The sequence below is a fragment of the Nocardia sp. NPDC052001 genome, assembly GCF_040680615.1.
GTDB lineage: Bacteria > Actinomycetota > Actinomycetes > Mycobacteriales > Mycobacteriaceae > Nocardia.
Genome location: NZ_JBFAXC010000008.1, coordinates 1 through 219,031 on the forward strand (window position 1 = coordinate 1; position 219,031 = coordinate 219,031).

Here is a 219,031-nt window from a genome sequence, read left to right on the forward strand (position 1 = left end):
CCACTACCTGGCCTTTCTCACACTGGCTGCCGCACTGACCGGCTACAAGAAGCTCGCGAAAACACGAGCGAAATCATCCACGTGAGACACGGTCTAAGGAGCATCGCGTCCGTGCTTACCGAACTGCCCACCACAGGGCGTCTCTAACCGATACGACGCGAGCTTTCGCCCACTACTTCTCGCGAGTGCTCGAGTTGGCGAGGTGATCGGCGACGGTCGTGCGGGCGAAGGCGAGAAGGCGCTCGCGGGTGAAGATTTCGGGTTCGGACAGCAGCATGCGGCCCGCTTCCCGGGCGAGGGTGAAGGTGAGGTGCGGGCGCGGCCAGGTGATTGCGGCGTAGCGATGCGGGTATCGCACCGCTGATGAGTGCCGGGCACGAAAGACGGGAGAGATCATGACGCGACAGGTTGGCGATCATGTGGTCGAGCGGCTGCGTGAATGGGGGGTTGAGCAGGTATTCGGGTATCCGGGGGATGGAATCAATGGGCTGATTGCCGCATTCGGGCGCGCCGATGGGGATCCCGCGTTCATTCAGGTGCGGCATGAGGAGATGGCGGCCTTCGCTGCTGCAGGGTATGCCAAGTTCAGTGGGAAGGTGGGCGTGTGCGTTGCCACGTCCGGGCCGGGGGCGATTCATCTGCTCAATGGGCTCTACGACGCCAAACTCGATCATGTGCCGGTGGTGGCGATTATCGGGCAGACCGCGCGCAGCGCGATGGGCGGGAGCTATCAGCAGGAGGTGGATTTGCAGAACCTCTACAAGGATGTCGCCTCGGATTATCTGGTGGAGGTGAATGTTTCGAGCCAGCTGCCCAATGCTTTGGATCGCGCGTTCCGGACCGCCGCGGCGCGGCGGGCACCGACCGCGGTGATCATCCCGTCGGATGTGCAGGAAGAGCCGTATGAGCCGCCGACCCATGACTTCAAACAGGTGCCGTCGAGTTCTCCGGACCTGTTCTCCGCGTCGGTGATTCGAGCGCCGCAGGATCAGATCGAGCGTGCCGCGGAGATTCTCAACGCGGGTTCCCGCGTAGCGATCCTGATAGGTCAGGGTGCGCGCGGCGCTGCCGAGGAGGTCAAGCGCATCGCGGATCTCACCGGGGCCGGGGTGGCCAAGGCGTTGCTGGGCAAGGATGTGCTCTCGGACGAATTGCCCTATGTCACAGGCTCTATCGGACTGTTGGGCACTCGGCCCAGCTATGAGCTCATGCGTGATTGCGACACGCTGCTGATCATCGGATCGAACTTTCCCTACACCCAGTTCATGCCGGACTTCGGTCAGGCACGGGCCGTCCAAATCGATATAGACGGCGCGATGATCGGAATGCGGTATCCCACCGAGGTGAATCTGGTTGGCGACGCCAAAGCCACACTGGCGGAGCTGATTCCGCTGGTGCACGCGAAACCCGATCGGGCCTGGTCACTGGAAATCGAGCAGAATGTCGTGCGCTGGTGGCAGACGATCGAACGCCAATCCATGCTCGACGCCAAGCCGGTCAATCCCATGCGCGTGGTGTGGGAGCTGTCGCAGCGGATACCCGAAAACGCCATCGTCACAGCGGATTCGGGCTCGTCCACGAACTGGTACGCGCGGTGTCTGCGAATGCGCGGCGATATCCGCGGCTCATTGTCCGGAACGCTGGCCACCATGGGACCGGCCGTGCCCTACGCTCTCGGCGCGAAGTTCGCCCACCCCGATCGCCCGGCCATCGCCCTGGTCGGCGACGGCGCGATGCAGATGAACGGACTGGCCGAACTGCTCACCGTCGCCCGCTATCAGGATCGCTGGAGCGACCCGCGCCTGATCGTGTGTGTCTTCCACAACAACGACCTCAACCAGGTCACCTGGGAGTTGCGCTCCATGGGCGGCGCACCGAAATTCGAAGAGTCGCAAACTCTTCCGGACATCTCCTACGCCGACGTAGCCCGTAGTGCCGGTCTGGCCGCCATCGAAATCGACTCCGCCGATGAGGTCGGCCCGGCGTGGGAGACCGCCCTGGCGGCCGAACGCCCCATCCTGCTCGACTTCCGCACCGATCCCGAGGTACCGCCGATTCCCCCGCACGCCACCTGGGAGCAGATGAAAGACACCGCCGAAGCGATCCTGCGCGGCGACCCCGGTGGCTGGCATCTGATCGCCCAGGGCGTCAAAACCAAAGCCCAGGAAATATTTCCCGCCCGGGACAAATAGCCCACGTATGTGGTTTGTTCATTTTCGCTGGGGCAAGGTTTTTCGAGCTCGAATCGGTCAGGCGTCCGACAGGGCCTGGTCGAGGCTGTCGTAGACATCGAGCGCGATATCGAGCCCGGTGATCTCTATGGGCCGTCGGACCTGCGGGGACGCCACCACTTTCATAGTGCGGTTCGAGGCCGATTCCCGTGCTTCGAGCAGCACACTCAATCCGACCGAACCGATGAATCGCACCCGTGCGAGGTCGACGACCAGCACGGGCGATTCCGAGGCCGCCGCTTCGGCCAATGCCGCGGACAGTTTCGGCGCCGAGACGACATCGATCTCGCCGGACGCGGACAACACCAGTGCGGCCCCCACATTGCGGGTGCCGAGGGTCAACTCTGCCGCTTCGCCGCTCATCGCGCACCCACGGTGCCCGGGAGAGAACTCCGATCGGGAATCGTGCCACGGCAGATTATCAACTCGAACATATCCTTCCTCCGGGTATCGGTAGCAGGTCCGGCCCATCCAATCATCTTGGAGCGCGCCGTCGGTGGATTTCATGCGGCCGTCGAAACGCCCCCTGCGGTTGCCCGCAAGGGGCGCTCGGCCAGCCATTCGCGGGGGCTCGCTTCCCACTGCCGCGCCGACCAGACGTGCCCCGCCGCTCGCCATTGAGTCGCCGGGCAATACAGCCGAGCCCGCGTAGCAATTCACATTTTACGCCCCGACAGATCTGATTGTGCAGGTCCAAGCGTTTTTCGGACTCAGGAGTCTGGTTCGGGACCGGGTTCGTCCCGGGGCGGCAGGATGGGATCGGCGTGTTCGGGGCGGCCCTGCTCCATGCGGCGACCGCGGGCGAGTTCGGCGTCGAACTGTGCGCCGAGCAGGACCGCGAGGTTGGTGAGCCAGAGCCAGACCAGGAAGATCACCGCTCCGGCGAGGGAGCCGTACACCTTGTTGTAGGAGCCGAAAAAGCCGACGTAGAGGGTGAATCCGACCGATGCGGCGATCCAGATCAGCACCGCCAGCGCGCTACCCGGGGTCAGCCAGCGGAAGCCGTATTGGCGAGCGTTCGGGGCGGCCCAGTACAGCAGCGCGATGACCAGGGTCACCAGCACGACCAGCACCGGCCATTTGCCGATCTCCCAGATCCGCACGCCCGCCGAACCCCAGCCCAGCCAGCGCCCGGCTCGTTCGGCGAGCGAGCCGGTGAAGACGGTCCCGATCGCGCAGACCGCGATCAGGCCCACCATCAGCGCGGTCAAGCCCAGACGCAGCGGCACCGTCTTCCACAGCGGGCGGCCTTCGGGGGTGTGGTAGATCGAATTCGTCGCTCGGATAAAGGCTCCCAGGTATCCCGACGCGGTCCACAGTGCGGTCGTCAGGCCGATGATGGCCAGACCGCTGGAGAGCGAGCGTGAGCCCTGGAGTTGCTCGATGGCCTCGACCAGCAGAGCGGTGCCGCTCCCGGGGCCGATGGCGCGAACGGTGTCGATCAGCGATTGCGTCGACGCCGGGCCGAGCAGTCCGAGCACGGCGGTCACCACGATCAGGGCCGGAAAGATGGACAGCACACTGTAATAGGTCAGTGCCGCCGCCCAATCGGTGAGCTTATTGGCATCGAATTCTCGGATCGTGCGCCGCAGCACACCCCACCACGAGTGTCCGGTCAAATCGGTGGGATCGTCCGGAACCTGGTCAGCATCAATATTTTTCGTCATCATCGGTGTGGATCCGGGAGCGCGGAACTAGCGGGGGAGCACCCAGGTGGCGCGTGCGCCGCGCGCGTCCCGTTCGAAGGTGAACAGGACCGCTTGTCCTTCGGAGAGCGTGCGATATCCCGGTTGGTCGATACAGGAATGCTCGACGAATATGTTCCGGCCCGGTTGATCATCGGAGGCGAGGAAGCCGAATCCCTTCGCGGAGTCGAACCACAGCACGGTTCCGTGGATACGGTCGTCCGGTCCGGCATCATCACGATGCGCGAGCTGCGGTGCGGGCATGGGCACGGCTAGTAGGGGCACGGCAACTCCTGGGGCGTCGGCTCAACTGGGTTCACCCGCTATACCCGGCTCGTCGCGGCCGAATCATGCTCGAGAACACACGATGTGCGAGCGTGCGACTGTTTCCAAGATCGCTGTCGGGGTATGGCCAGGTCATCAACCCTGCGGCGAAAGAGCGGTCCCGATGAGAGCGACGCGCACAATGGGTTTCGAAGAAGAGTTCCTGCTCCTGGACGCGGACGGGGCGGCGCAGCCGAAAGCCGAGGCCGTTCTCGGCTGGTTGCGCGCCAACCCCGCGCCCGGGGCGCTGCGGTTCGAACCCGAACTGCAACCGATTCAAGTCGAAGCCGTCAGCGCGGTCCATACCGATATGGCCGCGCTGCGCGCCGAACTGCTCACCTCGCGTGAGCGATTGGCCGCGGCGGGCCTCGACTGCGGGGTGGCGGTGGTGCCGATCGGGACCGCGCCGCGACGCTGGGAGCATGCGCCCGATACGGCGATGGCGGATCGCTATGCGTGTATCCGGGGTCGATTCGAGGGTGCGATGCGGAGCTACACCGCGTGCGGCGCCCACGTGCACGTCGGGGTCGAGTCGCGCGATCTCGCTGTCGCGGTGATCAATCATCTGCGGCCGTGGCTGCCGACTTTGATTGCGGCGGGAGCCAATTCACCGTTTAACGGCGGCCGCGACTCCGGATACGATTCCTGGCGGATCGCTGAACAGAGTCGATTCCCCGGCTTCGGCCTACCGCCGTACACGCACTCGGCCGCGGACTATGACGAGCGAATCGCCACGCTGATCGACTGCGGTGTGCTGGTCGATGACCACATGTCCTTCTGGCTGGCCAGGCCCTCGGATGCCTATCCGACCGTGGAGATTCGCGCCGTCGACACCGCCGCGACGGTCGATGACGCGATCCTGCAAGCCGTGCTGTCGCGCGGGTTGGTGCACAAGGCCGTTCACGAACTGGCCGCCGGAATCGAGGGTCCGCGATTCGATGCCCAGCTGGGCGCGGCCGCGGTGTGGTCGGCGGCCCGGTTCGGGCTCGCCGGTCGCGCGGTCGATCCGGTCGAGGGGGTTCGTGTCCCCGCGATACACCTGCTCGACCGCATGGTCGAGTGGATCTCCGAGCAACTCGAGGAGCTCGGCGATCTCGATCTGGCGCATCGGTTGCTGCGCACACTGCGATTCGCGGGCACCGGTGCCGATCGCCAACGCGCCGCCGCGCGTTCGGGCCTGGCCGGGCTGGTGGATTCGTTCCGCCTCGGCCGTGCGAGCGCACCGGAGCCGATGCCGGCCCTCGGCCCATGATTCATACCGTTCGAGCCGGGGTAGAGCGGCAAGACCCGCAGCCCGCGGAACCAACAGGAGTGTTTATGAACGAGACCCCATCCGAGATATCGGTATTGCCTTCGCCCCGTGGGCCACTGTCGCAGGGAGTCATCGGCGTGCTTCGCGGCGACGCCGAGCTCGACGGCGATATGGTCGAGGAACTGCTGCGAATCGCCTCCACGGCAGCGCCTTACGGTGACGACCTGCATCTGGCGTTGCACACCTGCTACGAATTGCATTATCGCGGTGTCGAATTCGTCGATCCTCGCTGGGAATGGGATCCGGATCTGCTGCGGGTGCGCGCGGGTCTCGAGCAGCGGTTCCTGGCCACGTTGCGTCAAGACGTCGCCGGCGGGGTCGACCTCGAGGGCGAGATCGCCGCGTTGCTGATCGAGCCCGAGGATGGGATTGCCCGCTATCTCGCCGAGCAAGGCGAATGGCCGGAACTGCGTGAATTCTTCATTCACCGCTCGATCTATCACCACAAGGAAGCCGATCCGCACGCCTGGGTGATCCCGCGCCTGCACGGGGCGGCCAAAGCCGCGCTGGTGGCGCTCGAATTCGACGAGTTCGGCAGCGGCCATGCCGACCGCATGCACGCGCGGCTGTACGCCGATCTGCTCACCGGAGCCGGACTGAACCCGGACTATCTGCACTACCTCGACGATGTGCCCGCGCCCATGCTGGCGCTGGTGAACCTGATGTCGCTGTTCGGATTACATCGCGATCTGCGCGGTGCGCTGATCGGGCAGCTCACCGCCGCGGAGATCACCTCCTCTCCGTCGGCGCGCCGAATGGTCGCGGCGCTGCGCCGTCTCGAGGCCGATCCGGCGTGCGAGCGGTTCTACGCCGAGCATGTCGAGGCGGACGCTGTCCACGAACAGGTCATGCGCCGCGAAGTCGTCGGCAATCTGCTCGCGGCCGAGCCGGAGTTGACCGAGTCGGTGGTGTTCGGAATCCAGGCTTCGAACCTGCTGGAGGACCATTTCAACGAAGTTGTGCTGCATCATCATTGGCGCGCCGGCCAGAGTTCGCTGCTCCCATCCATGTCATCGGAGGAAAGGATCGGTGATGCGCTGTGCCCGCCGAATCAGACGCTACTGAATACCGCCGCGTCACACTGACCCGTGAGGGGCCCGCATTGATCGCGGGCCCGGTGGAACTGGTCACCGATGACGGCACCGTGATCCGTTCGGATCGCTTCGTCGTGGCGCTGTGCCTGTGCAAGCGCTCACGCACCTACCCGCTCTGCGACACCAGCCACCGAAAACTTCGCAGGCCCGCTCGCTCGTGATTGAGTGTCATCGGACTTGTCGAACAGCGGGAGGTGCCGATGTCACAGGATCTTTCGAGGATCGCACGCAATTTCGATGCCGTCCTGGCGCAGGCCGACGGCCCGATGTGGGTGGTCACCGCGGTCGCCGGTGATCAGCGCGCGGGCTGTCTGGTCGGCTTCGCCTCGCAGGTCAGCATCGAACCGCGTCGGTTTCTGGTCTGCGTGTCCAAGGTCAACCACACCTATTCCATCGCCGGGGCAGCCAGGCATTTGGCTGTCCATCTGCTCGGCGCGGACGCCACCGCGCTGGCCGAGCTCTTCGGGGCCGAAACCGGTTCGGAAATAGACAAATTCGAGCATTGCGAATGGCAGCAGGGCCCGCACCGGCTGCCGATTCTGGCGGGCGCGGCGGGCTGGTTCACCGGTGAGATCGTGCAGACCGCCGACCTCGGCGACCACGTCGGGTTCGTGCTGTCGCCGACCGCGGCGGAGCCCGCGACGGCCACGAGTCTTCGATCCCACGCGGTCGCGGATCTGGCACCCGGCCACCCGGCGTAGTCCCGGCCACCTCCGAACACATCCCTGAGTCGGGGAACGCCCTCGAAGTCGGCGGCGCGGCAATCTCGCCCTGCGGATCGTTTGTCTCCGCACCTCCCGGGTAGACCGCAAGCATGATCATCCCGGAGGTCGCCGTGCCCGGCCCGCGCGCGATAGACGATGTCGTGATCGTGGTCCCGGCCCGTGATGAACAGCAGCTGCTGCCGGGCTGCCTCGATGCCCTGCACCGGTCCGCGGAGCAGGTGCGTGTCCCGGTCCGCATTCAGGTGGTGCTCGATGCGTGCACCGACGACTCCGCGGCGATCGCCGAGGCCGCGGGGGCGAAGGTCAGCACCGTGACCGCACACAATGTCGGGATCGCCCGGGCCGCCGGGTTCGCCGCGGCGGGTGCCGATCGCGGTGCCCGCACCTGGTTCGCCACCACCGACGCGGATTCCCGTGTCGATCGCTATTGGCTGGATCGGCAGCTGCGGTACGCCGAAGCCGGCGCGGAGGTCGTAGCCGGGGTTGTCACGGTGACCGATTGGGATCAGTACACCCCGCAGGTCCGCGCTCGCTACGAGCGGGCGTACCGGATGGGGCGCACGGCCGGTCATGTGCATGGCGCGAGTCTGGGGTTTCGAGCCGATATCTATTGGCGCACAGGAGGATTCGAGCCGCGAAGCTCCGGCGAGGATGTGGGGTTCGTGCGCCGGGCGACCGCCATGGGCGCGCGAGTGGCCTGGGCGGAGGATGTCGTGGCGGTGACGTCGGGGCGGCGATTCGGACGCGCGCCCGGCGGGTTCGCCGCACATCTGCGGCGACTGGAGTCCTCGTATGCACCGGGAGCCGAAAGTGCGTGAGCGCTCCCGCGACCTCCGTGAGCGGCTGCGCCAGCTGTCGAGTTCGGGCTGCCTGGACCTCCCTTTCCCCGGCAGCGGGATGACGCTGCAGCGGTTTCGTGCACTCGCGGCAGCCAGTGCCGAGGACACCGTGCTGGGGCGCATGGTCGAGGCGCACGCCGACGCGGCCGCGATTCTGCACGAACTGGGTGGGCGGCCACCGGTGACCGGGCAGCTCTGGGGGGTATGGGCGGCCGAGCCGCCCGAGCCGGTACTGCACGCTCGCGCGGGCTCGGCGGGCTGGGTGCTCGAAGGGCGCAAGCCGTGGTGTTCGGGTGCGAGCATCTGCAGTCACGCACTGGTCACCGCCCGCGACGGACAGCAGCGCCGCCTTTTCGCGGTGTCATTGTCCCAGCCCGCGATCCGACCGGTGCCCGATAGCTGGCACGCGGTGGGAATGCGCGAATCCGATTCCGGCGCGGTGGATTTCAACGGCGCTATGGCTACGGAGGTGGGTGCGCCGGGCGCCTATCTGGACCGCCCCGGATTCTGGCACGGTGCGATCGGGGTGGCGGCGTGCTGGTACGGCAGCGCCTGCCAGGTGGCCCGGCCACTGCACGAGCGTGCGGCCAAGGGCAGGGCCGATGAGCACGCACTGGCCCATCTGGGCGCGGTGACCGCTGCCCTGCGTGCCGCGCGACTGGCGTTGGCCGCGGCGGCGGCGGACATCGACGCCGATCCCCGCGGCGACAGCCGACGCGCGCGTATCCGCGCCCGTACCGTCCGTTCCCTGGTCGAGGACGCGGCCACCACGACGGTGGATCGTGTCGGTCGTGCTCTGGGTGCCAGCCCGTTGTGCATGGATATCGAGCATGCGAGGCGGGTCGCCGACCTCACGGTGTACGTGCGTCAAAGTCACGCGGAAGTCGATCTGGCCGACCTCGGCCGTGACATCGCAGGAGAGGAATTCCCATGGCCGGACCTGTGATCGATGTGCGGGCCACCGGTGTTCCCGAGGAGCGGTGGGAGCAGTGGCGGCGTGGCCGTGCACCACTGCCGCTTCCGGAGGCGCCGCATCTGATCGTCGTGGCCGCGCATCCCGATGACGAAACGCTCGGTGCCGGTGGACTTGTGGCGATGGCGCACGCGGCCGGCACGGCGATCACCATCGTCAATGTCACCGACGGCGAGGCGTCCCATCCGAATTCCCCCTCGCACAGCCCTTCCCGACTGGCCGCGATTCGCACCGACGAAGCCCGCAGTGCCGCAAGGGAGCTGGGTGCCGGTGCGCCCGTTCGCCTCGGCCTGCCCGATGGCGAGATCGCCGCGTACGAAGACGCGTTGACCGACGAACTGCGTGCGCTGCTCGATGGTTTCGGCGCGGGCGGGGCGGTCTGTGCGGCGACCTGGCGATACGACGGTCACCCGGACCACGAGGCGGTAGGGCGTGCTGCCGCCACGGCCTGTGGGGACACGAATACCGAACTGCTGCAGTACCCGGTGTGGATGTGGCAGTGGGCCAGCCCGGACGATGTGCGGCTGCGGTCGTGCACACCGGCGGTGCTGACATTGCCCCCGGCCGTGCAGGCCGCGAAAGGTCGTGCCATATCGCACTTTCGCAGTCAGCTGCTGCCGTTGTCCGAGGACCCGGTCGACGCCGCGATCGTGCCGACCCACGTCCTGCGCCGATTCACCGGCCCGACCGAAACCTACTTCCGATGAGCCCGCCCCGGCTGCCGAACTCCTACTTCGAGCAGATGTACGCCGCCAGCACCGACCCCTGGCAGTTCACCACCCGCTGGTATGAGAAACGCAAACGCGCACTCACCCTGGCGGCGCTACCGCACCCGCGCTACCGGTCCGCGTTCGAACCCGGTTGCGGTATAGGCGTTCTGACCGTCGAGCTGGCCGGGCGCTGCGATCGGATCGTCGCCACCGACGTCGTGGACGATGCCCTACGCCGCGCCGCCGACAGGCTGGCCGGGGCGGCGGCAACCGTGGAGCTGCGGCGTTGGGGACTCGGGGATGACTGGCCCGCAGAGCATTTCGACCTCATCGTGCTGAGCGAGGTGTGCTACTACCTCGAAGCTGCTGCCCTGCGCGCGGTCGTGGACGAGCTACTGGACCACCTCGAGCCCGACGGGGTCGTGATCTGTGTGCACTGGCGTCACCCTGTGCCCGAGTATCCGCTGACAGGTGACGAGGTTCACGCCATCCTCGGGGGCCATCGCGGCCTGGCCACCGTGGGGTCCTACCGCGACGACGACTTCCTGCTCGAGGTGTTCACGCCGGCGCGGTCCCCGCGTCGTTCCGTGGCACAGCAGGAGGGCCTGGTCTGACGTCGGCGCGGTGGCCGGATAACGGTTTGGTTCGCGCCGACGGGGTATGTCGTCAGTGTCGGACTGTTCGGCCTGGTTTCGAGCTCGGTTCAGGTCGCGGCCGATGCTCACGGCGAACGCACTGTCACCGATGACTGCACCCTCAACGCGGAGGCAAAGCGTTTATACGCCGTGAGGTCAGCTACGAAGGGAGATTGCTCATGATGGTCGATCGACGAACGTCCGGAGAATCGTCACCGCAGCCGCGCCCCACGCTTCATCACGCCGGAGAAGGCATCGAGGATGGCGTCAACGTCATCGGTATCGTGCTGGGCGGGTTGGCAATTGTCGCCCTGGGGTTGACGCTCGTCGCTGCCGGATACGGCTTCGCCGGGTGGGCGACGGTGGCGGGAATCGCCTGTGTCGTGCTGTTCTTGTCCAGCGCGGGAGTGATTTACGCTGAATGGCGTCGCCGCAGTGGTGACGAGCAGCCGGATCCCGAAGTCCGGCAGGGGCATTGAGTCGATACCTTGCCGACCGGTGTGGCCGGTCGTTCACGCCGTGCCTAGTATGCAGGGGTGCTTACTCGCGGTGAACCCATCGATATCCTATTGGTCGAGGATGATGCCGGTGATGAGCTGATAACGCGAGAAGCGCTCCAGCACAATAAAGTCGGCAATGTCCTGCATGTGGTCCGCGATGGCCAGCAGGCGCTGGATTTTCTCTACCGTGCGGGCGAGTTCGCCGATGCTCCGCGCCCGGGCCTGATCCTGCTGGATCTGAATCTGCCCAAGTACGACGGGCGTGAGGTGTTGCAGCGCATCAAATCCGATCCCGAGCTGTGTGCGATACCGGTGGTCGTGCTCACCACCTCCGCCGCGCAGGCCGATGTGCTGAACAGTTATCGCCATCACGCCAGCGCGTATATCACCAAGCCCGTGGACCTCGATCAATTCCTCGAGGCGGTCAGGAAGATCGATCACTTCTTCCTGCAGTTCGTCCGCTTGCCCGCGCGCGAGCAGCCCGCGTTGCAAGTCAACGACTAATTCCGGCCACCGCGCCCGGCGGCGAAACTCCGCCCTGACCGGCGCGTCGCCCGAGAATCGGCGCACCTCGCGCCATCATGAATTCATGACCGAACCCGTACGCGGATCCTCGGCACCCCTGCCCGTGCAGCAACAATTACGAGGTACCGCGGCCGCGGCACAACACGCCGCCTGCGCCGTCATCGGCCGAGAGGTCGATCTCTACTCCGAACTCGAATTGCAGATCGTGCTGTTCGACGAACTCGATCTGCCTCCGACTCCCGATTCGGCTACCGACACCGCCTCCCTGCGCGAGCTCTATGACAATGACCCGCACCCGTTCCTCGAGCACCTACTGGCCTATCGCGACACCATGGGCAGACTCGGCGATCTCGGCTGAATAGCCCGTAGACGCTCGCCGGTGTCAGGAATCACCGTCCGCGGCACGAAGTTTCGCCAGCAGCGGGCGCGCCGCCTCGGCAAGGAATCGGTCCTGTTGTTCGTCACCGATCTGGACCAGAGCCAGATCGGTGAATCCCGCGTCCTTATACGGGCGCACCGCGGCGACGACGGCATCGAGGTCGGGACCGCAGGCGATGGTGTCGGCCACATCCTGCGGGCGCACGAACTGGGTCGCGGCCGCGAACGCTGCCGGTGTCGGCAGATTCGAGTTCACGTCCCAGCCGCCCGCGAACCACCGGAACTGTTCGTGCGCGCGGGCGATCGCCTTGTCGCGGTCGGTATCCCAGCTGATCGGCAGCTGGCCCGTCACCCTCGTCGTGGGCGCACCGGAACCGGCCACTCGCGCGCCGTGCCAGGCTCGGACCAGGTCCGCGTCGGGATCGGTGGTGATCATCTCATCGGCCAGGTCGGCGAAGCGTCGCACCGACCGGTCCCCGGACACCGCGACCGCGATCGGCACCGGTTCACGCGGCACATCCCAGAGCTTGGCCGCGTCGACCCGATACCAATGCCCGTGGCGGCTCACCGTATTGCCGGAGAATAGATCGCGGATGATGCCGATGGCTTCCTCGAGCCGATCCTGGCGTTCGTCCAGACCCGGCCAGCCCGCGCCGACGACATGCTCGTTGAGGCTTTCGCCGCTGCCCAGCCCGAGGGTGAACCGGCCCTCGGCGAGGATCTGCAAGGTCGCGGCCTGCTGAGCCACGACAGCGGGGTGATAGCGCAGGGTCGGACAGGTCACGTACGTCATGAACGGGATGCGCTCGGTCGCCTGTGCGACGGCTCCGAGCATGGTCCACGCGTGCGGCGCATGGCCTTGTTCGGCGAGCCAGGGCGAATAGTGATCGCTGCTGACCAGGAAGTCGAATCCGGCCTGTTCGGCGGCGACGGCATAGCGCACCAGGTCGCGCGGCCCGCTCTGCTCTGTCATCAAGGTGTATCCGAATCGGGTCATGGCCCGGCCCCTCTCACTCGATTGATGGACATCGACTGGCTACCCGTTACCGATCGGATGTATCGGGGCGAACGAAAGGCAAAGCGCAGGACGGCTTTCCGGTGCGGAATGCCGCTACCGGCCGGTACGAAGCGTGTTTCGGTGTCGATCGAGTGGGTAGCGCGATGGATATCCCTGCATTCGATACCGAAGGATGTTCGATGTCCGAAACGAATCACGAGGCAATCGACCTGCTATTGGCCCAGCACCGGCAGATCAGAGTCGCGTTGGATGAGGTGCGGTCCTCGACCGGGAGTGAGAAGAACGCGCGATTCGCGGACCTGGTGCGATTGCTCGCCGTGCACGAAACCGCCGAGGAACAGGTGGTGCACCCCGCGGTACGCCGCGTTCTGGACGACCCCGAGCTTGTTGCCGACCGGCTGCACGAAGAGCACGAGGCGAAATACCTGTTGAACGGGCTGTACAAGATCGGTGCCGAGCACAAGAGTTTCGATACCGAGTTCGAGGTGTTCGCGGACAAGGTGATCGCCCACCTCGAGCTCGAGGAGACCGAGGAATTCGGGCTGGTGCTGGATTTGGTTCCGGCCGATGTGCGCGACCGGATGGCGAGTGCCATCGCCTTCGCCGAATTTCTCGCCCCGCCCCTGGACCATTCCGGTGCCGAGGTAGTCGCCGAGCCGCCGCTGGAGGTTTTCGACCGCCTGCGCAACGGTCTGCGGGAATGGCGTCGTCAAGCCAGCATCGCCTGACCGCGCGATTGTTGTCGGACGGTTCGGGTTTGATGAGCCCGTGACCGTAAATGATGTGGCGCACCGGCTTCCGGCGATCGCCGAACTTCGGGACCTGTGCCGTTCGATGGCGATGCTCGAGGCGATCCTGAGCCCGGACTGGGTTGACCGGTACTACTCCTTCAACGCCGCGTGGGATGAAGGCCAGGAAATGGCCTCGATGCGCAACGGGTCGGGGGATGAGTATTCCATCGTGTTCTCCGAGGCCGGGGCGTATATCCGTGGGTTCGCCCATGAATCGCCGATGAGCCCGTATGCCAATGACGGTGAGCCCTGGCCGGGGGTGGTCGACGAGGTTCCCGATGCCTTCGCGCCTTTCGTGACCGAGCCCGCGTTCTCCGACCAGAACAAGGTGCCCGTGCTGACCGTCTGTCTGTGGCGTGCGGCGACCGATGATCGATGGCAGCACGGGGCGATCGAATTCCCCTCGGGCAGTGGTGATCTCGATGGCTCGACCGAGCTGTTCCAGCTATTGGTAGACCGCTCACCCGAAGCGTTCCAGCGCTTCGCTGAGGACTATTACGAGGTCGACGTGGACCTGAACACGGTGCGTGCGGTCTATGACCTGCGTCCACTGGATCAGGAGCTCGTATCGTCGTTGAACGCCGAGTTGACCCTGGCGGATCTGGCGGACGACCTCGCCGGGATCGGTTATCCGCACGCCGACTGAGATGCGGCCCGTGTCGTCGGGGCGGCGAAGCTGCCGCCGAAAGGTGGCAGGATGAGGTGAATGAGCGCGCGTAGCAGGAACAATGTGGTCGTCACGGGCGCTCTGGACGGTCCGACGGTGCTGTTGGCGCACGGCTTCGGATGTGATCAGCACATGTGGCGTTTGATCGTTCCGGCATTGGCCGAGCGATTCCGGGTGGTGCTGTTCGACCATGTGGGAGCCGGGCGGTCGGACGCCTCCGCGTGGACCGCGGAGCGATACGCGAGTTTGGACGCGTACGCCCAGGACGTGGTCGAGATCTGTACCGAAATGGATTTGCGGGATGTCATTCTCGTCGGGCATTCGGTATCGGCGATGATCGCGGTGCTGGCCGCGAATCATTCCCCGGACAGATTCGCGAAGCTGGTGCTGCTGACCCCTTCACCCCGCTATATCGATGACGGTGACTATCGCGGCGGATTCAGCGCCGCCGATATCGCCGAACTGCTCGACTCGCTCGACGCGAATTATCTGGGCTGGTCCAACACCATGGCCCCGGTGATCATGGGCAATCCCGAGCGCCCCGAACTCGGGCAGGAGCTGACCGAGAGCTTCTGCCGCACCGACCCGAAGATCGCGCAGGTATTCGCCAGGGCCACGTTCCTGTCGGACAATCGCGCCGATCTACCGAAGGTGAGCGTGGAAACCCTGGTGATCGAGACCGCGCAGGATGCCATCGCGCCGCGTGGGGTGGGCCGGTATGTGCACGAGAACATTTCCGGCAGTTCACTTCTCACCCTCGACGCGACCGGGCACTGTCCGCAATTGAGCGCCCCCGAGGCTACCGCGGCGGCCATTATCGGCTTTGCGGGAACGAGATGATGGCACGGACCGGCGACAGCGCCAGCGGCTCGCACCTGCCGGGGGACGACAACGCCGATACCGTGTTCTCGGCTTTGCTCGAGGACAGTGCTGAGGATCTGTACGAGAACGCGCCCTGCGGGTACCTGTCCACGTTGATGGATGGCACCATCGCGAAAATCAACGGCACCCTGCTGGGCTGGCTCGGCTACGAGCGCGAAAACCTGGTCGGGCGAAAGCATTTCGCCGATCTGCTCACCGTGGGCGGGCGCATCTACTACGAAACCCATATCTGGCCGACGCTGTCGATGCACGGCGAGGCGGGAGGTCTGGCGCTCGAGCTCGTGCGTGCGGACCGCTCGCGGCTGTCGATCCTGGTGACCTCGGTGGTCAAGGCCGGACCGGACGGCACCCCGCAGCTGATTCGCACCACGATCTTCGACGCCACTGATCGCCGCGCGTACGAACAGGAATTGCAGCGCGCCCGCGATGCCGCGGATCTCGAACGTGAGAAGGCCGAGCGCGAACATCAGCGGGTCCAGAAGCTGGTCGACACATTGCAGCGCTCGCTGCTGCCGCCGGTGTTGCCGCAGGTGCCCGGGATGGAGGTCGCGGCCTACTATCACCCCGCCTCGGCCGAGAACGTGGGCGGCGATTTCTACGATCTGTTTCCCCTCACCGGTGACCGCTGGGGATTCTTCCTCGGCGACGTCTCGGGTAAAGGCGCGTCCGCGGCGGCGGTGACATCGCTGACCCGCTACACGTTACGGGCGGCCGCGGTCTACGACCCGGATCCGATCGCGGTGCTGGAGAATCTCAATACCGTTCTGCACCATCGCTATCGCAACGACGAACCCCGCTTCTGCACCGTCGTGTTCGGCACTCTCACGCCCGCAATGGACGGCGCGGAACTGGTACTGAGCACCGGCGGGCACACCCCCGCGGTCCTGGTTCGCGCCGACGGCACCACCACCCTGATCGAATATCGCGGCGGAATGCTCGTCGGCGCGGTGCGTAAAGCCAAGTTCACCAGCGTCGACATCCGGCTGCTCCCAGGCGATACCGTGCTGTTCTACACCGACGGGCTCACCGAGGCCCGCACCCGCGGCCGTGAACGCTTCAGCGAGGAACAACTACGCGACCTCGTCGCCGACCTCGGACCGACCACCGCGCCCGCGCTGATCGAGGCGCTCACCGCGGTACTCGCCGGATTCGGTGACGGGGTCGATGACGATACCGCCCTACTCGCCATGAGCATTCCATCGGCCGGAGGCCAGCAAGCGTGAGCACCGATTTCACCGTCACCCAGCACACCGGTCCGGCCGGGCCGGTTCTCACCTTCACCGGTGAACTCGACGCCGCCAGCTCACCGATCGCGTTCGAGGCCATTCGCGCGCTGGAACTCGATGCCGCCCAACTACTTCTGCTGGATCTGACCGCGCTCGGGTTCTGCGATTCGAGCGGTATCACCGCGCTGCTGGCCGCCCACAACTGCGCCGAAGACGCCGATGCGGCAATGGCTTTGGTCGGCGTTCCGGACCAACTAGCGCGCATCTTCTCTCTGATCGGTCTGGACAGTATCTTCACCGTCTACCCGACCGTCGAGGACGCGCATAGCGCCTGGACCGCCGACAGGTCGTGATTCAGCCTTTGCGTGGAATCCGTTGCGTCGTTGGGGCAGTAGGGGATTCGTTGAGCTGAGCGTTCATCGCGGCGGTCAGTTCGGTGAGGAAGCCGTCGAACTGACGCAGCTGCTCGGGGGAGTAGTGCGCCATCACCGCGTCGACGCGCTCGCCCAGGGGTCGGAAGAACTCATCGGCGAGGTTCTGCACGTCGGCACTGCTGCGTAGCGTCACCACGCGCCGATCGCTGCTGTCGCGCGTACGCAGCACATGCCCGGCCTGTTCGAGGCGGTTCAGCAGTGCGGTGGTCGCGGGCTGGGACAGTGCGATGCGCTCGCTCAGGCGCGCCGGGGACAGGAACACGCCGCGTTCCTCGGCGGCCAGGATCTCGATGAGGGCCTCGGCGTCGGTGGAGTGCAGGCCGAGCCAGGCCGCGAATTGGCGGCTGAACTCGCGAAAGTTGGCGCCGTAGGCGCGCAGACCCTCGATGACCCGCTCCTGCTGCGCCCGGGTAGCCGGGTGGTTCATCGGCCCTGTCCACCTTTCTCCGGCCGGATCGGCACCGGCGACACCGTTTGACAACCTACTCCCATCGTAGATACTTTCACCATGGAATGATTCCAGCATGGAAGTAGGAGATATGGACGAGACGACGGCGTCATCCCGTCGATGGCTCGGGTTGATCGCCATCGCCCTCGGCGTGGCCTTGATCGTGGTCGACACCACGATCGTGAACGTGATCATCCCGTCGATCATCGAGGGTTTGCATACGGGATCGACTCAGGCGCAATGGATTCAGGAGTCGTACGCGATCGTGTTCGCGGCGCTGCTGCTGGTGGTCGGGCGGATCGCGGACATCATCGGCGCGCGGCGGGTATTCGTCGCGGGCGTGGTCGTGTTCGGCGCGACCAGCATTCTGGCCGGACTCGCACCCGGTGGCGGGCTGCTGGTTATCGCACGATTCCTACAGGGTGCCGGGGCGGCGATGATTCTGCCGACCTCGCTGGCGCTGCTCAATGCCAACTTCACCGGCAAGGCACGGGGCCAGGCGTTCGCGATCTGGGGTTCGACCATCGGCGCGGCCGCCGCACTGGGCCCGCTACTTGGTGGCTGGCTGGCCGAAAACGTTTCGTGGCGTTGGGCTTTCGGCATCAATGTGCCGCTGGCGGTGCTGATCGTGGTCGGCGTGCTGACCTGTGTCGCGCCCTCGCCGCGGGTTCCGGGGCGCATGGATGTGCTCGGGTCGATCCTGTCGGTACTGGGCCTGGGGTTGTTGGCGTTCGGTCTGGTCGAGGGGCGCACCTATGGCTGGATCACCACCACCCAGCCGCTGGATATCGGCGGATTCTCGTGGGGCAGTGGACCTTCGCCGGTTCTGGTCGCGCTCGTGCTGAGCGCCGCCGCATTGGCGGGATTCCTCTGGCGGCAAGCGCAATTGCGTCGTGCCGGTGCCACGGACAAGGCGTTGATGGATCTGGGGCTGTTCTCACTGGCCTCGTTCCGCAACGGCAATATCGCCACGCTGATCATCGGCCTGGGTGAGTTCGGCATTGTCGCCGTGCTGCCGCTGTGGCTGCAATTCACCCTCGGCTACAGCGCCGTGCAAGCCGGTTTGGCGCTGGTGCCCATCGCGATCGGCAGTTTCATCGCCAGCGGTGCGAGCTTCGGAATGGCGGGCAAGGCCTCGCCGCTGAACCTGGTTCGGCTGGGATTGGCGCTCGAGGTGCTCGGGCTGGCCGGGCTCGCCCTGGTCGCCTCGACCGACAGCTCTTGGTGGTCACTCGCCCTGGTGCTGTGCCTGTACGGCGTCGGTGTCGGCTTCGCGACCGCGCAGGTCACCAATGTGGTGCTCGCCGACATCCCGGAGAACGACAACGGCCAGGCTTCGGGAATTCAGAGCGCGTTCCGCCAACTCGGATCCGCGCTCGGAATCGCCATCCTGACCACGGTGTTCTTCACGACGCTGAGTTCACAGGTCACCGACCATCTCGAAGCGGACGGTGTGCCCGCGGCGCAGGCCGAGCAGCATGCGCACGCCATCACCAATAGCGCGGGCGCTGCGATCGAAGGTTTCGCGGCCCAGCCGCAGACGCAGTCGATCGCCGATGCCGGACGGACCGCTATGACCGACGGCATCCATCTGGGCGGTTATCTCGCGGCAGGTTTCGTGCTCCTGGGCTTGATCGCCACGGCTCTGATCCCGAAATCGGAAGGGAGCGAACAGGAATCGAACAAGGCCGCGGCTCCTCCGGCGCACGTCTGACCGCGACGAATCCGGCCCGCCATTCGGCGGGCCGGGGTGTCGCATTGCCGGGCACGCGCGGTGCCTTGCCCGTGGCGCTATGAGCTCTCGGCAGCCTTCTTGATGCCACCGACCTGGTTCTCCCACATCCCGCGAGCATGCGCGGCCTCATCCTCGCTGGCGTTGTTGTCCTGACTCAGCGTGAGATGCGTACTCGACCCGTCGCCGGTCAGCTCGTAGGTGAGCGTGTGATAGTTCTCGGGCACATCCGGCTGGCCGGTGAGCGGGCTGTAATGAGTCATCTGCAGTACGCGCCCGGGCTCGAATGCGAGGATCCTCCCTTTATCCTCGTACTCTTTGCCCTGGTACTCGCCCTTCCAGACGATCTGGCTGCCCACCTGCCAGTCGGTGCGCACCTGCGCCCCGAACCAGAGCTCGGTGAGTTGCTCGGGGTCGGTCAGCACGCTCCACACCTGCTCCGGCGAGGCGGTGATATCGGTTTCGGCAGTGGCGATATATCCGGTCATGATGCAACTCCCTCGGATGGATTGCTTACCTTCACCCTATGACCGCACCGCCCGTCGCTCTTGGACAAACGCGTCATGCGCGGTGCTGTGGCGACCGATCGACGGCGGAGCCGCCGCAGACCCCTGCCGGTGCTGCGGCGGCTCCTGTTCCCGGCACACCGTGACATGCCGATGTTCGGCGTGCCGGTGGCTTGTCAGGCCGTGCGCGCGAGCCGGTTGCTCCACGACGACAGTCGTGTGCGGGCCCGCGAATTGCGCACCAGCGCAGCGGCATTCGCCTCGGCGCGGCCTTCGTAGTAGCCGCCGTTCGTGACCGGTGTGCCGGATGCGCTGAGCGCGACCAGCACCGCCGCTGCGGCGTCGAGCGGTGCGCCGCGGTGGCTGCGGTTCTGCGGTACGTCGATCTCGAAGTCGGCGGGATGCACGCTGATCGAGGTGAGCCCTTCCGGCCCGGTCTCGGCCAGTGAACGGCTGAACATGCTCAGCGCCAGCTTCGACTGCGCGTAGATCGCGGTCGGGGTGTAGATACCGTGGTTGCGGTCCAGATCGGCATAGTCGATATTGCCTCCGATGTGCAGGCGCGAGGTCACCGTGACCACCCGCCCGTGCGCCGCCGCGAGCGCGGGGGCCAACGCCATGGTGAGGCGTTGCGGGGCAAGATAATTCACCTGGAAGGTGAGTTCATGCCCGTCCTCGGTATGGGTGCGGGCCTGCGGGGCGGCCATGGACGCGGCGTTGATCAGCGCGTCCAGCCTGGGCAGTTCCGCGGCCAGGGTGCGGCCGAGCTCCTCGACCTCGGGCAGGCGCGAATAGTCGGCGTGCACCATGCGCACCTGCCCCGGTCTCGCCGCGCTCTGCAGCCGCCGCAGCGTCTCGTCGGCGCGGTTCTTGTCCAGGATGTGCGCGATGACGGTATCGCCATCGGCGATCACCCGTTCCGCGGTGGCGAAACCGAGGCGATCCTCGGCACCGGTCACCAGAACGGTTCGGATGCTGGACGAGCTTGCGGACATAGGACTCCCATCGGGAAAGGCGCGACCGGAACCGAAAACGATTGTCGCGCGCAAAAGTTCGCGAAAACATCGCGGACGATATGGAACGCCGCACGCTCGGCGGCGACAGTGCACGGCGCAGATCGACTGCGCGGCAAGGGATTCGACAGACCGGCTAGGACGGACTGGGCGGCTCGTCCTCACACCCGAAGCCGAACAGCTCCAGGGTGGACGGCATCCGCTCGGCGCGGTGCCCCTCAGCCTCGGCCACCACGCAGCGGGCGCGGTAGGGGCCAACGGCTGCAGTCATGCTCAGATATCAACCCATCCCGGGTCGCCGGGCAATACCCTCATCCCCGGTTTGACGGATCTTTGACACCGCACAGCGGCGGAGCGAGGGTGGTGGTCTCGCACCCCGGATAACCGAGCACTGGTTGGGGTCGGTGTGCGGCGGCAGGGTCGGAGGTATGAACTCCTTTGTTGCTCAGCGCAATGGCCGCCCGGTGGATGTGCGGGATCTGACTCCGCTGGCGTTCGCCGGATACGCCCACTTCACCGCAATGCAGGTGCGCGACCGCGGGATTCGCGGACTTGATCTGCATCTCGATCGGCTCCGGGATGCCTCGGTGCGGATGTTCGGCCGTGCCCTGCCGGACGAGCGGGTGCGGGCGTATCTGCGGACCGCATTGGCGAATGGTCCGGCCGATCTGTCATTGACCGCGACGGTGTACTCTCCGGCGGGCGAATTCACGGTCGCCGGAACGGATGTCGAGCCCGAGATGCTGATTCGGACCGGGCCACCGTCGTCGGGGCCGGCCGGCCCGCTCGCGCTCGCGGCGATCGACCACGAGCGGACGCTGCCGAGCGTGAAGCACGTCGGCGAGGTGGCCAAGACGTACTACCTGCGTGAGGCCGTCGCCAAGGGATTCGATGACGCCACGTTCCTCGACCGTCAAGGACGCCTGAGCGAGGCATCGATCTGGAATCTGGCCTTCTGGGATGGGACCGCGGTGGTCTGGCCCGTCGCGGATATGTTGCGCGGCAGCACATTGGGCATTGTCCGCAGGCAATTGGACCGACTCGGCGTTGCCCAGCGTGAGCAGGAAATCACCCTGGCGGATCTGCCCGCGCTGTCCGGAGCGGTGGTCATGAACTCGTGGAACCCGGGCATCGCCGTGCACCGGATCGAGTCGGTGTCGTTCGCCGAGACGGCACCGCTGGTGGAGATCCTGCACCGGGCCTATGCGGCCCAGCCACTGCTCGCGCCGTAAATGGATAGGCCGGGAAACTGCCCGCAGGCTCTCGGGCGTTGGTCACTTCAGTTTCTTGGCGACCTCCTCGGCGACGGACGCCTGGTAGCGGTCGGCGTAGGTGGGGGAGTCCTTGATCAGGTCATCGCAGAAGGCGGCGACGTCTTCGCCGACGACCTGGCGGACTCCCTTGCCCGCCGCGACGCCTTCCTCGAAGAAGTCGACGAGGCCCGAGAGCAGGTTCCCCTCGGCCAGATCGACCGGGCCGACCTTGAACAGGTATTTCTGGATCTCGTTGTAGACGATCTGATAATCGGGCGGAAGCGCCTTGACCCGTGCCACGTGCGCACGCCATTCGCGCTTGCCTTCGATGATGTCGCGGATGCCCACAGCTATTCTCCTCACCGCGCGAGTTTGGTTGCGACGTTCTTGTTCAACTGCTTTCGCCACTTGTCGCGATAACTCCCGGCTCCCTCTTCGCCCGCGATCGCGGCGCAGAAGCCTTTGATGTCATCGCCCAGCGCGTCGTGGACGCTCTGGCCGTCGGCCGCTGATTCCTCGAGCAGTCCGAGTGCGCCGTCGAGGATCGGAATCAGGTTGCGGCCGGTGAAATCCGTGTAGACCGCGAGGTTGGACTTGATCTCTTCCCACGCCGCTCGATGCTCGGCGGGCAGGGCCTCGGCGCGCGTGTCGAGCGCCTGGTATTCCCTGGTGAGATCGTTGCCGGTGACTTTCTCCCAGAAGTTCATTTACTTTCCTTGAGGTCATTGATGCGGGTCGAGACGAATTCCCATTTCGCCCAGAAGGTCGCGAGTTCCTCGCGCCCGGAGTCGTTGAGCGCGTAGAACTTACGCGGCGGGCCGACTTCGGAGGGGCGCTTGGAAACATCGACCAGCTTGTTCTTCTCCAGCCGCAGCAGGATGGCGTACACCGTCCCCTCGATGACATCGGTGAAGCCGAGGTCGTTCAATCGACGGGTAATGGCGTAGCCGTACGTCTCCTCGGCTCCGATGATCTGCAGCACACAGCCTTCGAGCGTGCCCTTCAACATCTCCGTCAAGTTGTCCGTGGCGATCCTCCTTCGATCCCGAGCGCACTATGCTGTGTCGCTGACTACCACTAGACTGTAACACACAGTAGCTCGGTGGGGATGCGTCAAGGAATCGGAAAAATGCGCTCGCTCGATGGTTGTGGAAGCGTCAGGAGCCGCAGCGCATTCGAGTTCCGTTGCCAGAATCGAGGATTCGGAGTCAGGGTTCATCGGAAGAGGCAGCGGTCATGGGTAACGTCGGCGGAACGTTCTGCCTGTCGTCAGTGCACGTGTTCTGGTCGTCGGACGACGAAGTGTTCGTCGCTCGATCCGACCGTCATCCGGATCTGATCGCTCGTGACGAATGGTCTTCGCTCGCGGCGATGGAAGCCTTGATCGATCTCATCGAACAGCAAGGGCCGCAAGACTATTCGTCTGATCGCTCCGCTGCGTGAGGAACCCGGTTACGCCCGGTGGCTCAAGTCCGCGGTGAGCGCGGCGGTGGCGCCGATGGCGACAACGACCGTCGGGGCCTACATCGAATCTGTTGCACCGCACAGCAACCACTCTCGGTCAAACGGGCCATCATCGCCGGCACCGAGATGATCATGACCGGTGGCGAACATCCGCCCGGCTGTCCCGTCGCCGCGATCACCATCGGCGCGGGACCCGACGACCCGGCGCTGCGCGAGTCCGCTCGCGCCATCTTCGATCCTGGCAGCGTGAGTTCCGAGACTGCCTGCGCCGTAATGGAACACCCGATCCGCAAGCGACGAATATCGCGACGCTGCTCATCGCGGGAATCGAAGGCGAATTGGTCCTGTGCCGCGCCGAAGGAGACAACGCGCCCCTGATATTGCGGCGGTCGAAAGCCGAGCGCGGCATCGCTGCACAGCACCGACTGCCCGATGGTGGCGGTCCGTCCGAGCTGAACGGAAAATCCTGCCCCGAATGATAGTTCGGGCGTCAACGGGCCGGAGTGCGCACCGTCGCCTGCGGCCCGTTTCAGTTCAGTGGTGCAGACCAGCGCAGTCGAGCTCCGCGATTATCGGTATTGCGCGTGATCGAGAACTCGCCGCCGACCTCGTCGGCTCGCCGTGCCAGGTTGCGGAGTCCGCTCGAGGTGATGTCATCAGGGATACCGACGCCGTCATCGGCGATCGTGATCGTCAGGTTGTCGTCCACTTCGACTGTCACGGTGAGGGTTTCGGCGTTGGAATGGCGTACGGCATTGCTGACGGCCTCCCGGACCACAGCGTCGGCGTGGTCGGCCAGCTCCGCCTCCACCACCGACAGCGGGCCCGAAATACGCAGGGAGCTTCGCATGTCCAGCTGCCCGGTGTGCTGCTTGAGTACCTGCTCCAGGCGCTGACGCAGCCGGGTGCTCTGACTGTTACCGCCGTGCAGGTCGAAGATCGACGTGCGGATTTCCTGAACCACGTCCTGAAGGTCGTTGATCACATCGGAAATCCGTTCCCGCACTTCGGGAGCGCGGGCGCGGGCCGCGGTGCTCTGCAGTGTCAGACCGGCCGCGAACAGCCGCTGGATGACGTGGTCGTGCAAATCGCGTGCGATGCGATCGCGGTCGGTGAGAATGTCGAGGTCACGCATGCGCTGCTGTGCCTCGGCGAGCTGAATCGCCAGCGCCGCCTGATCGGTGAACGCGGCGGCCAATTCGAGGATCTCGTCATCGAACAGTGGTGCCGAGGTCGGCCGCACCATGACCAGTACGCCGAAGGTGGATCCCTGCGCGTGCAGCGGCAGAATGAGCGTAGGCCCGGCGTCCGCGACCGGTTTGCCCAGGTCGATCTGGGTGACATTGTCGAAGCGCAGCGGAATACCCTCGACGAACGATCGTCCGATCTCGGTACCCGTCGCCTGAGCCACCATGGTCGTGGGTCCGGTCCCGCTGCCGGACCACTGCGCCACCCGCAATTCGGAGATCTCGTCGGGTGGGCATTCCGGATCGTCGCAGACCGCCAGGAACGCTTGATCGGATTGGGTGAGCGTGCGGGCGTGCACGACAAGGTGTGCCAGCACCTCATCGGCGTCGGTGCCGGCCAGGAACTCGGTGGCGATATCGCGGGTGGCCGCGATCCACGCCTGTCGGCTCCGGGCCGATTCGTACAGGCGCGCATTGTCGATCGCGGTACCCGCCGCGGCGGCGAGCGCCCGGACGATGACCTCATCGTCCTCGGTGAAGAGCTGACCGCCGGACTTCTCGGTCAGGTACAGATTCCCGAAGATCTCATCGCGAATTCGGATCGGTACGCCCAGAAAGGTTTGCATCGGAGGGTGATTCGGCGGGAATCCGACCGAGGCAGGATGGTCTGCCAGCACCTCCAGCCGAATCGGCTTCGGCTGCTGCAACAGCAGACCGAGCACACCGCGCCCTTCGGGCAGCTCGCCGATGTGGGCGGCGGTGACCTCGTCGATGCCTTCGTGGATGAACTGGGTGAGCTGCTGATCACTGCCGCGCACGCCCAGCGCGCCGTACCGAGCATCGACCAAACTGATCGCGGTGCGCACGATGGTGCGCAGGGTCTGATCCAGATCCAAGCCCGAGGTCACCGTCAGCATGGCCTCTACGAGGCCGTCCATCCGATCGCGGGAGTCGATGATCTGCTCGATCCGGTCCTTCACCTCACCGAGCAATTCCCGCAGCCGCAGTTGCGACAGTGTCTCGCGTACCGAGTAGGAGCCGTCTCGGGGATCCACCTTCATGGGCCTGTCCTGTGTGCTCGTGCGCGTTCGGTCGGCCGCAGCGTACTCGCATTGTATTCGGCCATTGCAGGGGTCCCCGGCTCAGTGGTGCGGGTGGTGGTCCGAGAGCTCGGCCGACTCCGCTGTGGTTTGTTCAGGGAGAGGGCTCGTACCCGCACCGGTTGGGACGACCGTGCTCGCTGACCGCCTCGCCTGCAGTTGGCTTGCGCAACTCGTCAAGTGCCCGGGCCAGTATCGTGCGTGTTTGGGCCGCAGCCGATTCGAGGTCGGGAATGGTGATTGCGCCGACGAGTAGGGCGGGATCGGCGGCCTCCACGAGTGTCCCGGGGCCCTCGGATCGAATGACCACAGACCACGACAGCAGCAGTCCGGCCCGGCGGTCGGTGGACACCGCGCGAGCGGTCAATCGCGGCACACAGATGCTCAGAATCACGTAGTCCTCGATGTGCGCGCCGATCTGTGCTCGCGATATCGCCTGCACATCGGTCGTGGCGAGCTCCAGAAAGCCATACTCCCGCAGGATGTTTCGAGTCCTGGCGACCGCGTCGTCGAAGGTCGCGTCGAGGTATGCGTTCAGCACAGGCATGGGCGCCACGGGGACGCGGATCTCGGTGATCAGCGCGCGCGGATCGCTTACCTGGTCGGGGCCGATGAGGTAAGCCTCGGTGGGCGGCCCGATCGGCCGGTACCGGGCATCGACGAGTCAATCCCGCAGTGCGCGATAGGCTTCGTCGATCTGGTCGTAGCCGCCGCGGTGGCAGACGCGAGCTACCAGCGCGGGGGACTCGATCACCAACTGTGCGCCGGAGCTGGGCCCGAGCATCGGTGCGGGTTCGATGGGTTGCCCGAAGTCCACGGCGATCGCCTCATCGCTGGGAAGCTCTCGGTGGAAGGTGGTCGTGGCCGCCCCACTGGTGGTGAGACCGGCGATCTCGGCGATCTCGGCGATCTGTCGCATTCCATTGGCGATACCCGCGCTCAAGAGTTCCGGACGAATCTCCACGGGTGCGCGCAGCACCGTCTGCGGTCGCATCTCGACCAAACTCACCTGATAGTTCATCTGAGTCTCCTCCTAGGCATGCTCTCTCCGATCAGAGTGCTTCCACACGCGTGTTCGGGCCCAGAGTCGAACGTCCCGCACCGAGGGGCCCAAAGCGCGGTCGACGGTCACCGTGGGACTGAAAGCCTTGCGGCAGTGGTGTTTACGGCCGTTGTGGGCAACTCCATACCGCGGGTCGCGGTGCGGGAGTCGATTCGCAGCGGAGTCAGTGTCCGAAGCCGACCTGTTCGGGACCTTGGACCCTGTCGAAGCTCCCGGCCCGATGTTGACATGGACGAACAGGGGTTACCGCGGTCGGGGATCGCTAGAGAGGATTGTTTGGTGATGTATCTGTCCGAGGTTGGCGTGCGGATATGAGTACGATCTCTTCCGGCAGCTTCGTTCCGCGGGGCGCGGTGGAATTGGGGCGCGCCGAAGCGCTCCGGCTATTGGCGAGCGTGTCGTACGGACGTGTCGTCTTCACTCGCGAGGCGTTGCCTGCGGTACGCCCGGTGAACCACCTGGTAGAGGACGACCAGATCGTGATCGTGCGCACCCGCGTCACCTCCCGCCTGACCTCGGTGGTGCGGGCCGAGCCTGATGTAGTGGTGGCCTATGAGGCCGATGACATCGATCCCGTCGCGCAGTTGGGCTGGTCGGTGGTTGTCACCGGTATCGCGCGCCCGGTGACCGATCCCGATCGTGTCGAACGATATGAACGGCTACTGCGTCCCTGGGCGTACGGGCTCATGGACAGCGTCGTGGCCATCGAGCCCACGCTGGTCACCGGCATTCGACTGGTGGAGAAGGAGGCGGGGTAGCGCACGGCCGGACTCGAGCGTTGTCGATGAGGCCGTCCGGTCGCTAAAGCTCTTGTCCGGAACGGAGTTTGGACGCGTAGACGGCCGCCTGGGTACGTCGTTCCATGCCGAGCTTGGCCAGCAGTCGTGAGACGTAGTTCTTGACCGTCTTCTCTGCCAGGAACATGCGTTCGGCGATCTGTCGGTTGGTCAGGCCGTCCCCGAGCAGGTCCAGGAGTTTGCGTTCCTGTTCGGTCAGCCCGGCCAGCGGGCCGTCGGGCCGCGCGCTGTTGCGGAGCCGATCCATGAGCGCGGCCGCGGCCCGGTTGTCCAGCAGGGACCGCCCCGCGCCGACTTCCTTGATGGCCTTGGCCAGCTCCATACCTTTGATGTCCTTGACTACATACCCGCTCGCGCCCGCGAGGATGGCATCCATCATGGCCTGCTCGTCGGTGAACGATGTCAGGATCAAGCAGCGCAGGTCATCCAGACGTGAGAGCAATTCACGGCACAGTTCGATGCCGTTGCCGTCAGGCAGACGCACATCGAGCACCGCGACATCGGGATGCAACGCGGGGATGCGGGCCAGTGCCTGTGTGACATCGGCGGCTTCGCCGATGACCGTGAGGTCAGGATCGCTGTCGAGCAGATCGACAAGACCCCGGCGGACGATCTCGTGATCGTCTACGAGAAATACCTTGATCATCTCGGGGGTCCATTCTCGAAGGGCAGGTAAGGACAAAGGTAGACCGTGAACAGGACCGCTGGGCATGGCCGAAAGTCACTTCCATGGCTCGACTGCGGTGCGTTCGATGCTCGTACCACAGGATCGGCCGCGAACCGTCACAGCCGCCAATGGCCGACACCCCAGCGAATCAGCGCGATGGCGACCGCCAGGTATTCGATGAACGTGAGAAAGACCAGGATCGGGCCGTACATGTCCGCCCACGCCGCCAGGAGTGCGGCGCCCGCGCCGGATCCCGGCCGTACGCCGCTGGGGCAGGTCACCGCCGACCGGCCGATCGTGCGCCGCAAGCTCTCCGCACCCGAGGTCTGCGACCCATCGCCGCGGCGCGCGTCATGGATGCCATGGATTACGACGCCCATCTGTTCACCGCTGCGACAGACGGGCGTGGCCGACTTCTCTACCGCCGCTACGACGGAGAACCGGGTCTGGTGGTCGCCGGGCAGGCATGACCCACTGCTGGTCCGCAGCGGGGGAGTGGCTCGAGCATCGGGTGGGACAGAACCCGCTGCTGCGCAACCACACTCACCTCGGCGACACATTCATCTACTTTGCGCTCCCGCTGTAGCTGGTGGCCGGGCTGGTAGCGGTTGTCCACCTGCGCGAGGCCAAGGATCGCGCGCTGCCGCGAGTACTGGTTGTGGCCGTGGCGATCCTCGCGATCGGGGCGGGTATCACCTCGATGGTTCAGGTGTATCGGATCGGAGATTCCGGCGCGCAGTCGGTATGGAACGGCGTCGCGGCAGGTGAAAAGCACTGCGCGGTAACTGCTTTGCTGTGGGTGGACCGAATGCCGGGGCACTTCGTGCGTGCGGATGAATCGAGGTGGAAAGCAGGGGCCGGGCTTGGGCTGCGGGCGGCTGCACTGGGCCTGGCCCCTGCCGATCAAGCTTCCATCAAGGTCGACCCGCAGATCAACAACGATGGCGGGGAGTTCGATCGGCGTTTTCGATCAACTGAGACTGTTCAGATGACCGGCTACCGACGCGAGTAGGCGCAGCGCCGTTGTCTTTTCGTGCGGGGCAACGGCCTGTGGCATGTCGTCTGCCCGTTGCGCGGGTTTCCGATGCGGAATCAGTGACGATCAGTGAGGTTTATCAGTGATCGGAGAGTAGTCCCGCGCATCGAGGTGGCACGCATTGTCGGTTCGAGATCGACTGGGGCATGGTCGAATAGCGGGATGTTGTTTCGCCAGCTCGAATACTTCGTCGCGCTCGCTCGGGAGCGGCATTTCGCGCGGGCCGCGGCGGCCTGCTACGTGTCCCAGCCCGCCCTGTCCGAGGCCATCCGAAAGTTGGAGCAGGAGTTGAAGGTTCCGCTGGTACAACGCGGCCGGACCTTCGAGGGACTCACTCCCGAAGGTGAGCGGCTGGTGTTGTGGGCACGCCGGATCCTGGCCGATCACGACGCGCTCAAGCAGGAGGTCGTGGCGCTGCAGAACGGGTTGACCGGTGATTTGCGGATCGGTGTCATTCCCGCCGCGGCGGCAACGGTCGCCCTGCTCACCGACCCGTTCTGCGCCGAGCATCCGCTGGTGCGAGTGCGGCTGCACGGCAGTCTGGGATCGGCGCAGATCGTCGATCGATTGCGGCGCGGTGAACTCGACGCCGGGGTCATCTACCCCGACGGGCAGGACACGTCCGGGTTGTCCGTCACCCCACTGTATTTCGAGCAGCAGGTGCTCATGGCGGGCAACGAGCTGCTGACCGGCCAAACCGGCACGCTCAGCTGGAACGAGGTCGTGGAACTGCCGCTGTGCCTGCTCAATTCGGAGATGCGTGCCCGCCAACTCGTCGACGACGCGCTCGCCACCCAGAACCTGGTCGCCAGCCCCCAGCTCGAAACCGATTCGGTGGCAACACTGTTCGGGCACGTGGCGACCGGGCGCTGGGCCACGGTGATTCCCTCGACCTGGTTGCGCACCATGCGCCCACCTGCGGGCGCACGCGTGCTCCGGCTCGAGAATCCCTCGATCAGCGCGATGATCGCCTTGATCACCCCGTCCGTCGAACCGGTGTCCATGGTGGCACGTGCGCTGAACGAGACCGCCCGCAGCACTCGCCTCGACGCCGCGGTGCAGCGCTCAGCGGATTCGCTCGAACTGTGACGCGTCCGCGGTGCCTCGACGTCACCGAGTGAGTGCGAAACAGTCTGCAATACAGGCTATTTCGCCGTACAGGAAGTCGATGATGTCGGCGACGGACGAGCCGGATTCGGTGTACGCCCACGCGTTGGTCAGGGCGAAGGCCGCACCGGTGGTCTCATCGGGGGTGCCGTTCCAGGTGCGGAAGGCGCCGTCGAGGTGTTCGACGACGGCTTGCAGATGGTCCAGGGAATCGTGGATGGTGACCGACTGGGCGAGACCGACCAGGGCGGTGAGGTATCCGCGATAGAAATCCGACGGGCAGCTCGGGTCGTACCGATTGGTCATGAGCGCGCGGTCGTAGGCTGCGTAGCCGCGCATGGGCTGGATCTCCCGATCCACGAGCCAGTGATCGACGGTGAGACTGAAAACCGGTTCGGCCGTAAGTGATTCGATATCGGGCCCGAACGCGGGCGAGTGCGGGGCCGACCAGGTTCCGGCATGTTCGTACACAGAGTCCGATTCCGTGCCCTGGCGACCGACTTCGCGCCGGATTTCGAGATCGATGCCCGGGCTGCCGGAGAAGTCCGTTCCGAGGTATCCGGCCGCCGCGTTGACGATGTCCTGCTCGGACATGTATCCGCTCAGCGCACCCTGCCGGGCTCTGCGCACCGCCTCCTGAATCTCCTCCTGAGTGCGGGGATCCCGGGGATCCGGATCCGACATGCGGACCCCTCCTCATGTCAACAAGCGGCCGATATCTTCGAACATGTATCGCTGCTCAGCACAACGGCATTACCGCGATATGCCCGGCCGGCACTCCGGATCTACGTCGGCGCGGACACGAATCCTCGAAAGATCAACGGATCCGAACCATCTGGCTCATCGCAACCTAAATGGTTTGCGCGGAATCTCGCGCGCGGGGGATGCTCGGCAGAACAGCTGTAGACGGAGGTCCCGCGCCATGGCCACATCCGGCAAGCCGTCCGAGTCCGGACCGGAGGTACGCACGGCGGCCGGTACGTTGCGCGGTGGCTGGGAGGCGGGGTTGGCGGTTTTCCGCGGTATCCCGTTCGCCGAGCCGCCCATCGGCGATCTGCGTTTCGCCGCGCCACGGCAGGTGCGTGGCTGGGAGGGGGTACGACCGGCCATCGCCTATGGCCCGCCACCGCCCCAGTCCGCCGTGCTCGCGGTATCTCAGGACATCGGCGGGGATGACTGGCTGACCGTGAACGTCTGGACGCCGCAACTGGATTCGGTTTCAGAGCTCCCGGTGATGGTCTGGATTCCCGGCGGGGGGTATGCGATGGGCAACTCGGGTCTGCCGGAGTATGACGCCGCGCACCTGGCCGCCACCGGGACCGTGGTCGTGACGCTCAACTACCGTCTCGGCATCGAGGGATTCGCCCAGATCGAGGGCGCTCCGGCCAATCGTGGACTGCTCGACCAGGTCGCGGCTCTGGAGTGGGTGCGAGACAACATCGGGGCATTCGGCGGCAGCCCCGACCGGGTGACCGTCTTCGGACAGTCGGCGGGTGCCGGATCGGTCGCCGCGCTGCTCGCCATGCCGCGCGCCCGCGGGCTCCTGCACCGGGCGATCGCACAGAGCGTGCCGGGGACATTCTTCGCACCGGAGCTGGCGGCCGATCTCACCGCGGCCTTCGCCGCCGAGCTCGGGGTGGCGCCGACGGTGGAAGGGCTGTCGACGGTGGCCCCGGGCCTGCTGCCCGCCGCCGGTGATGCGGTCTTCGCCAAGATGGACCGGTGGCGCGAGCGCTGGGGGCAGATCACCCACCGGCCGATTCCGTACGCGCCGGTTGTCGACGGTGACGTGCTCCCCACGACGCCCTGGCAGGCGCTGGCCCGGGGCACTGCCCGGGACGTCGAGCTGCTGGTCGGGCATACGCGGGACGAGCACCGGCTGTTCAGCTTGATCGACGGTGTACTGGGCCAGGTCACGCCTGAGCAGACCGACACCGCGCTGGCGGTTCTCGCCCCCGGGCCCGACGGTGCGCGCCGATATAGGGAGGCGTTCCCGGCCGCGGCCGAGGAGGAGCTGTACGAAATGGTCAACGCCGACTGGTTGTTTCGCATGCCGAGCGTCCGGCTCGCCGATGTGCAGATCGCCGGTGGCGGGCGGGCCCACCTCTACGAGCTGGCCTGGACTGCCCCGGGTATGGGCGGTGCTCTCGGTGCCTGTCACGGACTGGACGTGCCGCTCGTTTTCGGCAACCTGAGCAGCGGGCAGACCGCCATGCTGATCGGGGACCCGCCCTCGCCGGTGGCAACGGAGCTCTCGGCGCGATTTCGCCAGTCGTGGACGTCATTCGCCGCTGATGGCGACCCGGGCTGGCCCGCGTACGACTCCGATCACCGCCTCACGCAGATCTTCGGCACGCCATCGACGGTTGCCGCATATCCGGAGGAGACCGCGCGGCTGCTGTGGGAAGACTTCACCTTCCCGGCGCTGCCGCTGCTCGTGCCCCGATGAACTCGGCAAGGCCATCCGCAAGGCTCCGGTCGTCTCCTCGCTGAAGCATCGGCTAGTCGGCCGAAAGTGTGGCGATGGATTTCGCTATGCGACGTTCGCGGGTCGCGGCGGTCTTCGCACCCTCGATCGACAGGACATGGGCGCGGCGGTTGCTGTACGAGAGTCGATCGAAGGCGGCGGCCGCGCGTGGTTCACGGTTCAGAGCGGCGGCGAAGTCGTCGGGGACCTCGACCACGCGGGGCTCGGTATCGAGGTGGAGATCGATCTCGACGACATCGTCCGCGGCGATGCCGGTCTGCTGCCGGACATCGGCGTTCAGGCCGAGCATGTAAACCCCGTTCATCGGTGCCACCGAGTTGCGGAAAGTGGTGTCCCCGATGGTGACCCGGACCTTCGGCCGCTTACCGCCGCCCAGGGCTTCGACGACCTCGGGTGGCACCACGACGCCGGTCGCTGTCTTGCCCGCGAGCAAGACGGTTGCTGTGAACTTCATGGCGGGCTCCTTCTGAGGTGTGCAGCTTTCGAGTGGGTAGACGGGGGGATTGCGTGGAACTCATCGGCGGCTGTTGGCGATTTATGGCCAGTTTGCCCTGGTACGGTCGCGTTCGACGGGCATAGGCAGGAGGGGTGCGTGGCGGGGAGGTTGACGTCGGGGGATATTGCGCGGACCGTGCCGATCGATTTCGTACGCGCCGCGGTCGCGCTGGCCGCTGCTCGCGGTGTCGAAACCGAGGGGTTGCTGCGGTCGGTGGGGGTGGCGCCGGATCTGATCGGGCAGGATCGGGCGCGGGTGACCGTCGAGCAGATGACTCGTACGGTGCGGGAGCTGTGGCGGATCTCCGATGACGAGATGTTCGGTTTGGGGGCGCGGCCGGTGCCTCGGGGGACATTGCGGTTGATTTGTTTCGGGGTGGTCGGGTGTCCGGATTTGGGCGCGGCGTTGGCGCGGTTTGCCGAGTATCACCGGCTCGCACCGGGGTTGCCGATGATGACGACCACGACCGAGCGGTCTCGGGCTCGGTTGACCATCGACGTGTCGGGGCTCAATGATCCTGCGCACCTGATGACTTCATTTCTGCTGGCCTCGGCGCATCGGATGATGGCGTGGGGGATCGGGCGGCGAATTCCGTTGCGGCAGGTGGAGTTTCCGTTTACGAGACCCGCGAACGCCGCCGACTACGATCTGGTATTCGCCGCGCCGCTGGTCTTCGGATGTGATTCCGCCACACTGGTTTTCGACAGTTCTGTGTTGCTTTCACCGATCACCCGGACCGAACAGACCTTGATCGAGTGGATCCGCAACGCCCCGGCGGATCTGCTCGCCCGCCGCGAGTACGGAACGACGTTGTCCGAACAGGTGCGCCGGATCCTGAGTCGTGGCTTGACCGGTGCGTGGCCGACCGGTGAGGAGATCGCGCAGCGGCTGGCGTTGAGCCCGCAGACCGTGCGCCGCAGGCTGGGGGAGGAGCACACCTCCATCACCCGGATTCGCGAGGACATTCTGCGGGACGCGGCGATCGCGGCACTGGCGCGTGGTGAGGAGACCGTGGAGGAACTCTCGGGTCGGCTCGGGTTCTCCGAACCCAGTGCCTTCCGGCGGGCGTTTCGCCGGTGGACGGGTAGCCCGCCGGGGTCCTACCGCGCGGGAGTCTGACCCGCGGAGCCGATCGCGCGCTCATTGGGAATGACCGCGATTCTCGGAATATATGACCACAGCGCTCAATTCGCGCGTATCGCGGTTTCGACCTGGTCAATGCACCGATGCTGTGTCTACGCTCGCCGAATTCCACTCGTCGTTCGGGAAAGGCAATTCGGGATGAACGTGCGCAGCGCAGGGCGCGTACTTATCCTCGGTGTCGCGGTGCTACTGACGCCTTGGGTTTCAACGGTTTCGGCGCAGGCGGCGCCGGATGATCCGAGCACGCCGCCGATCGAGTCGGCTCCGGCATTGACCCTGCCGCCGGAACTGGACGATTTCTATCGTCCGGCGGCCGGTGTGGTCACCGCGGCCGAGCCGGGCGAGATCCTGCGCGTACGCCGCGTCAACCCCGCGTTCTTCGGTCTGGTGCAGCTCAATATCGATGCGTGGCAACTGCTTTACCGCACGAACAACTCGCACGGTGAAGCCATCGCTACCGTCACGACTGTGCTCAAACCGCGCGGTGAAGCGCCCACGGGTGGGCGCAAACTGCTGTCGTATCAGATCGCCGAGGACAGTGTCGCGCAATACTGCGCACCGTCCTATGTCATCCAATCCGGTTCCATTCCGGCGGATTATGTCAATGCCGCCGAAACGCTCATTCCGATTGCCGCGGGCATCGGTCAGGGCTGGACCGTCGCGCTACCGGATTATCAAGGGCCGAATTCGGCGTATGGGGCCGCGCGCATGAACGCGCAGGCCACCCTGGACGGTATTCGCGCCGCGGAACGGTTCGAGCCCGCTCAGCTGAGCGGGGCGCAGACTCCCGTTGCGCTGTGGGGCTATTCGGGCGGCACCATTCCGAGCTCGTTCGTCCCGGAAATCAAGGAAGGCTATGCGCCGGAACTGAATATCGTCGGCGCCGCCGCCGGTGGTGTCGCCCCGGGCGACTACGCCGCCGTGGTCCGGCATAACAACAACGGCGTCTACGCCGGACTGATCTCGGCCTCGTTCGCGGGTCTGGCGACCGAGTATCCAGAGATGGCGCGGGTCATGCGCGAGCGGGTGGATCTGCTCGGCCAGGTCGTGCTCGCGTCGAAGAAGGTGCTGTGCCATCCCCAGGGCGCGCTGCTGTTCCCGGGATTCAACTATCTGGGCACCTTCGGCGGTTCGGATCCCTTGGCGCTGCCCGAGATTCGCGATGCCATCGCGGATAACTCGCTCGGTCAGCAGCGGCCCACGGTGCCGATCTACTTCTATCACGCGCAGAACGACGAACTGATTCCCATCGCGGGAACCGATGCGGCAGTGGACAAGTACTGCCGTGACGGCGCGCCGAGCGTTACCTACGTGCGCGAGTTCGCCGCCGAACACATCTCTGGTGTCGCCACCCATCTGCCCGGAGCCTTCCATTGGCTGCGTGATCGGCTCAATGGCGTGCCCGCGCCGGTCGGCTGCGATATCAGCAGTCCGGTGAGCACACTGACCGAACCGCAGTTCGGTCAGGCACTGGCCGAGATCCTGCCGCCGCTGGCACAGGCGCTCGTCGGTCAGGCCATCGGACAGCAGAACTGAGGTCGGTCAATGAATCGCACGACTACTCGAATCCTGCGCAGCGCCAGCGTTATTGGTGCGCTGATGCTCACCATGGCGTTCTCGGTCGTACTGCCTGCCAGTGCGGTTCCCGCGAAGGATGTCATTTTTCCGAAGGCCAACGCCCGCACCGGATTACCCGACGGCTGGAATCCCGGTCCGGAGCTCTACGGCGTCGGTGAACACAAGAACGTCGAGATCCCGATGGCGGACGGGGTGATCCTGCGCGCCGACGTCCGATACCCGACCGACTCCTCGGGAGCCCCTGCGCCCGGGCCGTTTCCGATCGTCATGACCCAGACCGCCTACGGCAAGGACAGCGCCGGATTTCTGCGGCTGCTGTCCTACGACGGGATCGGACCCGCACTCCAGAACGCGCTGCCCTCGGTCATCGATGTCGCCAAACAGCTCACCGACGCCGCGGGATACGGCGACTACTTCGTCAGGCGCGGCTATATCAGCGTCATCGTCGATATCCGCGGTACCGGCTCCTCGAACGGGAACTGGAGCATCCTGCAACCGCAAGAACGCGAGGATTCCACACGGATCGTGCAATGGGCTGCGGCACTGCCGAATTCAACCGGTGAGATCGGCCTGTGGGGCCTGTCCTATCTGGGCATGAGCGAGTTGCTCACTGCGGGCGTCATGGAGCCGGGGTCCCCGATCAAGGCGCTGTTTCCACTTATGCCGGGCAATCACATGTTCCAGGACCTGCTCGATCATGACGGATTCCTCAATATCGCGTTCCTGACCTCGATTCTGGCGTTCCCGGTCACCGCGCTGCCGCAGATCGATCCGATTCTGGGCCTGTATCGGGAGCCCGGCAAAGCGCTGAGTGTCTTCGTCGACCACCTTCTCACCCACCTGCGCGATGACGGCACCTGGCCCTCGATCATCAACGCCCTCCTGGATGGCGACAAGCTCTACAACAGCCCGTATTGGGAATCGCGGGCCATCGACAATGTGCTGAAACAGATTGCCGCCAACGATATTCCGACCTATCTGATCAGCGGCCAATACGATCTGCTCCAGGACGGCACGCCGCGCACCTTCGCAGGATTGCAGAACGCCTATGCCGGACGGCCCCACGACGGTCCCATGCCGCCGGACGAGCCATCGAGCGGACGATTCCAAATGCTCACCGGCCCTTGGTTTCACATCCAACCGAGCAGTCAGCGCACCACCGACGATATCGATATGCACGCCATTCAGCTGGCCTGGTTCGATCGCTGGCTCAAGAACGATCACAACGGCATCGACGAAACGCAGACTCCACTGCATGCCATCGACGTCAACGGCAATGTCATCGAGAGCGCGACCTATCCGGTCCGCCAAGCGCCCACTCAACGGCTGTATCTGCAAGCGGGCAACCGGCTTTCACCCGAAAAGCCCACCGACGGGGCCGCCTCGGACCGCGTTGATTTCACCCCGGTCAACGCGGGAACCATCTGCAATGCCAGCTACTCCCGGAACTTCTCCGGCGTATTCCAGCTACTGACCTCGATGATCGGCATCGATGATCCCTGCGCCCAATTCCCCGCGAATCCCAGCGTGCCCGGCCTGCTGACGAACCCGACCTACACCACTGACGCGTTCGCCGAGCCGACCCTGCTCGCGGGGCCGATCGGAGCCACCCTGTTCGCGATCTCGAACAAATCGGCCTCGGCCTTCAATGTGACGGTCCAGGACATCGCCCCCGACGGCACCGCCACCGCGCTCACCGACGGTCAACTGGCGGGCAATTACCGTGCCCTGGACGACAATCGGACCTGGCGCGCCCCCGACGGCAGCGCGCAGGGCCCATTCCATCCCGGCACGCGCGAATCCCTGCTCCCGGTGGTCCCCGGTGAGAACACCGAATACAACATCAAGATCCGCCCCGCCTTCCATGTTTTCGCACCCGGCCATCGGCTCCAAATCACGATCGGCACAGGAGATTTCCCCACCCACATCCTGAACCCCAAGGACTATCCGGCGCTGCTCGGCAGCTCCTACGACATTCAGCGCAATGACACCGCCGCGTCTTTCCTGACAATCCCCCTGGCGCCCGCCGCCGTGCAGTAGCCAATCGTTTACGCGACCAGCGTCGCGATCGCGAAAATGTCGGTCGCATCAGTGACCGGACGGTCGTCTTCGCAACCTCGCAGGTATGGGATTTCTTGGGGGAGCGGTCACAGCGTTCTACAGTGTGTGGGGCTGGCGGGTTTCCCTGCCACGCACTCGGGTAGCCGGGGGCTGTCTCGATCTGGCGAGTGGAGGGTGAACGCGATGACCGAACCCCTACCGGTGGTTCCCGAGGACGGCGGCCGGCTGGCTCAGTTCGACCTCGAGGAAATGCAGGGCTGGCAGGTCCGCGAGGCGGTGCGGGGGTTGCTGGCCCCCAGCACCGGTGTCACCGTCGAAGACGCGGTCCTGGTCATCGAGGAGATGGTCGCCAACGCCCGGGAACACGGCCGCTCGCCCCGCCGCTGCCGCCTCCAATTGCAGCCTGGACGATTGCGGGTCGAGGTCGACGACAGCGGTACCGGCAACCCCCGCGTACGCACGCCCGATCTGTCCGGTGGCCGGGGCATGATCGTCATCGACCGCCTTGCCCTCGACTGGGGAGTGCTGCAGTACGAGGGGTTCAAGACGGTCTGGGCCGAACTTCCTCTCGACCGCCCGCGGTTCTCCCCGCTGTCGACCGCGTTCGAACCGGAGCAGACCGACACCCGCAACGACTCGTAGGCTCCTCAGCCCGTCACAGTGGCCGCTCTTTGCCGGCGAGTGCTTCTTCGACGGTGTGATAGAGCTCCAGGACGTACTCGAGACCGGTGATCTCCAGGGGCCGGATGACCGGACGGTTGGCATCGACCACGATGCGCAGCGGTTCGCGGCGGATTTCGGCTTCCAGATTGGTCGCCGCCAGCGTCTTCAAGCCCGCGCCACCGAGGAATTCGACATCGGTCAGATCGAGAATGCAGTAGTTGGCGCGGGTCCGGTCGAGACCTGCCTGCACCGCGTCCGCCAGCTGCCCGGCGGTGGTGCCGTCAACCTCTCCCAGAATCTTCACCACGGCGACCTCGCCGATCATCCGGTGCTCGACGCTGAGGTCGGGTGTTTGTGAGTCCTGCTCCTGGTTCGTCATTGTGGGCACTATATGGGTTGGCACCGACGGGCAAATCCCGTTCGTGCTCGAATCGGCCGATCTGCGGCGCGAGTCAGGCGAACTCGCCGTGCATCTCCCAAACCAGTACCTCGCTGGGTTCGACGGCGGTGATGGACTGGCCGCCGATTCGCGTGAGGCGCACCGCATCACCCTGTTCCAGCGGGCCCGATCCCTCGAATTCGACCTGTCCGCGCGCGATGAACACATGACCGAACGGAGCGTCCGGAACCGTCACGGTCGAACCCGGCTCCAGGCGTGCGACGTGAAATGCGGCATATTTGTTGTGCAATGTGATGGCGGTGTCATTGCGATGGCGGCGTATCCCGGAAGCGACGGTAACCAGTGAATTGCGTGCCAACTCCCCGGCGACATCCATCTCTTGATAGCCGGGCGTGAGCCCGGATTCGTCCGGGGGAAGCCACATTTGGACCACATGCAGGGTCGGCTTCTCGTAGCGGCCCGCACTGTTCTTCTCCGAATGCAGAATTCCGATCCCCGCTGTCATACGCTGCGCCAGGCCGGGATTGATGATGCCGGAGTTCCCCGCCGAATCCTGGTGCACCACACTGCCTTCCAGCACCCAGGTGACGATTTCGGTATCGCGGTGCTGATGGGTGTCGAACCCTTCGCCGGGATCGACAAAATCTTCGTTGTGCACCATGAGCAAACCGTGCGCGTTGGCGGCGAGATCGAAATTGCCGGTGGCCGGAAACGATTGCCGCGAGTCCAGCCATTCATTGCGCCAGTGGTGGCGATCCGCGCTGCGAATCACCTTGACCACGGCCGTTTGTGCCGACATCGAGAACCGCCTTCCATGGGTCGCTGACCGTCAAGCGTGCGGCGGCCGGTGGATATTCCCCGAATATCCCGGGTCCGATTCGGGGATACCTGGCAAAAGCCGGGTATCCGGGTGATAGGGGTTCGGCCCGAAACGGTGAGCCGGATGACACGCGAGCGTCGATGTTGATGGAGGTCAACCATGTATCCCGCCGGTGAGAACGAGCCGTATCCGACCAAGGGGCTCGAGCGTGAGCCGGTCACTCCGCCGACCCATGACGCACCGCCCCCGCCTGCGCCGCCCGCAGCGCCCCCGGCGGTAGAACCCGCGCCCAAGCCCGCACGAATCAAGCGAACCAGGGCCGGCAGCGTCTGGGTGGGCCTGACCGCAGGCGGTGTATTCCTGGTGGTCCTGCTGATCTTCGTGGTGCAGAACACCGAGAGCTTCCGCTTCGGCTTCCTCGGCTGGCATTTCGATATGCCGGTCGGTGTCGCGATCCTGGTCGCCGCCTGCGCAGGACTGCTGGTGATGGCTGTGGCGGGTGGAGTGCGAATCATCCAGCTGCGCCAGGCGTTTACGCGCGCCGCGCGTGCGAACCAACCGGTGCCGCCCGCGTGAGGTGCTTGATCCCACCTACGCCGAACGCCACGACCGTGTGCGCACCGACCTGAAATAGCGCGAGTTTCCGCTTGTCGGCCGATGCGTGCACACTGGGGCGGTGACGGAGATGGAGTCGGCGGTCGCTCAGGGCGCGACCGAGATGGAACAACCGGTCAGCGCGGCCGCCGCCGAAGAGGTCGCCGACGTGGAATCGGTGGTCGGCGTGGGAACGCCGCAGCCCATCGGCAGTTTTCGCTTCTGGTTCGCCGAGCAGCGCTGGGAATGGTCCGACGAAGTCGCGGCGATGCACGGCTACGCGCCCGGTGAGGTCGAGCCGACCACCGAACTCCTACTCGCCCATAAGCATCCCGAGGATCGCGACCGTGTGGCCGGTGCGATCACCACGATGATCGAGGAGGGTGAGCCGTTCTCCAGCAGGCACCGGATCATCGACACCTCCGGGTATGAGCATGAAGTGATCGCGGTGGCGGACCTGATGGCCGACGACGAGGGCGCGATCGTCGGGACTCTCGGCTACTACATCGAGATCACCGACATCGTGCAGGAAAGCCCCGAAGAAGCGCTGCCGGAAATGTACGAGGGCCGGGAAACGATCGAGCAAGCCAAGGGTGCGCTCATGCTGATCTACGGGTTGACCCCCGATCAAGCCTTCCGGCTGCTCAGATGGCGGTCACAGGAGACCAACGTCAAGCTGCGCGCCCTGGCCGCCCGGTTGGTAACCGAGCTGCGTCCGCTCACCAACGAGATACCGCAGTTCCGGACCCGGTTCGACCATCGTCTGCTGACCCTGCACGAACGCGTCTCCGACTGAGGCGATTACGAGGCCCGGGTCAGCGGCCAGTCGGCGGGCAGCATCAGGCGCGCTCCGATCATGCGTAGTGCGGTGAGCAGTGCCTGGATCTCATCGAGGCCGGACGCGACCGCGTGCGGTTTGCCGTCGATGCGGAACCTGCAGAGGTAGTAGCGCTGTCCGGGCGCGCGGGTGGGCCTGTTGATCTCCACCGCACACGGACCCACCCGGGTGATCAGGATGCGCAGCGCGATCACTTCGTTCTCGCGCGCACCAGTTGTCGGCGCCGAATCCATATCGGTGCGTGGTGCCGCGGGAAATCCCTGCTCGGAGGAGTCGAGCACGGTGAATCGATGGCCATTGCCGTTGGCCCGCGCCAGGACTGCGCCGATGTCGAGCAAGGCGTTGTACAGCGCGGCCACCCCGTCGCTGCCTGTGGCCGTGAATTCGCCCAAGCCCTCGATGCGGAAGCCCGCCGTGCCTCCTCCGTCAAGGGTGGTGTGCGCGGGCCTGCCCATTTCGATCAGCACCGCTCGGTCGCCATCGGTCACAGCGCGGGTCGCGATGACTTCGCCCACCTGATCATCCACCTGCCCAGTCGCCTCCACGTCGTGGTGATACCCACTGGCCGATAACGCAATCACAGCGCGGTCGTGCGGTCGATTCTCACGCCCAGCGCAGGTACACCACCGCGATATCGTCGTCGAGGCCACCGGACGTGCTCGCCAAAGCCTCGACACGCCTGATCAATTCGTCTATGAACCCGCCGGGGCGCACCGCTGTCACGGTGCGTGCGAGCGTGAGCAGACCCGCTTCGCCCAACCGCTCGCGTCCGTTGCCGGTGTATCCCTCGTACAGGCCGTCGGTGAGCAGCACCAATCCGGCACCCTCGGGGACCGTCAGCTCGGATACCGGCCAGGTGGCCCGTCCGGGCATTACGCCCAGTGCGGGGCCGCCTGCGGCTTCCAGCCAGACGGTGTCCGTTCGCGAGTGCAGCAACATACCCGGGTGGCCCGCGCGGATCACCTGCGTCACGCGATCGCGCGATGATGCGCGCACTGCGGTGAGCGTGGCGAATGTGCGATGGTCGACGCGCTCGGCAACCAGGACCCGCTCCAGCATCCGCACCTGCTGTGGTCCGGTGATACCGCTGAGAATCAGTGTGCGCCAAGCCAATCGAAGCGCGATACCGATGGCGGCGGCATCGGGACCATGACCGGCGACATCTCCGATCACCGCGTGCACGGTACCGTCGGGCTCCTGCACGATGTCATAGAAGTCGCCACCCAGCAGTGAGTGTGTGCGTCCGGGGCGATAGTGCGTTTCGACTTCTATGCCACCGTCACCCATCAGCAAGGGCCTGGGCAACAACCCGCGTTCGAGCCGGGTGGTTTCCCGTGTTCTGTCGACCAGACACTCGACGGCCCTCGTCAGCGTCCGAGCCCATTCGTGGCGCGGCCGCGGATTCCCATCGGCGGCAGCGTCCGGCATCTTGTCCGTCACCCGGCCCGCCAATGAATATCGCCGGCGGGGAGGATTTTTCGGGCACGCGCAAGCATCGCGGGCCTCCGATCAACGACAGGGCGCCTTCGACTGCACACCCGCTCTCTCGAACGGCCGTTTGTTGGACCGCGAGGCACGATGAGCTTAACCGACCGAGCGACCAGGTTCGCGCAACCGGTCGAGAGGGGACGCGCGCAATCTATCCCGTTCGGCCACCGACGTATTCGAGCAGACTGAGTGGCATGCCGTCGCCCTCAGCGGGCCAGCCACCCGGCGAAGCGGCTCGTCAACAAGGGCATGATGCCCCACACCATGGCCGCGACTGCCACCGGAACGATGCAGGCCAGGCGCAGGGGTGTCGGCAGGTGTTCGAGCAGGGGGCCGGTGACTGTCACCAGCACCGTCAGCATGGGGTAGAGGCCCAGGACGGTCAGCAGCCAGAACTTCCATTTGGGCGGGTGTGCAACGCTTTCGGTGACTCCCGCAACATTCTGCTGATCTTCGATAACCTGTGTCGCCGACATGGCCTGTGCCTTTCGTTCGCTTACAACGTCATTGGATAGACGACGCAGCGTCCGTAGGTGTGACATGGGCCGGGGCAACCGCTTTCAGGCCCGGTCGTGGAGGGTGATCTGGTAGCCGTCGGGGTCGGCGAAGGTGAAGGTGCGGCCGAAGGGGCCGTCGATCGGGGCGGAGACGATGGTGTGGCCGTCGGCGGCGAGCGCGTCGTGGATGGCCTGAACGTCGTTGGCGTGCAACCAGATCGCCGCGCCTATGCCGGGCTGGGCGACCGATGACAGGTCGGTGCCGGGGACGAGATCGCGCAGGGCGAACGCGATCGGCTTGGTTTCGAAGACGACGGAGTGCGGCGGTCCGGCGGGGGAGCGGACCAGGCCGAGGTACCGCTCGTAGAACGCCCGGGAAGCGTCGAGGTCGCGCGCTTGCAGGGAGATGAAGTCGGGGCCGGTGACGGGCATGATGATGATCCTTTCATTCGTGTCAGTTAGCTGACATGAATCAATGTATGTCAGAATACTGACATGAGTCAAGATGGCGTCGACCTGGAGACTTCGCTCGGATATCTGCTGAAGGAGGCGTCCAGCGCCCTGCGGGTGGCGATGGAAGAGGTGCTGCGCCCGCTCGGAATGAGCGTGACGCACTACTCCTGCCTCGAGCTGCTGGCGCAACGGCCGGGCCTGTCGAACTCCGAACTCGCGCGCGGCGCGTTCGTCACCCGTCAGACGATGAATGTGCTGCTCCAGACCCTGGAGCGAGAGGGCGAGGTGACCAGACCTGCGGCGGCTCCGGTCGGCAAGGTTCTGCCCACTCGGCTCACCGCGCGCGGTCGCCGAAACCTCGAGAAGGCGACCGTCGCGGTGCGTTCGGTCGAACTCCGAATGCTGGCCGGGATGACCGAGGCCGAGCGGTCGGACGCATCACGGATCCTGCGCGGCATGATCGGATCCCTGCGCGATGGCAACGGCGGCGCATAGCCAGACCGCTCTAATTACGTTGCGGTCGAACGCGTTCGAGTTTGGTCCAGCCGCTCCACCCGCGTTCGGTCAGCAGTTCGGTCAGTCGCCGGGCGGGCGGTGCGGTGTCGAACGCGAGTGTGTCGAGCAGCTCCGCCAGCGCGGGGTCGATGTCGCCGGCGACGTAGTCCTCGCCGTGCTCATCGGCGAGTTGAGTGAGGTAGGCGGCGATGGTATCGACCGCTTCGATCAGCGCGGTGCTGTCGTCGGTCAGGTCGAGCGCTCGGCTGAGGGCGAGATAGAAGTCGGCCAGCGGTGCTTGGTCGAGCTGGTTTCGCTTGCGCGCGATCAACTCCGGGATTTCCCCGGGCGAATGGGCGGCCAGCGGGATCCAGCCGTCACGTTCTACTTCGATGACGCGTTCGTCGACCCCGAGCGCGCGCAACCGGTCGAGAAACTCGACGACGTCCGAGGGCAACGCCAAACTGTCACCCGCTTCGAGCCGGGCGATCTGCTCGCGATGCCGTTGCAGCGTAAGAATTTTCGCGCGCAATTGCTCGTCCAGGTCTGAGAGCACCGCGGCGAACTCCTTCGTGTCCGCGCGGAGCAGCTCGCGCACCCGGGCCAACGGCACCCCGGCCGCGGCGAGCGTCCGGATCCGGATCAGCTCGACCACACTGTCCGCGTCATAGCGGCGGTAACCGGAGCTGTCGCGCACGGGTTCGGGCAGCAGCCCGGTGGCGTGATAGTGCCGGACCGTGCGCACGGTGACTCCGGCGTAGGACGCCAGCTCGCCGATGGTCAGCATCGGACCAGTCTCCCGGATCCACGATCGATTTCAAGGTCTCGCCTGGTCGGCGGGGTGCTGGGCGGCCCGGATGATCCGGGTGATCTCCGAGGCATGCGTGATCACCAGCGCATGCGTGGCATCGAGCCATGTCACCGGAATGTCGGGACGCTCGCGCACCAGTCGATCGACGCCGCCGCGCCAGAGACGATTGAACCGCGAGGTGCGGGCGTCGCCGTCGTCACCGGCCATCGAGGTCGCCATGATCAGGTGGATCGGACACTCGATCGCGTGATACCGGTCCAGGATCCCCGGACCGATGACATTGTTCCGGGTGTCGATCCCGGATCGGAGCGCATCCAGCTCCAGATTGAGGTCGACAATCTCCTGTGCGCTCAGCACCACCCGCCCCCTGGCGCTCATTCCGGCCTGACGCGACGAGGTGGAGTCCTCCCACATCGTGCGCAGGTCCGGCAGGTCGGCCGGTGTGATGAACGGCGCGGGTAGCGGGTTCGCCCCGTCGATGATCACGAGTTCACTTGCGCTGCTGGGAAATTCGCTGGCGTAGTGCACGATCAGATCCGCGCCGTACGAGTGGCCCACGAGCATCGGCGGCGCGGACAAACCGAGCGATCGCATCCTGTTCATGACCGCGCCGAAATCGTCGAGGAAGGCATCGAAGCTGTACTGGTCTGCGGCCGAGGACAAACCGTGCCCCCGCAGGTCGAACGTCATCACGTCGAACTCGCGCCGCAAGAGCGTAATGAGCTCGTGCAGTTCGGCTTGCGTGGACGTCAAGCCCGGACACAGCACGAGCGGCCGCCCGTGTCCGCCCCGCGACGCTGAAATGGATACGTCGCCGTGGGTGATCGTGAACTGTTGCGTAGCAATGGGCTTCCCAGTCATGTCAGCCATGCTGGAGGGTTGACCCTGCGTCAGGGTCAAGGCACTAGGCGGCCTGGGTAGCTGACGGCAACTCGGCAGAATGCGTCGGGATGTTCGCCCCTGCGGGGGCCTCGCGCGGGTCGGCGTCGAAGCGAGTGCGGGCGTCGTTGATGTGGATTGGCCTCCGGACAGGATGCGCGAACTCGCCGCGGGCATCGCACGCGCGGCAGCGAAACCCGGGACCATCGCCACCTCGCCGGCCACCCTGCTGGGCGTTGCCGCACTCGATATCCCGACCACCTGATCGAGATCACCGCCACCTCGGTCCTGGAGCGGTTATCAGGTGAGCGATTGGCTCGCTGTCCGCAAATCTCGCAGGGCGGCAAGGGTATACGGGGCGAGTTCGGCGTCCTGGCTGGCGTCGAGCCAGTTGGCGTAGCCGCATTTGAACGCGAGGATGCCCAGTTCGGCCGCGAGGTGTGCGGTGGGGTTCGGCACGCCGCGGGCGAGTAGGGCCTCGGTCATCGCCGCTGCCATTCCTACGCTTTTGAGGGCGTCGCGCTCCTGGAGTTCGGCATTGGCGGCGATGGCCGCGGCGAGGCGGGGAGCGAGTTCGCGATTCATCGGACCCATTGCGCCGGAAGCGCGTTCGAGGCCCGCTGCGACCGCCTCGAGCGGTGTCGCGGCGGCGGGCGCTTCGGCGATGCCCTCGGTCAGCAGTTGGCTCAGCGTCTGCTGACCCGCACTCAGAAGTTCGCGTTTATCCGAGAAATGGCGGAAGAACGTGCTCTTGGTGACCCCGGCCCGCTCGGCGATCTGGGTGACCGTCGTGGCGTCGTACCCCTGCTCGGTGAACAGGTCCACCGCGGCCAGCACGAGCCGCTCACGTGCCCCGGGTTCCCATCGTGCCATGACAGCCATGATAGGTGACGGGACAACAGTACCGTCGGGGGAGTTGAGGGACGGGCGAGGTGGTCAGTTCGTGGTCTGACTGTTGAATTCGGGGCAGTAGAAAGTGATGGCCTGGTTCACGATTTTGCGGGCCTCGTCGCCGGTGTACAGGGGAGACGCGGTGTTCGGCGGTGCCGGGATGGCGGCGACCGCTGTTACCTCGTCGGCGGCCGTGCGCCCCTGTTCGCGCATCTCTCGGCACACGGTTTTCGCGGTGGCGAAGATGTCGCCGTCCTCGGTGGGCACATGCTCGTGCTTGACCGCGGCCAGGAACGCGACGTCCTTGGTAGAAGGTGACTCGGTATCCGAGCCGCACGCGGCCAGGATGACGACGCTGATCGCTATCGGCAGTGCGGCCCAAGGTCGTGCGCTCATGTCACCTCGAATTGCCTCGTGGGATACGGCGTTTGAGGATCATCACACAGCCGCGCGCCCGGACGTGTGATTCGTTGCCGCGTCCGGAGGCGTGTCGGCGACGTCGGGTGTACCGGCGTGAGCTGTCCGTCGTCGATCACCGCTCACAAAACGCAGCGCGCGTCGGCAGGTGGGCTTCGGAGGTCGACGAGGTAGTCGTCGACCGCCTTGTTGACGCAGGCGCTGGTGGCGGCGAAAGCGACGGTGTGCTGGTTGCCCTCGACGGTGAGCGCGGTGCCGCCCAGGGCCGCGGCCAGCTTCAGGCCGCCTTCGTATGGGGTGGCGGGGTCGCCGGTGATCGAGATGGTGAGAGTTGGGGGCAAGCCCTTGATCCCGGTCGCATAGGGGTAGTCGAGAGTGGGTGTGGCGGGCCAGAATTCGCAACCGTCGCGGGCTCCGTCCGGTCCACGGCCGGGGTCCAGGAAGGGGGCGACGCGGTAGATGTCTCGCCGCAGGTCGGTTTCCTGTTCGGGGGAATGGCGCTGCTCGTCCAGACAGTTGATCGCGTAATTGGCGTCGGCGATATTGGGCCAGCGGCCGTCGGCGCCGCGGCCGCCGAAGGCATCGCCGATCTTGCGGAGGGTGTCGCCGCGGCCGGTGCGGATCTGGGCGAGGCCGGCGGTGATGACGGGCCAGACAGCCGAGTCATATAGCCCGGCGATCACGGACCCTACCGCGAGTGGATAGTCCGCGGTTCGGTTGTCTCCCGCGGGAATCGGATGGTCCAGCAGCGGTCGCACAATGCGCTGAAATTCCGTGACGGCCTGGCTCGCGTCGGTGCCCAGGGGACAGTCGGGGCGGGTAACGCAGTCGGCGGCCATGGCGTCGAAGGCTCGCTGGAAGCTCGTGAACTGCGAGATTCGACGCTCGGAAGTGCCGGTGGTGGGATCGATTCCGCCGTCGAGCACCATCGCGCGTACTCGATCGGGAAAGAGTTCGGCGTACACCGCGCCCAAGCGCGTGCCATAGCTCTGCCCGAAATAGGACAGCTTGGCGTCGCCGACGGCGGCGCGCAGGATGTCCATATCCCGTGCCGCATCGCGGGTGCCCAGATGGGCGAGCGCTTCTCGGCCTCCGGAGCCCTTCGCGCAGCGGTCGACCAGAGCGCGGGTGTCCGTCTCGGTGAACCGGCCCACCGTGGCGGCGGTGGGGAAAACGGCTGCGCCACTGTCATCTTCGGCATCGCTATAACAGCGCACCGACGGGCTGGAGGCACCGACGCCGCGCGGATCGAAGCCGATCAGATCGAATCGCTCGCTGAGCCTGCTCTGCGCCCACGTTGTCGCCCCCGCCGCGGCCATGCCCATCCCCGGCCCGCCCGGCCCACCGGGATTGAGCAGCAGCGACCCGATGCGCTCGCCCCGCGCGGGCACCTTCAGCACCGCTATTCGCATCGTGGCCCCGCCCGGGTAGGCGTAATCACGCGGTACCTCCAGCCGACCGCACTCGAATCGGGGGTCGGCGAAAGCCTTCTCGTCCGATGCGGTGGTCGCGTACCCGTCGCATGAGGCGAACACCAGTTTCTGGTCATAGAACCGGTGCAGGCGCTCGGAATTCGACTGTGTGCCGGAGCAGGCTGCGAGTGTCATCGCCAGCGCCAAAACCGAAGCGGCCGTCGTCGATACTCTCATGCCCGCCGACCCCGAGCCCCGCGAATACCCCACGCCATTGCGTTCCTCCTCGCTGATCTTGGACCAGTTATTTCAACCCACTGGCTGTGCCCTGTCGGCGATCACACAAACACGCGAAGTCCGTTCGCCGCAGTCGCAACGCCGGGAGGCAGTAGCCGGAGGCACCGGTTGGCATACATGCGGGACACTCGTGATGGGACCAAAGTCCCGTCACTGGTGTTACAGTGATGGGACCAAAGTCCCATCACTCTCGAAGGTAGCGATATGCGCGTCTTCATTACCGGTGGCACCGGTCTGATCGGCTCCACCGTCATCGCCGAACTGCTCGACAACGGCCATTCCGTCCTCGCGCTCGCGCGTTCGGATTCCTCGGCCGCGGCACTTACCGCCGCAGGTGCGGAGCCGATTCGTGGCGATCTGGCGGACCTGTCCACGCTCCGTGCCGGTGCCGCTCGCGCCGATGGCGTGATTCACCTGGCGTTCGACCATGCCGCCTTCGGCAGCGCCGAGGCGGTCGGGGTGGCGGTCGCCCAGGAGGGCGCCGCGATGGCGGCGTTGGGGGAGGAGTTGATCGGCAGCGATCGCCCGCTGGTCACAGTCGCGGGTACTCCGGCGGTCCCGGGCCGGGCGTCCACCGAGGCCGATCCGTCTCCGATCGAAGGGCTTGTCGGCGGTCGCGGTCATTCGGTGAACGCGATTCTGGAGCTGTCCGCGCGTGGTGTGCGCAGTGCGGCGGTGCGGTTGCCGCGCACCGTGCACAACGACGGCAAGGGCGGATTCGCGGGTATGCTCACCGATATCGCCAGGCGCACAGGGGTTTCCGGTCATCCGGGTGATGGTGCGCAGCGCTGGCCCGCGGTGCACGCGCTCGACGCGGCCGTGCTGTTGCGGTTGGTTTTGGAGAGTGCGCAGGCCGGAACCGTATGGCATGCCGTGGCCGATGAGGGTGACGCCGTGCGCGATATCGCCGCGGTCATCGGCCGCAGGCTCGGGCTCGAGGCAAAGTCCGTGCCGGAGGAGACATTCGGTCCGCTCGGGGCGATCTTCGCCACCGATCAGCCGTCATCGAGCGCCCATACCCGGCAGGTGCTGGGGTGGGAGCCCAAACACCCCAGCCTGCTCGAAGACCTGGAGAACATTAAGCCGTGATCAGCTGAGAACGGAAACCTGGACTCGCCGCATTGCAGTCGACTCCGTAGAGTGAGACTGGTTGCAGCGCAACCATTCTCCTATTCGTTTGACGTGGCGGGCAGTAGCAGGCCATCGGTGACGGTCCAGGTCGATCCGTCGGGGTCAACGCCGGTCAGCCCTTCCAGGTATGCGGTCCCGACCAGTGCCAGTGCGGCGGGGTCGGCGATGGTGGCGACGATAGTGTCGCGAGCGGACCAGATGGTCGACCACAGGAGCCGCCGAGTCATCTGCGCCCACCCCAGCCGCGGCCCCGTCATGACCCACAAATCCGTTGGGGCGGTGGCGAATCGGCGAGCTTGACGCAACCATGATGCCGCGGTCTCGGGCCAGGTGATGTGGTCGGCGATGCGCCCGCCCCCACGTTCCCACTGGTCCGCGACCGCGGCCATCGTCGCTATCGCGGCGGATGTGCGTCCCGATCCCAAGGTCAGGGTTCGCGCACCCCGCGCGCGAGCCACCGCGATGATGGCGGCGATCTCGGCGTCGGTGGCGGTGGGGATGTCCTGGCCCGTGCGGGATAGGTTGTGCAGCAATGGTGTTGGGGACCCGGCTGTCATCGGTTGCCTTCCTTCCAGATGAGATAGCGGTCAGGGCAACAGATCGCGCACGGCCGATAGCCCGCCGCGACCGCTGTGGCCTCGTCCGCGAAGAACACCCGGTGCCTCACGTAGTGTCCGACCGCGATCGCCCGCACCGCTGAGCGGCAGTCCAGCCGCCCGTAGATCCTGCTGCGGCGATGCCCGCCCCACAGTCCCGGTGTCTCGGAGCGATAGGCATTCCCCGTGGCATCGAGCAGCAGGTAGGTGCGGGGCGGTTCAGGCGCCATCGAGGAATGCCGGTTCGGTGGCGCTCACGCCGCGGTCTCCAGATCCAGCAGCAGATGCTTGGCCTCGGCCCCGCCGACGTATCCGCCCAAGCTGCCATCGGCGCGCAACACCCGATGGCACGGCACGACCACCGGCAGCGGATTGGTCGCACATGCCGTGCCGACCGCCCGCACCGCCTTGGGGTTGCCGACCAATTGGGCGACCTCGCCGTAGCTGCGGGTCTGCCCGTACCCGATCTCGGGCAGATGCCGCTGCACGATCTGCCGGAACCCGTGCGAGAGCGAAAGATCCAGCGGCAGATCGAAAGTCGTGCGCCGCCGGGCGAAGTACTCATCGAGCTCACGTACGGCGTCGTCGAGGCGTCCCGGTGCCCGCAGGATCCGAGGGCTGACCTTGTGGGCGAGGGTCTCGAGCACGCCGTCGTGGCCCTCCCTGGCATAGGCCACCCGAATCAGGCCCCGCGGTGTGGCGGCCAACAGCAATTGCCCGACCGGGGTGTCCATGGTCGTGTAGGCGACGTCGATCAGCTCGGCCTGCTCGGCCTTGCGCTCGAGCAGTCGGTGCAGCCGACCCATCGTGTCCTCGTCCACGGAGGCGGACAGAGCGGCGAGCACGTCATCGTCGTGGTGCAGCTCGTTCATCGTGTCGCTCCTTTCAATGTCGCGTCCGGATAGGTTTTGCGCAGGTTCTTCACACCGTCGGCCGCGGCGCGGCGCGCGGCGTCGGTGCTGCCGCCGAGGATCTGCGCGATCTCGGTGTAGGGCAGTCCGGCCACGTAGTGGTAGGCGATGGCTTGGCGTTGTTTGTCCGGCAGCGCTGCCACGGCTGCCCAGATTCCGGCATCGTCGGCTCCGACGATGCCGTTGCCGATCGGTTCCTCGGGCATCTGCTCGACCGGCAGTGGGTTGCGTGTTGCAGCGCGGACCGCGTCAATTGCTTTGCGATGTGCGATCGTCACCAGCCACGCTTCGATATTCGCGGTCTCCGGAAGGTCCGGGTACGCGCGCATCGCGGCCAGAAATGTTTCCGACCAGGCGTCCTCGGCATCGTGCGCACCGAGGACGACCCGGCAGACCCGCAGCACGGTGGGCCCGTATTCGGTCACTACCGCCTCGAACGGTGGCTTCACGCTCAGAACAGCCTTCCCGCGCTGACCGTCGCCGGCTCCTCGAGCTCGAGCAGCGCGCGCTTGCGCTTCAGCCCGCCCGCGTATCCGGTCAGCGATCCGTTCGCCCCGATCACCCGGTGGCACGGGATGAAGATACACAGCGGATTGGCTCCCACGGCCTGCCCGACCAGGTACGCCGTGGATCGGTCACCGAGCTGTTCGGCGATCTGCCCGTAGGTGATGGTCGCACCGAACGCAATCGCGGCGACCTGCTCCCACACCTTCCGCTGGAAGTCATTGCCGGACGGGTTCATCGGCAGATCGAAGTCACGTCGCTGCCCGAGCAGATACTCGAACAGCTGCCCGGCGGCTTCACCCAGGACAGGATCATCGGCGAAGGACAGCTCCGGCCCGAACAGCTCCTGGGCCGGTCGCCGGATGTGATGCCGGAAATACACTCCGGTGACAGCTTCATCGGTCGCCACGATCGTGACAGGGCCGAGCATGGCGGTATCGATCACCGCGTGCCGAGTAGTCATTCGCATCCCCTTCTCTCGTTCTCACCCTGTAGACGTTCGGCGGGCACAGAACGTGAGATCGGATCTCGAGACCTTCATCGGGTGCGCGGGAGCACCACGCCCGGCGGCTGCGAGACGGTACCGGACATGGTTCCTCCGATTAGCGGACGACCGCGGTGGGAACACTGCCGGTGAATCCGGACCACAGGGCTCAGTGCCAATCGGATCATGACTTGTGGAGGTTGCCATGGTCTTCGCGGCGTTGCCGTCGGCTTGCGGTGCGGCTCTTGCCGAATCGTTGAAGCGGCCGAGTCCAGCGAAAGTCACTTCAGCCAGCTTCTCAGCGGTGCCCGGGCGGGTTCGGCTGATGGGTTTGCTTCGTCGAACTCCGAGCACGTAGACGCGCCAGGGTGGCAGGTGTGCTGGCGTTCCGAGATCGCACAGCACGCACACCGGATCTCCACATTCCGGCGCTAGATTGGCGGCTGTGAATCGAACGGGGCTGGTGTCGGCCGCCGAGATGGCGCACTCGGTGATCCGAGTTGGGCTGTCGCTGGCCATGATTGGCTTCGGGATGGTGAAAGTCATTCCGACGCAGTTCATTGTCTTCACGCTGCCCGGGGAGATGTTGGTATCACTGGGTGAATCCTCGCCCTCGGGGATGCTGTGGAAGTTCATGGCGACATCGACGCCCTATACGGTCATCGCGGGCACGGTGGAGGTGATCGGCGGGCTGCTGCTGATCTTCCGGCGCACCGTATTGCTCGGCGCGCTGGTGTGCATGGTGGCGCTGATCCAGGTGAGCACGTTCAATATCGCCTATCACGTACCCGTGCTCGCCTCGCCACTGATCATGCTGGGCATGGCGTTGGTGGTGTCGATGCCCTGGTGGTCACGGCTGATCGATGTGCTGTTCCGGAATCGGGACTCGGCGGCGCTACCTCGGCCCCGCGGCGATCGGCGAATTCGGCTGGCGGGCGACATCGCTCACACAGCGGCTGCGGTCCTCGTCATTGTGTTCATGGGGGCCAACGGCATTCGGACCTATCACAGCTACACCGAACGCCTCTCGTCTCTCGACGGCGTATGGGCGGTGGACGAGTTTCGTGGCGACGGACTCCGCTGGGTACGGGTGGCGATCGATGACCGCCCTGCGTCGCGCCGCCTGGTTCTCATCCGCGAGAACGGTGAGCTGACCGCGCAGGATGTGACCGTGGCGGAAGCGGTACTGCACGTTGGTGAATGGACGCTGCGATATACGCAGCAGTCCGACGCACGGCTGCACCTCACCGGCGATTTCGACGGAACCTCGCTGGATACGACCCTACGCCGCATCCCACTGCACACCGAATCGCGCGATTTCCGCTGAGCCACGACGCACCGACGGCGCGGGCACAGTGCTTCTGTCGCCGAAGACAATCCCGAGCCCGGGATTTCTCCATTCGGTACAGTGACTCAGACACCGGTGCTCATCGATACTGATGGCTCGGTCGAAGGGTTTCCGGTTTTCCGGCGTTGTAAGGGGATATCAAGGTGCGCAACATGTTTCGTGATCCGGGCATTGCCGATGGTGAGTTGTCCCGATACGTGGTGACGGTGGGTGATGATCCGGCCGAGTATCAGGTGACCGCGCTGGTCGAGCATCAGGGCGAGACGGGTTACCGCACGGATCTGACCGTGGAGATGCCGGACGATTTCAGCATGCGGGTCGCGCAGGTCTTCGATCGCACCGGCGGTCGACTGTCGACGGTCAGCTATTCGGCCGAGAGCAGACTAGGGGAGACCGTGGTCAGCCGGGAGGAGGGCAATTTCGTCGGCACCTCGCATCTACAATTCGGCGGCAAGGTCGAGCCCTTCCCGAGCCCCCTCACCTCGCTGCTCGGCGGTGCGACAACCTTCCGAGGACTCGATTTCACCAAGGGCGCCAAAGCAACCATCAGCCTCTGGCTCGCCTACTCGATCCACTGGCCGGTCGAGATCAAGGTCGAAAAGCGCACCACCGTCGACATCCCCGCCGGCCGATTCGACGCCTGGCAGGTGAAGGCCAAGCCCAGCTTCGCCCACATCAACGGCCTGCTGGACAAGGTGATTCACGGCATCCTCCCCGCCTTCACCCTCCATTTCGAGGCCGCCGCCCCACATCGCATGCTGCGCTTCAGCTTTCCCACCGGCCCGTTGCCCTGGGACCCCAAGGGCCTGGTTCAGCTCGCCGAGGCGTAGCGGAGTCCCGAGTTCGGTGGCCACCCGCTCGAGTCATTCACCGTGCTCTTGGTCACCGGTGCCCAGTTCGAATGGGCCCGGCGCATAGCGGAAGTCGTCCTGGTCCTCGGCCGTCGCGGTAATGATGGTTCCCGTTGTCATTGGTCTGATGCCGCTTCGGACGGGGTAATAGCAAATTCGCATGTGGCACAGTGCGTTTCAGTGCTCCGGCACCTCCCTCAGTGGGGAATCCCACATTCGCGAGGGTATGGAAAGTGTGTCACCGTGGGTTCGACAAGTGAGAGCGGCAGAGCAGCCGGGAGATCGACTCCGGAGGGAGTTCTCATGTCGATGGCAGTGATTGTGGCACTAGGGATTCTGATGCCGGTCATGGGTGTGGCCGCCGCCTACATCACGGTGGCCGCCACCTACTGGTGGGAGACGCGGCGTGCCCGCACTTCTCGCAGGGCTGCGGGTGGCCGTGCGCGGGTCGCGGGTCTGGCTCCGTCGTGGCGAATCCGATTGACGTAGAACGGAACTTTGAATCGGCAAACTGCGGCTGAGTACCGATACCCACAGCTGGTTCAGTGGTCGTGCGCCCTGTCGGTGTCGGAGGGGGTGGCAGCGGTCGACCGAGGATTGTTCCGCATCAGCACCGTGGTGCCGACCCGGGCGGGAGACGCGGCGTACTCGCGCTGCGCGCAAATCCCGCTATCGCTGCTCGACCCAGCGGAAACCTACGATCCCTAGGCTCTGCCTTAGGATGTGTAGGAGGAGGTTGGATGTCACCCAGGGCCGGTTTGACCAGGGAACGAGTTGTCGCTGCGGCGGCCGAGTTGGCCGATGAGATCGGGTTCGACAAGCTCACGCTGTCGGCGCTCGCCCGGCGGGTGGGGGTGAAGGATCCCAGCCTGTACGTGCATGTGCGGAACCTGCACGATTTGCGGGTGCGGGTGGCGTTGCTGGCCAGTGCGGAGTTGAACGATCGGATCGGGGCCGCCGTTGCCGGGCGATCCGGTAAGGATGCGCTGGTGGCGTTCGCGAACGCGTATCGGGGGTACGTGCTCGAGTATCCGGAACGGTATGCGGCGACGCAGATTCGGATGGATCCGGCCGAGATCGCCGGTGAGCCCGCGTTGGTGCGGAGCATCGAGTTGACCACGGCGGTATTGCGCGGGTACGGGCTCGGTGAGTCCGAGGGGTTGGACGCGGGTCGCTTGCTGCGCAGCACTTTTCACGGTTTCGCCACCCTCGAGGCCGGTGGCGGATTCGCGCATTCGCGCGGCACCGATGAGTCCTGGACGCGGATTCTGGACGCGCTGCACACCGCGCTGTCGGAGTGGCCCGCCTACTGAGCGGGGCTGTGCGCGCCCAGCAGTTGGGTTGCGACAGTCGTGGTGTGACGCACGAACGCGTCGCGGTCGGTGCCCAGATTGCCCTCCGTCCATTCCACGAATAGCGAGATCAGGGCGCCGAACAGGGCCGAGAAACGCATGCGGACCTCGGGGTCGTCGGGGGATCCGGGGAACAGGTGACCCAGCGCGGCCGTGGTGAGGGCGGGAATCGTCTCGCGTACGTGGCGGCGCAGGCGCATATCGGCGACGGGTTCGACCAGCAGAATCCGGCACAGCCGCGGGTCGGCCTCCATCGCCCGCGCGGCGGCGTCGACGATCGCGGGCAGATCCTGTGCCGCGACCGCGCTCGCCACCGCCTGCTCCAATTCCGATAACGCCGCGGCATAGATTGCGTGCAGCAGCTCGTCGGTGTCGGTGAAGCTCTCGTAGAAGAACTTCTGACTCAGCCCGGCTTCCCGGCAGACCGCTCGCATGCCGAGTGCGGCAACACCTTCCGTGCCCACCACGCTCACACCCGCGGCGATCAGCTGTGCGCGCCGGTCGGCGACGCGGTCGGTGGCGGTGCGCCCGCCGTAGCTCCTTGACACACCTGGAATCTATCAGGAACCATCTGCTTCAGAAAGCAGCTGGTTCCAGATGGAGATGCGATGTTCACCGATGCACAATTCCAGCGGGCGCTCGGGCAATCGCGCCTGGCACAACCGATTCCATCGATCCTGACCAATCGCGCGGTACCGGTCCCGGTGCTCGACGAGAACGCGCTCACGGCCATGACCACGACCTGGTTCGCCGAATACGAGCAGAAGATCGACTGGTATGCCGCGCACGGCTTCGATATCGCCTGGACGCTCGACTGGGCCAAGAAGTATTGGTGGAGTTGGCAGGCGCGGGATATGAGCTACAACCACGAGCTCTACACCGCCGATCTGAAGTACAAGGACGTCACGACCTTGGGTGCGACCATGGTCGGGCTCGACGAGTTCGTCACCTACAACTTCGCGTTCTTCGATGCGATCCCGGATTGGCGCTACGATCCGATTCCCGGACAGTCCTACGTCGACATCAGCCCCGACGGTGAGGTCCGCATGGTCGTAAGATATTACGGCAGTGGGCATTTGGCCGGACCGTTGAAACTGCATCCCTACGGCGACGACGCGGTGGCCCTGCCCGGAAATGGCGCTTTCGTCCAGTGCACCGCGGTCGACCGATACCACTTCAATACCGATCACCTGATGTACGAGGGTGAGACCCTCTACGACCTCATCGACGCCGTGCAGACGGCCGGTCTGCTACCCGGCCCGGCGACAAGGAAATTCGCCTGGCTCATGCGCGGCGCGGGACTGGCCACTCGCGTCGCGACCACGCTCGGCCGCCGCTGAAACCCCGCTCAGGACCTCGGATCGATCGGGGTCTCGGGCCGGAACGCCGCTTCGATATGCGCCCCGGCGGCCAGTGCCCGGCGTTCGGCGAACGGTGCGGTGATGAGCTGCACCCCGATCGGAAGGCCCTCGCTCGATAGCGCCGCCGGGACCGTAACCGCTGGCAGCGCAAGGTAATTCGCGGCGACGGTGAGGCGCTGAGCGTCGTACATCGTGGCCACCGCCGTGGTCCCGCCCAGGTCGTATCCGACCGGCCACGGCAGTTGCCCCGATACCGGCCCCAGCACGATCGGATACTCGTGCAGGAACAGTGACCACGCCGCGCGCACGCGCAGCCGCTCACCGAGTTCGGAAATGTATCCCGCGAGATCGAGCGGCGGGAACAGTTCGAGCGCCGCACCGAGGAACGCGTTGAGCCCGGCACTGCCGACCTGGCGCATGAAGTCCAGTCGCTGGGGCAGCAATTCGGTGGAGACCAATCGCCCGTAGGAGGTCGTGGCTTCGATCAGCTGCGGCGGGGTCTGCTCGGTGACTGGATGCCCGGCATCGGCGAGCGCGTCGGCGGCGCGCCGGACCGCATCGCGGACCTGGGGATCGAGGCTGCCCGCTCCGCCGTCGAAGGTGACCGCGACCGCGGGTGGTGTGCCATCGGGGGAGTCGAGCACGGGAATCCAAGAGGGATCGCGAGGATCATCGGCGAGCAACAGTTCGAAGACCAACGCGAGATCGCGCACCGATCGAGCCAAAGGCCCTGGCGCGGCGAACAATTGATTCGTCGGCGTCGGAGCGGGCCCGGGCAGGCTGGACGCCACCGCGACCCGCCCCGGGGTGACGCGCAGCGAGGCGACACCGGTGAACGCCGCCGGTACCCTGAGCGATCCGCCGAAATCGGTGCCCAGTCCCAGCGGGGTCATCCCCGTCGCGACCGCCACCGCATCACCGCCGCTGGAACCGCCGGGGCTGTGAGAAGCGTTCCAAGGGTTGAGGGTTGGACCGTTGGCGTCATTGTCGGTATGCCAGCGCGTGGCGAAGTCCGGCATATTGCCGCGGGCGATCGGAATCGCGCCCGCCCGCCGCAGCGCGGCGACGGCCGGGGCATCCTGCGCGGCCACCGCGCCCGCGAATGCCCCGACGCCCCAACTGGTCGCGCCACCGGCGACATCGAGATTGTTCTTCACGGTGAACGGAACCCCGGCCAGCGGCCCGCGCGGCCCGTCCCCGCGATCGATCGCGGCCGCCGCGCCGAGCGCGGTATCGGCCAGCACCGAGGTGGTGGCGTGGACGACCGGATCGATATCGGCGATGCGGCGCAGGTGCGCGGACACCACCTCGGTGGCACTCACGTCGCCGGAGGCGATCATGCCTGCCAGGGTTTGCGCGTCTTGGGTCCACAATGCGGTGGACCGAGTGGTCGTCACTACTGACTCCTGGATGGTGGGCGAGTATGTTCACCCAAACCTTCGGTCGTGCAACGGCACTCGATCAACAGGTGTTCGGTCAACGCTTCATCAGCGTGACTAAACCTTGCGGAGATCGAGTGGCGGGCCCGGTCCCGATATTGGCGCATCGGGTCCCCGGGCGCGGCACCTGCACCGGCATACGGTTCGAATCATGTCGTACGAACAGCATCCCGAAATCAATCATCGAGCCGTGGCCGCAGCCGCCGAAGATGCCGCGGCGGTCGTCGCCGAATTGCGTGATCGGGCCGAAATCGCCGACGCCCTGTACCGTTTCGCGCTCGGTCAGGATCTGAAGAACAAGGAGCTGTTCGCCTCGGCGTTCACCGTCGACGCCGAACTGGATTTCCGGCCCGCGGCCGCGAAATGGGGAGCGAACCCGCCCGTCATGACCGGGCGGGACGCCATCGTCAGCACCATCCTCGCGATGTTCACCGGGCGTGTGGACACCACCCACCAGGTCACCAATGTGCGGGTACGAGTTGAGGGCGACACCGCTTATATGACCGCCCTGGTCGAGGCCCAGCACCTGCTCACCGCCGCACCGGAAACCCGTGCGCTGCTCAAGAATCCCTACATTCTCGAACTACGGCGCGACGGCGAGCGCTGGCTCATCCACCGAATGCGCATCGAAAACACTTGGTACACAGGTGATCCGACCGCGATATTCGGCTGATCGCCGCTATTGCCTTGCCCGGGCGTTGATCTCGCGCGGCTTGAGCACCCGGGTCTCCGCGCCGGACTCCGCGACCGAGATCATCGCACGCCCGATCTCCCGATTGTCATTGACCGCGTTCGGTGCCAGCCGTTTGAACAGCGGGATCAACGGCCCGGTCACCGCGTAGGCGGCGCGATACAGCGGGGTCTTGGAGACCACGCCGTCCATCGGCTGCACGAATCCGGGCCGGAACATATACCCCTGGAACGGAAGTGCGAGCAGATCGTTCTCGGTCTTACCTTTGACCCGCCCCCACATCGACCGCCCCTGCTCGGTGCTGTCGGTGCCCTGCCCGGAAACGTAGATGAACGTCATCTTCGGATTCGCCGCCGCCAGCGTATTCGCCACGCGCAGCGTCAGGTCATAGGTGATCCGCCGATAGTCCTGCTCCTTCATGCCGACCGAGGACACCCCGAGGCAGAAGAAACAGGCGTCGAATTCCGCCAACTCCCCGGCGATCTCCGACAGGTCGGACGGATCGGCCTGAATCAACTCCCGCAGCTTGGGATTCTCGATCCCCAGCGAACTGCGCCCGAGGGCCAGCACCTGCCCAACCCGATCATCGCGCAGGCACTCCGCGAGCACCCCCTGACCGATCATCCCGGTCGCACCGAACAGAATTACCTTCATGCCGGAATCCTGCCTCATCGGCAGCGGAATGGCGGGGACCCAACGCCCTGCGACCGGCCCTTCCCGAGCCCGAAGTGACGTGCGATCACCGCGGCTGCCACCGCGAGCAGGTACCTCAGTTGGCGTGATTCCTGGTGAATTCCTCGATGAGCACGGGGTATTGCTCGCCGCCGTGGCCTGCGGCGATCGCACGATCGGCCATCGCTTTGATCAGCTTCGGGAGTTCGGTGTTCACCCCGAGTAGCTCGCTCTCCTGCACCATGTGTTCCATTGCGCGAGCTTCGGTTTCGAGTGGGGCCACGGTCACGGAGTAGTCGCCCTGATCGATCTGCGCGGCATAGCCGGGGAGCCATTCGGCGACACCGGCTGCGATCTGCCGGGCGAAGGGGGCGAAGGTGGTGGCGTCCACACCGGCGGTGCGGAGCATGACGGTGCCCTGCAACCAGGCATTGAGGACGCTCCACATCATGGTCAGTCCGGCCACGTCGTAGAGCGAAGCAAGTCCGGGGTCCGCGCCCAGATATGTGTTGACGCCCAGTGTTTCGAGCGGCTGCTGGTGGGCGTCGAAGACCGGTTGTGGTCCGCTGAGCAGGATGGTCGCCTCGGCGGTGCCGATCGTGGACGGGATGGCCATGATCGCGCCGTCCAGGTAGCGCGCACCGCGTTGCTCAGCCCAGAGCGCGGCGTCGCGGGACTGGGTCGAGTTCCCGGAGGTGAGGTTGACCAGTGTCGTATCGGTCAGGTCGATTTCGGGATCGTCGAGCAGCTCACGCACCGCGCGGTAGTCGGTGAGACAGATGATCGTCACGGCACCGGCCGCGATCGCCTTGCCGACCGAGGATGCGACCGTCGCACCCTCGCCGACGAGCTGTTCGGCCTTGGCGGGTGTGCGATTCCATACGGTGGTGCGATGCCCGGCGGCAAGGAAAGCGCTGGCCAGCGCCCGGCCCATCAGGCCGAGACCGAGGACTGTCACGGGGGTTTCGTTATTGCTCATGGCACCATGGTCAACGTTGATACCAGTGTGAAGGTCAAGTGAGAATTCGATGCTTATCGGTGAATTGAGTCGGCGCACCGGGGTGAACGCGCATCAGCTGCGGTATTACGAGTCGCAAGGACTGCTGGAGGCCGGGCGCAGCGCCAACGGCTACCGCGACTACGACGAAACCGCGGTGCTTCGGGTCAAACAGATCAGGCATCTGCTCGGGGCGGGCCTGTCCTCCGAGGACATCGCCTACGTGCTGCCGTGTGCGGTCGGCGAAGTCCCCGAGCTGGCCGGCTGCCCGGAACTGGTGTCCGCCATGCGATCCCGGATGCAACGCATCGACGATCAGATCGCGGCCCTCGCGAAATCGCGTGCGGCCCTGTCCGATTACATCGATGCCGCCGAACAGACGGGTGCGGACACGTATCCGCCGTTCGATGGCGATGTGGATCGCGTACCCGCATAGTTCGTCTCGGGCCTGCCTGCTCTCATGACTCGTGCCTAGGCCGAGGTGGACGCGGACGAAAGGTCGTGCCGTCGTACGTGTTCGAGGATTCGGGGAATGACCCGCTCGGGTATCTGGTCGAGTACGCCGTGGCCCATTCCTGGGTAGATCTCGGTATCGGCGTGCGGGACGAGGCTGGTGATTCGCCGTACGGCCGCGATCGGATCGCATGCGACCGAGTCGCCTCCGAAGATGGCCAGCATCGGCGTCGGGAATGACCGCAGTTCAGCGTCTTTGAGCACGCGTGCCCAGCCGAGCCGGGTGCGATAGCCGAGAGAGGCTTTCGCGCAATCGAATTGGGCCCGGCTCATGGTGACGCCGGGGGTGATCCAGGCGTTCATTTTGCGCCAGTCCTCCTCGGACGGGTGCATTCCGAAGCGCAGGATCTTGAACAGCACGCTCCATTTCATCTTGGTGATCACGCCATTCGGCTCGATCAGAGTCACGCTCGCCACTCGTTGTGGCAGTCGCAGTCCCACGATCGAGGCATGCCAGGCCCCTTGTGACAGACCGACCACATGCGCACGGTCGATCCCGAGACCGGTCAAAGCCTCGCCGAACCAGCCCGCTAAATCCGCCTCACCACCAATCGGCGCGGTCTGCACGCTCTTCCCCGCCGTCCCGATCGTGTCCAACGCGTACACGACACGGTCATCCGCAAGATCCTTCGCGACGAAGTCCCAGTACAGGCCGTTCCCGCCGAACGGATGCAACAGCACGATCGGTGTGCACGCGCCCTTTCCGAACCGGCGCACATGAGTGGTACCGAAAGACGTTGGGATTTCCCGGGTTTCCGCCTCCAGCGCGGACTGCGCCGCCAGCGCGTCGTAGGCGGCGAGGAAGTCCGTTCGTGCCCGCTCGTTCTTGAATTGCCCAACCTTGGCCATGGCCGCCCCTCCATCATCGTTGATGATATGACCGTACCACATAAATGATATGTACGTACCATTACAATGGCGGTCGACCTATACGGGACGAACGCGGGATGCCTGCGCGCCTATCGTGAGGTATGGGATTCCCCAAGGGATTTCGAGAGTTCGACGTCGGCACCACGGCCGGGACTATCCACGGCGTGATCGGGGGCCAGGGGCCGCCGTTGCTTCTGCTGCACGGGTTTCCGCAGACGCACCTGATGTGGGCGGCGGTCGCAGCCCAGCTCGCCTCGGGGCACACGGTTGTCGCGACAGACCTGCGCGGCTACGGCGGCAGTAGTGCCCCGTCGCCCTCTGTTGCGGACTACTCGATGCGTGGCTTAGCCCTCGACCAGACAGAGGTCATGACCGCACTGGGATTCGACCGATTCGATGTGGCGGGGCACGATCGCGGAGCGCGGTGCGCCTATCGAATGGCGATCGACCATCCCGAGCGAGTGCGTCGGCTCGCCGTGCTCGATATCGTGCCGACCGCCGAGGCTTTCGATCGTGCCGATCACCGCTTCGCGCTCGGCTTCTGGGTCTGGAGTTTCCTGGCCGCTCCCGCACCGGTACCGGAGAATCTGATTCTCGCCGGTGCGGACGGATTCATCGATCACGTGCTGGACGCGTGGGCGGACCCCGGCTTCGAGTTCGACGAGGACGATAGACGCGCCTATCGACGGCAATTCCACGATCGGTCCCAGGTGCAGGCGATCTGTGCGCAGTATCGCTGCGCTGCCACGATCGACGCCGACGTCGACAGGATCGATGGCCCTCGAAGGCCGATCAGCTGTCCCACCCTGGTGCTGTGGAGCGCTTCGGGTGCGCTCGCGCAATGGTATGAGCCGCTGGAGATCTGGCGCCGGTGGTGCACGCATGTGGAGGGCGAGGCGATGTGCGCGGGACACTTCCTGGCCGAGGAAGCCCCCGACCTCGTCTCCCGCAGATTCCTCGAGTTCTTCTGCTGACTCGCGGTTGCAGGCAGCTGTCGCTGCCAGGTCGGCAAATCGCGCTCCAAACCGGAGATGAGCCGGTGTCGAAATCGAAGAGTGCATAGAGTCGACCACCCACGTCCGTCCGGTCACGTGCTGGTGCTGCCCGGCGGGCAGGAGCGCAGTCGTGCCCGGGTTCGTCCCTGGCAACTCGCCCAGGTGCGCGCCGCACTACTGGCTCGCAGCCTGCGCCGGCGGCTCGGCCCCGACTACATGGTCGAACAGGTGCGCTATCGCCACCGCGGCTGGAACGCACCGGATTTGGACCCGGTCGCCGACGGCGCACGGGCGGTACGCGCGTCAGGCTCACAGGCGGGCCCGATCATCCTGGTCGGACACTCCATGGGTGCGCGGGTCGCCGCACACCTGGCCGCCGCGCACGACATCACTGGCATCGTCGCCCTCGCGCCGTGGTGGCCGGACGAGGACGCCGACCTGATCCCGCCGACCTGCCGAGTTCGCGTGCTGCACGGTGTCGCTGACAGTTGGACCGATGCGGAAGCCTCACGTCGCCAGACCGTGCGCGCTCGCGGTCGTGGCGTGGACGCGCAGTGGTCCGGGCTCTCCCGCACAGGTCATTTCATGCTGCGCAAGTTCTCCGTATGGCACAGTGTCGCAGCGCAGTTCGTGGTCGAGGTCGGTCCCTGCTCACCGAATTCCGGTGTTACCGGAGACGGCCACCGTGGACGGCGCGGCGGACAGCCGTGATTCGTTCGGATCGTTCCGCGCGATCGCGGCTCGGTGCTGATGCCGTGCAAGCGTTTTCATGCCCGCGGGTGCAGGCGAGCGCGTATCCGGTTGAGCAGTTCCCCGGTCCGCAACGGCGCGGGCAGATAGTCGCACGCGCCCGCGGCAATCGCCGCACCGACCACGGCGGGATCCGACTGCGCGCAGACGATGATGATCGGGATCCGAAGTGCGGTGTGCAGTCTTCGGCACGCCTCGAGCCCGCCCGGATCGGGCAGCGCCAGGCTCAGCACGATCAGGCTCGGACGCCACCACTGCGCGATCTCCATGCCCTGTTCGGCGTTCATCGCGTGCAGGGCGTCGTAGCCCGCGCCGGAGAGCGCGCCGACAATGGCTGCGGCACTTGGCTCATGGCACTCGAGGAGCAATATCCTCCCCAGCGCGGGACCCTCGTCCTGCGATGCGGGAATGAGCGGATGCGCTGCCCTGCGACCGCACAGCTGATGTGTATTCACGATCCCTACCCTTTCGGCCCCGACCCTGCCGTCGAAGCTCGAATCGACTTCCCGCCGACGATCTGCACCTCGCCGAAAAGTCGATACCCGAGCCATCTTTCGCACGCTAACGCCTCAGCTATTTATCGGCAATACGCAATCGGAAATTGGCCTCCGCGCGCTGGATCGCATCCATTTCGTGATCGAATCTACTGCGTATCATCGGAGTGTCGCTGCTGGGCGGAGCGCCGAACGCGTGCTGGGGGAGGCGCTTTCGGCCGCCGCGCGGCGGTTAATTCGCAGTACAAGTCCGCGTGCGCACCAATTCTGCTATCCACAGGCAATTTTCGGACATTAAGCCCGTGTGACCATCCGGTTCGGCGATGCCGCCAAGGCTCCAAGCCGAACGTGATCAACATCCTGTGGGGTGACGGCGAGCGTGGCCGATCGAGCGATGTTGCTTTGATCCGTCGAAAGAGGTTGCAGCGCAGCGCGTTTGATTCTCTTCGGGAGTTCGGGTGCAGACGACGGTTGTCGCAGAAATATTTCAGTTGCTTAAATATCTCGTTGATGAAATAGTTGGTTGCGACGATGAGCAGCGTGTTCTGGTCGTCGTGGATCAATAGCCCGAAGTTGTTCGGCACAAGCCGTACCCGATGGAGATGATCGCCATGCGTGAGGTGTTCGAGGCGCTGTTCCAGGCCATTCATATGCCCCTGGTCCAGCTCTATTACCTACTGGACAACGCGCTTCCGAGGTAGCGCTTTCAGGCGATAGGGCGGCCGGTGAATTCGGCCGCCCTATCGCCCGTAGATGTGGAGGAATTCGCTGTGGTATCCGGCGCGCTCATATCGCTGGCGGCAGCCCAGTTGGCTTGCGTTGCTTGGTTGCTCGTGAAGTCCGGTCGGCATGAGCCGATCGACAGGGCGCGCTGGCTCATCATTGTGGTGGGATGCGGGCTGGCCTACGACTCGGCCGTGTTCGGCGCCGGCGCGCTGCTCGGTGAGGGGACCACGCTCCGCGTGCTGAGCGTCCTGCGCTTCGTCGGTCATGTGATCCTGACCCCACTGCTGTTGGTCTGGGCCGGTGATCGAGTCTTCCGGGAGCGCGCGTGGTGGGTATGGCCCACGGTGGTGTGTCTTATGGCGTGGGGCGCGGTCACCGATCTGCTCCGGCTGAACCTGGTGCCTCGGACTTTCGCCGATACGCTCCGGTACACCCACCTGGTCTCCGCCGGTCCGCCGATTGCGGCATTGGCGGTCACCGTCGTCCTCTTGATCGCGGGCGTGCGGCTGTGGCGGCAGCGACGGTGGGTGTGGCTGCTGGCCGGAGTGATCGCGCTGACCGCGGCATCGGCTGTGGCCCCGGTTGTCCCACCGCTCGGTAACGCGGGTGAAGGTGCGTTGTTGATCGCGCTTGTTGCCACCGAAGTCTCGGTGGTGCGGCGCGCACTCGCGCGCGAACCCACCAGATCGGCGGATTCGCGCGCGATGTGATCACGCCTGGAGCGTCAGTGGCCGGTCAGCTTGTCCTTCACCGACTCGGCGGCTTCCTTGACCTTCTCGGCGGCGTCGTCGATGTGCTGCTTTACCGACGAGGACGTCTGATCGGCCTTACCCTCGGCCTTGAGGTCATCGTCGCCGGTGAGGCTGCCTGCGGCCTCCTTGGCGCGGCCCTTGAACTCCTCGGCCTTGTTATCTGCTGTGCTCATGGCGGGTCCTTCCTCTCGGTGGTGGCTCGCGAACGGCATCGGTGACGTCCTGATCCGAGCCATACCCGGGTTCGGTTGATTCACACGTTCGTCCCGGAATTGCCTCGGCAGGTCAGTGCGGTTGGAAGAATTCGAGCAGCCGGCGGCTGGCGTCCGGAGCCATCAGCATGTCCTGGAGCATTGCCGACTTGCGGGCGGCCGCTCCGGTGCGCTCGTACATCTCGGATTCGTATTCCTCGATGGCACAGGCGAAGTCGCCCTGATGTGTCGCTAGCGCGCGTCCGAGCACCGCACCGTCGAGCAGTGCCATGTTCGCGCCCTCGCCGACCGGCGGCATCAGATGCGCGGCATCGCCGATGAGCGTGATATCCGGCTTCGAAGGCCAGGTCAGGCCGATGGGGAGGGTGGAGATCGAGCGGGGCACGATCGTGTCGTCGGCGGCCGCGATCAGTCCGGTGAACCGGGGGTCCCAGCCGGGGAGCAGTTCGATCAGTCGTGCCCGGGCCGCCGCCGCATCGTCGAACGGCATCGCGCTGGTGGTGAACCAGTCCTCGGCGGTGTTGTAGAAGCTCACGCCGATACGGACGCGGCCGTCGCCATTGCGTTGTGCCGCAAGCGATATGCCGTCACCGAGCACCCAGTAGTTACCGCGCCCGACCATTGCCGCGAGCGTGGGATGGGTGCGATCGATATCGGAGATGCAGAGTTCGACGGCGTTCTGGCCGATATGGGTCGGGCGGGCGTCGGTGAGCAGTGCGCGGACTCGGGACTGAGCGCCGTCCGCGCCGACCAACAGGTCATAGTCGGAGGTGCGGCCGTCGGCGAAACGCAGCACCCCCTCGGCTGCGGAGTCGAACGCGTGGCCCCAGCGCACCGTGCCGTCCGGGAGCGAATCCAGCAGCAGGTCGCGCAGATCCGCGCGGTCGACCTCGGGCCGGGCGAGCGGGGCATCGTCGGGGTGTCCTCCTGGAGCAGCAGGGTGCCGTCGGGTTCGAGCAGGCGCATGTCCTGCCCTTCACCGCGCGCGATCGCGTGGAATTGCTCGATCAGCCCGGCCTCACGCAAAGCCTGCTGCCCGGAATGGATATCGAGCATGCCGCCTTGGCCGCGTGCCTCGCGCGAGTGTTCTCGTTCGTAGACGACGGCCTCGATGCCGTTCACGTGCAGTACGCGGGCCAGGGCCAACCCGCCCAATCCGGCTCCGGCAATGGCTATGGTCATGATTCCCTCCGATACACCGTATCTTCCAATACACTGTATCACGCAAGCCGATGTATCGTCAGCGGCATGTTGGTGTGGGAACGACCCGAGCCGCCGAATCGCCCGGTGCCCGCGCAATTGAGCCGGGAGCGGATCGTCGCGGCCGCGATCCAGCTGGCCGATGCCGATGGCCTCGCGGCGGTCTCGCTGCGCAAGGTCGCCGCGGTGCTCGATGTCGGGCCGATGCGGCTGTACGGCTATATCGCCACCAAGGAGGAGCTGCTCGACCTGATGGTCGATGCGGTCTTCGCCGAGATCCAGCCGGTCGGACAGGACTGGCGGCAGGTGCTGCGCTCGCTCGCCGAAACCACGCGGCGAGCCGCTCATCAGCATGAATGGCTTGCCGATTTGATCGGTGGGCGACCGCAACTCGGGCCGAACACCCTCGCGCGCGGTGAAGCGGTGGTGGCCGCCATGAGCGGTGTCGACCTCGACATCGTGATGCCGATCGTCGACGCGGTCAACGCCTACGTGATCGGTGCGGTGCGCCGCGAGATCACCGAGCGGCGCAGCGAACGGGCCAGCGGGATGGATAAACAGCAGTGGCAGGCGACCTACGGGCCGTATCTGGAACGCACCTTCGCGACCGGCCGGTTTCCGGCACTGTCGACGGTTATCCGCGATGCCGCGCACTTGGACGCCGACGAGACTTTCGGAATCGGTCTCGAATGTCTGCTCGACGGTATCCAGGCGCGCATCGCGCGATAGCGCGCTGTGATCCATTGCGGCCGTGGTCATGTCAGGCGGCCGTCTCGGCGTTCTCGCGTTTGCTCGGCAGCAGGAAGCACAGCGGAATGGACAGCGCGGTCGCGACGATCGCCCACCAGAAGGCTTGGTGGAAGCCGTCATTGAGTGCGTCGAGGGTGTGGGCTCCGGCGGCGGCGTGCTGCAGGATGACCAGCAGGATCGCGGTGCCGAACGAGCCGCCGAGCTGCTGGGCGACGCGAATGATGATGCTGGCGTGCGGGATTTCATCGTGACTCATCCCGCTGAACCCGGCTCCGCTGAGCGGGATCATGGCCGCGCCCAAGCCGATACCGCGCAGCAGCAGCACCGCCATGAGGAAGATCTCGCTGGTGTCTGCGGTGACGAAGGCGAAGGGAATCGTTGCCACGCAGGCGATGACGAACGCGGCCAGTGCCACCGGGCGCGGGCCGAACTTATCGGTGTACTTGCCCGCGAGCGAGCGCGAGAGCAGGGTGCCGATGCCCTGCGGGATGAGCAGTAGACCCGCGCCGAGCGCGTCGGTGCCCCTGACCTGCTGGAAGTAGAGCGGGAGCAGCAGCATCGAGCCGTAGAGCGCGGCACCGGTGAGCAGCAGCATCACCGATGAGGCGGCCAGCGGGCGGTGTTGCAGCAGACGGATATCGACCAGTGCTCCCGCACGGCGGCGCACTGCCCACGCGGCGAACGCGGCGACCAGGATCACGCCGATCAGCACGGGCACCAGCACTTTCGCGTCCGCGAATCCGGCGGTGCCGTCGATGCGTGAGAGCCCGTAGATGATGGCCGCGACACCGGGGGACAGCAGCAGGAAACCGATGATGTCGAGCGGCTGGCGCGGGCTGGGCGCATCGGCGGGCAGGTTGCGCATGGCCAGCCAGATGCCGATCACGCCGAACGGGATATTGATCAGGAACATCCAGCGCCAGTTCCCGAAGTGCAGGATGAGTCCGCCCAACACCGGGCCGAGGATGGGGCCGAGCGCGGTGGGCACGGTGATCAGCGACATGAGCTTGCCGATATTGCGGCCGCCCGCGGCCTGCATGATGAGGGTGGCGGTGAGGGTCATCATGAACCCGCCGCCGATGCCCTGCACGACGCGAAATGCGATGAGGCTCGGCGCATTCCAGGCCGAGGCGCTCAATATCGAGCCGAGCAGGAAGATGCCGAGCGAGACGATCCACAGTCGCTTGCCGCCGAGCGCGGACTGCGCCCACCCGGCGATCGGCATGGTGATCGCCAGCGCCAGCAGATAACCGGTGCTGACCCACTGGATGGTGCTCAACGGCGCGTTCAGATCGCGCCCGAGATCGTTGATGGCGACGCTGAGGATGGTGGTGTCGAACACCACCGCCAGCGCGCCGATGATGACGGTGATCCCGATCTTCCACACGTGTGGAGCTATGCGATCGGAGTCGGGGACTTGGGGTTTGCTCGTGGTGGTCATGGGTTCCTCCTGGGGTGGGGTCGGATCGAGGCTGGTGAGAGGCTGAATACGTCGGTCGAACGACGTTCGTCACGAACAGTGTTCGTCACGAACAGAGTACGCTGTAAGCTGCACCTGTCAACAGGTCCCATCGCCGAGATACAAGGGAGCCGCCGCCGATGCCCTCCACCAGCCGTCAGCGCTCGACCCGAGATCGCCCCGCCAAAGCGCCGCTGAGCGAGGACGCGGTCGTCGATACGGCATTGGCGCTACTGCAATCGGAGGGAATGGCCGCGGTCACCATGCGCCGGGTCGCGACCGAACTCGATACCGGCCCGTCCTCGCTCTACGTCTATGTCGCCAACCGCGAGGCGCTCATCCAGGCCATGCAGGAGCGCGTGTTCGCCAGTGTCGACCTCGAAACCCCGGATCCGGCGCGCTGGCGCGAACAACTCCACGCGCTACTGGCCCGCATGCATCAGGCGCTCATCGCGCACCCGGGCATCGCCGCGACTGTTGTGGCCGAGGCTCCCGCCACCGAGGCCACCCTGACCTATACCGAGAATCTGCTCGGCATTCTGCTCGCCGCCGGTCTCGAACCTCAGGAAGCCGCTTGGGCCACAGACATTTTCGCGATTCTGGTCACCCACGCCGCCGTCGAGGCCGATGCGCGGCACTCCGACAGTCAGGGCCAGGCCGACGCGGGCTACAAGGCTTTCACCAGCCTCCCCCCGGAGCGGTTCCCGCTGGTCACCGCCTATGCCTCCGAGCTGGTCGCGGGTGATACCGAGCAGCGGTTCCGGGTGGCCATCGACGTCGTCATCGATGGCCTACTCGCGCGGGCTGCCCGGCGCTGACCGCTCAGGGCAGCGAGAATCCAAGGGCCCGAGCCGCTTCGGCCGGTGTCGGCTGCGCCCAGCGTTCGCGCAGGTGATCGTTCGTGGTCACCGATCGGGTGTCGGCCTTGTCGATGTAGATGATGCCGTGCAGGTGATCGGTCTCGTGCTGGAAAATCCTTGCGGGCCAACCGGTCAGCCGCTCGGTGTGCTGAACGCCGTCCACATCCTGATAGGTCGCCACGATGGATTCGGGCCGCGACACCACCGCCTGATATCCGGGCATGCTCAAGCAGCCTTCGTAGAACCCGATGTCGCCGCCGTCGGCGGTGTAGGTCGGATTGATGATGGTGAACTCCGGCAGCGGCCGCCGTCCGCGCGCGGTCGCGATCTCTTCCGCCACGATCGCGGAGTCGCCGAGCACCGCCATCCGAAGCGGAATTCCGATCTGCGGCGCGGCCACCCCGACCCCGGGGGCCGCGTGCATGGTGGCGAACAGGATCTCGGCCAGGTCCCGGAGCAGTTCGGGCTCCACCTGCCCATTCACCGGTTCGGCCACCGCGCGCAGTACCGGATCGCCCACTTCGACCAGTGGTGCCGCCTCACCCCGGTATTTCTCGACCAACTCGGTCACCAACTCCGCGATTTCCATACCGGCCATTCTTCACCGAGAGCAGTGCTCTTGACTCGTATCACCGTACGTGACACAGTGATCACAAAACAGAGCACTGATCTCGGAGCGGTAATGATCATCGACATCTGGCGGGGCGCGAACCTCACCCTCGCATTCCTCATGGAACTTATCGCCTTCGGCGCGATCGGGCTTCTGGGTGCCCGGAACGGGCGCGGTCTCGTGTGGAAAGTCGTGTGCGGAGTGGCCGCGGCACTGGCGGCCATGACGGTATGGGGTCTGTTCGCCGCGCCGCAGGCGAGCTTCAGTGTCCCCGCGCTGGCGGTGCTGACCAGGATCGCGGTCTTCGGCGGCGCGGCGGTGGCGCTGTACCGCCTCGGGTATCGACGAGCAGCGATGATCTATCCGATTGTGGTGGTGGCGAATTTGGCTGCCATCCACCTGGTTACGGTGTCCGCGTGACTGATTCGCCCGATGCCTTCACCCATGCGCGGTTCGGTGAGTTTCGCCGAGCCCGAACCGAACTCGGTGCGGGGGAGGTGCTCGAGCACGACTGGTACATCGGCAACGTCGAGGTCGATGGTGCCGAGGTCGAGGTGATGATCGGGACCGGCGATCCGGTGCGGGCGCGGGCGTTACTGCCGGATCTAGAGGATGTGGTGGGTGCGTTCGCGGCCTTGGCGCGCACCGCCTCCGACGCTGTCGTCACCGAATTCGGCGGTGCGGAGAACGCGCCCGAGGAGCTCGACGACGCCGCGCAGGATCTTCGGGTCAGCACCATCGAGATGCGCGAGGACGGCACCGTCGTCCTGCACCTCGAGGACACCTGCGGGCAGCATTTTCTGGATGGCTACTGGCCCGCGGTGTCGCTCAATGCGGAGCGCAAGGTGCTGGAAGTGAGCGTCGAGGCGTAGGGTCCCGATCAGGAACGCAGTGTGCGGTCGAACAAGCCCAGCAGTTCGACGTAGTGCCGATCGTCGGATTGGGCGTCGTAGGCGGCGGTATCGGCCTGGGTGAACCCGTGCTGCGCGCCGTCGTATACCTCGGTGCGGTGGCGCACGCCCGCGGCTTCCAGCGCCTTGTCGAATTGGGCGATGTGCTCCGGGGTCATGTGGTGGTCTTCGCCCGCATGCGCGAAATACAGTTCGCCGGTGATGTTTTCGACCATCAGATGCGGGCTGTCCGGGGCGTCGGTGACCAGTGGGCCGCCGTGGAATCCGGCGACCGCCCCGATGCTTTCGGGGAACATGGCCGCGGCCATGACCGCCAGGCGCGCGCCCATGCAGTAGCCGGTGAGCCCGACCTTGCCGGGAGCGACCTTGGGCGAGGCCGCCATCCAGTCCAGGTACGCCCCGACATCGGCGCGTACGCGATCGGGCGTGAGATCGCGGATCATCGGGAAGACCTGCTGGAAGATCTCCGGGCGCTCACCCGGATCGATGAAATCGGGCAGGTCGACCACCGGAGCCGGGCCGTGGCGGTAGAAGGCGTTCGGCAGCAGCACGGTAAAGCCGTGCGACGCAATGCGATCGGCCAGGGTGCGCAGGCTCGGGCGCAGCCCGAAACCGTCCTGGATCACCAGTACGCCGGGGTGCGCGGAGTCGTCGTCGGGATGGACGAGGTAGGCGTCGGCGACGCCGTCCGGGGTGGGAATGTCGAGTGAATGACCTTGCAGCGCAGTCATCGTTGCAGCCTCCTGTTGCTTAGTCGGCCTCGAACGTACCTCATTCGATAGTCGACAGATTTCGGCGCAGGAGTTTGCCGGTGGCGTTGCGGGGGAGCTCGTCGAGGAAGACGACATCACGCGGGACCTTGTGCCGCGCGAGGTTGGCTTTGACGTAATCCTTGATCGACTGCGGGTCGATGGTGGTGTGCGGGGCCGGGACGATGAAGGCGCGCAGGCGTTTTCCGAAGTCCGGGTCGGGGACGCCGACCACCGCCACATCGAGGATGTCCGGGCGCGAGACCAGTAGGTTCTCCACTTCCAGGGGAAAGACGTTCTCGCCGCCGGAGACGATCATGTCGTCGTCGCGGCCGTCGATGAACAGGCGGCCCTCGGCGTCGAAATGACCGACATCGCCGCTGGAGAGCAGGCCGTCGACGGTTTCCTTGTTGCGGCCGTCGGTGTACCCGGCGAAGCTCAGGCCGCTGGAGACGAAGATGGTGCCGGTGATACCGGGTTCTGTTATGCGGCGGCGGTTTTCGTCATACAGCGCAACGCGGCACCCGACGGGCGGTTTGCCCACGGTGCCGGGCGCTTCGCGCATGTCCTGCGGGGTCGCGACGGCGGCTACCGCGACTTCGGTTGAGGCATAGAGATTGTAGAGCACCTCGCCGAAAGCCTCCGCGGTGCGGCGACTCAGATCGGGCGAGACCGAGGAACCGGCCGCGAAAATCACCTGGAGCGACGAAGTGTCGACACTCTGCAGCACTTCGGGTCCGAGGTCGACGATGCGCTGCAGCATCGTCGGCACCAGAACCAATGTGGCGGCACGGTTTTCGGCCACCGCGGCCAGTGTCGCCTTGGGGTCGAACTTGCGTTGCAACAGGACGACCTTGTTCCCCAGCGCCCAGCCGAGCATGAGCTGCGACAGTCCGGTGCCGTGAAAGATCGGGGCGGCGATGACCATGGCGGCATCGCGGGGGAGTGGAATCCGATCGAGGAACTGCGCGGACTGCAACGGCGAAACCTTATCGCGCGGTGCGCCTTTCGGAGTTCCGGTGGTTCCACTCGTGAGGATGACCAGCCCGCCGGGCTTGGCCGGAGGAGTGGGCGGCTCGCAGGAATTGGCGGCGATCAAATCATCGATCGTCGGCAGGCTCTCATCGAGGTCGTCCGATTGATCCACCCACGTGAGGATTCGAGGAATCTCGGCCGGAATCGCATCCAGCAGACCGGCGAACTCACTATCGAGCAGCACCGCCCCGACCTTCTCCCGAGCAGCCACATCCGCCAGCTGCGGCTTGGCGAACCCGGTGTTCATCAACACAACTCGCGCGCCCACCTTGCCCGCCGCCTGCAGACTCAACACCATCCCGCGATGATCACGGCACAGCACCGCCAGCACCGTCCCCGGCCCGAACCCCGCCAGACTCAGCCCCCGCGCCAGCGCATTCGACTGCGCATCGAGCTCCCCGAACGTCAACGTACCGCGCTCATCACTGATCGCGTCCGCCCCCGGATCCCGCCGCGCCGCATGCGCCAGGATCGTGGTGAACGGCCCATAAATCGCCGCATCCCGCATCGACTGCACCGCCTCCCCCGGCCGCCGCACATCGAACATCCCCCGCCTGCGCAACACCTCCATGGCGGACACCGCGTCCGTCACCGTCCGCCCCACCCGCAGCAGCGAATCCGCAGCCCTCACCGGCACCTCCTGAAACGACCTTTCCTGCCACTATTGCACATCAGAATCCAGATTCACATAAAATGTCTCGAATACTTCAAATGCATGGGCCGCCAACACTATTTGCGGAAAGAGCTTCCACATCACGCTGGTGATACGGTGAGAACTGCTGCAAACATCCAACGCCCCATGCCTCTGTGGAGCGCCCGTTCGGAGGCCACCGTGCGCACCGACGACATCGAACGCATCATCCCGTCTCCATCGATGCCGTCTTCGCCCTCGACAAGCCGGCCTACAGCGTGAAACGGCTCCCCTTCGATGCCCACAAGGCGCGGCCGCGGTAGGTGAGTTGCCAGCCCACCGAGCTGTTTTCGGGCAGCTCACGGGCTTGGAGGCGGATCAGAATCCGGCGCACAGCGCCATCGGTCAATGTCATCCCGGGACCAGCCTGCGGTACCGCGACCGCTTGTCTGATCTGTTCGATATCCAGGCCGTCGGCAGTGTTCAGCGTGCCCAGTACGGCAAGGTCTGCCATATCGAGTGGACTCATGCCTGACATCCGCGCCACCCTCCGAAGTCCCGGGCGTATGTTCGGCGGGGAACGGCGGTCTCCACGTCCGCAAGGGACATGAGTCGGTCCAGGGTGAGCGCATCCAGATGGTTCGCCGAAGGCATCAGCACAGCGTCCACATCGGCGATACGCACCTGATCGACAAGCGACACACCTGTTCGCTCGGGCGGCCAGATCAGCACGTACCCGAGGCGTCGTGCCAGCCGCACCAGCTGTGCCTGATCCCATTGCGCCGCAGCACCGGATACCTCGGTGTCCATCCATCCGATCGCCGTCGGTTGCGCCCTCATGACAGCCCCTCTCGTCATTCGCATATATGAGGTTCGCGCCAAACAAGAGTGGGAAGGGACAGGAAAGGGACAGTGCGGCCCGGTGATAGCGCTAGAGCGCGGCGCATGTTCGATCTAGGCTCGGTTCATGGGGCATGTAGGTGAGCGGATCGCCGTCGAGCGCAAGATTGCGGGGCTCGGCCAGCGTCAACTGGCTGACCGGGCGAACTACAGCCTGTCCATGCTGAAAGCCGTGGAGCAGGGTCGTGAACCAGCCAGCCCCGGATTCATCTCGGCTGTCGCGAAGGCGCTGCGCATCACTCCCGAGCAGTTGACCGGCGCACCCTACGACGACGGAAAACCGCTGTCGAATGCGGTCAATGAACTGTCGGTGCTGCTGGCCGAAGGTAGATACGTTCGTGCGATTGAGCCCGGACCACTGGCCGAACTCGACGCCGAACTTGTTGCGGTGCAACGGTTGTACCGCCGGGACCGCACCCTCGATACGATCGAGAAGCTTCCCGGCCTCATCCGTCGGATTCACGGTGCGGTCCGTGAGAGCAGCGGGGACGAGAACGCCCGCGCGTCCACGGTGCTGACGAACGCTTATCTTCTGGCAGGGTGGACGATTCGCCGCACCGGCCGCCCCGCTCTCGTGCTACCCGCCCTGGACCTGGCCGACCACTACGCCCCTACGGGCAATGATCCAGGCTGGGGCTCGTTGGCGATGCTTGACCGCGCGCGCATGCTCACCCACTACGGCGAATCGGAAGTCGCGGACAGCCTGATCGATTCGGTTGTCGCCGCTACCGACTCGGCTCACGGATCGCCGGTGCTCGCCGGATACGCACACCTGGTCGGCGCGGTGAATCAGGCACGGCGACTGGACTATTCGGGTGCCATGGACCACATCGAAGCAGCTCGCGAGCTTTCCTCACGCACCGGGGAAACTGACAAATACGTGACCGCATTCGGTCCGGTCAATGTCGAAATTCACGCTCACGCCGTCGAACTGGAAGCGGGTGACCCGAACCGCGCAGCCGTGCAGGGCGCGAGCCTGTCGATTCCCGCTGGGCATCGCGCACCAACTCGAGTCGGGCATCACTGGCAGGACAATGCCCGCGCCTGGTTGATGTCCGGTAAACCGGAACGGGCATTGGCTGCATTGAACAAGGCGCGCGCTGCCGCGCCGCAGCAAACCCGCCTCCATCCGGCTGTACGGGAGACCTTGTACGGCATCGCGGCGGCGGAGAAACGCCGCACCGACACTCTCGCCGGTTTCGCCAACTGGCTGGGTTCCCCTCTCTGACAGTTGATTTCATCGACCAAGCGGCACATTTGGGGGACCATGAACGATCAAGGCGCGCCCGTCCTGTATGCCATTGTCACCGGCTCGACCGCCGCCGGCGATGTCGGAAAGTTGGTGGATATCGCGCAGACAGACGGGTGGGATGTATGTGTGATCGCCTCGCCTGACGGTCGTCGATTCATCGACGCCGACGCGTTGGAGGCCAAGACCGGATATCCGGTGCGTAGTCGGCACAAAGAACCCGGTACGGCCGACCTACTTCCGCCAGCTGACGGGATGATCGTCGCGCCGATCACATCGAACTCGTTGGCCAAGTGGGCTGCTGGCATCTCCGACACACGTCCCCTCGGCCTGCTCGTGGAGGCTGTCGGCAAACGCCTGCCAGTCGTGGCGGTGCCGTACGCGAACTCGGCGCTGCGGAGTTTCCCTGCCGTCAGCAACGCCATTGCCAACCTGTCCGAGTGGGGCGTAACGATGGTTACCGGTGATCAACACTCACCTGTAGACGGATCAGGTCTACTTCACCTGTTCCCCTGGGACGCGGCCTGGCGCGCCTTGCTGGAGCATCCGTGGCGGTCGATACCCAAGTAGCCTCATCCAACGCCATGTCCGGCAATGTACTTCCGGTCACCGACACCTGCCGGGCTCGCGCGAGCGGAGATACCTCATGGCATCACCGGTGGTCGGCGGCTAGTTTCAGGCCGAAGGCGATCAGGACTGTACCGGTGAGGGTGTCCATCGTGCGGCGGACGCTGTCGCGGCTGAGCCAGGTTTTCGCGAGGGTGGCGGCGGTGATGAGGGCGGTGAACCAGAGCATGCCCTCGATGTTGTGGATGAGGGCGAGGAGGGAGCCCATCAGCAGCGGTGGGACCCCGTCGGGGAGGAATTGGGGGAGCATCGCGATGTAGAAGACGCCGACTTTGGGGTTGAGGAGGTTGGTGCCTAGGCCGCGGGCCCAGGCTCCGAATGCGCTCGGTGGTGAATCATCCAGTGTGGCTTGTGGATTGGTCGCCCGTTTGCGGAGTCCGTCGCGGATCATGGTGATGCCCATCCACGCCAGGTAGATCGCTCCGGCGATGCGCAGGCTCGTGTACGCCAGTTCCGAGGCGGTCAGCAGCAAGGAGACTCCCGCCGCGGCGGCCACGCCCCACACCAGCGTGCCGGTGCCGATTCCTATCGCGGTGGCGAATGCGTAGCCGCGGCCGCGACTGATCGCGGCGCGGAGCACGAGCGCGGTGTCCAGCCCGGGGACCAGGGTGAGCAGACCCGCGACTACGGCGAAGGACAGCAGAGCGTGCGGCATGCGCGCAGCCTATATGGGCGAACTGCCCATACCGGCTGGCTCATTGACGTCGAGTGCAGCGTGCGATGTGATGCGTGCGGGTCGATATGACCGGTTAGCACGTCATGCCGTGGCGCACAGCGGACTTGGGGTCGAAGTTCTCCGGGTCCACCGCGACGCGGACCACCTTTTGCGTCGACAGGTCGACCAGGAAGGTCCAGCCGTTCGGCAGCACGATGCCGTCGGCGTCGACGCGGTTTACCTGAATGTACTTGCCGCCGTTGGCCGGTCGGCGCGCGCTGAAGCGGCCGAAGCGGGTTTCGGGGGCCTTCGCCCGCACAAGCGCTATCGCGGATTCCACATCCGTATCGGAAATGAGCGCTGGTGCGGTCTGGGTCTGGGTTTCCATCGGTGTCAATCTCCTTGCGGTCCTTGCCTGTTTCGCCTACTTCATACAGAGCGTTAGCCCGCATGGCACGTGAATTCAAGCATGTGGCCCAACTTCGCGGCGCGTCTCACAGCTGGGATGCCGGTGATATACCCGATTTCGGACACCGCACCGGCCGCCCAGCAGGGGATCGACTGCTGGGCGACCGGGATCGAGCGATGGTTCAGTGGCTCGGATCCGGGACCGCAGGGCCCTGGTCGTTCGCGCCTTCCGTGCTGGACACGTTCAAATCGGTTGTGATCCCGTCACCGGCGAGCATGGAATTGTCGAACATGCCCGGGGTGCCCCAATACGAGATGGTCGCGGAGAGAACATCTTTGGCGGTGCCGTCGCCATAGGAGGTGAGAGGCGTCTTCCGGAACTGGGCTTTGCTGATGGAAGCCAGCCCCAGGGCGCGTCGTTGTATCCGACGCGGCCGTTGGCCAGATCGTGGCGTGATTTGAGGTGTCCCGCCAAGCCGCTGCTGACGCCTCAGTGCAGCAGAAGGTAATTCAGTCAGGATCCCGCTGGTCTGCCGAGCATGATGCTGAGGTCTCGGATCGCGTCATCGAATGCTTTTCGCGCGCCGGGTTTGCTGTTCAGTCCGCGGTTGCCGCAGTGGGGGATCTCGCGGGTGGTGAAGTCGTAGAGATCTGGACGGGTGATGTTTGAGAGTTGCCAGCCGGTGCGGGCGTTCTTGCCAAGGGGCAGAACGATTATGAGGTCCGGCAGGAGATCGACGAGGCGGCGGGTCCAGACGACTCCCGCCTTCAGCTCCCACAGGTGTGAGCCACCGTTCTTGGTGTTCGCGGTGGGGAAGGGGCAGACGTTCCAGTGCACGACGTCTTTCCAGCTGACACCGTGGCGGTCGTACGCTTCGCGGCAGTTGCGGGCGGTCGCGTCGTTGTTGTCCAGACTCAGCAGTCCCGAGCCGGTACCCGCCTCTGCCATCGTGCTCGGGTTGTCGAGCAGAACCAGTGCACGGGCATGAATTCCGCCCTGATCCGGATCGACATAGGGGACCGTGCCCGGCTCCAGTGCGCGTGCCCGCGCGATTTCATCGGCTAGTGCGTTTATCGGCGCTACGTGCGGCTGGCGGACGCGCGACATCCGCTCGCGGACGACGTCGGGGTAGGCATTGCGTCCCAGGACCATGCTGCTCCTCCATCGGCTGTCTCGATGGTAGAGCTGCGGGTGCCATCTCCGAGGCGTTCCGGTGCGCGCTGAATTCGGCTGCGTGTCAAGTCAGCTCGATGAGCCCTCGATGCTCAATGTCGCGGTTGTCAGGTTTTCGGCGGCGGTGCGCGCGATGGTGGCGGCTTGGCGTAGTTGGGCTTCGGGGTGGGCGGTGCGGTGTTCGACGGCGGCGCGGATGCGGTCGAGGGAGGCGCCCGTCGCGGTGGTGGCGTCGCGCAGTTGGGTGTGGCGGTCGTCGAGGTCGCGGTGGGCGGCGGCCAGCTCGTGCAGGCGGCGGTGGAGGTCGGCGATGTGGTTGATCAGGTCTTCCACTTCGCGGGTGGTGAGTTCGAGGCCGGGGTGGGTTTCGCCGGAGAGGATCGCCTCGCCGGCGATCTCGGCGCAGCGTGCCTGGAGCACGTCGAGAATGTCTGTCACACAGATCCCCTCCTACGCGGCGGCGGGGGCGGTGCGCAGCCCGGCCCCGTCGGTTCGAATGGTCCATCCACGCCCGGAACCAATTACACCATTGTCTCCGACAGTGGATTTTCACTACCGGTTTTCCCGACGTCGACTGAGGAATTGCCCACGATACGTACGAGTAACCCCGAGACGCTGTGTACGTGCGCGCGGTTCGGGTGCAAACTACGCGAGACCGGCAGTCGTAATCCAATCGCCCGACCCCGGGCCAGTGCTGTGGAAGGAGTTGGCGAGTGTTCAGCCGTATCGCCATCGTGAATCGTGGGGAGGCCGCCATGCGGTTGATCCACGCCGTCCGAGATCTGGCCGCGGAGACCGGGTTACCCATTCAAACCGTGGCCCTGCACACCGATGTCGACCGGAACGCGACATTTGTGCGAGAAGCAGACGCCGCCTATGACCTGGGTCCCGCGTCCGCGCGTCCGTATCTGGATCTCAAGGCGCTCGAGCAGGCACTCGTCGCGACCGGAGCCGACGCCGCCTGGGTCGGTTGGGGTTTCGTCGCCGAGGATCCCGCTTTCGCCGAACTGTGCGAGCAGATCGGGGTCACCTTCATCGGCCCCAGCCCCGATGCCATGCGCAAGCTCGGCGACAAGATCGGCGCGAAGCTGATCGCCGAAGAGGTCGGCGTACCCGTCGCCCCGTGGAGCCGCGGCGCGGTCGAGACCCTCGACGCCGCCCTGGAGTCCGCGTCGAAGGTCGGCTACCCGCTGATGCTGAAGGCGACCGCCGGTGGTGGTGGCCGCGGTATCCGCATGGTCTCCAATGAGGCCGAGCTCGCCGATGCCTACGAGCGCACCAGTCAGGAAGCCGCCCGCGCGTTCGGCAGCGGCATCGTATTCCTGGAGCGCCTGGTCACCGGCGCCCGGCACGTCGAGGTCCAGGTGATCGCGGACGGCCAGGGCACCGCGTGGGCGCTGGGCGTGCGCGACTGCTCGGTGCAGCGCCGCAATCAGAAGGTCATCGAGGAGTCGGCCTCACCGGTGCTCGCGCCCGAGCAGGTCGCCGATCTGAAGGCGTCGGCGGAGCGGCTGGCCATCGCGGTCGGCTATCGCGGTGCTGCCACGGTCGAGTTCCTCTACCACCCCGGCGACAAGATGTTCGCGTTCCTCGAGGTGAATACCCGCCTGCAGGTGGAACATCCGATCACCGAGTCCACCACCGGATTCGATCTGGTGCGCGCGCAACTGCACGTCGCCTCCGGCGGCAAGCTCGAGGGTGAGCCCCCGGCCGAGCGCGGCCACGCCGTCGAGGCACGCCTCAACGCCGAGGATCCGGATCGTGATTTCGCGCCCGCGCCGGGCCGTATCGCGCGCCTGAATCTGCCTGCGGGTCCGGGCATTCGTGTCGATACCGGCGTCAGCGAGGGCGATACCATCCCCGCCGACTTCGACTCGATGATCGCGAAAATCATTGCCTACGGCCGCAATCGCGATGAGGCGCTCGCGCGCCTGCGCCGTGCCATGGCTCAGACCCAGGTCGTCATCGAGGGCGGCGCGACCAACAAGAGCTTCGTGCTCGACCTGTTGAACCAGCCCGAGGTCATCGACGGCAGCGCCGATACCGGCTGGATCGACCGCGTACGCGGCGAGGGTCGCCTTGTCTCGCAGAAGCATTCGTCCATCGCGCTCGCGGCCGCGGCCATCGATGCGTACGAGGAAGAAGAGAACGCCGAGCGCCATCGCCTGCTGTCCACCGCCGCCGGTGGCCGTCCGCAGGTGCAGCATCAGAGTGGCCGCCCGCACGATCTGAAACTGCGTGGCGCGAGCTACCGCGTGCGGGTTGCCCGCGTCGGCGCGCACCGCTTCCGGATCGGCATCGAAGCCGGTGGCGATATCGCTACCGCCGATGTCGATTTGGAGCGTTTCGATCAGCACACCGGCCAGATCGTGGTCAACGGCACCCGGTACCGCCTGGTCACCGGCACACACGGCCCGATCCACGTGGTCGATGTCGACGGCGTGACGCATCGCATCAGCCGCGACGAAGGCGGCGTCGTCCGCTCGCCCGCGCCCGCGCTGGTTGTCGCTACCCCGCTCGCGGTCGGCGATGAGGTCGAGGCGGGTGCTCCGGTGCTCGTGCTCGAGAGCATGAAGATGGAAACCGTGCTGCGCGCACCGTTCCGGGCCCGGCTCAAGGAAGTCTCGGTCACGGTCGGCAGCCAGGTCGAGACCGGCGCGCCGCTCATGCGCCTCGAGCCGCTCGCCGAAGAGGGCGAGGCCGCCGAGGGCGCGGCCACCGAACAGGTCCAGCTGGATCTGCCCGGTGCGCCCGAATCGGTTCGCCCACAGGAGCGTTTGACCCGCGGCCTGCAGGATGTGAGCAGCCTGCTCATGGGCTTCGACGTCGATCCGCACGATGATCGCCGCGTCGTCGACGAGTACCTGATCGCGCGCCGTGCCGCCATCGCGGACAAGCGCCGCCCGCTGGTCGAGGAATTCGAGATTGTGCGCCTGTTCGCCGATCTCGCCGAGCTGAGCCACAATCGGTCGTGGGAAGACGAGAGCGGTCCCGCGCACGCGCCCAGCGCGCGCGAGTACTTCCACATCTACCTGCAGAGCCTCGATGTCGATCGCGCCGGTCTGCCCGCGTCGTACCAGGCCAAGCTGAGTACCGCGCTCGCGCACTACGGCGTCACCGAACTCGATCGCACGCCCGATCTCGAGGCGGCGGTGTTCCGTATCTTCCTGGCGCAGCAGCGTCCGGCCGATGCGGTCACCATCATCACCACGCTGCTGCGCGAATGGCTGCGCGAGCCGGGACCCGATGGGGCACTGCGCGAACCGGTCGGCTTGGCGCTCGAGCGTTTAGTCGCCGCGACGCAGATACGTTTCCCCGTCATCGCCGATCTCGCGCGCGGGGTCGTCTATGCCTGGTTCGGTCAGCCGCTGCTGCGCCGCAACCGCGCTCGCGTCTACACCAGCGTGCGCAAGAACCTGCACTACTTGGACCAGCATCCCGATGCCGCCGATCGCGGTGAGCGCATCGCCGAAATGGTGCGCAGCACCGAACCTTTGGTGCGTCTGCTGGGTCAGCGCCTGGTGCGCGGATACGCCGACAACTCCGCCATGCTCGAAGTCCTGACCCGCCGTTACTACGGCAACAAGGACCTCGCCGACGTCCAGACCAAGCACGTCAGCGACAACACCTTCGTGGTCGCCGAACGCCGTGGCCTGAGCCTGGTGTCGGCCGCGGGCAGTTTCGACCAGATCAGCGGTGTGCTCAGCGGTTTGGCGCAGGTCTCCGCCAGCGCGGCCTCGGTGGAAGCCGATATCTACCTCGGCTGGGAGAAGCAGCCCGAGGACTTCGACGCCATGGCCACGGCCCTGCAGGAAGCCCTGGACGCGCAGCCGCTGCCGAACCAGGTGCATCGCATCACCGCCACCGTCGCGGGCAGTGGGGGCGCGGTTATGCACCACCACTTCACCTTCCGGCCCTCGGCGACCGGCATGGTCGAAGAGCGCCTGATCCGCGGTCTGCACCCGTTCATCGCCCAGCGCATGCAGATGAAGCGCCTGCGCAAGTTCGACCTCACCCGACTGCCGTCCTCGGACGACGAAGAGGTGTACCTGTTCCGCGGTATCGCCAAGGACAATCCGTCCGATGAGCGGCTCATCGCGTTCGCTCAGGTCCGCGACCTCGCGGCGCTGCGCGAGCGGGACGGTCGACTGCTGGCGCTGCCCTCGGCGGAAATCGCGATCGCGACCTGCCTGGACTCCATCCGGCGTGCGCAGTCGATGCGGCCCTCGGCCAAGCGGTTCAACACCAACCGCATCGTCATGTACATCTGGCCGGCGGTGGATGTCACCCGCGCGGAGCTCGAGACCGTCATCGGCGGGCATGTGCTGCCGATGACCGCGGGCGCCGGGCTGGAGGAGATCCTGCTCATCGCCCGCCAGCTCGATCCGGAGACCGGTGAGCTCACCAAGATCGCCCTGCGGATCGCGTTCGACGCCGCGGGCGGTGCCGAGGTGACCATCGGTGAGCGCACCGACGAGGCCGTCGAGCCGCTGGACGAATACCGCCAGAAGGTGCTGCGCGCCAGCAGCCGCAACACCGTGTACCCGTACGAATTGACCGGCCAGCTCGGCGATTTCAGCGAGTACGACCTCAATATCGAGAACGCGCTGGTGCCGGTGGACCGGCCCAAGGGCTACAACAAGGCGGCCATGGTCGCCGGTGTGGTCACCACCCCGACCCCGCAGTACCCCGAGGGCGTCACCCGCGTGGTGCTGCTCGGCGATCCCACCAAATCGCTTGGCGCGCTGTCGGAACCGGAATGCCGCCGGGTGATCGCGGCGCTGGATCTGGCCGAGCAGATGCAGGTGCCGCTGGAGTGGTACGCGCTGTCCTCGGGCGCGCGGATCTCGATGAAGTCCGGCACCGAGAACATGGACTGGGTGGCCGCCGCGCTCAAGCGCATCGTCGAATTCACCCAGGACGGCGGCGAGATCAATATCGTCGTCTCGGGCATCAACGTTGGCGCGCAACCGTATTGGAACGCCGAAGCCACCATGCTCATGCACACCAAGGGCGTGCTGATCATGACCCCGGACTCGGCGATGGTGCTCACCGGTAAGCAGGCCCTGGACTTCTCCGGTGGTGTGTCGGCCGAGGACAACTTCGGTATCGGCGGCTACGACCGCGTCATGGGCCCGAACGGTCAGGCGCAGTACTGGGCGCCGAACCTGCTCGCGGCCCGCGATGTGCTGATGTCGCACTACGACCACACCTACATCGCGCCCGGTGAGCAGGCCCCGCGCCGCGTGGAGACCAGCGATCCGCTCGATCGCGATGTCTCGGACTTCCCGCATCTGGTGGCGGACAGCGATTTCACCACCGTCGGTGAGATTTTCTCCTCGACCGCGAACCCGGATCGCAAGAAGCCCTTCGACATTCGCACGGTGATGCGCGCGGTCGCCGACCAGGACCACCCGGTGCTCGAGCGCTGGGCGGGCATGGCCGACGCCGAAACCGCGGTTGTGCAGGACGCGCGTCTGGGTGGTATTCCGGTGTGCCTGTTGGGCATCGAGTCCCGGGGCGTGACGCGTCGTGGCCTGACGCCGACCGACGGACCCGATACCTATACCGCCGGAACGCTTTTCCCGCGCTCGTCGAAGAAGGCCGCGCGCGCCATCAACGCCGCCAGCGGCAACCGCCCGCTGGTGGTGCTGGCGAACCTGTCCGGCTTCGACGGCTCCCCGGAATCGATGCGCAAACTCCAGCTGGAGTACGGCGCCGAAATCGGCCGCGCGATCGTCAATTTCCAAGGCCCGATCGTGTTCTGCGTGATCTCGCGGTACCACGGCGGCGCGTTCGTGGTGTTCTCCAAGGCCCTGAACCCGAATATGACGGTGCTGGCCCTGGAAGGCTCGTTCGCGTCGGTGCTCGGTGGCGCGCCTGCCGCCGCGGTGGTGTTCGCCCACGAGGTCAGCACCCGCACCGCGGCCGACCCGCGCGTCCGCGAGCTCGAGACTCGTGCCGCCACCACCGCCGGTGCTGACCGTGCGGTGCTGACGGCCGAACTCGACGAACTGCGCTCCTCGGTCCGCACCGAGAAGCTCGGTGAGGTCGCCGCCGAATTCGACCGCGTGCACAATATCCAGCGCGCCGTCGAGGTCGGTTCGGTCGACGCGATCATTCGCGCCGCCGAACTCCGTCCGCGCATCATCGATGCCATCGAGGCCAAGCTGCGCTGAGCTCCACCAGGCTAGGCAGCTGAGAAGATTCCGCCGGTCCCTTCACAAGGGGGACCGGCGGAATCATTTGTGCCCGTGGGGATGTGCGATGCGGTGGGTGAAGGTGCCGTGGAATCCCCAGGGAATGTGATGGTCGAGCCATGCGGTGGCCAGCGGACCGCGTTCGAGGTCGCGGGCATCGAGTATCAGGAGCTGGGAACGGTTTTCGATGAGTTCGTGATTGAGGGCCAGGAGCCAGCCGTCGTCTTCCTCGGCGTCGCGGGCGCGCGGCACGAACAGCGGTTCGCCGACCGAGCTCGCACCCAGCTCACAGGTGGTGAGCTTGCCGGTCCGGTGATCGACCTTGACCACCGCGTTGAACAGCCCGGCCGGTCCGCCCGCACCGGCGAAGTAGCTGTAGCGGTGTTCGCGGGCGCCGCGCCGCCAGTCGTATTGCGGGAATTCGCCGGATCGGTCGGCGAGTTCGCGTTCGATCACGGTGCCGCCCTTGGTGATCCGATACTGCATGAGGCGTGAGTGCGGGAACTGCGGCTCGCCCAGGTCGTCGCGGTTCACCATGCCGGTCATGCGGCGGACCTCGTCCCAGCCGGTGTCGAGCCGCACGAGTTCGACCACCACGTCATCGCCGTCGTCGTAGGCGTTGGTCAGGTGCAGATGCAGGAGCGCTTCGTGCTCGACGATGCGCGGTCGTCCGCCGCGTTTGGGGACGAGCAGGAACCGGGTTCCCTTGGCGCGCTTGAACTCCAGCGAATCCACGAATGAGGACGTGGCCAGTGCGAGTTTGGCGATATTGGGCAGGATGGGGTCGAGCACGAACACCATATAGCGCTCGGTGAGCGCGAAATCATGGTTCCACGGCACATCGAGCATCGGTATCGAGGCGACGTTGTGCAGCTTGCCCGAACGATCGATTCGATAGGTGCGGATGCGCGGTGTGGGCAGCACGTCCAAGCCGAAGTTGTACATATCGCCGGTGACCGGATCCCATTTCGGGTGCGCGGAGAACGCGCCGAGGAATCCGAGGCGACCGCCGAAATCGGTGGGGCCCAGCGTATCGAGGGTGTCGGGATCGATGCGGTACGGATTGCCCATCTCCCACAGCGCGAGCAGGCCACCGTCGTAGTTGACGATATTGGTGTTGGCCACGTTCTCCGGCAAGCGGCCGATATTGGCCAGCGGGCCGCCCGGAATCTGGTCTCCCACACCGCGATACCGAATCCGGTTCGAGCGCCGGCCGTGCTGGAAGTGCCGGGTGCGCACGTACCGGTTGCGGAATCGCACCGAAGTGCCGTCCAAGGCGAACTGCGAGATCATGCCGTCGCCGTCGAACACGTTGTGCAGCAGCGACTTCCCGACCTGATGCTTACCGGGTCCGATTCGATACAGCGTGCCTTGCAGATCCTGCGGCAGCGTTCCGTCGATCTGGTCGATCCGATAGTCGAGCTCGTCGAGCAGCGGTGCGGTGACCTGGTGGTAGGCGGACGCGTGAGTGCTGGTCATCGCGGATTCTCCCTTGAATCACTAATCTGATGACACCTGTCATCTGATGACGTATGTCCGCAAATGTAGAAGCGCGCCTGATGTGTTGTCAATGACGAACACGGCGCGAACGCGGAGGTAGCCTGCGCGAAAACCGCATCCGTGATGTGTCATCGCCCGCAGCCGGTCTCGTTGTTAGATGTGCAGCGTCTGGTCGTGCCGGGGTTGCGAGGCTGGCACGGTGTTAGCTTTGTTTTGGGACCGTTCACTCCGGCGCCTAATGCGGGGATCACGCGCGATGAGAGCCGGTCCGCCTCCTTGAACTGGAGGTTTTCCGCAGAGACGCGCCGGAGTCGCGGCGCACTGCCCAGGAGTTGCTGTGTTCTACGAATTACGAGTGCATTCCCCGCTGCCATATCTGCCGAACGGGCCGTTTCTGTCACCGCAAGATCTGTTGCGCGCCATCGATGGAAACTTCGACGGTGATATTCCCCTTGCCGGTTGGGCCGGTGCGCTCGGAACGCTGTATCGAGAATGGTGTGCGGAGCCGTCGATGGTGCAGATCGGTCAGAGTATCGACACGGTGGTGCATGAGATCGATGTCTGGATCGGGGCGTTGCTGCCCCGGCCGCGACCGGGAGCTCCGCGCTGGACCGATTCGGTGGGCGGGGTGATCGGCCGGGTGGCGGAGGCGGCGGTGCGTGCGCAGTGGGCGCTGCACTGTGCGAGCGACGCGATTCAGCGGCATCGTGCGTGGGACCATCTCGCTGAAATGCGCGGCGCCTATGAGGATTTGGCGCAGCTGGCGTTATCCGGCTCGATCGATTTGCCTAAATCGTGGCCCGCTGTCAGCTGGCCCGCCGCCGCGAGGTGATGCCGGCTCGCGCGTGGGCGATTCGGCAGAGCCCATGGGCAGCGCCTGGACTGGTTCGAGGGCGGACAGCCGCATGCCCACCGGGCTAGAGGCAGTTCCCGGTGGGCGCGCCCGCAGGTCGTGGACCCCTTTCGTGTCACCGATCCGGGGTCCGCACGCACCAGAGCTGGTGCGAGCCTGCGGAGAGTACCGGCCGGCGTCGGGAGTCGGTCGACGTCGGCATCGGTACGGCATATGAGGCGTGAATCCTGTTGCCGCGCTTACGTTAGGGCCCGATCGATGCGGTTGACAGTCGATGCGCGATGGCTCGGAGATCTCACCAAAAGAACAGCCGCGGTACGTGAACCGCGACAATCGCGTGTGCTCGTATTCGGTCCACAGTCGTAGCCTGCGGCGTTTGGTAAGGACCACAACAAAACTCGAATAGCGCGTGCCTCCGCACCGGTGTGTTCTTGACTGCGAGCCGAAGTTATTGCATCGGGTCAGGAGTTGGCATGTCGGGACGATCGAGGCGGGCTGGCATGGTGCTTGTCGCGGCTCTGCTATTTCTCTCGTGCGGGTGGGCGAGCACATATGCCGATCCCGTACCGTCCGACACCTCGCGGCTGGTGGAGATTCGCCCGGGACCCGGTAGACAGACGCAACTCGGGTTCTATTCGATGGCGATGAACCGGACGATTCGAATGACACTGTTACGCGCGGCCCATCCGGAGTCGCCGGCGCCGACGCTGTATCTGCTCAATGGTTCCAGCGGTGGCTCGGACGGAAATTGGATCGACCGTACCGATCTCACCGATTTCTTCGATGACAAACAGGTCAACGTCGTTGTCCTGATGGATGGCGCGGGCAGCTACTTCACGGACTGGCGCGCGGATGATCCGGTGCTCGGTAAACAACGCTGGACCACCCTGCTGACTCAGGAGTTGCCCGCGGTCATCGACCGGGAATTCCACGGCACCGGTGCGAACGCGATCGCCGGGGTGTCGATGGCGGGCACCTCGGTGTTCCAATTGGCGATCGCCGCTCCGGGTTTCTACCGGGCGATCGGCTCCTACAGCGGGTGCGCGCGCACCAGCGACCTGGCGGGGCAGGCCATCGTTCAGGCCGTGGTCGCCACGCAGCGTGGCACCGTCACCAATATGTGGGGACCCTCGGGTGACCCGGCCTGGCAGGCGAACGACCCCTACCTGCAAGCGGACAAGCTCCGTGGCACATCCATGTATATCGCTGCCGGAACGGGCCTTCCAGGCCCTGACGATACGCTCGGGGCAACGCACGGCGATGCCGTGCAGCTGCTCTATCAGCTCATGTTCGGATCTCCGCTCGAGGCGGTCGCGAACACCTGCACCCGCCAGCTACGCGAGCGACTCAGCGCCGCGGGGATTCCGGCGACCTTCGATCTGCGTCCGAGCGGCACCCACTCCTGGGGCTACTGGCAAGACGATCTGCACAAATCGTGGCCGCAGTTCGAGGCGGCGCTGCGATGACGCGGAAAGAGGCGGCGGTGGCCGTCGGTTCGTTCGGAGCCTGCCTCATCTCGGTATTCATGCAGATGATCGATGTCACGATCGTCAATACCGCGCTCCCATCGATCACCGCGGACCTGGGGGCGTCGCAGTCCCAGCAGCTGTGGGTGGTCGCCGGTTACTCGCTGGCCTTCGCCTGCGTGCTGCTCACCGCGGCCCGGCTCGGGGCTGTTCTCGGCCGTCGCCGAATATTCCTGTGGGCCGCGGCGGCCTTCACCGCGGCCTCGGTGTGGTGCGGAATATCCTCCGGCGCAGTGGAACTGGTGTGTGCCCGGATCGTCCAGGGCGTGGCGGGGGCAGGCATGGCGGCGCAGACCATCGCCATCATCACCGCTTCGTTCCGGCGCGACCATCAGCCCTCCGCATTCGCGATCTACGGCGCCACAGCGGGTTTCGCGGGAATGCTCGGCCCGTTGCTGGGTGGCGCGCTGATCACGCTGAACCCACTCGGGCTGGGCTGGCACGCGGTCTTTCTGCTGAACCTGCCACTCGGTGTGGTGTCCATCGGCCTGGCCGTGAAGTACCTGCACATCGGTCCGGCACCGCAGCGACCGCCCTTGGACCTGCGCGGTTCGGCAATCGCCACGGCCGCGCTGTTCTTGCTGCTGTTCGCGCTCTCGGACAGCCAGCAGTCGGGCTGGCACCCGATGCACGTGGGCTGTGCGGCGCTCGCGCTGGCGCTCGCGGGGTTGTTCGTTGCCTATGAGCGAGCGACCCGTCGACACGGCGGAACCGCGCTCGTTCGCTTGGATCTTTTCGCGGACAGGGGATTCGCGATCGGCTCGGTGCTGGTGGCGGTCTTCTTCGGACTGTTCACCGCTTTCGTGTTCACCGTGTCGATCCTGTTGCAGGACGTGCTGCGGTTCTCCGCTTTTCGAACCGGAATCGCCATGACCCCCTTCGCCGTCGGGGCCGGGGCGGGCGCGCTGTGGTCGCCGAAACTGGTGAACCGCTTCGGTATTCGCGTCCTGGCCGCCGGCATCGTCGGCTTCGGTTGCTGGGTCGCGGTGGGCGTGGGATATCTCTACCTGACATCCGGAACGGTGAACTTGGCACTGGTCACCGTCCCGGTGTTTCTCGCGGGATTCGGGGTCGGGGTCTTCGGCATCCCGTTGCAGCCGATCATGCTCGCGGGATTGGGCGACCGCGATCTGGACGAGGCGTCCGGCCTGCTGCCCACCGTGGAGCAGATCGGTAATTCGGTGGGGCTCGCGGCGCTCAGCACGCTCTTCTTCCGTGCCCACACCCTGGCGGGCAGTATGACCATGCTCAGCGTAATCGCCCTCGCCGCAGTCGGTCTCGGCGCGCTCACACTGACACTGCCCTATCGCCGCGTCGCTCTCGGCTCGACGCCCTGGAGCCGGACCGCCACCAGCTGAGAGGTCCCAGCAAGGCCAACAGTGCCGGTGTGAGCAGCATGCGCAGCACGACCGCATCGATGAACAGCGCGGTGACCATGCCGACCGCGATGTACTGCATCATCACCAGATCCGAGAGCGCGAAGGCTCCGCACACGACGATGAGGATGAGCGCGGCGGCGGTGATGATCCACCCGGTGCGTGCGATGCCGTCCCGGACCGCCTCGGTGTCCGTCGCGCCTTTGATCCTCGCCTCATGGATTCGGGCAAGCAGAAACACCTGATAGTCGGTGGACAGGCCGTAGATCACCGAAATGATCAGCACCAGAACCAGCGCCATGATCGGCTGGGGTGTGAAGTCCAGCGGTCCGGACCCGTGTCCGGAGGCGAAGATCCAGGTGAGGACTCCGATCGTGGAGCCGAGCCCGAGCAGATTGAGCAACCCGGCCACCAGCGGCAGCACCGGCGAGCCGAATGCCAGCATCAGCAGGATTGTGGTCAGCGCGAACACCAGCGCGACCACCCACGGCATGCGATCCAGCACCGCGGCCACGCTGTCGATCTCGGCCGCGGATTGGCCGCCGACCAGCACGGTCGTGCCCTTGGGCAGTGCCATGGCACGCAAGTAATCGATGGTCCGCCCGGCGTCGTGCGAATTTCCGACCGCTGTCGAGGTGGTGAAGACACCGAGCTGCGAGGGCGCGGAAAAGGGTACGGGGAATGGCGCTTTCAAACCCGGTGCCCGATTGGCTGATTCGATCGTGGCGTCGAGATCGGTGGTGGAGTACGTCCGGACCACGATCTCGACCGGATCGGTCTCGCGCAGCGGGAAAAGCTCGTCGAAGTGCTGCTGCGCGGTGCGGGTGGGATGGTCTGGGGGTAGAAATCGTTCGCTGATACCGCCGAAGGCGATATCGCGCACCGGGGCGATGAGTACCACCAGGATCGCCACGACCGGCACGATGGTCGTGATCGGCCTGCGCATGACCACTCGGGCGATCCGTCCCCAGGCGTTGTTCCGCTGGTCGGCGCGCGCACGCCGGGAATGAAACCCGTTGTAGCCCAACCAGTCCACGCGCCTGCCGAGGATGGCCAGCGTGGCAGGTAAAACCGTGACCGAGACCGCGGCCGCCAGCGCCACCGTCACCATCGCGCCCAAGGCGAACGAGCGCAGGAACCCGTGCGGGAACAGCAGTATCGTGCTCGCCGCGGCGACCACGATGAGCGCCGAGAACGACACGGTGCGGCCGGCGGTCGCCACCGTGACCCGAACCGCCTCCGGCACCTCGTCGCCGGCGGCCAATTGCTCCCGGAACCGGCTCACCATGAAAAGCCCGTAGTCGATGGCCAAGCCGAGACCGATCATCGAAACCACAGGGGAGACAAAGGTGTTCACCTCCATGAAGGTGGTCAGTACGCGGACGATGCCCCAGGCAGCGATGACGGTCAATCCGCCCACGGCGAGCGGAAGCGACGCGGCGACGACCCCGCCGAACAGAAAGAACAACAGCACCGCCACCGCGGGTATCGCAAACAATTCCATCCGGCGCTGGTCGTGGGCCATGGTGTCATTGAGCGCCGCCGCGATCGGCTGTCTGCCCGCGACTTCCATATCGACACCGGGCAACGCGAGTTCGCCGGAGATCGCGCGGAAGTTGTTCAACCTGGTGGTGTCATCGTTGCCCTCGATGGCGACCGAGGCGAAGCCGTGATCCCGTCGCTCGGTGCCGAAGATATCCGGCATCGCCATACCCGTATCGGTGGCCCAGTACGCGCCGTTGATGCGCGCGATCCGGCCCGGGAAGCGCTGTGGCAGACCGTTGAGGTAGCCGGCCACGGTGGCGGCGAAGGCAGGGTCATCGACGGTTCTCCCGGTCGGCGCGTGGAACAGTAGCAGCGCATCGGCGCTGTGGTCGGTTCCGAACGCGTGGTCGCGCAGTCGTGCCTCCCGCGAGGATTCCGAGCCCGGATCGTTCCAGCCGCCGACGCCCAGGTGCTCGGACAGTCCGAGGCCGTAGCCACCGAGCGCCAGCAATGCGCCGACCATCACGACCACGACGGTGAACCGCCTTCGCACAAGCCGATCTATCCACGGGGTCGTCTGGCCCGACATCGCAGCTCCCAACTGAGAAACACGGTCCGGTGCGGCACCGGCCACTCGCAACATAGGCACTCGGAATCGGTTGCACAGCACCTGATTCGACGGACTCGAGATATTTACAGCCATAGCCCCCGTCGTTTTGTGAGGTGTCCTGAACTCGGGAGTGAATCCGGCATATTCCTTGATTTGCGGCACGATGAGGTGATCGCCAGCCACCTGTTCGCAAGGTGCCGGGAAGTGCTGGCGCTCAAATCAATCCGGCCTTGGAAGGTGTGCATGTCGGATATCGCGATAGTGGGGATCGGATGCCGATTCGCAGGTGGAATCGACTCGCCGGAAACCTTTTGGGAATTCGTCCTGGATAAGCGCGACGGTGTGGTCGACGTGCCGCCCGATCGCTGGGATTACCGCCGCTATTACGACCCGGAACCGCGCACGCCAGGGCGCAGTTACACCAAGCGCGCCGCCTTCATGACCACCGATCCCTGGGAGTTCGACCCGGACTTCTTCGGCATCTCCGCGCGCGAGGCCACGGTGCTCGACCCGCAGCAGCGCCTGATGCTGGAGGTCACCTGGGAGGCGCTCGACGATGCCGGGATCGCCAGGCGCGCGAGCGGCGGCTCGGTCGGGGTCTACGTGGGCGGGTTCGTGGTGGACCAGTCGGTGATCGGTGTGGTGGGCCCCGCACTGTTCCACACCGATATGCACACTCCGGCCAGCGCTTCGTACACGATGCTGTCCAACCGGATCGCCTACGCGCTCAACCTGATCGGACCCGCGCTCACCGTTGATACGGCGTGCTCGTCGTCTCTGGTGGCGTTCCACCTCGCCTGCCAAGCGCTGAACAACGGTGATTGCGACGTAGCGCTGGCGGGTGGGGTCAATGTGATGCTCCAGCCGGAGACTTTCGTGCTGATGTGCAAGGGCGGCTTCCTCGCCGCCGACGGGCGCTGCAAGTCCTTCGACGCCGCCGCGGACGGCTACGGTCGCGGTGAGGGCGCGGGCATGGTGGCCTTGAAGCGACTCGACGACGCGGTGCGCGATGGCGACCGGATCTACGCCGTGGTCAAGGCGACCGGGGCCAACCAGGACGGCCGCACCACCGCGATCACCGTGCCGAACGTGGATTCCCAAGAGTCGCTTGCGCGTTCGGTGTGCGCCCGCGCCGGACTGGCACCGGAATCGATCACCTACATCGAGGCGCACGGCACCGGCACCCTGGTCGGCGATCCGGTCGAAATTCGAGCGCTGGGAAGGGTTTTCGGCGTACCGGACAAGCGGACGCGGACGCTGGGCGTCGGCTCGGTGAAGTCCACGCTCGGGCACACCGAGGCCGCCGCGGGGGTCGCGAGCGTCATCAAAGCGGCACTGGCGATCTCGCATCGCACGATCCCGCCTCAGGGCTGGCTCGACAAGCCCAATCCGGATATCCCCTTCGACGAGCTGGGTCTGCATATCCAGACCGAAGCCGAACCGCTGTCCCGGGACGCCGGGCCGATGACGGTCGCGGTGAACGGATTCGGGTACGGCGGCACCAACGCGCACGCCATTCTGCGGGAATACCGTCCGATCCCGGTTGTCGAAGTCGCGAGTGAGCCGAAACACCTTGGTGTACTGCCTATCTCGGCTCGCAGCACCGGTGCGGCGCGGGCGCTCGCCGGGCGGTTCGCCGATCTGGTCGCCGCGGGCACGGAACCGGAACGGCTGGCGCACGCCGCCTGGACCCGAATGGCGCACCACCCGTTCCGGACCGGCATGTTGCTCGGTGACACCGGCGACCTGATCCGGGAGCTGCGAGCATTCGCCGCCGGCGAAGGGCGTGACGCGGTGCGGACCATTGTGGCCCGCACCAGCGGGCCGGTGTTCGTGTTCTCCGGCATGGGTCCGCAGTGGTGGGGAATGGCGCGTGAATTGCTCACCGCCGGGGGAGTTTTCGCCGATACGGCCGAGCGCGTCGACGCCGAGTTCCGTGCGCTCGCGGGCTGGTCGATCATCGAGGAACTGCTGAAGGCGGAAGAGGATTCGCGGGTCGGCAGTACCGAGGTCGCGCAACCGGCCAACTTCCTGGTGCAGGTGGCGCTGGTACGCGAACTCGCCCAGTACGGCATCGAGCCCGCGGCCATCGTCGGCCACAGCGTCGGCGAGGTGGCCGCCGCCTATGCCAGCGGGGTGCTCTCGCTGCGCGACGCGGTCCTGGTCGCCTACCATCGAGCCCGGTTGCATGCCACCACCGCGGGTTCCGGCGGAATGCTCGCGGTGGGCATGTCCTATGACCAGGCCCTCGAACTCGTCACCGACGATCCCCGGGTCGATATCGCCGCGATCAACAGCGCGACCTCGCTGACCCTCTCCGGCGATATCGTCCGGCTCGACGAGATCGGCGAAAAGCTTGTCGCGGAGGGCTTTTTCGCGCGCGCCCTGCGGGTGGAGGTGCCCTACCACAGTCGGCTGATGGACCCCATTCTGGACGAATTGCGTTCGGCACTCGCGGAGTTGGAGCCCCAGGCACCGACCGTTCCCCTGTACTCCTCGGTCACCGGTGCACAGGTGACGGGTCCGGACTGGGACGCGTCGTACTGGTGCGCCAATGTGCGCGAGCCGGTGCGTTTCGCCGACGCCGTCACGACGCTGCTCGCCGAGCACCGGGTCTTCCTCGAGATCGGCCCGCACGCGGTGCTGTCGGGCAATATCCGCGAGACACTGCTCGGCGCGGACGTCACGGGGACCACGGTGCCGACACTGGACCGTAAACAGCCTGATACCAACAGTATTCGACGCACCCTCATCGGGCTCTACGGTGCGGGCGTGCTCGACCTCGACGCATTGTTTCCGCCCGATGCGACCCCGCATGTGCGGTTGCCGCGGTACCCGTGGCAGCGGACCCGCCTGCACTCGTCCCTGCCACTGTTCGAACAGGCCAGGCTCGGCACTCCGGGCGGTTATCCGATGCTCGGTGATCCCGATGTCGAGGGCCGCCCGGATTGGCTGCTGCAGGTGGGTACCGAGTTGCTGCCGTGGCTGGCCGATCACGTGGTCAACGGGGTCCGAATCATGCCGGGGGCGGCGTATCTCGACGCGGCGCTCAGCGCCGCCGCCACCCGGCTTGGTGGCGAACGAGTCGCGCTCGAACAGGTCCGCTTCGTCGCGCCGTTGATCATGGGCGCACCGGATGTTCCGTTGCTCGCGCTGACCGTGGAAGAGGCCAGCGGGCGCTTCCTGATTCGCTCCCGCCCGGCCACCGGCACCGCATGGACCCTGCACGCGTCCGGGCGCATGCTGACCGGTCGGCACCGGCCGACCCGGGTGGAGGTGCCCGAGATCGAGGTCGGCGTCGACGTGGACCCGAAGCTGTTCTACGGCGGACTCGCAGCGGCGGGCTTGCAGTACGGCCCCTCGTTCCGGCGCGTGCTCACCGCTCGGGTCGGCAGGGATACGGTCACCGCGACCGTCGACGGCGCCATCGCGGTGGGCTCGGGTCATCTGGCACATCCCGCCGTCGTCGATGCCGCCATGCAGACCGCCGCTCTGCTGTTCGCCGAATCCCGGATCGACGAGGGCACCCTGGTCCCGGTCGGCGTGGCCTCGGTGCGCGTGGTCGCGCCGCTGCCCGAGCGGGTCACCGTGGTAGCCCGGCGCGATCATCGGGCCCGGCTGCGGGCCGATGTGGACCTGCTCGACGATGAGCACAACCTCGTCATGCGATTGAGCGGTCTGCAGATCGGTGCGATCGCCCCCGGCCAGGATCCCCTGCGCCGCATGGCCGACTACTTCTACACCGAGACCATGCAGCAGCGCGATCCACTCGATCGCACCGCGGTACCCCATGATTCGGTGAGCACGGTGATCGTCGCGCTGGGGGATTCGCGCCAGCGCGCCACCGCGCTGAGCGAGGTGATCCCGGGCGCACGTCTGTACGGTGTCGGATCCGTCGCGGACGAGGTCCAGGCCGGTCTCATCGCGATGCTCGCGGCCGCGCGGGCCGAGGGCACGGATCGGCTGCATGTCATCGTGGTCGCCGACTCCGGCGCGGACGAGCTCGCGCAACTGTGGGCACTGAAGCGAATCGCGGTCGTGCTCAACGACTTCGCGTACCCGGAAGATCCCGGACGAGCACGGGACAAGTTCGTCGAGGGCCGATGCCACGCCACCCTGGTGACCGAGCGCGCGTTCGCGGTCCCGGACGATCCGGCTCCGGCGGCCGCGCAGCAGGCCGCGCTCGCCGGTGCGCGACGCGTGCTGCTCAATGAGCAGACCGATCTGCGCTGGCGGCTGATCGATGTCGAACCGGCGACGGGAATAGTCGACCTTGTCACCGAATTGGCTGTCCCGGGTGCTTTTTGGGGCGACAACACCGACGAGGTCGCCCTGCGCGCCGGTGCCCGCTGGAGTCCGGTGATCACCAAGCCGCTGCCCGAGCGCCTCGAGGCGCTGGACACCGCCGCACCGCTGAGCGACTCCGAGGCCAATTTCGTGCTGGAAATGCCCCGCACGCGCCTGTTGTCGGCGCTGGCCTGGCGCGGACGACCGCGCCCGGAGCCCGGTGCCGGGCAAGTCGAGGTCCGGATGAAAGTCATCGGCCTGAACTACAAGGATCCGCTGAAGGTCATCGGACTGCTCGGCGAACGCGAGCTCGCGCCAACGTATTTCGGCACCGTCCCGGGGATGGAAGGGGTCGGCGAAGTGGTGCGGGTCGGTCCCGGCGTCACCGACCTGGCGGTGGGCGATCTGGTCGCGGTCGCGGTCAAGGGGATGATGCAGCGCTACGTCGTGGCCGACCGGGCGCGAGCGATCAAGCTCCCACCGGGCACCGATCCCGCATACTGCACCAGCACAATCGCTTTCGGCACCGCTGAATACGCGCTGAACGATCTGGCGCGGCTGCGACCCGGAGAGACGGTGCTCATCCACGGTGCCGCGGGCGGTGTCGGCACGGCCGCGATCCAGGTCGCCAAGGATCGGGGAGCGCGCATTATCGGCACTGCGGGTACCCAGGAGCGTCGCGCCCACGTGCTCGCGCTGGGGGCCGATCACGCGATCGATTCGCGGTCACTGAACTTCGTCGACGATGTCCTCGAGTTGACCGACGGCAAGGGCGTCGAGGTGGTGCTCAGCAGCGCCCCGGGGGAGATCCTGCGGCAGAACTTCCACGCGGTCGCCGAATTCGGGCGCATCGTCGAGGTCGGCAAGGCCGATATCTACACCGGTGGCCTGTTGGAGATGGCCAACTTCGACAAGAACGTGGCGTACTACTCGATGGACCTGGATCGTCTGGTCGCGGTCGACGCGCAGCGGCTCATCGCACTGCTGCGGCGGGTCTACGAGAAGGTGCTCGCGGGCACCTATAGCCCGCTGTCCTACCGGCTGTTCGACACCGACGAGGTGGCGAGTGCCTTCGAGGAAACCATCCGCTCGACCGGACTGACGCGCATAGCGCTGAAGATGGATTCGGCACTGCCCTCGGTACGACCCCAGCTGCCGGAAGTCGAAATCGATTCGGCCGCAACATATCTGGTGACCGGTGGCTTCGGTGGCTTCGGGCTGGCCATCGGACGCTGGCTGGCGCTGCGCGGCGCGCGCCGACTGGTATTGGTGGGTCGCCGCGGCGCGAGCACCGAGGAAGCGCGCCGCCAGCTCGAGGCATGGCGGGCGGCGGGGGTCCAGGTGATCACCGAACACGCCGATGTCACCGATGTCGAGGCGATGGCCGCGGTCGTGGGGCGGGCGCATGCGGCCGGACATCCACTGCGAGGGGTGTTCCACGCGGCGGGCGCGGTCGCCGATAATCGATTGGCGGCCATGACAATTCAGGAATTGGACATCGTGTACCGCCCCAAGGTGCAGGGTGCCCGGGTGGTGCGCCAGGCGGTGGCCGACGCCGGGATCGAGCTGGATATGTTCGTGCTCTCCTCCTCCGGCGGCGCCATGTACGGCATCTACGGTCAGTACAACTACTGCGCGGCCAATCTCGCGGTGGAGACCATGGCCCAGGAATGGGCGAGGGCGGGCGAGCCGGCCCTGTGCATCGGATGGGGGCACCTGTCCGGCTCCAGCGGGGGCATGGCCGCCGACGAGACGGCGGTGAAGTATCTCGACCTGGTCGGCTTCGACCCGATCGATATGGCCGACGCCACGGCGTACCTGGAACAGACTCTGCGCCTTGGTATTTCGCGGGCAAGTATCATTCCCACGGACTGGGGAAAGCTCACCGGCACCTTCCCGCAGCTGACCCGCACCGGCCGCACGATGGCATTGGCTCAGGTCTCCGCCAAGGACACCTCGGAACTGGCCCGGCTGCGGGCCGAGGTGGCGGCCATCGAGGACGGCAAACGCGGCACCTTCGTCGCACGCAAGATGGCCGAGGAATTGGCCGCGGTCATGGGGGTTCCGGCCGAATCCATCGATATGACCGTGCCCGTGCCCGAGCTCGGTCTGGATTCGCTGATGGCGGTGGAGCTCGGCGCTCGGGTCACCAAAACCCTTGGCATCGACCTGATGTCGTTGCAGATGGGTCGGTCGTTCAGCCTGGAGCAGGCCGGTCCGAAGGTCGCCGAACTGATCTTGGCCGCGGAAAGCGCCAAGGCTCCGTCCCGGTCGGCCGTCGAGACCGCCACGAGCGGTCCGGTCGCGGTGCCGGTCGGAGTCGCATCGTGACCAGGCGTCGGAGTAGGGAGGTTGAGCGATGGTCGATTTCGGTCTGATCGACGAATGGGAACCGGCGCGGGGCCGACTCACCACCTGGGTGGCATCGCCGGAATCGGCCGCACGTGCGCGGCTGGCACCCGTGCACCCCGCCCCGCCCTCGCACCAGCAGGAACAGTACTTGCGGCTGGCCGCCCAGCATGCCGCGGCGGACTTCCGGTACTCCGGTCTGTGCCTGATCACCGCCGAGATATCGACCGGTGAGCTGAACCGTGATGCGATGACCCGCGCGATCAACGCATTCCTATTGCGGCACGACACCTTTCGCACCTGGTTCCGGATCGGTGCGGATGGCGTGGTGGAGCGGCATCTGGTGCCGGAAGCGGACGTCGAGTTCGTTCCGGTCGAGCACGGGTGGATCGAGGACCCGCAGACGGTCCGCGACCACGTGCTCAAAACCACGCCCGGACCCTTCGACTGGGACTGCTTCAGCTTCGGGGTCATCGAGCGGGACGACTCGACCATGCTCTACCTCGCGGCCGATCACCTGCACACCGACGGGTTCGGGCAATACCTGTCCGGTTTCGATCTCGCGCTGCTCTACGCGAACGAGATGTGGGGTCAGACGCCGGACGCGCTCGCCCCGGCGGCGAGCTATCTCGACTACTGCACGGCCGAGCGGGCTCATACGGCGCGCATGTCACTCACCTCGCCCGGCGTTCAAAAGTGGCTCGAGCTGATCCGGGGAAACGGCGGCGCCCTGCCGTCCTTCCCGCTGGAATTGGGCAGGCGCACCGATATGTACAACCGCAGCGCACACCGAACGGTGACGCTGTTCGACGAGGCCACCGCCGCGCGCTTCGAGCGACGCTGCCGAGACAACGGCGCGCACTTCGTCGGCGGCGTCTTCGCCGCGGCGGCCTTGGCCGAATACGAACTCGCCGACAGGGATTACTACTTCGGCATGACCCCGGTGACAACGCGCGGCAGCGCCGCCGAACGCGCCTCGGTCGGCTGGTACGTCACGTTGCTGCCCGTGGCGTTCCCGCTCGGCCGCACCGCATCCTTCGACCGGGTGGTCACACTCGCCCAGTACGCCTACGAGAACGGGATTCGTCTGACCTCCACCTCGTTCCAGCGGGTGGTCGAACTGTTGCCCGCCGACTCCGATCTGGATTTGAGCCCGGGATGGGCCTGCCCGATGATCTCCTACGTCGATGCCAGGGAACTGCTCGGCCATGAATTCTTCGATACGGCCTCATGCGGGCTGTACGCCAATCGCGCTGCCTCCGAACAGGTTCTGATCTGGATCAATCGGTTCGCCGCGAAAACCACACTCAGCGTGATCTATCCGGACACCCCGGTGGCGCACCGCTCCGTCGAACGCTATGTCAACCGACTCCGAGCGGTGTTCGTCACCGCCGCACGGGAAGAAAGCCAATGAGAGACAGCATCTTTCGCGATCCGCATATCCCGGACGGTGAGAAAACCGTCTACACCGTCCGAATCGCGGATCAGCCGCCCGCGCTCGACATCGTCAGCACAGTCGGCCACGAGGACCAGGGCTACCTCTCCGTAGTTCAGGCGACCTCGGGCGACGGCAACTTCACGATCACCGTCGAACAGCGCTTCCAGCGTCTCGGCGAGCACGTGCGGATCGCCAGCTACCGCGCCGAAACCCGAACGGGCACAACGGTGGTGAGTCGTGAAGAAGCGAATTTCCTCGGTACCGCGCACCTGCAGATCGGTGCCGGGATCGCGCCGTTCCCCGCCGATCTCATGCCGCTCGCGGGCGGCCTGACACTATTGCGCGGACTGGACCTGGCCGAAGGCGCCGAGGCCGATATCGCCCTGTGGCTCGCGTTCTCGGTCCACATCCCCCTGAGCGCGAAGACCGACCGGTGCTCCGTCGTCGACGCCGCCACCCGCCGAATCGACTGCTGGCAGGTCCGGCTCCGCCCCCGCCTCACCGGCCTGAACCCCATGCTCGAAAAAATGCTCAGCCCCTTCCTGCCCCTCGTAGTGGTCGACATCGAAGCAGCCCCACCACACAGAATGATCCGCTGCGGCTTCCCTACCGGCCCGATGCCCTGGCACCCCCGCGCCGTAATGGAACTCGCGGCCTAGGGGCGCAGCTGGGCGTGGTCCCCGACATCGACGGCCACGCCTAAAGTGTTGTCAATGACGAATATGGCCACTCGCAGCTACGGCGGCGTCAGCGCGACCGAGCGTCGCGCCGAGCGCCGCGCGCGCCTGCTCGTCGCCGCCCGCACCACCTGGGGCGAATCCGGAATCGGTGCCGTCACGGTTCGGGGCGTCTGTAAAACCGCGGGCTTGACCGACCGCTACTTCTACGAACATTTCGCCAACCGCGAGGAGTTGCTGCTCGCCGTCACCGACGAGGTGCGCGATCAAATGCTGGCGGCCATGGTCGAGGCGGGTGTCTCCGCGGATGGTCCGGCCGAGCAGAGACTCCAATCCGCGCTACAGGCATTCCTGGAAATCATTGCCGCCGACCGTCACATCCATCGCATCGTCACCACCACCGACCCCGGCGACCTGCCCGAACTGACCCAGCGTCGTCACGACGTACTGACGATGATCACCGACCTCGTCGTGCAACATGCTCCCGCCGCGCTGGGCATCTCCGTCGAACCGGAATGGCTGCACCGCGCCGCGCTTTTCATCACCGGCGGCGTCAACCAGCTCATCGAAGGCTGGCTCGGCGGCACCATCGATATGACCGCAGCCGAACTCGCCGCCGAATGCGCGCGCATGTGCGTGAGTGTCCTGGGAAACACGCAGACCTGACTGATCTACCGCGAAGAGGAATCCATGATCGCTCTCGTCACCGGTGCCAATCGGGGCATCGGCCACGAAGTGGCGCGCCAGCTCGCCGCCGCCGGGCACACCGTCATCGTGTCCGCCCGATCACTCGAGGCGGCCACCAAAGCCGCGGCGGAGATCGGCGGCGACGCGCACCCGCTGCGCCTCGATATCACCAATGGTGACGACATCACTTCCGCCGCAACGGAAATCAGCACCCGGTTCGGCGTCCTGGATATCCTCGTCAACAACGCCGCCATCGCCTACGACACCTGGCAGCGCGCAGTCAACGCCGATCTCGACATCGTCCGCGACGCGGCCGAAACCAACCTCTACGGCCCCTGGCGACTGACCCAAGCCCTACTTCCGTTGCTGCGCGCGAGCACTCATCCCCGAATCGTCAACGTCTCCAGCGAAGCCGCCTCCCTGACGAGCATGGGCGGCGGTACCCCCGCCTACAACACCACCAAAACCGCCCTCAACGCCCTGACCCGAATGCTGTCCGCCGAACTCCGCCCGGACGGCATCCTCGTCAACGCCATCTGCCCCGGCTGGGTAGCCACCGATATGGGCGGCCCCGGCGGCCGCCCCGTCGCCGACGGTGCCGCCGGAATCGTCTGGGCCGCAACCCTTCCCGACAACGGACCCACCGGAGGCTTCTTCCGCGACCGCCAACCGCTGCCGTGGTAGCCACTATCGGTGACGCAATCGCGATGGTGAACGTTCCGTCGGGCCGAATTGTGCTGTCGGACAGGCGAACCGAACGCAAATGGACGGTCGATGTCGCAGCCTGCCGGATGTCGGCATTCCCGATCACGCAATCTCAGCACGCACGGGTCACCGGGCTGCGGCCGAGTGCGTCGGCGGGCGAACGGTTTCCGGTCGAGAGCGTCTCGTGGTGGGACGCGGTGCGATTCTGCAACCTGTTGTCGGAACAGGAAGGCTTGGCCCCGGCCTATCGCCTGTTCGACGGCGAAGGCATCGAATGGGAATCGAGTGCGAACGGTTACCGGCTCCCCACCGAAGCCGAATGGGAACACGCCTGCCGTGCCGGAACAACCGAGCCCCGCTACGGCGACCTCGACGAAATCGCTTGGTATCGAGCCAATTCCGAGGAGCGGATTCACGAAGTCGGCGGCAAACAACCCAACGCCTGGGGCCTGTACGACATGCTCGGCAACGCCTGGAACTGGTGTTGGGACATCTACGACGCCGAGATCTACGACACCTACCGTGTCCTTCGTGGCGGCGGCTGGTACGACGAACACTGGAGCTGCCGTGCCTCGGTCCGCCGCCGCAGCCACCCCACCTTCCGTATGGATGACGTCGGCTTCCGAATCACTCGCTCTGATCCGGCGGCGTGAGTTCCGACCGCGGGACGCCGGGCGCGAACCTGAATGCCCATACCTCGCGGGCCGCGATCGCTGCCACGACAATCGCGACCGTTCGAACGGAGCCGGAACTATCACTCCACCAACCGGTTCCGTTCAACTCCTTGATCATCAGCGCGGCGGCGGCAATCGGAACGGCCACGGTTACCACGCCCGCGACGCGTTCCCCGACCACCGCCGCTTCGATGATGGCGGCCACGACAACGACCCCGAGTGCCACCGTCGCGTAGCCGGCCATTGCGCCCGCCCCGGGCGGCCCAGCCGATTCGGTGACCGAAAGGCACACCCGCAATACCGAATCACCCGGCGAACACTCTTTTCGGCCGATCGGGATGTCTGCGGCGGCGGACATCGCCGTACCCAGCAGCACTGCGACCACGAACGTCCACCAGCCCAGATGACCGGTGATTCGCGCAATCCTGAACAGCCGCCCTCGCGTCACCGGACTGAATCTACCTAGTTCGAGACCGTTCCGGTTGCTGAAATATAGCTGCTGGGATCTACTTGGGTATCGACGGATCTGCGCTGGTGCCGCTGCTCGTGCTGATGATCGGCGTTGTCGGGCCGAGCGTGCTGATGGTCATGCGCTGGCGCAGGATCAAGCGCCACGGGATCGGCGGTGGCGAGTTCAATCATCCGCTGGCGGCGGCCGGATACGGGGGAGTGTCCCCGGGAACCGCGATTCAGGAGGACTTCGGCGGCGTCACCGCGGTGCAAACGCAGGCTGCGGCCACAGGGCCCGGGCCTGCGGCCGGGCAGCCGTGAGTGCTCGGAGAGGGCTCACGCGGCGCTACCGGCGGTGAGGAACACCCCTAGATCGAGCAAATCATCCGCAACACACAGCATGATGGTGGAATGTCCAAGCGGGTGAGCGCATGCGCGCACTACTGATACTGATCATCGTGCTGGCGATCGCGCTGATCGTCGGCGACCGTCTCGCGGTCGCGCAGGCGCAGAAGGAGATCGGCAGCAGGATCGCCACCGAGTACAACCTCGCGCAGCGGCCGAGCGTCGAAATCGGCGGGTTCCCATTCCTGACCCAGGCCGTCGACGGCACCTATCACGACATCAACGTGCGCGTCGGCGACTGGAGCGATCAGCAGATCTCGGTCCACAACCTGGAAGTCCACCTCACCGATGTCACCGCGCCGCTGACCGACCTGCTGGCCAGCCGCACCTCGAACCTGGTCGCCGACCGCGGAACCGCGACCGCCGTGGTGCCCTACGACACCGTGCAACGCTTCGCACCGTCGGAAGTCGAATCGATCGCCTACGCCGACGACGGCCTGCGCGTCACCGGCACCTTCTCGGTACAGGGCATCCCCGTGCCCGCGATAGTGGTCGTCACGGTCGCCCCCACCGACGACGGCTTCGAGGTAACCCCCGTGTCAGTCCAAGCCCGAGCGGGCGGCCCCACCATTCCCCTGGCCCTGATCAGCCAATCCCTCACCTTCACAGTCCCTTTGCAGGCACTACCCCTGGGCGCGCGCCTCACATCCATCAAACCCGCCGCTGACGGCCTGCACGTCACCGCCATCGCGAGCCCCGTCCGATTCTCCGACCTGCCCGCTATTCCGCAGGCCAAATAGTTTGTAGGGCATGGCTTTCCGCGCGGTGATCTTCGATATCGGCGGCGTCCTCGAAGTCACCGAACCGATGGACTTCGATATACACTGGGAGTGCCGCCTGGGCCTCGAACGCGGCCAACTCATCGGACGCCTCGCCGATGTGTGGTTGGCCGGAAGTATCGGCGCCATAACCGAATCCGCGTTCCGCGCCGCGATCATCGACCGCCTCGCTCTACTGCCTGACTCCGCCGATGAGCTCATCGCCGATATCTGGAGGCAGTATCTCGGAGTCGCCAACAAAGAACTGATCGCCTACGCGAAAACCCTTCGCCCCCAATACCGAACCGGAATCATCAGCAATAGCTTCGTCGGCGCCCGCGAACGAGAACAACACGCCTACGGTTTCGAAGACCTGGTCGACGACATCATCTACTCCCACGAAGTAGGCATCACCAAACCCGATCCCGAGATCTACGCCATGGCATGCGCCCGTCTCGACGTCGATCCGCATCAGGTGATCTTCGTCGACGACGCCCAGAGCGCGCTCGAAGGTGCCGCAGCGGCCGGAATGACCACGATCCACCACACCGGCAACGCCACAACGATCGGCACCCTGAATACGTTGCTGCGCAACATATAGTCCGCGTCCCTGACAGAAAAGGGCGTTCATCGCAACATTCGGAGTTCGCCACCGCACAGACGCCGGCGGCCACTGCGTCGTTCTCGCAGCGGCCGCCGATGTCGAATCCTCAGGCGGAGAACAGGATCAGAAGGATCCGGTGCTCGGCTTGGGGGTGGTGGTGGGGGTGGTCGGCTGATCGGCGACGGTGACCACCTTGGTGGTGGTCGAGCCCGCGACGCCGCTGCGGCCGGAGAAGGTCGCGCCGATCGTGTACGAGCCCGCGGCACCCGGGGTCCACACGATGGTGGCTTTGCCGTTCGCGGCGACGGGGATGTCGCCGAGGACCTGGTCGCCCGCCTTGAACTGGATGGTGCCACCCGCCGCGGCCGGGGACACGCTCGCCTCGAGCGTGATGGCCTTACCGGTCTGCGCACCGCTCACATCGGTGATGGACGTGGTCGACACCGCATCGCTGGAGACCGTGATGTTCGGTCCCTTGTTGGAGTAGGTGCCGCTGCCCAGGGAGCCGCCGTAGTGCATCGAGGTCGGCAGCGGGGTGTCGCGGGCGCAGTTCACGCCCACCGTGTACTGCACCTCGAAGGTCTGGGACTTGGGGTTGATGTTCGGGTACACCGGGTACTTGGTGATGCCGAACTCCGCGCGCACCCAGTCCGAGGACGAGGTGTCCAGCGACACCTGGTCTCCGCCCATCTTCGCCGAGCCCGCGACCGGGGTCAGGCACGCGGGGTGCAGGTCCTTGATGTTGTAGATGTACTCCACCGGAATCCCGGTGCGCTCGAATGTCGTTGTGACGGTGACGATGTCGCCCACGACGGGATTGGTGTTGGACACCGTGCGGGTGAACTTGCTGTTGCCGTCACTCCAGGTGATCGTCCCCGGCGCGGCCGAGGCCGTACCCGGAATCAACGCGACCGCGAACCCGGCTGCCACCGCGAACGCCGCGAGCGACCCGCCCACCTGCTTCATTCTCTTATCCACCATCATGTGTCTCCCACGTAAATCAGATGCCCCTCGACCTCGTCATCGAGGCGCTGATGCATCCGAGTTGGCGCGATTAGATCATGATGAGAACCCCCGTGTACCGGATTCCGAAATGATGATGAGTCAGATTGAGGCGTCAACTGGACTGTTGACCACTGGTGCGGTTGTTGTGACGAACAGGCCCGGTAGAGCTCGATGCGAGTGCATTGCAACGATCGGCGATGGGTCACGCCTCTGCCGAAATCCTCTGCCCTGGAGCGTAATCGAGATGACTCGAGACTCTGTGACGACGCGTCCTGCACTGCTTGAATGAGTTGCGGGCCGCCGCTGCGGCTGCCGATGGCACCTGCAACGGCGCGGGTGCCGCCGTTATGAGTTCGAACAGGTCCTGTCTTTTCTCGGAGCTGGCTCGGTTGCATCGGTGATGGGAAGTGCTCTGGCGCCTCTCGATTCGGGATGGCCTCGGCTCATACCTCGAGATCTTCTTCGATTGCCTTGAGCCTGTGTCGGGCGAGGGCAAGGTTGCCTTTGCCGCGGTCGAGCGCGAGGTAGAGGAACACGCCTCTAGCGTGCCGACCACGGCTCGGTCGCAGGATGTGGTACTGGCTGCCGAGCGTGATGAGTACGTCCTCGATCGAGTCGTTGAGTCCGAGTTGCTCGATCGTGTGGATTTTGGCGCGGATGACCTCTGTGGTGCCGGCCGCGGCGATCTCGATATCGAGATCCTTTGGGCCGGTGACCATGCCGAGCGGCATGCCACTCCCGTAGTCGACGACGGCGGCTCCGATCGCGCCGTCGAGCAACATCATCTCTTTCAGTGCAACGTCCATGTTGACCATGTGAATCCTCCTGTGCGCGCGAGGTGTTCGTGCTTCGCGAAGCGCGACGCTACCCCTGGGCATCAGGTGCCACGCGATGTTCAATGAAGAATTCCACTAGGTATGCAATTGCTAATTTATGCAATCAAGACTATTGATGCAGGTTGCGCGAAGGAAGTCGTAACGACGCAACAGCCCTGTAGGTTTCGACTCGTCAAGAGCTGTGGACGCATCCGCAGCAGATGAGGACCGCGCAACCCGCCAGCTTTCGCGCTCGTGCTGTGCTCTGACCGGCACCACGCGGTGCGGTATTCAGGCCCGTCGGTGCCGTCGTTCATAGGATTCCCGGTCGGCTGCGGCACGTTGGCTCTCGGGGCGATCGGCAAGTGCCGGGTCGAGTCCGTGTTTGGCCAGCCGGGCGCGGCGGAAGACGTACATGAGGGCGATGGTGAAGTAGATCAGCGGCAGATACAGCAGCGCCATCATGGCAAGTCCCATCCACAGCGGGCCTGGGATGAGCAGGAACAGGCATAGCGGCGGGATGATCGGGATCAGGATGCGCAGCATGTACCGGCGCCCTGCGCCGGGGCCGGTGAGATCCTCGCGCACCCAGTCCGCCTTCGACGGCGGCAAAGTACCGCCGCAGATGTAGCGGATATGTTGTGCCGGAGTCGGTCTGGACTGCTCGGTCATGTGCGGGGCGCTTTCGCGGAGTCGGATAGGTGGGCGTGGACGTAGGCGATGGCGTCGGGGGTGTGTTCGAATATGTTGGTTCCGCCGCGGGGCAGTGCTCCAATCGCGTCGAGGCGACGACGGTGGTCGGGGCGAAGACCGGACATGAGCACGGTGATGCCGCGATGTTCGAGTTTGCCGATGGCGTCTTTGAGCACCAGTGCACCGGTGGTATCGAGGGCGGTGAGGTGGGACATACGCAGTACAACCGCGTGCACGTTCGATACCTCGGCGAGTTCGAGGAGGAATCGGTGTGCGGCGGCGAAGAACAACGGCCCCTCGAGGCGGTAGGCGACGATATTGTCGTGCAGGAGCTGGTGTTCCTCGGTTAGATGTTCAGTGTCTTGGGCGGGGGCGTCCAGCGGAATGGGTTGCAGGCGTGCTTCTTTCGCAACCGAGCGTAACGCCAGCAGGACCGCGATCGCGACGCCCACCGCGACGGCGGTTACGAGGTCGACGCTGACGGTGACCACGAAGGTCACGAGCATGATCGCGGCATCTCCTGTGGAAGCCCGGGCGATCGCCGCTATCGAAGCGGTCTCCACCATGCGCACTGTGGTCGCCAGTAGTACGCCGGCGAGTGCGGCCAGCGGGATATCGGCCACCAATCCAGCGGCGAGGTAGATGATGGTGGCGAGTACGACCGCGTGGAACAGTGCCGCCAGCCGCGTGCGTGCTCCCGAGCGGACATTGACCGCGGTGCGTGCGATCGCCCCGGTGGCGGGCACGCCGCCGAACAAGGGTGCGGCGATGTTGGCCAGTCCCTGACCCAGCAACTCCCGGTCGGGGTTGTGGCGGGTGCCGACGGCCATCGAATCCGCGGCGGTCGCCGACAGGAGTGACTCCAGCGCGGCGAGCGCGGCGACGGCCAGCGCGGGTGCCAGCAGCACGCCGACCTGCTCGAGGTGCACGAATCCTATTGTGGGAGCGGGCAACCCGGCAGGAATGGCGCCGATCGGGGTGAGGTCCAGGTCGAATATTCGTGCCGCCGCGGTGGCCAGCGCGACCGCGATCAGCGCGAACGGCAGCTTCGGCAGATACCGGCTGCCGATCAGCATGACCATCGTGACGACCAAGGTCATGACCAATGCCGTGTAGTGCGGTTGTGAAACATACTGGTGCACAGCGTCGTACGCAGACCGCCAGACCTTCTCGCCGTGGGCGTGGGCCACGCCCAACGCGTTTGGAAACTGCTGCAGCGCGATGACCACCGCGATGCCCGCGGTGAAGCCCTCGATCACCGGGGCGGGCATATAGCGCATCGCACGCCCTACCCTGGCGATCGCGAGTACCACCAGCAGCAGCCCGGCCAACAGCCCCACGGCCAGCACCGCTTGGGCGCCGTGCTGCTGGAAGATCGGTACCAGGACCACCGTCATGGCTCCGGTCGGCCCGGTCACCTGAAATCGGGAGCCACCGAAGACAGCGGCGACGGTGCCCGCGACGACTGCCGTCGCGAGTCCCGCGCCGGCACCGAGGCCCGAGCTGATGCCGAAGCCGAGTGCCAGTGGCAACGCGACCAGCGCGACGATAAGACCCGACAGCAGGTCCCCGCCCGGGGAACGGAACGCGGGCTGCCAGTCCGACCACCGGGGAAAGAGGGTGCCCACGGTCAGTGTGCCTCGGCCAGACGCTTTTTCAGGGCGGCCAACTGTTCGCGCAGAGCTTCAGGCAGCCGGTCGCCGGCGATGGTGGCGTACCAGTCGTCGATCGACGCCATCTCACGCACCCACTCATCGGTGTGCACCGCGAGTGCGTCCGTCACCAGGTCTCGATAACCGCCCGCCAGCCCGCGGAGGTCGAGCGCGCCTTCCGGCGGCACGAACCCGATCGGTGTTTCGATCGCGTCGGCGGTGCCGTCGAGGCGATCGAGCGCCCACTTCAGCACGCGTATATTGTCGCCGAAGCCCGGCCACAGGAACTTTCCGTCCGCACTGCGGCGGAACCAGTTGACCTGGAAGATCTTCGGCAACCGCATGCCCTCGCGGTCGGCCAGCGACAGCCAGTGTGCGAAATAATCCCCGACGTGATAGCCGAGGAACGGCCGCATGGCCATCGGATCCCGGCGCACTACCCCCACCGCCCCCGCTGCGGCGGCTGTGGTCTCCGACGACAGCGTAGAGGCGGTGAAGACCCCGTGCGCCCAGTCGAAGGATTCGGTGATCAGCGGGATGGTCGAGGCGCGGCGTCCGCCGAAGAAGATCGCCGAGATCGGCACTCCGGCCGGATCGTCCCATTCGGGTGCGACGGACGGGCACTGCTCGATTGGGGTGCAATAGCGCGAATTCGGATGTGCGGCGGTCGTTTTCGACGCGGGCGTCCAGTCATCGCCGTGCCAATCGATCAGATGCGCGGGGGTCTCGTCGGTCAGTCCTTCCCACCAGATATCGCCGTCGGCGGTGCGGGCGGTGTTGGTGAAGATCGAGTTGCCCCGGTCGAGGGTGGCGATGGCGTTCGGATTGGTTGCTGCCCCGGTTCCCGGTGCGACGCCGAAGAACCCGGCCTCCGGGTTCATCGCGTACAGCCGTCCGTCTGCGCCGAAGCGCATCCATGCGATGTCGTCACCGACCGTCTCGGCCTTCCATCCCGGCAACGTCGGCTCCAGCATGGCGAGGTTCGTCTTACCGCACGCGGACGGGAAGGCCGCGGCGATGTAGTGCATCCGGCCCTGCGGTGAGGTCAGTTTCAGGATAAGCATATGCTCGGCCAGCCAGCCTTCGTCACGCCCGAGCACCGAGGCGATCCGCAACGCGAAGCACTTCTTGCCCAGCAGCGCGTTGCCGCCGTACCCCGAGCCGTAACTCCAGATGGTTCGTGCATCCGGAAAGTGCGCGATGTACTTCGTCCTGTCGCACGGCCACGCCACATCGGCTTGTCCGTCGCCCAGCGGCATACCCACCGAGTGCAGACATTTCACGAATTCCGTTCCCGTGGTGAGCTTCTCCCACACCGGCGCACCGGAGCGAGTCATGATCCGCATCGACGTCGCCACGTATTCCGAATCAGTGATCTGCACACCGAATTTCGGGTCCTCCGCATTGAAAGGACCCATACAGAAGGCGATTACATACATTGTGCGGCCCGCCATCGCGCCACGGTAGTGCTCGGTCATGACGGTGCGCATGTCCACCGGATCGACCCAGTTGTTGGTAGGACCGGCGTCGCTCTCGGACTCCGAGCAGATGAAGGTGCGGTCTTCGACCCGTGCCACATCGTCGGGGTCGGAGATACACCAGAACGAGTTCGGCTTCTTCTCCAGCGGTACGAACGTGCCCTTGTCCACCAGAATGCCGGCGAGCCGATCCCACTCTGCGCGAGACCCGTCGCAGTACACGATCTGCGCGGGCGCGGTCAGGGCGGCGATTTCGGCTACCCAGGTCAGGATCGTTGCATGGCAGGTCGGCACGACGTCGGTGGCGAGGCTGGACTGTTCGATCACGGCTAAATTCTCCTTGTCGAAACTAATAAGGTATGCATTTTAGAAAATCTGCAATTAACGAGTGCAGACAGCGTCGCACAGGGTGTGAAGGGCGGGTCAGGCGGGTTGTTCGAGAGCTTCGACCTGGCCCGCGACGACACCGGTGAGGATGGCGCGGGCGACCGCGAGCAACTCCGCGACCTGCGGGGAGGCCAATTCGTACGTGACCGACAGTCCCTCGCGGCGGGCGGTGACCAACCCCGCGCGGCGCAGGATCGACAACTGCTGAGACAGGTTGGCGGGCTCGATGCCGATTTCGGTGAGCATCTCGGCGACGGCATGTTCGCGCACGCTGAGCAGTTCGAGCACGCGGACGCGGATCGGGTGACCGAGAGTTTTGAAAAAGTCGGCTTTCATCTGGTACAGCGGTCGTTGCAGTCCTGGCATGTGTGCGCCACTCCCTTCCGCCGGTGGCGGGAACCCTGCACCGATGACCGCCCTCTTTGATTGCATAGTTTAGCAAACAAGACAATCAGCCTGTGCTCAGGCCTTCTTGACAACGCTGGATTTGAGTTGCATCGCGCCGAAACCCTCAACCTTGCAGTCGATGTCGTGGTCTCCCACGCCTTGGACCAGCCGGATACCGCGCACCTTGGTACCCGCCTTGATCGGACTCGGACTGCCCTTCACTTTCAGGCTCTTGATTACCGTGACCGTGTCGCCGTCGCGCAGGATGTTGCCGACCGCGTCCCGAATGGCGCCTTCTTGCTTGTCTCCGGAGTCCGCGGTCGGTGCCGCACTCCACTCGTACGCGCACTCGGGGCACGTTAACAGCGATCCGATCTCGTAGGTGTACTCGCTCGAGCACTCTGGGCAAGGTGGTAGTGCGGTCATGGGTCTCCTGTTCGGGATGGCTCAGGGAATCAGGGAGTGGTGAGGAACTCGACGATGGCGCGGTTTACCTCGTCGGGCTGTTCGAGGTATCCGTAGTGCCCGCACTTGTCGATCTCGGTGTACCGCGCGCCGGGTATGGCCGCGGCAACCTCGCGACCCAGCGTGGGTGGCACCAGTCGGTCATCGGCGAATCCCACGACCAAGCAGGGTCGGGTGATGCGTCGATAGTCGGCCAGCCGGGACGCGGAACGATCCATGCGCAACTGTGCGCGCACGCCCGCCGACGGCTTCGCGGTCGAGCTGTAGTCGAAGATGTCCAGCCACTGCTGGGCGTGCTCATCGTCACGGAGCGTATGCGGCGACAGGTTGAGAATCGCCTTGATCGCGGCCGCGTATTGCGATGGCAGCGAAACACTTTCATCGATCAGGGCTTGCTCTCCACGATTGAGCGCCGCCGCAACGGGATCCGGGCGACCGGTCGCTGCCAGCAGAACGGCCTTCCCGATCAGGTCGGGCCGGGCCAGTGTCAGCTCGGCGACCACCCGGGCACCCATGGACGTACCCACCATATGAGCGGGTGCGCCGCCGAGATGCTCGATCAACGCGGCCGTATCGGCCACCAGGTCTGACATCGTGATGTCGGCGGCGCTCTCGTACGAGGGCGCGATACCGCGGTTGTCGAACGTCGCCACTCGGAATCCGGCCTTGACCAGTGCGGGCACCTGATAGGTCCGCCAGACCCGGCCCTGGCTGCCCGAGCCCATCACCATCACGACTAGCGGGCCGGACCCGGTGACGTCGTAGTTCAGCCGGATCCCGTTGAGTGTTGCGGTTGGCATCGTTCTTCTCCCCATCGCTCAGTTGATCAATTGCGAACATTAGCAACCAGTTAGGAAGTCGGACCCGACGGGCTAGGCGCATCGGTTCGTCGTGACCCACCTACCTGGCTAGTTGCCAAGACTATTAATCGTTGAATTAAGAATATTGATGACTTTTGGCTCTGCGGTGGGCGTTGGGTGCCAGGCATAGTTGGCCAACGGGGGCGAGACAGCCGAGTCGATCCAGAACATGGAGGTATGGCGGGTGTTGCGGGCTTCCGAAGCGTGGACGTCGAGAGTGTTCCCCGAGGTGGTTGTTTTCGCCGCTGGCCGGGTGCCCGTACTGGAAGGCGAACGATTCGCCCGGGCAGTAGGTCGCACACTCCAGCGTCGCGGCATCGACACCGGAGCGCGAGTACGGATCACCGGTCCGGTTACCGACATCGGACCCTTCCTCGTGCAGGTGAATCTGAGTGTCGGCGAAACGCCAGCGCGAGTGCAGATCCCAACCCGCGGCCGCGGAGACGCGCTGCCGGCTATCAAGCGACTGGACCGCCAGATCAGTCTCCTGGCCACTCCATGGCGCCCCCGGCCCTGGCCGCAGACCGCCCGCCCGCAACTCCACGCTGACAGCGTCACACAACTAGTGCGGCGCAAGATTCTCGAACCCGCAGAGCTCACACCGCAGGCGGCCGCGCGGGCTATGGACTCGATGGACTATGACGCGCATCTGTTCATCGACGTTGGCACCGGTGAGGACGCCATAATCTTCCGCGCCGGCCCGTACGGTCTGCGATTGGCCCGACAGCGTTATGTCCATCCGCCGGCAGACTTCGCGTCGTGTGTGGTCGTCCCACGACCTGCGCCCGCGCTAACCGAACTCGCTGCCGTGCAACATCTCTGCAGGTACGGGTTGCCGTTTCTGTTCTATTCCGATCCGGGGTCCGGCCGTGGGCGCCTGCTGTACTGCCGCTACGACGGCCAGCTTGCCCTTGTTGCTCCGCGTCCGCTCTGCGCAATCGCGTGACCGGGACCGGGTCGGTCTGAGAAGGTCGGCACATGAAGATCGGTGTCGCACTTCCACAGATGGCTCCCGGCTATGGACCGGGTACGACGGTTGATTGGGCTCGGCGGATCGACGCGGGGCCGTTTTCGAGCGTCTCGGTGGGGGAGCGGGTGACGTTTTCGAATCCGGAGATGGTCGCGACGTTGGGCGCTTGCGCGGCGGTGACCGAGCGGGTGCAGGTGCTGGCGAATCTCTTTGTGCTGCCGCAGCATCCGGTGGCGATGGTCGCGCAGCAGATCGGCACGCTCGACCAGCTCTCGAACGGCCGCCTCGAAGTGGCCGTGGGCGTCGGCGGCCGCGAGCACGACTACCGCTCTCTCGGTGCGGAGTTCAAGGGACGGCATCAGCAGCTCGATGACAAGGTTGCCGAGTTGAAGGCGCTGCTCGCCGGTGAGCCGCCGTTCGAGGGCGCGGATCCGGTCGGCCCGGCGTGCGTGCAGCCGGGCGGGCCGATCATCCTCGCGGGCGCGCTGGGGCCGAAGGCGATGCGCCGGGCGGCGCGATGGGCGGACGGCATCTCCGGCTTCAGCGTTCGCGGCGATGCCGAGGAGATCGTTAAGGTAGGTGAGCTCGCCGACCAGTGCTGGGCCGAGGCGGGTCGGACCACGACCCCGCGAAAGGTAAACGGCTGCTTCACCGCGCTGGGCGTGCCCGACGCGTCGGAGGCGTTGCACTCCTTCGTCGCTCGCTACCTCGGTTTCCTCGGACCCAAGCTCGCCGAGATGATCGCCGCGTCGGCGCGGGCGTCGACTCCCGAGGTGCTCGCCGAGATTCTCGACGGCGCGGAACAGGCGGGATGCGACGAGTTCATCCTGGTCCCGGCGGTCACCGACCTGAAGTTCGTCGATGTGGCGGCTGAAGTGGTGGCCGCGCGCTCTTGACGCTCATGGATTAGAACCTGTTCTATTCCAGGCATGACTCTGCGAGTGATCCAGTGGGCCACCGGCGGCCTCGGCCAGGCCGCGATCGGCCAGATCCAGCTGCACCCGGATCTCGAACTCGTCGGGTGCTGGGTGCACTCGGAAGCCAAGGCGGGCAAGGACGCCGGAGAACTCGCGGGGATCGGCCCGATCGGTGTGATCGCCACCAACAGCGTCGACGACATCCTCGCGATGGACGCCGATTGCGTCCTGTACTCACCGCTCATGCCGAATCCGAAAGAGGTTGCGGCGCTACTGCGTTCGGGCAAGAACGTGGTCACGCCGCTGGGCTGGTTCTGGCCGACCGCCCAAGAGAAGGAGCGGATGTCGGCGCCCGCCCTCGAAGGCGGCGTGACCTTGCACGGCACCGGGATCGACCCGGGCGGCGCCACCGAGCAGCAGCCGCTGTTCTTCGCGGGCCTGTCCAGCGCGATCACCTTCGTCCGCGGTGAGGAGTACTCCGACATCCGCACCTACAACGCCCCCGACGTCGTTCGCCACCTCATGGGTTTCGGCCAGTCACCCGAACAGGCGATGAACGGCCCGATGCTCGCGTTGCTGGACAACGGTTTCGACCAATCGGTGCGCATGTGCCTGGACACCCTCGGCTTCGCCGACGCCGAAATCCGCAGCAGCCGTGAGGTGGCGGTCGCGACCGCACCCATCGACTCACCGATCGGCGAAATCCAGCCCGGCCAGGTCGCCGCACAACGCTTCGCCTGGGAGGCATTCATCGCCGATACCAAAGTCGTTCGGGTCGCTGTGAATTGGATGATGGGCGACGAGCACCTCGACCCACCCTGGAAGTACGGCGACGGCGGCGTCCGCTTCGAAGTCGAGGTCAAGGGCGATCCGGACTGCCACGTCACGATCCACGGCTGGCACCCGAGCAGCGTGACGGCCGGTCTCGAACGCAACCCCGGCATCGTCGTGACCGCAGCCCACTGCGTGAACTCGATCCCCTACGTCTGCGCCGCCGAACCCGGCCTATTGACCTTCGTCGACATGCCACTGGTCACCGGCCGCGCCCACCCGGACCTGGCCCGCTGATCGCAGGCATGCCCACGCTGCACGGCGAGCTGAGACACCGGTCCGCAGGGTGGGGCCGACTGTCGATATTCATCAAACCGGGTGTGGGTGTGGACTTTTGGCGGTTCACTATGGCGAAAGAACAGTCACCGGGCTCCGAGGATATTGTGATGTGTCGCCAGAGGCGGATTCAGCGTTCACTAGGAGCGATGGCACTTGGGTTCCTTGTGGTGTCGGGTTGTGCAAGCAACTCCGACGATAAGGCGACTGCGCTGGGGGCGACCCAGGTCGGCGACTGCTTCAGGGAAATACCCGGCCGCAACCAGATACCCATGCACCCCACGCGGGTGGATTGCTCGGACGCCGCGGCCGGTTCGAGGGTGACATTGATTCTGCCCGGGAGCAGGGGTGCGGAGTGCCCTGCCATGGGCGGTATCGCAACGGGTGGAAAATTCTCCTACTACTTCGAGTTCGACGGTAAGACGTTCTGCTTGGTGCCGCGCTAGCACGGTCTTTCGAATCAGGTTCAGGGCCACGGGCACAGCTCGGTGCGGCGTACTCGTGGGCCGTTCGATGGTCGTCACCGGCGGCGCGTGAGATATCGATAGCGACTGTCGCTTCGGCTCATCGCGCCGGTTGATCCTCCGGTCGAATGGGGCAGTTGCCCGATAGCGCGTGACCGGGCCGCGCAATAGATTCGAGAATGTACCAGCCGACGACTGATAGGGACTCCTGATGAAGAACTTTCTCGTTGCTACCGTGGTGACCGCGGGGCTGCTCGTTCCGATGGCGTCCGCGTCCGCGGAATCGGTTGCCGCGCCTGCTGATACGACATCGATCGCCGCGCCAGCTGATACTGCGCCGGTGGCTTCCTCGTCGGAGGAGGTGTTCTGCGCCATCATCAGGTTCCTGAAGGGTGGCTGGGCGGGGCGCCCCGCTGACTGCTCGTTCTGAGCTGCTGAGCCCGTCGACGGCGAAAAGTGCTGGGTGTCAGCGTGTTTCGGTATCGAGGCCCAGGGTCGCGCGGCCACCGTCGACGGCCAGGTTCGCGCCATTGACGAAACCGCCCTCGGCGTCGAGGAGGAATTCGGCGGCGGCGACCTCGTCGCCCTTTTCGGCCGCTACGGAATTCGTGACCTACGACGTGCGGCCTTCCGCGGCTGCGACGATGGAGTCGGCGGTCGCCCGCAGATCATCGGCGAACAGTTCGGGCTGTTCCCATGCCGCGAAATGTCCGCCGCGCATAGGCTCGATCCAATGCACGATGTTGGTGAATCGGCGGGCTGCCCACCGGCGTGAAGGACGCGGGGCCTCTCTGGGGTAGACGGCGCACCCGGTCGGCACGTCGATCACGTCATCGACGGCCGCGGTGAACCACCTGCTAACCTCCGCGATGCTCTCCCAATACAACCGAGTCGAGGATGTGCCGGTGCCGGTGAGCCAGTAGAGGGTGATGTTGTCGAGCATCTGGTCACGGGTCAGACCGGGCTCGTCGGTCCAGGTGTAGAGCTTTTCCGCGATCCATGCGGCGAGGGCGGCCGGCGAGTCGTTCAGCCCGTACCCGACCGTCTGCGGGCGGGTGCTGTGCATCGCCGAATATCCGGATCCGGTGCGCGTGCGCTCATCCAGATCGGCGAGCGATGCTTGTTCGGCGTCGGTGTGGGCCGAGTGGTGATCGGGCGGGGCGAGCGGTGGAACCAGATGCAGCCCGATCAGCCGGTTCGGTTGCTGGAGCGCGATCTTGGTGGAAACGCTGGTCCCCCAATCGCTTCCGGCGGCGAGAAATTGCCGATACCCGAGTCGGGTCATCAATTCACACCAGGCATCGGCGATGCGGCCGATGCCCCAGCCGGTGGTGGCGGGCTTACCGCTGAAGGCATATCCGGGCAGCGACGGAACCACCACATGGAACTCCCGCTCACCGCCGGACGGGTTGGTGAGCAATGGAATTACGTTCTCGAATTCCAGGAAAGAACCGGGCCAGCCGTGGGTGAGCACCACCGGCGTCGCTTGCGGGTCGGGGGAGCGCATATGGAGGAAATGAATCGGCAGGCCGTCGATAGTGGTCCGGAATTGCGGGATCCGCTTGAGCCGCCGTTCGGTGGCGCGCCAGTCGTAGTCCTGCGTCCAATAACGACACAGACCGGTCATAGTGTCCAGCGGAATGCCCTGGGACCAGTCCGACACCGGCTGCTCTTCGGGCCAGCGCGTTCGTTCCAGCCGCCCGCGCAGATCGTCGAGCCGATCCTGGGGGATGTCGATGTGAAACACGGTGGGGGTCTCGGACATTCGTACTCCTCCGTCGTGGCGAACTGCGCATTTCGGTGGTGGTTTCACGAGGTTCGACATCGATTCTGTCCGAACTGCGCTGTTCCGACGATCTCGGACGCGGTATTGAGACGATCAGTCCAAAACTGTGGTAGCGTCCTCCACATGGCGCGACCGAGGAACTTCGACGAGGATCAAGCGGTCGAGGCGGCGATGCGGACGTTCTGGGCGTCCGGCTACGAAGCCACCTCGACCGCCGATCTGTGCGCGGCAACCGGGTTGGGGCGCAGCAGTATCTACAACACCTTCAACTCCAAGAACGAGCTGTTCGAGAAGGCGCTGCGCCGCTACATGGATACCAAGAACGCGCCGGTGCTGGACCTCATGGGCGATGACGCGCCAGTGCGGGACAAGATGCGCGCGCTGCTGTGGCGGGTGATCGATCAGCACACCGAGGAGCCGCCCGGCTGCCTGGTGGTGAACTCCATGGTGGAGCTGGCTCCACATGATTCGCAGATCGCTCGCTCGCTGCGGCGCGACCTGGATGTGCGGGTGGAGGCGCTGCGAGCGGCCTTCGAATCCGGTCGTCGTCGCAAAGAGATTGCCGCCGAACGTGATTCGCTCGGCTTGGCGCATTTCATTATCGCCACGATCAGTGGCATGCAGGTGGCCGCGCGTGGCGGCGCGGACCGGGCGACCTTGGAAGCCATCGCCACCAACGCACTCAACGCGTTCTGAATTGACCTGATTCGGATGCGCGGGTCTCTGCGCACCCTAGTTATGGACTGATTGATCTAAAACTGATGAGGAAGGGCTCGCCATGCCATTGGCCATCTATGTGCTCGGATTCGCGATATTCGCGCAGGGCACATCGGAATTCATGCTGTCCGGGCTGCTGCCGGAGATGGCCCACGATCTGGGTGTCTCCATCCCCGATGCGGGCCTGTTGATCTCCGCCTATGCCATCGGCATGGTGATCGGCGCGCCGATTCTCGCGATGGCCACGCTGCGCTGGCCCAAACGCCGTGCCCTGCTGACCTTTCTGGCAGTATTCATCGCCGCTCACGTGGTGGGCGCGGTGGCCACCGGGTACCCCGTGCTGTTCGCCACGAGAGTGATCGGTGCGATCGCCTGCGCCGGATTCTTCGGCGTCGCCGCCGTGACCGCCGTCGACCTGGTCGGCGCGCATCGGGCCGGGCGGGCGCTGTCGATCGTGATCGGCGGGATCACGGTGTCGACGGTGCTCGGCGTCCCGCTCGGCACCGTGATCGGCCAGCAGTTGGGCTGGCGCTCCGCATTCTGGACCGTGGCCGTGCTGTCCGCCGTCGCCGCCGCCGGCGTCGCGGTCAGCCTACGCACCGTGCCGGGCCATTCGGTCGGCGAAACCAGCAGGACCGTAACGAGATTCGGCGATGAACTGCGCAGCCTCGCCGATCCCGGACTCTGGATCGTGTACGGCACCAGCGCACTGATCTTCAGTTCGATGATGGCATCATTCAGCTACCTCGGTGCCATGCTGACGACCGACACCGGCCTGGACGAGAGCTGGGTTCCTGTGGTGCTGGCCTTGTTCGGCGTCGGCTCGTTGATCGGTATCACTCTCGGCGGCCGGGTAGCCGACGCACTCCCGTACCCCACCCTGTACATCGGCGGGACCGGCGTTCTCATCTCCTCGATCGGCATCGCGATCTTCGCGAGCCATCCGATCCCGGTCATCGTGCTCGTATTCCTGATGGGAATGTTCGGCCTGGCCACCAATCCGGCGATCAATGTCCGCGTCTACGCGCATCTGGGCCAGGTGCGCACGCTCGGCGGCGCACTGGTGACCTCGGCATTCAACGTGGGAAACACCCTCGCGCCCTGGCTCGCCGGTCTGGCCGTCGCCGCCGGACTCGGCTACCCGTCCACCGCCTGGGTCGGTGCGGGCATGTCCGCCCTCGGACTGCTCACCGTGGCCGCCGGCCACCTACGCAGCCGCCGCACCCCGATCCCCGCGGTATCGGCCGAACCGGTTCTGGTGGGCTGATCACGATGGGCCGATTTACACGCCAAACTCGCTGCGTACCAACTCCATACAGCCTCCACCGGCCGCGAACTCATCTTCACCTCGATCGTCACCTTCGGCGACCCCCACCCCGCACCTCCCTGCCCGATGGACGATATTGGGAGTCTGGGGCCATGGAGGCGGGACTCGAACCCCCGCCCTCCCACGTGTCGTGTCGGTGATCTACCACTGATCTACTCCATGGCCATCGGCCAGCGTACAGGTGCGGACGAGAGATCGAGATCATCACGGGGCGTTCATCTTCCGGCTTTCGCACTGCCGGTCGGCCGGTGCGATATGCGGCCTATACGGATGTCCGGGATGCTGGTGTCTTGGACGGAGGGAATGACTACTCGAGGACTAGAGTCGGATTCATGAAAGACCGACCTGTCCTCGTCGTGGCCCTGGTCGGGGGCTTCATCGGCGCGGTGCTGTCGAGTCCGTTCGCCGTGTACTTCGGCTTCGGCGATCCTATGCTCGCCACCGTCATTGTCGGCGTGGGAATCGTGCTGGTTGGAGCCGTAGTGTTCGGTGGCCTCTGTGCTGCACTGGTAGCGGCCGTCAGGGCTGATCGGCGTAACGGTGGTTACCGCTGTCGCGGTGAGAGCCGGGCATAAGAGGACCCGGCAAGCTTCGCTATGCAGCGTCACTGTTGCCGAGTTGATTTGTGCCCGTTGATCTTCCGGCGAGCCGCGTAGTCGCTTCGAACAGCGCGCCACGCGACATGACCGGATGGTTATTGCTACGGGTCCTGGGGCCACAGGGCGCACTGTCTGCATGGTGTGGCGGAGGGCACCGCAGGTCCGGTGTCGGGCGATCGACGGGTTGTCGTATCGTGGATTGGGTCTTGCCCCGCCTGTTTCCTGCGGGGCGGGTGTGGACTTTTGTTTCTGTAGTGGATTGGAGGTGGTGACTTATATCCCAGGCCATGTCGCCGTCCGTGTTCCCCACGTCCTGATCGTTCGGACGTGTGCGGGGCGGACGTCGCGCTGGCCTGAGTTGAGTCACCACCCATTCCCTTTCCGCTATTTCCCGGGTGCAGCTCTGCCGTCTGCCCTGGGTGTGTGTTGTCTTGCCCTGGTGTGGTCGACGGTGAGCTCCCCGATTCCTGAACAGGAGTCCGACCGTGAGGTCCTCCGCGATCGACAACGAGCATGAGCACATCCCCGAGCCGTCAACCCCGACTTCTACCGGTGCGTCGTCAGCGATGACAACGACCGCCAGGATCGCCCTCGCGGTCCTTCTGACCGGCGAGCTCATGAACATCGTCGACGATTCGGTCGTGCTGACCGCCATCCCGACCCTGCAACACTCCCTCGGTGCCGGACCTGCCGCGGTGCAGTGGGTGACCGCGGGTTACGCACTGAGCTTCGCTCTCGCGCTGATCACCGGCGGCAGGCTCGGCGATATCTACGGTCGGCGAAAGGTGTTCCTGCTGGGCACGATCGGTTTCACCCTGGCCTCGCTGCTGTGCGGGCTCGCCGCCGATCCCGGCATGCTCATTGCCGCGCGCGTGCTTCAAGGTGGTGCCGCCGCGGTGATGATGCCGCAGGTCCTGGCCACCCTGCACGTCACCTTCGCCGCCGAGAACCGCAGCAGGGCCTTCGGCCTGTTCGGAGCGGTGCTGGCGATGGGTAACGTCGTGGGCCCGGTACTGGGCGGTGCGCTCACCGACGCCGACCTGTTCGGGCTGGCGTGGCGGCCGATCTTCTTGATCAACGTGCCCGTCGGGCTCGCCGTGATCATCCTTGGGCGCAAGTTCATCACCGAGTCGACCGCGGCCAAAGCCGACCGGCTCGACCTCGCCGGAGTTGGGCTGTCCGCGATCGCAATGGTGCTGATCGTTTTCCCGCTCACCGAAGGCCACGCCCATGGCTGGCCGCTGTGGTGTTTCATCATGCTCACCAGTGGTCTGCTCGTGCTCGGCGCCTTCTTGCGCCATCAGCGGCATCGCGCCGATAAGGCACCGCTGGTGGAGTTGTCGCTGTTCAGGGTCAAGCAGTTCCGCGGTGGTCTGTCCGCGCAGCTGATGATGGGTCTGCTGGTCGGTTTGTTCTTCATGACCTGGACCCTCTACCTGCAGCGTAGCCTGGGCATGAGCGCGCTGATGGCGGGCCTGGCCTTCGTACTGCTCGCTGGCGGCGAGTTCATGGGTGCGATGCTCGCGACCAAGACCGCAGGACGTTTCGCACGCCGACTCCCTCAGGCCGGAGCCCTGATCACCATCGCTGCGATGACGGCCTACGGGCTCCAAATCAGTAGCGGGCGCGAGGATTTGACCTTGCTCGCGATGAGCGCCCCGATCCTGGTCCTCGGGTTCGGCCTCGGCATGATCAGCGGACCGATCGCCGACCTGACGCTGGCGAAGGTTCCACACGACCGCGCCGGTTCGGCCTCCGGCCTGTTCAACACCGCCCTGCAACTGGGCTACGCACTCGGTATCGCTCTGAACGGTCTCGTATTCTTCGCCGTCACCGGCGGATCACCCGAGGCGGCTCTCAACCGTGACGCGTTCACAGGCGTGCTGTGGTGGGGCGGCGGCACGTTGATTGCGATGTGGGCGTTGATGTTCTACCTACCCGAGCACCCGAACGACCACACCACAGAGTCCGGAGGTAACTGACATCGGTCATACCGGGCGCACCCGGTCCAGCACGCTGAAACGGCAGAAGAGTGCACCGGGAAGCGCTGTCGGCCAACCGGTTCGGACGGCCGGCCGACGCGTGGGATGCGGCACTACAGGATATTCGCGGCAGGGGTGAGGGGGGTGGGATCGGGCGTCTGCTCCGCTCCCTGAGGCGTACCAGAGGGAGCGTCCAGCCACCCCCCTTTGCCCCGGGCTGCCCAAGGCAGACACTGCGGGCCCGAAGCCCGAGCGGGCACCACCCACCCTAGCGCGACGGCCCCGAGGCTGTTGAACTTCAGTTGGTCACACTGATCGTGCGGCCTGGCTGGTCCGGACGACCTTGTAGCGGCATTACCGTGCACATGATCCGGCGGTCGCACACAGGTCGTCGGTGGGTCGATTGGTGCGGTAGCTGTCACATACTGGCTGGTATGCCTGGACACCAGGACTAACGGCATTTCGTCGCATGGGTGGGGATTTCGATGACGCTGTTCTCAGATCGTCTTGCCCAGTGGCGAGGGGTGCGGTGTGAACGGGTGCTTGGCGTCAAGTACGAGGCGCCCTCGATTGAGTTGATCTTCGCTGTGGGGACCGTCATCGAGTTCAGCGACGGGACGAGGCTGTCGGCCCAGTTCTGGCGGTTGACGAAGAAGGGCCGACCGGAAGTCAGCATCTTCGATCATCGTCGTCAGTATGGTCTGCCCGCGCCGATCGACGCGTTGAGCGTTCTGCGTGGTGAGCTTGTCGGTGGGCAGTTGCTGGCAGCGGAGATGGACCAAACCACCGCGGACCTGAGGTTCATGTTCGACAATGACCGCAGACTGGAGGTTTTCAACTTCACCGGATTCGAAATCTGGGAGTTCACGTTCCCCGGCAACACCGGCCAGTTGTCGAATTACGCTCTCGAGGATTGATGGAAGCGATACCGCCGCAACGACATCTGATGTGATCCGCTCAAGGCCGTGGTAGAAGTTGCGCAGTAGCGGACGACCTGAGCGCCCGGATCGGCGCTGCTGGTTGATCTTTCGCACGACAGGCAGACGCACACCGCGGTCTTCGGGCAATCATCGCGACGGACGGGCGGTCAACAATCCGGTTGCTGACCCGCAGCGCACTCGGCACACTTCTCACGTGAGTAACGAGACCTCGGTGGACGATCTGATCGTTGCCGAGAAGGTGGTCCGGGCGCTTCAAGCCATCAGGACCGAGATGGACTGCAGCATCAGCGAAGCTATCGATGAGTTCGGGCTGCGCTATGACAGGCTGCGCACAGAACGACCGGACGATTTCACACTGCCGCACGGCGAGTACGGCCAAAACGTCTACACCTGAGCGCAACGCCCACTGCGCCGACACCGACATGCCGCCTGATCGCGCTGGCCGCTTATGTCAGCGCGCTACGCGGCAGTCGCGTGCGTTCCATTGGAACGGCCGTGTGGGTGCGGTTTCGGGCGTTGAGTCGAGCAGTTCCACGATGGGCCGGAAGCGCATTCGCTGGATCACCATCGATTCTTAGGCGGCAATCAGCGGTCCACCCAGAGCATGAGCGATCCGAGACCCACCGTCCCGCCGCCGAGCAGGATCGTGAAGAAGAGCGCCATGAAGATGATCTGACGGGCCTCGCTGCGGTCATGGAACACCGAGGGCGGGTGAATCGGGATCACCGGGGAGCGGGCTTGCACCTGCGCCCCTGGTTTCAAGTCATCCTGTATCACGCTGCAAGCATGGCGATTCCCGTCGGCATCGAGGTAGTACCCGACTCCTTCGGTGACGTCGGGACCCGCATCACCGCCCCACAGGGTGCGGACCGATTCGACATACACGGTCCGCTCTGTGCCATGCCCGGACAAGAACGCGAAACCGTTGAACACTACGGCCGCACCGTACCCGAACACGGCCAGTCCGATCAGCACCGCTGCGAGCCATACCCGGACAGCCACCCCTTATCACCGGCCTCAGTCAGGAAACCTCTGTCCACATCTCATATTGCGTCCTGCCGGCAGGTCTATCAACAGATTTCAGGAGGTCCCGAACGAGCGTGCGTCGCGTTCACGCAATACACAGGCCGACTGCACGCCCACAGACGATCCACGGCCACCGTGCTGCGCCAGCCGAGCTTCGTACGGAATCCGATGGGGCCTCAGTGGTTTCTGGTAACCAGGCCAGGGCCACAGCGGGATCGGCACCCAGCACAGACCATGACTCAGCTTCCCGAGTCATGCGACACGTTCATCGGCATTACCGCGCACCTGGAAGCGCTGTCTGCCAGCCCATTTGGACGGCCGACTAACGCCCGGGTTGCGGCACGAACGCGCGTCCGCTGATCGGTCTGACGATCCTGGGAGCCAGCATGTGAGACACGGTGCGCACCGAGGCCGGGCGATCGGGCTGCTGTTGATCAGTGCTCGGCAGTGAGTGTGTCCCCGTACAGCTTGGCGACCCGGAGCCTGATCACGACCCGATGGTCCTCGACCATGTTCTCGAGGAAGATCGGGGCATCGTCGGGGTTGTCGAATTCGGGGAACATGGCGAGCATTTCGCGGCCCGTCGCATCGCCGGGAACCGAACTGACCGGAGAAATCTCCACCGTGCCCTCGGCCACCGCGAAGCTGAGATGGTCCGAGCTACTCACGTAGAGCGCGGCGCGTGGATCTCGGGCGAGGTGGCGGACTTTGATACGGTCAGCGGTCGAGCCGATCGAAATCACGCCTGCGCCCGAATTCCATTGGTAGGCAACGGTAGACGGGTGCGGATGCCCGTCGCGCTTAATAGTTATCAGCGCTCCCATCCGATTCTCGGCGAGAAAACGGTTGAGTCGGTCGGTCGACAGTCGGGTCGGAGCCGCTCCGCGGCCCGGTTCGTACATCGGTTCCTGAACGTCGGACATGGCGACCCTTCCGTCGTCTTAGTGCACTATTTGTTACTGAGTGCATGATCTGTCACGGTCGTGGCGGGCGGAAGGAGGCACTTTCATGTTCCAGAGTGACAGCGATGTTCCATTGCAGGCAGACGCGGTCGCCGAGGGCGATTCGCCACTCGACCACGCGTGTTCGGTGCTGGAAGTCCTCAATTGGGTCAGCGGCAAATGGGCCATCGGTGTCCTGCTACTGACCACTCGGGGTCCGATGCGTTTCACCGAACTCGAACGCGAAATCAGCGGTGTCAGTAGGCGAATGCTCACCCTGACCCTGCGCAACCTCGAACGTGACGGCCTGCTGACCCGCACGGTATATCCAGTGGTGCCTCCCAAGACCGAATACCAAGCCACACCGATGGCCCGAGAGCTCTATCAGAGCCCTCTGGCGCTGACCGGATGGGCCGACCGCCACCGGAGCACGATCGCCGCGGCACGCAGAACCTACGACGAGCAGGCCACACCCTCGGTCATATCGACCGAATCAGCGTGATCCTGCACCTGTTGCTCGATTGCGGCACGACCCTGCGACTTCAACCTCACCGGCAATTGAGTACGTTCCATAGCTGGCGTGGCCTGCGGCCTCCGAAGTCCCCGGAGGAGGATCGCGATGATCGATCCATCCAAACTGTCGAGCCTGCGCTGTAAGAACTCGTCTGTCCGCAGGCCACGCTGACTGCGACCGAACGCGCGAGGCTGATCAGCAGCCTGCGCGCCGCGGGTCAGTCCGGGATGGGTGCTGTCAGGGCGATATTGATCCAGCTCGGCGCGTCGGGATCCAGGCGCAGGTATTCAGGTTTCAAGCCGGAGTCGGCCACGAACATCAGGGGCGGCAGGCCCTTGGGGAAATTGCTGGCGTAGACGTCGACACGCAAGCGGTGGCCGGGCTGCAGCACCGCGTCGATCGGGGTGGCGGCGATGTCCAGGGTGACCGGCGCACCGGGGATGGTGGGCTGGCGCCGATCGAGGTCGAGGAAGTAGCGCGGGTCGGTGTAGTCGCCGTTGATAGAGGTCTTGCTCGCCGAGTCGTCGATCTGGCGCAGCGAGGCGACGAGCTGTCCGGTCGCGATCTCGTTGGAGCTGCCGTCCGGAGCCACATCGTTGACTGTCGCCACCCAGTAGCCGTCGGCGGCGTCGTGAACCACGTTGAGGTGCACGTTGATTGGCCCCGATATCGTCGTTGCCTCGGTGACAGGGCTGCTGGTGAAGCTCAGGCCGTTGTGCTCCCAGATGCGGGAGTCCTTGCCGCAGGCGTCCAGGATTGCCGTCGCACCGGCGGCGATCCTGGCGACGTCACGGCCGCAGATGCTCAGCAGGCCCGGTGCGACGGTCAGGTCGCGCGGCTGCGACTGCCGCGGGTGCTGCGAGAGCCCACCGTCATAGACCGAACCAGCGGCGGTGCCGGAAGGTGTGTCGTTGAGGTACACGCGCCGGTAGGTGGCCTCGGTGCGCGGGAATTCCGAGGCGTCGGTCCAGCCGCCACCCTGCTGTTTGACCACGATCGGCGCGTAATCCTCTATGCCGTTGTCGATTCCGCGCAGCCAGTGGTCGAACCAGGCTCGCTGCAACACATCCAGTCGCGGGGGCATCCCCGGATGACCGAAACCGGCTACGCCGGAACCGAGATGGTAGCCGTCGCCCATGATGAGTTTCTTCTGTTCGGCCGGCAGCGGGATCGAGTTGAAGGTATCGGTCGGGCTGGTGCCGAAGATGTCGAACCACGCGCCCACCATGAAGGTCGGCACTCGAATGTTGCCGACTTTGGCTTTAAGTCCTTGCCGGAAGGGCGAATTCGGATCCATCAGGCCGCGGGTCCGCGGGGTCAGCTGGTCCGGTGTCAGCGCGGTGTAGGCATTGGCGACGATATCGACCAGGGTCAGTGGGTCGGCGATGCGGTCCTTGAGCCACTGCAATTGCTGTGCGGGATCGAACTTTCCGACTGCCAGGGCAGTGACATCGGGAATCATCTTGAGCGCGTTGACGCCGAGCAGCCACGGCACCAGGAAGCCGACGCCGACCGCGCCACCGGGTCCGGCAATATCGTTGAAGACGTCCGCGCTGCCTTCGTAGGCGAAAACGGCCTTCAGTCCCGGCGGCATCCGGTCGGTCGCCTCGAGCGCGCTGATCGCGGTGAACGAGATCCCCATGGTCCCGACATTGCCGTCGCTCCACCCTTGCCGGGTGATCCAGTCGATCACCTCAGCGATGTCCTGCTTCTCGCGGTCTCCGAAGACTTGCCAGTCGCCCTCGGAGGTGCCGGTGCCGCGCAGATCGACCTGCACCAGGGTGTATCCGGCCTCGGCAAGCGCCCAGTCCTGGGCCGCGGTTTCAAGCGCGCCGGAGTCGGCCTGGCGGGTGAGGTCGAATAGCCCATCGATGCCGACCCCGGGCAGGTTGATCGAGGAAATCCAGTCTTCGAGAGGCTTTTTGATGCCGAGACCGTCGATAGAACTCAACAGCGCCTGCCCGATGAGGATCGGAAGCTTGCCGTAGCCCTGCATCTGCAGGATTACCGGGCGACGGCCATCGGCACGCTGGCCGTCACGGGCCGGATGGATGATGTCCGCCTTGAGCACGGTGCCATCGCTCATCGTGAACGGTACCGCCAGATCGGGCGCGACACCGTTGTAGGGCTGTGGTCCGTTCAAGGCCGAATTCCATTGTGCCGCATGATCGCCACCGTCGATTGTCGTGAAACCTCCGCGCGGTTCACCGAAAACCACCGGCGCCGAGAACGGCGCGCCCGCCAGTGCCACCGATGCCACCACCATGCTGCGTAGCGCGAACCTCTTCGTCCGCTTCCCAGCCCTCATTCGTGTGCTCCACCTCTCATTCGATCCCTGAGCCAGATTGTTGCCACCGATGAGGGCCGCGGACTCGCTCCTGGGCGACATCCTTTTATCCGAGCGCGACAGCGGTTGGTTCCCGTGTCGAACAAGGACCACATCAGGGCCGGTGGAAACCGCGAATTCTGGCTGAGACAATCGCTGTACGGTCTTGTCGCGGGGAACCCGACTGGATACGCTGCGGAACCAACTCGGGAATGGTTGGTGGGTTGCTGATGGCAGTCATGGGGCATGCGGCGATGTTGCGCGGGTATCGGGAGCTGGTCGAGGAACTCGGAGGCGACGGTGTCGCGCTGCTGCGGCGGTTCGGCATCGCACCCGAGGCGTTGGATTCCGATGATGCGGTCGTCACCGCGGAGTCGGTGGGCTGGGCATTGGAGGTCGCCGCGATCGAATTGGGCTGTCCTGACCTAGGTTTGCGCTTGGCCGAACGCCAAGACTTCAGCATATTCGGTCCGCTCGCCGTCGCCATGCTCAATGCGCCTACCGTCGGAGAGGCATTGGTGTGCGCGCAGCGCTACCTGTTCACCCACCACGCCGGCATTTCCATCGAGTTGTGCCCTGATCCGGAGCATCAGCCCGGCGTGATCGCGATGAACTACCGCGATATCGCGGAGGTAAGTACTTTCAGTCAGTGCATCGACCACGCCGCAGGCATTCTGCATCGGCTCTTGCGCCACGGCCTCGGCGATGCCTACGGATTACGGACGGTGTACCTGCCGCATCCACCACGGGCGCCCGCCTCGCGGTATGCCGAATTCTTCGGTGCCGAAATGCGATTCGACATGACCACGACCCTGCTGCGCCTCCCGTCCGAGGTACTTGCCCGCCCCGTTCTCGGCAGCGACCCGATGCTGCACAGACTGGCGATGGACTACCTGGCCCGCAACTACTCCGAACTCGATCGCACCATGACTGCCCGGGTCCGCCTCGCGATCGACCGTGCTTTGCTCGAATCCACCGCGGACATCGCGACCGTCGCCCAGATGCTGCATACCGGCCCGCGCACCTTGCAGCGCGCATTGGCAAGCGAGGGAACAACTTTCACCGCAGTCCTCGACACAGCGCGCCGAGACGCCACCTACCGACTGCTCTGCGAAACCGATCTCCCCATGGGTCGCATTACCGCCCTCGTCGGTCTCCGGGAGCAATCCGCCCTCACCCGCGTGGTCCGCCGCTGGTACGGCCGCACTCCCCAGGAGATCCGCGCCGAAGGCCACGCCCGCCAGAGCCACCACCAGCAATCACGATGATTGCCAGACCGGTGGATCGCTGCGTGGCCCACACGAACTGACCAACAACCGTGCGGGCGCGGACATGCGTCTGGATCCACCAGATATTGCCGAACGGATCGCGCACCCGCCCGACTCGATCCCCGAAGAACAGTTCGGTCACCGTGGTGACCGATGTGGCCCCGGCCCGAAACGACCGCTCGTAGACCGCATCGGCATCCGCGAGGAACAGGCGGATCAGCGAGGGCGTCACCGGCCACCCCGGTCGAGAGTCGAAAGCCATCACCACCGAATCGCCGATTCGCGCCCCGCATGTCCGATGCTGCCGTCCGCGTTGGCAATTCGCGCCAATTCCTGCGCCTCGAACGCCTCGGTCAGGAAGTCCATGAGCGCGCCGATGTCGTCAACGCCGCAGAGCGTGACCGGTTTTCGAGTCCGGACACGTGGCGAGCTCTTCGGGTGTGCCCTCGAACACGAGTTGTCCACCATGGCGCCCAGGCCCGGGTCCGAGATCGATGATGTGGTCGGCCTGGCGGATGACATCGAGGTTGTGCTCGATGACCACCATCGTGTTGCCCTTGTCGACGAGCGTGCCGAGTAGCTCCAGCAGGATGTCGATATCGGACAGGTGCAGACCGGTGGTCGGTTCGTCGAGGATGTAGAGAGTGTTGTCGCCTCGGCGGGCCAGTTCTTTTCCGATCTTCAGCCGCTGGCATTCGCCGCCGGAGAGCGTGCTCAGCGACTGGCCGAGGCGCAGGTAGCCCAGGCCGACTTCCGCGATCTGCCGCAGCGGGCCGGCGATACCCGGTTCCCGCAGGCGCGCGGCGGCATCGGTGATGGTGAGGTCGTCGATATCCGCGATGGTCAGACCGTCCACCGTGTACCGGAGTACCTCCGGGGTGAAGCGCCGTCCGCCGCAGGTCTCGCACACCGTTTCCTGACCGTCCATGAAGGCCAGATCGGTATAGCTGACACCGAGCCCTTTACAGGTGGGGCAGGCCCCCGCCGAATTCGCGCTGAACAGAGTGGGACTGACGCTGTTGCGGGTGGCGAACAGCCGCCGGATGGCGGGCGCGATACCGGCATAGGTGATCGGCGTCGAGCGCCGATTGGTGGTGAGCGGACGTTGATCGACGATGGTGGCGGGATACCGATCGGTCAATTCCGCTACCAGACTGGACTTCCCGGATCCGGCGACCCCGGTCAGCACGGTCAGCACCCCGGTGGGTATATCGACGGTGAGCCCGCGCAGATTGTTTCGCGTGGCGTTGTCGATGCGCAATTTGCCTGTGGGAGTGCGGTGTTCGCGTCGGGCGCGGCGGTCTCGCAATCCACGCCCGGTCGGGGTGTCGGCGGTGCGCAGCGCGTGGAACGGTCCCTCGAATATCACCTCACCGCCGGCGGTCCCCGCTCCCGGCCCGATTTCCACGATCCGGTCGGCGATACGCATGATGTCGGGATCGTGCTCGACGACCAGCACGGTATTGCCCTTGTCCCGCAACTGTTTCAGCATCCCGGTCAGTGATCGGACATCGTGCGGATGCAGACCCATGGTTGGCTCGTCGAAGACGTACAGCATTTCGACGAGGCTGCTGCCGAGATGCCGCACCGTCTTGATGCGCTGTGATTCACCGCCGGACAGGGTACCGGTGGGCCGGGCCAGCGACAGGTAGCCGAGCCCGATGTCGGTGAGCGCGATGAGTCGCTCGCGCAAGGCCGTCACCACCGGTGTGACACTCGGATCCGCCACGCCCGCAACCAATTCGGCGAGTTCGGTGATCTCCATGCCGCTCATCTCGACGATGGTGCGCCCCAGCACCCGGGCCGAGCGGGCGGCGGCGTTCAACCGATCGCCACCGCAGTCCGGGCACGGCCGGGTATGGGTGAATTTCCGTAGCACGGTCTGCTTGCGTTCGGAGAGATTGTCCGCGGTGTGCAGGTAGATCCGTTCGAACCGCTCGATGACCCCCTCGTAGTCCCTCGGGGGACGGGTGCGCAGCCGTGTCGCCGCGGTTCCTCCGTACAGCAGCGCTTGTCGTTCGGACTCGGTCCACTCGCGCAGTGGAGTGGTCGCGTCGAATGAGCCGATGTCGGCGTACTGCCGGTACCAGTACTGTCCGTTGCCGAAGCCCGGCAGCAAGATCGCTCCCTGTTCCAGTGATCTGTCCAGATCCAGTACCCGTTCGACAGCAGTGGACATCGTGTGTCCCAATCCCGAACAGGCTGGGCACATTCCGGCCGGATCATTGAACGAGAAGTGGTTCGACTCTCCCACATGCGGGGTGCTGATCCGCGAGAACAACAGGCGCAGATAGCTGTACGCATCGGTGATGGTGCCGACGGTGGAGCGGGCATTGGCGCCGAGTCGTCGCTGGTCGATGACCACCACCGGCGACAAACCCTCGATGTGATCAACCTCCGGGCGAGTCCAGCGTGGTAGCCGATTGCGCACGAACGGGGGGTAGTTCTCGTTCACCTGATATCCCGCTTCGGCCGCGATGGTGTCGAAGACCAGCGACGACTTCCCCGATCCGGAGACGCCGACGAAGACGACGAGGTTATTGCGCGGCACATCGAGGTCGATCCGGCGCAGATTGTTCGTGCGGGCGCCATAGATGCGGACGGAGCGGTGTTGCTCGAATGTGGTCATTATTCGACGCTATCGACAGATGTGGCCGCATCCTGGCCGCAATTAGCGCCATGATGGAGATATGTCCGATGTGACCCGTCGTACGCTCGAACTGCTGGCCCAGCTCCAGACAGGGCGGCGGTTCAGTGGAAAGGAACTGGCCGCTCGGCTCGAAACCAGCCCGCGCACGCTGCGCCGCGATGTGGAACGGCTGCGCGAGTACGGCTACCCGGTGTCGACACAGCCCGGGCCCAGCGGCTTCTATCGACTTGCCGCCGGCCAGACTCTGCCGCCGCTGGTACTCGACGACGACGAGGCGGTCGCCACGCTGGTCGGCCTCACCCTGCTGGGTGCCACGGCGCCGCGAGAACCCTTCGACGGCAACGGATTCGCCCCCGCGGCCGACCGCGCCTTCGGCAAACTCGACCAATTCCTGCCGCACCGCCTGCGACCGGCTGTGGTCGCGCTGCGCGAAACCGTGGAGGCCGCACCACAGAGCGCACCGGCGGTGCGACCGGAGGCGCTGGCCATCCTGGGCACCGCGGCGGCCCGGCACGAATACCTCACCTTCACCTACCTCGACCGGGACGGACACACTTCCGACCGCCGGGTCGAGCCGTACCGCACGATCTACCTCCACCTGCGCTGGTATCTGCTGGCCTGGGACGTACGGGCGGTCGACTGGCGTACCTTTCGTCTCGATCGCATCGACGAGATCGTGCCTACCGCAAGCCATTTCACCCCGCGCCCGCTGCCGGCCCGGTCGGGCGCGGAGTATCTGCGTGCGGGGTTGAGCGCCAGCCGCCACCGCGCGGTCGTCACCATCGAGACCTCCGCCGCCGCCGTCGCGGACGCACTCAAATTCCAGGACTGCGAGATCGAGTCCCGGGGGCCGGACCGCTGCCGCCTGATCGTCCAGGTGGATTCGTTCCACTGGCTGATCCTCCAGGTCGGATTGATCGGCGCGGAATTCGCTATCGAAGAGCCCGCCGAGTTCCGCGATCAGGCAGCCCAGCTTGCCCAACGGCTGAACCGGGCCGCTGAGTCTCGGCCCACGTAGTGAACAGACGACGTCGCCCTCGGGTCGCGGCCGGAATCAGGTCCAGTTCAGCCGTCGTGTCAGCGAAAGCCGACCTCGGCGAATGCGTACCCGTTCCGCTCCGCGTGAGAGAGCATCTGCCGAGAAGTCAGAGCCGGGGCTTTTCGGAAGTATTGGCGGTAACCGGCTGCGCGGAACCTCAGATCGAACGCATGCCCTTTGATGTGCCAGAGCGGAAGGTCTTCCCGCCCATCGTCGAGTACCAGCCGCTGCAGGCCATCGATCTCCAGGGCCGGGGTCGTGCCCTTGAAATCGAGGTCTTCCTCGAGGTCCCACACGTCTTCGAAGACGAGGGTCGCCGGGGCCATCCAGAAGGAGAGATACCACGCGTGCACTCACCTCGGCATGATGGTGCGTTGGAAAGCTGCTGTCGGCCAACCGGTTTGGACGGCTGACCAACGCGCGGGTCGCGGCAATGTAGTGCGTTCTGGTTTCGGCGGTGATTTCGTATGACCGCGTGGCCCCGCTTGTTCATGCCGCCTTTCATGGCGAGGAATCAGTCAGGGGGTGACCGGCGTGTTCGACAGATGACCGCGCAGACTGATTCGGCACGCGTCATCGACCACGGCGGCGATCGACTCCGGCGAAGAATCTGCGGGCACGGCAGAATTCAGTACCGCGTCGACTGCCCCGACCAAAGCGCCGGTGAGGGCTGCCGCGTGCAAAGCATCGATCTCGTGCGGGTACGCCCGCAGTAGTGCGTCCGCAAGTCGTTGCTGCAGAGCGGCGTTCCGCAATAAGGCCGCCGCACGTAAGGCCGGCACCTCAGCGATCAAACGGGCCCGCAGACGGGTGAATTCGTGTTCGAGAGGAAAACTCCACACCGTCGCTCTGCTGAGGTGACGCATGGCGCGTAGCAGCAGGTCCGCGGGCCGCTCTTGTGGATCGTGAACGGCGAAAACCTCCGCCAGCAAGTCATCGTAGAGATCGTCGTCGGCGAAGATCACCTCGTCCTTGGCGGTGAAGTAGTTGAAGAACGTCGCATACGACACCTCGGCAGCAGTCGCGATCTCGGCGACAGTCGTCCGGTCGTAGCCCTTCTCGCTGAACAGCCGTAGTGCGGCCGTCACCAGCGCCTGTTTGGTGCGGCGTCTCTTCTGTTCGCGCAGACCGACATTGGGACTCACACCCGACATTCTTACACAGAGTAGATTATTAGACCGTGTCTAGGTTTCTGTTAGCGTGGCGGCATGGTCGAACGAACACAGTGCGTCATTGTCGGCGGCGGACCCGCTGGAATAATGCTGGGATTGCTACTCGCCCGCACCGGCGTCGAGGTGACGGTGCTGGAGAAGCATCGCGACTTCCGGCGCGACTTCCGTGGCGACACGGTGCACCCCTCGACACTTCGACTGCTCGACGAGCTCGGGCTCGGCGACGACTTCGCGAAGCTCCCCGCCGGACGACTCGAGCAGATGCGGATCCAAATCGGCGATACCACCCTCGTCATGGCGGACTTCCGCCGAATCCCGGGGCGGCACAAGTACATTGCGATGGTCCCGCAGTGGGACTTCCTGGACCTGCTGGCCACAGCGGCGGCTACCGAGCCGACGTTCACGCTGCGCATGAACTGCACGGTCACCGATCTGCTTCGTGACGGATCCGGAAGGGTCACCGGAGTTCGCTACCGCGACTCGGCCAACACTGTTCACGAACTCACGGCAGCACTGACAATCGGCTGCGACGGGCGCTGGTCGACAGTCCGCCGCGCAGCAGGGCTTCAGGGTGAAACGTTCGAGGTGCCCATGGACGTCTGGCAGGTACGAATCCCCAAGGGAGACAGTACCTATAACGGCGAGGTGTTCGGGCGATTCGGTTCCGGCCAGGCGGCAGTCACCATGGACCGCGGCGACTACTACCAGACGGCCTACCTGATCGAGAAGGGCACCAACGAGGCACGGCGCAGAGAAGGCATCACGGTGTTCCGATCCCGGTTGGCAGATCTGCTCAATTGGACTGATTATCAGGTTTCGTCCGTGCAGTCCTGGGACGAAGTGCCACTGCTGGAACCGGAAATGATCCGCCTGCGTCGCTGGTACGACCACGGAGTTCTGTGCATCGGGGACGCGGCGCACACCATGTCGCCCGTCGGCGGCGCGGGGATCAACCTCGCCGTCCAGGACGCGGTCGCCACGGCCCGCATCCTTCATCGCCCACTTCGACGCGGTCGAGTCGACAACGAAGACCTGGCACGTATCCAGCGCCGACGAACGCTACCTGTCAAGGTCACCCAGAACCAGCAAAGCAACGAACACGACATGCTGATCCGGCCCGCCCTCAACGGCACCCTCGACGAGCATCACCTTCCCGCCGCGCTGATGGCACTACGGTATGTACCGCCGCTGCGCATCCTCACCGCGTACCTGGGCGGTATCGGACTTCGCCCCGAATCCGCTCCAACCGCCACCCGCCCGCCTTCACACCCTCTGGATCCGACACCCCCGCTCCCGCCCTCGACGAACTGAGCGCCGAAACCTTCGTATCCGCCGTGGTCCTCGACCAACACCGCACCACCCGAACAGGTAGTCCGCTGCGGCCGCTCGGGTCTTCCTGTCACTCGAAGAGGCGCTGATCGCTGTTCGTGATCTGCGCATCGATGCAGGGGCCAAGGATGAACTCAGCTGAGGACCCACGATGGCGCAGGCCCGGTTCGCACGATCAGCGCTGCGGCATCAGTGGACGTTTGGCACGTGTTTGCTCATTCCGTCGCGCGACTGCCAGTTATCGGTCCTTATCCCGCACCGGGCGTAATCAGGAAATCGATGACACAGGACTGCATCGAACATCGACACTCTTCGGGCTGCCCGGGTGCGTCCGCCAGCAATGCCGCGGGACGGCGTCTCGAACCGCACGACACTCGGCAAAATGGTGCGTTGCAGATGATCGAGGTGGCCTCAGCCCGGTGATCTTCGGCCGTGCTCCATGGCCACTCCGATCAGCGCCGTAAGCGGCATCATCGCTCACTTGAATGAACTGAAGGTAGCCTGTGGAGTGGGATCCCGGATTTGGCCCGACCTGTACGGGAGAGGGATGAGGGTCGAGGAGTGCAGCGACGGCATGGTCGAGGTCTACGGTTCGGCGCAGGAGTTCGAAGATCTGGCCAGCGTGGTGACCCGGGGCGAGGGACGGTTCCCGACCGAGGATCTCGCGGCCGTGTAAGTCCGCTCGGACGCTGGTCCGGGGCTGCTGACCCGGGTCGTCGAGCATCGCAGGGTCCTGCTTCTGGTGGGAGACAAGGAGAGTCGAACACTCCTCGCGGAAATCTACGCGGTGTGGGGTCCATGATGGACTGCAGGCATCAGCACATCGAGTACCACGAGTTCGGCTACCTGCGGAAGGGTTCAGCTCCTCTGGTGCTGAACAGTCCACACAGTGCCATGCCGCAGCCGTAGAGCCGGTCCTCTAACTCCGGGTCAACGGCGACGGTACAGACCAGCTTTACAGTCATCCGCAATATGGTGCGTTCGGTCGGCGGCGGATGGGAGCGGCGTCGGCCAGATCTCTGGACAGGAACCTTGGGCGACAAGGGAATTGGCGTATCGCCCGGTCCGTTCACCGAGTTCATCGCTCCGCCGGGCATCGGGCGGTCGTAATGTCGGCGCAGATGTGCTCCGGTGCGGCGGCCCGGGTAATTGAAGCGACCGACCCCTCGGCGCGCTATCTACCGTGGAATACCGCGGCCGCGGGGCCGGACATGAGAATCAGGCCACCGGCCTGGTTTCAGGCGCAGGCGCGGTTGAGCTGGTCGGTCACTGCGGTCAGGTCGGTGACCGCAGCGTCACGCAGGGCGTCGGCGTAACCGATGATGGCGGCACGTTCGTCGCCTGCGGTCAGGTCCGCCAGTCCGGTCAGACGTTCGGCCAGCGACCGCGATGTCTCCTCGTTCAAGTCACCACCATCGACGGCGACATTGATGAGCTCGATGGCCCTGGCACAGACCGGCGACGCGGCCTGCGCCTCGTGTCCGGGCAGCACAACCGAGGCAAGCACACCGGCGCTGATCGCTACACCGGCAAGAAGTTTGAACATGGGCACCTCTACGAATTGTTCACAGATATCGCGGCAATCATGGCATATCGTCGAGTCCTCCCAGTGCCGGGAACATCGGCGGCGCATCGAGGACCGCACCAGTGCGGATGCCGCCGCACGCCCACCGCGCACTGATTGCTCGAGCCATCGAGGCTGCCAGGTAGTCCGGCTTGTCAGCGAGAACACCGTAATCATGTCGCGGTCCCGGGTCGCGCATGGCGGCCTCGTAGTCCGCTCCGAATGCCACCCGCGCAACAAACTACACGTGTCACGTGGCTTGCCGGGTGTGCCGGATGCGGGACCGTCGATGAGTTATGCGACCACAGAGGACGGCAGCAGGGCCTCCACAACGATCCGTTCTCGGCATGTGCGGATGGTTGAGATGTCATGTGGCAGAAGCCATGTAGGCCGCCAGGATGTAGTTCGGGTGCCGGTCGAGGTTTGTGCGGGCGCGGTCGTACCGCATCGTAGTGCGGGGATCAGCGTGGCGCGGCGATCTGGACATCGCGCAGGTCCACTCCAGCGTCGAGCATGGTGGTGACGAAGGTGTGGCGCAGCATGTGCGGGTGCAACTTCGGCAGCCGCACCACCGAATGCTCGGACAGCCGCCGGAGACGTCGTGTGGCGCAATGCCGGTCCATGCGTCGACCGCGCAGGTTCAACAGGATTGGGCCACGGACTCGATTCTCGATGGCGCGGTCGATCGATCGCCCGACCGCGGGCGGCAACAGTGCGAATGCGATCTTCGTGCCTTTGCCGACGGTACGCAGCACGCGGTGACCGTGTTCCTCTCCAAGGTCGTCGATATCGCAGCGGCATGCCTCGCTGATCCGCGAGCCGAGCAAGCCCAGCATGGCCACCAGAGCGAAGTCCGGCGGATTGTCCGAGTCCCGAGCGGCACACAGCAGCGCCTCGAATCGCAGGTGCGAAGGTCCCAGCGTCGGGGAAGTCCGCGGGCGAGCGGTCGAGGACGCCGTCGATGACGCAGGTGCGGTAGAAGCCCGCCACCACGGCCAGGCGGTGGGCGGCGGTGGCGGGTTGAAGCGGCGGACTTCCTGCATCCACCGCATGTACCGCTCAACCTCGGTTCGCGCGACCGCGAGCGGGGTGACTTGCTGCTCGGCGCACCAGTAGAAGTACAGGCGCAGATCGGATTTGGTGTGGATACGCGAGACCGCGGAGAAGCGGGCGAGGTAAGCCAACGCGGCCAGCCGGAGTACGAGGTCGTCACCGGCGAAGGTGACATCGAGGTCAGGTGAGGGAGCCATTCCTCACGATGCGACTGCACCGGCGAACCGCCCGAACAGACGCGCGGGTCGCGGCATGAGCGTGCACAAACGATATTCGTACCGCGCTCGCCCGACGGTCGTTCGATCGCGGGTGTTGATTCAAGCGGTCCGGCGGCTAAGAAGGACCGTGTTCATGTCCGTCCTCGAACAGGGCACGTACACGCTCAGCGGCCACACTGCCGCCACAGGCACGTTGGCAAAGCTCCTCGCGATCGACCTCGGCGCAGGCTCGGCGAAGTGCTTCGGAGGCATCCAATCCGATGAGGTTCTCGACGATGTCCGCGACAATGACGGCTTCGTGGACAGCAGCCGTATCGGCGGTGATCAACGGGCCCATCCACGACAGTCCACCATCGTCGCTGCCGTGAGCCAGATCTGTTGCGACCAACGTCCATCGGGCTGCCCGGTCGTCGGGGGCGACTTCAAGACGCTTGATGGCATGTGCGCGAACCTTGTGGATGGTAGCGACGCCGTTGGTGCCGTGCCAGAACGGATCGTCGCGTGGGAGGCTGTCCAGTACCCGCAGGCCATCGATCAGCATCGACTCCAGGCGATCGGTGAAATCGGAGCAGTTGGCTTCCTGCCCAGCATCTTTCAGAGATTCGACCGCCCGGATGGCACCCTGTCCGTAATGGCCTGAGTTCAGCAAATCGCGTACGGACAACTTGTCTGTCATTCCATCATGTTGCCTGGGAGCGCCATGTTCGGCAGTTCAGTGCTTTCGGCCCAGCCGAGATCGCCTCGGCGCGTTGATCTTCGGCCCCCGCCGCGTGGCCGCTTCGGACAGCGCGCCACGCGGCAAGAGAGTGCGTTTGGTTGAGTGCCTTTGTGTTCGATCACTGTGATTGACCACCGACGAGGAATGCCGGGTACGGTCGCGCGTATGCGATCAGTGGGGGATGACGACGTCACGGTATTTGACGCTGCTGCGAGGCGACGGCGGAAGGCGCTGTGGGTGGCGGTGGTCGGGGTGGCATCTGAATTGATGTTGGTAGCTGTGCTGGTGGTGTGTGGCTCGGTCTTGGTATCGATGGGCTCGCCCGTGCTGGGTGGGCTGGTGTTCGCTGGCGCGGCGACCCTGAGCGGGTATATGGCGGTATTTGTGCGTCGTACTCGCCGGATACTTCGCACTCTGGAGTGAGCGGCGGTTACCGCAAGCGGTCTGTAGTTAAGGATCGGTATCGAGACTTCGAGGAGTACGCACATGCACAACCCACCGTTGAATCCGACGCAGCAGCACGACATCCTGTCCGACATCACCCTCCAAGTGATACCGACCATGCCCGCGGGGTGGACCCGGCTCGTGTTGAGGGTCATGGAGATCGGCCGCCACGCCGAAGTCGAGAGCGGGGTGAAGATGGCCGATGGCACCGTGCAGGCGTGGTCTCGCGACTCGCAGATGTGGCGCGAGGTGTGGGGGCGGTTCATGGAGTTGCGAGCGGGAATGTACACGCCGCTGATCGGCACCTGGGTGAGTGTGACGTATGTGCTTGACCCGCCGGGGCAATTCAACATTCAGTACAACCGGGATGAGCAGCCGCCGTTCGAGACCGCACCTTCTCGCGAGAATTTCCAGCTCGAGCAGCAGCGGTTCCCGCGTACCCCCGACCATATGCCTGCCTGGTACCGCGAGAACGTGGATGTGGGTGGTGAAAGCCGCGTCGACTGAGCGGCTAGCTGTCCGACGGGGCGGCACACTGATGCGTCCAACTGGGATCGTGCGGATTCAGCCCCTGACGAAGCCAAGCATCGCAGCAGTTCAGGGCGTGGCTATTGGTCCGACAATGGCCATTTGAGTGGCGGATGCGCGAGATTCGAACGTGCGATATTCATCTGGGCCCGTAACACGCGGTGCCGCAACGACTCTCGTGTGACGAAATCACGCGCGCACCTCGATCGTCGACAACACGACGTGTCCGGCGTGCTCGGCGCGGCCATTGCGATGACTGCTGAACCCGCACCGCGATCCGCCCGTTGGGAAGCTCTGTCGGCCAACCGGACTTGGACGGCCGACCAACGCGCGGGTCGCGGCATGAGCGGATGTTTTCGTGATCGCGATGAGTGGCGTTCGGCTGTCAGTTTCACGACGTCACCCACCTCGCGGGGGCCGACATACGGGTCTGGGACACTGGTCGAGCGACTCCACCGCTAACTGCTCCACTTCTCGTAGGCAATCGACCGCCGATCGTTGACCATGGAGGGAAGCCGCGATGTCCTCGTCTACCAGCCCGAAACCCGCTCTTCGTATGCCTCGTGCCATCGCTGATGACTACATTCGTGCGTTGGCCGCGCTGGACGCGTACCTGGCGGTGCGCACCGGACTGGACACCCCCGATGGCCGGCTTCCGGACCTGTCGCCGAATGGCCTGGCCGCCGTCGCGGATCTGGCGCGCCGAACTCTCGCCGATCTGGATGCCACCGAGAAGTCCGGGCAGGTCACCGATGCGGGAGAACAACGCTGCGGAAAGCTGCTGCGGGAGCGTCTGACCATCGAGGTGGCGCTGCGTGAGGCCGGTGAAGACCGGCGCTCGGTGCTGCCGTTCAACGTCCTCACACTGACCGCGCCGTCGGCGTCACCGCTGATGGGCTTGCGCGATATTTTCACGTTGATGCCGACCGGCACCCCCGAGCAATGGCAGGTCATCGGCCGGCGGATGGCGAACATCCCGACGGCGCTGCAGCAGTACCGATCGACCCTGGCCGATGCGATGGACCGCGACCTGCTGTGCGGCCCGAGGCAGGTGGCCGAGGTGCTCGACGCGCTGGGGCAGATGGTGGCCGGTGACGGCGGCTGGTTCGGTGAATTCGCCTCCGGCGCACCGGAATCGGTGCGGTCCGAAGTCGGCGCGGCGGCGAAGACGGCGAGTGCGGCGATGGCCGAGATGAAGGACTGGCTGGCCCGTACTTATGCACCGGCTGCGGCGGGACAGTCGGACACGGTGGGGGCGGAGAGGTACGCGCGCTGGGTCAGCTACTGGTGCGGCACCGACCTGGACCTGCACGAAGCTTACGGATGGGCGTGGGAGCAGTTCACCACGGTCGAGACCCAGATGCGGCAGGTCGCCGACACCGTGCGCCCCGGTTCGACACCGCTGCAGGCCATGGCGTGGTTGGACGAGCACGGCGAAGCCTACGACGGCACCGACGCGATCCGCCGCTACCTGCAGAACCAGATCGACCAGGCGATTAAGGATATGCAGGGCAAGTACTTCGACCTCGCCGCACCATTGCTGAAAGTCGAGGCGATGATCGCCCCGGCCGGTGCCTCGGCCGCCGCCCCGTACTACAGCCCACCGGCTGTCGATTTCTCCCGCCCGGGCCGGACCTGGCTGCCGACCGGCGGCAAGACCCGGTTTCCGATCTGGCGTCTGGTCGACCTGTGGTACCACGAGAGCGTCCCGGGTCACCACATTCAGCTGGGCCAGTGGACGTACCTGGCCAAGGAACTGACGATCTATCAGAGCACCATGGGCTTCGTCGCCGCCAATGCCGAGGGCTGGGCGATGTATGCCGAGCAATTCATGGATGAGCTGGGCTACTACGACAAGGACCCGGCCGTGCGCCTGGGCTATCTCAACGCACAGATGCAGCGTATCCAGCGCGTGATCATCGACATCGGCATGCACGCGGGCATGAGTTTCCCCGCATCAGCTCCGATGCTGGCCGGTCAGCCGGTGAACCCGAAGAACGCCCGGGAATTCTTCGGCGCCTACTGCGGGCTTCCCGGCGACCAGCTCGACGCCGAGATCATCCGCTATCTGAGCCTGCCCGGACAGGCCATCACCTACAAACTCGGCCAGCGGGTCTGGCTTGCCGGCCGAGACGCCGCACGCACGGCACACGGCAAGACCTTCGACCTGAAAGCCTGGCACATGGCGGCGGTCTCGCAGGGTTCGCTGGGGCTGGACGAACTCGCACGCGAACTGGCCGCGCTCTGAACAAATCCCACCCGGTATACGGTGCGGCGCACTAATCCTCGGCCCGCCTGATCCCTCTCATCCCGGTGAGCGGGGTAATGGCGGCGGCGGTCAGCACGCCGAAGGCGATGGCGGCCATGAGGGACACCATCGACGCGACATCGTCGATGCCCTGCATCTGCTGGCCTCCTATCCAGGATTCGAGGCCATGCAGGCCGTGCGACCCCGGGGTGAGGAGTAAGAACGCACCCAGGAACATGACATAGCGCGGCGGGCGGCCCGCGCCACGACCGAGGACGATGCAGGCCGCGGTCATGAGAGTCGCGGCGATATAGGTGCCGGGAACATCGCCGAAGGCGTGCACCGCGAGAGTCTGTGCCGCGAAGGTGCCCAGGCCCACGGCCATCGCCCACGGCAGATCGCCGGGCGCCATACCGAACACCAGCATCACACCGACCAGGAAGACCGCCCAGCCGACCCACCCGGCGTATGGGCCGAGGGTCGGCGCGACACCGGAATCGAAGACATGCGAGTCGGACAGTCCGAGGGCGGCGGCCGCGACCACCGGCCCGAACGCCAGCACGCCGAGCGCCACCAGACTCTGCGCCAACCGCGCACCACCCGCGGTCACCCGGCCCGCGGAAAGCTCCACCACGGCCATGGTGATGGCATCGCCCGGAATGAAAACGAACAGCACCGGGATCATCAGATCGATGGTTCCACCGTGCACGAGATGGTATTTCGACGCCGAGAGCACCAGCACCGCCACCCCGACCGAAGCGGTGAGCGGGGCCACCGCACTGAATCTCGGACTGCGCGTGGACATGTCGACAATGAGGCCGACCAGCACGCCCAGGAGAGCGGAGACGACGACCTCCTGCCCGGTCGGCTGGATGGAGATACCGAAGCCGACGGAGAACAGCACCATACCCAGCAGCCGCGCCCACCGGCCGAATCGCGCTGGACGCTGGGCGATTTCGAGAAGCAGGCGATGAGCTTGTTCGATCGGCGGCGGATCGCCGCCTTCGATGAGGGCGAACCATTTCTTCAACGCGCTCACCTGAGCAAGCTGCGGAATGGCGGCGCCGTGGGTGACGATGCGGACCTGTCGGTCGACCGCGATGGTGGCGGATTCGGCGAGCACGGTCGCCTCCACCGCATGGCCGTAGACGGCGGCGACCTGCGCAATTCCTCCTCGGTGACGAGCGTGCCCTCGTAGCTACCGGCGACCAGAGCTGCGGCCAGATCGTGCAGCAGGTCGAGAACCTCCCCTGCTTCGGCCTTCGCCGTGTCCGGCGGTGTCGTCATCGCTGGTGCCGCACTTGCCAGTAGCCGAGAACGTCCGCCATGACTACCTCGTTTCCACCACACCCAGAAATGAGCATCTGACAAGTCAGCAGCGTAAACGCGATCATGGCGCACATTCGGCAGGAACATGCAGCTGATCAGGTCAAAACGCGCTCGACACAACAACAGGGTGGTGTCAGCTCAGCGTCACCGATCAAACGGCGGTGCGTTCCGCCGGCCTCGGATGAGAACTGCCAGTTGATCTTCCGAGGCTGCGCGCTGGCCGGTTCGGTCAGCGCGCCACGCGGCAGAAGGGTGCGTTTGCTCGGAATTCAGCAGGGATTGATCATGTGTCGCTCTCCGCGATCAAGCTGCCGTTTACCGCCCTCATCCAGAGCGTGTGGTGCCATTCGTTGGCGTCGGACCTTGGTTTGATGGCGATCGTGGGGGTGGGACTGGTCTCGATGAGGTGCAACAGGGTCCAGGCCATGCCGTAGCAGTCGTCTGGCCCGAAGCACTGCGTCAGCGCGGTGGCTTCCTCGCCAGTTACTGGCGGGCTGATCGACTCGAGTTGGGCTTGGCGGTACGAGATCTGGTCCTGGTCAGCATCCCAATCGGGCAAAGGGCCCGCAGCGACGAACGAAACGACTCGGGTCTCACACGGTCAGTTTGCTGGAATTGGTGCCAATCTGCGCGATGTACACACTCATCGGCAGTAGCGTGCGTTCCGCGGCCTCGGATCGCTACGGCCAGTTGATCTTCCGTCGCATCGCGCTGCCGGACCAGAATCGGCATTGGACGGATGCGATCCTTGGGTTGTGAGCGAATTCTTTTGGCCTGACGATGCGATGTTGGGGGAGCGGGCACGTCTGGCATGGACAGCCGTCGTGGAGGGATTGCCCGTCGGTAGCCGTGTGACGGGCACAGTGATCGGTCGACAGCCCTTCGGGGTTTTCATCCTGATAGACCAGGTGCCAGATGCGGTCGGTCTGATCAGGGTTACATCGTTGCCACCAGATAGGGAGCTTCCCCTTCGGGATGCGCGGATGGTCGGCGATGTTATCTGGCATGACGAACGAAATTGGCAGGTGACCGTGGCTCCGCTGGGATACAGCTAGACCGTCCGAGTCTGCTCACACTCTCTGGGACTACGTCGACGCCGGGCTATGTCGGTGCTGCCAGGCAGAGTATCGCTCACGAGTTGTGAAGTGGTGGTGTGGGAGGGCGCTGCCGAGGCTTCGACAGTCGACCTTCAGCGCGCTTGCCCTGGAGCCATCGTGCAATCGGCATGTGCGCGCGTTGGGAAGCTGCTGTCGGCCAACCGGTTTGGGCGGCCGAATCAACGCACGGGTCGCGGCAGAGTTGCGTATTCGATCGACCAGCCGCAGTTCGATGCTGGCTGCTGGCGGCTCGGTCGCAGCGGATCAGGCTACGCATTGGCCTGGCGCTGGCGGCGATCACCACGGCCGGGCTGGTGGTATCTCTGTTCGGCTAGCGAATGCGGCACTATCAGTACAGCATCGAGGTGTTGCTGACCCTCGCATGTGTCGGTGTGCTGATGGTGGGACTGGTCAGTGATCGGCGTGCGAGCGGGCCCGTCTTACACGAATCGGTTTGCGCGCCATAGAAAGGGCCGGGAACATTGCGCCAATCCCGCTCGCTCCACACGCCGGGCAGATACTCGCTCGGCGATCCCAACACACTTCCCGCTCGCGCACCTGCGATCGGAAGTGTGTGCGAGACAGCGACAGTCGGCAGAGGATCCCAATGCACGTGCTCACCGTATCGATTGAACTCGGCACGTCGACGGGGGAGGGACCATGGCCGGTGAGCGTGTGACGACGCTGGGTGTCGCATCGAGAAAATGCGTCGAGATCATCGTCGAGCTAGGACCTGAGCTGTCCTAATTCGCGGACATACTCGAATCATGAGCGAAACCGAATCGACTGTGGGACAGCCCGATCAAGCCGATATCACCGAGTACAACGATCCGACCGCGCCGTGGAATCAAGCGTGGGATCAGGACGGCAGCATCGGCAACTGGAACGATGGTGTGATCAAGGAGTTCCGGGAGAACTCGGGCCGCGTAGGAGGCGCGTACGCGGGCGGAGACCTGATCCTGCTCACCACCACCGGAGCCAGGAGCGGTAAGAAGCACACGACTCCGTTGGGACCCTTGTACCGGGACGAGATCATGTATGTGAGTTCGTTCATCGAGGACAAATACCCGGCCTGGTGGCACAACATCAAGGCCGATCCGCAGGTCACCATCGAGCTCGGCGACGCGAGCTATCAGGCGACCGGCAAGGTCCTCGAAGGCGCGGAATACGACGAGTTCGCAGCCTGGGTACTGTCCGAGAACCCGCTGCTGGCGGACTTCCAGTCCAAGATCGACCGACCGATTCCCCTGGTTGTGCTGACCCCGCTCGACCAGGGCTGAGCCTCCCGCTCGGTGGTGCGGCCGCGTGCTAGGCACCACCGAGCGCCATAGACGGCACCGTGCGCGCCGAGCAGCCGTCCGGTGCCGCCTGACCCGCCAGACGTTCATCGATCCAACGCATGGCCGCGGGCAACGCGCTGATCGCGAGAATGGCGTGTTCGCTCAATTGGTCCCGCGCATAGGTCACCTGCGCCCCTGATGCGCACCACTGCGCCACCGTCTGGTCGACCGGTGCGATGGCGACGATCTCGTCGTGCACAGCGTGAAAGAGGAAGAGCGGCACCGTCGGTGCCGTGATGCCGTCGATCTCGTCGAACGAGGGTTGTAGCTGCTCGAGCACTTGGACAAAAGGGATCGTCAGGTAGTCGTTCATGTGCAGGAACGCGTACTTCTCCACGGCGGGTACCGAGCATTCTCCGCCTCCCGCCGCCATCAGCGCTTTCCCGGCAGGCGTCAGATACGTGTCGAACGCCGCGCCGATCCGCGGATCGGCGCGCATCATGCCCCGGCAGCATCGCCAGCAGAAAACCGGAGAATGGGCCGCCGTCGAGCGATCCCAGGTACTCACGCATGGGCTTCAGTGGACCGCCCGCTCCACCGCCCCGAGCGACACCGACCAGTCGTAATTCGGGGGCGTACGTCGGTTGAACCTGTGAGAGCCATGCGCTGCCGTACGAGCCGCCGGAGTAGCCGAACGCGGCGACCGGAGTATCGGTGCCCGACAAGCCGAGTGGTGCGAACGCCTCGGCCGCGCGCACTCCGTCGAGCGCGGTATACCCCGGCTGATTCGGGGTGAGCAACGCCCCGTTCGCCCTCTCCCAGTCGGGTACGGAAATCGCATGACCTGACGACAGCATCTGGTCGATCGAAATGAAATCCAGTGAGGCGTCGTACTTGTGGTCCATCGGGACGGCTCCTTGCCGGAGCGCGAACGAGGGAGCGCACTGCGGGGCCGAGGCATCTTCAGCGGCCTGATAACTGATCAAGCCTTTGATTTGCCCGGTTCGCGGCCGCAGCACCGTTGTCACGGTCGTGATGGGCTGACCGGCGGTATCGGTGGTTCGATACAGCAGCTGCCAGGCCTCGGCGTCCTGCGCCGTCAGACCCAGCGAGGCCACCTCGATGGACCGCGAATTCAGCACGGTGCCCGGCGCTTTCGCGTCCCAGCCCGATGGCGGGGTGTAGAACGGGTCGTTCTGCGGAATCGGGATCTGATCCGCGCCACCAACCGCCACCGAAGTACCGGCAAAGCACAAAATAGCCGAAACCGCGATCAGAACCGGGCGCAGTCGACCGCGTATGACGCCTGAACACGCTGCGCCACAGGCTGATACGACACTGTCCAACGTTCGGAAATCCCTCCCTGGCGGGGAATCGGACCATGCGGTCGCCTGGTTCACGCGCGCCGAACCTCCTGCGGCCGAGTATGTTCAATGTTCTGTGGACCCAAGCAACTCTCCGCCGGTATACGGATCTGTCGTCGAATTCGTGGAGAACTATCTCAGTCTCGTGTATCGGCGAGAAGTCGGTAAGGGCCGTCGAGTGTGGTGTCCGCGGTGGTGGATGCACGCTGAGGCCGTCGCGCGGCTGGATGCTATGTGGCGGGCGTGGGAGCATTGTCGGATGGACAGCAGAACGGGTTTGAGCGTGTGGTTTCTCGACCACGCCGATCCGCATATGAGCATCCTGTTCGATCCGGACGGCCCCTTCCAGTTCTGCTCCACAGCATCCGGACACTCCGACGAAATGGTGCCGCTGAAGCTGATCGCGACGCCGCCGGGTCTGTTCAAGTCACCCTGAACTGATGCGCGCTCGGCACACCTGCTTTCGAGGCGGAGGGCGTCCATGGCACGCGACTGTCGGCTGGTTCGAGTATCTATTGTTCTGGCAGAGGGCTTTTGGCGAAGGGTGTGGCGTGGACGGGCATGGTTGGGTATCGGCCTACCGGCAGTACAACGACGGTGGGGCACTCGAATCGGTGCGGGAGGACATGCTCACCTTGGCGGCGTTGCTGGCCTCGGATGTTCCCGAGGTCGCGGACCGGGTGCGTTCGACGTCCGACGATCCTCGTCGTGAGTTGACTCGGGCGTTGGGTGAACACGGGTTGTCGGCGAATTTCGACGTCAAGCAGGACATCGTGTCCGCGCGGGACGCACTGGAGTCGTTGAAGTCCTATCCCGCCGGTACGCGCTGGGAGTGGCATCCCAATTTTCTGGCCGCGTACGAGGATTGGGATTCCGGTGATCGACTGGAGGTATTCCTCGAATACACCGGGGAGAGTCTCCTCGAGCTCGGGTTCGCGTTGGTCTCTGTGCCTACGTTCTCCGACGACTACGACTTTGTCGTGATCCGTGAGGCTGAATTCGATGCTCGGCGAAGCGAAGCCATCGACCGATGGTGTGAGATCGTGCGGCCGGGGACGTTTTCGCGGACCGTCCGGCGGCTGGCCGATCGCAATGGGGTGGGCAGGCGTGCGGTCATGAGCCAGTGGGACCGGTTCACCGAGGACCTTGCGGTCATGCTGCGCGAACGTATCGGCGCTGATGCGATTTTGGATATCCGTGCATCGGAAACCGTTGGGGTGCAGCTGAATCAGATAGGCATCCAACGCTTGGCTGTCGGCATGGAGCCCTCGATGTTCGCCGAGAACGATCCGAGCGAACTGGCGCGCGAAGGCTGGGCGCTCAGTGATGACGGGTGGGAAGACGACAACTGGTGGGAGATAGCGCTGTCGAGTGTGCCCGAGGTCTGCGACAGCATCGCGCGTAGGCTGGCCGCGGCACTGCGTCGGTCCGGGGTCGGTTCTCCGGCAGAATTGACCGCAAAGACCTGGGTGTACAGCGACAGCACGGTAGCCCTGTGGCGCATGGATATTCCGGTCACCTTCGACCGATAGCGCCGCTCTTCCGGAGCTTCCCAACAGGCTGGCGAATCCCGCTCGTCGGCAGTAGCGGACGTCTGCGCCGTCAGTTCGACACGGCCGCTTGACCTTCCGTACGGTTACTGCCGTGGCTGGTCGCCGAGTGCTGGCCTTGCCGTTCTCCCGGTAGTTCGACAGCTCAGTTCCGTTGGGGCATGGGGGAGTTCGATCAGTTGCCGATGAGGTGATGGTCATCGTCGAATGCCTGCGCGACGGCGAGGCTGTCCTCGTAGACGTGGTGGCGAGTGATGAGACCGTCTTCGACGGTCAGGTGCAGTGCGAATCGGGAGCGGTAGGCGCGGCCGGTACGGCGGGCCGTCTGGCGAATCTCACCCAGCACCACCGCATCCGGGCCGTCGACGAGGATGCGCTCGACCACGGTGCCGACGTGTTCGGGCACGTGGTGGCGTGCGATCTCGGCGAAGTGGTCGGCGGCGTCGGCGCGGGTGGCGCGCGATCGGATCCACGGGGTCGCCGCTCGGTCGTGCTCGTACTCGGGCCAGTTCAGTTTCCAGTCGCTGACCGGGGCGTACAGTTCGGCCATCGCGTCCGCGTCACCCGCGCCGATGCGGCGCAACAATTCCTCGACGACCGTGCGGGTGGTGCTCGTTTCGCTCATGCCCACCATCGTGTCCGCGAGGGTGCGCAGCGTCGATTACTCCCGAGGTAATGCGACGCGGGATATGCCGATTCATTCGAAATCGTGCTGCCACTCGGCCGCCCACTGCGATAGCGGTGCGAGCCGCTTGACGAGGGTGCGCCCGGCGGTGGTCAGGCGGTATCCGTCCTGGTGTTCGACCAGGCGCGCCTCGGTGAGCTCGGACAGTCGGCGGGTGAGCACGCTCGAGGACAGATCGCCGCACGCGCTGCGCAATTCGCGGAAGGTGAGTGGGGTCGGGGCCCGATCGAGTTCCCAGATCACCCGCAACACCCAGCGTCGACCGAGCAGGTCGAACAGGGCCATGATCGGGCGGCCGGTGGTCGATCCGCGGACCGCGCGGCCGGGGCGTGGGGTTTCGGTCGCCACGATCACACCGCCTGCGGCGGGGGTGAATCCTCGAGGCGCTGAGCCATTTCCGCGATGGCCGCGCGCAGTGCCCGATACGGTCGCAGGAACAGTGTCACATGGGTCAGGCTGCCGGTTTCGGAGAGCTCTTCCCGCAGCAGGCCCTGCAGTTCCTGATCGGCGAATCGCGCGGTGAAGGCGAAGACGCTCTGCGGCCCGTCGGTCCACTGCTGGGTCGGGTGTACCGAATCGAGCACTGTGGCGATCGTGCCCAGCAGATGTGCCGCGCGGTCGCGGCCGCGGTAGTCCGCGACCGGGCTGGAGAAGATGGCCTCCTCGGCGAGCAGGAACGGTAGCCGTGCAGGGTCTTTCGATTGCCACACGGGTAGGACGAGACTGTCGGTCATGCCTCTATTTTAGAGGCAGGAGTGGCGCCGGTGCCAGGGTGGATTTCGCGGCGTTGCCGGGCCCGTGTTCTAGTGTCACCGTTGTCGCGGCTGGTACGAGGGATTGAGAGCGTTGATGCGGGACTGGGCGGAGCTGCGGAAGACGATGCCGTATTTTCTGGAACCGGATGTGACCGACGACGGCAATATCGTCTACGCCAGCGCCTACTGCCAGTTACGCGATCCCGACACCGGCTTCCTCGTGGACTTCACCTCGGAGGACAAGGGTCTGACCGTCACCGTCCCGATTCCCTCGGATCCGGTTGCGGCAGCAGCGATTCTCGCCGTGATACGTGCTCAGCCGGACGGTATTTGGCGACAGAACGACCATTGCTGGTGGCCTGCTTCCAGTGCGGAGTGGTGCACGGGCTGGCGGTATTTCAGCGCCGATCCGGCCACCGTGGCCTCGATCGTGGCGGTCATGCGCGACGGGCTGCGCATGGATCCGGAGCGGCTGCGCCGACGCTCGTGGGATGGAAAGGGCCCCAAGGCATTTCAATCTGTCGGCCACAGCGATGAGCCCACCGACCGTGGCTTGAACGGACCGTGTACCGACTGGAACGAGTTCGCTGAACGACTTGACTGGGTGTTGCACACTTGCCCGCCCGCGACGATCCAGCTCAGAGTTCCCGCATCGCAGGGCCACTCGTTCATCTGGTTCTCCCACCAGCCCTTCGGTGATTTCCATTGGGGCGCAGGACTTCACGATCACGCCGGTCTCGGGCCCGACGAGTTCGAGCGCCGCATGACGGCACTCGAACTGGTCTACGACCCTGACCCGCGAGGCCACGGACTCTGGCAAAGCACTGGACAGTACCGGGCAGGGCTGCGACCCCTCGTCGACGGTGTCGCCGCGGGCGCCGTCTCTGTCCTGCGCGATGTCTACGGCATCGGCAATCCGGCCGAGCTCACGGTGGAGGCATTCGGCAATATCCGAGGCATCGACGACCTGCCCTACGTGTCCCGGCAACTCGGCATCCCGCAAGCCGACCAGTAATCGCATTGCTCCGCAGCCACTATGGACATCATCACCGAATCGGCCCCGTACGAGGTGCGGTGTATCAACTGCGGTCTCCCGACCGCATCCACACTCACCGAGGCATTGATCGGCGACGAGCACCGGTGGGACGTCGACGGAAACTGCTCGGCATATGGCGCGGTTCGGATGGATTGCGGCCACACTCAACCACTTTCGGGGTTTCGGGAGGCAGTCCTCGCCGCCAACGGGACGACCGTTCTAGAGCTCGGATCGGCCGAGGTATCGGTGGCCACGCTGATGCGAGCGCTGCGCCTGGATCGGCCGCTCTCGCTGATGCAGGCCAGGGCCCACCCTGGTCAGCATGGTCGGGCTAGATTCTGCGTATGGCAATCGCAACCCACATCAACCCCGAAACGATGCTGAGCAACCCGGCTTTCACCCAGGTGGTGCGGGTTCCGGCCGGCGCGGACACGATCTATGTCGGTGGCCAGAACGGCCTCGACGCCTCCGGGCAGCTCGCGGGTGACCTCGCCTCTCAAGCTCGCCAAGCCCTGCAGAACCTGCTGACTTGTCTCGAGGCCGCGGGTGCGGGAATCGAGGATGTCGTGAAATGGACCATCCTGATGGTCGACGGCCAAGACGTGCGTGCCGGTTTCGCCGCCTTCCAGGAAGTGTGGGGCCAGCGCCCGAACCCGCCCGCGATCACCGTCGCCAAGGTCGCGGGCCTCGCCATCCCGGGTGCGCTGGTCGAAATCGAAGCTGTCGCAGCGGTTCTCGCCTAGGTCATTCCGCGTAACCGGCCAGTGAGGGCTCTAGGCACCGACCAGTTCGCAAGGTGAAAGACGCTGAAACCCTTGGCATGCGCGACAGCTGGTAGGGCACGTATCGTCCGATTCATGTCGTGGTCGAATGCCCGTCACCAGTTGCCTCGGCGGTGATCGTCGTGATCGACTGGCGAACGCTCGGAACAGATTTGGTGTTCGGCCACCGAGATGCTCCCTTCTCGAGGCTTGTCGCCGCCATGATGCGAGCGGTGGGCGACCTGGAAACCATGACCACGGTTGTCGCGATATTGCGACCACCGGCGGCGGTGCTACCGGCGGTCGGCGCGGACCTCGCCTTCGCGCACCGGTACCTGGCCTGGATCCTGTATGACGCGGACCGGTATGACGAAGCCCTGGTCGAGGTCGAGGAGGCGCTGAGCGTCTGCCGCCGCGCACCGCTCGTCCGGCGCGTCACGACCGAGGTGCAGTTCATCGCGGCACTGAACGTGCGCGCGTTGGTGCTGCTGGAGATGGGCAGGGCGGCGGAGGCGGTCGATGACGCACGGAACGCGCTGATCCTGAGCCGAGGGCGGCTGCCCTATGCCCCACACCGGTACCGCCCTGGTCTGCTGTACGCGCTGGACGTAATGGCCCGCTCTCTCAATAGAACCGATGAACCCGGTCAAGCCCTGCCTCATGGGCAGGAACTCGTCGACATCCTCCGCCGTCTCACTCCACGCCGTCCCCGCTACAAATCCCTTCTCGCGGCGTCGCTCGTTCAGCTCGGTATCTATCTCGCCCACCTCGGGGATCTCACCGCCGCCCTGCGTGCCACCGAGGAATCACTCGGCTTGTTCCGGCAGCTCACCGAGGACGAGCCGGAACGCCATGCGGGTGGGGTGGAACACGCGACCGAGAATCGAGACTTGCTCCTGACCATGCTCGAAAACGAGGACTAGGTGGTGCTGGCGAAGTACTCGGATTTGCCGCTGCGGGGGATTAGCGTCGGATTATGGATGCGAATGAATTGCGTGGGGTTCAGGCGCCGTTGAAGGAGCAGTATCGGCGGGATCCGGGGTCCGCGCGGACTGCGCTGCGTGCGGTGGGGCGGATCGCTTCGGAGGGGGTGACTTTCGATGTCGATCAGTTCGCGGGGGTGAGTCGCGCGGGGTTGCATCGGGCTACCGGGGGTGATGGGTCCGAGGCGTGTTCGGGCGATATGTTGCTCGAGGCGTTGCTGGCGTGTGCGGGGGTGACGTTGCGGTCGGTGGCGACGGCGTCCGGGGTCGGGCTTCGGTCGGTGCAGGGGCGGGCGGAAGGGTACTTCGATGCTCGGGGGACGTTGGGTGTTGATCGGGAAGTGCCGGTCGGTGTGCAGGACGTGGTGGTGACGTTCATCGTGGATACCGATGCCGATGATGCGGCGCTGGCACGACTTGCGAAGGTGACCGAGCGGTATTGCGTGGTGGGGAGGTCGCTGGCCGAGCCCGCGACGATCGTTGTGCGCCGACCCTGAGGCCGGGCTATTGCGGGGGTGTCGGCGGAAAACCGAAGGCGGCGACCAGGTGTGGGTCGTGGAAGGCGACGACTCGGGTGATGCCGGTGGGGGTGGGGGTGAGGACTGCGACTCCGTAGGGGGTGAGGATGCCTTGGGGGTTGCGGTGGTAGGTGATGACGGCGGGTTGGTTGTTGGCAAGGGTGGGGAGCATGCGCCAGTCGCCGGGGGTGCCGAGGATATAGGTGGAGAGTTGGCGGATGCAGGAGGTTCGGCCCTCGTACCAGTTCTTGAAGGGGGTGGCTTCGAGGGTGGCGTCGGCGCGCAGGACCTGCTCGAGCAGGTTGGTGTCGGAATGTTCGAAGGCGGCGATGTAGCCGGCCAGCAGGCTGCGGGCTCGGGGGTCGGAAGGTTCGATCAGATCGGTGGGGGCGGAGTGGAGTTCGGCCAGGCGGGTGCGGGCTCGTTGCAGCCCGGTTTTCACCGAAGCTCGCGTGGTGCCGAGGATGTGAGCGGTCTCGGCGGTGCTGAAGGCCAGCACTTCGCGGAGCATGAGGATCGCGCGCTGCTGGGGTGGCAGGTGCTGAAGGCTCGCGACCAATGCCAGGCGCAGGGATTCGCGATCGATGGCGAGGGCTTCGGGGTCGTTCGCCGGGGGAGTGAGCAGTGCGTCGGGAAATGGCTGTAGCCAAGCGAATTCGCCGGTCGAATCGGGATCGGGCGGCGCGGTGGGGCCTCGGTAGGGGCCGCCGAGACCGGAGGGCAATACGCGATGGCGATGGTCGGTCAGGGCATCGAGGCAGACGTTGGTGGCGATCGCGTAGAGCCAGGTGCGGGTCGACGATCGGTGCTCGAATTTCCGATACGCACGCCAGGCGCGAATATAGGTCTCCTGCACCAGATCCTCGGCCTCGTGTACCGAGCCGACCATGCGGTAGCAGTGCGCCAGCAGCTCGCGCCGGTGCGGCTCGGTATCGGTGACGAAACGGGTGTTCAGTGCGTCGGTGTCGGCACGCTGGTCTGCGCGGGTCATCGTTGCTCCTGCCCTGGCCGGGCCTCGCTGATCGAGGCCACTGTCAGTATCGACCCGGCCGGACGGTGAAAGGTAACTTTGCGCAGGTCAGGGATGAATGAACTCCTTGGCGAAATCGCGGATGGCTCCGGGGTCGAGCGAGTCGTGGAAGCCGATCAGCAGTTCGTCTACGCCCGCGGCCCGGTAGGCGTCGATCCGTTCGCGAACCGTGTCGAGGGTGCCGATGAGGCCGTAGTCGGCCAGCTCGCCCGGGAAGACCATGGGCGCCCACGGCGGGACCTGGGCTCGGGCCTCGGCGTCGGTATCGGCGAGGATGCAGTAACTGGTGGAGGTGCGCGTGATGCTCTCGTAGTCGCGACCCAGTGTGGCGCAGTGGTTTTCGAGGATTCCATACTTGCGGAGCAGATCCTCCGGAGAGACCTGGACATTGCAGGCGTCGGCGTACTTCGCGACCAGCTTCAAAGTCATCTTCTCGCCGGAACCGGCGATCAGCAGCGGAATATGTGGTTGCTGAACACCTTTGGGATCGTTGAGCGCCTTGTGCACCCGGTAGTGCTTGCCCTCGAAGGTGGTTTCGGCCTGGGTCCAGAGTGATTGGATGATGTGGGCGGCTTCATCGAGTTGCCGTAGCCGCGTTGGTGCATCCTCGAACGGGTAGCCGTAGGCGAGGTATTCGTCCTCGTACCACCCCGCGCCGATCCCGAAAGTCAGCCTCCCGCGCGAGATTACATCGAGCGTGGACGCCATCTTGGCTTGCAGGGCCGGATTACGATAGTTGTTCCCTGTCACCATCTGACCGATCCGAATCCGGCTGGTATCGCGGGCCAATGCGGTCAGCGTCGTCCAGCTTTCGAACACATAGCCCGGTGCGACCGGGAAGGGCACGAAATGGTCTGCGACCCAGACTGTTTCGTACCCCGACTCATCGGCCGCACGCGCCAGATCGGTGATCGTTTCGAAGGCCGCGATCGGATCGGTGTAGCTCGCGAAGTTGTGGCCGAGTCCGGTGGGTAGATAGAGGCTGAATTTCATGCTGCCGTGGCCTTCCGGTGGGGGAGTGGTCGGGTTCGACCCACCTATACAGACGTCGATATCCGCCGGTGAGAAACTCTCCGCAGGTCACGGCCTTGTGGAATGGGGTCACGGCCGGGAGTCCCGTTCGTCCCTTGTGTCGTGGACCACACCGCGCTACTGTACCGAATCCGAGACTGTTGAGTTTCAAAACGCACGGTCCGGAAGATCGAACGGGGACATCAATGACGAAGTCCATTGCCCGCGTAGGGGTACTCGCGTGCATCGTGGGGATTGTCGCGTCATGGCTGGCGGTGGCACCGGCATTCGCGGATGAAATACCCTCCGGCGCAACAGCGCAGAGCATTTTCGACGGGCCGGGTCCGCATGAGGTCGCGACGCCGACGGTGACGAATCCGTGTCAGGAATCTGTCGTGGGGATGATCGCGCACATCGTGGTGCACACGTTCGGCAATCGCGATGATCTGCGCTGCACGCAAGCCTTTCCGTACGGGTTGCAGTCCCCGGTCGGGGTCAATACCTACTACCCGGCCGATATCGCTGAAATGGGCAGTGCGCCACTGATTCTGTTCGAGGGTGGCATCACCTCCAATCCCGGAAACTACGACACTCTGGTGCGGCAGTGGACGAGCCAGGGCTTCGTCGTGGTCGTCGCCTACGACTTCTTCAACTCCCTCGCCTATGTGCCCGCGATCGGATTGGCCACGGCGGTGATGCAGAACCGGGACCCGGGTTCGCCGCTGTTCGGCCGAATCAATCTGAGCCGCACCGTATTGGCGGGGCATTCCGGCGGCGGCCAGGCCACATTGCAAGCGGCCGCGATGTTCCCGCCCATCGCGGGCCTGGTCGATCCGGCGCTGCGGATCATCGGCCTACTGGCCATCGAACCCGGACCCCTGGCGGTCGGTGCGCTGGTCGGGATGCCGACGCTGTTCCTCACCGGCTACAACGATTTCGTGGTGCCGGACTTCGCGTGGGTGCGGTGGTGGGAATACAACCTCATGGGCGGTACCCCGGCCTGGATCGCGAACGCCCGAGGGGTGAGCCACTTTTCGCCCGTCGACGGACCGGGTGCGTACCGGTCCGCCGGTACCGCTGTCGCCTGGCTGCGGTACCTGGCGTTCGGCGATGAGACCGCGAAACAGTTCTTCATCGGCCCGCGGTGGCGGCTCAGGGATGATCCGGCCTACTTCAGCGTCGAACGCAATGCCGCCGCCGACGCACTGCAATGATTCTCACGCTGACAAGGAGTTTCGAGATGACCAGCCGTCGCGCTGTCATGTTCACCGGTGTGGCCACGGCGATGCTGACCGCGTTCGCGCCGGTCGCGGTGCCCGCGACGGCCGCCACCGGCGATGCCACCTGCTCCGAACCCCTTGCGGGGCAATCATTGCCGCGCGCTGATCCCGCGCAGGTGAGCATGGATCCAGCGGCCGTGGACGCCGCCCTGGATTTCGGGGCCGGAGCGGGCGGGGTCGCGGTGCAGATCTACCGGCACGGTTGCCTGGTCGGTGACCGCACGCCCACTGGAAATGTGCCGCTGCCGCTGGCCAGCGCCACCAAGGGCGTGAGCGCCACGGTGATCGGGCGTGCGGTCACGCTGGGGTACTTCGGGGTGGACGATCCACTCGGCAAATTCTTTCCCGGCGCGGACCCCACACACGCGAATATCACTGTGCGCCAAGTGCTCACCCAGAGCACCGGCCTGCATTTCAGCTGGCCCGCCGATATCGCCGGGCTGTACACCGACCCGGTACTGCAAACCCTGGCCGAACCCGCCGATTTCGAACCCGGCACCACTTTCCAGTACGCGCAGAACGTGATCGCGGTGCTGTCCAAGATCGTGGAGCTCACCACCGGCAGCGACTTCCAGGACTTCGCGCAGCGAGAGTTGTTCACGCCCTTGGGAATCGCCCGCGAGAACTGGGTGTGGGTGCGCGACCGCAGTGGCAATACCGCGCTCAATGGCGGACTGGCCATGCGGCCCGATGATCTGGCGCGGCTCGGGCGGCTCATGCTCCAGAACGGCACATGGGGTGACCGGCAGTTGATCGATGCGGACTACATCGGTCAGGCCACCACCGGTACCGCGGCCAATCCCGGCTATGGATTCCTGACCTGGCTCAATGCCGGGGACACCTATCGGGGCACCGAGGTGCCGTCCGCGGTCGCCTACGATCGCCCGCAGTTCCCCGGCTCGCCCCGCGACCTGTTCTCCTTCGAGGGCGCGCTGGGTCAGTTCGTCACCATCGTGCCCAGCCGCGACATGGTGATCATTCGCATGGGCGTGCCGCTGCGGATCAACCTCGCCAATCCCGTGGGCATGCTGACCGGCAGCGGCAATCCCGACAACAAGGAGCTGTATCAGCGAATCACCGCCGCGGTCACCGATATTCCGGCGGAGCCGTACGTGAACCCGTACACGCTCAGCGATCCGCCGTTGCCGATCCACGGGCTCGATGACCTGGGTAGGGTGATCGACCCCGTCACTGCGGTGAGCATCCTGCTGGGTGTGGGACCGTACGCCTCGACCGCGTGCAATATCTTGTGGTGCAACGGAAAACCGGTTCCGGTGGATGTGTTCCGACTGCTGCTCGATGTCGGCGGGCAGGTCGTCGGTGCGCTCGGTGCCCTCGGTAACTATCAGCGATGAGCGCGACGTCAATCCCCGGGCTGGAGCGCCCCGGTGATATCATCGGCCAGTAGCAGCATGGCCAGACCGTGCCCCTGCTTCTCACGCCCGTGCTTATCGCGCCGGATAAGCGAGATGACGTTGTTGCTGAACGCATCTCGCACCTGACGGAATGCCAGGCGTCCATCGCGCAGCTCCTCGGCGACATCGAATTCGCTGAGGAAGGCCACGGCCTCGCCGGAGACCGCGAGGCGCTTCATGGTCTCGATCGAATTGGTGTGAAAAGCCGGTTCGATCGCGAGCTCGGCCTTGGCGAAGGCTTCGGCGACGATGCCGTGCATGACCATGGCGCGGTCGGCGAAGATGAGCGGGTACGGGGTGCAACCCGCGAGCGGGATCGTATCGAGCTGCGCCAGCGGATGATGCGGGGAGACAACGACTCCCAGCCGGGTATTCATCTGCCAGCAGACCTCGACCCGTGTCGATGACGGCACGTTGAAGCCCAAACCCAGGTCGGCCTCGCTGTTCTCGACCGCGTGCAGGATGTCCTGGGTGCCCATGGTGCGAATCGAGATGCGCACCCGGGGGTGGCGAGCGCGGAAACTCGCTGCGGCAGTGGCGACTACACCGCTGGCCAGCCCGGTCATGGTCGCGATCACCACTTCGCCACTGCCCAGTGCGTGCAGATCGCGGATGTCGGCGACGGTTTCGCGGTACTGCTGCAACGTGCCTCGGATATGCGCGAGCAGGGCCTCACCCGCCGGGGTGGGCCGCATGCCGCGGGGCAGGCGCTCGAACAGCGGCTGATCCAATTCGGCCTCGAGCAGCAGGATCTGCCGGTTGATCGCCGAAGGCGCGACATGCAGCCGTGCTCCGGCCGCGCGAATGGATCCGAGGCGTGCCACCTCGTCGATGTATTCCAGCAATCGTGAATGGAGCATGGCGCACCTCCTACGCGGAAGTGTACGAAAAAAGTGCACACATTGCGCGAAAACGGATGCTTGTGGGCAACGGTGTGGTCGAGTTCCATCAGTACCAAGGCGCGGGACACCGCACAGCGGCCCCGCCAGCTGCAAGTACGTGAACACGACGTGAGGACCGCCAATGCTCGATTCGACGACCGACAACCCGCTCGCAAACGCCGATGTGGCCGCCCAGGATGATCACGTACGCACGATCTTCGGCATCCTGGAAGGCGAGCGGGAGGCGGACCTGCTGCTGCGCAATCTCTACATTCTCGATGTGCACACCGAAAGCGTGTATCCCGGAACGCTTTTGGTGCATGGCGAGCGGATCATCGCGCTCAATCCGGACGAGTCGATCGTGCGGTTCCGGGAGGAGTTCGACGGCCAGGGCCTGTACGCGATTCCGGGTCTGATCGACGCGCACCTGCATTTCGAATCCCAGCTCGCGCATCCGGCGGCGTTCGGTGAGGCGATCGTGCCCAGCGGAACCACCACGGTATTCGGTGAGACACTCGATTTCGCCAGCGCGGCGGGGGATGAGGCGGTCGAGGCCGCGCGGGCGCTGTTCGCCGATCATCACAAGCTGCCCTATCGGCTCTATGCGTTCGCGCCGGGCAAGAAGACCTCTACCGAGGTCACCGAGGCGATGCTGGAGATGGATCCGGTCATCGGGCTGGGGGAGCTGGCGCACCTGTCGTATATGACCGGCAATGCCGACGACTTCCGCAAATCCGCACTCGGGCGCGCCAACGCGGGAGTGGTGAACTGCCACTGGGGCGTTACCGCGCTCTCGGACACCCTGCTGAACTACATGCCCGCGATCGGCGTCGACAACAATCACGATGTCTGGAACGAGGACGACATCGAGAAGAGTGTGCGTTACGGGCTCAACACCCAGATCAAATTCGGTGTCGGCAGCCCCGAGGTGATTCGAACCATGTTGCGCGCCATCGTGAAACGGCGCTGGCCCGCGGAGAACTTTCAGCTCTGCGCGGACAATATCTCGGTGGATCGGGTGCTGCGGCTCGGGCATATCGACTGGGTCATCTCACTGGCCATCGAGATGGGGATGCCGCCGATCCAGGCGATCAAGATGGGCACGCTGTACACCGCGCGCTCGTTCCATCGCGATCGCGATCTCGGCTCGCTGAGCCCGGGGCGATTCGCCGATATCGTGCTGACCGACAGTCTGTCGAAGATCAACCCGCGCTTCGTGTTCAAGGGCGGCAAGCTCGTCGCTCAGGATCGCAAGCTGATCGCTCCCGCCGGAATCGACTATTCGGTGCTGACCAAGCAGGCCCGGCCCGGACTCGGTGACCTGCGTTCGGAGCAGCTCGATCTCGTGCCGCTCGAGATCTCCGAGGACGGCACTCAGGCCAAGGTGCTGCTGTTCGATGTGTACGGGCGCGGGCATCTCAAGTTCGCCCAGGAGGTGTGGGTGCCCTTCCGTGACGGCGTGGTGGTGCCCGAATATGAAGACGCGCAACTGAACCGGATTTCGGTCGTCCAGCGCTACGCCGACGGTGAGCGGCATGTAGTCAACGGATTGTTCAAGGGCGTCTCGATCGAGCGTGGCGCGGTCTCCACCTTCTGGCCCGCTCCCTCGGCCTATTTCGTGGTCGTCGGCTCGGACAGTGCCGAGATGCACGAGAACCTCTCGCAGCTCGACGCTCTGGTCGGCGGGTGCATCGTCACCGAAGACGGCGAATCGAAAGCTGTTCTTCCCCTGAACTTCTACGGCGTGATGGCCGATATGGACCTCGCCGAACTCGTCGAGGCCACCCGCTCCATCGACGACGCCCTCGCCAAGCTGGGCAACCACAACGAAGGTGAGCCGGTGGTGAACAAGCTGCTGACGCTGTTCATCTCGCTGGACCGCTTCGGGTTCATGAAATAGCAAGGGATGCAACGGTTATGCAGCACGACAACAACACCGGAGTCATCGACACCGGAAACAAGGTGCGCCGCTGGATCACCTACGTCGCCGGAATCTACATCCTGACCCTCGGCCTGAGCCTGGCCGTGCGCGCCGGCATCGGCATCTCCCCGCAGAGCAGCCTCACCCGCACCATGACGCTGGTGCTGCCGCCGCTGACCCAGGGCAACTTCAACCTCATTCTCGAAATCATCATGCTCATCGCGACATTCCTGGTGAGCCCGAAGACATTTCGCGCCGCCAACCTGCTCGCGATGATCCCCGCCCTGATCCTGGCCCTGCTCCTGGACTTCAACCTCTCACTGACCACGTGGATCCATCTCGGGTCCTACCCACCCAAACTCGTCCTGCTGTTCTTCGCCGACGCCATGCTCGCGTTCGGGCTGTTCCTGATGATCCGCGCCAACCTGGTGCTGATGCCCATCGACATGTTCGTCAACACCCTCCAGCAGAAAACCGGCTGGAAATGGGGCAACATCAAAACCGCCTTCGACTGCACCCTGCTGGCCCTATCCGCAACGATCGGCCTGCTGTGCCTCGGCGCACCCCACTTCATCCGCGAAGGCACGATCATCAACGCCATCCTGGTAGGCCAATACATCAGGCTCTACTTCTATCTCCACAACAGGTACACAGCCCGAAAGTCCACCGCCCCAGCCATATCCGATCCTATAGCGGACTGAGATCCCTCGATGCCGGACAGGGCCACTGTCCGGCATCGACGCGTGCTGCTCACGTAGCCCCGATTGCCAACGGATCCAAGGAACCCGGATGGGGCGGAGCTCGCACCACGGCCCGCGGAATGCTCAGGTCTGGGAATGCCTGTCGTCATCTGGGGTTGTACGGTCTCGACAGGTGCCCGTTAGAGGATCTCGACCGTTTTACGGGACACGAATCGATACCGACAGCGGCGCTGAACTGATTAGCCAAATGTTCGGAGAGAACGTGTTTATCGCCTTCGTTACGGTCAGCATCCTCGGAGTGCTTTTCAACGGTGCCGCAGCCGTGACGTATCTGATCGGCCGCGAGTACCCCAAAACCCAAGCGGACATGAAGGGTATCCCGCGCAAGTACGTGCCCGTGCTCGGCACCTTGCTGGCCGCAGGTGCTATCGGGCTGCTGGCCGGGCTGGCCGTGCCGATCCTCGGAACGCTGGCCGCCATCGGTCTGGTGCTGTACTTCATCGGAGCGATCGCCGCGCACCTGCGGGTGGGCTCGCGCAATATCGTTGGCGGAATCGTCTTTCTGGCCACCGCGATCGCGATTCTCGTGTTGGGCCTGAGCTACCACGGCGCCTGGTGAGACCACTGCAAGGATGAACCGATCGACCGCGGCCGTAATATTGGTACCGGCGATCACGGAGTGGATGAACAGGCGAACGGCGGAGGCGGGTATGACCGACGAGGAGATCGTCGTCTCGTTTGCCCTGACCCGACTGGACAACGCGAACCACGACCTCGATCTGGAAGAGGTTGCCGCCCTGGTAGTGCGCCGCCTGACCCCTGATCAGATGCTCGACCTCGCCACCCGCAACCTCGCCGCACGAGATGAGCTACGCGGAGCGTTGTTCGAGTCCGCGGTCGAGCAGGTGCTCCGGATCGTCCTGTCGGCCCGAGGGCCCGTCGACTGACGAACCGATGCACCACGAGGGCGCTCCGGACACGCTGGAGAAGTACTTCACGTCCTGCTGAGATGCCACTGGAACATTCACCGTGGCTGGTCGAAGTTCGGATTGAGTGACGCAGCCTCTCAGACGATTTCGGGATCCCAGGTCGCCGCGGCCCAGATGACGACCGCGTCGAGGGCGATGAGCACGACCGCCCACCATGAGGCGTAAGGCAGGGTGAGGAAGTTCAGGACCATCGACAGGGCGGCCAGGCCGATGGCGAACATCCGGCCCCAGGCCGCGCCCATGATCAGGCCCAGTGCGGCGATGGCGAGGAGCGCGCCGACCACGATGTGGATCCAGCCCCAGGTGCTGAGGTTGAGGCGGTAGGAGTAGTTGTGTACCTCGGCGAAGAGTCCGTCGTCGGAGACGGCTGAAATCCCCTGCAGGATGGACATGGCCGCGACGGCGAGCAGCAATGTGCCTGCGGCGAAGGAGATTCCGAAGGCGAATCCCTGTCGAACGGGATGCGCTTTGACCGGTTCACTCATGGCAGCACCTTTCCGAATCGGGCGATAGGGCCACTGTCACCGACGGATCACGCGGTGCGCCTCACCTGAATCGGATGAGTTGGAATCCGGGGGGTCAGCGGTCTCCGGTCCGGCTGCCGACGGTGTGCACGATGACCACCCGCGGATTCCACGGCACGATATCGTCGACCTTGCGTTGTAATTGCTCGACCGCGGGCAGATCGGTCGGCGCGAGCACGTTCACGGTCGCGGTATCGCTGTGCAGGGTCACCTCGGTGACCTGCGCGCCCGGTACGTCGGTCAGCCATTCGCGGGTGGCGTTGGCGATCCGATCGGCCCACAGCGAGGACAGTGAATTCACCACCATCGGTACCGCGACCAGTGCCAGCGCCGCGGCCAGAACCGCGTAGGCGCGGCCCCGGCGGGCCTCGCCCACGCCCGCTTCGTGGGCGTATCCGGTGGCGACGAGCACCACGGTGGCGGTGATGATCATCGCGATCATGTTGGAGGCGAACAGGATGAACGCGCCCAGCGCGAGGGACGGGGCGTGCGAGCCCAGGCACACCCCCACCACGGCCAGCGGCGGTACGAGCGAGATCGCGATGGCCACACCCGGCAGGACGTCACCGACGTCGCGGCGGATCATCGCGATCACGCCGACCAAGCCGGTGGCCAGCGCGGCGGTGAGGTCCATCAGCTTCGGCGAGGTGCGGCCCAGCACTTGGGAATTGGACAGCACATTCGTCGGATTGGGCAGCAACTGCGCGAACAGGTACCCGACCACGATCACCAAGAGCACCCCCATCGCGACCAGCAGCAGGCTGCGACCGACGAGAGTCGCTCTGCCCGTGGCGATTCCGAGCGCCACACCCAGGATGGGGACCGACAACGGCGCCACGATCATCGCCCCGATCACCGTGGCGGTGGAATCGCCGATGACGCCGGAGATCGCGATGACGCTCGACAGGGTGAGCATGATCCAGAACGCCGACCGCTTCGAGCGCGTATCCCCGGCGGTGAAATCGAGCCGATCGTGCAGCTCGTCGAGGGTTCGGCGTTGGCTGCGCGGTGCCAGCAGATCCATGACGCTCTCCTCAGTCGGGTAGTTGGCGCATCTCCAGCAGGGTCAGTCCGAGGTTGTCCAGACGCGCCAGGATGCCCCGCATCGCGGTGGCATCGGTGACCGCGCCGAATAGCGTGGTCGTGCCGTGCGTCGGAGGGGTCCACGACAGGTCGGGAAACGCCGCCAGCGCGCGGTCGGACAACTCACCCTCGACCACGAACTGGTATCTCGTCGACATCGGCCATGGACCTCGCTTTCCCGCCACGCGTGTGGTTCGGGCGTCGGCGAGTCACCCGAGCTCTGCTCGTACCGCACTCTGCGCGCGCTGTGAACGAGCAGCTTCATCCGATACGGGTGAATTGGGCTGGGCGAGGTTCAGAGCAGACCACTGCGGCGAGCCACGGCCATGACCTTCACCCGCGAGTTGGTGCCCAGCTTGGCGTAGATGCCCCGCAGATGGGTTTTGACAGTGTTGATCGAGACTCCCAGATCATCGGCGATCTGCTGGGTGGTGCGCGCGGACGGTAGCTGCCGCAGCACCTTGAGTTCGGTATCGGTGAGCGCGGGATGCCGAGAACGTCTGTGCACCAGGGGATGTCGGCGAATGAACGCGGCGAAGCCGTTCTGGTGGGCGAGGCTGCCGGCGAAGGCGTCCAACAGCTCGAGCGCGCCGCCGACATCCAGGAACGGTCGCACGATGCCTTCGGGCGCGGCACGACGTAGCGCGTTCTCCATACCTTCGCGTGCGTGGGTCACCGCACCCAATTCGTGGTGCGCGCGAGCGTGCAGCAGCCACGCGGTCACCGCGTGGACCGGATGGGTGGGCGCGGACGGGTCGAGCAGGGGCCGAACGAGGTCCAGCACCGCACGTGAGCGATTGGCCGCGGCCTCGAGCGCGGCTTGGGCCACCATGACCTCGGGCGAGTCGCCGTACACGGTGCGTGCCTGATCGACCAGGAGTTGGGCCTCGTAGGTCTGGGACACCGCCAGCAATCGCCACACCACGAAGGGGATCAGCCCGCCACTGTTGGTGGCCGGATGCGTGTCGAGCAGACGACCGAATTCGTGTCGCAGCGTCTCGGCGTCCCGGCTCGGATCGTCGGTGCTGTCGGCGCGGGTCAGCACCGCGACGATATGGGCGAGCCAGCCCCCGAGCGGACCCGTCGATCCGTCGAAATGCTGCTGCTCCCACCGCGCGGAACGCGACGACGCGATATCGGAATGCTCGCCTTGCACATACGCGCCCAAGCCCGCGATCGCCGCCGCGTGCGCGGCTTCGGCGGTGTCGTCCAAGTGCTGTTCGTGTGCGAATTCCAGTGCGGCTTCGGCACGTTGGCGCATGGCGGTGAGGCTGCCGTCGAGGCCCGCGCTCAATGCCAGGCGAGTGCGGGCGCGCAATCGCAGGCGCGGGCACGCCCGCTGATCGGCCACCGCGATGGCCGCCCGCAACCTGCGTTCGGCCTCGGGTACGTCGCCGGTTGCCAACAGCGCGGTGGCGGATTCGACGGCGAGGTAGAAATCCACATCCGATTGTCCTGTCGCGGTGGGGATTTCGGTGTCCTCGGTGCCGGAGAAGGTACCCGTGGCCATGGCCAGCTCGATATCGACGGCGCGGGTGAGGGCGGTGAGAGTCTCGGCGTGGACCAGCGAACTCGCTTGTGGGCGAGCCTGTTCGAACGCGTCATGGTAGGCGCGGGCGGTGGCGAGGTCGGTCCGGCTCAACGCGTCCACGACATGGAGTAATCGTACGAACGGGTCCGAGAGCGACCCGGGGTCCATTGCCGCCAATCCATCGAACAGCAGCGCGCCCTGTCCCTCGACAGTCAAGGCCAAGGCGTGTTCGTTCACGAAGTCCCGCAGCGGCTGCTCGCGCGCCACGGCCAGCAGATGAGGCAGCGCCGCGGCGATCTCGCCGATCGATTGCAGGTACAGGGCGGTCCGCAGCTGGAGCTCGTCCGCTATTTCGGTGCCCAGGCGGTTGAGTTCGGCCCGAAAGTACGTGCGCAGCATCGGGTGGAAGACGAACCAGGTGCTGCCGTTTCGCCGCACGCTGGTGAGTGGATAGTTCAGTGAGGTGAGTTCATGCATCCACTGGGCCGAGCCGCCGCCGATCAGGCTGTCGGCCAGCTCCTCGGTGAATTCGGCGGGAATGCTTGTGTAAGTGAGGAATAGGCGCAATCCGGGGGAGAGGGTGCTGATGAGCTCACCCGCCAGCAGATCGGAGACCGGTCTGGGCAGTGTGGCGAGCGCGGCGAGGGCCTGGGCCGGCTCCTCGCGTCGTGAGGAGAGGTAGATCGCGGCGATACGCACCAGCGCCGCCCAGCCGCGGGTGAGGTCCAGCAGCGCGTCGATACCGGATTCGTCGAGCGCGCAGTCCTGTTCGCGGCACAGCTGCTGGACTTCGGCGGCCGAGAACGCGAGATCCTGCGCGGACCATCGGCGCAGTTGCGAACTCAGTTCCAGCAGGTGCCAGCGGATGGGAGGGTCGAATCTGGCCGAGAGAACGATGCGCACGCATGCGGGGGCGTGCAGGAGGAAATGCTCGAGACCGGCGAGGGTCACCGGGTCGGTGGCCAGATGTGCGTCGTCGATGACGAGCAGGGTCGGCAGGTCGCGTTCGGAGAGCGCGTCGGCGAGATCCGCGGCTTCGCTCAGGGGTGTGGTCAGCAGGCCTCGGGCCGGGGTGGGCAGGTCCCATTCCGCGCGCAGGCGCTGCCATATGGTCGGGGTCGAGTGCGGCCCGTCGATCAGGGTCACCCATGCCACACCTCCGGGGAAGGCTCGTGGAGAGTGCTGGGAAACCCACTGGGTCAGCAGTACGGTTTTGCCGGTGCCGACGGGAGAGCAAATGAGCAGCACGTTCTCGTCGGAGTCGATTATCGCGTCATTCAACTGCGCCACTTGGCGGCGTCGGGGCACCGCGGAAAAGGCCAGTATCGGGATTCCGTCTCCTGTCGTCGAAGATCGGCCCGGTCGCCTTGCCGGTCTTCGACTGTGGGAAACGGTCATCGTGGCTCCTGCGGCGGCCCGATAGTGGTCTATGGCCCTCGACAAGGCACGTTATCGGAGTCAATCGCCCACATTGGACACCCGGCAGGAGTGTGTCCGAAACTTCACCCGGAACGGGTGAAGGGATATCCGCACACGTCGACATAGCGTGGGCGGTCCGATGCGCTCGACATTCCCGGACGGTCGGACGAGCGGATCCACGCGGTGCGGCACCCGGACCGCAGTCGCCGCCACCGCTCCGGGGATGAGGGTCAGCAACCTTTGAGCGGGAGGTGGACCAGGGTGCCGGACACCGACGCAGCCGAACCCGGTGCCGTGCGGGTCCCGTGGTCCATCCCGCGCGGATTGATCGTGCTGCTGGCCACCGCGAGCATGGTGATCTCGATCGCGGGCATGAAGGTGTTCGCGTCGATCATCGGACCCGTATTCCTGGCGCTCATGCTCACCGTCGCGGTCCAGCCGATTCAGTCGTACCTTCGCCGCCGCGGCTGGCCGGCCTGGCTGGGCATGGTGACGGCGCTGATCGCGGCGTACGCGATCGTGGTGGGGTTGCTGGCGGTGCTGGTGGTCTCGGTGGCCCAGTTGGCCACCGAATTACCCGACTACTCAACACGTTTCGATGATCTGCTCGGTGGACTTCGCTCCACACTCTCGGGGCTGGGGGTCGGTCGGGACCAGATCCACGACCTGCTCAGCGGAGTGAGTTTCCAGCAGGTGCTGTCCGCGCTCGAGACGACGCTGAGCGGTCTCGCCGGGGTGTTGTCGAACCTGGCGTTCGTGCTGGCGCTGCTGTTGTTCATGGCCTTCGACGGCATGTCGATCGGGCGGCGGATGGAGATCGTGGATCAGGTACGGCCCGACATCGCTTACGCGCTGGGCTCTTTCGCATCCGGAACACGCCGGTATCTGCTGGTGTCAACGGTTTTCGGGCTGATCGTCGCGGTGCTGGACGGGCTGGCGCTGTGGTGGCTCGGGGTGCCGCTCCCACTGCTGTGGGCGGTGCTGTCGTTCATCACGAACTTCATTCCGAACATCGGTTTCGTGGTGGGACTGGTACCGCCGGCGCTACTGGCCCTGCTCGAAGGTGGACCGCGACTGATGATTTGGGTGATCGTTGTGTACTGCGTGATCAACTTCGTCATCCAGTCGATCATTCAACCCAAGTATGTCGGAGACGCGGTCGGCCTCAGCGTCACCGTGACATTCCTGTCGCTGATCTTCTGGACCTGGGTGCTCGGCGCGTTGGGGGCGTTGCTGGCGATTCCGCTCACCCTGCTGGTGCGGGCCCTATTGCTCGATATCGATCCGACCACCCGCTGGGCGAGCGCGTTGATCAGCAGCGCGCCCGGTCCGGTCGGCGGCAATTCCGCTGGGGCGGTGTCTGCTTCACCCGAATCGGGTGAGCCCTCGACCGCACACCGCGCAATACCGTGACCGGATCGCCCCACACCGGGCGGTATACCGCCGACGCAAATCGAGGTGCACCATGTCGTTCTGGGACGCAATCTGGCTCATCATCGTGAGCTTCGCGTTCATCGCGTACCTGCTGCTGTTGTTCTACATCATCGGCGATCTGTTCCGTGACCGGCAGACCTCGGGCTGGGTGAAGGCGGTCTGGATCATCTTCCTGATCTTCCTGCCCATGCTCACCGCGCTGGTGTACCTCATCGCGCGCGGCAGCGGCATGCAGGAGCGGTCGGAGGCGGCGGCCCGGCAGATGCAAGCCGCGCAGGCCGATTACATCCGCGACACCGCGGGCACCAGTCCGGCGGCTCAGATCGCCGACGCCAAACGGCTGCTGGCCGACGGCACGATCACCCAGCAGGAATTCGACCACCTCAAGGCCAAAGCACTGGCATGAACCACCGGTAAGCATCACGCCCGCCGCCGAATTCGACCTTCGGCGGCGGGCATTTCTCAACTCAGGTTCACCACGCCGCGCACGGTGAACAGCGCTCCGAAGCCGAGCAGCACCGCCAGCGATAAGGCGCGGCTGTGGCCGAGCATCCAGGACTCGGCGCGATCGAGTCCGGTGCGGGCGCGTTCGCCGAGTGCGGCGAACACGATCATCGGAATCAGGAAGTCCAGCGAGGCGGCGAGCAGCAGGATCGCCGTGGCGATCAGGGCGGCCGCGGTGCCGACGTGCGAGCTCGACACTGTGCTCATCGCCGCGATCATGATGAACAGATTCGGGTTGATCACCGCCAGGGCGACGCCGATGACGAAAGCCTTTGGCGGGCCCGCGGTGTCGAGTTCCAGGAGCAGACGAGGTCGCTTGGCGACCGGTGGCGGTTTGCGCAGCGCCATCCAGCATCCGATGGCCAGGAACAGCAGCCCGACCGCCAGTCCGGCACCGTGCGAGACCTCCGGTGAGGTCGCTCCAGGATCCGACGCACCGCCCAGTAGTGCCGAGAGCGCGATCATCGAATAGACCACGAGGAATCCGGCGCCGAACGCCGCGGCGTTGGGAATCGGCGCCCGCGAGTGCAGTAGCAGGATGCATCCGATCACCGCGCCCGGTGTGATGAGCAACCCCACCATTTCCGGAAGTAGTTCCAGCAGTAGCTCACCCATGCTCGACTCCTGGTCTCGGTGTCGAATCGCGCTCGCCGCCACCGGGTTCGGGGCCTGCGGGGAGATCGGCGATCGCGGATCGGATCGTCGGATACACCGCCGAGGTCAGTGTGCTGTTGTCGGTGGACCCCAGCTCGTCACCGAATTGACCGATCGAGCGGGCGATACGGAAATCGATGCGCCGCCGGGCAAGGTTGTCCCGCAAGGCCGTCAGCATCGCGGCGGCGGTGACGTCGATGGACGGTGAGGTCTCCGCGTCCAGGACCACGAGCCGGGTGCGCTCGGTGCACAGTTGCTCGATGTGCTCGCGGACATAGTCCGCGTTGGCGAAGAACAGACCCGATTCCACCCGCACCACCACTACATCGGGCCGCAGTGGCAGATCCGGATGCCGCTGCGCGTCCAGCCAGAGCGACCCCTGTTCGGCCAGCCGCGCCACATGGGGCTGGGAGGCGCGATAGACCAGCAGCAGCATGGAGATTCCGATGCCGATCAGCAGACCCGGAAGCGTGTCGAACAGCAGCACCCCGGCCATCGCGGCCACCGCGGCGATGAAGTCCGCGCGTGCGGCGCGCCCGTAGATGCTGCCGAGGCGTTCGGTCCAGACCCGGTACAGCGCGCGCAGTGCGGCGATGTCGACGAGTTCGATCACGGCCGCGATCACCACGCCCGCCAGGGTCGCCTCGGGCAGCTTCTCGAACAGTCCGGTCAGGAACAGCAGTGTCAGTACGGTCAGCGCCGCGACGGTCAGTCCGCTCAATTGTGTTTTGGCCCCGGCCGATCCATTGACCGCGGTCTTGGACAGGCTGCCGTTGACGACCATTCCCGAGGCGAGCCCGGATCCGAGGTTGGCCGCGCCGAGCCCGAACAACTCCCGATTGGCGTCGACGGTGTAACCGGCTTTGGCCGCATACGTTTTCGCCGCGTCGAGCCCTTCGGCGAAACCGATCAGCACGACACCGACCGCGGGGCCGAGCAGGTCGAGGTAATCGTGCAGGCCCACGCCGCCGGGCAGCCCCACCGCGGGCAGACCCGAATCGATGTGCCCGACGATGGCGACGCCGTGATCGTCCAGATGCAGCACGGCAACGGCGGCGATGCCCAGCAGCACCGCCAGCAGTGATCCCGGTACCAGTGGCAGCCAGCGCCGCAGTCCCAACACCACCGCGAGCGCGATGCCGCCGACAAGCAGTGCGCGCCAATTGGTGTCGCCCAGATGGGTCAGTACTCCCCATGCCTGCTGGAAGAAGTTTCCCTCATGCTTGTGGATGCCGAGCAGTTTCGGAACCTGGCCGATGATGATCGTGAGCGCCAGGCCGACGATGAACCCCTTGAGGACCGGTTCGGAGATGAACGCGGCCACGAATCCGAGCCGGATCAGTCCGGCCAGCAGCCCCACCAGTCCGGTCGTGATGGCCAGTGCGGTGGTCAGGGCGATATAGCGGCCGCTGTCGGCTCCCGCCAGCGGAGTGATGATCGCCGCGGACAAGGCCGCGGTCGCCGACATCGGCCCGACGATCAAATGGCGCGAACTGCCCGCCAGCGCGTACAGCACCAGTGCGGGCAGTGCCGCGTACAGTCCCGCGACCGGTGGGACCCCCGCGATCGAGGCGTAGGCCAGGGCTTCGGGCACCATGACCGCCCACACGGTCAGGCCCGCGATCAGGTCGGGGCGCAGCCACTTGGACTGGTAGCCCTGCAAAGACTGGAACACCGGCCACGTCGTCATCGGCTACCGTCCATCCTGTCCTCGACCGCTCGTGCGGTTCACAGACCGCCCACGCCCTTGCCGATCACGGCCGCGCCCATCACCAACAGCACGATTGCCATGACCGCGTGATTGTTGGATTGCAGCCACCGCCGGGTGGCATCGAGGCTCTCGCGCAGGCGGTCCGCGGCCACCGCGTAGCCGAGGATGACCACCAGCACGCTGGCGTCGGCCAAGACGGTGAACACCACGACGGCCACCGATTTCTGGCCCGCGCCGAGCGAGCTGGATCCGATGGTCACACCCGCGGAGACGCACAGCAGCAAGTTTTTCGGGTTCACCGCCGACAGCAACAGACCCAACCCCACAGCCTTGCTCGTGGTGAACTCGTCGATGGCGCGCATCCATCCCGGCGGTTGCTCATCCGAGTGTTTGCGCCACTGGGATGCGGCCAAAGCCAGCAACGCCACGCCCAGCCCGACCTTGACCCAGGACCCGGCGGTCGCGGGTTCCCGGTCATCGGAGCCGCCCAAAACTCTGGACAGCGCGACGAACACCGTGGTCGCCACGGCGATACCGGCTACCCAGCCGAGCGCGAACCCCGTCCCGGACCCGGAAGCGTTGCTCGACAGGATCATCAAGATGGCGGCCACGATCGGTATCGGGGAAATCGCCACACCCACCGCCAGCGGGAGTAGATCACCCAGGACGCTGCCCATCCGGGCACGGTAGGCCGGTGTGCACGCCGCGCGGCTCACACGTTCCGGGTGAAGTCGAGTGCCGATGCCTATCGCACGCCGATCAGGGGCGGGAAGGGCCGTGATGTCCTTCATCCGTTTCGGGTGAGGTGGCACGTGGCGAGGCGCTGACAGCATCAGCGCCATGACCGAATCATCGAATCCCGGACCGGTCGAACTGGTCGTGCTCACCTTTCCCGGCACGCGTGTCGACGCGGCGGTGCGGGCCGCGCTGAGTGAGGTCGTCGATCGGGGGTACGTCACGGTGCTGGACCTGATCTATCTGTCGAAGGATCTCGACGGCTCTCTCACCGAGGTGGAGATCGATGAGCCCATCGAAGAGCTCGGCCTGGCCGGGGTGAGCGTGGACGTGCGCGAGGTGATCAGCGACGACGACCTGGACCTGGTGCGCGACACTTTGCGCCCGGGAACCTCGGCGATCGTGGTGGTCTACGAACAGAGCTGGGCCCGCGGACTCGCCGACGCGGTCACCGCCGCGGGAGGGGAAGTCGCGCTGCACGTGCAGGTCCCGCACGACACCATCGAGGCCGCCTTGGCCGCCCCGTGAGAAAGGTTGCCGCACATGATCATGCGTAGAGGCCGAATCGGCCGACCCGGCTTACTCGGAACCGTGGCCCGCACCGCGGTCGTCGCGGGCACCGCCAGCGCTACCGCGAACGCGGTCAACCGGCGGTCGCAGCAACGGACAGCCGAACAGGAGGCGTTCGCGGCGCAGCAAGCCCCGGCCTATCAGCCGGCCCCGGTCTATCAGGCGCCACCGGCACCGGCGTCCCCGGACGACGGTGACGATCTGGTCGCTCGGCTCGAGAAACTGGGCTCATTGCACGCGTCCGGCGCGCTCTCGGATGCGGAGTTCGCCGCGGCCAAAGCTCGATTGCTCGCCTGAGTAGGGCTGAGCCGCGACCCGCGAGTGGTTGAAATGCCTATAACCCCAATGATTCTCGATCCGAAGGAGTGGCCGACATGTTCGCTGGAATCGCCCGTGCGGCGGCGGCCGCCGCGATCGCCGTCCCGCTCGTTGCCCTCGCCGCACCGTCCGCGTCCGCGGATCAGCCCGCGCCAACGGTGAACCAGCCCGGGAGAACGAACGTGGACGCGCCCTACATCTCGATCACCATCTGCGTGCACATCCCCACACCCGGATCGGCCACCTTGGACTGGTGCTGGCCGTAACCGCCGGCGCGGCGATTGATCCCTCATGCGTTCGATGAGATCGCGAATGTCGTTGGCGCAGCGGGCCGCCGCGTTTCGTATCGCGGCCGTCGGCGGCTGGCTGCGCGATACGCGCCCCGGCCGGACCGTGGCGCGTGTGGTGCAGGGCTTGGTCGAGATCCAGATCGTGGATCGGGCCTTGGCACTGGCAGCGCAGATGTTCACCTCGGTGCTGCCGGTGATCATCGCCGCGTCGGTGTTCAGCGGCTGGCATACCGGCGCGGAGACGATCAGTGACCAGTTCGGTTTCAACACAGGGACGTTGGCCGCGCCCGACGCGGACACCTCGGATCCGTCGCTTGCCGCGTTCGGCGTGGTCGGCCTGCTGATGGTGGTGCTCAGTGGCACGTCCTTCGCCCGCGCGCTCGGCCGGGTGTACGGCGCGGTGTGGCAGGTGCCGTCGATGGGCCCGCGCGATGCGTGGCGATGGCTCGCGGCACTGCTGGCGGTGGCGCTGTCGGTCGGGCTGGTCGGGCAGACCCGCGACCTGTCACATGTGCACTATGTCGGGTTTCCGCTCGCGGTGATCGGCGAACTGGTGGTGTGGACGCTGGTCTGGACGTTCGCGGCGTTCCTGCTAACCAAGGGCGCGCTGACCGGCCGCTTGCTGTGGGTCACCGGTGCGCTGACCGCGGTGGGTCTGACGGCGGTGCATGCGGCCGGTCGCGTCGCCCTGCCGCGGATCACGGCGAACGCACAACAGCATTTCGGGTCCTTGGGCCTGGCGTTCACTTCTGTGAGTTGGCTTTTCGTGATGTCGATCGTCATCGTCGGTGCCGCGGCTGTCGTTCGGGCGTTCGCGGATGACGAGACGTTCATCGGCCGCTACCTTCGTGGTCCCGATGGCGTAGTCGACATATCAGATCGACTGTGACTCAACCTTTTCCGTATGCGTCGTTGCGCGCGCATCGTCGGGTGCGGGTGCGCTCGCCACTTCGAGCACCAGCAACGCCGCTGCCGCGATGAGTGCCGTTACGATCACCACCAGCCCGGTCGGGTATCGCCAGAAGATCAGGGTGATCGCCGCGAGAGCCAGGATCAGCACCCGCAATGGGCCCCGGAATCTGCCCAGGGCCACCGCGATCGCACCGGGTTCCCGTGCGGCGCGCCGCGAGCGCAGCACGCCGATCGCCCGCGCGTACGCGGTGCGGATCGCGACCGCGCCGCGCGCGGATCCGGCTCGACAGTCGCCGTGGCTCCGGGTAGTCGGTCTTCGGCGGGCCGGCGTATCGGAAGATGGTCCTCAGAGCGGGCGGAAGGCGCGCGTGTCGGTGGAATCGGTCGCGGTGGTGACGATTTCGGTGAGAACCGCGCGTACGCCCGCGATCTGGTCAGCCCCGACGCGGGCGGTCAGGCGGCGTTCGTAGTCGGCGTGGAATGCGCGCACGGTGTCGAGCATGTCGCGGCCGCGGTCGGACAGGTGCAGGAGTTTGGCGCGTTTGTCGGTGGGGTCGGGGTGGCGTTCGACGTAGCCGTGCCGGACCATCTCGTCGACGACCTTGGCCGCGCCCTGGGCGGTGATTCCGAGGTGTTCGCCGAGTTGGCTTGCGGTGAGGGCGTTGTCGGCGAGGGTGCGCAGCACGTAGCCGTAGGAAGCGCCGAGTACCTCGTGGCCGTGCGCGGCCAGGTGGGCGTGTAGCTCCTGGACGAATCCTTGGTATGCCTGTCCGAGCAGGACGCCGAAATCCATGCTTGACTCCCTTCGTGTCGATATGTTCAACTCAAGTTGTACACCACAGTTGAACACCTTGGTTGAACATCTAGGAGTAGAGCATGCCACTGATCAAATCCGCCGACGCACCCACCTTCCAGGCCCCGCTCATGACCGCCGTCGGATTGGCCGCTCCGAGCCGGGGTTCCAGCGAGAACAGCGTGTGGCGCTTCACCTTGGAAGCAGGCAGCCCCGGGCACGCACACGCGGTGTCGCGGGAGGAGATCTTCATCGCGCTGTCCGGGCAGGCGCGGGTGAGCATTGACGGCGACACCCACGACTTCACCGCCGGGGATGCCCTGATCATCCCCGCCCACACCGTCTTTCACCTCAGCGTCCCCGGCGATCAGCCGTTCGAAGCGGTAGCGGTGCTCCCGGTGGGCGCCTACGCCCAAGCCCCCGGCGGCGACCGCGTGAGCCCGCCCTGGGCCCAATAGTCCACGCACACAACATTTTCTCAGGAGAGTCATGCCACTCATCACCGCCGCCCAGGCCCCGCGTTTCGACAACGACCACGCGAGCTTCATCGGCCTGGCCGCCCCCAGTCGCGGATCAACCGAGAACTCCGCCTGGCGCCTCATCCTCAAGCCCGGCGTCGACGCCCCACCTCACGCCCTGGACCGCGAGGAGATCTTCATCGCCCTCTCCGGCTCGATGCAAGTCACCATGAACGACGAAACCCTCACCGTCACAGCCGGAGACGCCCTCATCGTCCCCGCCCACCAGCAATTCGCCATGGCCAACCCGCACCCCGAACCCTTCGAGGCAATCGTGGTCCTCCCCGTCGGCGGCCAAGGCCTGATCCCCGGCCAGCTCCCGGTCATCGCCCCCTGGGCGCGCTGAACAGTCCACCCTGCCAAAAACAAGGCATTCAGCGCGGAATATCTGGTGTGCGAGCAAGCCGATCTGCACGCCGTGACAGATCTTCTGAACAAGTGGCAGCACATCGCGGCGATGGAATCGGGTTCACCAGGTTCGTGGTTCGAGGTTTTGGCGAAGGCCGAGCAGATCCTGCGAGCGGGTGGGCGAGCCGAAACCGTCACCATCGAGGAGCACCGGGCCGCGATCGCCCGTCGGCTGCACGCCGACTGATTGGTGATGCGGGCGAGGCAGTCAGTCGGGCTTGTCGGTTGCTGCTGGGGTGGGGCGAGCGGGGACCTTGCGACCCAGGAGCTTTTCGGCCTCGCGACGATTGGCTTCGACTTGCTCGGGCGTCAGTTCGCTGCGGCGTGTGCGCCATGTTTCCTGCGTCAACGCACTCATTATTCGCCGCCGTTCATGATTGCCTCGATACGCCATTGAGCTTTCCTAACCCTAGAGCTGGTGTGCTCGCGGGACATGTATGCGGTCAGTTGCTTTGGCGGCGGAGGGTTGCGGCGCCGCCGAGGAGGGTGGCTATGGCGAAGAGGGCGAGGATGAGGAGGTCCAGCCAGAGGGTGGTGGTGGGGAGGGGGAAGGTGCCTACTTCGCTCATGGCTTCGGCGGCGTAGCGCAGGGGCATGATGTCGCTGGCGAGTTGGAGGGGGGTGGACATGTCCGAGCGGGGCCAGATGAGGCCGCAGAGCAGGATTTGGGGGAAGACGATCGCGGGCATGAATTGCAGGGCTTGGAATTCGGTGCGGGCGAAGGCGCTGGTGAGCAGGCCGGTGCAGCAGCCGAGGATGGCGGTGCTGACCGCTATCAGCAGGACCGTGGCGATATTGCCTTGGGTGCGCAGGTCGAGCAGGCCGTAGGCGATGGCGCAGGCGATGCTGGCTTGGATCGCGGCCAGGGCGGCGAAGGCGATGGCGTAGCCGAAGAGCAGGTCGAGTTTGTGCAGGGGAGTGCTCAGTAGGCGTTCGAGGGTGCCGCTGACGCGTTCGCGGAGCATGGCGACGCTGGTGATCAGGAACATCGAGGTGAAGGGGAAGATGCCGAGCAGCATCAGGCCGATCTGGTCGAAGATGTCCAGGCGGTCCACGAAGATATAGCGCAGCAGCGCCAGCAGCAGGCTGGGGACGGTGATGACCAGGGCGATGGTGCGGCGGTCGTGCCGGACCTGGGTCAGGACCCGGGCGGTGGTGGCCAGGGTGAGTGAAATGGACATCAGGCGAGCACCTTTCGGTCGGTCGCGGTGTCGGACTGTTGCAGGATCAGGCGCAGGAACGCCTCCTCGAGATCCTGGGCGCCGGTGGCAGTGCGCAGATCCGCGGGAGTCTCGTCGGCCAGCAGGCGGCCGTCGCGCAGCAGAAGCAGGCGCTCGCAGCGGTCGGCTTCGTCCATGACATGGCTCGACACCAGCAGTGTGGTGCCCGCCTCGGCGAGATCGTGGAATTGCGCCCAGATATCCCGGCGCAGAACGGGATCCAGGCCCACGGTGGGTTCGTCCAGGATCAGCACGTCGGGGTGCGCGAGCAGCGCGCACGCCAGCGACACCCGGGCGCGCTGACCGCCCGACAGGTCATCGACCATGCGATCGGCGATATCGGCCAGCCCCACATCGCGAATGGCGGCATCGGCCGAAGCCGCCCCGGTGCCTTGGATTTTGGCGAAATAGCGGGCGTTCTGGCGGATCGTCAGATCGCCGTACACCGAGGGCTGCTGCGTCACATAGCCCACGCGCCTGCGCAATTCGGCGGTCCCGGCGGGATGACCCAGCACGGTGACGCTGCCGGAGCGGATGCGCTGCACCCCGACGATGGCGCGTAACAGTGTGGTCTTGCCCGATCCGCTGGGCCCGAGCAGTCCGGTCACGCTGCCCGGCGGTAGCGCGAAGCTGATCTCCCGCAGCACCTGCTGCTTACCGCGGGCCACACTCAACTCCCGCACATCGATTGCGGTGTCGCTCATTTCGGGATCCTTCACGATCGACCGCCCTTGCGAGGCGACTGTGCCGGGGACACGGTGACATTGAGATGCGCGTCCGGATGCTCGGGAAAACCGAGGCTGGTGCGCAGCGGTATATGGGCTCCCCGCACGCGAACCCATACCGTGAGGGTCGCGTCCTTGGTGGTGCCGGGCAGTATCGCCGCGAGCGAGGCGGCGGGAACCATCGCCTCGATCTTGAACGCGTCGATTCCGGTGAATTGTTCGCGCGCAGTGGTTTTCGGCTCGCGCAGCGAGCGAAGCAATTGCGCCAGCCCGCCGTCGCGCCCGACCAGACCGCTGGGACTGGGGAATCCGGACGGCAGCGGCGTCAGGGTTCCATTGTCGGACTTGCTGAATAGTTTGCCGTTATCGGAGACGAAGCGGGTCACCGATCCGGTGGGCAGGGTCGCGGTACCCGATGCGCTGCCGCCATCGCGGGCCGAGACCTCGGCGTCCAATGTGCGCAAGGGGAATCCGGGCACGCTGCCTTCGGATTGCAGCACCAGATGCGCGGAACTCATCGCACCGGCGGAGATCGCGGCATCACGCATCATCAGCCCGGCATCGGGCAGCCCGCCCGATCCGTCCGCGCACCCGGTCACCACACCGGCCAGGGCGAGCGCGAGGACCGCACTCGAAATTCGGTAGCGCACCGGCAACCTCCTATGGGTAGGGACGCTATCCATAGGCTAGGCCACTTTCACCCCGAAGGGTAGGCTTACTACCCATGAGTGCAGAAGTGCTGAAAGGACACCTGGACGGCATGATCCTGGCCGTGCTCGCCGACGGTCCGCGGCACGGCTACGGCGTCATCGACGCGCTTCGCACCCGCACCGGCGGCAAATTCGACCTCCCCAAGGGCACCATCTACCCCGCGCTGCACCGGCTCGAACAGGCCGGGGTGATCGACGGGGCCTGGTCCACCGAGGGGGGCCGCCAGCGACGCACCTACACCCTGAGCCCCGCCGGACATCGGCGGCTGGCGCAGGAGCGGGCGTCCTGGCGGGACTTCGTCTCCGCAGTCGGCGCACTGATGGAGGGGAACACCGACATGGGGGGAACACCTTGTCCCGCACTGTAATCGACGCATATCTGGACGACCTCGGCACCGGGCTGACCGGCACCTGGTGGGAACGCCAGGCGATCCTCGCCGAAATCGGCGACGGCCTGCAGGAATCGGTGGAACACCACCGGGCGCAAGGGCTTTCGCTCGAGCTCGCCAGTCAAGCCGCCATCGAGGAATTCGGCGGCCCCGCGTCCCTGGCTCAGGAATTCGTCCCCGTGCTGGCGTCCAAACGCATCCACCGCTACGGCCTGACCTTCCCCATCATGGGCGTGGTCATCGGAACCCTGTGGGGCACAGCGGCATTGCTGGGCTCGTTCAGCGCGGTGCCGCGATCACTCACGATCGCGGGCCTGGTGGTGATGGCCATCGCGGTGACCGCGAGCGTGCCGTTCACCCTGCTCGCCATCGCCTCCACCGGCCGGGCGAGCGGAATGGTCCGCATCCCGACGCGCCTGGCCGCCAAGGGATTACTCGTCACCGCGACGGTGACCATGCTGATCGACGGCACCCTGCTCATCACCCTGCTGACTCTGCTCGCCGAGAATCCCCGGGACCTGGTCGTCCTGCCGGTGACCCTCGGTGCGCTGGTCAGTCTGGCCCGCATCAGCATCGCGGTGACGAGCGTGCCCCGCCTGGGGCCCGCGCGCGGCGGGAACCTGGGCGGGGCTGCCCCCGTACGGATCTGATCCGCCTCAGTTCATGGTGCCCTGCATGGGAATGTAGATCTCGGCGGCTTCGACGAACGCGGATCCGGTCAGCTCGGCCAGCGCCAGCGCCTCGTCGATCTTGATCATCGCCTTGGCGACATACGGGCGGTCATCCCATCGATCGCCGACCGACATGAGCGCTTCGGCATTGCGGGACAGCCACTTCCGCATGGGCGTGACCTGATCGGGGGCCGCGTAACCGCCGATCTGATAGTTGCCACGGATGGTCCAGTTCACCTCCCAATCCAGGGCGGGGAATTCGGTGGTCAGCGCTCCCAGCAGTGGTGCGTTATCGGACATCGGCAGTGGCCCCTCGGTGCTCGCCTGCTCGGCCAGCTCGCTCGGCCACACCTTGCCGCGCTCGATCCAGCCCGGCAGCAGCGCGGCCAGGAACTCGACCAGGCAGAACTGCGCGTTGCCGGTGAGCGCGCCCGACGCGGAGATGTCATCGCCATCGGCATTGCGAATGGTCGAGCGGCCCGCGCGAATCGCGGTCGACGCCTCACGCAGGAGATCGAGCTTCCAGCGGAATCCGGCGGCGAGGTTCTCATCACTGGGCAGTGTGCCGCTGATCTCGGGTTCGACATGTTTCACCAAAGCGGGGTCGATCAGGGCGATCTGACTCCGTGCCAGATCGTCGACCGCGTCGAGGCTGGAATCGCAATAGCGCACAACGGTTTCCGCGACCGTCGCCGGATCGTCGGCGGTGACGAAGAACGGCCGCCCCCAGATGTACAGAAACGAATCGAAATCGGCTCCGGTGTACGCCTTTCGGACCCCGAGCGCCCAGGCGTTGGCACGGAATCGCACCTTGGCCTGGCGCACCGCGTCCGCGATCAGATCATCGAGATCATCGTCCCCGCCGTGCCCGGCCAGGAACGGTGCGATCCGCCCCTGCGCCACGCGCAGATCGATCGGATGAAAACTGATGTCGTAACCCATATTCCCTCTCCCCGTTCGGTTCTGCCGCCGACAATAGTGAGCCGGGGTGACAGATTCGTGGGTGGGAAGGGGCCGGTGAGCGATTCAGACCATGCCGCTGGGCCGTCGGCGCGTGCCCGGCCGTTGGACGGGCATCTCATTGGGCGGCACCGGGTACGGGATGCCGACCGTGGCGGTCCCCAGACCGATATTGGGTCCGCATTGCGCCAGAGCGGCATCGGCGCGACCCGCAGGGTCGGTGAGCGCCGGTCGCACACTGTCGGGTGCGGAGCCGAAGTCGAAGGCGGAGGTCATATCACCGGTGACCGACCGCCGCCACGACGTCAAGTTCGGCACCTCGACGCCGAATCGTCTTTCCAGTAAACGCAATTGGGAGGTGTGGTCGAAGGTCTCCGATGCGATGAGCCCGCCACGGGAATAGGGCGAGACCACCAGGCAGGGCACGCGATAGCCCAGGCCGATCGGACCGGCGATGCCCTGTGCGTCCCAGACCCGATTCAACTCCACCGACAGGTACTCCCCGGCAGTGCCCGGCGGTGGCGTCGGCGGAGTGACATGGTCGAAGAAGCCGCCGTTCTCGTCGTAGGAGACGATCAGCGCCGTCTTCTCCCACACCGCCGGGTTCGAGGTGAGGATATCGAGCACCTGCATGATGCCCACCGCGCCGAAAGCCGGTGGTAGCGCGGGATGTTCGCAGTTGAACAGCGGCGGGATCACCCATGACACCGACGGCAGGGTGCCCGCGGCGACATCGGCGGCGAAATCGTTCGGATAGACCGGAGCCTTACCCCGTCGAGCCAGTTCGGAGAGCGGATCGGCGGCCTGGACGAACGAGCCCAGCATACCGTCGAGGAACACCTGCGAGATCGGACCGGCATCGCGGTTGTTGTAGATCTTCCAACTCACCCCGGCCTCGGACAGATTGTCCGGCATGGTGCGCCAGCTGAACGCGTTCTGCCGGATCAGGGGATTGGTCATGACCTGTGGCCCGCCGTGGCGGCCGTCCGGATCGATGGTCGCCGAAATCCAGTACAGGCGATTGGGATCGGTCGGCCCGAGCACCGAACAGTGGTAGCCGTCGCAGAGTGTGAACGCCTCGGCCAGGTCGTGATGGACCGGGATGTCCTCGTGCGTGTAATAGCCCATGGCGGCGGGGCCATTGCCGACCCCGACCTTGGCGATGGACATCGGCATCCATTGATCGTTGCGGCCACCGTTCCAGGCCCGGTGCATACCGCCCCAACTGTGGTCGGGATCGTTGATGCACTCACCGTCGAGACTGGGCCCGCGCGTGGTGTCCAGACGGAAAGGCAGCAGATAGCCCTCGGCGGTCGGGCCGATTCCGGGGCTGTAACCGAACTGCCGCCACGCCGGTGACGGATCATCGAAACCTCGTGCCCCGGCGAATGTCCCGTAATAGTGGTCGAAGGAGCGGTTCTCCTGCATCAGGAGTACGAAATGATCGATATCGCCGAGCCCGCCCATGCCCGCCGGATCGGCGGCGTGCGCGCGCTCGATAATCGGCCCGGCCCACGACGCGACCGCTGCCGCCCCGCCCGCCGCCATCGCCTTGGCGAGAAAGTCGCGGCGGTTCATCCCATCGAAAACACCCACGTCGTACGTGTCCTTCCTGTGGTTCGGCGGATCTACCTGGTCCGGTACCGGTAGTGGTCGAGATCGAAATGTCGTGCCCGCCACCAGGCTTCGAACATGGTCGAGGGACGCAGCAGTGGTGCGTCACCGTGGCGATCGAAGTAGTAGCTGTGCGAGCCCGCGCAGTCACCGGCGAAGAACACGGTGTTGCGCATGCGGCGCAGCGTGCGGCGGAAGTATTCGTCGTGGTGCTCGCGCCGGATCTCCGCGCTGACCGCACCGCGCTGCCGGGTCTCGGTGATAACCCGAATCGCATGGGTGACTTGGTATTCGATCATGAACAACCACGACGTGCCGATCACCGAATACGGCGCGAACGTGTGGAAAAGGTTCGGGAACCCCGGGACCGTGGTGCCCTCGTACGCCTGCAGCCGCCGCTCCTCCCAGAACTTGCCGAGGTCCTGCCCGGCACGGCCGGTGGTCGGCACCTTGGGCATGTTCTCCGCTTCGGTCACCAGGAATCCGGTCGCGCACACGATCGCGTCGACCTCGCGATGCATCCCGTCGGCGGTGTGGATGCCATCGGCCGTCACGTGTGTGATCGGCGCGGTGACCAGATCGGCGGCACCGCGACCGAAGGCTCGAAAGTATTTGTTGGACATCGTCGGTCGCTTGCAGCCGAAGCCGTAGTGCGGGGTCAGGCGTCGGCGCAGGCCCGGATCGGGAACCTGCGTCCGCAGGTAGAGCCGTCCCAGCGCCTCGACGGTCCGGGTCAACGGTTTCAACTGCCGGTTGTAGACCGCGCCCAGGGTCATCAGTGCCTCGGTCGCCGCCGACACCAGCAGGTACAGGCCCGAATGCAGGCCCGGGACGCGGTCGAGGGCGGTGCGCGCGGGCTGCGGGATGGGCAGGTCCGCTTTCGGCATGACCCAGATGGGCGTGCGCTGGTAGACGTACGTGGCCGCGGCGTGCTCGGCCAGCCACGGCACGATCTGCACGGCGCTGGCCCCGGTGCCGATCAGCGCGATCCGCTTGCCCGCGACGTCGAGATCGCGGGGCCAGCGGGCGGAGTGGACCACCGGCCCCCCGAAGGAGTCCAGGCCGGGGAGATCGGGCAGCTTCGGCTCGGTGAGCCCGCCGAGCGCGGAGATCACATACCTCGCGGTGATCACACCGCCCGAGGTCCGTACCCGCCACCACTGGTTGTCCTCGTCGTAGTCGAGTCGTTCGACCATCGTGCCGAACAGGCAGCGTTCGGTCAGCGCGTACTTCTGGGCGAAATGTGCTGTGTAGGTGAGGATTTCCTCGCCCGGCGGGAACAACCGCGTCCACTGCGAATACTTGTCGAAGGAGAACTGGTACGCAAGGGCGGGCACGTCGACCGCGACCTCGGGGTAGATGTTGTCACGCCAGGTGCCGCCGAAAGCGTGGCTGCCTTCGATGATCACGAAATCGTCGATTCCGGCGCGGGTGAGCATCGCCCCGGCGCCGAGTCCGCCGAGCCCCCCGCCGAGAACGGCCACCTCGTAATCGGCTGATGGATGCGGTTGGCCCGTCTCGGCGGGCGAAGCTGCTGCGATCACGACTGCTCCTACTTACGGCTGTGTCAAATTGCACAGTAGAGGCAGCCGTCAGGTAGGTCAACAGAGGAAATTCGTTCGGGAGGGCGATGCCCTCAGCGTGGCCAGGCCCGGGCGATGTGCCCGGCGAGTGCGGAGATCACCGCCGCCACCCGCTCGGGTGGGAATCGCTCGGGGTCCTCGACGATCAGCCGGGCCGCGGACTCCGCGCCCGCGATAATCGACAGCGCGGCCATCTCGGAGTCGAGATCGGCTCCGCCGTACCGTTCGGGCAGTGAGCGCACCGCGAATCGCACCTGTTCGAGGACCAGGCGGCGTAGCGCGTCGATATCGTCGCGGACCTGCGGCGGCGCGCCCAGCGGTGAGGTCAGCATGAAGTGCCAGGTGCGCGGCGTCGCGGCCACACCATCGAGGTATTCGCGCAGGAACGCCGCGAACAACCCCGCCGGATCCTCGTGGTCGGCCGCGGCGGCGGTGACGGTGGTGCAGCGCACCACCAGTTCGACCATCTTCTGATGTTCGCGGGCGCAGAGGTCGGCGAGCAGCTGTTCGTGATCACGGTAGTACTCGTACAGCGCGGGTCGTGTCACGCCGAGGGTGCGTGCGATCGACTGCATCGTGCAGCCCGGAAAGCCTTGTTCGACAACGAGATCGAGGGCGGCGTCGAGGATCTGCTCGCGTCGCTGACGTGCGGTGGCACGGGTGCGTTCGGTGCGGCCGGCCGGTGGCATCGCTGGTGTACCCCCTCAGTCCGGATCGGTGGCGAGTAGCTTGCCCGCCGCGGTGATGGTCGTGGTGTAGAAGTCCACGACGCGGTGTGGGGGATAGCGGTCGGGATCCTCGAGCACCAGTCGGCTCGCCATCTCCGCGAAGCCGATCACCAGGTGCGAGGCGATCTCGATATCGAGGTCGGCGGACACCCGGCCGGTGGCGGCGAGTTGGGTCTGCACCGCCGCGAGCCGGGTGCGCAGGTTTTCCCGGTGCGCGGAGATCCACTGTCGCACGCTGTCCGGCAGGCCCGCGGCGCCGGAGAAGACCAGCCGCCAGGTATCGGGATGGCGCACGACCATCGCCAGGAAGTCGCCGATAATGCTGTCGAGGTCGAAATCGTCCACGTGGTCGGCGATTTCGGCGGGGAAGACCGAGTCGATCTGCTCGGTGACGCGCAGGCTCTCGCGCTGCAGCAGCGCCCGCAACAGGTCGTCGACGCCTTCGAAGGCGTCATAGAACACCGGGCGGGTCACCTCGGCGCGGCGGGTCACGGCCATGACGTTCACCGACTGGAAGCCGGATTCGGCGATCTGGGCCATGGCGGCGTCCATGAGCTGCTCGCGGCGCTCGGGGACGCTCAAGCGCGGTGCGTATCGCCGTTTGGCGCGAGTGTTCCGCCCCGCCGTCACGGCCACCTCTTCCGCTCGAATTCCGAGTTCGTCTCTTTGGCAATGCCCTGAAGGCAGGCGGTGCGACCTTATCACCCCGGCCATCGGCGGTTCTTCGCCATTCGACCGGCGCGCTCTTGTCTAACTTACGGCACTGTCATATTGTCGCCGTTCATGAGCGTGAACGTGGATAATTCCTCGGCGGACGGCCTGGTGATCGAGGAGTTCGGCCCCGCGAGCCGGCGCACCCGGGCGGTGAGCACGGCCCTGCGGCCGATCGTGCGCACGGTCATCGAGGTTTCCTCGGTGCTCGCGCGACCGTGGAATGTGCGGCTGGCCGCGGTCACCGACTATGTGGGGCTTCTGCATCGCATGCCCGCGGGGGTGTAGCGTCGGCCGGTGTATCTGCCGGGTCTCGACCTCGAATGGGTGTGGTGCTCGACCGCGGCATCGCCGGACTCGGCTCGCGGTGCGGTGCTGTACTTCCACGGCGGCGCGTTCGCCGCGGGCGGTGTGCGGACCTTTCGCGGTATGGCGGCGCGACTGTCGAGCGCGACCGGTCTGCCGGTGTGCCTGGTGGGGTATCGACAGTTGCCCGCGGAGTTCTCGGCGATTGTCGCGGATGGGGTGCGGGCTCATCGATACCTGGTGGCGCGAGGTTTGCGGCCCGATCGCATTGTCTGCGCCGGGGACTCCAGCGGAGGATGTCTGGCGTTCGCGGTGCCGCTGGCGCTGCGGGCCGCGGGTCTGCCGTTGCCGGGCAGCATTGTCGCGGCGTCGCCGTGGACGGATTTCGACGGCGCGGGCAAAGCGGCATCACCCCATGGCCGGACCGAGGTCTTCTTCTCCGCGTCCGCCGTGCAACGCCTGGTCGATCGCTTCCTGGTCAATGCCGAACGCGGACAACCGGTGTCGCCGGTCGATGCGGATCTGCGCGGGCTGCCGCCGGTGCTGATCCAGGTCGGAACCACCGAACTGCTGCGCTGTGACGCCGAACTCATGGCGCGGCGACTGACCGCCGCGGGGGTGCGGTGCCGGCTGCAGCTGTGGGACCGCCAGCCGCACGGTTTCCCCGTCTTCGGCGTTCTGCCCGAGTCGGGTCCTGCCATCGCCGAGATGGCGCGTTTCATTCAGGAGAATCATGAGATCTGATGTCCGCACCTGGTTGCTGCCCGGTGCCGCTATCGCTGCCGTGGCCGCGCTGTACATCCCGAAAGGGCGTGCGGCGCAGGCGGCGTCACGGTTCGCTCTGGAGCCGATCGCCGCCGAACGCACCGATCACTACCTCGCCACCGCACCGGTCACGGCGTCCGTCTACGCCGAATTGCCGATACCGCCGACGGCGGTGTTCGACGCTCTGCTCGACGAATCCTGCTTCTCCTGGCTTCCGGGGGTATCGGGTTTCCGGTACGACTCGCCCGATCGCGGTTTGGGCGCAACGCGGGTGCTGCTCAATCCGCTGATGGCAGTGCGCGAACAGTTCACCGCCTACCGCGAGGGGGAACGCCTCGATTACACCTTCGTCGGCATGTCGATTCCGGCGCTGGTCTCCGCCGTCGAATCCTACGAATTACAGCCGATCGCACAGGGTTCCACGCTGTTGACCGTGCGGGTCGCGATGACGCCGCGCATTCCCGTGCCCCGGATGCTGGCCCGGCCGCCGTACCGGGCGTTCACCGTGTAGGCCGTGCGCGGGCTGGGTGGGGCCGAGCGGACGGGCGGCGAGGGGCGACCGTGCTAGCGCGTCGATCGCTTCCTGCTCGAATCGCATTCCGGTACAGGGAGTTTCGTTGAGTGTTGTGATCGAGCGAATGCCGGAGCTGTCGGTCACGCGGGTGTCGCGATGGTTCTTCAACTGCTACCTGCTCAGGGGTGAGGATGACGCGCTGGTGGTGGTCGATCCCGGAATGCCGCGGATCGCACAGGATTTGGCCCCGATAACAGCCGAGCTGCGCGGTTCGGTCCGGGTCGTCACCGCCACCCACGGGCACGGCGATCACGTCGGCGGTGCGGTGGATCTTGCGCAACGAAGCGATGCGGCGATCCATCTGCCCGCGCTCACCCTGAGCTATCTCGACGGAGTGCGTCCCCGGACGCCGTCCCTCGCGCAGATGGCACGCGCCTGGCCGCTGCTGTTCGGGCAACCCTTCGACCGAGGTGGCGCGGTCGGCTCGCTACTGGCCACCGGCGCAGCCGGATTCGGTGGCCCACGCGGCATGGTGTGGACCGGGCCTCGTCCGGTCGGCGGCCTGTCCGACGGGATGTCGCTACCGCATGCGCCGCAATGGAGCGTCCTCGACAGTCCCGGGCACACCGACGACAGCGTCGTGTTCTGGAACGAGCGCACCCGCACGCTGCTCTCCGGCGACGCTGTCGTCTCGATCCGAGGCAGGCCGTGTTTCGCCCCGGACGTCGTCGATGCCGAGGCCGCGATGCGCACCGAGCATCGACTGCGGGATTTGCCGGTGGCACATCTGCTTCCGGGGCACGGTCGGCCGATTCACGCGGAATCGGTGTGGGCACTGTGAAACAGGAAGAACGAATGCTGAAGCGAATCGCGGTCAACGCGATCACCATGACACTCGCCCTGGCATGGAATGCCCCGGCCCAGGCGCTACCGCTGCCGTTGCTGCCGCACATCCCCTTCTATGAGACCGACACCATGTCGCCGTCCACTCACCCCGAACCCCTACTGAGGGAATCGGATGGGGGCACGCACCTGGACGCCGCCTACGTCTTCAACGGGCAGAGTCACACCGTCGGGGAGTTCCTGGACCGATCGTCGACGCGGGGCTTTCTGGTGCTGCGGGACAACCGGATTCTCGACGAGCGCTACTTCGGCGGGTACTCCGCCGACAGTCGATTCAATTCCTGGTCGGTCGGCAAGTCGATCACCGCCGCCGCGGTCGGGATCGCGATCTCCGAGGGCAAGATCGCCTCGGTCGAGGATCCCGTCACCGCGTACGTGCCCGAACTCGCGGCCAGCGGCTACGACGGTGTGCGCATTCGCGATGTCCTGCACATGGCATCGGGTATCGCCTATGACGAATCCACCAACACCGATCCGAGCAAGGGCTCGACCAATACGATGATTCGAATGGTCGGGGGGATCTCGCTGCCCGATCAGAGTCGCGCGATGGCGCGTGAGCGCCCGGCGGGGACGCAATGGAATTACGCCTCGATGGACAGTTTCGTGCTGGGCTGGATCGTGTCGAGGGTGACCGGTGCGCCGCTGTCGAGCTATGTGCGGGACCGGATCTGGGGACTGGCGGGGATGGCGAGCCAGGCGCTGGTCGGGCACGACTACGCCGGTAATACCGTCGGCTTCTGCTGTTATCACGCGACCGTTCGCGACTTCGCGCGGTTCGGGTTGCTGTATCTGCACGGTGGTGAAGTCGGCGGTCGGCAGGTCGTACCTCGGGAGTGGATCGACGAGTCCACGCATAGCGTCGAACCGTATCTGCAGCCGCATCAGCTGATCCCGGCTCGGCCGAACGCGTCGGCGAACGCCTTCGGTTATGGCTACCAGTGGTGGCTCGGAGACGGCGACCGCGGTGATTACGCTGCGGTTGGGTTCCTTGGTCAATTCATCTACGTCTCACCGAAAGACGACATCGTGATCGTCAAAACCAGTGAAGATCTCAACTCCACCGACCATATGGCCGAAGCCTTGCAGGCGTTTCGCGCCCTGGCCGATGCCGCCCGATGACGGTCGTGCCGCGACTTACGCGGTCGGCTCGAGCAACAGGGCCAGGCGGTCGGCGTCGGGGCTGCCCGCCTCGGCGGTGTCGATCATGATGCGCAGGTCGCTGCCCGCGACCGTCAGCACCGCGCAGTCCAGGGTGATGTCACCGACCTTCGGATGGGCGATGGTCTTGACCGTGGTGTCGAACGCCGCGAAGACACCCGAATCCCAGAGGGCGGCGAATTCGCTGCTGTGGCCGCGCAATTCGTCGACGAGCCGGGCCAGTCGCTGATCTGCCGGATAACGCAACCGGGTGGCCCGCAGGTCCGAGACGAGCGCGAGTTCCAGGGCGGCCAGATCCTGCGGCGCGTAGCGGCCGACTCCGCCCGGGGCGACGAAATGCCGCCAGATCCGATTGCGTTCATTGCCCTGCCAGCTCTCGGGGTCCCCGAGTAGTGCGACGCAGGCCGGATTGGCTTGCAGCAGTGTCCAGGACGCGTCGAAGACGGCGACCGGAATACCGACCAGGCGATCCAGCATGCGCTGCACGGCCAGGGGAATGGTGGTCGGAACCGCGCCCGGCTCGGGCAGCGCCAGACCCGCGAGCTGGTGCAGATGTGCGCGTTCGTCCGGCGAGAGCCGCAATGCCCGCGCCAGCGCCTCGACCACTTGCGGTGACGGGTTGGAGGCGCGGCCCTGCTCCAATCGGGTCACGTAATCGACCGAGATACCGGCGAGCAGGGCCAATTCCTCGCGGCGCAGCCCGGGCGCGCGGCGCACCCCGCCCGCGACCGGGCGCGCCGGATCGGGTGGGATCTGATCACGCCAGCGCCGTACCGCCAGTCCGAATTCCGCTGTCGCCATGGCTCAATTGTCGCCATTGAGCACTCGGCGACCGCAACCGGGCAGCGGACCGACCGCAGCGGGAGGAACCTACGGCGATGCGCTCGCCCCGGACTCCGCGGGTGTACCCGATCTCGCCGGTGCCGTGGCACGCGGCCGGGCGAAGCGCCGCATGATCGGCAGATCGACCCAGTGATAGAGCGCCGCCGCGATCACGGTGGACACGGCCAGGCTCAGCAGGGAGAACAATGCCCAGCCGAGGATGCCGAACTCCTTACCGCCGATCAGGTGCCGGGTGATCAGCGCCATCACCGGGAATTGGATCAGGTAGAAGGCGAAGGAGATATTGCCCAGCCACACCATGCGCGGATGCGCGGTGAGCCCGCTGACGCCCTGCAGGTCCCGCGCCGCGAGGGTCGCCACCACCGCGGTCATGGGCGCGAGCAGCAGCACCGACATCTTGTAGTTCACCGGTACGACCCAGGTCGCCGCGTACGCGATGCCCAGCGCCAGCAGCGGCAGGGTGAGCCGGGTGTTGCGCCAGCGTCCTTCGATCACCATGCGCGCGGCCAGCACACCGAGGAAGAATTCCGGCAGCCGGGACAGCGGGAAGGTGTAGCTGAGCCAATACGACGGCGACACCGGGATATTGGGCTGCGCGAACCACGCCGGGGAGGCGTGCAGCTCGTAGTAGGGCGAGGTGTTACCCGGAACCAGCCGGGGCGCAAAGGCATTCGCGATGCCCTTGGGTCCGTCCGCCCACAGGAAGTACCCGGTGTGCAATGCCGCGATACCGAGCATGAGCAGCACCATCGCCAGCAGCAGTCGGCGCGTGGGAATCCGCCGGATCAACGGCAGCACCAGTGGAAAGCTCAGGTAGAACAGCATTTCCGCGGCCAGTGACCAGGACGGCACATTCAGCCCGCCGACCGTGGTCCATTTCGGCACCCAGGTGTGCACCAGCAGCAGATTCGGCACCCACACCACCGCGCGGCTCAGCGGCACACTCGCGACCACCACGAACGCCGCGGCCGCCAGCAGATGCGTCGGATAGATCTTGAGCACCCGCCGCCGATAGAACCCGCGCACAGACATTCCGGGACGGAACGACCAGTAGATGATGAAGCCCGACAGCACAAAGAAGAACGTGACGCCCGCGGCCCCCAACTGCATCGGAATCCACTGGTGGATATGGCGGAACAGTTCGGACTTCTGGAACGGATAGACCGGCAGGAACACCAGTGCGTGCAGTACGAACACCGCGAACGCGGCCCACCAGCGCGCACCGGTCAGCGAGGGCAGTGCGGGCCGATGCTCCGCCGATGCGGCGGAAGCCTGCGCATCGGCCGAAATCCGTTGTGCCGCAGTGCCCGGCGCGGGCAGGGTTTCGGTCACCGCGCGTACCTGTCGAAGATCGCCTTCCCGACCACGTCATCGCCCACGGGTGAGGGATGGAAGGGCAGTCCTTCGATATTGACGGTCGGATCCAGCACACCGTTCACCCACGGCTGCGGTGAGCAGAGCCCGTGCCCGGAGGTGATCGCGCGCGCGTCCAGGAAGTCGATCTTCAATTCCTGTGCGGCTTCACGCTGTGCCTGGTCGATGCGGTTGAAGTACTCCACGACGGTGCGTCCGCGCGGTTGCGTGAACGGCACGACTCCGAAGAAGTCCAGGCATACGGTGTCCTGTTCGGAATGGAACAGTTCGGGATATCCGACCAGCACGATGCGCGCGTTGGGCGCGTAATACCGGATGTAGGTCACCGCGTTGCGGATGCGCGCGGCATAGGACGTCCCGGTGATATCGCGGGCGTCGGGCAGCCGCCCGGCCGCGACGGCATCCGCTCCGCACCCTTCGGCGAGGTCGAAGACGCAGTGTTGCATTGCGGCCCACAGGGATTGGTCCGCGGTGCCCCAGCGGTCGTTGAGCCCGAACTGCAGTGTCACCACTTTGGTGCGCGGCCCGAACGCGCCCGCCTTGTCGGCATCGCGCGTTTCCACGCCGAGGGTGTATCCGGAGGTGTCGATGGACGCACCCAGACACGATCGATTCTCCACCCGGTCGGTGCCCGCGACACCCATCAGGGTGCTGAGCCGTTCAGGCCACGCGGTTGCCCCGCGCTCACACGACCCGACCTCCGACAGTGGATTCCACACATTCGCCGAGAACGAATCACCCAGCACGACAAGGTCTTTGCCCTCGCGCGCGGTGTCCGCCGCGGCACTTCCGGTCCCGGTCACGGTGGCCGCGACCGCCATCGCGGCAGCACACAGCCACCGACCGCTGTTACCCAGCACGTCGTATCCCCGGTCCCGCTAGTAGCCGGCGCGCGGTTCGAACCCGGGCACGTCCAGGCTCGGCGGTGCGGGTTTGGGAGCCTGGGTCTGCGGGGCGGGCTGCGGGGCCGGTTTCGGCGCGACCGGCTGGGGCGCGGGCGGTTCGACCACCTCGGGCGCGGGCGCCGGAGCGGGCGCTTCGGTACTGCTCACCGGCGCCGGGGTGCTCACCGGAGCCGGGGTGCTGCTGACGGGCGCGATCACCGCGCTCGTCGTGGTGCTCGCGCCGGTCGACCCGCCGGCGGTGTCGTCATTTCCGCACGCCGCCACCCCGGCGATCAGCAAAACCCCTCCGATCAGTACCGCCGCGGTACGCGCGATCGAAACACCAGGGGCGTGGAGCGTCATAGAATCCTCGAATCGAAAACTGAAGTGTGAAAGTTTCACTTCGCGGGGAGTGTACAAGACGCCGAGCCCGGATCACCCCGATTCGCGCAAGCCGAGAATCCTTGGGGCACTGTACCCCCGTCGGTACCGGGCCGCTCGGTATCGCGGCCGGCCCGCTGTCACCTCCGACCACGTGTCCCGACAGTGGTCGTGCGGACCAATTGTCGGCGGCTCGTCGTAGGTTGGGTGGGAGTTGGGGTCCCCGCGAACGCGTGTGGTCCACGACGGCGCGGTGGGAGTTGATGGTCGGGTGAGCGATGAGCAGGTGGCGCTGGTGGCGTTGCTGCGTGCCCAGCCGCAGAACACCACATGGCGTGAGCTAACCGAGCAGGTCCGCGAGTCGGGCAGTGCGCTGCACGTGTGGGAGCACTACTTTCACACCCGGTTGACTCCCGACGGGGACCACGAGCGCATGCTGAGCGACGCTGCCACCGATCTTCGGTCCTGGGCGGCAAGCGGGTTGCGGTTCGTCTCGGTGCTGGACGCTCTGTTTCCGCGTCGCCTGCTCGATGTCGTTGAGACGCCGCCGTTCCTGATCACCCAAGGACAAGTGGACCCCGTAGACGAGGGAGTCTCGGTGATCGGTTCTCGCGCCGCCTCCGAGCGAGGCCGCGCGATCGCCGCAATGATCGCCACTCACCTTGTCGAGACCGGGCTGACCGTCATCTCTGGTCTGTCCTCCGGTATCGATACCGCAGCGCACACCGCCGCGTTGGCGGCGGGAGGCCGGACAGTGGCCTTCATCGGCACCGGGTCGCTGAACTTCTTCCCGCCGGAAAATCGAGATCTGCAACGAAGGATCGCGTCGGAGGGTGCGGTCCTGTCGCAATTCTGGCCCCAGGCATCGTTTTCGAAGACATCGTTTCCGATGCGGAACGCAGTGATGTCCGGATATGGCTTGGCCACGATTGTGGTCGAAGCGAGCGAGCACTCCGGTGCACGCATACAAGCCCGCAAGGCTGTCGAACACGGCAGGCCCGTCGTGCTCACCGATCGTGTCGTAGCCGCCACCAGCTGGGCTAGAAGTCTGGCGCGATGCCCCGGCGTGTGGGTGGCGTCCGGGTTGCGGGATGTCTCCGACATCATCGCCGACCTTCGTCGGCAGCCCAAAGCCATCGAACAGGCGCTCTACGCCCTCGCGCAGGACCGGTAATCGGGAGCGGTCATTCCCAATCGGTGTGTGCGTTGCTGACAGCAGCGGGAGCCCGACAGGGGCCATCAGCCTGGTATCGGCAGTCCCAGGACGCTCAGGCGACTGGTTGATCTCCCCGCGCCGCGTGAATCTAGAGCCATGACAACCACACTCATTACCGGTGCGAACAAGGGACTGGGATTCGAGACCGCTCGTCGCCTGATTGAGGCCGGGCACATCGTGTATGTCGGCAGCCGTGACGCTGAACGCGGGCAGAGGGCCGCGGCGGAGTTGGGTGCGCGGTCGGTGCTGCTGGATGTCACCGATGACGCGTCGGTGCAGGCGGCGGCCAAGCGTATTGACGCCGAGGGTGGTGTTGATGTGCTGATCAACAACGCGGGCATCGATGTGGAAGGCAACGGCGTGCTCGAGGTCGGTGAGATCACCGCCGACATGATGCGAGAAGTGTTCGATACCAACGTCTTCGGGGTGGTCCGAGTACTGCACGCGTTCCTGCCGTTGCTGCATCGATCCGCCGCGCCGGTGGTGGTCAATGTCAGCAGTTCGCTGGCCTCGCTGACCCGCAGCACCACGCCGGGGACCAAGGCGTTCGACTATCCCGGACTTTCGTATCCGGCGTCGAAGACCGCGGTGAACCGGCTCACGGTGCAGTACGCGAAAGCCTTGCCGCAGATGCGGATCAACGCGGTCGAACCCGGCTATACCGCCACCGACCTCAACGCCCACGCGGGCACCCAGACCGTGGCCCAGGGTGCGGAGATCATCGTGCGCATGGCGCAGGTGGCTCCGGATGGTCCGACCGGTGGCTATTACGACAGCGCCGGATCCCTGCCCTGGTAACCAGGACGGGGATCCGGTGGGCGGTCCGATCGGTCAGTGTTCCTGTGCCGCGGCCTGTTCGGGGAGTCCGAACGCCGCGCCGAAGGACACCACGGTCAGTGCGATCGCTACGCCGGTGACCGATCGCATCGCGGTCAATGCGACCTCGGGGCTGTCGCCGAGGGCGAATTGGCTGAAGAACAGCGTGCCCAATGCCGCCACCCCGAGCGCGGCGGCGCCCTGCTGGAACGATTCCAAAAGTCCGGAGGCCGAACCGATTTCGTGATCCTCGAGCTCTCCGACGATGATTCCGAACAGCGGTACGAAGATCATGCCCATGCCGAGCCCGTAGAGCGTGAGCGCCGGTGCCAAGGCCAGTGGTGCGGGCGCGCTGGCGGCACCGAACTGCACGAACAGGATGAGCAATCCGAGCAGCATGCTCGTGAGTCCGATGTGCAGCACCTTGCGGCCGAGCTTGGGGGCCAGCCCCGCCCCGACGCCGGAGCCCAGGAACGCGCCGATCGCCCAGGGCGCCATCGTGATACTGGCGCGCAGCGCGCCGTACCCGAGACCCATTTGCAGGTAGAGCCCGACCACCAGGGAGAACCCGCCGATGCCGCCGAAGAACACGGTGACGAAGCCGATGCCGGAGGTGTACGAACGCTTGGCGAACACGCTGGTCTCGATGAGCGCGACCCGACCGCTGCCCGAGCGGCGCATCTGATCGCGGGTGAACAGCGCGAGCACCGGAACACTGGCGACCAGCATCGCCGAAGTCCACCACGGCCAACCCAATTCGCGTCCCTCCACCAGCGGGTAGAGCAGCAGCGCCATACCGGTGCCGACGATGAGCGCGCCCCGCAGATCCAGGGTGAGCCCGGGCATCGGGGCCGCCGCGGGCAGGATCCAGATACCGAGCGCCAGCGCGATCGCCCCGAGCGGCAGGTTCATCAGGAAGATCGAGCGCCATCCGGTGCCGAGGAGATCGGCGTCGATGAGCAGTCCGGCGACAATGGGCCCCGCGATGGTGGCGACGCCGATGAGCGGGCCGAAAGCCGCGTAGGCCTTACCGAATTCGCGGCCGAACAGATCGCGGATGAGTCCGAAGCACTGCGGCACCATGACCGCGGCGAACAGCCCCTGGGTGATGCGCCCGATCAGCAGCATCTCGATCGAGACCGCGAATCCGCAGAGCACCGAGGCGATCAGGAATCCGATCAGCCCGACCACCAGGACGCGCTTGCGACCGTACATATCGCCCAGGCGGCCGCCGGTGAGCAGTCCGATCGCCATGGCCAGGGTGTATCCGGCGCTGAGCCATTGCAGGGTGGCGACCGAACCGCCGAGGTCACCGCGGATGGCGGGTGCGGCGACATTGACGATGCTTGCATCGAGCAGGTTGAGCAGGGTGGCGGCCAGAATCGCGAGCAGGCCCAGCCACCGGCGCGGCAGGGGTGCGGTCGAATCGCCTGGGGCGGTGGGGGCGTGGAGGGCCGGTTGTTCGGCGATGGCGGTCACGGGTGACTCCTTGAAGAGTTGCTGTGAACTAGAACGGAATGATCTGTTCCGTTATTGAAGCAGATCATTCCGTTCCGTTCAAGTGCTGTGGATCAGGCGAAGTCGCCGCGATGATCGGCCACCCACCGCGCATAGCTACGCGGTGCGTGCCCGGTCAGGTCCTCGACCACCGAATTGACCTCTGCGGGTTTGCCCACCGTGGCCGCCATCAGATCGAACAGGGCGTTGATGAACGCCGGATCCATGAACCGCGCCATCTGCTCGCGCACGGGCGCATCGTCCAGCTCCTCGAAAACCAGTGGGCGACCGAGGATTTCGCCGAGCACCGCGACCTGCTCGACCTGGGTGAGCGATTGCGGCCCGGTCAGATCCAAACTCCGGCCCGCGTATCCACCGCCCAGCACCGCCGAAACCACCTCGGCCACATCGTCTTCGTGGATCACCGACGCGGTGGCCTGCCCGTAGGCCGCGCGAATCACATCCCCGCCCGCCAACTGCATGGCGAACGAGAGCGAGTTGATCGCCGGGAACAGCAGCCGCAGGAACGTCCACTCGATTCCGGACTCCTCGATCGCGCGCTCCACATCACGGTGATACTGCGCGATCACATCGGGCTGGCGCTCGGCACCGTCCACCACCGCACCCGAGGACAGGAACACGATGCGCTGCACGCCCGCGCGACGGGCAGCGGAAAGCAGTGGCGCGACATCCATCTGATACGGCAGCACCAGGAAGATCGCGCTCACCCCGGCCAGCGCGATATTCAGTGACTCCGCATCGGTGAGATCGCCCGCCGCCACCTGCGCGCCCGCGGGCAATCCCGCCGATTCCGGTCGGCGGGTCAGCGCCCGCACCGGATGCCCGGCGCTCAGCAATGCGTCCACGGCCTGACGGCCGAAATGGGCGGTTGCGCCGACTACCAAGAACATTGGCATTTCCCTTCATCCCCGCGCGGTCCTGAGCGGACCGCGTCCGATACCGCAAACTGTATGGTCCGATCTGCGGACATCGCGGTGTCAAAGAACGTCAGGTGGGGGACCTGGGACGCCATGCTCGAGCGGCTCCGGTCGACGGTCGAAGCCCCTGGGAGAGTGGGTTACTCGGCGAAACGCAGCAGGGTCAGGGACGGGCGCAGTGCGTGACCGAGCGGGGTGTTCGCGGCCCGGCGCATGAGCGGAGAACCCCAGCGCCCACGACCCGGAGGCGGGATAAGGTCATGGGAGGCAACAACTCCCGGGATCATTCGGGGAAGTCGCCGAGCCTGGCGCGGGCTCTGACTCGTCGGCATCGGCGGGGCGGTGTAGCGGGGGCTCAAACGCACCTTGCCGCGCATGGTCATGGCACTGAATACGCGCGGGATGGAGTCGTAGATCAGGACACCGCCCGGGAAATGCTCGGCCAGATCGGCGATCAGCCGATGGACCTCGGGGGTTGGCAGGTACATGAACAGGCCCTCCGCGGTGATCACCGCGGGCCCGCGCGGCACCTCCGCGAACCAGGATCGATCCAGCGCCGAGCGTGCCAGTCGCGTGATGCCCGGTGCGGGTGGCAGTAGGCGTTCCTGCGCGGCGATCATCTCCGGCAGATCGATCGAGAACCAGGCGACCTCGGGTGCGCCCACACGCCAATACGTGGTCTGCAAACCTTCGCCGAGTGCCACCACCGGCCCGGCCGGATGGAATGCGAGGAAGTCGGTGATCTGCTCGTCGATCACCATCGCGCGCAGGGAATGCACCTGGCTGGGCGGGCCGAACCGGTCGAAATCCTCAGCGGCCAGGGCACGGTAGAGGCTAATCGACTCATCGTCGGTATAGACCGAATCCGGGCGCAATGCTTCCTCGGCGCGGTTACGCAGGGTCCACAGCGCCGTTTCAGGCACCCCGGACAATTGGGTGTGTGTCATCGGTCTGTCCCTGCAGTGTCGTGGTCACCGGTGAAGGCCAGCAGCGCTGCGGCCGTGCGGGCCGGATCCTCGAGATTGGGGGAGTGGCCCACGCCCGGTAGCAGCACCACCGTCGTATCGGGCACGACGCGGTACTCGACCGTGAAGGCGGAATCGAATCTGGTGTCGTCCTCGCCGAAGATGACCAGTAGCGGTTTGCCCAGGGGCGCAAGGCGTTCGGGGAGCGAACGCTCGTCGATATAGGCAAGATTGGCCTGCGACGCGGCGGCGAACACGACCGGATCGATATCGCGGAACTGATCCACGTACTCCTGCGGGATCTCATAGTCCGGGCTGAAGCCCGAGCGCATCAGCTCACGGAACTGATCATCGGAGAGCTCCGACCACGGCTTCGACACCGCAGGCAGCAGCGGGTCCAGATAGGCGCGCATATGCGGCCCGAAATCCATGACAACCACCGCGCTCACCAGATCCGGTCGGAGCTCGGCCAGCGCCGTGGCCACCGCACTGCCACTGGAATGACCCACGGCGACAACCTTTTCGACCCCGAGCCGATCCAGCGCTGCCGCGACCCGGTGTGCCTGATCCGGAACGCTATAGCCCACAGCGCCCAGCCCGGCCGATTCGCCGCATCCGAGCAAGTCCACTCGAATGGCCCGATGTGACCCGGTGAGCAGCGGGACCATCGGATCCCATGACCGCCCCGACGCGGCCGTGCCGTGGATCAGCAGCAGCGCCGGGGCATCGCGCGGCCCGTCCTGAGTGACATGGAGTTCACTACCGTCCGAGGGCCGATCCGACTCCCGAGTCCCTCGTAAGTTATTGCCGGAAACAGTCATACCTGAACTGTCGCTTGCGAGGGATGCCGGTGGATTGGACAAATGTTCCCTACCGTCCGAATAAGCGCCCGCGCTCGCTGATCGGTCGGTAATGGCGGCCACGGGATTCGGTTGGTCGACGTGGCGGTCACGGGGTTCGGTTGCATAGCATGGCGAAATGGGGTTCGGTGCACCCGTGCAGGACGATGCGATGCTGTGGGACATCGCCTGCCCACCCCGGCCCAGTCGACTGCCCGGAGTTGCCATGGCTGGCTTCCTCGACCGCGGCCGCACCCCACCCGACCTACGCCTGATCCCGCACCCGGCGGTCACCCTGCTGCTGGTCCTGGGCGGCACGATCGCCGTGGAAGACACTGCCGGACAACGGCATCGGGGCAGCTTCGTCATCGGCCCCGGATTCGGTGACGTGCTGCGCGCCCTGGAGGTGCAGGTCGCCGACTGCCTCCAAATACGCCTGCCCCCGATGATCGCGAGCGCGATACTGGGTCCGGCAGCAGCCGACCTCGATCACTCCGTCGTCCCACTCGACGCCCTCCTCGGTTCCGAGGCGGACCGAATATGCCAGCAGCTCAACAGCTTCCGGTCCTGGGATGAGCGCTTCGTCTGGGTCGACGCCTGGCTCACCCGCCGCTATCTGGCCACCACATCCCGGATACAGCCCGAGGTGATGTGGGCCTGGCAGCGCATCGCCTCCGGACGCGGCATCATCCGAATCGAGCCCCTGGCAACCGAACTCGGCTGGACCCGCAAACGCCTCTGGTCGCGATTCCACGCCCAACTCGGCCTGACTCCCAAACGCGCCGCCACCCTCATCCGCTTCGACCACGCCGTCCACAGCCTGGTCGCGGGCCGCCCGCCCGCCGAGGTCGCCGCCGACACCGGCTACACCGACCAATCCCACCTGCACCGCGAGATCCGCGCCTTCACCGGACTGACCCCCGCGACCGTGGTCGACGAACCATTCCTCGCCGTCGACAGCACCGCCTGGGGGTGGCCCGAACGCATCCCATCGTCGACAGCGCCACGTGGGTCGGCCGGGCAGCGCCTCTAACCGCCGATCCTGTCCCGCATCGCATCCAGCACCGTCGTGCCCAGGGGAGTGAGCGAGCCCGCCGATTCCAGCAATGCGACACCCTCGATAGTGAGTGCCCGAACCTCGGCGTGCCGCTGCTCGGCCGCCGCAGCGCCGGATTCGGACGCGATGGCGCGACGTACCTCCCAGAAATCGGTCAGAGCCAGATGGGCGTACGTGCTGTGCAACAGTCCCTCGATCGGGCGCGGATGCGAGAAGCACGGCGGGTGATACCGCGGTTCGATATCGTCACGGTCGTACAACTCGAAGGCGTCCATCATCGCCCCGAGCTTCACATGCTGGAACTCGTGCACCAGCAGCTCCGCCAGCGACTGCGCGTTCAGATCCCGCGCCGCGATTCCCACCGCGCCGAAAGCCGATCTGGCCGACGCGCTTCGGTCCACGGGACCGTCGGGACGCAGTGGCAGGATGGTGCGCAGGCCCTCGCGCAGGCCGGGCAGATACGCGGGCAGATGAGTGTCGATGAAATCGATCGCGCCCGTGAAAGCATCCTGCCAGCGCGCCGCCTCGGCCTCGCTCAATCGGCCGGTCGGCTCGATCTCACTGCCGGCGTAGGGGAGTGCACGATAGGGATCGATATCCTCCAGCGTCACACTCATATCCCTGTGAGTCAGCGTGCGTACCGGCTCATCCAGTTCGACCCTGCCGGTATCGACCCACACCCGCTCCCCGGTGGCATGGAGCGCGCCGAACATCGGCAGCGGTGCCGAACCATCGCGAACCGGCACCGATAGGCGCATATCCACACCGGCGAGCATCGCCGCACTCGCCGTGACCGCCTCCAGGTGATGGACATCCGCCGCGACGAACTCCCCGCGACTGATGTTCTCCAACAACGCCGATGCCCACACCCGGGTGTACGGATGCGCGAGCACCCGTGCGACCGCATCGGGAGCCGCAGCGTCCAAGCCCACCAGCACATTCCACGCGGCGGTGAAACGCGCGTCATCGTGCGGGCCGAAACCGCCTACCGCGGACAACAATTCGCGCTGCACCGACGCCTGCGCCCGCACCAGCCAGCGCACCGACTCCGCATCACCGAAACCCGCTGCCAGCTGGATGAATTGGGCTTCGGGCAGACTATGCGTTGACGTCATCACGCACCTGCACCCGCTCCTCGAACGCCGCCCGATGCGCCCGCGCCGCGGCAACGGCCGCGCGCTCGGCCTCGGCGTCGACCGGCTCGTCCAGCCAGGGGCGCACGGTCGCGCTCATCCCCTCGGCGAACCGCTCGCCCAACGGGGTCAGCGATCCCGAACCCTGGAGCTGGCGAATCGCCTCCGCGGTCATCATGCGCCAGCGCACGAACTCACGCTCGGACGCCTGCCGCTGCGCTCCCTCGGCCACCGTCCGATGCACCCGCCAGAAATCGGTCACCCCGATATGGGCGTACGTGCCCTGCAACAGTCCCTCGATCGGGCGGGGATCCGGCCGCCACGGCGCGTAATAGCGCGGCGCGGTATCGGCGCGATCGAACAGCGCGAACATATCGAGGATCGCGCCCATCTTCACGTGCTGGAACTCGTGGATCAACGGCAGCGCCGCCGAGACCAGCGACTGCCGCAGTGCGATCCCGACCGCGCCGAACGCCGCACGCATGGACGCGCTTCGGTCGTAGCTCTCCTCCGGCTCCATCGGCATCACCGCGCGCAGACCCGTGCGCAAGCCGGGTGCGTAGCGGGGGAGATGCGCGTCGAGGAAATCGATACCCGCGGCGAACGCGGCCTGCCACCGTCGCGCCTCGGCATCGTCGAGCCGATCCGCGGCGAAGGTATGACCGATACGGTACGGGTCGGTGTCCTCGAGCGGGACGCTCAGACCGGTGGCGGTCAGGCGGCGCAGCGGCTGAATCAGATCCAAGCCCTCGACCGAACCCGTCTCGATCCACACCTGATCTTCCGCACCCGCTTTCACCGCACCGAAGGTCGGCAGCGGCGCGACACCATCGCGCACCGGAATCGGCAACCGCAGATCCCGGCCCGCGTGCAGAGCCGCACTCGCGGCGACCGCCTGCAGATGACGCACATCCGCCGCCGCCGGCTCACCCGCGCTCACCCCCTCCAACAGGGCAGTGGCCCACACCCGCGTGTACGGATGCGCGAGCACCGTGGCCACCGCATCGGGGGCCGAGGCATCCAGCGAAACCAGTACATCCCAAGCGGCAGTGAACTTCTCGTCCTTCTGCGGCCCGAACCTGCCTACCCCGGCCAGCAATTCACGCTGTAGCGACGATTGCGCCTGCGCGAGCCAATCGATCGTGGCGGCATCGCCGAAACCCGCTGCCAGCTGGTCGAATTGATCATCGGACAGGCTGTGCGCCTGTGCGGGAGCCTCATGCGCGGAGGTCTGCGCGCCACCCCTGCCCGCGGCGACTTCTGACTCAGCCACGTGATCGATCATCTCCTTCAAATCCGAGCAGTAAACCGAGGGATTGTCGAAACCGGCGCCCGGCCGGTACCGATCCGGATAAAAACCGCCACCGCACACCTGCACCACCGAACAGGACTGGCAGACCGCGCTCACGCCATCGATACCGTCGCGGCGCACCGTGACGCCCGGCAGCACAGCGGCCTCGTCGAGACTGTTGTCGAAGACATTGAGCCCGGTCGCGGCCGCGCCCTCGAACGCGGTCTTGAGCGAATCCACCTGCTCCAGTGAGCCATCGGTCTCGATGACCAACAGATCCACCTGATCCAGGCCGATCGCCTCGGCGGAACTGGGGCGGCCGTACATGGCCGCGATCACCGATTCGAAGGTGCGCAGCGGAATCGGGCGGCCGTCGGCGTTCCAGGCATCGAAGACCGCGATGAGCCATTGGGCGTACTCGCCACCACCCTGCGTCGGGTTGTCGGGATCGCGTCGAGATCGCAAGCCGGGCGGCTGATGCTCCCAATTCGAGTGCGGCATAATCAAATCCATGCGCGGCGGGTCCTGCTCCAGCAGCCCGCGATACACCGCGATCGGGTCATTGGCGATATCCACCGTGCACAGCAGGCCGGAGAACAGCGCCCGATACTGCGGCCTGCGTAGCAATTCCAGGCTCTTGCTCACCTGGTCATAACTGCTGCGGCCATTGCGATACAGCCGGTGCCGGTCATTGGCGGTGCGATCACCGTCCAGTGAAACACCAACTCGCACATTGTATTCGGTGAAAAGATCAAGAAACGCCGGGCTGAGCAGAATCCCATTGGTGTGGATGTGCAGATTCAGCCGGGCCACCGGAGCGATGGCCGCGTGCAGCGCGGCGAGGAACTCCCGGGTGCGATCGACGCCGAGCAGCAGCGGTTCGCCGCCGTGCAGCACAATCGCGACTTCGGAAAGCTGATGTGCCGCAGCATGTTCGGCGATACGAAACGCAATCCGGGTGGCCGTCTCCGGGGCCAGCCCCATCGGACGGCCACGCCAGGATTGGTCGGCGTGCTCGTACATGTAGCAGTAGTCGCACGCCAAATCACACCGGCTATGCACCTTGATCACAAACTGACGAAAAGGAAGCGGTTTACGGTTCACGGGATAGCCGGTGCGCTGGGTCAAATCACATCATCGCGGAACTGAACGAGATGCCGGTAGTGGAGGAGTGGGCCAGATTCGACAGCAGTTCGGGCAGGCTCTGCCCCGACAGCTGCCCCAACGGCGCATCCCGCAGATCGGTTACGGCGGACACCACGGCACGGTCATTCGTGTTCATAAGGGATCTTCCAATCAATCGAAAACTATTGTCGTGCAAGCCAAATGCTACGCAATTGTCGTCGAGCGGCCTTCCCGTCGATGGGAGCCGCGCCGCGCAGTAGATCAAAAAATGGAAATATGCGCATCTAACGATGTATCTCGGCCGAGTCGGCGGCTGACTCAGGCTGAACCCGAAGGTTCGACTAAAGGCGGCCCATTGGAAAGGGGCGGTCGCGCGCCACCTGGCCGCAGTGGCGGGCCGGTGGGGGAGCGATGGAGCGAATCAGCTCTTCGATCTGATCGTCGGTGAAGATGCCGGGGAGAGTGAGGTTGTCCAAGATCAGCCCGTTGACTACGAGGTAGGTGATGACGGCGTTCGCGTCGTCGGGCACAGTCGTGTCGAGCTCGGCGCGGACTCGTTCGGTGATCAAGGCTTGCAGGCCGGGCCTGCGCGTGGCTTCCAGTCGGAGCTCGAGGAATGCGAGATAGCTACTGCGAGAGTCGAGTACGTGGCCGCATGCGATCTGTGCGAGCAGTTCATCGCGGTTGGCGAAGTAGTTCGAGGCGGTACCTCGGGGGACCCGCGCCTGTTCGTCGACCGCGCGAAAGGTCAACCCCCGAGCGCCTTTTGCGGCCAGGACCTCGATCGACGCATCCAGTAGGGCTTGTCGGCGTATCCGGTTGTGACGAACCACTTGACACCACTCCAGTCGTAGTACTATCTTCAAATCACTTCATGCAGAGTACTACAGCGGAGGCGGTTTGCATTGCGAAATCTTGTCTACTACGTGGCGGTCTCCCTCGACGGCTACATCGCAGGCCCGCAGGGCGAATTCGACTTCTACCCGGTCAGCGCGGACCAGTCCGAATGGATCAACGCGCGGTACCCGGAGTCGGTCCCGGCCCACATCCGCGGACACTTCGGCATGCCGCTCGATACCCCGAACAGGGAATGGGACACCGTCCTGATGGGCCGCGGCACGTACGAACCGGGTCTCGCGGCCGGAATCGTCAGCCCCTACCCGCACCTGAAGCAGTACGTCTTCACCCGCACCCTCGCGCCGGCGGACTATCCGCAAGTGGAGATCATCGACGGTGACCCCGCCAAGGTCGTCGCAGAACTGAAACAGCAAGAGGGCCTGGGCATCTGGCTCTGCGGCGGCGGCAACCTGGCGGGCCAACTCCTCGAGGAGATCGACCAATTGATCATCAAGACCTACCCGGTCGTCGCGGGCAACGGCATCCGCGCCTTCGACGGCGCCTTCCAACCCACCCGTTTCCAGGTCACCGAACGCCGTGAATTCGACAACGGCTGCCAGATCACCTGGCTCAACCGAGTCTGATCACTTCTGCTTGCCCCCACATGCGAACATCTCGAAAGGCAGTGCCCCACATGCGAAACCAGCGCCGTACCTTCCCTATTCAGAACAAGCAGCAGCCCTTCGCCCGGCCGCTGCCGCCGCGCACCATCCCCAATACGAACGTCGGATTCCCGCGCCACGGCCGTTCCGGCGCACGGTAGCCGCGCAGCTCATCAGAGTGCGTGGAATCAGTACTCTAGCAACAGCTTTGACGATCGGTGCTCCCCATCTCAGGGAATGGTCTGGGATGGGGAGATTGATAGCGTCGCGCTCGATCTGTCCCAAAGATACTGACAAGGAATGTCGTGGCGCCCGAACCGATCCCGAAGACCATTCTCTGGACGGATCCCAAACATCTGCCGGAGGCGGTGAACGGGGTCTTCACCGCCGCCGGCGATCTGTTCGCGCCTCTGCAACGGGCCGACACGTTGGAGCCGGAAGTGTTCGGCGACCTGCTCTTTCAGGTGCGGAACTTCCATGCCGAGATGAACACGCTGATGGACGACGCCTCAACGGACACTGAGGAACTGGGCATATCCATCACCGCGAGTCTGGAGTCGTACGGCGTCAGTGACGTGGGCGGTGGCGGCTCGATCGCCGCCGCGGGCGGCACTGCGCCCCCGGCAATCGATGGAACAGCCTCGGTGCCGGGCGTGACGATCCCCGCGCCCGATGTACCGAGTGTGACGGCACCGGTACCCGATGCGCTGGACCCGGTGGTCGTCCCGCCGTCCCAATAGCCGAGGGGGAGCAATGGCGGTGGTCTGGAACTCCGGACATGTCGAGCTGTTGAAATCGCTACTGGATCAACTCGATCAGATGGCGGGTGATCACTGCACCTCTGATCAGTTGACGGCGGTGATCAAGCTGTCGTCGCCTTTTCAGCGGCCGCGCGGGCAGCCGAGCTCGCTACGTGACCAGGCGAAGAAATATAAGTCGCAGGCCTAGCGGGCCGGCAGCGCCGTGGGCCACATGAAGAAGATGACCTCCTCGGAGGTGTCGGCCGTGTGGACAGGGGCGGGGGCGGCGGGTGCGAGTAAGTCCGTCGATGACATGGTGGCTCGCGCCAAGGGACTTCAATCGCGGTTCCAGGCCGGTCATGTCGGACTCACCGCCTGGTCGAACACGCTCGAGGCCGCTCAGAAGAGCTACGAGAGCGGGCGTGCCGATTTGAATTCTGTCCTGGAGATGTTCCGGAAGGCCGAGGCCGACAGCATGTACGCCATGCCGGGTAAGAAGAACATCATCTCGATGGCCAAGGCCTGGCAGACCACCCGTGACGGCATGAAAGCGCTGCACGACACGGCCGCGGAGGTGGACAAGGGGATGACGGCCGTACTGGAGGCGTTGCGCACCGAGCATGCCAGTTATGAGATCGGGGACCCGAAGCGGCCGAAGCTGGTGCATGACGACACCTTCATCTACAACACGAAGAAGGGCGGATTCCAGGACTTTCTGGACAAGCAGAAGTGGCAGGCCAAGCTGCTGGCGGGCGAGTACGTCAAATCCGATCTCGACGATGCCACCGCGATGTACCGGCACTACTGGGAAAACAACGGCAAGCCGCAGGAATTCGACTACAGCGAGGCGTATCGGGAAGACAGCGTCATCGCCCAGTCGGTGGACGATCAGATCAACCGGGCGGCGCTGGCGGCGGATTTCTACGTGCAGTCCGGCGACCGGAATTTCAAGATCACCGGTGCTCCGAAGACCGTCAGCAGTCCTGCCACTGAGAATTGGCAGAAAACCATTGGGGGACATCAGCAATGGAGTCACGCCAATGTTCGGGTAGAGGGCGGGAAGGTGATCATGGATGTCACCGTGGAGGCGCAGGACTACTACAACTTCGACAAGGGCAAGGGCGATATCGCGACCGGCGTGAGTGATGCGGCAAACGGCCGCTTCGCCGAGATCGGCTGGGCCAAACCATTCGAATCCCATGGCAGTTTGACGCGCACGGTGTCCTGGGATATCGGACAACCACCCTCGACCGCCACCACGGTCGCATCCTCGACACCGGACCGGAATCCCGGCCGCGAGGATCGCTCCGATAGTCGCGGCGACGGTGATGATGCGATCACCCCGGACAACCACCGCAATACCGGCAGCCTTCGCCCGAAGTGATGTTCGAGTTTGCCTGGCTGCCCGGGGTAACTCACGACGTGTGCGGGGTGGTGGGGGATAGGCGGATGATTCCGCTCGAGCCCAGTGGAAGAGTTACCCGCAGGGCGCGAATATCGTCGACGAGGTCGGCGTAGCCCTCTTGAATTTGCGCGAAGCGCAGCGCGGCGCCATGGTGGTGGATCGTATTGGCGCTGTGTCGCAGGGTCCATTGGAGTTGGGCGTAGGCGTCGGCGATATGGCTGATCACTTCGCCGAGGGAATGTGTGTGGCGACGAGTGCCCTGGGGGCGTGGCAGGTGGCGGACGGACCAGTCGTCGATGAGGGCGGTGAGGGTTGTGAGGCGCTCTCGTGTCGCCGCGGCGTCGAAGTCCGCGGGGCGCCTGGTGGCCGATAGCGAAGCGGTGATCAGCGTCGCGTGCAGGTCGGCCAGTTCGCGAGCCCAGCCGATCAATGGCGAACCGGCCCGTAGGGTTCCGGCGATCGCGAGCAATAGTTGACGGCCGTCCAGAACACCGCATATGGATTCATCGTCATCGGCTGATTTTTGCACAACCCTCGTGGTTCGCAGTATCGCGTTCATTGCGCCCTCATGTCACAACATTGGAATTCAGTGAGCATCCAATGGGCCGCTCACACAAACTACGCTCTCAATAAATTGATTCGCGAATTACTTGGATGCCCAGCGTAATTGAGTGCCACAGCCTCACCATCGCTGGGAAGCTGTGAATCCTGGCGCGGGACTCGTCACGTCCACCAGTCGGGACAATTTGTTGCAGATTCGTCGCAAGGTCTGTTGGCTCTCGATGACCGAATAACCTTGTGCCACAACATAATACGTCACAGTGACGAAATGACGGTGTATGGCTGGGTGGTAGCTTTCCATATCGGATCCGGAATTTGTTGCCGCGCATCGCATCGCAATGACTGTGTGTGGCAACAGCTTCGATCGCACGCGCCGCGCGGCCCGGGCAAAGGGCTGGTCCGTGTCACCGTTCATGGGTGGCCGATGATGCGGCGGTGAAAGTCTTACGGTCCCATTCGATTCGCGCACCGATAATATACCTTATGTAAAGTAACCGTGGTGAAGCCCTTCCCCTTGGTGGGCTGTACACATCAGCGGGGCTTGATGACCACGACGCCATTGGAGCCCGCGCCGTACACGATATGGGTCAGCGGGTCGACGGTGATCTGGTCGATCACGTCATTGAGAGGAATGGTCGCGGTCACCGATCCGCTGGAGGTGTCGATGGCGGTTACCGATCTGCCGTCGTGGTTGGCGACATACGCGGTGTGGATTCCGTCGTCGACGGTGATACCGGATGGTTTGGCGCCGACCGGGATTCGGTTGGCCGGCTTCGAGGTGTCGGTCGAGATCACCGCCACCGAGTTGTCGTCCGCGTTCGCCAGATACAGGTTGTCCCCCGCCGTCGACTGTGACCGCGCCAATGCGATGGATACGGGTTTGTGGTCCAGCGGTTTCGTGCCGACGACCTTGTGATCGGCGCCGATCCATACCAGCGCGGCACCGCTCGTGCTCGAATTTGTGACAGCCCAGGCGAATTGGGAGGTCTGGTCCACCGCGACCAATTGTGCGCGCCCGTCGAGCGTGATCGATGCCGCGGCATCGAGGGTTCCCGTATCGAAGACGGCGAGCTTGACACTGTTGATCATCGGCGCATAGAGAGATTTCGCTGGTGCGTTCAGCGCGATGAAGTTGGGGCCATCGGGTGCGGACATCGACCCGACAGCCGCCTTCTGGACCGGGTCGATCACTCGGATCGTGCGCTCGTTGAAGTCGGACAGGTACAGCAGGTGGGCATTGGGATCGAGGGCAATCCCCTGACATCCGAACGGTCCCATGGTGGTGACCACGCTTGCGGTAGAGGTGTCGATCACAGACACGGAGTTATTGCTCAGGTGTGTGGCGTACAGGCGCTTCGCTGTCGGATCGACGGCCAGGCCGTATGGCTCGCGGCCGGTGTCGATCGCGCTCACATCGAAGGCGGGCGCCGCCATCGTCGGTGCGTCGCGGCGGCTATCGGAGGACCGAAACTGCCAGGCGGTGACACCCGCTATCAGCAGACCTGCGGTCGCGAGGGCGGCGAGTGTGTACAGACGCCGTCGGCTGCCGGTCAGATGATTGCCACGCGCTGAGGTGGGCCTCTCCCCTACTTCGGGTTCGGCAGGCGTCTCGGGTGTTGCCGGGTTGACTTCGGTGGCGGCGAGACCGATCACGGTGCGGTTCGACGCATTGCCGAGCGTGGAATCGATGTGTGTCGGATCGGAAGTGTCCCGGCGGCTCGAGTGCGGTGTCGGCGTCGCGTTCGCCGAGGGTGCGGGCTGTGCCTCGGCGTCGACGCGGTGTGGTCTCTGAGGTTCGATCGCGGCACTGGCCGTTGGCATTTCGGTGAGTGCGGAGTGCGCGGCCGCGACGAGCTCCCCGGCGGTGCCGTACCGTTCCTGTGGAACTTTGGCCAAGCCGCGAGCCAGCACCTCATCCATGCCCGGAGGTATTCCGGCAGCCAATTCACTGGCTGGGACCGGCGTCAGAGTCAGATGTGCGGCGATCTGCTGTTCGATACTGCCGTGCGAGAACGGCCCACTGCCGGTGAGGCATTCGTACAGCACACACGCGAGGGCATAAACGTCGGTGTGCGCGCCGACCGGTCCGCCGCTGAATCGCTCCGGCGCCATATAGGCGAAGGTTCCGATGGCTTTGCCGGTCGTGGTCAACTGCGTCGCCTCGAGGCTGTGCGCGATGCCGAAGTCGATGAGGTAGACGAAATCCCTTGCGCCGATGAGGATGTTCGAGGGCTTCACATCGCGATGGATGATCCCGTGCGCGTGGGCGTCATCGAGCGCGGAGGCGACCTGTTCGACGATGGTCACACTCCGCCGCGGTGCCAGCGCGCCCTCCGCGAGGAGCAACTCCTGCAGGGTGCGGCCCACGACCAGTCGCATGTCGAGGAACAGCAGACCGTCGATCTCACCGAAGGTGTGGATCGGGACGACATGCGGATCGGACAGTCCGGCAACGATATTCGCTTCGCGCCGAAACCGCGCCCGATAGGTGGTGTCCCCGCTGAGCAGCCGTGGCAGCACTTTCAGCGCGACCGCGCGTTCGGTGCCCGTATCCCACGCCTCGAAGACCTGCCCCATCCCGCCCTCGCCGAGTAGTCGGCGCAACAGGTACGGGCCGAACGTGCCGCCGTCCATGACACTCCCTCCCCCATGAACCTCGCGCTCACCGTAGCGTTATGGCGGCGTCAGTGCTGATCGGTTGGGCAAATCGCGGGGATGCGGTGTCGGGACTTGTTGTTGACGGGATCGCTGTCGGGTCGCGGGACGCCGTGTCAGGCGCGGCCCGCGGTCATTCCGCCGTCGACGACGTACTCCGCGCCGTTGCAGTAGCTCGATTCGGTGCTGGCGAGGAAGACCACGAGCGGAGTGACCTCCTCGGGCAGGCCGAGTCGGGCGAGTGGGTTCGCGCCCCGATCGAGGGTGGCGTCGCTGCTCGCGCCGAGCATCGGGGTCAGGATGCCTCCGGGGTGCACCGAGTTGACCCGCACCCCATGCGGGGCCAGTTCCAGCGCGGCGGATTTGGTGAGTCCGCGGACGCCGAATTTGGAGGCAGTGTAGGCGTGCACGCCCGGTACACCCTGGATTCCGGCGGCCGAGGAAATATTCACCACGGCGGCGGGTGCGGCCGCCACCAGGGCGTCACGCGCGGCGGTCAAGCCGAGGAACGGACCGGTCAAGTTGATGGAAAGCACGTTCTGCCATTGCTTTTCGGTGTATTCGCCGAGGGGTCCGCCATCGAGGATGCCGGCGTTGTTGACCAGCACATCGAGTTTGCCGAAGCGCCTGATGGTTTCGGCGACCGCGGCGTCCCAGTCGCGAGAGCTGGTGACGTCGAGATGGATGTAGGCGGCGCGGTCGCCGAGTTCGGCGGCCAGTTCCTGTCCCGCGGTATCGGCGATATCGCCGATCATGACGCAGGCGCCCTCGGCGATGAAGGCGCGGGCGTGCGATGCGCCCATTCCCGATGCCGCGCCGCTGATCAGCGCGACGCGGCCGGTGAGTCGTTCAGTCACTGCGTGTCTCCTGTGGTGCCGACGATGTTCTGCCGAGCGGTGTGTCAGCCGAGTGTGAGTTGGATGGGCTCGCGTGAGAGGGTGGGCCGGTACATGCAGCGGGTTCCCGAGTAGATGGTGGGCATGCATTCGTTGCAGTGCACACACGCCGAGCGGGTGGCGGAGTCGGCTTGGATGCGATGCAGCAGATCGGGTTCGCGCAGCAGGGCGCGGCCCATGGCCACGAATTCGAATCCCTCCTCGCGGGCTTGGCGCATGGTGTCGAGCGTGGCGATGCCGCCCAACAGGATCAGTGGCATCGAGAGTGCGCGGCGGAAGTGACGGGCGCGCTCGAGCAGGTACGCCTCCTGATAGGGGTAGTCCTTGAGGAAGGACCCTCCGATCAGTCGAAAGCCCAGGCGGGCCGGTCCGGGCAGGGCCTTGGCGAAGGAGCGGCGCGGGGGTGTGCCGTGGAACAGCAGCATCGGGTTCAGCAGGGAACTGCCCGCGGTCAGTTCCAGGGCGTCGAGCGCGCCGTCGGCCTCGAGCCAGGCGGCGACCTGCAGTGATTGCGGAATGGTGAGGCCGCCGTGCTGGCCGTCCTCCATATTGAGTTTGGCGGTGACCGCGAGCCTGCCGCCCACCGCGTCTTTTACCGCGCAGGCGATTTCGCGTGCCATGCGTGCTCGATTGAGCAGTGGCCCGCCGTAGGCGTCCTTGCGCCGGTTCAGCGCCGGGCTCAGGAATGAGCTGGCCAGATAGTTGTGGCCGAAATGAATTTCCACCGCGTCGAATCCGGCCTGCTCGGCCAGGCGCGCGGCATCGGCGTGCGCGGCGATGGTGTCGGCGATATCGGCGATCGTGGGAGTCTTGGTGAACTTCATGCCCAGCGGGTTGAACATGCGGCTGGGTGCGAGTGCGGGGACCCCGTTGGAGGCGGCATTGGCGACCGGTCCGGCGTGCCCGATCTGCGCGCACGCCGCGGCGCCTTCGGCGTGCACCGCATCGGTGAGTTTGCGCAGTCCGGCAACGGCTTCGTGGCGCATCCAGATCTGATGCCGATCGGTGCGGCCGCCGGGCGCGACCGCGCAGTACGCGACGGTGGTCATGCCCACGCCTCCGGCGGCCACTTCGCGATGGAACTCGATCAGCTCATCGGTCACCAGGGCGTCGGGTGTGCGGCCTTCGAAGGTCGCGGCCTTGATCACCCTGTTGCGCAACGTGATCGGACCCAGTCGGGCGGGGGTGAATATGTCGTTCATTGCCGTTCTCTTCCTGTCGGCGCGAGCAGACCGGCCACCACGAAGTCCCGCAGTGTCCCGAGTTCGGGGTCGGCCATACCGTGTTCTTCGATTTCCGGGCCGCCGAATCGCATGATGATCAGATCGAAGGCGAGCATCCATCGGCGGCGGGCTTGTTTTTCGCTCAGTTCGGGCAGCAGCGCGGCCCAGGTGTCCATCCGAAACCACGGGCCGCGCCAGGTGGTGAGGTGGCGGCCGATCACGAAGCGCGCCAGCAGTCGAAGATGCAAGCGGCCCAGCGGATCTCGCGCGAGGTCGACGAACGGTGTCAGGATCGCCTCGATCACCGCGGGCAGTGAGTTGCGTCCTGCGGTCGCCTGCGCCAGACCCTCAGCCCACAGCGGGCCCAGGCGATCCTCGATCAAGGCGCCGACCAAGGCCTCCTTCGACCCGAAGTGGTAGTGCACCGCGGCCGCGTTCGCCCCCGCCGCGGCGCAGATTCTCCGCACCGACACCTCGTCGTACGGCTCGCTCAGCAGCGACGATTCGGCGGTGGTCAGCAGTAGCTGCCGCGTTCCGGCCCCGGCTCCATCACCCATGCACAGCAGTGAAACACGTTTCAATCGATAATTCAATCATTGATTGAAACGTTGATTCACCGGTGCGCGCTCCCCCGGCTTGTAGGGCGTGGGCCTGTCTACGCGCGGCCGTGACCATTCCCAGGCGCTCACGTCGAGTCGCCGAGCGGCGCGTGCCAGCGGGTGGTGGGAGCTATCGCTCCGATGTCATGCAATTGCGGCGTCGCGAAGGGGATGGGAACGCTGTTGCCCCTCGCCGTGCGCGCCCGGATCTGGTACACCTGAGCTATGGCCGACGATGCAGACCTGAGTCCCGACGCGATCCGCGCGTCCCTGGCGCAGCTGACCGTCGACCCCGAGGCCGACCTCGCCGCCGCCCTCGCGGCCCAGCAGTACCTCGCGGCGGCCGACACCGACGCCCGGCGCCGCTCACGCGACGCCGCATGATCCGAGGCGAAATCTGGCTCCACGCACCAACTCTCGGCACCACCGTCTCCCCCCGCCGTGACCTGGTAGTCATCATCTCCGATCAGATGATCATCGAAAGCCCCTACCGGTGGCTGCACGCGGTCCCGATCAGCGACGCCGACCCCGGACACGTCCTGGCCACCCTGACCAGCCACGGCTGGGCCGATGTCCTCGAACTCACCCGCGTGTACCGGCCCTGGGTCACCGAAAAGGTCGGCGAACTCACCGGCGAAGAACTCGACGCCCTCGACGCGCGCCTGCGCACCGCGCAAGGTCTCAACCGCCCCGACTAACCACTGCGGTCCGACGTGCTGCGGCAGGGCTGTGGGCGCCAAGGTGCGGGTACATCGTCAGCTGACTGCGTGCCAAACCACCGATCGGTCACCTGTCTCGAGTGAATGCATGCGAAGCCGCAGCTCCGCCGCGGCCGCTGGTGTCGATGGTGCCCGACGGATGTACGAGCCCAACGAATGTAGTTCGATCAGTGCCTGCAGCACGGGCCATTGTGCCCAGTCGAGCAGATCACGCCCATACGCCTGGGCGAACTGCCCCCGCGCTGCGCGAGATTGGTGAAAGTGGTCTGGAATCATCATGACCAGATCCAATTCACGTGGGCCCACGCAGCATCCGTCCCAGTCGATGAGCTTCCACTGCCCGCCCTGCCGGACCACATTCTCCTCATGCACATCGGCGTGAATCAGACCGTGCCCCAACGGGAATCGGGTCTCGGTGAACTCGGCGATCACCGACTCGGTCCGTTCCAGAAGCCACGCTCGCTCAGCGAGATCGAGTGCGGGTACATGCCGTGCGCTGTCGATCTCCAACGCTTCCAGGAGTCGGGCCAGCGGACGATATCGCGGCATGGCGAACGGAGGCACGGGTACACCGTGCAACCGGCGCACAAGCTCGCCGAGCACGTCCGGACCAGGTTGGGCTGGGCTGGGGCAGTACGGCCAGATGGTCGCTACCGCGGTGTCGGTGATGATGGGTTGTGTTGTGGGAGTGGGCGCGAGCGCGATGTCGGTGCCGGTCGTGCCGAGCCATCGGGTGACAGCGATCGAGGTGGCCGCCCGTCGCCGCCGCAGGTCTGTATTGGGCGCCAAGCGCACGATCAGCGCGTCCTCGGGAAGCAGGTAGACCGCGTTCGAGCGCTGATGTAGCAATTGCGCGCCGCTGTCATCGACACCCAGCACCGCACAGACTTCCCGGAGTTCGGTCGCGCCGGGGAGTACGGAGTCGGCAGCCACAGCAGTCTCTCTCCCCCGGCAGGCTCGTTCAGCCGGCCAGATCGGCGAGCACAGAACGGATATCGTGCCGGAACTCCACAACCTCACTTCGGTGGGAGGTTCGCCTGGCCAAATCACCCAGATCCCGTAGCCGCGCGTAGCAACGTTGCGAGGACACATCCGCCACGGCCTCGATGGCTCGGCGCCCGTACCGCAACGCTGTGGGCAGATCCCCGGTCTGGAATGCCGCCCCGGCCAGGGTCGGTAAGACAACAGCCCGACTGCGCGCTTGATCGTCGGTATGCGCCAGCACCGCGGACGAGAGTCGCTCGACCGCCTCTTGCGCGAACCGAGGCTGGGTCAAAGACAGCAGATACAGCGAATGCCCTTGTTGCGCTGCGACTTCGGCATCATTGACGAACCACGCCCAGGGCGGGTTATTGCCCAGATCGGTCGTCGCGTACAGCTCCTGTGATTGTGAAAGTGCGCGATGGGTCGGTTCAGCCTCACCGAGTGCCGCCCAGCACCACGCCATGACCGCCGAGGTGTACCCCGCAGTGATGGTGCTGACTGGATACCGGCGACTGTTCGCGGTCGAGGCGGCGAGCTGGGTCAGCTGTAATGCGTCGTCAGGGTGGTTCAGGTGCAGGGATTGGTGGGCCATATCGAGCAGGATGCTCACCGACATATCGGTGCTGCGGGGATGGTCTTTGCCCTTGTAGGTGGTACGCAACGCGTAAATCCACAGTGCGCGAGCGTGATTGTGCCCTTCTACGCTGGTGGCGGAGTCGTAGGCCAGCCACGCGGTCATGGTCGCCAGTTCCGCGGTCGCGATGTACATGCGAGTACGGATGTTCGAGCTACAGTCGGCATTCTCGAGCGCGCAGATTTGATGCAGCTCGGTCAATGCCGCCGCATGGCACAACCCGGCACCATAGGCCAGATCCGAGCGGCGGAACCCATCGGTGATCGCTTCTACACCGCGAATATCGGCGCTGCCGATGCGTTTACGGATCACCGGTGTGAACTGACCCGGCAGCCGATGCCCCAACCGCTCGAGCTCCGGACGAAGGCTTGCGCCAAGTACGGCAGCAGTGGTCAGCCCGAGGAAATCGCGTCGCTCCACCCACTCCACCTCCTCGCTCGCCAGGCTACCGGGCAAATCGGATGTAAACCCCAGCAGCCGTGCGGGAATGCCCAGGACCCGTGAAATCCGGGCGGCGATCATCACCGAACTCAGTCGCCGCAGCCCACGCTCGACGTCGGATACACGGGACTGATTGAGATCCAGCAGTGCACCCAACTGCATCTGGGACAACCCCGTGGTGGCACGTACCGCAACGAAGATCGACCCGAAGTCGTAGTCCCGCAGGGCTTTGCGTATCTCGGGACGCTCGAAGAACCCCATCGGAAGAGGGTGGGCGAATCCGGCGCGGCGCGCGCACGATCCGCAGAGTGCGCCACTGATCTCACCCGCCACAATCCCGCTGCACGAGCAACATACTCGTCCGCGCACACCCATGGTCGCCGCCTTGGTTTCGGCCTCCCCCGACTCCGTGCGCACAGCATATGCGCAGTGCGCGACCGGTACTCACAATCGCGACATCTTCGCCCCGGCAAAGCAATACCCGCTGGGGTTAGCCCCGCTGGGTATTGGGCCCCACAACATATCCGGCGATGGTGAGAGCACCGATTCGGTCCCAGCACCCGCCTTGACCAGATCGGCTCACCACACATCAAGGGCAGGAGTCGCACTGGTGAATGCTCATCGTTCCGTTCGTGTCGCAGTCGTGGGACAGGGGTTCGTCGGCTTGCCGGTCGCCATGCTCGCCCAGCGCGCCGGACACACCGTCATCGGGTTCGACACTGATCCCGACCGTGTACTACGGCTCGAGGCCGCCGACTCCTATATCGGTGACGTGTCTTCGGAGCGGGTACGCGAAGCGCTCGACAGTGGCCGCTACCTGCCTACCTGTGACCCCGACGATCTCGCGGAGTTCGATATCGCGCTCATCGCTGTTCCCACCGCGCTCTTCGATGACCAGCCCGATCTGAGCTGTATCGAGGCAGCCAGCAAAACCCTTGCGAGCTATGTTCGCCGCGGGTGCACGGTGATCCTGGAATCGAGCACCTACCCCGGCACCACAGAGGAAGTCGTTCAACCGATCCTGCAATCCTCCGGATTGCGGGCAGGCAAGGACTTTCACCTCGGCTACTCCCCCGAACGTGTCAACCCCGGGGCCGGACTCGACGCCATCGCCCGCGTCCCGAAAGTTGTGGCCGGAATCGATCCCCGTTCTCTCGACGCCGTAGCGGCGTTCTGGCAGGGCTTGGTCGACACGGTAGTGCTGGCCCCCAGTGTTCGCACCGCCGAGTTCACCAAACTGATGGAGAACAGTTTTCGCCTGATGAACATCTCTTTCGTCAACGAG

The 219,031-nt window shown here is 65.5% G+C and carries 237 protein-coding genes, 1 tRNA gene and 2 pseudogenes (1 of these 240 cut by a window edge); 118 read left to right on the forward strand and 122 right to left on the reverse strand.

Annotated elements, in window-relative coordinates; genetic code table 11:
• Nucleotides 1-172: 172 nt before the first annotated feature.
• Nucleotides 173-397 carry a hypothetical protein gene (locus AB0L82_RS31235; RefSeq protein ID WP_364644266.1) on the reverse strand — a complete coding sequence of 75 codons (225 nt, stop codon included), beginning with the start codon at nt 395-397 and terminating at the stop codon, nt 173-175.
• Here AB0L82_RS31235 and AB0L82_RS31240 point away from each other — a divergent pair.
• A complete protein-coding gene (locus tag AB0L82_RS31240) occupies nt 396-2,192 on the forward strand; it encodes a thiamine pyrophosphate-requiring protein (RefSeq protein ID WP_364644268.1) in 1,797 nt (598 codons plus the stop codon). The two genes, AB0L82_RS31235 and AB0L82_RS31240, sit on opposite strands and share 2 nt — an antisense overlap.
• Nucleotides 2,193-2,249: 57 nt before the next feature.
• Here AB0L82_RS31240 and AB0L82_RS31245 read toward each other — a convergent pair whose 3' ends face one another.
• The 3 genes from AB0L82_RS31245 to AB0L82_RS31255 form a co-directional block, all read right to left on the reverse strand.
• Nucleotides 2,250-2,594, reverse strand: coding sequence for an STAS domain-containing protein (locus AB0L82_RS31245; protein WP_364644271.1), 345 nt, complete (start codon nt 2,592-2,594; stop codon nt 2,250-2,252).
• A 347-nt stretch (nt 2,595-2,941) separates the two neighbouring features.
• Nucleotides 2,942-3,898: a YihY/virulence factor BrkB family protein gene (locus AB0L82_RS31250; protein ID WP_364644274.1), complete on the reverse strand. Its 957-nt coding sequence runs from the start codon at nt 3,896-3,898 to the stop codon at nt 2,942-2,944.
• A gap of 27 nt (nt 3,899-3,925) precedes the next feature.
• Nucleotides 3,926-4,201, reverse strand: a complete 276-nt coding sequence (locus AB0L82_RS31255; protein WP_364644277.1) for a cold shock domain-containing protein — start codon at nt 4,199-4,201, stop codon at nt 3,926-3,928.
• Nucleotides 4,202-4,364: 163 nt separating this feature from the next.
• Between AB0L82_RS31255 and AB0L82_RS31260 the strand changes: the two genes are divergently transcribed.
• From AB0L82_RS31260 to AB0L82_RS31310, 11 genes are all read left to right on the forward strand, one after another.
• Nucleotides 4,365-5,492: a YbdK family carboxylate-amine ligase gene (locus AB0L82_RS31260; protein WP_364644280.1), complete on the forward strand. Its 1,128-nt coding sequence runs from the start codon at nt 4,365-4,367 to the stop codon at nt 5,490-5,492.
• A gap of 65 nt (nt 5,493-5,557) precedes the next feature.
• On the forward strand, nt 5,558-6,637 hold the full coding sequence (locus AB0L82_RS31265) for an iron-containing redox enzyme family protein (protein ID WP_364644283.1): 1,080 nt from the start codon (nt 5,558-5,560) through the stop codon (nt 6,635-6,637).
• Between the two features lie 17 nt (nt 6,638-6,654).
• Nucleotides 6,655-6,807 carry a CDGSH iron-sulfur domain-containing protein gene (locus tag AB0L82_RS31270; protein ID WP_364644286.1) on the forward strand — a complete coding sequence of 51 codons (153 nt, stop codon included), beginning with the start codon at nt 6,655-6,657 and terminating at the stop codon, nt 6,805-6,807.
• 39 nt (nt 6,808-6,846) lie between these two features.
• On the forward strand, nt 6,847-7,347 hold the full coding sequence (locus AB0L82_RS31275; RefSeq protein ID WP_364644289.1) for a flavin reductase family protein: 501 nt from the start codon (nt 6,847-6,849) through the stop codon (nt 7,345-7,347).
• Nucleotides 7,348-7,460: 113 nt separating this feature from the next.
• Nucleotides 7,461-8,189, forward strand: coding sequence for a glycosyltransferase (locus AB0L82_RS31280; protein ID WP_364644292.1), 729 nt, complete (start codon nt 7,461-7,463; stop codon nt 8,187-8,189).
• Between the two features lie 79 nt (nt 8,190-8,268).
• Nucleotides 8,269-9,156 (forward strand): acyl-CoA dehydrogenase family protein, encoded by an 888-nt coding sequence (locus AB0L82_RS31285; RefSeq protein ID WP_364645157.1) that lies wholly within the window; start codon nt 8,269-8,271, stop codon nt 9,154-9,156.
• Nucleotides 9,141-9,890, forward strand: a complete 750-nt coding sequence (locus AB0L82_RS31290) for a PIG-L family deacetylase (protein ID WP_364644294.1) — start codon at nt 9,141-9,143, stop codon at nt 9,888-9,890. The genes AB0L82_RS31285 and AB0L82_RS31290 overlap by 16 nt, the downstream gene beginning before the upstream one ends.
• Nucleotides 9,887-10,507 carry a class I SAM-dependent methyltransferase gene (locus AB0L82_RS31295; RefSeq protein WP_364644297.1) on the forward strand — a complete coding sequence of 207 codons (621 nt, stop codon included), beginning with the start codon at nt 9,887-9,889 and terminating at the stop codon, nt 10,505-10,507. The genes AB0L82_RS31290 and AB0L82_RS31295 overlap by 4 nt, the downstream gene beginning before the upstream one ends.
• A 200-nt stretch (nt 10,508-10,707) precedes the next feature.
• The gene (locus AB0L82_RS31300; protein WP_364644300.1) at nt 10,708-11,007 is read left to right on the forward strand and encodes a DUF308 domain-containing protein; all 300 of its coding nucleotides are present in this window, start codon (nt 10,708-10,710) and stop codon (nt 11,005-11,007) included.
• A gap of 57 nt (nt 11,008-11,064) precedes the next feature.
• Nucleotides 11,065-11,532 carry a response regulator gene (locus tag AB0L82_RS31305; protein ID WP_364644303.1) on the forward strand — a complete coding sequence of 156 codons (468 nt, stop codon included), beginning with the start codon at nt 11,065-11,067 and terminating at the stop codon, nt 11,530-11,532.
• Between the two features lie 85 nt (nt 11,533-11,617).
• Entirely contained in the window at nt 11,618-11,911 is a 294-nt protein-coding gene (locus tag AB0L82_RS31310; RefSeq protein WP_364644306.1) for a hypothetical protein, read from the forward strand.
• A 24-nt stretch (nt 11,912-11,935) separates the two neighbouring features.
• On the opposite strand, the gene AB0L82_RS31315 is transcribed toward AB0L82_RS31310, so the two are convergent.
• The gene (locus AB0L82_RS31315) at nt 11,936-12,928 is read right to left on the reverse strand and encodes a TIGR03557 family F420-dependent LLM class oxidoreductase (RefSeq protein WP_364644310.1); all 993 of its coding nucleotides are present in this window, start codon (nt 12,926-12,928) and stop codon (nt 11,936-11,938) included.
• Nucleotides 12,929-13,128: 200 nt separating this feature from the next.
• Here AB0L82_RS31315 and AB0L82_RS31320 point away from each other — a divergent pair, with 200 nt between their 5' ends.
• Genes AB0L82_RS31320 through AB0L82_RS31340 form a run of 5 tightly spaced genes read left to right on the forward strand, consistent with a single transcriptional unit; the run spans nt 13,129 to nt 16,868 of the window.
• On the forward strand, nt 13,129-13,677 hold the full coding sequence (locus tag AB0L82_RS31320; protein WP_364644313.1) for a hemerythrin domain-containing protein: 549 nt from the start codon (nt 13,129-13,131) through the stop codon (nt 13,675-13,677).
• A 40-nt stretch (nt 13,678-13,717) separates the two neighbouring features.
• Nucleotides 13,718-14,386: a hypothetical protein gene (locus AB0L82_RS31325; RefSeq protein ID WP_364644316.1), complete on the forward strand. Its 669-nt coding sequence runs from the start codon at nt 13,718-13,720 to the stop codon at nt 14,384-14,386.
• 60 nt (nt 14,387-14,446) lie between these two features.
• Nucleotides 14,447-15,247: an alpha/beta hydrolase gene (locus AB0L82_RS31330; protein WP_364644319.1), complete on the forward strand. Its 801-nt coding sequence runs from the start codon at nt 14,447-14,449 to the stop codon at nt 15,245-15,247.
• Nucleotides 15,247-16,512, forward strand: a complete 1,266-nt coding sequence (locus tag AB0L82_RS31335) for a SpoIIE family protein phosphatase (protein ID WP_364644322.1) — start codon at nt 15,247-15,249, stop codon at nt 16,510-16,512. Before AB0L82_RS31330 ends, AB0L82_RS31335 begins: the two co-directional genes overlap by 1 nt.
• Nucleotides 16,509-16,868: an STAS domain-containing protein gene (locus AB0L82_RS31340; protein ID WP_364644325.1), complete on the forward strand. Its 360-nt coding sequence runs from the start codon at nt 16,509-16,511 to the stop codon at nt 16,866-16,868. The genes AB0L82_RS31335 and AB0L82_RS31340 overlap by 4 nt, the downstream gene beginning before the upstream one ends.
• 1 nt (nt 16,869) lies before the next feature.
• On the opposite strand, the gene AB0L82_RS31345 is transcribed toward AB0L82_RS31340, so the two are convergent.
• A complete protein-coding gene (locus AB0L82_RS31345; RefSeq protein ID WP_364644328.1) occupies nt 16,870-17,376 on the reverse strand; it encodes a MarR family transcriptional regulator in 507 nt (168 codons plus the stop codon).
• A gap of 97 nt (nt 17,377-17,473) precedes the next feature.
• On the opposite strand from AB0L82_RS31345, the gene AB0L82_RS31350 reads away from it, so the two are divergent.
• Nucleotides 17,474-19,111, forward strand: coding sequence for an MFS transporter (locus tag AB0L82_RS31350; protein ID WP_364644331.1), 1,638 nt, complete (start codon nt 17,474-17,476; stop codon nt 19,109-19,111).
• Between the two features lie 77 nt (nt 19,112-19,188).
• On the opposite strand, the gene AB0L82_RS31355 is transcribed toward AB0L82_RS31350, so the two are convergent.
• The 3 genes from AB0L82_RS31355 to AB0L82_RS31365 all read right to left on the reverse strand — a co-directional run bounded on the left by AB0L82_RS31355 (nt 19,189) and on the right by AB0L82_RS31365 (nt 20,919).
• Nucleotides 19,189-19,617: an SRPBCC domain-containing protein gene (locus AB0L82_RS31355; protein WP_364644334.1), complete on the reverse strand. Its 429-nt coding sequence runs from the start codon at nt 19,615-19,617 to the stop codon at nt 19,189-19,191.
• Nucleotides 19,618-19,811: 194 nt separating this feature from the next.
• Nucleotides 19,812-20,630, reverse strand: coding sequence for an SDR family NAD(P)-dependent oxidoreductase (locus AB0L82_RS31360; protein ID WP_364644337.1), 819 nt, complete (start codon nt 20,628-20,630; stop codon nt 19,812-19,814).
• Between the two features lie 154 nt (nt 20,631-20,784).
• The gene (locus AB0L82_RS31365; protein WP_364644340.1) at nt 20,785-20,919 is read right to left on the reverse strand and encodes a hypothetical protein; all 135 of its coding nucleotides are present in this window, start codon (nt 20,917-20,919) and stop codon (nt 20,785-20,787) included.
• A 157-nt stretch (nt 20,920-21,076) separates the two neighbouring features.
• Here AB0L82_RS31365 and AB0L82_RS31370 point away from each other — a divergent pair, with 157 nt between their 5' ends.
• Nucleotides 21,077-21,880, forward strand: coding sequence for an aminotransferase class IV family protein (locus AB0L82_RS31370; protein ID WP_364644343.1), 804 nt, complete (start codon nt 21,077-21,079; stop codon nt 21,878-21,880).
• A 42-nt stretch (nt 21,881-21,922) separates the two neighbouring features.
• On the opposite strand, the gene AB0L82_RS31375 is transcribed toward AB0L82_RS31370, so the two are convergent.
• From AB0L82_RS31375 to AB0L82_RS31385, 3 genes are read right to left on the reverse strand one after another with little or no spacing between them, the layout of a single operon-like run.
• The gene (locus AB0L82_RS31375; protein ID WP_364644346.1) at nt 21,923-22,249 is read right to left on the reverse strand and encodes a DUF1048 domain-containing protein; all 327 of its coding nucleotides are present in this window, start codon (nt 22,247-22,249) and stop codon (nt 21,923-21,925) included.
• An 11-nt stretch (nt 22,250-22,260) separates the two neighbouring features.
• Nucleotides 22,261-22,608 (reverse strand): DUF1048 domain-containing protein, encoded by a 348-nt coding sequence (locus tag AB0L82_RS31380; RefSeq protein WP_364644349.1) that lies wholly within the window; start codon nt 22,606-22,608, stop codon nt 22,261-22,263.
• Nucleotides 22,605-22,910, reverse strand: a complete 306-nt coding sequence (locus AB0L82_RS31385) for a PadR family transcriptional regulator (RefSeq protein ID WP_364645160.1) — start codon at nt 22,908-22,910, stop codon at nt 22,605-22,607. The genes AB0L82_RS31380 and AB0L82_RS31385 overlap by 4 nt, the downstream gene beginning before the upstream one ends.
• A gap of 227 nt (nt 22,911-23,137) precedes the next feature.
• On the opposite strand from AB0L82_RS31385, the gene AB0L82_RS31390 reads away from it, so the two are divergent.
• Nucleotides 23,138-23,344: a hypothetical protein gene (locus tag AB0L82_RS31390; RefSeq protein ID WP_364644352.1), complete on the forward strand. Its 207-nt coding sequence runs from the start codon at nt 23,138-23,140 to the stop codon at nt 23,342-23,344.
• A gap of 550 nt (nt 23,345-23,894) precedes the next feature.
• On the opposite strand, the gene AB0L82_RS31395 is transcribed toward AB0L82_RS31390, so the two are convergent.
• The 3 genes from AB0L82_RS31395 to AB0L82_RS31405 all read right to left on the reverse strand — a co-directional run bounded on the left by AB0L82_RS31395 (nt 23,895) and on the right by AB0L82_RS31405 (nt 26,673).
• On the reverse strand, nt 23,895-25,613 hold the full coding sequence (locus AB0L82_RS31395; protein WP_364644355.1) for a GAF domain-containing sensor histidine kinase: 1,719 nt from the start codon (nt 25,611-25,613) through the stop codon (nt 23,895-23,897).
• A 133-nt stretch (nt 25,614-25,746) separates the two neighbouring features.
• A complete protein-coding gene (locus AB0L82_RS31400) occupies nt 25,747-26,199 on the reverse strand; it encodes a DUF302 domain-containing protein (RefSeq protein WP_364644358.1) in 453 nt (150 codons plus the stop codon).
• A gap of 117 nt (nt 26,200-26,316) precedes the next feature.
• The gene (locus tag AB0L82_RS31405; RefSeq protein WP_364644360.1) at nt 26,317-26,673 is read right to left on the reverse strand and encodes a hypothetical protein; all 357 of its coding nucleotides are present in this window, start codon (nt 26,671-26,673) and stop codon (nt 26,317-26,319) included.
• Between the two features lie 353 nt (nt 26,674-27,026).
• Between AB0L82_RS31405 and AB0L82_RS31410 the strand changes: the two genes are divergently transcribed.
• On the forward strand, nt 27,027-27,473 hold the full coding sequence (locus AB0L82_RS31410; protein ID WP_364644363.1) for a pyridoxamine 5'-phosphate oxidase family protein: 447 nt from the start codon (nt 27,027-27,029) through the stop codon (nt 27,471-27,473).
• 43 nt (nt 27,474-27,516) lie between these two features.
• Here AB0L82_RS31410 and AB0L82_RS31415 read toward each other — a convergent pair whose 3' ends face one another.
• Together AB0L82_RS31415 and AB0L82_RS31420 are read right to left on the reverse strand one after the other, a co-directional pair.
• Complete coding sequence (locus tag AB0L82_RS31415) at nt 27,517-28,158, reverse strand: response regulator transcription factor (protein ID WP_364644365.1); 642 nt, start codon at nt 28,156-28,158, stop codon at nt 27,517-27,519.
• A 137-nt stretch (nt 28,159-28,295) separates the two neighbouring features.
• On the reverse strand, nt 28,296-28,559 hold the full coding sequence (locus AB0L82_RS31420) for a hypothetical protein (RefSeq protein WP_364644368.1): 264 nt from the start codon (nt 28,557-28,559) through the stop codon (nt 28,296-28,298).
• A 209-nt stretch (nt 28,560-28,768) separates the two neighbouring features.
• Between AB0L82_RS31420 and AB0L82_RS31425 the strand changes: the two genes are divergently transcribed.
• Nucleotides 28,769-29,191: a hypothetical protein gene (locus AB0L82_RS31425; RefSeq protein WP_364644371.1), complete on the forward strand. Its 423-nt coding sequence runs from the start codon at nt 28,769-28,771 to the stop codon at nt 29,189-29,191.
• A gap of 186 nt (nt 29,192-29,377) precedes the next feature.
• Nucleotides 29,378-30,304, forward strand: a complete 927-nt coding sequence (locus tag AB0L82_RS31430) for a LysR family transcriptional regulator (RefSeq protein ID WP_364644374.1) — start codon at nt 29,378-29,380, stop codon at nt 30,302-30,304.
• A 21-nt stretch (nt 30,305-30,325) separates the two neighbouring features.
• Here the strand turns inward: AB0L82_RS31430 and AB0L82_RS31435 are convergent, their stop codons facing one another.
• Complete coding sequence (locus AB0L82_RS31435; protein WP_364644377.1) at nt 30,326-31,006, reverse strand: hypothetical protein; 681 nt, start codon at nt 31,004-31,006, stop codon at nt 30,326-30,328.
• A gap of 238 nt (nt 31,007-31,244) precedes the next feature.
• Between AB0L82_RS31435 and AB0L82_RS31440 the strand changes: the two genes are divergently transcribed.
• A complete protein-coding gene (locus tag AB0L82_RS31440) occupies nt 31,245-32,771 on the forward strand; it encodes a carboxylesterase family protein (protein ID WP_364644380.1) in 1,527 nt (508 codons plus the stop codon).
• A gap of 52 nt (nt 32,772-32,823) precedes the next feature.
• Here AB0L82_RS31440 and AB0L82_RS31445 read toward each other — a convergent pair whose 3' ends face one another.
• Nucleotides 32,824-33,264, reverse strand: coding sequence for a YdeI/OmpD-associated family protein (locus tag AB0L82_RS31445; RefSeq protein WP_364644383.1), 441 nt, complete (start codon nt 33,262-33,264; stop codon nt 32,824-32,826).
• A gap of 177 nt (nt 33,265-33,441) precedes the next feature.
• Here AB0L82_RS31445 and AB0L82_RS31450 point away from each other — a divergent pair, with 177 nt between their 5' ends.
• The 4 genes from AB0L82_RS31450 to AB0L82_RS31465 all read left to right on the forward strand — a co-directional run bounded on the left by AB0L82_RS31450 (nt 33,442) and on the right by AB0L82_RS31465 (nt 38,730).
• On the forward strand, nt 33,442-34,425 hold the full coding sequence (locus AB0L82_RS31450) for an AraC family transcriptional regulator (protein WP_364644386.1): 984 nt from the start codon (nt 33,442-33,444) through the stop codon (nt 34,423-34,425).
• A 162-nt stretch (nt 34,426-34,587) separates the two neighbouring features.
• The gene (locus AB0L82_RS31455) at nt 34,588-35,985 is read left to right on the forward strand and encodes a lipase family protein (protein WP_364644389.1); all 1,398 of its coding nucleotides are present in this window, start codon (nt 34,588-34,590) and stop codon (nt 35,983-35,985) included.
• 9 nt (nt 35,986-35,994) lie between these two features.
• Nucleotides 35,995-38,067, forward strand: a complete 2,073-nt coding sequence (locus tag AB0L82_RS31460; protein ID WP_364644392.1) for a CocE/NonD family hydrolase — start codon at nt 35,995-35,997, stop codon at nt 38,065-38,067.
• A gap of 204 nt (nt 38,068-38,271) precedes the next feature.
• Nucleotides 38,272-38,730: an ATP-binding protein gene (locus tag AB0L82_RS31465; protein WP_364644395.1), complete on the forward strand. Its 459-nt coding sequence runs from the start codon at nt 38,272-38,274 to the stop codon at nt 38,728-38,730.
• 13 nt (nt 38,731-38,743) lie between these two features.
• Here AB0L82_RS31465 and AB0L82_RS31470 read toward each other — a convergent pair whose 3' ends face one another.
• Nucleotides 38,744-39,130 (reverse strand): STAS domain-containing protein, encoded by a 387-nt coding sequence (locus AB0L82_RS31470; protein ID WP_364644398.1) that lies wholly within the window; start codon nt 39,128-39,130, stop codon nt 38,744-38,746.
• A gap of 73 nt (nt 39,131-39,203) precedes the next feature.
• The gene (locus AB0L82_RS31475; RefSeq protein WP_364644401.1) at nt 39,204-39,950 is read right to left on the reverse strand and encodes a pirin family protein; all 747 of its coding nucleotides are present in this window, start codon (nt 39,948-39,950) and stop codon (nt 39,204-39,206) included.
• 180 nt (nt 39,951-40,130) lie between these two features.
• Here AB0L82_RS31475 and AB0L82_RS31480 point away from each other — a divergent pair, with 180 nt between their 5' ends.
• Both AB0L82_RS31480 and AB0L82_RS31485 read left to right on the forward strand, forming a co-directional pair.
• Entirely contained in the window at nt 40,131-40,547 is a 417-nt protein-coding gene (locus tag AB0L82_RS31480) for a lipopolysaccharide assembly protein LapA domain-containing protein (protein WP_364644404.1), read from the forward strand.
• 100 nt (nt 40,548-40,647) lie between these two features.
• Nucleotides 40,648-41,361 (forward strand): PAS and ANTAR domain-containing protein, encoded by a 714-nt coding sequence (locus tag AB0L82_RS31485; protein ID WP_364644407.1) that lies wholly within the window; start codon nt 40,648-40,650, stop codon nt 41,359-41,361.
• Nucleotides 41,362-41,366: 5 nt separating this feature from the next.
• On the opposite strand, the gene AB0L82_RS31490 is transcribed toward AB0L82_RS31485, so the two are convergent.
• The 4 genes from AB0L82_RS31490 to AB0L82_RS31505 form a co-directional block, all read right to left on the reverse strand.
• Complete coding sequence (locus AB0L82_RS31490; protein WP_364644410.1) at nt 41,367-41,948, reverse strand: hypothetical protein; 582 nt, start codon at nt 41,946-41,948, stop codon at nt 41,367-41,369.
• 58 nt (nt 41,949-42,006) lie between these two features.
• Nucleotides 42,007-42,843: a PP2C family protein-serine/threonine phosphatase gene (locus AB0L82_RS31495; RefSeq protein ID WP_364644412.1), complete on the reverse strand. Its 837-nt coding sequence runs from the start codon at nt 42,841-42,843 to the stop codon at nt 42,007-42,009.
• 254 nt (nt 42,844-43,097) lie between these two features.
• Nucleotides 43,098-43,367, reverse strand: a complete 270-nt coding sequence (locus AB0L82_RS31500; RefSeq protein ID WP_364644415.1) for a hypothetical protein — start codon at nt 43,365-43,367, stop codon at nt 43,098-43,100.
• Between the two features lie 84 nt (nt 43,368-43,451).
• Nucleotides 43,452-43,820 carry a VOC family protein gene (locus AB0L82_RS31505; RefSeq protein WP_364644418.1) on the reverse strand — a complete coding sequence of 123 codons (369 nt, stop codon included), beginning with the start codon at nt 43,818-43,820 and terminating at the stop codon, nt 43,452-43,454.
• Nucleotides 43,821-43,883: 63 nt separating this feature from the next.
• Between AB0L82_RS31505 and AB0L82_RS31510 the strand changes: the two genes are divergently transcribed.
• Nucleotides 43,884-44,336 (forward strand): MarR family transcriptional regulator, encoded by a 453-nt coding sequence (locus tag AB0L82_RS31510; RefSeq protein WP_364644421.1) that lies wholly within the window; start codon nt 43,884-43,886, stop codon nt 44,334-44,336.
• A gap of 10 nt (nt 44,337-44,346) precedes the next feature.
• Here the strand turns inward: AB0L82_RS31510 and AB0L82_RS31515 are convergent, their stop codons facing one another.
• Nucleotides 44,347-45,123 (reverse strand): MerR family transcriptional regulator, encoded by a 777-nt coding sequence (locus tag AB0L82_RS31515; RefSeq protein WP_364644424.1) that lies wholly within the window; start codon nt 45,121-45,123, stop codon nt 44,347-44,349.
• A 30-nt stretch (nt 45,124-45,153) separates the two neighbouring features.
• Nucleotides 45,154-46,047, reverse strand: coding sequence for an alpha/beta hydrolase (locus AB0L82_RS31520; RefSeq protein WP_364644427.1), 894 nt, complete (start codon nt 46,045-46,047; stop codon nt 45,154-45,156).
• Nucleotides 46,048-46,087: 40 nt separating this feature from the next.
• Here AB0L82_RS31520 and AB0L82_RS31525 point away from each other — a divergent pair, with 40 nt between their 5' ends.
• Nucleotides 46,088-46,291 carry a hypothetical protein gene (locus AB0L82_RS31525; protein WP_364644430.1) on the forward strand — a complete coding sequence of 68 codons (204 nt, stop codon included), beginning with the start codon at nt 46,088-46,090 and terminating at the stop codon, nt 46,289-46,291.
• Between the two features lie 35 nt (nt 46,292-46,326).
• Here AB0L82_RS31525 and AB0L82_RS31530 read toward each other — a convergent pair whose 3' ends face one another.
• The 3 genes from AB0L82_RS31530 to AB0L82_RS31540 all read right to left on the reverse strand — a co-directional run bounded on the left by AB0L82_RS31530 (nt 46,327) and on the right by AB0L82_RS31540 (nt 48,983).
• Complete coding sequence (locus AB0L82_RS31530; protein WP_364644433.1) at nt 46,327-46,899, reverse strand: helix-turn-helix domain-containing protein; 573 nt, start codon at nt 46,897-46,899, stop codon at nt 46,327-46,329.
• A 63-nt stretch (nt 46,900-46,962) separates the two neighbouring features.
• On the reverse strand, nt 46,963-47,313 hold the full coding sequence (locus tag AB0L82_RS31535) for a DUF732 domain-containing protein (protein WP_364644436.1): 351 nt from the start codon (nt 47,311-47,313) through the stop codon (nt 46,963-46,965).
• Between the two features lie 143 nt (nt 47,314-47,456).
• Complete coding sequence (locus AB0L82_RS31540) at nt 47,457-48,983, reverse strand: alpha/beta hydrolase (RefSeq protein WP_364644439.1); 1,527 nt, start codon at nt 48,981-48,983, stop codon at nt 47,457-47,459.
• A 264-nt stretch (nt 48,984-49,247) separates the two neighbouring features.
• Here AB0L82_RS31540 and AB0L82_RS31545 point away from each other — a divergent pair, with 264 nt between their 5' ends.
• Entirely contained in the window at nt 49,248-50,132 is an 885-nt protein-coding gene (locus tag AB0L82_RS31545) for an SDR family oxidoreductase (RefSeq protein ID WP_364644442.1), read from the forward strand.
• 80 nt (nt 50,133-50,212) lie between these two features.
• On the opposite strand, the gene AB0L82_RS31550 is transcribed toward AB0L82_RS31545, so the two are convergent.
• From AB0L82_RS31550 to AB0L82_RS31570, 5 genes are read right to left on the reverse strand one after another with little or no spacing between them, the layout of a single operon-like run.
• On the reverse strand, nt 50,213-50,731 hold the full coding sequence (locus AB0L82_RS31550; RefSeq protein ID WP_364644445.1) for a hypothetical protein: 519 nt from the start codon (nt 50,729-50,731) through the stop codon (nt 50,213-50,215).
• Nucleotides 50,728-51,000 (reverse strand): Ada metal-binding domain-containing protein, encoded by a 273-nt coding sequence (locus AB0L82_RS31555; protein WP_364644448.1) that lies wholly within the window; start codon nt 50,998-51,000, stop codon nt 50,728-50,730. The genes AB0L82_RS31550 and AB0L82_RS31555 overlap by 4 nt, the downstream gene beginning before the upstream one ends.
• Before the next feature lie 24 nt (nt 51,001-51,024).
• On the reverse strand, nt 51,025-51,642 hold the full coding sequence (locus tag AB0L82_RS31560; RefSeq protein ID WP_364644451.1) for a methylated-DNA--[protein]-cysteine S-methyltransferase: 618 nt from the start codon (nt 51,640-51,642) through the stop codon (nt 51,025-51,027).
• On the reverse strand, nt 51,639-52,136 hold the full coding sequence (locus AB0L82_RS31565) for an RNA polymerase sigma factor (protein WP_364645163.1): 498 nt from the start codon (nt 52,134-52,136) through the stop codon (nt 51,639-51,641). The genes AB0L82_RS31560 and AB0L82_RS31565 overlap by 4 nt, the downstream gene beginning before the upstream one ends.
• Nucleotides 52,133-52,648 (reverse strand): methylated-DNA--[protein]-cysteine S-methyltransferase, encoded by a 516-nt coding sequence (locus AB0L82_RS31570; RefSeq protein WP_364644455.1) that lies wholly within the window; start codon nt 52,646-52,648, stop codon nt 52,133-52,135. The genes AB0L82_RS31565 and AB0L82_RS31570 overlap by 4 nt, the downstream gene beginning before the upstream one ends.
• Before the next feature lie 466 nt (nt 52,649-53,114).
• Between AB0L82_RS31570 and AB0L82_RS31575 the strand changes: the two genes are divergently transcribed.
• From AB0L82_RS31575 to AB0L82_RS31590, 4 genes are all read left to right on the forward strand, one after another.
• Nucleotides 53,115-53,996 carry a hypothetical protein gene (locus AB0L82_RS31575; protein WP_364644458.1) on the forward strand — a complete coding sequence of 294 codons (882 nt, stop codon included), beginning with the start codon at nt 53,115-53,117 and terminating at the stop codon, nt 53,994-53,996.
• Nucleotides 53,997-54,169: 173 nt separating this feature from the next.
• A complete protein-coding gene (locus AB0L82_RS31580) occupies nt 54,170-54,847 on the forward strand; it encodes a hypothetical protein (protein ID WP_364644461.1) in 678 nt (225 codons plus the stop codon).
• Between the two features lie 324 nt (nt 54,848-55,171).
• A complete protein-coding gene (locus tag AB0L82_RS31585) occupies nt 55,172-55,357 on the forward strand; it encodes a hypothetical protein (protein WP_364644464.1) in 186 nt (61 codons plus the stop codon).
• 251 nt (nt 55,358-55,608) lie between these two features.
• Nucleotides 55,609-56,181, forward strand: coding sequence for a WHG domain-containing protein (locus AB0L82_RS31590; protein WP_364644467.1), 573 nt, complete (start codon nt 55,609-55,611; stop codon nt 56,179-56,181).
• On the opposite strand, the gene AB0L82_RS31595 is transcribed toward AB0L82_RS31590, so the two are convergent.
• On the reverse strand, nt 56,175-56,768 hold the full coding sequence (locus AB0L82_RS31595) for a TetR family transcriptional regulator (protein ID WP_364644470.1): 594 nt from the start codon (nt 56,766-56,768) through the stop codon (nt 56,175-56,177). The genes AB0L82_RS31590 and AB0L82_RS31595 overlap by 7 nt on opposite strands.
• Before the next feature lie 60 nt (nt 56,769-56,828).
• On the opposite strand from AB0L82_RS31595, the gene AB0L82_RS31600 reads away from it, so the two are divergent.
• Nucleotides 56,829-57,560, forward strand: a complete 732-nt coding sequence (locus AB0L82_RS31600; RefSeq protein WP_364644473.1) for a nuclear transport factor 2 family protein — start codon at nt 56,829-56,831, stop codon at nt 57,558-57,560.
• Nucleotides 57,561-57,568: 8 nt separating this feature from the next.
• On the opposite strand, the gene AB0L82_RS31605 is transcribed toward AB0L82_RS31600, so the two are convergent.
• On the reverse strand, nt 57,569-58,978 hold the full coding sequence (locus AB0L82_RS31605; RefSeq protein WP_364644476.1) for an amidase family protein: 1,410 nt from the start codon (nt 58,976-58,978) through the stop codon (nt 57,569-57,571).
• A 193-nt stretch (nt 58,979-59,171) separates the two neighbouring features.
• On the opposite strand from AB0L82_RS31605, the gene AB0L82_RS31610 reads away from it, so the two are divergent.
• Entirely contained in the window at nt 59,172-59,693 is a 522-nt protein-coding gene (locus tag AB0L82_RS31610) for a nuclear transport factor 2 family protein (protein WP_364644479.1), read from the forward strand.
• Between the two features lie 6 nt (nt 59,694-59,699).
• Here the strand turns inward: AB0L82_RS31610 and AB0L82_RS31615 are convergent, their stop codons facing one another.
• Nucleotides 59,700-60,365: an NAD(P)H-binding protein gene (locus AB0L82_RS31615; RefSeq protein WP_364644482.1), complete on the reverse strand. Its 666-nt coding sequence runs from the start codon at nt 60,363-60,365 to the stop codon at nt 59,700-59,702.
• A gap of 115 nt (nt 60,366-60,480) precedes the next feature.
• Complete coding sequence (locus AB0L82_RS31620) at nt 60,481-61,362, reverse strand: NAD(P)-binding domain-containing protein (protein WP_364644485.1); 882 nt, start codon at nt 61,360-61,362, stop codon at nt 60,481-60,483.
• Between the two features lie 49 nt (nt 61,363-61,411).
• On the opposite strand from AB0L82_RS31620, the gene AB0L82_RS31625 reads away from it, so the two are divergent.
• The gene (locus tag AB0L82_RS31625) at nt 61,412-61,816 is read left to right on the forward strand and encodes a MerR family transcriptional regulator (protein ID WP_364644488.1); all 405 of its coding nucleotides are present in this window, start codon (nt 61,412-61,414) and stop codon (nt 61,814-61,816) included.
• A 35-nt stretch (nt 61,817-61,851) separates the two neighbouring features.
• On the opposite strand, the gene AB0L82_RS31630 is transcribed toward AB0L82_RS31625, so the two are convergent.
• Nucleotides 61,852-62,742, reverse strand: coding sequence for an alpha/beta fold hydrolase (locus tag AB0L82_RS31630; RefSeq protein WP_364644492.1), 891 nt, complete (start codon nt 62,740-62,742; stop codon nt 61,852-61,854).
• Between the two features lie 122 nt (nt 62,743-62,864).
• Between AB0L82_RS31630 and AB0L82_RS31635 the strand changes: the two genes are divergently transcribed.
• Together AB0L82_RS31635 and AB0L82_RS31640 are read left to right on the forward strand one after the other, a co-directional pair.
• On the forward strand, nt 62,865-63,737 hold the full coding sequence (locus tag AB0L82_RS31635; protein ID WP_364644495.1) for an alpha/beta hydrolase: 873 nt from the start codon (nt 62,865-62,867) through the stop codon (nt 63,735-63,737).
• Nucleotides 63,738-63,818: 81 nt separating this feature from the next.
• Entirely contained in the window at nt 63,819-64,469 is a 651-nt protein-coding gene (locus tag AB0L82_RS31640) for an alpha/beta fold hydrolase (RefSeq protein WP_364644498.1), read from the forward strand.
• A gap of 56 nt (nt 64,470-64,525) precedes the next feature.
• Here the strand turns inward: AB0L82_RS31640 and AB0L82_RS31645 are convergent, their stop codons facing one another.
• Entirely contained in the window at nt 64,526-64,963 is a 438-nt protein-coding gene (locus AB0L82_RS31645; protein ID WP_364644501.1) for a response regulator, read from the reverse strand.
• Between the two features lie 188 nt (nt 64,964-65,151).
• Complete coding sequence (locus tag AB0L82_RS31650; RefSeq protein ID WP_364644504.1) at nt 65,152-65,652, reverse strand: hypothetical protein; 501 nt, start codon at nt 65,650-65,652, stop codon at nt 65,152-65,154.
• Nucleotides 65,653-65,835: 183 nt separating this feature from the next.
• On the opposite strand from AB0L82_RS31650, the gene AB0L82_RS31655 reads away from it, so the two are divergent.
• A complete protein-coding gene (locus AB0L82_RS31655) occupies nt 65,836-66,438 on the forward strand; it encodes a hypothetical protein (RefSeq protein ID WP_364644507.1) in 603 nt (200 codons plus the stop codon).
• Nucleotides 66,439-66,452: 14 nt separating this feature from the next.
• Here the strand turns inward: AB0L82_RS31655 and AB0L82_RS31660 are convergent, their stop codons facing one another.
• From AB0L82_RS31660 to AB0L82_RS31670, 3 genes and pseudogenes are all read right to left on the reverse strand, one after another.
• Nucleotides 66,453-66,653, reverse strand: a complete 201-nt coding sequence (locus AB0L82_RS31660; RefSeq protein ID WP_364644510.1) for a CsbD family protein — start codon at nt 66,651-66,653, stop codon at nt 66,453-66,455.
• 112 nt (nt 66,654-66,765) lie between these two features.
• Nucleotides 66,766-67,527, reverse strand: a complete 762-nt coding sequence (locus tag AB0L82_RS31665) for an FAD-dependent monooxygenase (RefSeq protein ID WP_364644513.1) — start codon at nt 67,525-67,527, stop codon at nt 66,766-66,768.
• Between the two features lie 209 nt (nt 67,528-67,736).
• A pseudogene (locus AB0L82_RS31670) lies at nt 67,737-67,874 on the reverse strand (FAD-dependent monooxygenase); the annotation flags it as partial.
• A gap of 66 nt (nt 67,875-67,940) precedes the next feature.
• Here AB0L82_RS31670 and AB0L82_RS31675 point away from each other — a divergent pair.
• Nucleotides 67,941-68,621: a TetR/AcrR family transcriptional regulator C-terminal domain-containing protein gene (locus AB0L82_RS31675; RefSeq protein ID WP_364644516.1), complete on the forward strand. Its 681-nt coding sequence runs from the start codon at nt 67,941-67,943 to the stop codon at nt 68,619-68,621.
• A gap of 31 nt (nt 68,622-68,652) precedes the next feature.
• Here AB0L82_RS31675 and AB0L82_RS31680 read toward each other — a convergent pair whose 3' ends face one another.
• Nucleotides 68,653-70,083: an MDR family MFS transporter gene (locus AB0L82_RS31680; RefSeq protein WP_364644519.1), complete on the reverse strand. Its 1,431-nt coding sequence runs from the start codon at nt 70,081-70,083 to the stop codon at nt 68,653-68,655.
• 158 nt (nt 70,084-70,241) lie between these two features.
• Between AB0L82_RS31680 and AB0L82_RS31685 the strand changes: the two genes are divergently transcribed.
• On the forward strand, nt 70,242-70,919 hold the full coding sequence (locus AB0L82_RS31685) for a TetR/AcrR family transcriptional regulator (RefSeq protein ID WP_364644522.1): 678 nt from the start codon (nt 70,242-70,244) through the stop codon (nt 70,917-70,919).
• Between the two features lie 4 nt (nt 70,920-70,923).
• Here AB0L82_RS31685 and AB0L82_RS31690 read toward each other — a convergent pair whose 3' ends face one another.
• Entirely contained in the window at nt 70,924-71,550 is a 627-nt protein-coding gene (locus AB0L82_RS31690) for a peptide deformylase (protein ID WP_364644526.1), read from the reverse strand.
• Nucleotides 71,551-71,643: 93 nt separating this feature from the next.
• On the opposite strand from AB0L82_RS31690, the gene AB0L82_RS31695 reads away from it, so the two are divergent.
• Complete coding sequence (locus AB0L82_RS31695; RefSeq protein WP_364644529.1) at nt 71,644-71,991, forward strand: YrdB family protein; 348 nt, start codon at nt 71,644-71,646, stop codon at nt 71,989-71,991.
• Entirely contained in the window at nt 71,988-72,443 is a 456-nt protein-coding gene (locus tag AB0L82_RS31700) for a hypothetical protein (protein WP_364644532.1), read from the forward strand. The genes AB0L82_RS31695 and AB0L82_RS31700 overlap by 4 nt, the downstream gene beginning before the upstream one ends.
• A gap of 8 nt (nt 72,444-72,451) precedes the next feature.
• Here AB0L82_RS31700 and AB0L82_RS31705 read toward each other — a convergent pair whose 3' ends face one another.
• The 4 genes from AB0L82_RS31705 to AB0L82_RS31720 form a co-directional block, all read right to left on the reverse strand.
• Complete coding sequence (locus tag AB0L82_RS31705) at nt 72,452-73,213, reverse strand: dienelactone hydrolase family protein (RefSeq protein ID WP_364644535.1); 762 nt, start codon at nt 73,211-73,213, stop codon at nt 72,452-72,454.
• 40 nt (nt 73,214-73,253) lie between these two features.
• Nucleotides 73,254-74,837 carry an acyl-CoA synthetase gene (locus tag AB0L82_RS31710; RefSeq protein WP_364645166.1) on the reverse strand — a complete coding sequence of 528 codons (1,584 nt, stop codon included), beginning with the start codon at nt 74,835-74,837 and terminating at the stop codon, nt 73,254-73,256.
• A gap of 331 nt (nt 74,838-75,168) precedes the next feature.
• Nucleotides 75,169-75,426, reverse strand: a complete 258-nt coding sequence (locus AB0L82_RS31715; RefSeq protein ID WP_364644538.1) for a hypothetical protein — start codon at nt 75,424-75,426, stop codon at nt 75,169-75,171.
• Nucleotides 75,423-75,737, reverse strand: coding sequence for a hypothetical protein (locus AB0L82_RS31720; protein WP_364644541.1), 315 nt, complete (start codon nt 75,735-75,737; stop codon nt 75,423-75,425). The genes AB0L82_RS31715 and AB0L82_RS31720 overlap by 4 nt, the downstream gene beginning before the upstream one ends.
• Nucleotides 75,738-75,864: 127 nt before the next feature.
• On the opposite strand from AB0L82_RS31720, the gene AB0L82_RS31725 reads away from it, so the two are divergent.
• Nucleotides 75,865-77,025 (forward strand): helix-turn-helix transcriptional regulator, encoded by a 1,161-nt coding sequence (locus AB0L82_RS31725; protein ID WP_364644544.1) that lies wholly within the window; start codon nt 75,865-75,867, stop codon nt 77,023-77,025.
• 39 nt (nt 77,026-77,064) lie between these two features.
• Nucleotides 77,065-77,616: a flavoprotein gene (locus AB0L82_RS31730; protein ID WP_364644547.1), complete on the forward strand. Its 552-nt coding sequence runs from the start codon at nt 77,065-77,067 to the stop codon at nt 77,614-77,616.
• 82 nt (nt 77,617-77,698) lie between these two features.
• On the opposite strand, the gene AB0L82_RS31735 is transcribed toward AB0L82_RS31730, so the two are convergent.
• The 4 genes from AB0L82_RS31735 to AB0L82_RS31750 all read right to left on the reverse strand — a co-directional run bounded on the left by AB0L82_RS31735 (nt 77,699) and on the right by AB0L82_RS31750 (nt 80,348).
• Complete coding sequence (locus AB0L82_RS31735; RefSeq protein ID WP_364644550.1) at nt 77,699-78,328, reverse strand: LysE family translocator; 630 nt, start codon at nt 78,326-78,328, stop codon at nt 77,699-77,701.
• A 94-nt stretch (nt 78,329-78,422) separates the two neighbouring features.
• The gene (locus AB0L82_RS31740; protein ID WP_364644553.1) at nt 78,423-78,716 is read right to left on the reverse strand and encodes a hypothetical protein; all 294 of its coding nucleotides are present in this window, start codon (nt 78,714-78,716) and stop codon (nt 78,423-78,425) included.
• 534 nt (nt 78,717-79,250) lie between these two features.
• On the reverse strand, nt 79,251-79,889 hold the full coding sequence (locus AB0L82_RS31745; RefSeq protein ID WP_364644556.1) for a uracil-DNA glycosylase: 639 nt from the start codon (nt 79,887-79,889) through the stop codon (nt 79,251-79,253).
• A 90-nt stretch (nt 79,890-79,979) separates the two neighbouring features.
• On the reverse strand, nt 79,980-80,348 hold the full coding sequence (locus AB0L82_RS31750) for a hypothetical protein (RefSeq protein ID WP_364644558.1): 369 nt from the start codon (nt 80,346-80,348) through the stop codon (nt 79,980-79,982).
• A gap of 275 nt (nt 80,349-80,623) precedes the next feature.
• Here AB0L82_RS31750 and AB0L82_RS31755 point away from each other — a divergent pair, with 275 nt between their 5' ends.
• Nucleotides 80,624-86,089, forward strand: a complete 5,466-nt coding sequence (locus AB0L82_RS31755; protein ID WP_364644561.1) for a carboxyl transferase domain-containing protein — start codon at nt 80,624-80,626, stop codon at nt 86,087-86,089.
• A 63-nt stretch (nt 86,090-86,152) separates the two neighbouring features.
• On the opposite strand, the gene AB0L82_RS31760 is transcribed toward AB0L82_RS31755, so the two are convergent.
• Nucleotides 86,153-87,589 (reverse strand): carotenoid oxygenase family protein, encoded by a 1,437-nt coding sequence (locus tag AB0L82_RS31760; RefSeq protein WP_364644564.1) that lies wholly within the window; start codon nt 87,587-87,589, stop codon nt 86,153-86,155.
• Between the two features lie 358 nt (nt 87,590-87,947).
• Between AB0L82_RS31760 and AB0L82_RS31765 the strand changes: the two genes are divergently transcribed.
• From AB0L82_RS31765 to AB0L82_RS31775, 3 genes are all read left to right on the forward strand, one after another.
• A complete protein-coding gene (locus tag AB0L82_RS31765) occupies nt 87,948-88,442 on the forward strand; it encodes a hypothetical protein (RefSeq protein ID WP_364644567.1) in 495 nt (164 codons plus the stop codon).
• 494 nt (nt 88,443-88,936) lie between these two features.
• A complete protein-coding gene (locus AB0L82_RS31770) occupies nt 88,937-89,929 on the forward strand; it encodes an alpha/beta hydrolase family protein (RefSeq protein ID WP_364644570.1) in 993 nt (330 codons plus the stop codon).
• Complete coding sequence (locus tag AB0L82_RS31775) at nt 89,926-91,347, forward strand: MFS transporter (protein ID WP_364644573.1); 1,422 nt, start codon at nt 89,926-89,928, stop codon at nt 91,345-91,347. Before AB0L82_RS31770 ends, AB0L82_RS31775 begins: the two co-directional genes overlap by 4 nt.
• Here AB0L82_RS31775 and AB0L82_RS31780 read toward each other — a convergent pair.
• Nucleotides 91,277-93,439: an MMPL family transporter gene (locus AB0L82_RS31780; protein WP_364644576.1), complete on the reverse strand. Its 2,163-nt coding sequence runs from the start codon at nt 93,437-93,439 to the stop codon at nt 91,277-91,279. The genes AB0L82_RS31775 and AB0L82_RS31780 overlap by 71 nt on opposite strands.
• Before the next feature lie 264 nt (nt 93,440-93,703).
• Here AB0L82_RS31780 and AB0L82_RS31785 point away from each other — a divergent pair, with 264 nt between their 5' ends.
• The 6 genes from AB0L82_RS31785 to AB0L82_RS31810 are packed head-to-tail and all read left to right on the forward strand — an operon-like array spanning nt 93,704 to nt 104,256.
• On the forward strand, nt 93,704-100,078 hold the full coding sequence (locus AB0L82_RS31785) for a type I polyketide synthase (protein ID WP_364644579.1): 6,375 nt from the start codon (nt 93,704-93,706) through the stop codon (nt 100,076-100,078).
• Nucleotides 100,079-100,106: 28 nt separating this feature from the next.
• Nucleotides 100,107-101,510 carry a condensation domain-containing protein gene (locus AB0L82_RS31790; RefSeq protein WP_364644582.1) on the forward strand — a complete coding sequence of 468 codons (1,404 nt, stop codon included), beginning with the start codon at nt 100,107-100,109 and terminating at the stop codon, nt 101,508-101,510.
• On the forward strand, nt 101,507-102,193 hold the full coding sequence (locus AB0L82_RS31795; RefSeq protein ID WP_364644585.1) for a hypothetical protein: 687 nt from the start codon (nt 101,507-101,509) through the stop codon (nt 102,191-102,193). The genes AB0L82_RS31790 and AB0L82_RS31795 overlap by 4 nt, the downstream gene beginning before the upstream one ends.
• Nucleotides 102,194-102,247: 54 nt before the next feature.
• Nucleotides 102,248-102,877 (forward strand): TetR/AcrR family transcriptional regulator, encoded by a 630-nt coding sequence (locus tag AB0L82_RS31800; protein WP_364644588.1) that lies wholly within the window; start codon nt 102,248-102,250, stop codon nt 102,875-102,877.
• A 24-nt stretch (nt 102,878-102,901) separates the two neighbouring features.
• Nucleotides 102,902-103,582 (forward strand): SDR family oxidoreductase, encoded by a 681-nt coding sequence (locus tag AB0L82_RS31805; RefSeq protein ID WP_364644591.1) that lies wholly within the window; start codon nt 102,902-102,904, stop codon nt 103,580-103,582.
• Between the two features lie 23 nt (nt 103,583-103,605).
• On the forward strand, nt 103,606-104,256 hold the full coding sequence (locus tag AB0L82_RS31810) for a formylglycine-generating enzyme family protein (RefSeq protein ID WP_364644594.1): 651 nt from the start codon (nt 103,606-103,608) through the stop codon (nt 104,254-104,256).
• On the opposite strand, the gene AB0L82_RS31815 is transcribed toward AB0L82_RS31810, so the two are convergent.
• The gene (locus tag AB0L82_RS31815) at nt 104,231-104,725 is read right to left on the reverse strand and encodes a hypothetical protein (protein WP_364644596.1); all 495 of its coding nucleotides are present in this window, start codon (nt 104,723-104,725) and stop codon (nt 104,231-104,233) included. The genes AB0L82_RS31810 and AB0L82_RS31815 overlap by 26 nt on opposite strands.
• A 62-nt stretch (nt 104,726-104,787) precedes the next feature.
• Between AB0L82_RS31815 and AB0L82_RS31820 the strand changes: the two genes are divergently transcribed.
• From AB0L82_RS31820 to AB0L82_RS31830, 3 genes are all read left to right on the forward strand, one after another.
• Nucleotides 104,788-105,048, forward strand: a complete 261-nt coding sequence (locus AB0L82_RS31820; protein WP_364644599.1) for a hypothetical protein — start codon at nt 104,788-104,790, stop codon at nt 105,046-105,048.
• A 110-nt stretch (nt 105,049-105,158) separates the two neighbouring features.
• Nucleotides 105,159-105,872, forward strand: a complete 714-nt coding sequence (locus tag AB0L82_RS31825) for a DUF2993 domain-containing protein (protein ID WP_364644602.1) — start codon at nt 105,159-105,161, stop codon at nt 105,870-105,872.
• A gap of 10 nt (nt 105,873-105,882) precedes the next feature.
• Nucleotides 105,883-106,491, forward strand: coding sequence for an HAD family phosphatase (locus tag AB0L82_RS31830; protein WP_364644605.1), 609 nt, complete (start codon nt 105,883-105,885; stop codon nt 106,489-106,491).
• 126 nt (nt 106,492-106,617) lie between these two features.
• Here the strand turns inward: AB0L82_RS31830 and AB0L82_RS31835 are convergent, their stop codons facing one another.
• From AB0L82_RS31835 to AB0L82_RS31870, 8 genes are all read right to left on the reverse strand, one after another.
• Entirely contained in the window at nt 106,618-107,475 is an 858-nt protein-coding gene (locus AB0L82_RS31835; RefSeq protein WP_364644608.1) for an Ig-like domain-containing protein, read from the reverse strand.
• A 467-nt stretch (nt 107,476-107,942) separates the two neighbouring features.
• Complete coding sequence (locus AB0L82_RS31840; RefSeq protein ID WP_364644611.1) at nt 107,943-108,314, reverse strand: hypothetical protein; 372 nt, start codon at nt 108,312-108,314, stop codon at nt 107,943-107,945.
• 291 nt (nt 108,315-108,605) lie between these two features.
• A complete protein-coding gene (locus AB0L82_RS31845) occupies nt 108,606-108,986 on the reverse strand; it encodes a DUF5313 family protein (protein WP_364644614.1) in 381 nt (126 codons plus the stop codon).
• Nucleotides 108,983-110,641 (reverse strand): SulP family inorganic anion transporter, encoded by a 1,659-nt coding sequence (locus AB0L82_RS31850; protein ID WP_364645169.1) that lies wholly within the window; start codon nt 110,639-110,641, stop codon nt 108,983-108,985. The genes AB0L82_RS31845 and AB0L82_RS31850 overlap by 4 nt, the downstream gene beginning before the upstream one ends.
• Nucleotides 110,638-112,464 carry a phosphoenolpyruvate carboxykinase (GTP) gene (locus AB0L82_RS31855; RefSeq protein WP_364644617.1) on the reverse strand — a complete coding sequence of 609 codons (1,827 nt, stop codon included), beginning with the start codon at nt 112,462-112,464 and terminating at the stop codon, nt 110,638-110,640. The genes AB0L82_RS31850 and AB0L82_RS31855 overlap by 4 nt, the downstream gene beginning before the upstream one ends.
• 96 nt (nt 112,465-112,560) lie before the next feature.
• The gene (locus AB0L82_RS31860) at nt 112,561-112,890 is read right to left on the reverse strand and encodes a metalloregulator ArsR/SmtB family transcription factor (protein ID WP_364644620.1); all 330 of its coding nucleotides are present in this window, start codon (nt 112,888-112,890) and stop codon (nt 112,561-112,563) included.
• Between the two features lie 96 nt (nt 112,891-112,986).
• On the reverse strand, nt 112,987-113,337 hold the full coding sequence (locus AB0L82_RS31865; protein WP_364644623.1) for a zinc ribbon domain-containing protein YjdM: 351 nt from the start codon (nt 113,335-113,337) through the stop codon (nt 112,987-112,989).
• Nucleotides 113,338-113,366: 29 nt separating this feature from the next.
• Nucleotides 113,367-114,176 carry an alpha/beta hydrolase gene (locus AB0L82_RS31870; RefSeq protein WP_364644626.1) on the reverse strand — a complete coding sequence of 270 codons (810 nt, stop codon included), beginning with the start codon at nt 114,174-114,176 and terminating at the stop codon, nt 113,367-113,369.
• Nucleotides 114,177-114,366: 190 nt separating this feature from the next.
• On the opposite strand from AB0L82_RS31870, the gene AB0L82_RS31875 reads away from it, so the two are divergent.
• The 4 genes from AB0L82_RS31875 to AB0L82_RS31890 all read left to right on the forward strand — a co-directional run bounded on the left by AB0L82_RS31875 (nt 114,367) and on the right by AB0L82_RS31890 (nt 118,124).
• Nucleotides 114,367-115,182: a sigma 54 modulation/S30EA ribosomal C-terminal domain-containing protein gene (locus AB0L82_RS31875; protein ID WP_364644629.1), complete on the forward strand. Its 816-nt coding sequence runs from the start codon at nt 114,367-114,369 to the stop codon at nt 115,180-115,182.
• Between the two features lie 32 nt (nt 115,183-115,214).
• Nucleotides 115,215-116,102, forward strand: a complete 888-nt coding sequence (locus AB0L82_RS31880) for an LLM class flavin-dependent oxidoreductase (protein WP_364644632.1) — start codon at nt 115,215-115,217, stop codon at nt 116,100-116,102.
• Between the two features lie 33 nt (nt 116,103-116,135).
• On the forward strand, nt 116,136-117,191 hold the full coding sequence (locus AB0L82_RS31885) for a dihydrodipicolinate reductase (RefSeq protein WP_364644635.1): 1,056 nt from the start codon (nt 116,136-116,138) through the stop codon (nt 117,189-117,191).
• A 714-nt stretch (nt 117,192-117,905) separates the two neighbouring features.
• The gene (locus AB0L82_RS31890) at nt 117,906-118,124 is read left to right on the forward strand and encodes a hypothetical protein (RefSeq protein WP_364644637.1); all 219 of its coding nucleotides are present in this window, start codon (nt 117,906-117,908) and stop codon (nt 118,122-118,124) included.
• Nucleotides 118,125-118,307: 183 nt separating this feature from the next.
• Here AB0L82_RS31890 and AB0L82_RS31895 read toward each other — a convergent pair whose 3' ends face one another.
• Complete coding sequence (locus tag AB0L82_RS31895) at nt 118,308-119,459, reverse strand: epoxide hydrolase family protein (RefSeq protein WP_364644640.1); 1,152 nt, start codon at nt 119,457-119,459, stop codon at nt 118,308-118,310.
• Nucleotides 119,460-119,603: 144 nt separating this feature from the next.
• Here AB0L82_RS31895 and AB0L82_RS31900 point away from each other — a divergent pair, with 144 nt between their 5' ends.
• Both AB0L82_RS31900 and AB0L82_RS31905 read left to right on the forward strand, forming a co-directional pair.
• A complete protein-coding gene (locus AB0L82_RS31900) occupies nt 119,604-120,176 on the forward strand; it encodes a TetR/AcrR family transcriptional regulator (RefSeq protein ID WP_364644643.1) in 573 nt (190 codons plus the stop codon).
• 82 nt (nt 120,177-120,258) lie between these two features.
• Complete coding sequence (locus AB0L82_RS31905) at nt 120,259-121,464, forward strand: Cmx/CmrA family chloramphenicol efflux MFS transporter (RefSeq protein WP_364644646.1); 1,206 nt, start codon at nt 120,259-120,261, stop codon at nt 121,462-121,464.
• Between the two features lie 145 nt (nt 121,465-121,609).
• Here the strand turns inward: AB0L82_RS31905 and AB0L82_RS31910 are convergent.
• Nucleotides 121,610-121,688: transfer RNA gene (locus tag AB0L82_RS31910), tRNA-OTHER, on the reverse strand.
• Between the two features lie 168 nt (nt 121,689-121,856).
• On the opposite strand from AB0L82_RS31910, the gene AB0L82_RS31915 reads away from it, so the two are divergent.
• The 4 genes from AB0L82_RS31915 to AB0L82_RS31930 all read left to right on the forward strand — a co-directional run bounded on the left by AB0L82_RS31915 (nt 121,857) and on the right by AB0L82_RS31930 (nt 125,440).
• On the forward strand, nt 121,857-122,099 hold the full coding sequence (locus AB0L82_RS31915; protein ID WP_364644649.1) for a hypothetical protein: 243 nt from the start codon (nt 121,857-121,859) through the stop codon (nt 122,097-122,099).
• A gap of 509 nt (nt 122,100-122,608) precedes the next feature.
• The gene (locus AB0L82_RS31920; protein WP_364644652.1) at nt 122,609-124,105 is read left to right on the forward strand and encodes an MFS transporter; all 1,497 of its coding nucleotides are present in this window, start codon (nt 122,609-122,611) and stop codon (nt 124,103-124,105) included.
• A 485-nt stretch (nt 124,106-124,590) separates the two neighbouring features.
• Nucleotides 124,591-125,022 carry a hypothetical protein gene (locus AB0L82_RS31925; protein WP_364644655.1) on the forward strand — a complete coding sequence of 144 codons (432 nt, stop codon included), beginning with the start codon at nt 124,591-124,593 and terminating at the stop codon, nt 125,020-125,022.
• Nucleotides 125,023-125,239: 217 nt separating this feature from the next.
• Nucleotides 125,240-125,440 carry a hypothetical protein gene (locus AB0L82_RS31930; RefSeq protein ID WP_364644658.1) on the forward strand — a complete coding sequence of 67 codons (201 nt, stop codon included), beginning with the start codon at nt 125,240-125,242 and terminating at the stop codon, nt 125,438-125,440.
• A gap of 191 nt (nt 125,441-125,631) precedes the next feature.
• On the opposite strand, the gene AB0L82_RS31935 is transcribed toward AB0L82_RS31930, so the two are convergent.
• Nucleotides 125,632-126,048 (reverse strand): hypothetical protein, encoded by a 417-nt coding sequence (locus AB0L82_RS31935; protein ID WP_364644661.1) that lies wholly within the window; start codon nt 126,046-126,048, stop codon nt 125,632-125,634.
• Nucleotides 126,049-126,506: 458 nt separating this feature from the next.
• Entirely contained in the window at nt 126,507-126,995 is a 489-nt protein-coding gene (locus AB0L82_RS31940) for a TIGR03618 family F420-dependent PPOX class oxidoreductase (protein WP_364644664.1), read from the reverse strand.
• Between the two features lie 85 nt (nt 126,996-127,080).
• On the opposite strand from AB0L82_RS31940, the gene AB0L82_RS31945 reads away from it, so the two are divergent.
• The gene (locus tag AB0L82_RS31945; RefSeq protein ID WP_364644667.1) at nt 127,081-127,515 is read left to right on the forward strand and encodes a helix-turn-helix domain-containing protein; all 435 of its coding nucleotides are present in this window, start codon (nt 127,081-127,083) and stop codon (nt 127,513-127,515) included.
• 229 nt (nt 127,516-127,744) lie between these two features.
• Here the strand turns inward: AB0L82_RS31945 and AB0L82_RS31950 are convergent, their stop codons facing one another.
• Nucleotides 127,745-129,793, reverse strand: a complete 2,049-nt coding sequence (locus AB0L82_RS31950) for a CocE/NonD family hydrolase (RefSeq protein WP_364644670.1) — start codon at nt 129,791-129,793, stop codon at nt 127,745-127,747.
• 290 nt (nt 129,794-130,083) lie between these two features.
• Between AB0L82_RS31950 and AB0L82_RS31955 the strand changes: the two genes are divergently transcribed.
• Nucleotides 130,084-131,121, forward strand: a complete 1,038-nt coding sequence (locus AB0L82_RS31955) for an AraC family transcriptional regulator (protein ID WP_364644673.1) — start codon at nt 130,084-130,086, stop codon at nt 131,119-131,121.
• Nucleotides 131,122-131,503: 382 nt separating this feature from the next.
• On the opposite strand, the gene AB0L82_RS31960 is transcribed toward AB0L82_RS31955, so the two are convergent.
• Nucleotides 131,504-133,750 (reverse strand): excinuclease ABC subunit UvrA, encoded by a 2,247-nt coding sequence (locus tag AB0L82_RS31960; protein WP_364644676.1) that lies wholly within the window; start codon nt 133,748-133,750, stop codon nt 131,504-131,506.
• A gap of 61 nt (nt 133,751-133,811) precedes the next feature.
• Here AB0L82_RS31960 and AB0L82_RS31965 point away from each other — a divergent pair, with 61 nt between their 5' ends.
• Complete coding sequence (locus AB0L82_RS31965) at nt 133,812-134,789, forward strand: YafY family protein (RefSeq protein WP_364644679.1); 978 nt, start codon at nt 133,812-133,814, stop codon at nt 134,787-134,789.
• A gap of 59 nt (nt 134,790-134,848) precedes the next feature.
• Here the strand turns inward: AB0L82_RS31965 and AB0L82_RS31970 are convergent, their stop codons facing one another.
• Nucleotides 134,849-135,136 carry a hypothetical protein gene (locus AB0L82_RS31970; protein ID WP_364644682.1) on the reverse strand — a complete coding sequence of 96 codons (288 nt, stop codon included), beginning with the start codon at nt 135,134-135,136 and terminating at the stop codon, nt 134,849-134,851.
• Between the two features lie 192 nt (nt 135,137-135,328).
• Nucleotides 135,329-135,955 carry a TetR/AcrR family transcriptional regulator gene (locus tag AB0L82_RS31975; RefSeq protein WP_364644685.1) on the reverse strand — a complete coding sequence of 209 codons (627 nt, stop codon included), beginning with the start codon at nt 135,953-135,955 and terminating at the stop codon, nt 135,329-135,331.
• A 63-nt stretch (nt 135,956-136,018) separates the two neighbouring features.
• Here AB0L82_RS31975 and AB0L82_RS31980 point away from each other — a divergent pair, with 63 nt between their 5' ends.
• On the forward strand, nt 136,019-137,293 hold the full coding sequence (locus AB0L82_RS31980; protein ID WP_364644688.1) for an FAD-dependent oxidoreductase: 1,275 nt from the start codon (nt 136,019-136,021) through the stop codon (nt 137,291-137,293).
• Nucleotides 137,294-137,858: 565 nt separating this feature from the next.
• Nucleotides 137,859-137,987, forward strand: a complete 129-nt coding sequence (locus AB0L82_RS31985; RefSeq protein WP_364644691.1) for a hypothetical protein — start codon at nt 137,859-137,861, stop codon at nt 137,985-137,987.
• Nucleotides 137,988-138,548: 561 nt separating this feature from the next.
• On the opposite strand, the gene AB0L82_RS31990 is transcribed toward AB0L82_RS31985, so the two are convergent.
• The 3 genes from AB0L82_RS31990 to AB0L82_RS32000 form a co-directional block, all read right to left on the reverse strand.
• The gene (locus AB0L82_RS31990) at nt 138,549-138,857 is read right to left on the reverse strand and encodes a hypothetical protein (RefSeq protein ID WP_364644694.1); all 309 of its coding nucleotides are present in this window, start codon (nt 138,855-138,857) and stop codon (nt 138,549-138,551) included.
• Between the two features lie 479 nt (nt 138,858-139,336).
• A complete protein-coding gene (locus AB0L82_RS31995; protein WP_364644697.1) occupies nt 139,337-140,125 on the reverse strand; it encodes a tyrosine-type recombinase/integrase in 789 nt (262 codons plus the stop codon).
• 136 nt (nt 140,126-140,261) lie between these two features.
• Nucleotides 140,262-140,822 carry a hypothetical protein gene (locus tag AB0L82_RS32000; RefSeq protein WP_364644700.1) on the reverse strand — a complete coding sequence of 187 codons (561 nt, stop codon included), beginning with the start codon at nt 140,820-140,822 and terminating at the stop codon, nt 140,262-140,264.
• Nucleotides 140,823-141,350: 528 nt separating this feature from the next.
• Here AB0L82_RS32000 and AB0L82_RS32005 point away from each other — a divergent pair.
• Both AB0L82_RS32005 and AB0L82_RS32010 read left to right on the forward strand, forming a co-directional pair.
• Nucleotides 141,351-141,815: a hypothetical protein gene (locus AB0L82_RS32005; RefSeq protein ID WP_364644703.1), complete on the forward strand. Its 465-nt coding sequence runs from the start codon at nt 141,351-141,353 to the stop codon at nt 141,813-141,815.
• A gap of 613 nt (nt 141,816-142,428) precedes the next feature.
• Complete coding sequence (locus AB0L82_RS32010; RefSeq protein ID WP_364644706.1) at nt 142,429-144,084, forward strand: DUF885 domain-containing protein; 1,656 nt, start codon at nt 142,429-142,431, stop codon at nt 144,082-144,084.
• A 31-nt stretch (nt 144,085-144,115) separates the two neighbouring features.
• On the opposite strand, the gene AB0L82_RS32015 is transcribed toward AB0L82_RS32010, so the two are convergent.
• Complete coding sequence (locus AB0L82_RS32015) at nt 144,116-145,252, reverse strand: threonine/serine exporter family protein (RefSeq protein WP_364645172.1); 1,137 nt, start codon at nt 145,250-145,252, stop codon at nt 144,116-144,118.
• 2,025 nt (nt 145,253-147,277) lie between these two features.
• Between AB0L82_RS32015 and AB0L82_RS32020 the strand changes: the two genes are divergently transcribed.
• Nucleotides 147,278-147,790: a nitroreductase/quinone reductase family protein gene (locus tag AB0L82_RS32020; protein WP_364644709.1), complete on the forward strand. Its 513-nt coding sequence runs from the start codon at nt 147,278-147,280 to the stop codon at nt 147,788-147,790.
• Nucleotides 147,791-147,818: 28 nt separating this feature from the next.
• On the opposite strand, the gene AB0L82_RS32025 is transcribed toward AB0L82_RS32020, so the two are convergent.
• Nucleotides 147,819-148,292, reverse strand: coding sequence for a lipase family protein (locus AB0L82_RS32025; RefSeq protein WP_364644712.1), 474 nt, complete (start codon nt 148,290-148,292; stop codon nt 147,819-147,821).
• A gap of 61 nt (nt 148,293-148,353) precedes the next feature.
• Nucleotides 148,354-148,695: pseudogene (locus tag AB0L82_RS32030) on the reverse strand (lipase family protein); the annotation flags it as partial.
• 394 nt (nt 148,696-149,089) lie between these two features.
• On the opposite strand from AB0L82_RS32030, the gene AB0L82_RS32035 reads away from it, so the two are divergent.
• Nucleotides 149,090-149,590 carry a DUF4913 domain-containing protein gene (locus tag AB0L82_RS32035; protein WP_364644715.1) on the forward strand — a complete coding sequence of 167 codons (501 nt, stop codon included), beginning with the start codon at nt 149,090-149,092 and terminating at the stop codon, nt 149,588-149,590.
• Nucleotides 149,591-149,705: 115 nt separating this feature from the next.
• The gene (locus tag AB0L82_RS32040; RefSeq protein WP_364644718.1) at nt 149,706-150,686 is read left to right on the forward strand and encodes a hypothetical protein; all 981 of its coding nucleotides are present in this window, start codon (nt 149,706-149,708) and stop codon (nt 150,684-150,686) included.
• 193 nt (nt 150,687-150,879) lie between these two features.
• Here the strand turns inward: AB0L82_RS32040 and AB0L82_RS32045 are convergent, their stop codons facing one another.
• The 3 genes from AB0L82_RS32045 to AB0L82_RS32055 form a co-directional block, all read right to left on the reverse strand.
• Nucleotides 150,880-151,329 carry a nuclear transport factor 2 family protein gene (locus tag AB0L82_RS32045; protein WP_364644721.1) on the reverse strand — a complete coding sequence of 150 codons (450 nt, stop codon included), beginning with the start codon at nt 151,327-151,329 and terminating at the stop codon, nt 150,880-150,882.
• 72 nt (nt 151,330-151,401) lie between these two features.
• Nucleotides 151,402-151,737 (reverse strand): helix-turn-helix domain-containing protein, encoded by a 336-nt coding sequence (locus AB0L82_RS32050; RefSeq protein WP_364644724.1) that lies wholly within the window; start codon nt 151,735-151,737, stop codon nt 151,402-151,404.
• Between the two features lie 2 nt (nt 151,738-151,739).
• Nucleotides 151,740-152,123 (reverse strand): hypothetical protein, encoded by a 384-nt coding sequence (locus AB0L82_RS32055; RefSeq protein WP_364644727.1) that lies wholly within the window; start codon nt 152,121-152,123, stop codon nt 151,740-151,742.
• 115 nt (nt 152,124-152,238) lie between these two features.
• Between AB0L82_RS32055 and AB0L82_RS32060 the strand changes: the two genes are divergently transcribed.
• The 4 genes from AB0L82_RS32060 (at nt 152,239) to AB0L82_RS32075 (ending at nt 155,421) form a co-directional block, all read left to right on the forward strand.
• Entirely contained in the window at nt 152,239-153,159 is a 921-nt protein-coding gene (locus AB0L82_RS32060; RefSeq protein ID WP_364644730.1) for a hypothetical protein, read from the forward strand.
• A 365-nt stretch (nt 153,160-153,524) separates the two neighbouring features.
• Entirely contained in the window at nt 153,525-153,923 is a 399-nt protein-coding gene (locus tag AB0L82_RS32065) for a RidA family protein (protein WP_364644733.1), read from the forward strand.
• A 251-nt stretch (nt 153,924-154,174) separates the two neighbouring features.
• Complete coding sequence (locus AB0L82_RS32070) at nt 154,175-154,864, forward strand: tetratricopeptide repeat protein (RefSeq protein ID WP_364644736.1); 690 nt, start codon at nt 154,175-154,177, stop codon at nt 154,862-154,864.
• A gap of 53 nt (nt 154,865-154,917) precedes the next feature.
• Nucleotides 154,918-155,421, forward strand: a complete 504-nt coding sequence (locus tag AB0L82_RS32075; RefSeq protein ID WP_364644739.1) for an OsmC family protein — start codon at nt 154,918-154,920, stop codon at nt 155,419-155,421.
• A 7-nt stretch (nt 155,422-155,428) separates the two neighbouring features.
• Here the strand turns inward: AB0L82_RS32075 and AB0L82_RS32080 are convergent, their stop codons facing one another.
• Nucleotides 155,429-156,433 (reverse strand): sigma-70 family RNA polymerase sigma factor, encoded by a 1,005-nt coding sequence (locus AB0L82_RS32080; protein ID WP_364644742.1) that lies wholly within the window; start codon nt 156,431-156,433, stop codon nt 155,429-155,431.
• 87 nt (nt 156,434-156,520) lie between these two features.
• Entirely contained in the window at nt 156,521-157,465 is a 945-nt protein-coding gene (locus tag AB0L82_RS32085; protein WP_364644745.1) for an LLM class F420-dependent oxidoreductase, read from the reverse strand.
• Between the two features lie 224 nt (nt 157,466-157,689).
• Between AB0L82_RS32085 and AB0L82_RS32090 the strand changes: the two genes are divergently transcribed.
• Together AB0L82_RS32090 and AB0L82_RS32095 are read left to right on the forward strand one after the other, a co-directional pair.
• On the forward strand, nt 157,690-158,697 hold the full coding sequence (locus AB0L82_RS32090) for an alpha/beta hydrolase (RefSeq protein ID WP_364644748.1): 1,008 nt from the start codon (nt 157,690-157,692) through the stop codon (nt 158,695-158,697).
• Between the two features lie 26 nt (nt 158,698-158,723).
• Entirely contained in the window at nt 158,724-160,118 is a 1,395-nt protein-coding gene (locus AB0L82_RS32095; protein WP_364644751.1) for a serine hydrolase, read from the forward strand.
• 8 nt (nt 160,119-160,126) lie between these two features.
• Here AB0L82_RS32095 and AB0L82_RS32100 read toward each other — a convergent pair whose 3' ends face one another.
• Complete coding sequence (locus AB0L82_RS32100; protein ID WP_364644754.1) at nt 160,127-161,038, reverse strand: LysR family transcriptional regulator; 912 nt, start codon at nt 161,036-161,038, stop codon at nt 160,127-160,129.
• A 163-nt stretch (nt 161,039-161,201) separates the two neighbouring features.
• Here AB0L82_RS32100 and AB0L82_RS32105 point away from each other — a divergent pair, with 163 nt between their 5' ends.
• The 4 genes from AB0L82_RS32105 (at nt 161,202) to AB0L82_RS32120 (ending at nt 164,628) form a co-directional block, all read left to right on the forward strand.
• Entirely contained in the window at nt 161,202-162,959 is a 1,758-nt protein-coding gene (locus AB0L82_RS32105) for an adenine deaminase C-terminal domain-containing protein (RefSeq protein WP_364644757.1), read from the forward strand.
• Nucleotides 162,960-162,976: 17 nt separating this feature from the next.
• Entirely contained in the window at nt 162,977-163,681 is a 705-nt protein-coding gene (locus tag AB0L82_RS32110; protein ID WP_364644760.1) for a DUF6198 family protein, read from the forward strand.
• Between the two features lie 247 nt (nt 163,682-163,928).
• Nucleotides 163,929-164,300 carry a DoxX family protein gene (locus AB0L82_RS32115; protein WP_364644763.1) on the forward strand — a complete coding sequence of 124 codons (372 nt, stop codon included), beginning with the start codon at nt 163,929-163,931 and terminating at the stop codon, nt 164,298-164,300.
• Nucleotides 164,301-164,391: 91 nt separating this feature from the next.
• A complete protein-coding gene (locus AB0L82_RS32120; protein ID WP_364644766.1) occupies nt 164,392-164,628 on the forward strand; it encodes a hypothetical protein in 237 nt (78 codons plus the stop codon).
• A 119-nt stretch (nt 164,629-164,747) separates the two neighbouring features.
• On the opposite strand, the gene AB0L82_RS32125 is transcribed toward AB0L82_RS32120, so the two are convergent.
• The 4 genes from AB0L82_RS32125 to AB0L82_RS32140 all read right to left on the reverse strand — a co-directional run bounded on the left by AB0L82_RS32125 (nt 164,748) and on the right by AB0L82_RS32140 (nt 169,089).
• Nucleotides 164,748-165,155, reverse strand: a complete 408-nt coding sequence (locus tag AB0L82_RS32125; protein WP_364644769.1) for a hypothetical protein — start codon at nt 165,153-165,155, stop codon at nt 164,748-164,750.
• Between the two features lie 94 nt (nt 165,156-165,249).
• Nucleotides 165,250-166,218 (reverse strand): TIGR00341 family protein, encoded by a 969-nt coding sequence (locus AB0L82_RS32130; protein ID WP_364644772.1) that lies wholly within the window; start codon nt 166,216-166,218, stop codon nt 165,250-165,252.
• A gap of 10 nt (nt 166,219-166,228) precedes the next feature.
• Nucleotides 166,229-166,435 (reverse strand): hypothetical protein, encoded by a 207-nt coding sequence (locus AB0L82_RS32135; protein WP_364644775.1) that lies wholly within the window; start codon nt 166,433-166,435, stop codon nt 166,229-166,231.
• A 137-nt stretch (nt 166,436-166,572) separates the two neighbouring features.
• Complete coding sequence (locus tag AB0L82_RS32140) at nt 166,573-169,089, reverse strand: LuxR C-terminal-related transcriptional regulator (protein ID WP_364644778.1); 2,517 nt, start codon at nt 169,087-169,089, stop codon at nt 166,573-166,575.
• A 399-nt stretch (nt 169,090-169,488) separates the two neighbouring features.
• On the opposite strand from AB0L82_RS32140, the gene AB0L82_RS32145 reads away from it, so the two are divergent.
• Complete coding sequence (locus tag AB0L82_RS32145; RefSeq protein WP_364644781.1) at nt 169,489-170,640, forward strand: AI-2E family transporter; 1,152 nt, start codon at nt 169,489-169,491, stop codon at nt 170,638-170,640.
• 52 nt (nt 170,641-170,692) lie between these two features.
• Nucleotides 170,693-171,067 carry an SHOCT domain-containing protein gene (locus tag AB0L82_RS32150; RefSeq protein WP_364644784.1) on the forward strand — a complete coding sequence of 125 codons (375 nt, stop codon included), beginning with the start codon at nt 170,693-170,695 and terminating at the stop codon, nt 171,065-171,067.
• Between the two features lie 56 nt (nt 171,068-171,123).
• On the opposite strand, the gene AB0L82_RS32155 is transcribed toward AB0L82_RS32150, so the two are convergent.
• The 3 genes from AB0L82_RS32155 to AB0L82_RS32165 are packed head-to-tail and all read right to left on the reverse strand — an operon-like array spanning nt 171,124 to nt 174,207.
• Nucleotides 171,124-171,780, reverse strand: coding sequence for a GAP family protein (locus tag AB0L82_RS32155; protein ID WP_364644787.1), 657 nt, complete (start codon nt 171,778-171,780; stop codon nt 171,124-171,126).
• Nucleotides 171,773-173,509 carry a SulP family inorganic anion transporter gene (locus AB0L82_RS32160; RefSeq protein ID WP_364644790.1) on the reverse strand — a complete coding sequence of 579 codons (1,737 nt, stop codon included), beginning with the start codon at nt 173,507-173,509 and terminating at the stop codon, nt 171,773-171,775. Before AB0L82_RS32160 ends, AB0L82_RS32155 begins: the two co-directional genes overlap by 8 nt.
• Nucleotides 173,510-173,547: 38 nt before the next feature.
• Nucleotides 173,548-174,207 carry a GAP family protein gene (locus tag AB0L82_RS32165; protein WP_364644793.1) on the reverse strand — a complete coding sequence of 220 codons (660 nt, stop codon included), beginning with the start codon at nt 174,205-174,207 and terminating at the stop codon, nt 173,548-173,550.
• Nucleotides 174,208-174,370: 163 nt separating this feature from the next.
• On the opposite strand from AB0L82_RS32165, the gene AB0L82_RS32170 reads away from it, so the two are divergent.
• From AB0L82_RS32170 to AB0L82_RS32185, 4 genes are all read left to right on the forward strand, one after another.
• Nucleotides 174,371-174,793 (forward strand): DUF6325 family protein, encoded by a 423-nt coding sequence (locus AB0L82_RS32170; protein WP_364644796.1) that lies wholly within the window; start codon nt 174,371-174,373, stop codon nt 174,791-174,793.
• Between the two features lie 15 nt (nt 174,794-174,808).
• Nucleotides 174,809-175,132 carry an SHOCT domain-containing protein gene (locus AB0L82_RS32175; RefSeq protein WP_364644800.1) on the forward strand — a complete coding sequence of 108 codons (324 nt, stop codon included), beginning with the start codon at nt 174,809-174,811 and terminating at the stop codon, nt 175,130-175,132.
• Nucleotides 175,133-175,209: 77 nt separating this feature from the next.
• Nucleotides 175,210-175,419 (forward strand): hypothetical protein, encoded by a 210-nt coding sequence (locus tag AB0L82_RS32180; RefSeq protein ID WP_364644803.1) that lies wholly within the window; start codon nt 175,210-175,212, stop codon nt 175,417-175,419.
• Between the two features lie 46 nt (nt 175,420-175,465).
• Nucleotides 175,466-176,332 carry a hypothetical protein gene (locus AB0L82_RS32185; protein ID WP_364644806.1) on the forward strand — a complete coding sequence of 289 codons (867 nt, stop codon included), beginning with the start codon at nt 175,466-175,468 and terminating at the stop codon, nt 176,330-176,332.
• Here AB0L82_RS32185 and AB0L82_RS32190 read toward each other — a convergent pair.
• Nucleotides 176,318-176,581, reverse strand: a complete 264-nt coding sequence (locus AB0L82_RS32190; protein ID WP_364644809.1) for a hypothetical protein — start codon at nt 176,579-176,581, stop codon at nt 176,318-176,320. The two genes, AB0L82_RS32185 and AB0L82_RS32190, sit on opposite strands and share 15 nt — an antisense overlap.
• A gap of 120 nt (nt 176,582-176,701) precedes the next feature.
• On the reverse strand, nt 176,702-177,148 hold the full coding sequence (locus AB0L82_RS32195) for a MarR family transcriptional regulator (RefSeq protein ID WP_364644811.1): 447 nt from the start codon (nt 177,146-177,148) through the stop codon (nt 176,702-176,704).
• Nucleotides 177,149-177,231: 83 nt separating this feature from the next.
• Between AB0L82_RS32195 and AB0L82_RS32200 the strand changes: the two genes are divergently transcribed.
• From AB0L82_RS32200 to AB0L82_RS32210, 3 genes are read left to right on the forward strand one after another with little or no spacing between them, the layout of a single operon-like run.
• Entirely contained in the window at nt 177,232-177,606 is a 375-nt protein-coding gene (locus AB0L82_RS32200) for a cupin domain-containing protein (RefSeq protein WP_364644814.1), read from the forward strand.
• A 31-nt stretch (nt 177,607-177,637) separates the two neighbouring features.
• On the forward strand, nt 177,638-178,012 hold the full coding sequence (locus tag AB0L82_RS32205) for a cupin domain-containing protein (protein ID WP_364644817.1): 375 nt from the start codon (nt 177,638-177,640) through the stop codon (nt 178,010-178,012).
• Nucleotides 178,013-178,057: 45 nt separating this feature from the next.
• Entirely contained in the window at nt 178,058-178,261 is a 204-nt protein-coding gene (locus AB0L82_RS32210) for a DUF6247 family protein (RefSeq protein ID WP_364644820.1), read from the forward strand.
• Nucleotides 178,262-178,517: 256 nt separating this feature from the next.
• Here AB0L82_RS32210 and AB0L82_RS32215 read toward each other — a convergent pair whose 3' ends face one another.
• The 3 genes from AB0L82_RS32215 to AB0L82_RS32225 are packed head-to-tail and all read right to left on the reverse strand — an operon-like array spanning nt 178,518 to nt 180,669.
• Complete coding sequence (locus AB0L82_RS32215) at nt 178,518-179,255, reverse strand: ABC transporter permease (RefSeq protein WP_364644823.1); 738 nt, start codon at nt 179,253-179,255, stop codon at nt 178,518-178,520.
• Nucleotides 179,255-179,998 (reverse strand): ABC transporter ATP-binding protein, encoded by a 744-nt coding sequence (locus tag AB0L82_RS32220; protein ID WP_364644826.1) that lies wholly within the window; start codon nt 179,996-179,998, stop codon nt 179,255-179,257. The genes AB0L82_RS32215 and AB0L82_RS32220 overlap by 1 nt, the downstream gene beginning before the upstream one ends.
• A gap of 11 nt (nt 179,999-180,009) precedes the next feature.
• The gene (locus AB0L82_RS32225) at nt 180,010-180,669 is read right to left on the reverse strand and encodes an LppX_LprAFG lipoprotein (RefSeq protein WP_364644829.1); all 660 of its coding nucleotides are present in this window, start codon (nt 180,667-180,669) and stop codon (nt 180,010-180,012) included.
• A 74-nt stretch (nt 180,670-180,743) separates the two neighbouring features.
• On the opposite strand from AB0L82_RS32225, the gene AB0L82_RS32230 reads away from it, so the two are divergent.
• Both AB0L82_RS32230 and AB0L82_RS32235 read left to right on the forward strand, forming a co-directional pair.
• On the forward strand, nt 180,744-181,097 hold the full coding sequence (locus AB0L82_RS32230) for a helix-turn-helix transcriptional regulator (protein WP_364644831.1): 354 nt from the start codon (nt 180,744-180,746) through the stop codon (nt 181,095-181,097).
• Complete coding sequence (locus AB0L82_RS32235) at nt 181,082-181,768, forward strand: permease prefix domain 1-containing protein (protein ID WP_364644833.1); 687 nt, start codon at nt 181,082-181,084, stop codon at nt 181,766-181,768. Before AB0L82_RS32230 ends, AB0L82_RS32235 begins: the two co-directional genes overlap by 16 nt.
• A gap of 6 nt (nt 181,769-181,774) precedes the next feature.
• Here the strand turns inward: AB0L82_RS32235 and AB0L82_RS32240 are convergent, their stop codons facing one another.
• The 5 genes from AB0L82_RS32240 to AB0L82_RS32260 all read right to left on the reverse strand — a co-directional run bounded on the left by AB0L82_RS32240 (nt 181,775) and on the right by AB0L82_RS32260 (nt 187,256).
• Nucleotides 181,775-182,731: a hypothetical protein gene (locus tag AB0L82_RS32240; RefSeq protein ID WP_364644835.1), complete on the reverse strand. Its 957-nt coding sequence runs from the start codon at nt 182,729-182,731 to the stop codon at nt 181,775-181,777.
• Nucleotides 182,732-182,815: 84 nt separating this feature from the next.
• Complete coding sequence (locus AB0L82_RS32245) at nt 182,816-184,327, reverse strand: alkaline phosphatase family protein (protein ID WP_364645175.1); 1,512 nt, start codon at nt 184,325-184,327, stop codon at nt 182,816-182,818.
• Between the two features lie 50 nt (nt 184,328-184,377).
• The gene (locus tag AB0L82_RS32250; RefSeq protein ID WP_364644837.1) at nt 184,378-185,907 is read right to left on the reverse strand and encodes an NAD(P)/FAD-dependent oxidoreductase; all 1,530 of its coding nucleotides are present in this window, start codon (nt 185,905-185,907) and stop codon (nt 184,378-184,380) included.
• A gap of 92 nt (nt 185,908-185,999) precedes the next feature.
• Nucleotides 186,000-186,635 (reverse strand): TetR/AcrR family transcriptional regulator, encoded by a 636-nt coding sequence (locus AB0L82_RS32255; protein WP_364644840.1) that lies wholly within the window; start codon nt 186,633-186,635, stop codon nt 186,000-186,002.
• Nucleotides 186,636-186,650: 15 nt separating this feature from the next.
• Nucleotides 186,651-187,256 (reverse strand): TetR/AcrR family transcriptional regulator, encoded by a 606-nt coding sequence (locus AB0L82_RS32260; protein ID WP_364644843.1) that lies wholly within the window; start codon nt 187,254-187,256, stop codon nt 186,651-186,653.
• A gap of 201 nt (nt 187,257-187,457) precedes the next feature.
• Here AB0L82_RS32260 and AB0L82_RS32265 point away from each other — a divergent pair, with 201 nt between their 5' ends.
• From AB0L82_RS32265 to AB0L82_RS32285, 5 genes are all read left to right on the forward strand, one after another.
• Entirely contained in the window at nt 187,458-187,673 is a 216-nt protein-coding gene (locus tag AB0L82_RS32265) for a hypothetical protein (RefSeq protein WP_364644846.1), read from the forward strand.
• Between the two features lie 9 nt (nt 187,674-187,682).
• Nucleotides 187,683-188,435, forward strand: a complete 753-nt coding sequence (locus AB0L82_RS32270; protein WP_364644849.1) for an alpha/beta hydrolase — start codon at nt 187,683-187,685, stop codon at nt 188,433-188,435.
• Nucleotides 188,425-188,967, forward strand: coding sequence for an SRPBCC family protein (locus AB0L82_RS32275; protein WP_364644852.1), 543 nt, complete (start codon nt 188,425-188,427; stop codon nt 188,965-188,967). Before AB0L82_RS32270 ends, AB0L82_RS32275 begins: the two co-directional genes overlap by 11 nt.
• Nucleotides 188,968-189,082: 115 nt before the next feature.
• Complete coding sequence (locus tag AB0L82_RS32280) at nt 189,083-189,811, forward strand: MBL fold metallo-hydrolase (protein WP_364645178.1); 729 nt, start codon at nt 189,083-189,085, stop codon at nt 189,809-189,811.
• Nucleotides 189,812-189,825: 14 nt separating this feature from the next.
• The gene (locus AB0L82_RS32285; protein ID WP_364644855.1) at nt 189,826-190,992 is read left to right on the forward strand and encodes a serine hydrolase; all 1,167 of its coding nucleotides are present in this window, start codon (nt 189,826-189,828) and stop codon (nt 190,990-190,992) included.
• 15 nt (nt 190,993-191,007) lie between these two features.
• On the opposite strand, the gene AB0L82_RS32290 is transcribed toward AB0L82_RS32285, so the two are convergent.
• The 4 genes from AB0L82_RS32290 to AB0L82_RS32305 all read right to left on the reverse strand — a co-directional run bounded on the left by AB0L82_RS32290 (nt 191,008) and on the right by AB0L82_RS32305 (nt 194,495).
• Complete coding sequence (locus AB0L82_RS32290; RefSeq protein WP_364644858.1) at nt 191,008-191,832, reverse strand: helix-turn-helix transcriptional regulator; 825 nt, start codon at nt 191,830-191,832, stop codon at nt 191,008-191,010.
• A 69-nt stretch (nt 191,833-191,901) separates the two neighbouring features.
• Nucleotides 191,902-193,206, reverse strand: a complete 1,305-nt coding sequence (locus AB0L82_RS32295; protein ID WP_364644861.1) for an acyltransferase — start codon at nt 193,204-193,206, stop codon at nt 191,902-191,904.
• Entirely contained in the window at nt 193,203-194,108 is a 906-nt protein-coding gene (locus AB0L82_RS32300) for an SGNH/GDSL hydrolase family protein (protein WP_364644864.1), read from the reverse strand. Before AB0L82_RS32300 ends, AB0L82_RS32295 begins: the two co-directional genes overlap by 4 nt.
• 18 nt (nt 194,109-194,126) lie before the next feature.
• On the reverse strand, nt 194,127-194,495 hold the full coding sequence (locus AB0L82_RS32305) for a hypothetical protein (protein WP_364644867.1): 369 nt from the start codon (nt 194,493-194,495) through the stop codon (nt 194,127-194,129).
• A gap of 304 nt (nt 194,496-194,799) precedes the next feature.
• Between AB0L82_RS32305 and AB0L82_RS32310 the strand changes: the two genes are divergently transcribed.
• Nucleotides 194,800-195,687 carry a DNA-processing protein DprA gene (locus AB0L82_RS32310; protein WP_364644870.1) on the forward strand — a complete coding sequence of 296 codons (888 nt, stop codon included), beginning with the start codon at nt 194,800-194,802 and terminating at the stop codon, nt 195,685-195,687.
• Between the two features lie 138 nt (nt 195,688-195,825).
• Nucleotides 195,826-196,527: an SDR family NAD(P)-dependent oxidoreductase gene (locus tag AB0L82_RS32315; protein WP_364644872.1), complete on the forward strand. Its 702-nt coding sequence runs from the start codon at nt 195,826-195,828 to the stop codon at nt 196,525-196,527.
• A gap of 33 nt (nt 196,528-196,560) precedes the next feature.
• Here the strand turns inward: AB0L82_RS32315 and AB0L82_RS32320 are convergent, their stop codons facing one another.
• The 4 genes from AB0L82_RS32320 to AB0L82_RS32335 form a co-directional block, all read right to left on the reverse strand.
• The gene (locus tag AB0L82_RS32320) at nt 196,561-198,024 is read right to left on the reverse strand and encodes an MFS transporter (RefSeq protein ID WP_364644875.1); all 1,464 of its coding nucleotides are present in this window, start codon (nt 198,022-198,024) and stop codon (nt 196,561-196,563) included.
• Between the two features lie 92 nt (nt 198,025-198,116).
• Nucleotides 198,117-198,953, reverse strand: a complete 837-nt coding sequence (locus AB0L82_RS32325; RefSeq protein ID WP_364644879.1) for an NAD(P)H-binding protein — start codon at nt 198,951-198,953, stop codon at nt 198,117-198,119.
• A gap of 167 nt (nt 198,954-199,120) precedes the next feature.
• The gene (locus AB0L82_RS32330; RefSeq protein ID WP_364644882.1) at nt 199,121-199,927 is read right to left on the reverse strand and encodes a class I SAM-dependent methyltransferase; all 807 of its coding nucleotides are present in this window, start codon (nt 199,925-199,927) and stop codon (nt 199,121-199,123) included.
• The gene (locus tag AB0L82_RS32335; protein WP_364644885.1) at nt 199,924-200,766 is read right to left on the reverse strand and encodes an alpha/beta hydrolase; all 843 of its coding nucleotides are present in this window, start codon (nt 200,764-200,766) and stop codon (nt 199,924-199,926) included. The genes AB0L82_RS32330 and AB0L82_RS32335 overlap by 4 nt, the downstream gene beginning before the upstream one ends.
• Nucleotides 200,767-200,923: 157 nt before the next feature.
• On the opposite strand from AB0L82_RS32335, the gene AB0L82_RS32340 reads away from it, so the two are divergent.
• Nucleotides 200,924-201,817, forward strand: coding sequence for a helix-turn-helix domain-containing protein (locus AB0L82_RS32340; protein ID WP_364644888.1), 894 nt, complete (start codon nt 200,924-200,926; stop codon nt 201,815-201,817).
• Here the strand turns inward: AB0L82_RS32340 and AB0L82_RS32345 are convergent.
• From AB0L82_RS32345 to AB0L82_RS32360, 4 genes are all read right to left on the reverse strand, one after another.
• Nucleotides 201,814-202,956, reverse strand: a complete 1,143-nt coding sequence (locus AB0L82_RS32345) for an HEXXH motif domain-containing protein (protein ID WP_364644890.1) — start codon at nt 202,954-202,956, stop codon at nt 201,814-201,816. The two genes, AB0L82_RS32340 and AB0L82_RS32345, sit on opposite strands and share 4 nt — an antisense overlap.
• Nucleotides 202,940-205,336: an FxsB family cyclophane-forming radical SAM/SPASM peptide maturase gene (locus tag AB0L82_RS32350; RefSeq protein ID WP_364644893.1), complete on the reverse strand. Its 2,397-nt coding sequence runs from the start codon at nt 205,334-205,336 to the stop codon at nt 202,940-202,942. Before AB0L82_RS32350 ends, AB0L82_RS32345 begins: the two co-directional genes overlap by 17 nt.
• A 58-nt stretch (nt 205,337-205,394) precedes the next feature.
• Nucleotides 205,395-205,547: a hypothetical protein gene (locus tag AB0L82_RS32355; RefSeq protein ID WP_330179446.1), complete on the reverse strand. Its 153-nt coding sequence runs from the start codon at nt 205,545-205,547 to the stop codon at nt 205,395-205,397.
• Between the two features lie 184 nt (nt 205,548-205,731).
• Nucleotides 205,732-206,223: a TetR family transcriptional regulator gene (locus AB0L82_RS32360; RefSeq protein WP_364644897.1), complete on the reverse strand. Its 492-nt coding sequence runs from the start codon at nt 206,221-206,223 to the stop codon at nt 205,732-205,734.
• Nucleotides 206,224-206,295: 72 nt separating this feature from the next.
• Here AB0L82_RS32360 and AB0L82_RS32365 point away from each other — a divergent pair, with 72 nt between their 5' ends.
• The 4 genes from AB0L82_RS32365 (at nt 206,296) to AB0L82_RS32380 (ending at nt 209,013) form a co-directional block, all read left to right on the forward strand.
• Nucleotides 206,296-206,871, forward strand: a complete 576-nt coding sequence (locus tag AB0L82_RS32365; protein WP_364644900.1) for a dihydrofolate reductase family protein — start codon at nt 206,296-206,298, stop codon at nt 206,869-206,871.
• Between the two features lie 323 nt (nt 206,872-207,194).
• Nucleotides 207,195-207,629 carry a hypothetical protein gene (locus AB0L82_RS32370; protein WP_364644903.1) on the forward strand — a complete coding sequence of 145 codons (435 nt, stop codon included), beginning with the start codon at nt 207,195-207,197 and terminating at the stop codon, nt 207,627-207,629.
• Between the two features lie 13 nt (nt 207,630-207,642).
• Nucleotides 207,643-207,837 (forward strand): hypothetical protein, encoded by a 195-nt coding sequence (locus tag AB0L82_RS32375; RefSeq protein WP_364644906.1) that lies wholly within the window; start codon nt 207,643-207,645, stop codon nt 207,835-207,837.
• A gap of 24 nt (nt 207,838-207,861) precedes the next feature.
• The gene (locus tag AB0L82_RS32380; RefSeq protein WP_364644909.1) at nt 207,862-209,013 is read left to right on the forward strand and encodes a hypothetical protein; all 1,152 of its coding nucleotides are present in this window, start codon (nt 207,862-207,864) and stop codon (nt 209,011-209,013) included.
• A 31-nt stretch (nt 209,014-209,044) separates the two neighbouring features.
• Here the strand turns inward: AB0L82_RS32380 and AB0L82_RS32385 are convergent, their stop codons facing one another.
• The 5 genes from AB0L82_RS32385 to AB0L82_RS32405 form a co-directional block, all read right to left on the reverse strand.
• The gene (locus AB0L82_RS32385; protein WP_364644912.1) at nt 209,045-209,563 is read right to left on the reverse strand and encodes a hypothetical protein; all 519 of its coding nucleotides are present in this window, start codon (nt 209,561-209,563) and stop codon (nt 209,045-209,047) included.
• A gap of 563 nt (nt 209,564-210,126) precedes the next feature.
• Nucleotides 210,127-212,229 (reverse strand): serine/threonine-protein kinase, encoded by a 2,103-nt coding sequence (locus AB0L82_RS32390; protein ID WP_364644915.1) that lies wholly within the window; start codon nt 212,227-212,229, stop codon nt 210,127-210,129.
• A gap of 137 nt (nt 212,230-212,366) precedes the next feature.
• Nucleotides 212,367-213,107, reverse strand: coding sequence for an SDR family oxidoreductase (locus AB0L82_RS32395; RefSeq protein ID WP_364644918.1), 741 nt, complete (start codon nt 213,105-213,107; stop codon nt 212,367-212,369).
• A gap of 44 nt (nt 213,108-213,151) precedes the next feature.
• The gene (locus AB0L82_RS32400; protein WP_364644921.1) at nt 213,152-214,348 is read right to left on the reverse strand and encodes an NADH:flavin oxidoreductase; all 1,197 of its coding nucleotides are present in this window, start codon (nt 214,346-214,348) and stop codon (nt 213,152-213,154) included.
• Entirely contained in the window at nt 214,345-214,926 is a 582-nt protein-coding gene (locus AB0L82_RS32405) for a TetR/AcrR family transcriptional regulator (protein ID WP_364644924.1), read from the reverse strand. The genes AB0L82_RS32400 and AB0L82_RS32405 overlap by 4 nt, the downstream gene beginning before the upstream one ends.
• A 267-nt stretch (nt 214,927-215,193) precedes the next feature.
• On the opposite strand from AB0L82_RS32405, the gene AB0L82_RS32410 reads away from it, so the two are divergent.
• On the forward strand, nt 215,194-215,352 hold the full coding sequence (locus AB0L82_RS32410) for a hypothetical protein (protein ID WP_364644927.1): 159 nt from the start codon (nt 215,194-215,196) through the stop codon (nt 215,350-215,352).
• Nucleotides 215,349-215,666, forward strand: a complete 318-nt coding sequence (locus AB0L82_RS32415; RefSeq protein ID WP_364644930.1) for a hypothetical protein — start codon at nt 215,349-215,351, stop codon at nt 215,664-215,666. Before AB0L82_RS32410 ends, AB0L82_RS32415 begins: the two co-directional genes overlap by 4 nt.
• 57 nt (nt 215,667-215,723) lie before the next feature.
• Here the strand turns inward: AB0L82_RS32415 and AB0L82_RS32420 are convergent, their stop codons facing one another.
• Nucleotides 215,724-216,620 (reverse strand): aminoglycoside phosphotransferase family protein, encoded by an 897-nt coding sequence (locus AB0L82_RS32420; RefSeq protein WP_364644933.1) that lies wholly within the window; start codon nt 216,618-216,620, stop codon nt 215,724-215,726.
• 28 nt (nt 216,621-216,648) lie between these two features.
• Nucleotides 216,649-218,007, reverse strand: coding sequence for a helix-turn-helix transcriptional regulator (locus AB0L82_RS32425; protein ID WP_364644936.1), 1,359 nt, complete (start codon nt 218,005-218,007; stop codon nt 216,649-216,651).
• 112 nt (nt 218,008-218,119) lie between these two features.
• Here AB0L82_RS32425 and AB0L82_RS32430 point away from each other — a divergent pair, with 112 nt between their 5' ends.
• Nucleotides 218,120-219,031 carry the 5' portion of a nucleotide sugar dehydrogenase gene (locus AB0L82_RS32430; protein ID WP_364644939.1) on the forward strand. The gene runs 579 nt beyond the window's last position, so only the first 912 of its 1,491 coding nucleotides appear in the window; the start codon lies at nt 218,120-218,122; the stop codon falls past the right edge of the window.

Coding starts and splice junctions, on each gene's coding strand:
- AB0L82_RS31240 (WP_364644268.1), top strand. CDS start 396: ATGACGCGACAGGTTGGCGATCATGTGGTCGAGCGGCTGCGTGAATGG.
- AB0L82_RS31235 (WP_364644266.1), bottom strand. CDS start 397: ATGATCTCTCCCGTCTTTCGTGCCCGGCACTCATCAGCGGTGCGATAC.
- AB0L82_RS31245 (WP_364644271.1), bottom strand. CDS start 2,594: ATGAGCGGCGAAGCGGCAGAGTTGACCCTCGGCACCCGCAATGTGGGG.
- AB0L82_RS31250 (WP_364644274.1), bottom strand. CDS start 3,898: ATGACGAAAAATATTGATGCTGACCAGGTTCCGGACGATCCCACCGAT.
- AB0L82_RS31260 (WP_364644280.1), top strand. CDS start 4,365: ATGAGAGCGACGCGCACAATGGGTTTCGAAGAAGAGTTCCTGCTCCTG.
- AB0L82_RS31265 (WP_364644283.1), top strand. CDS start 5,558: ATGAACGAGACCCCATCCGAGATATCGGTATTGCCTTCGCCCCGTGGG.
- AB0L82_RS31275 (WP_364644289.1), top strand. CDS start 6,847: ATGTCACAGGATCTTTCGAGGATCGCACGCAATTTCGATGCCGTCCTG.
- AB0L82_RS31280 (WP_364644292.1), top strand. CDS start 7,461: ATGATCATCCCGGAGGTCGCCGTGCCCGGCCCGCGCGCGATAGACGAT.
- AB0L82_RS31285 (WP_364645157.1), top strand. CDS start 8,269: ATGACGCTGCAGCGGTTTCGTGCACTCGCGGCAGCCAGTGCCGAGGAC.
- AB0L82_RS31290 (WP_364644294.1), top strand. CDS start 9,141: ATGGCCGGACCTGTGATCGATGTGCGGGCCACCGGTGTTCCCGAGGAG.
- AB0L82_RS31295 (WP_364644297.1), top strand. CDS start 9,887: ATGAGCCCGCCCCGGCTGCCGAACTCCTACTTCGAGCAGATGTACGCC.
- AB0L82_RS31300 (WP_364644300.1), top strand. CDS start 10,708: ATGATGGTCGATCGACGAACGTCCGGAGAATCGTCACCGCAGCCGCGC.
- AB0L82_RS31310 (WP_364644306.1), top strand. CDS start 11,618: ATGACCGAACCCGTACGCGGATCCTCGGCACCCCTGCCCGTGCAGCAA.
- AB0L82_RS31315 (WP_364644310.1), bottom strand. CDS start 12,928: ATGACCCGATTCGGATACACCTTGATGACAGAGCAGAGCGGGCCGCGC.
- AB0L82_RS31320 (WP_364644313.1), top strand. CDS start 13,129: ATGTCCGAAACGAATCACGAGGCAATCGACCTGCTATTGGCCCAGCAC.
- AB0L82_RS31330 (WP_364644319.1), top strand. CDS start 14,447: ATGAGCGCGCGTAGCAGGAACAATGTGGTCGTCACGGGCGCTCTGGAC.
- AB0L82_RS31335 (WP_364644322.1), top strand. CDS start 15,247: ATGGCACGGACCGGCGACAGCGCCAGCGGCTCGCACCTGCCGGGGGAC.
- AB0L82_RS31345 (WP_364644328.1), bottom strand. CDS start 17,376: ATGAACCACCCGGCTACCCGGGCGCAGCAGGAGCGGGTCATCGAGGGT.
- AB0L82_RS31350 (WP_364644331.1), top strand. CDS start 17,474: ATGGAAGTAGGAGATATGGACGAGACGACGGCGTCATCCCGTCGATGG.
- AB0L82_RS31355 (WP_364644334.1), bottom strand. CDS start 19,617: ATGACCGGATATATCGCCACTGCCGAAACCGATATCACCGCCTCGCCG.
- AB0L82_RS31360 (WP_364644337.1), bottom strand. CDS start 20,630: ATGTCCGCAAGCTCGTCCAGCATCCGAACCGTTCTGGTGACCGGTGCC.
- AB0L82_RS31365 (WP_364644340.1), bottom strand. CDS start 20,919: ATGACTGCAGCCGTTGGCCCCTACCGCGCCCGCTGCGTGGTGGCCGAG.
- AB0L82_RS31370 (WP_364644343.1), top strand. CDS start 21,077: ATGAACTCCTTTGTTGCTCAGCGCAATGGCCGCCCGGTGGATGTGCGG.
- AB0L82_RS31380 (WP_364644349.1), bottom strand. CDS start 22,608: ATGAACTTCTGGGAGAAAGTCACCGGCAACGATCTCACCAGGGAATAC.
- AB0L82_RS31385 (WP_364645160.1), bottom strand. CDS start 22,910: ATGTTGAAGGGCACGCTCGAAGGCTGTGTGCTGCAGATCATCGGAGCC.
- AB0L82_RS31390 (WP_364644352.1), top strand. CDS start 23,138: ATGGGTAACGTCGGCGGAACGTTCTGCCTGTCGTCAGTGCACGTGTTC.
- AB0L82_RS31395 (WP_364644355.1), bottom strand. CDS start 25,613: ATGAAGGTGGATCCCCGAGACGGCTCCTACTCGGTACGCGAGACACTG.
- AB0L82_RS31400 (WP_364644358.1), bottom strand. CDS start 26,199: ATGCCTGTGCTGAACGCATACCTCGACGCGACCTTCGACGACGCGGTC.
- AB0L82_RS31405 (WP_364644360.1), bottom strand. CDS start 26,673: ATGAACTATCAGGTGAGTTTGGTCGAGATGCGACCGCAGACGGTGCTG.
- AB0L82_RS31410 (WP_364644363.1), top strand. CDS start 27,027: ATGAGTACGATCTCTTCCGGCAGCTTCGTTCCGCGGGGCGCGGTGGAA.
- AB0L82_RS31415 (WP_364644365.1), bottom strand. CDS start 28,158: ATGATCAAGGTATTTCTCGTAGACGATCACGAGATCGTCCGCCGGGGT.
- AB0L82_RS31420 (WP_364644368.1), bottom strand. CDS start 28,559: ATGGGCGTCGTAATCCATGGCATCCATGACGCGCGCCGCGGCGATGGG.
- AB0L82_RS31430 (WP_364644374.1), top strand. CDS start 29,378: ATGTTGTTTCGCCAGCTCGAATACTTCGTCGCGCTCGCTCGGGAGCGG.
- AB0L82_RS31435 (WP_364644377.1), bottom strand. CDS start 31,006: ATGTCGGATCCGGATCCCCGGGATCCCCGCACTCAGGAGGAGATTCAG.
- AB0L82_RS31440 (WP_364644380.1), top strand. CDS start 31,245: ATGGCCACATCCGGCAAGCCGTCCGAGTCCGGACCGGAGGTACGCACG.
- AB0L82_RS31445 (WP_364644383.1), bottom strand. CDS start 33,264: ATGAAGTTCACAGCAACCGTCTTGCTCGCGGGCAAGACAGCGACCGGC.
- AB0L82_RS31455 (WP_364644389.1), top strand. CDS start 34,588: ATGAACGTGCGCAGCGCAGGGCGCGTACTTATCCTCGGTGTCGCGGTG.
- AB0L82_RS31460 (WP_364644392.1), top strand. CDS start 35,995: ATGAATCGCACGACTACTCGAATCCTGCGCAGCGCCAGCGTTATTGGT.
- AB0L82_RS31465 (WP_364644395.1), top strand. CDS start 38,272: ATGACCGAACCCCTACCGGTGGTTCCCGAGGACGGCGGCCGGCTGGCT.
- AB0L82_RS31470 (WP_364644398.1), bottom strand. CDS start 39,130: ATGACGAACCAGGAGCAGGACTCACAAACACCCGACCTCAGCGTCGAG.
- AB0L82_RS31475 (WP_364644401.1), bottom strand. CDS start 39,950: ATGTCGGCACAAACGGCCGTGGTCAAGGTGATTCGCAGCGCGGATCGC.
- AB0L82_RS31480 (WP_364644404.1), top strand. CDS start 40,131: ATGTATCCCGCCGGTGAGAACGAGCCGTATCCGACCAAGGGGCTCGAG.
- AB0L82_RS31500 (WP_364644415.1), bottom strand. CDS start 43,367: ATGTCGGCGACACAGGTTATCGAAGATCAGCAGAATGTTGCGGGAGTC.
- AB0L82_RS31505 (WP_364644418.1), bottom strand. CDS start 43,820: ATGCCCGTCACCGGCCCCGACTTCATCTCCCTGCAAGCGCGCGACCTC.
- AB0L82_RS31510 (WP_364644421.1), top strand. CDS start 43,884: ATGAGTCAAGATGGCGTCGACCTGGAGACTTCGCTCGGATATCTGCTG.
- AB0L82_RS31515 (WP_364644424.1), bottom strand. CDS start 45,123: ATGCTGACCATCGGCGAGCTGGCGTCCTACGCCGGAGTCACCGTGCGC.
- AB0L82_RS31525 (WP_364644430.1), top strand. CDS start 46,088: ATGCGTCGGGATGTTCGCCCCTGCGGGGGCCTCGCGCGGGTCGGCGTC.
- AB0L82_RS31530 (WP_364644433.1), bottom strand. CDS start 46,899: ATGGCACGATGGGAACCCGGGGCACGTGAGCGGCTCGTGCTGGCCGCG.
- AB0L82_RS31535 (WP_364644436.1), bottom strand. CDS start 47,313: ATGAGCGCACGACCTTGGGCCGCACTGCCGATAGCGATCAGCGTCGTC.
- AB0L82_RS31540 (WP_364644439.1), bottom strand. CDS start 48,983: ATGAGAGTATCGACGACGGCCGCTTCGGTTTTGGCGCTGGCGATGACA.
- AB0L82_RS31545 (WP_364644442.1), top strand. CDS start 49,248: ATGCGCGTCTTCATTACCGGTGGCACCGGTCTGATCGGCTCCACCGTC.
- AB0L82_RS31550 (WP_364644445.1), bottom strand. CDS start 50,731: ATGACAGCCGGGTCCCCAACACCATTGCTGCACAACCTATCCCGCACG.
- AB0L82_RS31555 (WP_364644448.1), bottom strand. CDS start 51,000: ATGGCGCCTGAACCGCCCCGCACCTACCTGCTGCTCGATGCCACGGGG.
- AB0L82_RS31560 (WP_364644451.1), bottom strand. CDS start 51,642: ATGAACGAGCTGCACCACGACGATGACGTGCTCGCCGCTCTGTCCGCC.
- AB0L82_RS31570 (WP_364644455.1), bottom strand. CDS start 52,648: ATGACTACTCGGCACGCGGTGATCGATACCGCCATGCTCGGCCCTGTC.
- AB0L82_RS31580 (WP_364644461.1), top strand. CDS start 54,170: ATGTTTCGTGATCCGGGCATTGCCGATGGTGAGTTGTCCCGATACGTG.
- AB0L82_RS31585 (WP_364644464.1), top strand. CDS start 55,172: ATGTCGATGGCAGTGATTGTGGCACTAGGGATTCTGATGCCGGTCATG.
- AB0L82_RS31590 (WP_364644467.1), top strand. CDS start 55,609: ATGTCACCCAGGGCCGGTTTGACCAGGGAACGAGTTGTCGCTGCGGCG.
- AB0L82_RS31600 (WP_364644473.1), top strand. CDS start 56,829: ATGTTCACCGATGCACAATTCCAGCGGGCGCTCGGGCAATCGCGCCTG.
- AB0L82_RS31610 (WP_364644479.1), top strand. CDS start 59,172: ATGTCGTACGAACAGCATCCCGAAATCAATCATCGAGCCGTGGCCGCA.
- AB0L82_RS31615 (WP_364644482.1), bottom strand. CDS start 60,365: ATGAAGGTAATTCTGTTCGGTGCGACCGGGATGATCGGTCAGGGGGTG.
- AB0L82_RS31620 (WP_364644485.1), bottom strand. CDS start 61,362: ATGAGCAATAACGAAACCCCCGTGACAGTCCTCGGTCTCGGCCTGATG.
- AB0L82_RS31625 (WP_364644488.1), top strand. CDS start 61,412: ATGCTTATCGGTGAATTGAGTCGGCGCACCGGGGTGAACGCGCATCAG.
- AB0L82_RS31630 (WP_364644492.1), bottom strand. CDS start 62,742: ATGGCCAAGGTTGGGCAATTCAAGAACGAGCGGGCACGAACGGACTTC.
- AB0L82_RS31635 (WP_364644495.1), top strand. CDS start 62,865: ATGGGATTCCCCAAGGGATTTCGAGAGTTCGACGTCGGCACCACGGCC.
- AB0L82_RS31650 (WP_364644504.1), bottom strand. CDS start 65,652: ATGAATGGCCTGGAACAGCGCCTCGAACACCTCACGCATGGCGATCAT.
- AB0L82_RS31660 (WP_364644510.1), bottom strand. CDS start 66,653: ATGAGCACAGCAGATAACAAGGCCGAGGAGTTCAAGGGCCGCGCCAAG.
- AB0L82_RS31675 (WP_364644516.1), top strand. CDS start 67,941: ATGTTGGTGTGGGAACGACCCGAGCCGCCGAATCGCCCGGTGCCCGCG.
- AB0L82_RS31680 (WP_364644519.1), bottom strand. CDS start 70,083: ATGACCACCACGAGCAAACCCCAAGTCCCCGACTCCGATCGCATAGCT.
- AB0L82_RS31685 (WP_364644522.1), top strand. CDS start 70,242: ATGCCCTCCACCAGCCGTCAGCGCTCGACCCGAGATCGCCCCGCCAAA.
- AB0L82_RS31690 (WP_364644526.1), bottom strand. CDS start 71,550: ATGGAAATCGCGGAGTTGGTGACCGAGTTGGTCGAGAAATACCGGGGT.
- AB0L82_RS31695 (WP_364644529.1), top strand. CDS start 71,644: ATGATCATCGACATCTGGCGGGGCGCGAACCTCACCCTCGCATTCCTC.
- AB0L82_RS31705 (WP_364644535.1), bottom strand. CDS start 73,213: ATGACTGCGCTGCAAGGTCATTCACTCGACATTCCCACCCCGGACGGC.
- AB0L82_RS31710 (WP_364645166.1), bottom strand. CDS start 74,837: ATGGAGGTGTTGCGCAGGCGGGGGATGTTCGATGTGCGGCGGCCGGGG.
- AB0L82_RS31715 (WP_364644538.1), bottom strand. CDS start 75,426: ATGAGTCCACTCGATATGGCAGACCTTGCCGTACTGGGCACGCTGAAC.
- AB0L82_RS31720 (WP_364644541.1), bottom strand. CDS start 75,737: ATGAGGGCGCAACCGACGGCGATCGGATGGATGGACACCGAGGTATCC.
- AB0L82_RS31725 (WP_364644544.1), top strand. CDS start 75,865: ATGGGGCATGTAGGTGAGCGGATCGCCGTCGAGCGCAAGATTGCGGGG.
- AB0L82_RS31730 (WP_364644547.1), top strand. CDS start 77,065: ATGAACGATCAAGGCGCGCCCGTCCTGTATGCCATTGTCACCGGCTCG.
- AB0L82_RS31735 (WP_364644550.1), bottom strand. CDS start 78,328: ATGCCGCACGCTCTGCTGTCCTTCGCCGTAGTCGCGGGTCTGCTCACC.
- AB0L82_RS31740 (WP_364644553.1), bottom strand. CDS start 78,716: ATGGAAACCCAGACCCAGACCGCACCAGCGCTCATTTCCGATACGGAT.
- AB0L82_RS31745 (WP_364644556.1), bottom strand. CDS start 79,889: ATGGTCCTGGGACGCAATGCCTACCCCGACGTCGTCCGCGAGCGGATG.
- AB0L82_RS31760 (WP_364644564.1), bottom strand. CDS start 87,589: ATGACCAGCACTCACGCGTCCGCCTACCACCAGGTCACCGCACCGCTG.
- AB0L82_RS31770 (WP_364644570.1), top strand. CDS start 88,937: ATGTCGGGACGATCGAGGCGGGCTGGCATGGTGCTTGTCGCGGCTCTG.
- AB0L82_RS31775 (WP_364644573.1), top strand. CDS start 89,926: ATGACGCGGAAAGAGGCGGCGGTGGCCGTCGGTTCGTTCGGAGCCTGC.
- AB0L82_RS31780 (WP_364644576.1), bottom strand. CDS start 93,439: ATGTCGGGCCAGACGACCCCGTGGATAGATCGGCTTGTGCGAAGGCGG.
- AB0L82_RS31785 (WP_364644579.1), top strand. CDS start 93,704: ATGTCGGATATCGCGATAGTGGGGATCGGATGCCGATTCGCAGGTGGA.
- AB0L82_RS31790 (WP_364644582.1), top strand. CDS start 100,107: ATGGTCGATTTCGGTCTGATCGACGAATGGGAACCGGCGCGGGGCCGA.
- AB0L82_RS31795 (WP_364644585.1), top strand. CDS start 101,507: ATGAGAGACAGCATCTTTCGCGATCCGCATATCCCGGACGGTGAGAAA.
- AB0L82_RS31800 (WP_364644588.1), top strand. CDS start 102,248: ATGACGAATATGGCCACTCGCAGCTACGGCGGCGTCAGCGCGACCGAG.
- AB0L82_RS31805 (WP_364644591.1), top strand. CDS start 102,902: ATGATCGCTCTCGTCACCGGTGCCAATCGGGGCATCGGCCACGAAGTG.
- AB0L82_RS31810 (WP_364644594.1), top strand. CDS start 103,606: ATGGTGAACGTTCCGTCGGGCCGAATTGTGCTGTCGGACAGGCGAACC.
- AB0L82_RS31825 (WP_364644602.1), top strand. CDS start 105,159: ATGCGCGCACTACTGATACTGATCATCGTGCTGGCGATCGCGCTGATC.
- AB0L82_RS31830 (WP_364644605.1), top strand. CDS start 105,883: ATGGCTTTCCGCGCGGTGATCTTCGATATCGGCGGCGTCCTCGAAGTC.
- AB0L82_RS31835 (WP_364644608.1), bottom strand. CDS start 107,475: ATGGTGGATAAGAGAATGAAGCAGGTGGGCGGGTCGCTCGCGGCGTTC.
- AB0L82_RS31840 (WP_364644611.1), bottom strand. CDS start 108,314: ATGGTCAACATGGACGTTGCACTGAAAGAGATGATGTTGCTCGACGGC.
- AB0L82_RS31845 (WP_364644614.1), bottom strand. CDS start 108,986: ATGACCGAGCAGTCCAGACCGACTCCGGCACAACATATCCGCTACATC.
- AB0L82_RS31860 (WP_364644620.1), bottom strand. CDS start 112,890: ATGCCAGGACTGCAACGACCGCTGTACCAGATGAAAGCCGACTTTTTC.
- AB0L82_RS31865 (WP_364644623.1), bottom strand. CDS start 113,337: ATGACCGCACTACCACCTTGCCCAGAGTGCTCGAGCGAGTACACCTAC.
- AB0L82_RS31870 (WP_364644626.1), bottom strand. CDS start 114,176: ATGCCAACCGCAACACTCAACGGGATCCGGCTGAACTACGACGTCACC.
- AB0L82_RS31880 (WP_364644632.1), top strand. CDS start 115,215: ATGAAGATCGGTGTCGCACTTCCACAGATGGCTCCCGGCTATGGACCG.
- AB0L82_RS31885 (WP_364644635.1), top strand. CDS start 116,136: ATGACTCTGCGAGTGATCCAGTGGGCCACCGGCGGCCTCGGCCAGGCC.
- AB0L82_RS31890 (WP_364644637.1), top strand. CDS start 117,906: ATGAAGAACTTTCTCGTTGCTACCGTGGTGACCGCGGGGCTGCTCGTT.
- AB0L82_RS31895 (WP_364644640.1), bottom strand. CDS start 119,459: ATGTCCGAGACCCCCACCGTGTTTCACATCGACATCCCCCAGGATCGG.
- AB0L82_RS31900 (WP_364644643.1), top strand. CDS start 119,604: ATGGCGCGACCGAGGAACTTCGACGAGGATCAAGCGGTCGAGGCGGCG.
- AB0L82_RS31905 (WP_364644646.1), top strand. CDS start 120,259: ATGCCATTGGCCATCTATGTGCTCGGATTCGCGATATTCGCGCAGGGC.
- AB0L82_RS31915 (WP_364644649.1), top strand. CDS start 121,857: ATGAAAGACCGACCTGTCCTCGTCGTGGCCCTGGTCGGGGGCTTCATC.
- AB0L82_RS31925 (WP_364644655.1), top strand. CDS start 124,591: ATGACGCTGTTCTCAGATCGTCTTGCCCAGTGGCGAGGGGTGCGGTGT.
- AB0L82_RS31940 (WP_364644664.1), bottom strand. CDS start 126,995: ATGTCCGACGTTCAGGAACCGATGTACGAACCGGGCCGCGGAGCGGCT.
- AB0L82_RS31945 (WP_364644667.1), top strand. CDS start 127,081: ATGTTCCAGAGTGACAGCGATGTTCCATTGCAGGCAGACGCGGTCGCC.
- AB0L82_RS31950 (WP_364644670.1), bottom strand. CDS start 129,793: ATGGTGGTGGCATCGGTGGCACTGGCGGGCGCGCCGTTCTCGGCGCCG.
- AB0L82_RS31955 (WP_364644673.1), top strand. CDS start 130,084: ATGGCAGTCATGGGGCATGCGGCGATGTTGCGCGGGTATCGGGAGCTG.
- AB0L82_RS31960 (WP_364644676.1), bottom strand. CDS start 133,750: ATGACCACATTCGAGCAACACCGCTCCGTCCGCATCTATGGCGCCCGC.
- AB0L82_RS31965 (WP_364644679.1), top strand. CDS start 133,812: ATGTCCGATGTGACCCGTCGTACGCTCGAACTGCTGGCCCAGCTCCAG.
- AB0L82_RS31970 (WP_364644682.1), bottom strand. CDS start 135,136: ATGGCCCCGGCGACCCTCGTCTTCGAAGACGTGTGGGACCTCGAGGAA.
- AB0L82_RS31980 (WP_364644688.1), top strand. CDS start 136,019: ATGGTCGAACGAACACAGTGCGTCATTGTCGGCGGCGGACCCGCTGGA.
- AB0L82_RS31985 (WP_364644691.1), top strand. CDS start 137,859: ATGAGGGTCGAGGAGTGCAGCGACGGCATGGTCGAGGTCTACGGTTCG.
- AB0L82_RS31990 (WP_364644694.1), bottom strand. CDS start 138,857: ATGTTCAAACTTCTTGCCGGTGTAGCGATCAGCGCCGGTGTGCTTGCC.
- AB0L82_RS31995 (WP_364644697.1), bottom strand. CDS start 140,125: ATGGCTCCCTCACCTGACCTCGATGTCACCTTCGCCGGTGACGACCTC.
- AB0L82_RS32000 (WP_364644700.1), bottom strand. CDS start 140,822: ATGACAGACAAGTTGTCCGTACGCGATTTGCTGAACTCAGGCCATTAC.
- AB0L82_RS32005 (WP_364644703.1), top strand. CDS start 141,351: ATGCACAACCCACCGTTGAATCCGACGCAGCAGCACGACATCCTGTCC.
- AB0L82_RS32020 (WP_364644709.1), top strand. CDS start 147,278: ATGAGCGAAACCGAATCGACTGTGGGACAGCCCGATCAAGCCGATATC.
- AB0L82_RS32025 (WP_364644712.1), bottom strand. CDS start 148,292: ATGATGCGCGCCGATCCGCGGATCGGCGCGGCGTTCGACACGTATCTG.
- AB0L82_RS32035 (WP_364644715.1), top strand. CDS start 149,090: ATGACGCCTGAACACGCTGCGCCACAGGCTGATACGACACTGTCCAAC.
- AB0L82_RS32045 (WP_364644721.1), bottom strand. CDS start 151,329: ATGAGCGAAACGAGCACCACCCGCACGGTCGTCGAGGAATTGTTGCGC.
- AB0L82_RS32055 (WP_364644727.1), bottom strand. CDS start 152,123: ATGACCGACAGTCTCGTCCTACCCGTGTGGCAATCGAAAGACCCTGCA.
- AB0L82_RS32060 (WP_364644730.1), top strand. CDS start 152,239: ATGCGGGACTGGGCGGAGCTGCGGAAGACGATGCCGTATTTTCTGGAA.
- AB0L82_RS32065 (WP_364644733.1), top strand. CDS start 153,525: ATGGCAATCGCAACCCACATCAACCCCGAAACGATGCTGAGCAACCCG.
- AB0L82_RS32075 (WP_364644739.1), top strand. CDS start 154,918: ATGGATGCGAATGAATTGCGTGGGGTTCAGGCGCCGTTGAAGGAGCAG.
- AB0L82_RS32080 (WP_364644742.1), bottom strand. CDS start 156,433: ATGACCCGCGCAGACCAGCGTGCCGACACCGACGCACTGAACACCCGT.
- AB0L82_RS32085 (WP_364644745.1), bottom strand. CDS start 157,465: ATGAAATTCAGCCTCTATCTACCCACCGGACTCGGCCACAACTTCGCG.
- AB0L82_RS32090 (WP_364644748.1), top strand. CDS start 157,690: ATGACGAAGTCCATTGCCCGCGTAGGGGTACTCGCGTGCATCGTGGGG.
- AB0L82_RS32095 (WP_364644751.1), top strand. CDS start 158,724: ATGACCAGCCGTCGCGCTGTCATGTTCACCGGTGTGGCCACGGCGATG.
- AB0L82_RS32100 (WP_364644754.1), bottom strand. CDS start 161,038: ATGCTCCATTCACGATTGCTGGAATACATCGACGAGGTGGCACGCCTC.
- AB0L82_RS32105 (WP_364644757.1), top strand. CDS start 161,202: ATGCTCGATTCGACGACCGACAACCCGCTCGCAAACGCCGATGTGGCC.
- AB0L82_RS32110 (WP_364644760.1), top strand. CDS start 162,977: ATGCAGCACGACAACAACACCGGAGTCATCGACACCGGAAACAAGGTG.
- AB0L82_RS32115 (WP_364644763.1), top strand. CDS start 163,929: ATGTTCGGAGAGAACGTGTTTATCGCCTTCGTTACGGTCAGCATCCTC.
- AB0L82_RS32120 (WP_364644766.1), top strand. CDS start 164,392: ATGACCGACGAGGAGATCGTCGTCTCGTTTGCCCTGACCCGACTGGAC.
- AB0L82_RS32125 (WP_364644769.1), bottom strand. CDS start 165,155: ATGAGTGAACCGGTCAAAGCGCATCCCGTTCGACAGGGATTCGCCTTC.
- AB0L82_RS32130 (WP_364644772.1), bottom strand. CDS start 166,218: ATGGATCTGCTGGCACCGCGCAGCCAACGCCGAACCCTCGACGAGCTG.
- AB0L82_RS32135 (WP_364644775.1), bottom strand. CDS start 166,435: ATGTCGACGAGATACCAGTTCGTGGTCGAGGGTGAGTTGTCCGACCGC.
- AB0L82_RS32150 (WP_364644784.1), top strand. CDS start 170,693: ATGTCGTTCTGGGACGCAATCTGGCTCATCATCGTGAGCTTCGCGTTC.
- AB0L82_RS32155 (WP_364644787.1), bottom strand. CDS start 171,780: ATGGGTGAGCTACTGCTGGAACTACTTCCGGAAATGGTGGGGTTGCTC.
- AB0L82_RS32160 (WP_364644790.1), bottom strand. CDS start 173,509: ATGACGACGTGGCCGGTGTTCCAGTCTTTGCAGGGCTACCAGTCCAAG.
- AB0L82_RS32165 (WP_364644793.1), bottom strand. CDS start 174,207: ATGGGCAGCGTCCTGGGTGATCTACTCCCGCTGGCGGTGGGTGTGGCG.
- AB0L82_RS32170 (WP_364644796.1), top strand. CDS start 174,371: ATGACCGAATCATCGAATCCCGGACCGGTCGAACTGGTCGTGCTCACC.
- AB0L82_RS32175 (WP_364644800.1), top strand. CDS start 174,809: ATGATCATGCGTAGAGGCCGAATCGGCCGACCCGGCTTACTCGGAACC.
- AB0L82_RS32180 (WP_364644803.1), top strand. CDS start 175,210: ATGTTCGCTGGAATCGCCCGTGCGGCGGCGGCCGCCGCGATCGCCGTC.
- AB0L82_RS32185 (WP_364644806.1), top strand. CDS start 175,466: ATGTCGTTGGCGCAGCGGGCCGCCGCGTTTCGTATCGCGGCCGTCGGC.
- AB0L82_RS32195 (WP_364644811.1), bottom strand. CDS start 177,148: ATGGATTTCGGCGTCCTGCTCGGACAGGCATACCAAGGATTCGTCCAG.
- AB0L82_RS32200 (WP_364644814.1), top strand. CDS start 177,232: ATGCCACTGATCAAATCCGCCGACGCACCCACCTTCCAGGCCCCGCTC.
- AB0L82_RS32205 (WP_364644817.1), top strand. CDS start 177,638: ATGCCACTCATCACCGCCGCCCAGGCCCCGCGTTTCGACAACGACCAC.
- AB0L82_RS32215 (WP_364644823.1), bottom strand. CDS start 179,255: ATGTCCATTTCACTCACCCTGGCCACCACCGCCCGGGTCCTGACCCAG.
- AB0L82_RS32220 (WP_364644826.1), bottom strand. CDS start 179,998: ATGAGCGACACCGCAATCGATGTGCGGGAGTTGAGTGTGGCCCGCGGT.
- AB0L82_RS32230 (WP_364644831.1), top strand. CDS start 180,744: ATGAGTGCAGAAGTGCTGAAAGGACACCTGGACGGCATGATCCTGGCC.
- AB0L82_RS32240 (WP_364644835.1), bottom strand. CDS start 182,731: ATGGGTTACGACATCAGTTTTCATCCGATCGATCTGCGCGTGGCGCAG.
- AB0L82_RS32245 (WP_364645175.1), bottom strand. CDS start 184,327: ATGAACCGCCGCGACTTTCTCGCCAAGGCGATGGCGGCGGGCGGGGCG.
- AB0L82_RS32255 (WP_364644840.1), bottom strand. CDS start 186,635: ATGCCACCGGCCGGCCGCACCGAACGCACCCGTGCCACCGCACGTCAG.
- AB0L82_RS32265 (WP_364644846.1), top strand. CDS start 187,458: ATGAGCGTGAACGTGGATAATTCCTCGGCGGACGGCCTGGTGATCGAG.
- AB0L82_RS32275 (WP_364644852.1), top strand. CDS start 188,425: ATGAGATCTGATGTCCGCACCTGGTTGCTGCCCGGTGCCGCTATCGCT.
- AB0L82_RS32285 (WP_364644855.1), top strand. CDS start 189,826: ATGCTGAAGCGAATCGCGGTCAACGCGATCACCATGACACTCGCCCTG.
- AB0L82_RS32290 (WP_364644858.1), bottom strand. CDS start 191,832: ATGGCGACAGCGGAATTCGGACTGGCGGTACGGCGCTGGCGTGATCAG.
- AB0L82_RS32305 (WP_364644867.1), bottom strand. CDS start 194,495: ATGACGCTCCACGCCCCTGGTGTTTCGATCGCGCGTACCGCGGCGGTA.
- AB0L82_RS32315 (WP_364644872.1), top strand. CDS start 195,826: ATGACAACCACACTCATTACCGGTGCGAACAAGGGACTGGGATTCGAG.
- AB0L82_RS32325 (WP_364644879.1), bottom strand. CDS start 198,953: ATGTTCTTGGTAGTCGGCGCAACCGCCCATTTCGGCCGTCAGGCCGTG.
- AB0L82_RS32330 (WP_364644882.1), bottom strand. CDS start 199,927: ATGACACACACCCAATTGTCCGGGGTGCCTGAAACGGCGCTGTGGACC.
- AB0L82_RS32335 (WP_364644885.1), bottom strand. CDS start 200,766: ATGACTGTTTCCGGCAATAACTTACGAGGGACTCGGGAGTCGGATCGG.
- AB0L82_RS32340 (WP_364644888.1), top strand. CDS start 200,924: ATGGGGTTCGGTGCACCCGTGCAGGACGATGCGATGCTGTGGGACATC.
- AB0L82_RS32345 (WP_364644890.1), bottom strand. CDS start 202,956: ATGACGTCAACGCATAGTCTGCCCGAAGCCCAATTCATCCAGCTGGCA.
- AB0L82_RS32355 (WP_330179446.1), bottom strand. CDS start 205,547: ATGAACACGAATGACCGTGCCGTGGTGTCCGCCGTAACCGATCTGCGG.
- AB0L82_RS32375 (WP_364644906.1), top strand. CDS start 207,643: ATGGCGGTGGTCTGGAACTCCGGACATGTCGAGCTGTTGAAATCGCTA.
- AB0L82_RS32380 (WP_364644909.1), top strand. CDS start 207,862: ATGAAGAAGATGACCTCCTCGGAGGTGTCGGCCGTGTGGACAGGGGCG.
- AB0L82_RS32390 (WP_364644915.1), bottom strand. CDS start 212,229: ATGGACGGCGGCACGTTCGGCCCGTACCTGTTGCGCCGACTACTCGGC.
- AB0L82_RS32400 (WP_364644921.1), bottom strand. CDS start 214,348: ATGAACGACATATTCACCCCCGCCCGACTGGGTCCGATCACGTTGCGC.
- AB0L82_RS32405 (WP_364644924.1), bottom strand. CDS start 214,926: ATGGGTGATGGAGCCGGGGCCGGAACGCGGCAGCTACTGCTGACCACC.
- AB0L82_RS32410 (WP_364644927.1), top strand. CDS start 215,194: ATGGCCGACGATGCAGACCTGAGTCCCGACGCGATCCGCGCGTCCCTG.
- AB0L82_RS32415 (WP_364644930.1), top strand. CDS start 215,349: ATGATCCGAGGCGAAATCTGGCTCCACGCACCAACTCTCGGCACCACC.
- AB0L82_RS32425 (WP_364644936.1), bottom strand. CDS start 218,007: ATGGGGTTCTTCGAGCGTCCCGAGATACGCAAAGCCCTGCGGGACTAC.